The organism is Arcanobacterium bovis, assembly GCF_004331995.1.
Lineage (GTDB): Bacteria > Actinomycetota > Actinomycetes > Actinomycetales > Actinomycetaceae > Arcanobacterium_A > Arcanobacterium_A bovis.
The window spans coordinates 1-230686 of the sequence record NZ_SJDT01000002.1 but is presented as its reverse complement, the minus strand read 5'-3'; the positions used below and the strand labels follow the sequence as shown (position 1 = coordinate 230686).

The window sequence follows — 230686 nt, the reverse complement described above, 5'->3', positions numbered from 1 at the left end:
TACATCTAGTCCAGCAGCGATCATGGGACCGCCGAGCATTGGTAGTCCCACAAAGGTCAGACCGGTTCCAACCACAACTAACCCTAGTGCCGCTAAGCCCTCCCAAGATACGAGTTCTGGTAGCCCACCATGTATTTCGTATTCTTTAAGCTTTTCTTCCGTCACTGGTTCAAGTCCAAGTGGATCAACATAATGCAAAGGATTGTTCGCCGCATAGCTGTACGGGTTATGCGCCCATACACGGTCTAATGGTTGATCGAACGGATCCGTAGAGAGGAAAGAATAGGATGAAGGATCGTAACAGCGGTGTCCAAGTATTTCGAGCGCACCAAGTACGATGTGCCCATCAGCGGCAAGCAATCCGTCATAACTAGTTTTCCATGGAGAGCTAGCATCAACTGCACGATGCATTGCCCATGAACCACCTACCAGAGTAGCTCCATCCTGCCCGCCCGAGAGCACACCTCCCGGTATAGGCAAAACGGGTGCTGAACCGATAGCTCGCAAGCGAGGAACACCTGCGCCGGCATCCCACGTCATAGGTTCGCTATTAACACTGGCAACGATGCCATCGTTGTCTACCACAACGTCAAAGCCATACTTGTGCTCGCCGTTTTCAACTGAAACGTTACATATATAACCTGCGTCGTCCCATGTGTATAGTTCACGCGTCGAGAGACCGATTTTTTCAGTGCGGCGTCCTGCCTCGTCGTATGAAAAAGTGAATAGCTTTTGGCCGTCATGCTCGATAGCAGCAAGTGTGCCGTTATCGTTGTAAACAAAATTCTGTTCTTGGCCGGCGTCTACCACTCGTACTACCTTGCCACACGCATCGTATTCCCATTCAGTCACGCGATCATGCGCTACAACACGCTGGAGTTGACCTGCGCGATCGTAGCTATAAGTAGTTGGTGTTCCATCTGTAACAATCGCAACAATCCTTGCATTCTCATCACGCTGGATTACCGTCTCAGAGCAGCTACCGTCACTTCGAGTTACTTTATGCTTCGTAACAAGACCTTGAGAGTAACCCCATTCTTGGCAAGCCGCGGGCGTTCGCACTGCTGCCAAATTACCGCCCACGTTATACTCAAATGAAATCTCGCCAAAAAAAGGATCCGAGATGCGCACGATACGCCCGTACCCATCATAGGAATACGCGCTCGTTCCGCGGCTAGAATTAACATATTCGATAGGCAAGCCGTGATGGTAAACCCAGCGATCGTCGTCGCCGGCATCAGAACTTGCACGCACAAGATTGCCACACAGATCGAACGAAAGTTCTTGGTGAGTACGATGCGAACGTGAGTCATCGGATAACGTGATACGCCGATTAGCGTCGTCATAACGCTGTTCGAACCACAATTTGCCATTAAGAATTTTCTGGAACATCCTGCCGTGTTCGTCATAGATGAATTCCCACTTTGCTCCGTCTGGTGCTCGTTGAGCGATGAGCCGCCCTGCCTCATCGTACGTGTTCTTGTACAAACCTAAAGGAGTATGCGTGTCAACGACTTTATCTAGCTCGTTGTACGTCCACGTAGTTACCTTTCCTTGCGGATCGATCGCTTTACTCAATCGCCCGCGCAGATCGTAACTCAGTGCAGTAACTCCCCCTGCTCCGTTCGTTACGGATATGAGTTGACCAGCAACGTCCCACGAGTAGGATCGCGTTCCGTTCCACGCATCACTCACTGACGAAACACGTCCACACGCGTCATAGGTATAGCGAACATTGCCACCTGCAGGAGAATACTTACTAGTGATACGACCTAGGCGATCATAGGAGAAAGTCTCACATCCGCCATTAGACCTAAGTATCCGAATAACGCGACCATCCACATCATATTCAAAACGCAACAATAGATCCGCATCGTCATGAATAGATTCGACTTGCCCGCAACTATCGTATGCCACATGCCATGTTTGCCCCGTTGGAAGAACCTGTTCGACCACGCGACCAGCGCGATCACGACGCAATAACGTCAATGATCCGTCAGTATGGACTATTTCTACTGGACGATTGGCGTGATCGTAAGAAATGAGTTGTGCATCATCGACTGGACCAAGAACCGAATTAACACGACCAAATTCGTCAAAACGCAGCATCGATTCTTTCCCATCAAACTGCGAATCTACACCATTCGGAAGGAAATTTTGTTTGCTCACACGCCCCGTTGGATCTGCAAAACTGATTAAACGACCCAACACATCGTATTGTGCTTTCCATTGGTTACCCTCTGGTGAGGTGACTGAAATTAGCTCAGACATAGTGCTATATTCGAATGCCCAGACGTCCCCATCAGCTAAAACAAGCTGATTCATTGACCCGTATTGGCTATACGACATTCTCGTAATGCGTCCGAGCGGATCAACTTGTTCAACGATCTCTCCATGGTCACCATAGCGGTAAAGCCATTTGCCACCATCAGGACTTGTTTTGCTCACTAACCTTTCAGCATCCCACTCAAAGAACCAGCTACCGCCCTCAGCATCATGCTTACAGATAATTCGCCCAGCGGTATCATAGTCGAAGCATGTTTGGGCACCAGACGGCAACGTTATTTTAGTTGGCTGACCAGCAGCGTTACGCTCACAGGATGTAATATTTCCGGCCGCATTGACGATACCGCAAAGATCACCGTAAGCATCATATTCGAACTTCACACTCACGCCCTCAGGATCAACCACCTCGCATAGCAATCCATCACGCCATGTTAACGATGTTGTAGCTCCAGACGAATCTTTTATCTCCACAGGGTTACGTAACAAACCGTCATAGGAGAAAGTTTGAGTCATACCAGTGGGATACACAATCGTGTGTAGCCTATCTAGTTCATCCCAACCATAACTAGTTTCTGCACCAGTAGGTTCTACAAGTTTTACCCGTCTACCTCGCGCATCGTACTGACTTACAGTGATCTTACCGTCGCGAGAAACGCTTTGAATCAAGTGCCCATCACGATCATATAGCATTGACTGAGTATTTCCATGTGACTCTACGATCTTAACGAGTCTCCCATACGGATCAGACACCCACGTATCAGAAACCGATCCATCAGCATCAGAAACACAGGTAACGCGCCCTGGCAGGTATGCATAGCGAATGTTGCGACCAAATGGAGTCTTTTGCGCAATAACACGGGCTTGCGCATCATAGACATTTTCGACTTCGACCACACCAGTAGCAGCGATAACTCTCTCAAGAAGACGCTCAGCATTCCACTCATAGACTCGTGATCCGCTGCTCGTTTTCACTTCTGCTAAGAGATTGTCACGATAGATGTACTCAACTCTTGAGCCATCATTAGATTCAATATAGGCAACTCTTCCATCGCAATATTCGACGCTAATCCAGCGTCCATTACCGGCTATGAGTTTGACGATTTCATTGCAATCGTTTCGCTCAACACTCACCGAACAACCTTCACGAACAACATCGCCAAGCCACAAACCATCAGTTGAAAAATATTTCTTCGCACCTTTGTTATCGCTAATTTCGAATGCTGGTGTAGTAATTCCCAGCTGAGGAGCTGCCTCCTCTGTTGCAGCTAACCAGTAATCATCGCGTATCGAACGACCCCACCCGTCATCGTCACGCGGAAACTCTGTGCGCCCACCGCCGTCACGCACCCACACGGCACTTTCATCGCCGATTTCTAGGTGTTGATCGAGAACCGAATGCCACCCCAGACCAAACACTCCTTCGCCACGATCCACAGAATTATACATGCGCCGAAAACTCGCACAGGAAGCCAAACCTGTGAAGGCAATGTCAGTCTCGGGTTCAATGAAATTACCAGTTGCAACATTGACTGGATCATTAGCAAAACCGGTGGTGACCTGATAACCTTTCAGATTCGCTGGAGAAATTGCCAGTCCTTGGCGCATCACATCAATGCCAGCATTACTCAAGGCAAGAACAAGCGCATCATCGGATACTCGCGACACAACACCTCTACCACCAGCAGCTTCGAACGCTTGAGCGATAATTCGAAGCCATTGCTGACCTTGACGATTCTGTTCAATCCAACGCGAAAAAGAAGCAAGAAGATCATCGGCATTTATACTTCCATATACTCCGTATTCACATTCACGATTAAAAACATTTATGGTTTTCTCAAGTTCCGAGCGACTGACTGCAGCCAGATCATCAAGGCGTCCATACGATGTAACCGCATTAAACAAATTTTCCGGTCGAGCTGAAGAAATGCCGATGCTACACCCTATCCCAGCACAAGGATGCTCTTGCGGATTAACTCGTACCGAATCGCTCTGCTTTACAGGGGGTTCAAACGTTGGAAAACCCGGCATTTCTTCTCCGCCGAAAATTTTGTCACGTACACCGTCCCAAAAACCATCGTGCCGTTCAACATATGCGTTAGTTATCTTTCTACGGCGAATTTCTTCCTTAATTTCTGCAATAATGGTCTGCATAAACTCGCCAATATTACGCGCATAATGCGTAAGTGTAGACAAATCATTAACTGCGATCTGCTGATTTCCTTCGAAAATATTCGCAAAATAGCCGCGAAAATCAGTTTGCGCATCAGCAGATACTGCACGCCGAGACGACTGCTGAGTGTCAAGATCAGAACAAATTCTGTAAACATCTTTTATACACTGGTCAGCTACGCCAAAATCAAAATCAGGTATCTCCTGAATAACTAAAGGCCGCTTTTCTTCTCCGCTCATGATCCTGTTCCTGTCACTGTGATTTTTGCTGGTGTGAGATTAAAATTTCCAATATTCCCTTCAAGATCGCATGTTCCTGGATGCAGAGAGGTTATCGATCGCCCATCTTGACTCACGGCAACTGCTCCGGCACATCGATCAGTGAAACGAACGCTGTCAATATTCGCTCCCGTAATATCGGTAAGCACAGAAGTAGGATTCCCGACCTGCGGACTGATGAATACTGGCGAAAGTTGGTTTTCCCCGTTCGGCCATATACCGATCACAGAGATTGGCACAATATTTCCCTGCACCACTCGAGATGGAACAGACATTTTTAGTCCCACAAGCCGTTGCAACGGATACGATGTCGAGTTCATATTTGGATTTTGCACGTTCTTCAATGTGTTTTCACTCGTCGTTTTCAACCATTGAGAGACATCTTGTGAGGACGAAAATCCGAGATTTTCCAGTGGAATTGTGGCCGAAACAATATGAGGCTTTCCGCTACTTATAGGTTCCAAGCCAATCGCGAATGAACACGGCACATCAAGGGAAGTTTGACTCGGACTATTTTTTGTTACGCTTTGCCCGTCCCAACGCGGCTCGATGCACGCACCGTCAAGGTCTTGCAAGGTTTCAAGCACAACACCAGAAAGTGCTTGTTTATGCGTTTCGTACTTAATCTCGTAGGTGATTACGTTTCGTTCAGAATCGACTTTTGCGCTTCGTGAAATGATGAGTCCCGATGGAAGCGGCGAATCCTCTTGTGATACTTGCTCAGACGCAAACTCTTTCGAACCGTTGCTACTACGCGAAAACATAGCAACGCCCACCACGCTCGCTGCCAACAACAAACCAGCAATAGCGAATACAACTATTTTATGGCGTTGCGCTCTCATCCCATTCTTGCCAGTTAGATCTGCCTTTCGCGCTGAAGATTTACGATCAACATTAGAAATAGCCGTACCGTCGTCAGCGCTGAGAGGTTTCATCACCGTTGCTTGCGTACTGGGCGACAACTCGTCTAAAAGTACAGGAACATTGCGCACTGCTTCTTGAGACTCAGTGTCGTGAGATGAAATATCGTTCTCGGATTCACCAAGCCGCGGCTTGAGAACTGTAGCAGGAGCATAATTTTGGACATCTTCTTGACGTACCAGCTTCCTAGAATCGTCCAAATTATCAATGAGTTCATTGAGTTGCTTGATCAGCTCAGGTGCAGGTAGACGCCTGCGTGGATCTTTTTCTAGCATCGTCCACAACACCGATGCTATCTTCTCGTCGAGTCCATCAATGGCGGGAGGTAACGACGACAAATGGCGGTGAGCAATGGTGAAAGCGTTATCTCCACCGCTAAATGGCGTGCGTCCAGCGAGCAACTCATAAAACATTATGCCCGTTGCATAAACATCAGTTTCTGGGATAGCGATCCCTTTTTCGATCAGCTCAGGAGACATATACTCCGGCGTGCCGACAACCTGAGTAGCTTTTGATTGCTCACCGAGAATTTTAGAAATACCAAAATCAGTAAGTTTTATAGAAATATCCGCATTACCGCGAGCGATAAGGATGTTATCCGGTTTGATGTCGCGATGAACAATATTATGTGCGTGCGCATGTTCTAATGCTCGAAGTGTTTCGATCACGATCGCCACAGCGGAGCGTAGACCGCACACAGAGTCACGCATGAGCACCTCACGTAGAGTTTCGCCTTCAACGTACTCCATCACTATTCCCAAACGCCCTGACTCAACCACAAGATCAAGAACTTTGACGATATTATCGTGCTCCAATGTAGTGAGTAGAGTCCGTTCGGTCACGAATCTGGTGAGAATTTGTGGGTCATTTGCATACTGATCGCGTAGGATCTTCACCGCAACCGCCGCGCCGTCACCTTTACGATGTCCTTTCCAGACGACGCCGGAGGCACCCTCACCTATGATTTCGTCAAGTACGTACGACGCACCAAAATCAAACCCTTGATTAGACACGGTCTTCCTCCAACGGCAACGATAAGGCTTGAATCAATGATGCTTGCCCACCTTGACACATGTATCCTCGTGCGACACTCATCGCAACTGGCGATTTACGCGGCAATGTCACACCTAGAAGATCACCATCAAAATCGATGTTCGGCTGTAGCAATATTCCACACCGAGATTTTCGTACAATGCTTGTCCAGTGTCCATAAGCTGAACGCAAGTCATCATTACGTGCTGCCACTATCAGCTTCACTTGTGGATTATTGATCTGTAATAAGTTTGTGATGGCCTGATCCGAATCAACTAGTGCAGTTGCATCGTCCACAACAATGAACGTAGGAACACGCGACACACTCGCCATAGCAGAAACTGAGGAAGCGTCGTCATGGAAATGCAACTGATCGAATATTTCATCGTACTTTGCTAGTGGAGAGCGACGAGTGACTAATCCAAATACGGCAATATCTTCACCACGTTCCGACGCGTCTTGACGGATTTTTGAAATTAAACCGCGAAGTACCGTAGATTTTCCGCTGCGTGCTGGTCCTGAAACTAATAAATGTTCGCCGTCATAGAGATCCACGTAGCATGGACTAATATCCGATTCGCGCAGCCCAACTCCGATCTGCCATTTATCTCCGCCGATGTCGGTGATACACGGAAGATCGTGCGGAGCTACCAATTGTGGCAGCTCAACAATAACGCTGGCTTTCGAGCCATATGGGAAAGCTGATTGTATTTGACGAAGCGCTTCATCAACACCACCAGTAGGCAACGCAACATGAGCTTGGTTCTTCGATATTGCATCAACGTATCGACCCGGTACCGATGCCGGTATATCATCTTTTCCAATGCCCGCATACGTGTAGTCATAAGCATCAGCTAACCGGAACAACCATTTCTGAGTAGTCACCTCATCGATTTGTGAGGGAATCGCCTTGATGCGAGTCGTTGAAGCCACACAATGTATGCCAACATCGGGTCCTTTCGCCCAAATCTGGTAGAAAGAATCCATAAGTTGAAGAGCTTCGAAATCATCGAATTCGTCCCGCATCGTCGCCAATCCGTCAATGAGAACAATGATCTTGGTGTGCTTCTCAGTCGTTTCCCTGAGTCGCTTATCGTATTCCTTTGCCAAATATTTAAGGAGTCTTTCTTGTCGCTCACGCGCGCTCGAGTCTCCAGGAACGTAACCAATACAGTGTGGAAGATTGCTCAACTGTTCAAGTCCGCGGGTGCCAAAATCGAGAATCATGAGATCTAGATTCTCCGGAGAATGGGTAACTGCCGCAGACAAAGCAATCGAAGCCAAGGACGACGTGGTGCCAGACCCTGGGATACCTGCGAGAATGAGATTTCCTCGGTTCAAATCCCAGCCAGATTGGTATTGCCGCTGATTTGTGGGATCGTCACTCAAGCTAACAAAAATTACAGAACCAGATTCTGGGGCAACCTTAGGAATCTCGATTGTATCATCCTTTAAATCAAGCACTAAAGGAATTACCTCTTTAAGCGGATCCGGCCAGACTTTGCGCGCCGGAGCAAAGCCAGCTTCGTCATTCGCCGCAACAATTGCTTTTATGAGCCGATCCAAGTCGCTCGGCTCATCGCTATCTCGAACTACTGACATCTGTATTTTTGGTGCTGTACCAAGTTCTGCTTCGTGAACAATGAGTTCAGCGCTTCGGCTAGTCGTCGAATAACCCGTGACTAAAGCAGTTTGAATCGGAGTGATTTCCTCTTCACCTAATTTGACGAATGCACGCCCGCGCTGATCACGACCAATTGAAGCAGCGTAGGGAACGGATATGACACCGCTTGAGTCTTCTTTACTCTGCACGCGCAAAGCAACTCTCATATTTGTGTTAGCAAGAATATCATCGTTAACGACACCAGCAGGACGTTGAGTCGCGAGTATCATGTGGATACCCAAAGTACGTCCAACGGCCGCGATCGAAACGAGCGAGGAAAGCACGTCAGGAAACTCTTTAGCCAACTGTGCGAATTCGTCCACAACAAGCAAAAGACGAGGCATTGGCTCTGAGGGATTCGTGCCAAGGTAGGCATCTAAATTATCAATACCGTTACCTGCTTCAGCAAATTTTCGCTGCCTATAAACAATTTCTGCTTCTAAGGCCCGCAGAGCACGATTTGCCAGCTGTGCATCCAAATTAGAAATAGTTCCAATAGTATGCGGAAGTTCATCGCAACGAGCAAAAGCAGCACCGCCTTTGAAATCGATCAGAATAAAAGTCAAATGTTCGGGATCCACCTGCGCAGCTAAACCAGCAACTAATGAACGTAAAAATTCGCTCTTACCTGAGCCAGTTGTGCCGCCAACAAGTCCGTGTGGCCCATCACGCACCAGATCTAGCCAATATATTCCATCTTGACTCATACCGATGGGAGTTCGATAAGAAGTTTTTCTTCTCCACTTCTCAAGAATTGAATTTGCATCGAGCCGTTCCTGCAATCCCAATAATGGAAGCAAGTGAGTCAACGTAGGGAGGGTCGAGCCAACATTTTTCGCTTCTGGATCGTCAAAGCGAGCGATCGATTGTGCCCAGCGATGTGCCACGTCAATCGTAATTTCACCACAGATAATACTGTTAACAACTTTAGACTGAGCTGGGACTACTAAGGTGGCCTCCGAGTCAGATTGCGCATTAATCACAGTTGCACAAACCGATGGCAGTTGTTCAGCACTATCAGCAATCACGATCCCTGTAATCATCTTTTGTTTCTTAGATGAAATACCTCGTTCCATTTCAGCCGTGAAAATATCTCGTGCCGGACAGTCACGCCCTTCAGTAAGTTCTTGGGCATCGATGACGAGCATCAGGCTGGGAACGGACATACCTTCCAGCATGTCTCGCAAAGATCGTAATAGTTCCTGACTCTTCGTTGTTTCAAGACCAAGCCAGATATTGTTGGGGTTCGTGCCCGGCTGGCGGAGATGAGGCAACCACGCAGTCCATCGCCAGAGATCAGAATGAGCTTTAGATGTAAAAACGCCTAAGCTCATATCTGCTGGTCCACAATGAGACACCTGTTGACAGAGTAGCGATCGTGCAATTGCCAAACACTGCTCACGATTCCCCCATATTCCAACAACTCCTGCCTTAAAGTCCACTTCTACTGGCGCAGCTTGTATTTTTGAACGATCAATGACGTCCTGAACGTTCTCGTCAATTTTCGATCGCGAGCTTGTTCGAGAGATAGGAACATCGTAGGCAATATCTGCCGTTCCTAAATGCGCAGACCAATAATCTTCCGAATTAGTACGCCTTTCCCAAAGGTTAACAGTGGGTAAGGTACAGTTATCCATACATTTCGCTGGATCAGGAATACGCGAACGCAAATATTGCCGTTCCAGCATTACCTGATCTTGTACTTCCGAAGCAAAGTCTGCAATTGACTTTTCAAAACGATCTTCCTCGGACGAGGCACCTGCATTTGCGCGTCGTTTTTGTTCCCACCATGATGCAACCGCCATTACCGGTGAAAGTAACGCGACTAAAGCATAACGAACTGACCCCATCACAACTACCATGCCGGCCGCCATCACTAGTGGCGCGAGCACCGATATCCATGAGAAACGATTAGCCTTCGGCGCTTCATTACGCACAGGTAATTCTAGCTCTATTCGTTCGTGCGTTACTACAGTCCGCGGTGGACGGTTGAATGGAATCGTCGACACGCCGTCTTGGATCTTTTTTGACCGAAGATAGTGAACGATATCCGTATTCTCTCCGTGTTGAACACGTAGACATGTTCCGCCAATAGTGATAACTGACTGATCCGTGGCAACAATGCCACCGTCGTCATCAACCTTTACCCCGTCAACATACGTACCGTTAGAAGAATTGTCGTCTCTGAATCTCAATCCTTCTTGCTCAACAGTTACGTAGCAGTGAGACCATGAAACAGAGGGAGATACCAAGGTAAGGTCAACATCGGGACTTCGGCCAATTCGAAATACTTCATTTGGTGATAACTCATAGCGCTCAGTAGTTTGCGTTCCACTCGTAACTACCAAAGTCCACGAATTATGTGAAGGAGCTTGGTGTAGTCGCACATCCGAGATAGTTGATCCATCAAGCAATGGAATAGATGTAATTGGTGTATCAGACTCGCAGCAACTGTCGTCAACCCAGAATTCATTCCACGCTCGAAGATCAAGGCCAGCATTATCAATAACTTCTCCTAACGTTGTGCTCTCACACGTGTTAGCAAGATCAAATGTCTTTCTTGCTCCTGCTTGGCTAATGACTACTCTCATAATTATCTCGTTCTACCAGGCGTTTCCAGAATTCACTTTGTGGCATGTGAGCCCGTATAAAACCATGACAGACGCCCATCAATAACTGTCGCTTGCAACAATCTCGGCGTTGAATTGTTCCCAGCTGAGTTAAACAACGATTCATTAATGAACGGTAGACCCGCAGAATCAAACTCCATCGCACGTTGCTTGAAATTCACAGTCGATAATTCATCAGCGCGATTGAGACCCACAGCAGCCAGTATTGCATCGTGACTCCACGAATCGGCGAAACCGGACACTTCGGCAAAGGGCTTGCTAGTATCAAACGAACGAAGGGACTTATTATCTTTCATCAATCGCACAGCATGATTGAAAATTCCCGCTCTTGCACCTACAGAGTCATTTTTCATTGCCATAACGTTAGTAGATTCTGTACCTATGGAATAAACGGCACCAATGGAACGAATATTACTCCCGAGAGATTGCTGAAATAGTGGGTTTAGCAAATCGAAACTTCCAACTATTGGAAAATCTATATTGTTCGCACGCGTTTGCTTAATAATTTCTGCGGCGCTTTTAGCATTCACATCTAGGAACAAACAATCAGCTTGTTGTTGAGAATGTAATCTAATAACTTCTGCCACAGCAGCGCTCTCTTGCCCTGGAAGCACAGTAACTTCACCCGTTTTAGGTGCATTAACTCGCCCATCACCCTCAATAACTACTGGTTGAGCACATTTTAATTGATGCGATAATTCACTAGACATCGATCGGAAATCCGGTTCATTCTTGCGAAAATACCACGCATTGCTTGCCGGCTGTGAAGATTTTTCATAAGGAAATATCACCGGGATGCCAGCCGCTGCCGCTTCAGAAGCAAGTATTTTTGTGTGAGAGCCGGTGGTAAGTGCAATAATTGCTGCCGCTTTATCTTGTTTAAGTGTAGCGACGGCGGAGCGTGCACCCACTTCATTACCGTTATCAGATATCACGCGCGCTGAAACATTCGAATCACCTTGCTTGAGTCGCCAGAGAGCCACGGAAGCGCCTTCGCCGGCAATACTCCAACCAGCCCCTTCGTCTGGATTATCTGTGTATGACACCACGATACCAACCAAAAGATTGTCGTCTTTAGCGTTCGCTTCAATCTCTAACGGCGGAACCAAAGGTGCATTTTCATGATTCGAAGCAAGATACTGTGGAGCAACAAGCCCGATTCCAATCACAACAAACATTACAACGAATGCGATGATTGCTTGCATATTTGATCTTTTAGTTGCAATTGTATTCATTTGCTTATCCCAGATCTTCCCTCGAACCCATTCGGACACTCATCATCATTTCGAACCGTCGCTACCGATCTCGAACGAATAAATACCTTTTGACACGCTATGCTGTTGCGATTGAGCACCCGAATTTTGGTTCTCTAACCTGGCAAGAGCAGCACGTAACTGTGCCTGTCGCATGAAGTATTGATCCAATTGAGCACGCTGTAAGTTTTCAAAACTGGACATGGCAGAGGTGGAAGTTGAAAGCTTGACATCCGTAACACCTAATTGCCCGTCGGAAGCAGCGATAACACCTAGTAGTCCACCACCATTAGACGCATTAGTGCCGATATCTGCAAGCACTCGCAAAATATCTTGGGACAGAAGTTGATATGCACCATCTGAATCCCGGACAGCGTCACCAAGCATCCCACTCATTACTTGGCTAGACTTTGACAACTTGTCAATGGTAGTCGACCCAAGCCCATCATTTAGTCGTTTAATTCCACCCGCAACTCCGTTTACGGCGGCGAGCCCATCTCCATATACCTTTTGAGCGGTTCTTCTGAGATCGGAACTTAGCCCGTCGATCATTCCGCTGTTCATTGAGATCACGTCCTCGCGAGTTCCATTTATCGCATTGACAGATTGATCCATTTGGGTTTTGTTAGCTTGGTCTAGTCCAGCACTTCCAGCTGACAAAATTTGTTCCAAGTCAGCCTTCAATCCTTCACGGCGGTTATTGATGTCAACAACTTGCTTCGCGACATCGGCTTCAAGCGTTGAAATCGCAGTAATTGAGTTGTTTAATGCACTTATATGCATCCATACATCGGCACTATTTGTTCCATGCGCCTGCTGAAGCGAATCCAGATTTTGTTGGGCGCTATTCAAACTAGTCGTGATTTTTTCAAGATTCTCTTTCACAGACAAGGACTCGCCATTCACTCCTAGAAGTTTTTGCAAATCTTCAACCGCAGTTTTTTGCTTAGATGCATAGCCCTCAATAGATGAAGAAGCAGTTGTAATATACCGAGCCCCATCCGTTGCAGTATCAATGCTAGGACACCTTGTTTCAGACAAAATTCTTAGCATCGATTCAGCAACTGTTTGAGAAATTGATGCGGGATTTTTAACTGTTCCTGTCGCACTTTCGATAGTCTGACCTGATTCGATACAGATAGTTTTCTTCAACGCTTGAATTTGATTTTCTTGACTGGCATTGTCGTTTGCTTCAGTATTGAGTGTCTGTTCAACAATAGATATCTGATTCTTCACTACCGACAGGGAGTTTTTTATCGAATTTAGGGAGTTCTGTAAACTCTGTGTAGCCGAATCAATCGTGTCAGACTTCAAACTCACAGAAAGTTCAGCTTCACGTTGTTTCAGCAATTCGATATCTGCGGTGAGCTGTTCCATTTTCGTTACAGCACTTGCGGTCGGATCCGCAGAGATTACACTTACCGCACGCATACTATCAGCAAGATTTGATTTGATTGCGGCGTCAAACGTTTCCGCACCATGCCTAATATTACAAGTTAAGGAAACACTGTCTGTTTTACATTCATTCTCTGTCGGATTAATTGGCCCAAGTAAACTATTTATCTCCAGCCGAATATTTTCCTTACAAGAGTCACTTACATTTGCGTAGGCATCAAGGCGAGCCGCAAGATTAGCAATCACACCAAGAACACTGTGCGTTGACGAAAGTTTTTGATCTTCAGAAGGATCTATTTCCATTTTGCAGGTATCAGATGCAACAGAAACATGTGGGATGGGCTGTTTTGGATCACCTAATAGATCAATCATCTGATTTGTCGTATTTTGGAGCTCGCCTAACACGGTATTGCCCGTCGAATGCAATTGAGAAGACAGCGACTGTTCTAATGAAATCAATGACACTGACAAAGTTTTTCCTGATGAAACAATACGTCGGCTAGATTCATTTAGATCTGAAATAGTTTGATGGCCTATATTATTTGCCGACTCAGCAAGCATCAGTCTCGCATCACTCAATGCTTTACCAGATTCACCGAGTACCGTCCCAACTTGAGAAAGCGTCTCGATGGTTTTAGACACAAGAGTTTCGGACGTTGAATCAGAGGCTTGTGTCAACTCGCCTGTAAAACCAGGCTGGATCGCAACATCAAACTGAGGTACTTTTACGTCTTGACCGTCAAGCACCAAGCTAAATACTGCTTCGCCTGACAATACTGGGGGCGCTAAAACAGCTGCCCATTGAACAATGGTATTGCCTTCTTTATCAACAGAAACAACACCATTCGTAACACCAGACATTGGAGAAGCACCTGCGCCTTTATCGGCTATAACAACGCTACTAGGGCTTACCCCTTTTAGGCGCACAGATGCAATTGCAGTTAACGGCAATGACACCAATTCAGTTACTGACTGGTTACGAGCATTCGAATCATAGGATATTGCCTGAGGTTTAGCGGTAATATTCTGAATATCGATATCAAACCTAGTTGTGCCATCATTCCCATCAATTTTTGATAGGTGCGTTCCACTTGATGCTTTAGAAGAGTAACTTGTAATGATTCGCACTGGAAGATCTTCAACCACTTGAGATTCTTCAATCCGCTCAACCACTTTGGCCGATCCATCATTCGTAGACTTAAGCCGCTGAATATGCGAAATAGTTCCTGCACTATCTACTTGCAAAGTAGTAACTTGCATAGGTTGTTTGGCATCTGAATCCTTATTTAACGCAAAGGCGCTAACAGTGAAAGCATATGAATACAACACCATCATCGCGATACATACTGCAAGCCAACAAGCTGCTCGTTTCGCCAAACTTCTCTTCATCGCACACCTAATTTCGACCAATATACGCCGACCAACACAAGATAGGTCGACAAGGAGAAAATTGAAATACCAAGTTCAGTAATAGCACAACAATCCACACAAAATGAAATATCTACCATAATTTAAGTTTCAATTATTCAGATACTGAGACGATTGCCCGAAGTACTTTCTTTCTACGATGAGCAGTGTTAGCTTGTGCCTGTATTAGTCACAACTTTGACGGAAGGCAACACAATGTCGCGAGTGCTCTCAACAGAGGCAGCAAAATCTGCAATTAGCCAAATTCAAGCAATAATCAATGGTGGACTTACTGACCAAATCAGCCAACTAGACGCGCAAGGACGAACACTATCAGACCCGAACGTTTGGGACGGACCATTAGCACAGCGCTTCCGCGACCAGACTTGGCCCGAAACTCGCCAAGCACTAGAAAAAGCCAAGTCTGAACTAGAAGAATTGCGTGGACAGTTGCAGCAAATCTCTACCAACATCTTCACTGCCGGCGGTGGAGCCTAAACATAATCTATTTGAAGCGCAATACTGAAATTCACACGAGCATAGGGAGCAGGTCAAGCTCGACCTGCTCCCTATGCTACGAACAAAGAACGAAAAGCATCAACCACAAGGGATTAACATCAAGAAAAGTGGCTTTATCGCAAAAGAAATTAACTATGCTAACTTCGCCAAGAAGAAATGACCAGAAACAAATGAGTGGGCGATACTGGGTTCGAACCAGTGACCTCTTCCGTGTCAAGGAAGCGCGCTACCACTGCGCCAATCGCCCAGATGCTGAGTGAATATTCACCAGGTAAGTGAGGTGGGTACGGGATTCGAACCCGTGTATACGGCTTTGCAGGCCGCTGCCTCGCCTCTCGGCCAACCCACCATGTGGTTGAGCAGTTATCTGCTTGGCCATCGAGCGGATGACGGGACTCGGACCCGCGACCCCAACCTTGGCAAGGTTGTGCTCTACCAACTGAGCTACATCCGCATTCTCGCTTCCAGACGATTCCCATCTCGGCAAATACTCACCGATTCGGTTTCCGTCGTTTTGGCGACGCAGATAAATATAACGAACTTTCACCCCACATGTCCAATCACAAAAACATGACCTGCACCACCATGTTCATGTTTGCTTATTGCACACCTTCTCGATACCATTTGTTACGCAATCATAAAACCAATGGTTACGATGATCGGGCGATTAGCGCAGTGGTAGCGCGCTTCCTTCACACGGAAGAGGTCACTGGTTCGAACCCAGTATCGCCCACTTACTTTATTTGCTTTATTAGCTCTGTTTTCTCAATTCGTGTTCTGCATTCCTCCGAACATTTTCTTGTATTCCTCCGAACGCGATATGTGTGCACGTTGGTAGCATTTTCATGAGATTCTTAGAGTATGGAAATTTGGCCAGGAAACCCTTACCCGCTTGGTGCTACGTATGACGGCGTTGGCACCAATTTCGCTGTATTCTCGTCGAGCGCCACAAAAGTTGAACTCGCGCTTTTAGACGAAGAACTGAACGAAACACTCATCGAACTACGCGAAGTTGATGCCCATGTATGGCATTGCTATATTCCAGGCGTTCGCCCTGGTCAACGCTATGGATTTCGCGCCCACGGCGATTTTGACCCAGAAAATGGCCAGCGTTTTGACCCATCAAAGATTCTCTTAGACCCTTACGCCAAGGCAATCACAGGTCAAGTTGAAAACCATCAAGCTAATTTCTCCTATAGCTTCTCTAACCGTGATGAGCGTTCAGAACTTGATTCACTCCATCACACGATGCTCTCGGTAGTGATCAACCCTTATTTTGATTGGGGACACGACCGCCCACCTCAGCACGAATACCACGACACCATCATCTACGAAGCACACGTCAAGGGAATGACCGAACAGAGTTTGGAAATTCCTGAAGAGATGCGCGGAACATATATGGGTATGTCGCACCCAACGATGATCAAGTACCTGCAAGAACTGGGTGTTACTGCCGTTGAATTAATGCCAGTCCACCAGTTCGTCAATGATCCTTCCTTGATCGAAAAGGGATTATCGAACTATTGGGGCTACAACACCATCGGTTTCTTTGCACCCCAAAATACTTATGCCGCCACCGGAGAATTGGGCGAACAAGTCGACGAATTCAAATCAATGGTTAAGGCTTTCCACGAAGCCGGAATTGAAGTAATTCTCGACGTCGTCTACAACCACACTGCAGAAGGAAACCACCTCGGCCCTACCCTGTCGTTCCGTGGCCTCGACAACGAAGCCTACTACCGCTTGGTTCCTGATGATCGTGCCCATTATTTCGACACCACTGGCACTGGAAACTCGCTCAATATGCGGTCGCCACACACCTTGCAGCTAATTATGGACTCGCTGCGGTATTGGATCACAGAAATGCACGTGGACGGCTTCCGCTTTGATCTCGCTTCCACGCTCGCACGTGAGCTATACGCCGTCGACAAGCTTTCGTCGTTCTTCGATATCATTCAGCAAGACCCAATAATTTCCCAGGTCAAACTCATCGCAGAACCATGGGATATTGGCGAGGGTGGCTATAACGTGGGTGAATTCCCGCCACTGTGGACGGAGTGGAACGGCAAATATCGCGACACAATCCGCGATTTTTGGCGCGGCGAGCCTTCTACGCTCGACGAGTTTGCGTCGCGAATGTCTGGTTCCTCCGATCTGTATGAACATTCCGGACGACGCCCCATGGCTTCCATCAACTTCGTCACCGCTCACGACGGGTTCACCATGCGCGACCTGGTGTCTTATAACGAAAAGCACAATGAAGCGAACGGTGAAAACTCTCAAGACGGCGAATCGCACAACAGGTCATGGAATTGTGGTGCGGAAGGTCCAACGGACGATCCAACGATTAAAGCGCTACGAGTGCAGCAAATCAAGAATTTCTTAACCACGCTGTTTGTATCGCAAGGTGTGCCAATGCTCTCCCATGGCGATGAAATTGGTAGAACTCAGCAAGGAAATAACAACAGCTACTGCCAAGATAATGAGATCGCTTGGATGAATTGGAATCTTGGTGAAGAAGAAACTGATATTTTCCGCTTCACTCAGGCTCTTATCAAACTCCGCAAGGAGCATCCGGTATTCCGACGTCGTCGCTTCTTCAAGGGTGAATCTTCACGAGGTGGAAGTTCATCCAACGGCGACATCGAGTGGTTCAGAAATGATGCTTCCTACATGGAAGATTCTGACTGGTCGACATCCTACGCACGGTCAGTGATGGTGTTCCTCAACGGAGAAAAAATCGGTGAACCCGATATGCGCGGCATGCCAATTATCGACGACGATTTCATCATCGTCTTTAATGCCTCAGATACCGATATTGATTTCACCCTACCGAGTTCAGACAACCCAAATCCGTGGCAACTGGTTTTGACTTCTGACGCGCATGCACATCCAGATCTAACGCTTTCACCTAGTGAAACGTTCTCTGCCACTGCACGCACTTCTTGGGTGTTCCAACGCGCACTTTCGTAACCAGGGAGAATAATGTTTTCTGGCCAGCAAGTTTCTGACAATCAATCCCACCAAAACGAACACAGCACCACGCCGGTAACTACCTATCGCCTCCAAATGGGACCGCAGTTTACCTTCAGCGATGCTGAAAAGATCGTTCCCTACCTCCACGCTCTCGGCGTCACGGACGTGTATCTCTCCCCCATTTTGCAGGCAGCACCTGGTTCCACTCACGGCTACGACGTGGTTGATCACCAAACAATCTCTGCTGAAATGGGCGGGATCACTGGATTCAAAAAATTATCCGAAGCGATTCATGCTTCTGATATGCGGGTCATAGTCGATGTAGTGCCAAACCACATGGCAGTTCCCACTCCGCTTTATCACAACCAGGCTCTGTGGTCGGTATTGCGCGACGGCGCCGAATCGCCCTATGCCAACTGGTTTGACATTGACCTCCAGGAATCTGGCGACGGCATTTTAATGCCGATCCTGGGTCGACGTATCGGCACAGTACTCGCCGAAGGTGAACTGAGTGTTGAGCAGATGGTGGTGCCAGGTTACGAAAACGAGGGCGAAACCTTCGTCTTGCGCTATTACGACCATATTTTCCCAGTTCGACGTGGCACCGAATATCTTCCCATAGCTGAGCTCGTCGATAGTCAGTATTATCGACTCTCATACTGGCGAGTTGCCAATGAGGAACTGAACTACCGGCGCTTTTTCGACGTCGATACACTGGCTGCAATTCGCGTTGAAGATGCGGACGTATTCAAAGAATCGCATCGACTCCTCATTGACCTCTACCACGAGGGACACATAGACGGCTTCAGAATCGATCATCCCGATGGCCTTGCCGATCCACGCCAATACCTGCGCCAGCTCAAAGTAGAAACTGAAGGCGCATGGGTAGTTGTGGAAAAGATTCTCGAAGGCGAAGAAAATCTTCCCTCCGATTGGCCGTGTGCCGGTACTACCGGCTACGATGCACTGCGACGAATCCAAGGTCTGTTTACCGATCCCCAAGGTATCCCCGACCTCACCGCTCTCCACACCGAGATTTCTGGTTCGTACGACGGCGTTCAGGCAACTGAAATTGCAGCTAAACGTCAGATTGTGGATCAGTCGCTATTCGCCGAAGTTGACCGCCTTGCCCAACTACTAGCTTCCGTTTTTCACGCAGACGTACGACTACGTGACCATACTTTCCGCGCGATTCGCCGCGCCCTCGTTGAGCTGCTGGTTCACATGGATCGCTACCGCGCCTACGTCGTGCCTGGTGAAAAGCCCTCAACCGAGGACGAATCCGTACTTCGCGCAGCTCATTCGCATGCCCGCCGAAGCCTCGACGAAGAAGACTACGATACCTTGGACGCCGTCGTCGAACTCCTGCTCGGAAACGAAATTGGTTCCGCAGGCCGCACGCACGACGACGCGCGCCACGAGGCTATCATTCGTTTCCAACAGCTCTGTGGGCCAGTGATGGCCAAGGGCGTTGAGGATACCACTTTCTATCGCTACACTGCGCTTTTGTCGATGAACGAAGTGGGAGGAGGTCCGAATTATCCCACTTGCACTGCCGATGAATTCCACGCCTGGCAAGGTCACATGCAGCGGCATTGGCCCACGTCCCTCACCACCCTCACCACGCACGACACCAAGCGTGGTGAGGACACTCGCGCGCAGATCGCGGCACTATCTGAACACGCCGACATTTGGCGCGATACCCTCGCCCAGCTGCGCAGCCTCACCGCTGACATTCGACCTTTGGATCTCGACGGGCAGATCGAAAATCTGTTGTGGCAAACGCTCATCGGAACGTGGACTCCCGCTGGGGCAATCGAATTTGACCGTCTCGAGCAGTATCTTCTCAAGGCAGCACGCGAGCAAAAGCGATGGACCACCTGGACCGAACAAAATTCCTCCGCAGAAGAAAACCTGCTCGAATTTGCACGCACTGTGATCGGTGACGAAACAGTTGTCGAATTACTGGGCAGTCTTCATCACACATTGTATGCTTCAACGCGAGCCAATATTTTGGCACAAAAAGCTCTGCAAATGCTGATGGTCGGAGTTTCCGACCTGTATCAGGGCCAGGAAATCACTCGAAATTCTTTGGTTGATCCTGATAATCGCCGCGATGTTGACTACTCTCATCTCGCAGATTTGCTTGATGAGCTCGATGCCCATGGGCTTGGCTCCAATCCCGATCTCGACGCCGAAAAAATGTGGATCACTTCGCGTATGACACGATTGCGCCGGGGCAAACCACGCCTCGCCAGTGCTGATTACGAATACCGTCCTCTACCTGTAACCACAGCTCACGCCTTCGCCTTCGCACGTATGAAAGATGACGACGCTGTGATCGGCGTCTTTGCACGCCATGTGAGCACCTTGGAGAAATCAGGCGGCTTCTCCCAGCACACCGTCGTTATTCCCGACGGCGTGTGGCGCAATATTTTCACTGGTCAAGAAATCGAAGGCGGTTCAGTGCTGCTAAGCGATCTGCTTAAAGTGTTCCCAGCCGCTGTACTCGAGAGGAAATCATGAGCAAAATCGAAATTTGGGCACCACACGCCTCAAAAGTCGATATCAAGCTTCATCAAAGTGACGAAGTGATAAGTCTTGTGTGCGGCGAAGACGCCGTGTGGCGCAGTGAGCAAGATTTCCCAGTTGGCACACGCTATTTTGTTGTTTTCGACGGCGGTTTACCTGTTCCAGATCCGCGCTCTCGCCGCCAACCGCTGGGGATTCATGGCCCCACCGAAATTATTGATCCTGCCCAGTTCACCTGGACCGATCAAAACTGGGTTTCGCGCGATGTGCGTGGTGGGGTGTTCTACGAGCTCCACATCGGCACTTTCACGCCAGAAGGCACATTTAAAGCGGCAATCCCGAAGCTCGATCATCTCGTTGAGCTGGGAATAGACGTGGTGGAGATCATGCCCGTCAATCCGATTCCAGGTAAGCGCGGCTGGGGCTATGACGGCGTGTCTATCATGGCAACGTACGAAGAATATGGCTCGCCGCAGGACTTCGCCCGTCTGATTGATGAGCTCCATGCGCGCGGGATTCATGCCTGCTTAGATGTTGTTTACAATCACTTCGGACCCGATGGCAACTACCTCGGCTTCGCTGGCCCTTATCTGACCGATAAACACCATACGCCGTGGGGTAACGCCGTCAATCTCGACGGCGATCACTGCTCACACGTGCGCAAATACTTCCTTGACAATATCTGCCAATGGGCACGCGATTTCCATATTGATGTTTTTCGAGTAGATGCCACAGATTTTTTGATCGACGACTCTTCCTATCATTTCTTAGCCGAACTCAGCGACACCGTGCATGAGCTGGGTGAGTCTATTGGCAAGCACCTCAGCGTGACGTTCGAATCTGATGCGAATAATGCCCGTACCGTCACTCCCACCCAAAGCGGTGGCCGCGGTGCCGATATGCAATGGGCCGACGACGTTCACCACGGTCTACACGTCTGGCTCACGGGCGAGAGCAATGCTTATTACAGTGAGTACACTGGTGCGGGCACCCTAGCTAAAGTTCTTCGCCAAGGTTTCTACCACGACGGTATATGGACGAATTTCGATAAGAAGATTCGCGGCAGTGCCGTACCTGCTGATCTCGACGGACACTCTTTGATCGTATTCGACGAAAATCACGACCAAGTTGGCAATCGCTTGATTGGTGATCGACCAAGCTACAGCTTGAGCTACGCAGACCTTGCTATATCGCGTGCGCTAATTTTGCTCTCACATTTCACGCCCTTACTGTTCATGGGCGAAGAGTGGGCAACAAAAACGCCTTTTCCGTTCTTTACTGATCACGGAGATGAGATCGGTCCGCATATTCTCGACGGTCGTATGAATGAGTTTTCTACCTGGGATCTCAATTCTGTTTACGGCGAGACTCCCCCATCTATGCCCGCTCCGCAAGATGAGCAAACCTTTCAATCAGCAAAGCTCAATTGGCACGATCTCGACCTTCCAGAACACGCCCATTTCTTCGAATTTGTACAGCGCTTGATACAACTTCGCAAGAGCAACGCCAGCATCGCCAGCGGCGATAGGAGCAAGACGACGCTCGACATCGGTGCGCGCAGCGGTTGGATGCGTAGGAACGACGTTCTGATCGCATTTGCTCGCGACGACGCCACCGACGTCGTACTTCCGGCTGACGTAGACGAAACCCTCGCTTCGTGGGACAGCGTCACCACTGACGGCAACGTCGTGACGTTCGATGTGGCGGGCGTGGCTGTGTTTACCACCGAGGCGTCGGCATGAAGTGAGCAGTGCTCACAAGATGCCGATTAGCCTGCCCAAAGGTGCGAAATCATCGAAGGACTGCACTGTTTCCATCTTGAGGTTTATTGCAGACCCCAGCCACAGAGTTCCCATAACCGCAGCTCCGAGCGCCAAAGCAAGACACAGCACCCATACGCCTAGATTGCGAGCTTTGCTCGGGGTGTAGCCGTCGTCAAGCTGTTTGCGTTGCCGGCGATGGAATAGCACCACGGCAAGAACAATAAGCAATGAATATGCAGCAAAGGTAAGGTAAACCGGCACAATTCCGTACTTGGACTTAGGTTCGGCAGCGGCAGTCTTCAAACTAGCGTTTGGTGCCTTTTTGTGTTCTAACCAGTAGATCGAATCTTTGAAATTCTCCGACCATGCTGCCCAGTTATGTCCGCCGTGCGAGCCGTAGTCAAGTTCGAATTGAACCTGCGGCGCTTTGATTTTTGCTAGCCGCCCGAGCAGTTTTATCGCGTCAACATCGTTTCCCGACGACGATGCCAAGACTCGCATCGGAAGCTCAACTTTGGGAAGAATTTTCGAAATCACAAAATCCGAGCGCTTGTTAGGTGGCAGTTTCTTCAAGCCGCCAAACATGGGATCGTCGTATCCAGAGAGCAACAGTAAATTGCCAAATACTTCTGGAGAATGTGCTCCCAGCACGCCTGCACAGTACCCACCAGCAGAAATTCCTCCCAATGACCACTTTGTGCGATCATGACTGACGGGGAAATTGCGATTTATCATACCGACGACGTCGCGCGTCACCCACGTTCCGACAGCTGGTCGTCCTTCCAGATCAACACAGTCAGGTTCACGTGAATCCGGACGAAGCTCAGGCATAACGACAATCGTGGGGCCGGTGACTGAGTTTTTCATTAAGGCTGGCAATGTACTTGGAATCTGCAGGTTTGCTGACATCAAATGCGGATTTGAAGGGAATCCATGCAGCATCACGATCACATTCATGTCCCGCATTTTCTGCCAGCCTTCGGGAGCCCAAACTCTGATTTTTTGTTCTACCTTAGACTGTGGACCGCGCCAAGTGGTTTCCATGAAGGATCCCGAAAAATTATTTCCTTTTAGTGTGGGATCAGTAATTTCAGTGAAATTCGCCTTGTAAACGTCCGACTCAAAGTTTCCTAGTAATGGTGGTAATGCTACTGGCTTAGCTTGAACAGTGCCCGAGCCACTGACAAATTCTTTTACTTCGCTCCAGGATTTCATATACCCACCGTGCATGTTAATTTGCGCGAGTATCCCTACACAAAGCAGTACCGAAGTGAATACGCTGAGCAGCGAAAACTTCAGTACTTTTCGCCGTTTGAGCATCTTCGCCGCAAAGAATACGCAGAGAAAAAAGATTGCCCACGCGCTAAGCACAAGCATGAAAGAATTTGGTTTCATATACCAGCCATATCATCCATTGAGGTAAAACATTGAGAGTCTCACCTATCAGGCTCTCAACGATTGAAAGTCCCGAAAAATATTTGCCTAATATCTTTTATAGACGTTATTGTGCACACAGCCAAATAGCTTACAGTAAGAGTTTTGCAATAAATACAAGGTATTCATTGGCCTATCATACTGAGGTATGACCCGGCTATAACGAAAACAACACCTAAGATGTACAGAGATTTCCACCTTTACCGCTTAGATTATAGGTATGGAAGATTCTAGGAACACTGTGTCCACTTTCGGCAAGGTCAAAGATTTTGCCCAAACGCACAAGGTCGCACTCACGCGCATATTCTACGTGGTGATGACCGTCGCTGTGGTGCTCGTTGCCAAGCGCGAACTCTCGTCAATCTCTGGTGAGGAGATGCGTGAGCTATTTGCTGAGCAACGCCCAAGTGTGATCGTTGGAATTATCCTGCTTGGAGTGCTCGCATTTACCGCAACAGGAATTTACGATTTCTTCGGAGTGAAGCATTTTGGTATTGACGTGCCACGCCGCCAAGCGTTGCGCATTGGATGGATCGCCCAAGCTTTTAACAACTTTGCTGGTTTAGGTGGGCTCACGGGCGGCACTCTCCGCACCAAGCACTACACAACAAACGGCATTGAAGGTCGCACCGCACTCAATATCACTCTTGCCGTGTGGGCAGCCAATTTACTTGGTCTTTTTGCGATTATCTTGGTTACTGCTCCCATTGCATATCAATGGGAAGGCACCTTCATGCTTGTACCATTGCTCGGTTGCCTTTATCTTCCATTTTATTTCTTTGGACAGCACATCAATATCGGTAAAGTACGCCTCGGCGAGACTTTCCTCGCCCGCCAAAATTACAAGCAAAAATTCGAGATGCTTGTTGCTTCAGTAGCCGATTGGCTCGCCGCAGCGGTGTTCTTCTGGTTATGTATTCGCCTTTTCGCTCCTGACGCTGGCTTAGGCTTCACCCTCTTCGTTTACTCCACAGCAACGATTATTGGTCTTGCATCGATGTTGCCAGCAGGAATCGGATCTTTCGATCTCACCGTTATCTCGCTGTTTACGACAGCGAATGTTGACACCACCAAACTTCTCTTGGGCGTTGTGTTATTCCGTATCGCCTACTATGTAGTACCGTGGCTTCTTGCACTATTACTGTCTGTTAATGAATTTGCTGACGCACGACGTAGCTTGCGAACCGAATATCGTAAAGGTGGATTCGTCAACACGGTGATCTGGATTGGAACTGCTCTGTGTGGTGTGGTTTTGTTCATCTCTACCATGACGCCGGACAACCTGTTGCGTTCGTGGAAGATCGCGCAGATCATTCCAGATAGCATCCGCGGCGCGTCGTCATTAACTACGCTCCTCATCGGCATTGCTCTGATCGTCCTATCGTTCGGTTTGCGTGCACGCATTCGCCGAATTTACTGGGCAGCCCTCATTTTGCTCATCGCAGGTGCCATCGGATCACTGGTGAAAGGCCTCGACTATGAGGAAGCCTCATTGCTTTTGACCTTCGCAGTGATGCTTTACTTGGATCGAAACAATTACGATGCTGAACCGATCAAACCAACGCCTATCAAACTCGTACTGTCTGCTATTGCGATCATTGGAATTCCATTCCTTGTGATCGAGCTACGTCATCATGTATTCCATTCGCGCTCGCTTTACCTGCGCATCATTAACCCAAGCCATCCACTAATGCAGTTTGCCTTCTACGCTGTGCTGGTTTTGGGGATCGTGTTCATTTTGATGTTCTCACGGTCCAAGAAGCTCAGCTTCGAAGCGCCAAATGAAGAAGACGTTAATCGATTCCATGACTTCTTGCTCCACCACCCAGGTAATTCATATTCTTATCTCTTTGCCTTGGGCGATAAGCAAGTTTTCTACACGGCGGACGAATCAGTTGCATTGCTCTATCGCCCACACAAAGGAACGCTCCTAGTGCTCGGTGATCCGATTGGTGAAACTGACCGCTTCGATGAAGCTCTTGATGAATTCCTCGAATTTGCTCATATGCACGACATGAACGTGGCATTCTACGAAATTTCGGGCAAGTTCCTAGAAAACCTCGTTGAGCAGGGACTTCGCTTTGTGAAAATCGGCGAAGATGCCTCCTTGGAGCTCGATACTTACTCCAATATTGGCAATTCCGGCAAGGTGTTCCGACGCATGCGTAACCGTATGTCACAAAACGGTACTGAGTTCGAAATGCTCTACCCACCATACGACGAAGAAACCTTCGCTGAACTGCGCCGCGTTTCTGACTCGTGGCTTGGAAGCCGCGAAGAAATGGCATTCTCCCTTGGATTCTTTGACGAAGCCTACCTTTCGAGCGGACCGATCGCCGTCGTACGCAGTGAGGATCGAATCGAAGGCTTCGCGAACGTCGTCTTTTTGAACGACGACGCCGTCACCTTCGATCTCATGCGCTTCCGCCCCGATTCCCCCGGCGGAACGATGGATGGCATCATGGTTTCGCTTATCGAATGGGCCAAAGAAAAGGGCTTCAAGGAAATCAACTTGGGCATGGCACCTCTTTCGAACGTTGGACGAAAGATTCATTCCCACGGTGCCGAGAAACTCATGCGCTACGTGCACGATTTCGGCTCTCGTGTTTACAACTTCCACGGTTTGCGTGCCTATAAAGAGAAGTTCAAGCCACGCTGGGACTCGCGCTACTTGGTGTACTCCTCTAACCGTTCCTTGCCGTCCGCATTGCTTGCCTTGCTTGAGGTAATCAACCGGCCAGCAAAGTACGTAGAAAGCCACGAAACACAGTGTTGCCGCGAATACGTAGCCGAGCTACGCACTCCACAAACCGTGTCTTTCCAAATGGACGAAGCGACTGAGCACAAAGCTCAGAATGGAAGTGCAACACCAAACCCAAAAGGATCGAACCGTCCGAAGAATGCGCCTAAACAGCGCGAGAATGCGGATGCCAGAAAATCCTAACTCTTTGCAAAACGGCAACGTTCAATATGTCTAACTATTGCGCTGTTTTCGGCTCTGAATGTGATTCAGAGCCGAAAACTCTTTCTTATCCGGCGCGCCTATGCCGTTTTCCTGCCTTCACATAGTTACAGTTTTACCGTGACCGGTTCATCCTTGCCCCCCAACGATTTTATTACGGCGCTTGAGAGCCTCAAGGGTCAGCATTTTCGACCCGAATTTCATGTCACACAGATTCCTGCCCCCACGAAGATTGCTCCGTGGGCAGTGGCTTTGCAAGCTGAGATGAACGATTCTCCAGATCAAGATCCCGAGTTCTACCGCGGTTCAACCAAATTTGTTGTGCTTTACGATCCAGCAGGGCAAGCTGCTTGGGACGGTCAATTCCGGATAGTCGTGCACGCTCAAGCTCCGATGGATTCTGAGATTGGTGATGATCCGTTGTTGGGCGAGGTAGCATGGTCGTGGCTACACGATGCCATACGTGATTCTCGTGCCTCGTTCCACAATCTCAATGGTACTGTTACGCGCGTATTCAACGAGACTTTTGGAGGTCTTCATCTCAACAGCTCTCGTATTGAACTCGAAGTGCGCGCTTCGTGGACTCCACAAACTCCCTACTTGACCGAGCATTTATTAGCTTGGGCGAATTTTGGTGCGCAGCTATCCGGTCTGCCACCAGAATTTGATAATGTGCAAGCTCTTCCAAGAAAAGTTGATCTGATTTGACCCCCTCTGATAACCGAGAAGCTGTTGCCCTGTTAGAACCACGTGACGGCACTCCTGACATCACTCATGACTCCATTAACATTGCAGCCGCTGCTCTTCGCAGCGGACACGGCGCCTTTGCAATTGATACCGAACGTGCTATGGGAATTCGGTACTCAAATAGGGCTTATTTAGTGCAGGTTAAGCGGGAAGATACTCCGATAGTCCTAATTGATCCGGTGGGCATCGAAAATCAGCTTAGCGAGATGGCTGACGTTTTTAACGATGAATGGATCTTGCACGCCGCTGATCAGGATTTGCCTTGCCTCGCCGAACTCGATTTGCGACCCGCCAAAGTATTTGACACCGAAGTAGCTGGTCTTTTATTGGGATTTGAACGAGTGTCGCTGCAAGCTATGGTGGCAGAAATGCTGAACTTTGCCCTGGCCAAGGAGCATTCGAGCGCCGATTGGTCTCAACGCCCGTTATCGAAAGAGATGCGAGCCTATGCCGCATTGGATGTGGACGTACTCCACGAGCTCAAAGCCCAATTAATCCCACTTTTGGCAAACTCTGGACGGCTTGAATGGCATGAACAAGAGTGTGAGGCGATCCGTAACCGCCCACCTGCTCCCCCAAAACAGCAACCATGGCGCAAAGCTGCTCGTCAGGCCGGAATCCGTGATCGGCGCGCGCTAGCTATGGTAGAACAGCTTTGGATCACTCGCGATAAGCTCGGGCAAGGTAGAGATGTTTCGCCAAGCAAAGTATTGCCTTCGAAAGTGCTGGCTGAGTTAGCCTCGCGCAAACCACGCTCGCGCTCCGACGTCTTTAACTCTCCCTTGTTGCGCTCACGTATCCGCAGCAAAGATGCCAAGCACTGGTGGGAAGCTATTGAACGCTCGTGGCATCTACCAGATGATCAGCTTCCCGAACGGTATTTTCAAGAAAACAAAGATCCTTTCCCACCTATTAAGCGTTGGGAAAATCTCGACCCTGAAGCTGCTCAGCGCTGGAATCGACTCCGCTCAGCAGTCCTTACACACGCAGATGAACTTGGGATTCGCCAAGATATGCTTCTTAAGCCTGCAACGCAAAAGCTCGTTGCTTGGCAGGGCTGGGATTCGGCTAGTGCTCTACACGATCTGCTTGCTGAACAAGGCGCACGCCCGTGGCAAATTGACCAAGTAGCACCGGTCATTTTTGCTGCCACGCGATAGAAATATCGTGCTTAGTCGATTTAATCGATTGCCTTCAAGCTCTCCAGCAAGCTCTTCGCATCCGCATGCTCAGATTGCACGATCTTATTGCGCGCAGCATGGCTGATAAAGTGCTTGCCGATCCCGTGCGACACGAACGGAATATCAATTCCCTCATGATCGAGTGCTGTTCGAATCTCAGTCCCGATTCCCCCGTGTACAAGGCCGTCCTCAACCACTAAGACTGCGCGTGCCTGACGCGCCATCGCTACCACCGTCTGTGATACCGGAAGCGCCCAACGCGGATCAAGCACAACGACGTCGCCCTCAAATTCTCGTGCAGCCGCCACCAGTTCGTGGGCGAAAGGCCCGAAACCAATCGCTAGGATCGGCTTGCCACTCTCATTGCGTTCGAAAAGGACGTCGACGTCGCCCTCCTGGCGCACCGCAGGTAAAGCTGGCGGGAGCGAACCTTTCGGGTAACGAATCAGACTTGGCCCGTCAAGGAGAACTGACTGGCGTAAAAGCTCACGCAAGCGATCACCGTCGCGCGGAATACCTACCGTGAGACCCGGCACCATGGCGCTGATGGCAAGATCCCACATACCATTGTGTGAAGCGCCGTCGTCGCCCGTGATACCAGCACGATCAAGGCAAATAGTCACTGGCTCACCGTGCAGGGCAACGTCCATGATCAGCTGGTCAAAAGCGCGATTCATAAACGTGGCGTAGAGCGCAAGCACTGGATGGAAACCAGCGTGCGCTAGCCCTGCACACATCGTCATCGCGTGCTGCTCAGCAATACCCACATCAATCACACGCTGCGGAAACTCTTTTTGCAGCGGACCGAGACCAACCGGCAAGAGCATTGCTGCCGTCACACCAACGATGCGCGAATCTTCCCGTGCGATTTCGGTGATTTCCTCGGCAAACACCGAAGTCCAACCGAATCGGGATGGTTCAATGGGAAGCCCCGTTTCTGGGTGAATCTTACCCACCGCATGGAAATGATCGTCCTTATTTTGCTCCGCCGGCCGGTAACCTCGTCCTTTTTCCGTAATAACATGCACGACGACGGGACCACCGAAGTTTTTCGCCATCTGCATTGCTTCGTTCAAGTCGTGGATATCGTGCCCGTTAACTGGACCAATATATTTGAGCCCAAGCGAATCGAAAATTCCCGAGTCGAAAAGAACATCCTTCATTCCGCGTTTAATTCCGTGGAGGGTTTCATAAGCGAGATGTCCAGGTGTGCCGGCACGTTGCAATGTGCGCTTTCCCCAACCCAAAAACTTTTCATAGTTGCGATGCACTCGCACTGCGTCAAGCCGCCGAACCGGTTCTAGGCGACGCACGATGCCACCAACTGTTGGCGCATATGAGCGGCCGTTATCGTTGAGCACAATCACCACCGGCCGCTGTGGATCTTCGGCAATATTATTCAAGGCTTCCCAAGCCATACCGCCGGTCATTGCACCGTCGCCGATCACGGCAACCGCGTGGTTCTTTTTACCCGAAAGTTGGAATCCGCGAGCAATTCCGTCTGCCCACGACAGTGCCGTGGTGGCATGAGAATTTTCTACCACGTCATGCGCAGATTCTGCACGTGACGGATATCCAGAAAGGCCACCTTCGTGACGTAGCAAGGTGAAATCTTTGCGGCCAGTGAGCAGCTTATGCACATACGCTTGGTGACCGGTGTCAAAAATAATTGCATCTGCCGGCGACGAGAAAACTTTGTGAATCGCGATAGTCAATTCCACTACGCCAAGATTCGGGCCTAGATGCCCGCCAGTGCGCGCCACATTCTCTACCAAAAACTGCCGAATTTCCGTAGCTAATTCATTCAGTTGAGCATCGCTGAGCCTACGCAAATCGCTCGGTTCGTGGATATTATCCAGTAGGCTCATCGCATTTCCTTTCGTTTTGGCCGCAACAAGAATCTTATGCGCAACACGAATCTATGTTAGCAGCGAGTATGGCAACAGACATTTTACTCGGAAAAGCGCTGTGCGGTGAGGACCAAATTCGTCGTCCTCACCGCACAGCGCCCGTCCTTTACGCATCTTTATCTAGCTAATAACCCCCTCATTACATACACTCTTTGTACTGCTCAGGGGCATATATTGGAAGAAATACTCCCTCACTGAGCAAGCTGTCGGAGCACATATTGGAGAATTCCACCGTGGCGGAAATAATCAGCTTCTCCAGGTGTGTCAATTCGCACAATTGCATCGAACTCCACAACTCGCCCATCGTCTGAAGTAGCTCGAACGCGGACGGTTTGCGGCGTCGTACCAGAATTAAGCTCTTCGATGCCAATAATATCGAAAACTTCTTCTCCGCTCAGCCCTAAGGAATCAGCGCTTTCACCTGCAGGGAACTGCAAAGGAAGCACTCCCATTCCGATCAAATTCGAACGGTGAATACGCTCGAAGGATTGCGCAATCACAGCCTTCACGCCGAGCAAGGAAGTTCCCTTTGCCGCCCAATCGCGCGACGAGCCGGAACCATATTCCTTACCGCCGAGCACTACCAACGGAATATCGTGCTTAGCGTAATCCTGTGCAGCATCGTAGATCGCTTCTTGGGTACCGGTGAGGAAATTCTTTGTGTAGCCTCCCTCAACGCCGCCGAGAAGCTGATTGCGCAGGCGAATATTGGCAAAGGTACCGCGAATCATCACCTCGTGGTTACCACGGCGAGATCCGTATGAGTTAAAATCGCGGCGTTCTACCCCATGCTCCGCAAGGTAGCGCCCTGCTGGCGAATCGGGCTTAATGGCACCCGCCGGCGAGATATGATCGGTGGTTACCGAATCTCCTAGCTTAGCAAGCACTCGTGCACCTGAGATGTCCGAAACCGGGCTGAGCTCCATCGTCAAACCATCAAAATACGGCGCCTTGCGCACATACGTTGATTGCGGATCCCACGCGAAAACTTCGCCTTCTGGAGTGCTAATCGACTTCCACCGTGCATCACCATCAAATACCGAGGCGTAATTTCGAGCAAACATATCCGAATCGATAGTGTGCTCAATTGTCTCTTGCACTTCCTGAGGAGTTGGCCAGATATCGGCAAGGAAAACTTCATTTCCCTCAAGATCTGTGCCAAGCGGCTCCTTATCAAAATCGAAATCCATCGTTCCTGCCAGCGCATACGCAATCACTAGCGGAGGCGAAGCGAGATAATTCATCTTCACATCCGGATTGATGCGCCCCTCAAAGTTACGATTTCCAGACAGTACAGAGACGACGGTGAGATCGTTTTCATTCACAGCGCGCGAGACTTCTTCGGGCAAAGGACCTGAGTTACCAATGCACGTTGCACATCCATATCCCACCAAGTTAAAACCGAGCGCCTCAAGACTCGGCCAAAGCCCAGCTTTCTCGTAGTAATCAGTGACAACCTTTGAACCTGGTGCCATGGAGGTCTTGACCCAAGGCTTAGACTTCAAACCTTTCGCAACAGCTTTCTTCGCCAGCAAAGCCGCAGCGAGCATAACCGAAGGGTTCGAGGTATTTGTACACGAGGTAATTGAAGCAATGACGACGTCGCCGTGCGTAACGCGCGTTTGTGCGCCGTCGCCGAGGGTAATATCTACGGCCTCACGAGCTGCATTTTCCCCAAGGTACGAAGGCAAAACTTCTTCGAAGGAGGCTTTGGAGTTGCTGAGCTCAATACGATCTTGCGGACGCTTCGGACCAGCGATTGACGGCACTACCGTAGAAAGATCAAGCTCAAGATACTCAGAGTATTGAATCTGCGCATTTGGATCGAGCCACAGACCCTGCTCTTTGGCGTATGCTTCCACCAGCGCGATTTGATCCTCGCTCCGGCCCGTCAAACGCAAGTAATCAAGCGTGACGTCGTCGATCGGGAAGATAGCGGCGGTGGAACCAAATTCCGGGCTCATATTGCCAATGGTGGCGCGATTCGCCAATGGCACTTGTGACACACCCTCACCGTAGAATTCCACGAATTTTCCAACCACGCCGTGTTCGCGCAGCTTCTGGGTGATCGTAAGGACGACGTCGGTTGCAGTAGCGCCAGTCGGAATCTCGCCAGTGAGCTTGAAACCTACGACCCGCGGAATAAGCATCGATACCGGTTGACCAAGCATTGCTGCCTCTGCCTCGATACCGCCGACTCCCCAACCCAGTACGCCCAGACCATTAACCATCGTGGTGTGCGAGTCAGTACCCACGCACGTATCAGGATAAGCTTCGACGACGCCGTCGCACTCGCGCGTCATCGTGACGCGAGCGAGGTATTCGATATTGACTTGGTGAACGATGCCTGTGCCTGGCGGAACTACTTTGAAATTGTCGAAAGCTGTTTGTCCCCAGCAAAGGAACTGGTAACGCTCGCCATTGCGCTCGTATTCGATGTCCATATTGCGCTCTAAGGCGTCGTTGGTACCGAAGACGTCGATTTGTACCGAATGATCAATAACCATCTCAGCAGGATTCAAGGGGTTGATCTTATCTGGATTACCACCGAGATCAGCCACAGCTTCACGCATCGTGGCAAGATCTACCACGCACGGAACTCCGGTGAAATCCTGCATAACCACACGAGCAGGCGTAAATTGAATCTCTTCGCTGGGCACGGCGTCGGCATCCCAATGTGCCAGTGCCTCAATATGCTTGGCAGTCACATTTGCACCGTCTTCGGTGCGCAGAAGATTTTCTGCAAGTATTTTCAAACTATACGGGAGCTTTTCCAGCCCTGGAACAGCATCCAACCGATAGATTTGGTACTGCTTGTTACCAACTGTGAGATCTGATTTCGCTTGAAAAGTGTTGATGCTCATGGCACTCCTTCAACGTCGTGTTCGTACCACTATCAACAATACCACTTATCTCGATGTCAAGATACAATTTGCGCGGTGTTATTCGAAAACAGTTACGACCTCGAAATGATGAGTGTTGGGGAAAATATCAAATCCTTGAATTGACCTCACTTGGCGTCCTGCCCGAACCATGGCAGCGGCGTCGCGTGCCATCGCAGCCGGATCACATGACACCAACACAATGCGCTTGGCGTTACTCTCCGCGAGCACTTGAGCACTCTCAATACCCAAACCGGCACGGGGCGGATCGGCAACCACACAGTCAGCACCAGCAACACAAGCGGCGATAAATTCCGAATCGATCCGTCGATTGCGCACCTGTGCCCAGTCCATGCCCTCGAGATTTCCAGCAGCATCTACACACGCCGTCTTCGCCCCTTCAACTGCAAGAACTCGACCGCGTTCGCCCACACGCTTGGCGATAGGAACGGAAAATAGACCCGCACCTGCAAAAAGATCGACAACTTTCATGCCTGCTTGGATATCTAATCCCTCCAGAACGGAACTCAATAGCACCTTGGGTGCGCGCATATGCATTTGCCAAAATCCGTTCGCATGCACCCCATAATGATGCATAGTCGAATCGTCACCAACAATCTGTTCTACGGTAACTGCAGTGCGCACACCTGGCGCACAAAATACGGCATTGCCTACGCACAACACGTTCTCACCGGTACTTGGCGACACTGCCCGCACCTTATCGCCCGTTTTTATTGCACCATCCCAACGCGCTCCAAAAAGATCGAGATCATCAAAATCCCACACTCCTAACGGCATAGCATCAATTGGCACGAGATCGTGGCTGCGCTCGTGATACATACCAAAGCCAGTCGACATCTTCACGAGGTCAAGACGCGTACGCCAATGCCACCCATCGCCGTCGTCTACCTGCGAAATCCCTACCGAAAGCTCGGCTAGATGTTCAGCGAAACTCTCTCCCCCGATGCGGCGAATCTGCCCAAGCAACACCTGCTTCTTCAGCTCTCGTTGCCACGCCAAATCAATATGCCCAAAGTCAGCTGCACCAGTGACTCCCGCCGCGCCCGCTGTCCACGGATGCTCAACGCGTTTGCCAGAAGGTTCAATCGCATCAACGACGACGCCGCGCAAAAACCTCGCGCGCTGATCCGTAAGTTCCACTTGTACAAGTTCTTCAGGAATCGCTCCGCGTACAAATACCACGCGATCGTCGATCCGTCCCACGCCTAAACCGCCATGAGCGATATCAGTGATTCGCACCGTGTACAGGGCATCGCTTTGCCTAACGGTCACATCTGTTCCCTTCTGAGCTTTTCGCGGTCAAGAAAAGGTTTGAGATACGCCCACGAATACCATGCGAATAATGCAAAGAGAGGCAAACCAAGCACAATCTTTGCAATGCCTAGTGCCTCGGTGTAGTCCATGAAAAATAGCGGCACAGTTACGAGCAAACGTAGCGCAAACAGCGCGAGCCAAATCCACGTTACAGCGAAATAGGCTCTGCGCAAAGACGTGCGCGTCGGGTCTTTTCTCCAGCCTTGATCGTGACCGAGCACCACCGAAATAATTACTCCAAATAGTGGCCATCGTACGAGCAAGGATACGAGTAATACCAGGAAATATGCCGCGTTAGTAACAATCCCCCACACGAAAATATTAGATGCTTGACCAGTTTTCCAAGCAAGAAGCACTGAGATAAGCATGGTAGCAAGGCCGCTCAGCGCGGGTGCAACAGCAATCTTCTGCACAAGTCGAACGGCAACAAATAACACGCACACGACGAGCGCCACGAGCGCTGGAATCTTGAAGTCACCAAGAACCACGAACAGTATCAAGAACACCGCTGTGGGAAGAACTGACTCGACGATGCCGCGCACGCCACCCACCGCCGTCAGCAGATCGAATTCCTCGCGGGCTATCGCAGAAATCCCGCCCGCAGCAACAGGGAGCGAAGCACCATTATTTTCGGGCGAAAAGGTTGAGTTCTTATTCACCACGGTGATCCATGTGTGGAATTTTCAGGGCTAGCAACTCACGTGGTGGATGCGGTTCAGTTCCGCGGTCAACAACCACGTGCTCCAAAATACTAAGCATTTGAGCTGCAGCATTGGAATCTGCGCCGGCACGCCCGTAGAGCGTTACGCGCATGAACCAACGCGGACCATCCACGCCGAGAAAGAGGTGAGGAGCAAAGTCTTTCGAGTTCCCAACTGGCATTTGAGCAGCTAAGCCCTTGCCAAGTGGCGAATCAATTTCCTGCGAAGAACCTCCTTGCGAGGCGATCGAGGTGCGCATATCGAGACGGATCTCATCCCACAGCCCTTTAGTTTTCGGTGCAGCAAAGACTTGCAATTGAAGCACAGAATCGTCTTTTACATACACTACACCAAGCACATGCTGTTCGCTTGGATCAGTTGTGAACTGAATCGTTGCACCAGAAACTGCGGGTATCTTAAGAGCTCCTGCATCAATAAGCTCATCAACAGAGCCGTACTCAGAGATATCAAACGGACCCGATTCCCGGCTCGTATCAGACGCACTAGGCGTATCAACCGAGGCTGACTCGTCAACTTCCACACTCACATCGTTGTTGTCTGGATTTTTCGCACGCGAAAAGAGTCCCATCGCCACTCCTCAGTTTTTCGTATTCTCTAGCTGTGATTATAAAGAACGCGCCTCAGGATGCACACTCTGCACACACAGGCTGTCCATTTTCTTCGTAAGCCAACTGCGAGCGATGATGCACGAGGAAGCACGAAGAACACGTAAATTCGTCTTCCTGCGCAGGAATAACAGCTACCGAAAGCTCAACATTAGACAGATCAGCTCCTGGCAATTCAAAACCATCAGCAGCTTCTGCTTCGTCAACATCAACGGAATTCGACTGATGATCCGAGCGACGAGCCTTCAGCTCATCCAAAGAATCGGCTTTGAGCTCCTCATCTTGCTTGCGTGGGGCATCGTAATCTGTTGCCATTACCGTTCCATTTCATTAAGTCATCAAAGGTTCGCCGCCAAAATTCAGGCGAAGAATCTCGATTGATTCTGTGCACTTGTCCCAGTCTTTGTATCAAAGGTTGGCAAAATAAGCAAGAAGAAAAATAATTTCCCATCTAAGTGCAGATTTTTCATCCGAAATTATGCAATCTTTGAACACACCTGTCGCATATTAACAATTAGCGGGCTGAAAATGGCAGTCTATTACTCTAGGAGGAAGAATGATTGAGCTTGAATTGTTGGGATTGGATGCCGACGGCGCACATCTATCGTTGAATGATGCTGACGGTAACCGTTATTCCCTACCCATTTCAGATGAACTTCGTGCTGCATTGAGGCGCGATGTTGCTCAACCTGCACAAGCTGAGCTCAAACAACTCTCGCCCCGCGAAATTCAAGCTTGTTTCCGCGCTGGCAAAACTATCACTGAAGTTTCTGATCTCACCTCCGTACCGCCATCACAGCTGGCCAGCCTTGAGCATCCCATTAAGGTTGAACGGCAATATAACGCAAGTCTTGCCCGAGCGTTCCGGCTCAGCCAAGACAACGGCGGCATGACTCTCGAAGAACTGGTGATCTCGCGGCTTGTTGAACGTGGTCTCAATGGTTCCGCGATTGAGTGGGACGCTGTGCGCGAATCCGGCGAACCGTGGGTTTTGATTGCGCGATACACCATCGCTTCAAATAACTACGAAGCTCGCTGGACGCTCAATATGAAGTCCCAGACTGTAGTCGCACTCAACGATGAAGCAGCATGGCTTACCGAAACCCAGATTCCAGCTCCGCATGCACCGTGGCGTCCGCTCAATATGCCCAAGATTGCACAAGATCCTGCCACTACTGATTCACCGGCCGCAGTATCTGATGCCTCTGCAGATGCTGCCAACGCTAACGGCATGAATGGATCGAACTCGGATCTCACCGATATCTCGAATGTGCGTAGCATCTCTGCGCTTCCGAACGCCGCTGGCAACGAGGAAATCGAAGAAACACCGAGCACGTCAATCAACATTGACGACGTTCTCGCCTCGCTCGATTCACAGCGCGGTATCTCGCGTCCGATGCCTATTGATAGCGATTTTGACGACGACGGTTTCACCGGTGCTCATCCTGCAGATTCCGAGCCGCATATGGCTCAGGACGCTACTATATTGCAACTTCCAACTCGATCAGACAGCACCGATGACGAGTTAGTACTTCCCGTTGATGTTGACGATTTCCCTGCCAACCATAACGCTAACCCGCCAGCTTCTGCTGATTCTCTTGCCTCTGGTTCGAATGACTCAACGAAGGATAGCAGCAGCTCAACAAAGAAAAAGGCGCGGCGCGATCGCCCAGCGATGCCGTCGTGGGATGAAATCGTATTCGGCTATTCTAAAGACGACTAGCCTGTAGATGTGAAGCCCTTATTCTCCACTCTCAAGCAATGTGTGCGGTGACAACTCTGCCGCATCGGAATGTTGCGCCGTCATCCCCTGCATATGATGCTTTCTGCACAGCACTTCATAAGCGACGACGGCGTTGCCATCCGTATCGCCCACAACTACCTGTTCGCCTTCGCGAACCATTACTCCGTTAACAGTGCGCGCATTGTGCGTTGCCCGCGCCCCACACCAGCACAGAGCTTCAACTTGTAGGCGCTCCACCCGATCTGCCAGTTCAAGCATGCGCGCTGAGCCAGGAAACAGATTCGTCAAGAAATCAGACGTAATGCCGAAACCATACACGTTTATCTCAATTTCATCGACGATCCGAGCGAGCTGGTCTACCTGCTCACGGGAGTAAAATTGCACTTCGTCACAGATAATATAGTCTACTCTGCCGCGCATTCGTTGTGCGCTTACCTCAACCCAAAAATTAGTGTCAGAGCGGACTTCAACCGCATCGGTAATCAAGCCAAGGCGCGAGGATAGCTTGCCGTCTCCTGCACGATCTTTCATCGAGAAAATGATTCCGTTCAAACCACGTTGCCGATAGTTATAGGCAGTTTGCAGCGCCAACGTTGATTTTCCACAATCCATTGTTCCTGAGAAGAACACCAACTCAGCCACTAAACAACCTCCACAACTAACGGCACATACATTTCCGCCTCGGTGAGCGAACCGTGAACTCCAACCATGCTGATAGCGCTTGCTGAGTGCACACGCGAGTCGACGAATCCGGTACCGTCTTTCGAAAAGGCAATCACATCACCTATCGCTCGTTCGGTCAAGTCACAAACAGGCCCTAGCAGGCCGGAGTCAATCACTTCTTCCTTACGCAAAATCCATGCGTGTTCTCCCACCTCCTCGCGCCACCGAACGACGACGTCGTCAGGCTCAGTAGTGTAGATCTGGAAGGCGCGTTCTTCACCAGCAACCACGTCAATCCCCTGCCTAAGTGCAGTTCGCGTGGAGATATCGATTTTGTCGTTTGCATCAATCATGCCATGATCGGCCGTCAACACTACCAAAGTGTCGGACGGAAGCTTCCGAAGCAAGCGACCAAACTCTGCATCAAACAACTCTAATTCGTTGATCCACAATTCAGATTGCCAGCCGTGTTTGTGCCCAACTGAATCCAGATCACCCCAATAGAGGTAGCACAGTTTCTTGCCACTGCGGAACGCATCAAGCGTAGCATCCACGCGCTGCGGTAGCGTTTCGGCACTCAGCGCTTGTGCTCCTCGCAGCGCAGCCAGAGTGAGGCCAGAACCAATAAACTTCGATGGTTGCACTAATACAGTGTCTTGGGCACGCTGTTCCAATAACTCAAAAAGACTTGGCTCACGCTGCCATTCTTGTGGGTCATGCACGGTGTCGTTCCAGCTTATTAGGCTAAACACTCGATCATCGAGCGGTGATTTAAGCGCATATCCGGCCATTGCTGTTTTTCCTGGCAGTTTTCCAGTTCCAAAACTAGTAATACCTGCTGCCGTCGTTGCTGGAACGACTGTCGTAATATAGCGCTCAATATCGAGTGTACGCAGGTTTTTTGCATGTCCACGGCGCATCACAAGCTGTTGTGAACCCAAACCGTCCACCAAGATCACACATACTCGCTGTGCTTGGGGCAATCCCAGTAGAGCACGGTCACGAGCGGAATCTATTCCGTCTTGGTCAATCGACAAACCCACAGCGTCCATCGCAGCCGAAAGTACTGCAGGCAGCCCCTGCTCGGCAGGAAACACTGCGCCTTGAAGATAATCAAACACTTTTGTCTCATTCTACATGTGGTCATTCGGCCTACGCCGTCGTGGCACTTCTATTCTTCCATGATAGCGTCACCAACACAGACACAACGAACTCCACGTCGTAAATATCACGCCGAAATAGGCGCGCCAATCTGTAAGGATCGCAAGATTTCACGGATAATTGAAGAATGGCAAAAGTACCTTCTCAAGCAACTGTGACTGAGCATATTGTCGATATCAACGTATCGGAAGAAATGCGGAACTCATTTTTGGAGTATTCATATTCGGTCATCTATGCACGTGCTTTGCCCGATGCTCGCGACGGCTTAAAACCAGTGCAACGCCGAATTCTCTTCCAAATGGATCAGATGGGCTTGCGTCCCGATAAGGGGCATGTTAAGTCTTCCCGCGTCGTTGGAGACGTCATGGGACGCCTGCACCCCCACGGTGATGCAGCTATTTATGACGCTATGGTGCGCCTTGCCCAACCTTTTACTTTGCGCTTGCCGATGGTTGATGGTCACGGCAATTTCGGTTCGCTTGACGACGGTCCCGCTGCCCCGCGTTATACCGAGGTACGCATGGCGAGCGCAGCGCAAGCTATGACGGCGTCGCTACATGAAGACGTCGTCGACATGGTTCCAAACTACGACAACACTCTGCTGCAACCAGAGGTGCTTCCCGCCGCCATTCCCTATTTGCTTGTCAATGGCTCCTCGGGAATCGCCGTCGGCATGGCAACAAATATGGCTCCCCACAACCTCGTGGAGGTCATTGCTGGCGCTCGTCATTTGCTTCGCCATCCAGACGCAAGCTTGGATGAAATTATGCGTTTCATCCCTGGGCCGGATCTGCCTGAGGGCGGAAAAATCGTTGGACTTGACGGTATCCGCCAAGCTTATGAAACTGGTCGGGGAATCTTTAAGACCCGCGCTACTGCTCATATCGAAAGTATTTCCGCTCGAAAGAAGGGCATCGTTTTCACCGAGCTTCCTTATCTGACCGGCGCTGAAAAAGTGATTGAAAAGATCAAAGATGGCGTGCAGTCGAAGAAACTTCAGGGTATCTCTGGTGTTCAGAACCTCACCGATCGCCACCATGGCATGCGGCTAGTTGTGGAGGTCAAGAATTCTTTCAACCCCGAGGCAGTGTTGGCATCGCTGTATCAACACACCCCCTTGGAAGAATCCTTTGGCATCAATAATGTGGCGCTTGTAGACGGCCAACCCCGCACACTTGGGTTGATTGACCTGCTCAAGGTATATATTGACCACCGAATCTCAGTTACCCGCCGCCGCTCACAGTTCCGCCTGACCAAAGCTCAAAACCGACTTCATTTGGTTGAAGGCCTGCTCATCGCGATACTCGATATCGACGAAGTGATCGCGGTAATTCGCTCCTCCGACGATTCTCAAGCGGCTTTGAACAGACTCATGGCTGTTTTTGACCTCTCTGAACAGCAGGCTGAGTACATTCTGGAATTGCGTCTGCGGCGGCTTACCAAGTTCTCGCAGATCGAGCTCGAAGCAGAGCGCGATGAATTGCTCAAGCAGATCGCACAGCTCGAAGCGATTTTGGCATCAGACGAAGCGCTTAAAGATCTCGTAGCGGCAGAAATGGAAGAAATTGCGCGCGAATACGGCACTGAACGCCGTACCGTTTTGCTTGAAAGCGATAATCTCGCCAGTGCCGCCGCCAGCAAGAAGATGAATCTCAAGATTGAAGACGATCCTTGCTGGGTGGCTCTCAGCGGCACCGGACTTGCCGCTCGTATCGTTGACGATGCCCCGCCGTCGCGCTCTGGCGCCCGCGCTTCCCACGACGCAATAACTTCGCTCGTAAAGACTTCCAACCACTCCCATATCGGCGTCTTGACCAATACCGGTATGGTTCACAAGCTCTCGGTGCTTGACGTTCCAGCTATTCCAGTAACCGATAGCGCACCAGGCTTGGGAGCGGGCTCTCCACTCGCTGAGCTCGCGATGCTCGGCAAAGATGAACACCCAATCGCGGTATTCTCCTTGGCTGAGGATTCTACTCCACTTGCTATTGCCACCGCGCAAGGAAAGATCAAACGTTTGAATCCGAGTTTCCCACAGAAAGCTCCGTTTGAAGCGATTGCTCTAGCCGACGGCGATTATGTGGTTGCAGCTCAGCCTGCCCAAGATACTGATGTTATCGTTTTGGTTACCGACGACGCGCAGTTGCTTCGTTTCGACGCTCAGGCTGTTCGTCCGCAGGGACGCAGTGGTCAAGGTGTTGCCGGTATCCGGTTGAACGACGGCGCGCGCGTCCTCGCCATGGGAGTGGCACCTGCAGACGACATCGGCGCGCAAGGCGTTGTTACCATCGCTTGTTCGTCAACAGCGCTTCCGGGCACTGAGCCAGGCAGCATTAAGATGACGCCGCTTGATCGCTATCCAGCAAAAGGCCGTGCTACAGGCGGTGTGCGCACGCATCGCTTCTTGCGCGGTGAGGATCAGCTGTCCTTTGCGTGGGTGGGTGAATTGCCAGCTCGCGCAAATACCAAGACAGGTCAGGCAGTAGAACTTCCAGAGATAGACGAGCGTCGAGACGGATCCGGCACTCCGGCGTCGGGCATTATCGCTGCCATCGGCTGATACGAGGGTAGCATTGACTTTTCCCGACGAGCTTGGCTTCGCTTCTGCCTAGGATGATGGGTTTCAGCTCAATCTGAGCTTGTGCAAAGAAACCGAGCTCAGTTTAGGTTGAGCTCACGCTCAACCACGATCATCTGTGCAACGAGTTCAAAGTTGAAGTCGCATAACATATGGGCTGTTGGGTTGGCATCGTTCTGGGCATCACTCTCAAGGTCGATACCAATGTAATCCATCGAATCTTGCGCAAATGCCTGCATACAGGTGGAAACAAGATTTTCCACCAAATTCCGATCATTCCACTTGGGCAGAACGGCTATTTCCTCTACATAACCTTCATCTTCACGATCGTCTGTAGTAAACGAGCGGAATTTTGAGCACAGCACGTATCCGGCAAGCTCAGGACGGTCACCGAAGGTATCGAGGGCTACGAAGCACCACCGATCAACCATTGATCCGCGCAGTTCTTGCCACTGCTCAAAATTTTCCACCGTACCAAAGGCGTGTTCGGTCATGAACTCTTGATGGGCGTTCCACACCATAGGCTCAAATTCTTTGGTGAGCGGCACAATTTCCAAGTACCTCCCAAGCGGCGGGACATCAGGAAGTGGCGTTAATGAGCGCCGGTACTGCCAATAACGCTCAGTTTCCTTGAAATCATAGAGAGTTGCAAGATTCGCCAAATCTGCTTGGTCTGAATCCATATACATACTCAACCGGGCCTGAGAATAACCTAAACTTGACATCAATTCACGTGCCGCATTTTGCTGGCGCTCAAGCAATTCAGCGCCTAAACCAAGCGCGCGCCACTGAGTATGTACTCCGCCCGATACAGTAAGTGATAGGCCGTCGTCGACCCGCGAAGCGCGAATGAAACTGAAGGCCACGAGCTCCGAATCCACCCATGCACCTTCGGCAAGCCAAATTTGATTCTCACTAAAATAGGATTCAACTTCTTGGCGAGTAGTGCGAATAGCAGCATGATCTGCTTCTTCAATCAAAGTGATGAGATTTCCGACGGCTGCTACATCAGAAACTGTCAGATCTTTCCAAGTCCAAGAAGCGTTCATTGAAGTGGTCATAGGTCAATCGTGTAGAGTATTTGCGCTGCGCGCTCGGAGAAATCATATTCGGCTAAGAAGCGCTTATGCGGATCAGCGTCCGCGATCACGGGCACAACGATTTTGTCGCCAATATCAGCGAGATCTGAGCGCATATACGCCACAATAATATCGGTTCCGATTCCTCGATTGCGCAGGCCACGTTCAACGCCATAATGGCGGATAAGCCGTTCTGAAGCATCATCAGTTGCAACTGCAACTGTGTAACCGACGATATTCGAATCTTGCAACCACAGGAAAGATTTTTCGTAGTCAAAACTCTGCGATAACCGTGACCAGTTTTCTTCCGAATAGGGCTGCAAGCGCTCTTTCGAAATACTCAAACGGTTGTGTAGTCTGCGTAGCTCTTCGCTATATTCTGGCGTAAATCCGACGAGATCGAAGCCTTGGGCGACGAGGCGAGCCACCGCTTCGTCTCCCTGTGCAAGATCATGGGCACAAACCTCTTTACACAGCAAGTTCTTTCGAATGTAGGGAGAAAATCCACCAGCTGCTAGCAGACGACGACGGTCAAGATTTCCCGAATTCACTAACGAACGAATTGAAACCGGAAGGTCACGCCCGTCCAGCGCGATAAGCTGCCGAGCCCGCGCGTCTTGCCATTCAAGTAATTGGCGGCCAATACCGCGCCCACGCCATTCACCGCTAACAACAGCGAAAGTATCAGCTTGGATTTCTGTTAAAGCATCAGAATTGACCTCCACCATGGCGAAAGCTTTTAATTCGCCTTTGGAGTTCCAGCCGCCTAAGGTATCGGCACTGTGCGGATGCTCAACAGCAAAATCCAATTCAATTTGTGCAGTGCGTGAACTCACGCGATCACCAGTGAGCGATTCACCTGCTGATTCCTTCATAAGATTCACAACGTCTGGGATGTCCTGAGTCGAAATTGATCTCCACGAAAGTCCCAAATGAGCACCTGGGTGAGTAGCTACTTGCGGAGGATTTAGCCTCCGCACTAGGGATTGCGCACCAGACGCATCCTCAACAGTTGTGTGTGAAGTGGTGATCATAGTCCTATCTTATCGAATATTGACGCCACGTAGCCAACAAAACAATACGGGCATGAGGAAAAAGTTACAAAGCTCTGCATTCATGCATACTAAAAGGCATACAGAATTTTACGCATCAATTTGATCACGTGAAATAGCATGCGCACTATCCACGATAAAATCTTTGCGCGGAGCTACTTCGCTTCCCATCAGCAGCTCGAATGTTTGCTCTGCATCTTTCAGCGCCAGTTCGTCCTCCATTGAGATTCGTCGCAAAGTTCTGCGCGCGGGATCCATGGTGGTTTCAGCAAGTTGATCCGCATCCATTTCGCCAAGTCCTTTATAACGTTGGATCGGCTCTTTGTAACGCTTTCCCTCGCGCTCGAGCTTTTGCAAAACTGCGTGTAGCTCTGCATCAGAATAGGTGTAGATATATTCGTTTTTCTTACTACCCGCGTGAACGACTTCAACGCGATGTAAAGGTGGAACAGCAGCAAATACTCTGCCGGCTTCAACTAAGGGGCGCATATATCTAAAGAACAGCGTCAACAATAGCGTGCGAATATGTGCGCCGTCCACGTCCGCATCGGTCATGAAAATAACCTTGCCGTATCGCGCTGCCTCTACATCAAAGGTGCGGCCAGATCCAGCACCTACCACTTGAATAATCGACGACACTTCTTGGTTCTTCAAAATATCGGCCGGTGAAGCCTTTTGCACATTCAAAATCTTGCCACGGATCGGGAGCAATGCCTGGAAATCCGACGAACGCGCCAGCTTGGCTGTACCTAATGCAGAGTCACCCTCAACAATAAACAGCTCAGTTCGTGCAATATCTTCCGCACGGCAATCAGCCAATTTCGCTGGCAAGGTGGAAGTTTCGAGAGCATTTTTGCGCCGCGAGATCTCCTTTTGTGTACGTGCTGCCACTCGCGCGCGCATTTCGGCAATAATTTTTTCCAGCAAACGTTGATTTTCCGTCTTCTGATCACGCTTGGTGGAATTAAGAATCTTGAGCATCTCTTTTTCCACGATTTTCGACACGATGGCACGAATCGGACCAGTTCCCAGAATTTCTTTCGTTTGCCCCTCAAATTGCGGTTCGGGAAAGCTCACCGTAACCACAGCTGTAAGCCCTGCTAGAACGTCGTCTTTCTCAATTTTTGGATCACGCGCAGTGACCTTGAGCTGCCGTGCCTTGGACTCAATTTGGGCGCGCACCGCCTTAAGCAGGCCTGCTTCATACCCTTGGATATGGGTACCGCCCTTGGGGGTAGCAATGATATTGACGAAAGATTCTTCAACCGTTTCATAGCCAGTTCCCCACCGCATTGCAATATCGACTTTGCATTCACGCTGAACATCCTGAGCGCGCAAGTGTCCTGATGCTTTATCGAGCATTTGCACGCTCTCAGTAAAGTGACCCGATCCTTGGATATGCAAGATATCGGTTACCGGAGGATCGATAGCGAGGTAGTCGACAAAATCGACCACTCCCCCTTCAAAGAAAAATTCTTCGGTGCGCGGAGCAGTGTTTTCTTCGTCCAAAATGCGTTCGTCACGAACCGAAATCCGCAATCCTGGCACAAGAAAAGCTTTTTCACGCACTCGTTCAATGAGCTCGTCAAATTTGAAGTGCGCAGACTTTGGAAAAATCTCCGGGTCAGCCCAATAGCGCACCCGTGTGCCTGTCACCTTCTTGGCAACCTTGCCAATAACACGCAATTCTGAGGAATCTACAAAGGCTTCAAATTGAGAATCAGGGCGCGCAACTCCGCCGCGATCTTTGAAAATTCCTGGTTCTCCACGTCGGAACGACATCGCCCACGTTTTACCATCGCGATTTACTTGTACGTCAAGGCGCTCTGATAAGGCGTTGACGACGGAGGCACCCACACCGTGCAATCCACCCGAGGATGAGTACGAACCGCCACCAAATTTTCCGCCCGCATGCAACTTTGTGTACACAACTTCCACACCGGAAGCACCTGTACCTGGCACTTCGTCAACTGGAATACCGCGACCGTCGTCTGCGACCTCAATCGAACCGTCGTCGTAAATAACAACGCTAATGTTCTTGGCGTGGCCTTCCAACGCTTCGTCTACCGCGTTGTCGATAATTTCCCACGCACAGTGCATCAATCCACGCGAATCAGTGGATCCGATATACATACCTGGTCGTTTGCGCACCGCCTCGAGTCCTTCAAGGACTGACAGGTGACGAGCAGTATATTCTTGCGATTTCACAGTATTTGGCACAGGCAGATTTTATCGAGATTTTGTATATCTTTGCTTATCACCACGCACCAAACAGAATAAAGTAGCAAAAGTCATGGAATGACGTTCTTAGAAAGTATGGAATAGAGTTCCTAGCTCGCGTGGCGGTAGCAAGGATCAGTTACTTCTTGATTTGATCAGTTTGATCCACGATATGAATTGCAACTTCGTCGATTTTGGTGCGATGCTGGCGTGCGTGATGCGCACAGAACATGAGCTCCCCAAACGGCATAGTTACCACCACGTATGCTTGAGCTCCACAAGCATCGCAACGGTCAAGTGCTGTTAATTGCTTTTCATCTTCTAGTACTGCGTTCACATCTTGATAATCGCATGCTTATATTCTGAAACTCAAGGTAGCCACCCCACATTTCACGGTGGACGAAAACTAAGCCAGATTTTATCGGCACTGAGTCGTTTGTTGTTGCTGAAAGCTCGTGGTCTGCTGGTGCTAACTCGTGTTGCGTTGGTACCAACTCGTGGTCCAAGAAGACAAACTCGTGCCCAGATGGCGAAAAATCAATACCGAAACTCGCTCGAATAATACCGTTCACATCAATCCTCCACCCTACTAAGCTGGGCATGTGAGTACGCACGTGAATGAAGCGCAAATGAATGATGCCCAATATGCCATCGTTGATCTTGAAACAACTGGTCTTGATCCGCTTAATGATCGAATAATCGAAATTGCGATTATTCACGCGGATCACGCACTCACCGAAGAATACCGTTGGAGTTCGCTCGTCAATCCCCAACAAGAAATTACAAGCACGCAAATCCACCATATTTCACAAGCCGACGTTGCTACTGCGCCAACTTTCAACGAGCTACGAAACAAAATCATCGAACTGCTCCACAACCGAATCATCGTGTGCCACAACGCAGCATTTGATTGTGCTTTTCTCAACGCCGAGTTTCGTAGATGCGCTGGTAGCGATACTCGTGGCATCCAAAACAGAAGTTCAAAAGATACGTCAACTTCAGTGCAGGTTGCGCAAATACCAGCTACAGCACTGGTATGCACGATGAATCAATCGCGAATTTATTCAAACTCCGAGCGCCATTCGTTATTTCACTTGGCAACATTCCACAATATTGATACACCCACCGCTCACCGTGCCATGCCCGATGCTCAAACATGCTTTGCACTTTTCAGATTGTTCGTGAACGCCGAGGCGTGCGGAGATCGTTTGCGCGATCAAGCCACTGATCGTCATGGAAATACAGTTTTGCCCGCGCAATGGCACAATGCCACCGCGTGGGCAAAATCTAACGTCGAAATATCGTAACTAACAGCTAGTCAGATATTTTCAGCTTGGCATTATTCTCAGTCGAGGTAATCTCGAAGTACCTGCGAACGCGAAGGGTGACGCAGCTTCGACATCGTCTTAGACTCAATCTGCCTAATACGTTCACGAGTAACACCATAGACTTTACCGATCTCATCAAGCGTCTTTGGCTGCCCATCGGTCAAACCGAAGCGCATCGCAACAACACCTGCTTCTCGCTCCGAGAGAGTATCGAGTACTTGGTGAAGTTGCTCTTGCAAAAGCGTGAATCCAACCGCATCAGCAGGCACAACGGCTTCAGAATCCTCAATGAGATCGCCAAACTCCGAATCGCCGTCTTCACCCAGCGGGGTGTGCAATGAAATGGGCTCACGACCATACTTTTGCACTTCAACAACTTTGTCTTCACTCATATCGAGTTCTTTAGCGAGCTCTTCGACCGTAGGTTCACGTCCCAGATCCTGAAGCATCTGCCGCTGCACACGAGCCAATTTGTTGATAACTTCAACCATGTGAACAGGGATACGGATTGTACGCGCCTGATCCGCCATCGCACGGGTGATCGCCTGACGAATCCACCACGTAGCATACGTAGAAAACTTGTATCCCTTGGCATAATCAAATTTCTCTACTGCACGCACCAGACCAAGATTTCCTTCTTGGATAAGATCCAAGAACAGCATTCCGCGGCCGGTATAACGTTTTGCCAAAGAGACGACGAGGCGCAAGTTCGCTTCTAGGAGGTGATTCTTCGCGTTTTGTCCATCACGCGAAATCAACACGAGTTCGCGGCGCTCGCGTGGATCTTCGATCTCGGTACTATCGAGAATATGACGGGCGTAGAGCCCGGCTTCAATACGTTTCGCCAGTTCAACTTCTTGTTCAGCATTAAGAAGAGCGACTTTACCAATTTGTTTGAGGTAATCCTTCACCGAATCTGCGGTTGCACCGGCAACATGTACTCGCTGCTGCGGTTCATCAGTGTCGTCAGAATCCTTCATAACGAAGGCGCCTGACGTGGCAGTCTTTGCTTTCTTCTCTACTTCAACGTCGTCGTCAATCTCATCAGCCGACGACGCGCTGGTATCTGTATCGAGATCGTCGTCTTGTTCGTCGTCATCATCAAGATCTTCGTCGTCAATCTCATCTACGTCTACGTCAACATCGATATCGGCATCGTCGAGAGTATCTGGTTCTTCCGGCGTGGATGCCGAGTCCAAATCTGGATCATCTAGTTCGTCGGTAGTCTCGGAATCATCAGCACCAGATTCAACCAGCTCTTCAGCCTCAAGATCTGCCGCCTTCTTCTTCGACTTCGCACTAGTCTTTTTGGTAGCAGGATTCGCCGGCGTTGCGGGAGCAGCGGATTCGGTTCCCACGAAAGCGATGAGTTCTTTTTTGGTCAGCGCCTTGGCGTCTTTTTCGCTGAGTTCGCCGCGACTTACGCGGTACTCCACCCAGGCAGATTTGAGAGCCGACTCCGGTGGCATCTCGACCTGTTCAGATTTCACTGATTTTGCAGTAGTTTTTGCCTTGGACTTTGAAGTGGAAGCAGCCACGTGTGACCTTTCGAACTTGATGTATTGCTGAGAATCCAGCTGCACCATTATAACGTGCAAATTGTGCGGCATCCTAACTGAGCCACGCCAATATAACAATGAAACAGGTGTTTTTATTCCGGGGTTTTGAAAGTCTTGCTCGCTTATTTCGCGCTCAGATCGGGCACACTAGGCCGCCTCACCAGCACTGAACATGGCACGTCTAACAAGATCCGTTGAATCTGGGAACCCAATTGCACTTTTACTTGTGATGTTTTCGACTTCAAGGTCACAATCACCGTATCGGTTCCATGCGGATCGACAACCGCCGCTATCTTTTCAACAAGATCCTCACCATTAAGAACAGGATCGACCCGAAAATCGACGCCTGCATCTGCCAATTTCTGCGTTAAATTCCCAATCTGTTCTTGAATATATTCCGCCAGATTAGCGAAATCTTGCGGCATCGACGCAAAATCCAAAAATACGCGAAGCTGTTCATTGTGAGTTTGAACGTACTCGATCCCGAAATTAATAGCTTCACATTCCAGATCTGAAGCACGAACGGGTATTAGTACAGTCATTGTCAGCCTCTCTGTGTAGATAACGCCATACACATAAATATCGACGTACTCACAAGGCTATCACTGCCGTTCCCGATAGTCATGGTGAGACTTTAGACCCACTCACATCCAAGGTGGTGCAAGCCTCGCTTCGACTGCGTAGGAAACAAGCTGCGCTAAGGAATAGTCTGGCTTCCGTGCCAGCGCAAGCCGTGAAGTGTGGAAAGCCATACTCCCTTTTCCAAGCCACCAGTATAAGTACGAAATCGTAGCCATAGCAGTGACGTCCTGTACCGGCGTCAGCGCATCTATGAACATAAGTAACTCGATTATTCGATCCATTCGCGATGCTATTGGCGTACTTGTGGTTGCTTGACTCAACAAATCGGATAGTGGCGCACTATCAGTGGCAGAAAATGCGGATATTGTGCCGTCAACTGCAAAAACTATGAGGCGATCGCGCGTATGGATTTCTCGTAAGGATACAATGAGCTTTGCCAGTGTTGGCGCTGAAAGTTGGGCGAAATATTCACCAACACCGCGCCCATCACGAAATAAATCGCCAAGCACAGTTTCCCATAATGTATCAACCTCGCGATGAGCGTTTTCTTCTCCAAACAGGTGAGCGCCATGCTCGTCACATGTGTCGCTGTGATCATCGAAAGTGCTGTCATTTTTGTTCGCACTACTGCCGCGCCCTTCGTACGCGGCATATTGTTCTTCCTCCTGCAGAGCTCTCAGCACTGCCTTTCTCCGCACTTCGATATCACAGTCGCTACACTCTCCTTCGGCTTCACATCCCGCCCGTTCATCCTTAAAGTGCAACGCGCTCCCGGCATAAATAAGTTCAGCGCTCAATTCAGTGTTCTCAAGTTGCGAATAAGAATGCCCATATTGGCTTATAAGCGTGTCAAACTCGCCATGGTTTCCCATCAGATACTCGGTGTTCACATCGTCAAAATCAATCCACGAAATATAATCTGTGGCAAAGACGCCCAGCATAGCGTCCTCAATCGACTGGCAAGCAAGATACTCGTGAATATTCATCGCCAAATTTAAGACACATTCCACAGCACGCCTATCCGCAGCCATCGCATTGAGATTAGCTCCAAACCAGCATACTGCCACTGCCTTAGCTTTGTATTCGGCTATCGTTTCAAGAACCGACGCGACCGCAAGAGGGTTTGAGCTCGCACGTTGAATATCCAGTACAATCATCGGACCGATCGCTCCAAAAGCGTCGTCATTATCCGTATCACCTTCGACTCCGGTCAACGCACGCCCATGAGGGACATATCGCATACCAGAATTCTGTTCCTCGTTGGATTGTTCGACTAATAAGCAACTAACCACGAGAGCATTGACTGGTTTGAAACCAAGTGCGTGCGGAATGAGAAGTAAAGATTCCGCCAAGGTCTGCATATGTAATGTTGTTTCCATGCCCCTAAGAGTGCGCCACATAGTCAAAATATTTGGCCGCTCAAGATCTCCTTGTGGAAAATACTTCCCTTTGGCGAGAATGTGGACAACTAAGCCAATCGGATATACTGAGATTATGCGTTTTGATCTCAACGGTTTTCGTCATGAAGTGACGCAATTTATGCAAGGCAAACTCGCTACGGTACCGTGGCCGACGACGGATTCCGCATCCGAGCAGTACGCTCAGTTCACTGCACCACTCGAATCCTTTATCGCATCCGGGAAGCGCACCCGCGCGCTATTTCTCGCCGCCGGTTGGCAAACGGCAGCGCCACAGCGTCTACAAGGTTCAGCGTCACTTCCAATTAAAGCTGGTAGTGCGGTGGAGTTTTTTCAAGCAGCAGCTTTAGTTCACGATGACATCATCGATAATGCCTCATCACGGCGTGGATTCGACTCTGTTCACGTAAATTTTGCCAAACGCCACCAAGCCCAAAATCTCGGTGGTAGTTCAGCTCATTACGGGTTGAGCTCAGCCATTTTGCTCGGCGATTTCCTAGTATCTATAAGTTCTCACATATTTGAAAAAGCCGAAGCCATATCGCTCGAAGCACACGCGCAGGCGCGCTCGTTATTCCATTCAATGACGGCGGAAGTGGCATTTGGACAATTCCTCGACAACCGAGCTCAGTACACTCCCCTAGATGCTGATCCTACAGCGCTCGTGCGCAACGCTTTCGCCGTCTTACTTCATAAATCAGCTCGCTATTCCGTTGAAGTACCGCTGCTCATCGGCGCCACGCTGGCAGGTTGCGACGACGATCACCGCCAGGTTTTATCGACTGTTGGATGTCCGCTCGGAGAAGCTTTCCAGTTGCGCGATGACGTATTGGGAGTTTTTGGCGACCCGCGTGTTACCGGAAAACCTTCCGGAGGAGATTTAATCGAGGGAAAACGCACCGTCCTGATCGGATTGGCCTTACAACGCGCAACTCCAGCCCAAATACAGCTTTTGCAGTCTGTATTAGGTACACAGATGGACGCTACACAGATCGATACTGTGCGAGAAATTATTTCCGATTCAGGCGCCTATGCTGAACATGATCGTCTCATTCAAGAACGCGAAGAACTCGCCTATCAGGAACTAGAGCGCAAGAATTTAGACAGTCCGCTCCTATTTGCTCTGCTGGAAGAATTAGCAAACCGAACTGCGTAGCGTGAGCACAAAAATCAGAAGATGAGCCCGGTGATCACGCGACGCACAGCATGAACATTTCCTGTGCGCAGGCATTCAAGCGGAGTCTTGCCCAATTCTGGTTCGTCACGCAACAACCAGTCCATCGCTTCGTCGTCTGAAAATCCTGCATCGGACAAGGCAATTAATGTACCCCGCAGCGATTTAAGTGGTTGTGCCACACCCTCATTGACAACAATCTGATCAGGGTGAATCGACAAAGCCTTGTTTGAGCCACGACGCACAGCCACCAATTTCTTCTCCGCCAAAAGTGAACGAACGTCCCGTTGGCGCAGTGAGAGGAGGTCAGCAACCTCAGGAATCGAAAGCCATTGCGGTTCTTGAATACTATTCATCACCACTATTGTACCGCCGATTTGATGCGAAAAGTTGAAGACACGCACAACTTTCAACTATCATCACATCTGTAACATCAATCTACAAATTGCTCATTTGTAACATCAGTACCAAATCAATGCTCTTGAGTGATTTCCTCGGAGGTAATCGGTAATGGCAAAATCCACCAAAGCTACTGGAACCGCGCTGGCAGCTGCCACCGTCATGGGTCTCGTGCTACCAACCGCGTCAGCTGCCACTGCTCAAGCAGCACCATTTGAGAATTCCCTGCTTGTACACGGCAACTTGGCACTGCGCCCTACAGCGACACTTGCGCAGGCGCCGTCGGCTCCACAGGTAGCCACTTATCAGGTTCAACGTGGCGACTCGGTATGGAAGATCGCTAAGAAATTTAATACCTCAATGCAGGCGATTATTACTGCCAATGGATTGAGCGCCAATGGTCGAATCTACCCCGGACAACGCCTGATTATTCCATCAACGCAAACCCAGCTTCAGACCCCGGCACCTGGTCAAACACCAGCGCCAGTAGCATCTGCAGCACAGACTGCGTCTGAAACGGGCGCCACATACACCGTCAAACGTGGCGATACGCTCTCGTCCATCGCTAAACGCCATGGCACAAGCGTGAACGCGCTAGCTTCGCTCAACCGAATCGCCAATCCATCGAGAATCTACGTGGGCCAAACGCTTCGTATTTCTGGAGCTTCTGGAGCTGTGGTTACGCAAGTAGCAGCCCCTGCGCCGAGCGCTCCAGCTCCACGCCCTGCTTCGCCAAGCCCTGCGCCAGCACAAAAGCAATTAGTTAAAAACAACTTCCCTGGTTACACATATTCCGATGCCACGGTAGCTGCCGCAAATGCCAATAAGAACGCGCTGGTGAACTCAAGCGTGCCAAGTAAGGCGCAAGTTCAGCAGATGATTATTCAAACCGCCCGCGACATGGGAGTCGACCCACGTTTGGCTCTCGCGCACGCATATGTAGAATCTGGATTCGACGCCCGCGCCGTATCTCCAGCCAATGCGGTTGGCACAATGCAGGTGATTCCAAGCGCAGGTCAATGGGCATCACAGCTCGTGGGGCGCCAACTCAACTTGCTCGACCCGCGCGATAATATAGTTGCCGGCGTCGCCATTATTCGTTGGCTACAGCGCAACGCAAGCTCGATGGATCAAGGAATCGCTGGTTACTACCAAGGTCTTGGCGGCGTACGCAAATACGGCATGCGCTCAGATACCGTGCGCTATGTAGCAAAAATTAAATCAGCGATGGCACGCTTCTAGGAGTATGCGGCTAAATTCTCCCGCGAATCATTGCTAGACTTGACACTAGCAATTTCGACACACGAGCCGGTCGCTTAATCGCGGCCGGCTTCGTTAGATAGGCTTTATCTTGTGAATGTTTCTGATCCAATACTTGGCACGGTTATAGAAAACCGCTACGTGATCCAAGCTCGCCTCGCCCGCGGGGGCATGGCGAGCGTCTATCGCGCCACTGATTCGCGCCTAGGTCGCGATGTTGCAATCAAATTCATTCACCCTCACTTGGCAGAACAAGACGCCCTCACACAAAGATTCATCAAAGAAGCTCGCGCCGCAGCAAGCCTCTATTCGCCGCATATTGTGGCAGTCTACGATCAGGGTGTAGCACACCTTGCCGATGGAGCGCGCGCCTACCTCGTTATGGAACTCGTACCAGGCCCGAATCTGCGCAAGCAGTTCAGTGAGCTAGGATCTTTCACGCTTGGTCAAGCATTCGACATCATCAAGCAAATTCTTGTGGCTCTTTGCGTCGCCCATGAAAAAGGCATCGTACACCGCGACGTGAAACCTGAAAATATCCTGCTCAGCGACTCGTTCGACCACACCCACCATCTCAATACCAGCGGTATCACCGCCAAAGTCGGCGATTTTGGCTTGGCAAAAGCGGTAACCGACTCCTCCAGTGCACACACTACCTCCATGCTTGGAACAGTGGGTTACATCGCACCCGAAATCGTCTCACACGGAAAAATTGGCCCAGCTTCAGACATATATTCGGCCGGAATTATGCTTTACGAACTACTGGCTGGCCGCCAGCCTTTCACAGGCAATTCCCCGCTAGCCATCGCCTATTCGCATGTAAACGACCCAGTGCCACGGCTACACGAACAAGCGGAGTGGATTCCAGTAGCGGTCGATTCTCTCATTTCCTTGTTTACGGCAAAAGACCCACATCGACGTCCGCAAACTGGTGCTGCTGCCCTCGATGCACTTACCGACGTCTACGAGGCAATACCGGAAGAATTATTGATTCGCCGCATACCTGTATTTCCGGTCCAAAAAGAAACTGAAGCTCCCCAGGAAGTCCAAGCGCCGACGTCGTCCCCCACCCGCGCGTTTGCAGCAACCGAAATCTTCACCAGCTCTGACGATGACGCACCCGAAGAAACTCATGCGCCACTTGCGGCAACTGGATTACTTCCCGAGGAATTTAAGCCTGAACTTACAGCTAATAGCAGCACAAACGGCGCAGATTCCGATACAGGTACCAAGCCTCCTGTGAAGAAGCGCCACCGCTGGCCACTGATCCTTGGTCTCCTTGCGCTCATTGCTTGCGCCGCAGGTTTTGGCGTCCATTGGTGGTTCACTGCCGGCCCAGGGCTTCGCGTCCAAGTCATTAATGTGGCAGGGCAACCTGAGCAAGATGCCGTTGCAAACCTCAAAAAAGCTGGATTCTCACCGAAAACGAGTCACGCTTTCTCCGATACGGTTGCCAAAGGCTACGCCATTGCGACTGATCCACAAAGCGGTGCCAAGATACATCCGTCCACAACGGTAACCGTCATTATTTCCGACGGCGTTGAAATGCTCACTGTGCCGAATGTCGTGTCACAGCCCCAGAATCAGGCTGAAGCAACGCTACGCAGTGCGCGCTTCTCTCCTACCATCACGCAGACGTGGTCTGACACAGTGGAAAAAGGAAAGGTAGTCTCACAAGAGCCTGCCGCTGGCAGTTCAGTTCCACACGATTCTGAAGTGAAAATTGCAATTTCTCAAGGTCGTGAGCCGGTCAAGGTCCCTAATGTTACCGGTAAAGACACTGCCCAGGCGCAAGATATGCTAACCAAGGCAGGGTTAAAAGCCAATATCTCAGAAGATAATTCTCCAACAGTACCGAAAGGCCAAGTGATGAGCCAAGACCCGGGAAATGGCACCACTCTATACCGTAACGACACGGTGAATCTCGTTGTTTCAAAAGGTCCGCAACTCGTCCAAGTTCCAGATGTCTTTGGCAAGCAAGAAAAAGAAGCTATCACGATTTTGAAGAATGCCGGATTCCAGGTTGAAGTTGAACGAATTTTGTTCGGCGTATTCGGAACTGTGCGAGCACAGAATCCAGGAGCTGGAGAAATGGTGCTCCCAGGATCAACGATCAAGCTAAAAGTAGTCTAAGAATTTTCGCGTAGAATTTCAGATACCAAAAAAGCAGTTTCGAGTGACTGCTGGTGATTGAGGCGCGGGTCAACCAGCGTCTCGTAGCGGGTGGCGAGCGTATCTTCAAAGATCTCCTCTGCACCACCAAGAACTTCCGTTACGTCGTCGCCCGTCAATTCGATATGCACTCCACCTGGACAACTCCCCATCGCCGAATGCACTGAGAAAAAGCGACTAATCTCTTTGACTACATCGGTCATTCGCCGCGTTTTGTACCCATTAGATGCAGCAATGGTATTGCCGTGCATCGGATCCGTTATCCAAGTAACTGGTCGCCCATCGCGCTGGACTGCCTCAATTATCGGCGGGAGTTTATCAGTGATCACGTCCGCACCCATGCGAGTAATAAGTGTTAACCGCCCAGGTGTGCCGGCTGGATTAAGCTTGTCAATAAGCGCTTCAACCTCATCAGAGGCCACGTTTGGCCCGAGCTTCACCCCAATGGGATTCTCGATACGCGATAGCATTTCCACGTGCGCATCATCAATTCCACGGGTGCGCTCTCCAATCCACAAGAAGTGAGCGCCGGTGTTGTACAACTTTTCAGTTCGGGAGTCCACGCGCGTCATAGCATGCTCGTAATCGAGGAGCAAAGCTTCGTGCGAGGCATAGAAATCAACCGTGCGCAAAGATTCAGAGTTAGCTCCCGCCGCCTCCATAAACTTCATGGCTTTGTCGATTTCACCAGCCAGCTGATTGTACCGTTTGTATGCTGGGTTCGAGGCAAAACCCTTATTCCACTCATGAACTTTGGAAAGATCGGCAAAACCGCCGGCTGTAAACGCGCGAATCAAGTTCAGCGTGGCTGCCGAACGCTGGTAGGTTTCAATCAGACGACGCGGATCTGGCACGCGAGATTCGGGGGTAAATTCAAAGCCGTTGACGGCATCGCCCATGTAGGAGGGAAGCTCAATCCCATCGCGTACTTCCGTTGCATTCGAACGCGGCTTGGCATATTGCCCAGCCATCCTACCTAGTTTAATCACTGGAACCGATGCGCCATAAGTAAGAACTACCGCCATTTGGAGAATCGTTCGAATCTTGGCACGAATCTGATCTGCGCTTGAACTCTCGAAAGTCTCTGCGCAATCACCACCTTGCAAAACAAATGCTTTGCCTTCCGAAGCACGTGCCATGAGAGCAGTGAGTTTATCTGCCTCACCCGCGAAAACAAGTGGTGGCATTAAACGCAAATAATCAACTGCCCTGTTGAGCGCCACTGCATCCGGATATACCGGCTGGTGCAGAGCCCGCCGAGATGACCACGCAGTGTAGAGTTCTTCTAATTGATTATTTACATCCATGTTCACATAAACAATTCTAAAGTGCCCCGCTCACTTTATGTGTGGTGATACCACTTTGTGAGCGGAGCACTTGAGATTGAACTAATATGCCTTGTTTACCAGCGAAAACCAAGGAACGACTTTCAGGCTTTTGCTTCCCATTTCTGGCCAATTTCAGCGAGAAGCTGAGCAAACCACTCTTGATGTACGTCAAATGGCTTTGCGCCTGCGATGCGGGAGAACTCAATCGCACGCAATTCGTCGTTGTGTTCTTCATCGTGGCCAACTACGCCCGGTTTCGCCTGCAATGCACAGTCCACGGCGAATTCCGCCATCTTAGCAATGAGCTCCAAATCGCGCTCATTCGAACGCGCCGAGCGCGAGAAGTAACCTGACTTCTGCACCATCACCTTTTCAGCACCAATCGCATGTGCAAACTGCTTAGCAAACCACTGACCAGGGTTAATCGTGTCGAGCTTAACGTGTCCAAATGGATCGCGTTCCACTTCGATACCATCTTCGAGCAGCTCAGCGATGATCTCTTGTACGCCTGCGCCTTCGGAAAGGAAGATATTCACATTGCCATGCTCATCCATGATCTTGCGCAAACGCGATGCTTCAACATCTAGATCGAAAGAAATCTCTGGAATATAAACAGCATGAATATCCCAACGCTCTTGGGAAAGACCAGCCGAAGGAACATACTCTTGTTCCTTAACCCACTGATGATAGTCATGAGCAGACTGTGCGGTGAGATATCCACAGTTGCGCCCCATCACTTCGTGGATGATGAGCATACGCGGATTTGAGCGGTGCTCACCGATGATGTTCTGCGCAAAAATTGACGCCTGCTCCGCGGCTGTCCAGGCACCGAGCGATTGGCGAATAGGAACGATATCGTTGTCAATCGTCTTAGGAAGGCCGACGACGGTCAGCTCGTAATCGTTTTCGTGCAAGTATGCAGCAAGATCGGCTGCGGTGGTATTGGTATCGTCTCCGCCAATGGTATGTAGCACGTCAACGCCGTCACGACGCAGATTTTCTGCCGCAACTTCGAGGGCATTCTGCCCTTCCTTGATCAGACCACGATCAATAAGGTTTTGATTATTGGTGAGCTTTACGCGCGAGTTTCCAATCGGGGATCCGCCGAATTTCTTCAATGTGGCAGCATTCTTGCGAGCTTCTTCGTCAAATACCACATAGTTACCAGTGAGCAGACCATGGTAGCCATACTGGTAGCCAATAATTTCAATGTTGGGGTCTACTGCGTTATAGCGCTCAATAAGCTCGCCAACAGCAGTGGACAAACAAGGTGCAAAACCGCCTGCGGTAAGCAGGGCAACGCGACGGATAGTCATCCGTATCCTTCCTTAGAATCTTCAATGAACCTTACATTCACCGGCCGTGTACGGCACTAGTATGATTCTACCGGCTCTGAAAATATTTTATAGTCCAAAAATCCCACTTTTATTCCTCTGCCTCTGCGTTGGTGAGAAATATTGGATCAAGGCACCTTAATCGACAATGTTTGCCGGTAGACTTGTCGTAGTTATTGGTTTCAATTGCAAAGGACGTTCTCACAATGGCTACCGCTATCGTACTTATCGATGCACAGGTTGATCAGATTCCCGAAGTTGCTCGTCATGTTGCATCAATTACAGCTGTTGACCAAGTATTTTCGGTGACTGGCGACGTCGATCTCATCGCGATTGTGCGCACGGCACACCACGAGGAACTTGCCGATATTATTCCTGGTCAAATTGCCAAAGCTCCAGGTGTTCGCGCAGTGAAAACGTATTTGGCTTTCCAAGAATTCTCCACCGCGGATCTCGACGCAGCTTTCGATCTTGGTCTAAATTAACACAATCCTCAATCAACGCGATGTGGTACGAACGCCACTTAGGCCATACTTTGAGAGAGGTCTATCCAGCGCCGTGCCAGTTCCTGTGCTTTTCCACTATCGATAGCATTTTCAGCGATCGAAATCCCGTTGCGTAAGCGTTCTACAAGCGATCCGTGACTAGGATCGACGCCGTCTAAACGTGCGTCTGCCACAATCGCAGCTGCCGCATTCAACACCACAGCCTGTCTAATCGCATTTGGTTCACCGCGTAGAACCGCAGTTGCTTTTGCAGCATTGTACTGAGCGTCGTCGCCCAAAAGATCATCAATCGTTGCTGCGTCAAGGCCTAAATCAGCAACAGCGTCGATCACGCTATAGCTCACGTCCCCGTTGCGCACTTCCCACACTTGGTTAGGCGTTACAGTAGAGAGCTCATCAAGGCCGGTGAGCCCACGGAAAACTAAGGCACTATTACCACGCTTAGCGAGAACACCAGCTACGAGCGGTGCATGTTCCTCTCGCGCCACGCCGATGGCACTCGCATGCACACGTGCCGGATTTGTTAAAGGGCCAAGAACGTTAAAAGCGGTAGGAACAGCCAACTCTTTACGCGCCTGAGCGGCGAAGCGCATTGAAGGGTGGAACTTATTTGCAAAGAGGAATGCAATTCCAACTTGTTCGAATACTTTTTCGACGCCGCGCGCTGATAAGTCGAGATTGACGCCGAGCGCCTCGAGGCAGTCAGCCGATCCCGATTTCGACGACGATGCGCGATTTCCGTGTTTAATAACCGGCACTCCAGCTGCGGCAATGACGATAGCCGCCATCGTCGAGATATTGACAGTCCGGAAGCGATCACCTCCCGTGCCCACGATATCTACCGCACGGGAGGGAAGATTAATTTGCGTGGCGCGAGCCTGCATTGCGTCAGCGAATCCAAGCAGTTCGTCGGTAGTTTCCCCTTTTGTGGCAAGTGCAGTAAGGAAACCTGCTAAAACTACAGGCGATGTTTCACCGGCCATCACGCTGCCCATCGCCCAATGAGTCTGCTGTGTTGTTAAATCCACACCACGAATCACTGTAGAGATAAGGTCTGGCCAGGTGAAACTCTCCATTAGCGAACGGCTTTCTCCCTCAAAACGCGCGCTACTACCGTCGAGAGCTCGCGTGGATCAATCGGATACGGCACGATAGCATTTGGCTTTGATACTCGCGCCAGCCATTCATCTTGTGGACGAGCAATCAAAACAATGTAGTCCATATCGGGATCGATTTCGTCACGAACTTTCTTACCGAGCCCAATGCCGCCCAGCTTCGGGGTTTCTGCATCGAGAATGAGAAGTGAAAAATTCCCCTCCTGGATTTTCATTTCTGCTGCTTGCCAGGTTGCAGACTCCGTCCAGTTGATAGCTGGAAGATCTTTTCCAAGGCGATTTCCTACCGCATTCATAACATCTGCACGGACTTCCCTGTTATCCGAATAAACGAGAATGTTAATAGCATCGTTTTCAGCAGGTACAGTTGCAGATTCGTTAACCGACATAGGAAATTCCTTCCAATTTTTGTTCTCTTGCTCGATTCAGATCAAGGCTCAAGCACAACATAGTGTACCGATTTTCTCGATCTTTGTGCGAATACACAGTAATCGTACATCGTTATGAAGAATTATTGCGCACATAGTGAAATTTCAAAGATCGTAGGTCTTTAGCCCCTATCATTATATATGAGGTCGCAATTACACCGCTGGATATCCACGAAGCCTGTACCCACAGTCAGTGTGATAACCGATTGCGATGTTCTACGTTTTAATGGAGGAAAAATGACCGTATACACCCTTCCCGAGCTTGACTACGATTACGCCGCACTTGAGCCACATATCTCAGCCAAGATCATGGAGCTTCATCACTCAAAGCACCATGCCGCATACGTGACGGGTGCAAACTCTGCGCTCGAAAATCTTGCCAAGGCTCGTGAAGCTGGCGATCTTTCCAAGGTCAATCAGTTCTCAAAGGATCTTGCGTTCAACCTGGGTGGACACACCAACCACTCAATTTTCTGGAAGAACCTCTCCCCTCAGGGCGGCGGCGAACCAGAAGGTGAAATCGCAGAAGCAATTAAGGATTCCTTCGGTAGCTTCGAAAACTTCCAAAAGCATTTCACCGCAGCAGCTACCGGCATTCAGGGATCCGGTTGGGCAGTGCTCGCATACGATTCGATCAGCGGAAAGCTCAATATCTTCCAACTCTTCGATCAGCAGGCAAATGTTCCAGTTGGCACGATTCCAGTATTCATGCTTGACATGTGGGAGCACGCCTTCTACCTTGATTACCTCAACGTTAAGGCAGATTACGTCAAGGCAATTTGGAATATCGTCAATTGGGCAGATGTCAACGAGCGTCTTGTCAATGCAGTCGAAAAGGCTAACTCCCTGATCGTTCGTTGATATTTAGCTGATTTGCTCGGCTCTTAATTTCTGATCGATAAGCAATCACAGCCTTCCACGTTGGCTAGCTTCCAACTCCGCTAGCGGAAGGCACAAACAGATCAGAACACCAACACAAAAGGCTTGCGAGTGCGGACTTTCGTCCGCGCACGCAAGCCTTTTCACGTCAGCATCTACGCCTTGTCCATATCTAACAGCGAAAAAATCTCACCGCTCCAAACATCTCAATACGGGACGTTCGTCCCGATTTTCAATTTACGAAAACAACGCATGCGGTAATTAAGAGAATATCTCTCAATCTGATGCCTATATATGCCCTCACCTTGAAATATGTTTATGAGTGCATTTCATTTAGCTATTTTCAACGAGGTCTATTAGTTCAGATGCTTTTCACATCATTCACCCCGTCTACCAGCGCCATCGGCGACTCAGTTGTACTGTCTGCGCTGCTTGGAATTTTCCCGCTCATTGTATTCTTCGTTATGCTCGGTGTATTCAAGCTTGCTACACACTGGTGTGCGCTAGGATCACTGGCAGTCGCATTCGCATCAGCTGTTATTGGCTTTGGCATGCCAGTGTCGCTCGCTGGCCTGTCGGCCTTGCAAGGCGCAGCATTTGGCATCGCCCCAATCATTTATATCGTCATTGCCGCAGTATGGCTTTACAATCTCACCGTCACTTCGGGCCGTGCCGACGACGTGCGCGCTGTGTTTTCTGCCGTCGGAAAAGGCGATATTCGCATCCAAGCCCTTTTGGTAGCATTCTCTTTCTGTGGACTTCTTGAAGGCCTGGCAGGCTTTGGCGCACCGGTAGCAATCGTTGCGGCCATGCTCGTCACGCTCGGCTTATCCCCTCTCAAAGCAGCAGTTGCAACAATGGTCGGCAATGCCATCAACGTAGGTTTCGGAGCAATGGCAATTCCGATGACGACGGCGGGGCGTCTCGGAGGCGTGCCAGGAGCGGAAGTTGCCGCCACGGCGTCGTCCATCACTCCTTGGATCGCAACTTTCGTTCCAATATTGCTCTTGGCAATTATCGATGGAAAACGTGGACTCAAAGAACTTTGGCTCGTTGCTATCGTGCAAGGAGTAGTGACCTCATTCGGGCAAATCATCGCCGCCAAGTTTATTTCCTATGAACTCACCGCCGTGTTCGCATCCTTGCTTGGATTTGCCGTCACCGCCGCAATTCTCACCAAGATCAAGCCACAAACACCTGCTGAGTTCCGCTCACAAGGACTTGATAACTCCAAGGATACGGGCAAACTTGACGCAGGCCGCATCACCTTGGCTCTCATGCCATACTGGCTCGTGGTAATCATCTTCGCTATTGCAAAACTCTGGCGCTTCGGGATCGACATTCCACAACTTTTGGCTTCAACCGACGAAAAGATTGAATGGCCTGGTCTGTATGGACAACTCATGACGCCGGCCGGCGAAGTTTCCGCCTCACCTATTTATAATCTCCAAACGCTGTCTTCTCCGGGAACAATGATCGTACTTACGGCTTTGATCGTCGCCTTTGTGTACGGGAAGAACTCCTCAGGAAACCGCTTTGACTACTCCTTTAGCCGCGGATTGCGTACTCTTGTTGACACTGTCGTTACGCTCAAGCTTTCTCTTTTGACCATTGCGCTGGTGATGTCGCTGGCATACGTCATGAACTTCTCGGGGCAAACCGTAGCAATCGGAGCCGCTCTTGCCGCAACTGGTTCCGCTTTCGCCTTCCTCTCGCCAATTCTCGGATGGATCGGCACTGCCGTGACTGGCTCAGCAACCTCGTCGAATGCGCTCTTTGCCAATCTCCAATCAACTGCTGCTCATGGCGCATCCTTGGATCCAGGAATTTTGCTTTCTGCCAACTCCATTGGCGGTGGCATCGGAAAGATTGTCTCGCCACAGAACTTGGCAATTGCTTCAACAGCAGTTGGCAAAGTGGGGGCCGAGCCAGAAATCCTGCGCAAAGTGGCACCGTGGTCAATCGGGCTACTCATTTACCTGTGCACAATCGTATTCCTGGCCACTCAAGGAATTATCCCAACCCTTTAATCCCAATTACGTCGATTTACCAATCCACTACCAGAAAGAGGTTTTATGAAAGTCGCACTTTTTGCAACTTGCATAGCCGACTCAATGTTCCCACAAGCGCCACAGGCAACCATGCGTCTGCTAGAGCGCTTAGGGATTACAGTCGATTTCCCACAATCGCAGGCCTGCTGCGGCCAGATGCATATCAACACTGGTTACTACCCAGAAGCAATGCCGCTTATCAAAAACCATGTTGATACCTTCTCCCCCGTGCTCGACGGCGAATGGGACGCGATCGTCGTCCCCTCTGGTTCATGTACTGGTTCGATCCGCCACCAGCAAGAAATGGTTGCCAAGGCTGAAGGATTTGATGGGCTTGCCCGCACCGCAGCGGAGATCGCATCGAAAACCTATGAGCTCTCAGAGTTCCTCGTAGATGTGCTTGGAAAAACCGATGTAGGGGCGTATTTCCCACATCGAGTAACCTATCATCCCACCTGCCATTCGCTACGAGTTGCGCGCGTTGGCGATCGTCCATACCAATTGTTGCGCGAAGTGCAAGGTATCGACCTTGTTGACCTTCCCGAAGCTGAGTCTTGCTGCGGCTTTGGTGGAACTTTCTCCTTGAAGAATGCAGAAACCTCAGCTTCGATGCTGGCAGATAAAATGACGAATATTAAGTCCACAGGAGCAGAAGTGCTCGTAGCTGGCGATTACTCGTGCCTCATGCACATTGCTGGCGGACTTGCCCGCAACCGAGCAGGTGTACGTGCTATGCACCTGGCTGAGGTGCTCGCTGGTACGCAAGATCAACCATGGGTTGCTCCATCAACCACCGTAAAGGCAGGCGTATAAGATATGGCTACTTTCTTGGGAATTCCAAAATTTATCGCAGGTCTCAAGCCTGAACATTCCACGCAATGGGAGGTCGGTCAGCCACTTCCGGAAGACACACTCCGTTGGGGATCAACATTCCCCAAGGGCGCCGCCACTACCTTGCGTAACAGTCAGATGCGCAAGAACTTGGGCCATGCTACCCGCACCATCCGCAACAAACGTAACCTTCGCGTAGCTGAAATGCCAGATTGGGAAGATCTACGCGAGTCAGCTTCGGCAATCAAACACGAAACGATGTCTAATCTTCCCGAACTGCTCGTTCAGATGGAAGAAAACGTCACCAAACGCGGGGGCATCGTTCATTGGGCACGCGACGCCGCCGAAGCCAACGAAGTCATCCTCTCGATCCTGCGCGAAAAGCAGGTAGAAGAAGTGGTAAAAGTAAAATCGATGGTCACTCAAGAGATCAATCTCAACGAGTTCCTCGATTCACATGGCATCAAAGCGTGGGAAACCGATCTCGCCGAAATGATTGTGCAGCTCGGCAAGGATATGCCTTCCCATCTCGTGGTTCCAGCTATTCACCGAAATCGTTCTGAGATTCGCGAAATTTTCCAACGCGAAATGGCTGATGCTCCAGAGGGACTCACGGCAGACCCACGTGAACTCGCCATGGCAGCTCGTGCGCATCTTCGTACTCTATTCCTCAAGTCCAAAGTAGCAATCTCGGGCTCAAATATGATGATCGCCGAGACGGGTACGCTCTCAGTTTATGAATCTGAAGGCAATGGACGTATGTGCCTGACGCTTCCGGAAACGCTTATCTCCGTCGTCGGAATCGAAAAGATGGTGCCACGCTTCCAGGACGCTGAGGTGTTCTCACAGCTCTTGCCACGCTCTGCTACCGGTGAGCGCATGAATCCTTACACCTCTTTCTGGACCGGTGTCACCCCAGGTGATGGGCCACAAGAGTTCCATCTCATCCTCTTGGATAACGGCCGTTCTAAGGCGCTGGCGGACGAAGTCGGCCGCGAAGCTCTGCACTGCATTCGCTGTGCAGCCTGTTTGAACGTGTGCCCAGTTTACGAGCACGTTGGTGGACACGCCTACAACTCGATTTACCCTGGTCCGATCGGAGCAATTCTTACTCCACAGCTGCTCGAAGCAACCGATCACCACGATCCGGCTGCGAGCCTGCCCTTCGCTTCCACGCTCTGCGGGGCATGTGGCGACGTTTGCCCAGTAAAAATCGATATTCCGGGTGCGCTGGTCCATTTGCGCCATCGCTACACCGAGGCTAACCGAGGTGGCCTACCTAATGGTTGGGATGTGGCTATGAAAGCCTCATCCAAGGTTATGTCCGATGGAAAACGCTTTGGCAAAGCGGCACGCATGGCCAAACTTGGACGCCCTGTTGCCGGAAAAGATGAAAAGATTTCCAGCTTGCCATGGCCAGTGAGTGCTTGGACGCGCAATAAGGATATCCCAGCACCTCCGGCGCAGTCCTTCCGTGACTGGTACAACGACGAACAGCAGAAAGGCGAAGCACGATGAGCGCACGCGACGATATTCTCCAGGCAGTCCGCCAGGCACTTTCAACTCAGACAGTGCCAGCTCCTGAACCTATGCGTAATTACCGCCGCACTTCGCAAGACGCTCCGGGTTCTGAAGCCGTCATTGTTGATTTGATCGAGAAACTTGAAGATTACACGGCTCAGGTAGTTCGGTGTAAAGCCGAAGGAATTGCTGATGCAATTGACTCGTTCCTTGCAGACTCCAGTTCTGTTGTAGTGCCCAAAGGGCTAACTCAAGATTGGAAAGACGCCGCTGCCCGCAGCGGACGCAAGCTTCACGAAGATAGTGTGGACGCACCGCTGAGCAATGACGAACTCAATCAGATCGATGCAGTAGTTACTGCATCAGCGGTGGCAATTTCGATGTCTGGAACGATTATCCTCGATGGAGAACCAAATCAGGGACGACGTGCGATTACGCTGATCCCGGACACTCACGTTATCGTGCTTAATGCCAAAGATGTCTACCCAACAGTGCCACAAGCTGTTGAAATTCTTGGTGAGAATCCAACGCGTCCATTCACATGGATTGCAGGTCCTTCGGCTACTTCTGATATCGAACTCGTTCGAGTTGATGGTGTGCATGGACCGCGCAATCTGCGTGTTGTAATCGTCGAATCTTAGCGAACGATCCTCGCTGGATGTAGCTCCAGCACATGACTGTGGGGAGAGCTCCGAAACCCGGAACTCTCCCCACAATCATTGTCTATTAGTGGTTTTACTTACCTGATGGAAGTTGCCCAACGATATCTACTACCACAGCAAAAGCAGGACTCTTCGGCGAGGAAGTTCCCTCTGAGCCTGGCTGGGTAATGAGAACTCGCGAGCCCACGGGCACATCTTTAAGCAAGGCAAATGGAGAGCTTGCCGTTACTGGAACAGCCTGCGGTCCAGTAACGCCATAGGTCGTTTCACCTGTGGAATTATCCCACAAAGACATCGCATACTGTAGATAGACCGTGGTGCCAGAATCTTTAACTGGCTCTCCAGAGCCGCGTGCAATCACAGTTAGCTTACGCTCGGTCGGTTGCGGAGCGCCGTTTTTTACTTTCACAGTCACTGGCGCACCCAAGTTTCCTTGGATTTCCACTGGAAGCTGGTCAAGCGCAGCTTCAGGCTTGGCCTGCGGATCGCCACCCTTGTCTTTGCCCAAAGCGTCCTTGATTTCCACGTAAAATGCGATCACGTCGTCGGCACCAATTCCCGCTGCCGCATTTCCACCCGACGAACCATAGCCCTTGTCCGATGGAACCACCAAAATCACTTTGGATCCAACTTTTTGTCCAGCCAAGCCTTCGGTCCAACCAGCGATTACCTTTTCAAGGAGGAAACCTGTTGGCGCTCCACGCTTAAACGACGAGTCAAAAGCTGTGTCTTTACCCCACACTTGCCCTACATAGTGAGCTATCACGGTATCGGTCTTTTGGACTGGGGCGCCTTTGCCTTCCTCAACAACTTGAACCTTGAGTTCCTTTGGAGCTCCTGAGTCTGGGAAGACAAGCTTCGTGTCCGCACCTTTTTGCTCCACCGTCGGCATTTTTCCATCCCATTCTTTTTGGGACGACGACGCCGAAGAGTTGCTCGACTTCGATTCGCTATTTCCACAGGCAGCAAGACCGAAAACAAGTGCTGCAGCTGCAATACCTGCGATTAGTTGACGTTTCACGTTCACTCCTACTCAATACTGAGATATAGCCACCGGTTGTCCCATGGCTGTTAAAGCAAAATCCCCCGATATTTTATCGGGGAATTTTACAACTCAGTGGAAAGACTCTCCACAAGCGCAGGTGCCTTTTGCCGAAGGATTGTCAATCGTAAATCCTTGACGTTCAATCGAATCAGCAAAATCGATTGTAGCTCCGTCCAAATAAGGAACTGACATGCGATCAACAATCACTTCAACGCCATCAAACTCTGCAATGGCATCGCCATCGAGAAAACGCTCATCAAAGTACAGCTGGTACATCAAGCCAGAGCAACCGCCTGGCTGCACTGCAACGCGCAAGCGAAGATCGTCTCGACCTTCCTGCTCTAGCAGTGACTTTACTTTTTGGGCAGCAACTTCAGTGAGAGTCACACCATGTGTTGCAGCGTCGAGCTTTTCGCTCATTATTTTGACCTCCATCGCAGTCATTATCTGTCGTAGGTACAGCCTAATCTGAATCGGTACAGCTCTCCAATGCACAGTGCACTAATTATTCAACCAGCGAATAACAATTCCTCAAGCTTGCACTGTAAAACCACGTACTGCCAATAATCATGACGAATTGAGAATGCGAATTGTGCTACTAACCACGTGGGCAAACTCGCCACTTAGCCGTTTTACTCACCTATTCCCAACCCCATGTACGGGCGATTCTACCTGCAAGATTTGCAAGCTCTTCCCCATCAACTATTGCGCACATATTGTGGTCTTCCGGCGAGCTCCAGCTATTACCTTCTAGAACTTCGTAGGCTCCTGCCAAACCAAATCGTGGCAGATCACCACGTCGTAATCCCGCCGATTGAGCAACGAGTATCACCGGCACGCCGTGTTCTTGAGCGTAGTCAGAAACAAGCGTTAATCCGCGCGGAATTGACTCTCCAATCACGCCAGTAACGTAGCAAACGAGATCATATTCAGCCAGTTCAGCAGATAAATCAACGCCATCACCGCCACCGGAACGCACCGCAAATTCTGACATTGGCCATATCTGCGCACCACAAAGATCAAAAACGAAGCCTAATCCCCCACCCACACCAGCAAAAGGCTTGGCAGCAGCCAAAATAGCATCAGAACGCCCTACCGCCGATCCACTCCTCACGTGCAATACACCTGCTGGCGAGCCCAAATCCGGGAGATTTCTTTTAATCTCGTGAATCCATGTTCCGGCATGACGTCCAAAATCTTGACCCTCTTGACCGGCAACGCCACGATCGGTCCAAGCTTTTGCCATGCCTGAAACGCCTAATAATTCTTGCTCGGCTCCATAGGTGACAACGATGTTCACTCCTTTGAGCGCAGCACGCACTTCCTCAACCGCAGCGACAAACCACTGCGGGTCGACGTCGTCATAAAAACTCACACCACGGCCAGTGAATGCGCCGAGAAAACCAATTCCAAGATCACTCGTAGCGCAAAAACGTGGTAGGTGAACATGCAGCTCATCGATACTTTCTGCGAGCAGATCGCGCACCAACTGCGCCAAAAAGTCCGAGGAAGCATACGGTAGCGCAGAGCCTACCCATGAATGCGATGCCGCAATATCGACGACGCCGCGGCGCACAGCTCGCGCCGAAGAACTTGCCTTGCGCTCAGCGATAAAGGCCACAGCCTCATCCGTCGAACGTGAGACTACGGTATCCCACGTGTTCGCATACCAATCGACGAGACCAGTAGTGGCCTTGGCAATGCGATTTCCCTCGCAAGACAGCAGATGGAGATGATCGTCAGCGGGGCGCACGCGAGCCCAGCCACGTCGAAACGCATCGGACACGCAGCTGGGCTCGAGACCGCTCATTCCTGAGCTAATACTTAATACGCGCAAAAATTACTCACCTAAACGCGAGAGCATAAGCGATTCAGCAATAATCGCTTTCTTCCAATCATCGAGGTGAAGTGATTCGTTCTCAGAATGAGCACGCGTATCAGGATCTTCAACGCCGGTAACCAGAATCTCTGCGTCTGGGAACACTTCAGCCAAGTCGGAAATGAACGGGATTGATCCGCCGACGCCGATATCCACCGGTTCAACATCCCAAGCGGTGCGCAGTGCCCACTTCGCCAAATCAGTGGCGGCAGAAGCAGTTTTAGCTTGGAATGAAGGGCCTGCTTCGTTCAATTGCACATTAATATGTGCATTAAACGGAACGTGGCTCAACAAGTGCTTCTCGAGAGCCTCAGCCGCTTCACGCGAATCTTGCCCAGGTGCAACGCGCATCGACAAAGTCATTTTCACGGCAGGAATCAAGGTATTCGAAGCAATATCAGTTGGCGTCACGTCCATGCCGATCACCGTGATGGTCGGTTTAGTCCACAGACGCGAGGTGAGTGAACCCGTGCCAGCTAGCTCAATACCGTCGAGCAACCCCATATCTTTACGCAGATCAGCCTCTGGGTAATCAACTGAGGTATCATCGCGCTGCTCAAGACCTTCCACCACGACTTCACCGGCGTCGTTATGCAAGGTCGAGATCAAACGTGCAGCAATCGTTACGGCATCAAGCGTCGGGCCAGAATACATTCCCGAATGTAGCGCGTGATCCAATACAGAAATGTTCACATCGAGCTGGCACACTCCACGCAAGGATGTGGTCAGCGATGGCACGCCTACTTTCCAGTTGTTTGAATCAGCCACCACAATGACATCTGATTTCAGCGTATCTTTATAGGTATTGAGGAAATCTACGAAGGTTGGCGAACCTACTTCCTCTTCACCTTCAATGAACAGTGTGATTCCAACGCCAGGATCAGCCGCTTCGATGGCAGCTAGATGGAGCAATACACCAGCTTTGTCGTCCGCAGCTCCGCGCCCATAGAGACGTCCATCGCGCTCTTGTGCAAGGAATGGCTCTGAATCCCACAGCTCGCTCTTTCCTGGTGGCTGTACGTCGTGATGAGCGTAGAGCAAGACGGTCGGCTTGCCTGGCTCAGCGGGGCGAGTTGCCAAAATCGCAGGACGCCCCACTAATCCGCTCTCTGTCTCGATTTTAATTACTTGCGTATCAAGCCCCAAAGCTCGTGCTTTACCGGCAATCCACTCAGCGGAGCGATCTAGTTCAGCCTGATCGAAAGAAGCGGCAGAAACCGATGGAATCGCCACCAGATCAATCAAATCAGCCTTGGTTTTATCGAAAATAGTGTTCACACGCGAAACAATTGATTCAGTATTCATACTCCAATCCTATCGCCCATCGCTCTGAAAGCAATGTGCGTGCATAAAGTAGCGCAATTTTCAGATAGACTTGGACAGGTTGAAAATATCTCTGCATGACAAGGACGATTACACGTGTTTGGTTCGAAAAAAGAAACTTCGGCAAACGACAAAACTTTCCAGTCGGACACCGACCGTGAAGTAATGCCTAAGGGCTACACTCCTAAGAAGGGCACGCCAACGCCCAAGCGTAAAGAGGTTGAGGCAGCAAATCGCCGCCCCATCGTCGCTGACCGCACCAAGCTCTCACGGGAAGCTAAGAAAGCGCAGCGCGCCGAGAACCGCCGACGTTCGAATGAACTTTACTACAAGCAACAGCAGGCTATGCGTACCGGAGACGAAGCAAATATGCCTGCTCAACATCGTGGAAAGCTCCGCAAATGGGCACGTGATTACGTAGATGCATCTGGGCCCATTTCTGGATGGTTCATGCCAATCGCTATCGCGCTAATCCCGTTGATGGTTGTGCAAATGCGCTTTCCTCAGATTGTCAATTTCGTTGCCATCGCGCTTTACGTGGTGTTCTTCGCAATGTTGATCCACGCGGTAATTATTGTGCGCCGCGCGAAGCTTCTCGCAGGTCACCGCTATGGATTCGACCAGATTCCGCGCGGTTTCACTATGCAAATGCTCGGCCGTGCGTTCTACATCCGACGCTGGCGCCTGCCCGCTGCCCAGGTGAAACGTGGTGAATTCCCACCAGGATCAAGCAAAGAAGATCTCAAGGAAGCCAAGAAAGCTACCAAAGCTTAGCCACAACTCGCTCTCGCACTCAATCCACTTCATGCACGCTCACTGAGCTCTTAGGATGTTTGTGCTCTTCATCAAAGGAATATAAATGACTAACATTAAGCTTTTCAAAGAATCAGAAATTGACGCAGCGGCAATGGCCTCAGGCGTTATCATCGGTTTTTCCAAGAACGACGCCGCCGTCAAACTTGCGTCGTCGATAACCGCGCCGGAGTTTGTGGCTGAGTGCGAAAGCGCGCTAAAAACTCTGCGTGCCAGCGATAAAACGGCAGCAGTGACCACACTAACGGCTCCCTCATATCAGGATCTCTTGGTATTTGCGGTGGGGCTAGGAACTGAGCCTGACCTTGACGAGCTTCGCCAGATTGCCGGCGTAGGTATACGTGCAGCTGCAGGTCTTGAAGAAGTGACCGTAGCGCTTCCCCATTCAACCAATGCCGAACTTGAAGCAATTTCCGAAGGAGCATTGCTCGGCGCATACGATTTCACCCGTTATCGTTCAGATGCCGATAAGCCTGTTAGCACGATCAATATTCACTCCACCCTCTCTGATGTAGAAAGCATTATTGAGCGTTCGAGCATCATTGCCCAAAACGTCAATTCGGTGCGCGATTTGGTCAATACACCAGCTAATGACCTCAACACGGAATCATTTGCCCAGTACGCACTCACCGAAGCTCAGGCTGCGGGTTGTAGCGTGCATGTATATGACTTGGCACAGCTCCACAAGGAAAAACTCGCTGGCCTCATCGCAGTGGGACAAGGCTCTGCCAACGAACCAAAGCTGGTCCGCATCGAATGGAATCCCAGTGAGGCAAACGGATTCACTGCACTCGTTGGCAAAGGCATCATGTTCGACACCGGCGGTTATTCCTTGAAGCCGTCGTCAGCTATTACGGAAATGAAAACGGACATGGGCGGCGCCGCAACTATCTTGCACGCCGTCATTACCGCCGCCCGCCTCAAGCTCCCAACGAAAGTCGTGGGCTGGATGTGCCTGGCTGAGAATATGATTTCAGGAAAGGCAACGCGCCCAGACGACGTCATCGTCTATCGCAATGGCGTTTCGGTTGAAATCAACAATACCGACGCCGAAGGACGTCTCGTTCTGGCAGACGGCCTCATCATGGCAACCGATGAGGAGCCAGATGCGGTCATTGACGTTGCCACCTTGACCGGTGCACAGATGGTAGCCCTGGGTGAACGCTACACGGGAATCATGGGTACTGATGAGACTCGCGAAGAAGTGCTCTCAGCGGCACAAAATGCTGGCGAGCTCGCTTGGGGAATGCCACTTCCAGAGCATCTTAAGTCGAGCCTGAAGTCCGATATCGCCGATATGAAGAACACCGGCTCGCGTTACGGAGGCATGCTTACAGCAGGACTCTTCTTGCAGCGATTCGTGGGCGATATTCCTTGGGCTCATATCGATATTGCTGGTCCATCGTTCAACCGGGAGGGCGCCTACGGCTACACCCCCAAGGGTGCTACGGGCACTATGATGCGCACGCTCGTGCACTACCTCGAAGAAAAGGCTCTCGAGAACTGAACGTTCAACCAGAAAATGCATCGGCACACCCAGTGTGCTGCAAGCGTGCCGTTTTCCTCAGACGTTCACAACAATCTGAGGGAAATGGTAGCGTGAGTTAGCACCATGTTAAGTGGTTAAGCTTCACAGAAAAGTCCGGGACGATCTATTTGCTTTAGCTATTCGCTTTAGCGACGGGTCGAGCCCGGATTTTTCTTATTCCATTCGCGCATCTGGGGCGGATAGCCACGTTCGGCCACGTCAAACAGCGGAATTTCCAGTTTTTGCGCAATCTTTCGAGCCGATGCCGCGTCGGTCACTTTTCGCCGCGTCCATTCGCCGTCCGCTGCCACTAAAACTAACGCAGCACTTTCGCGCGGCGTTGCTTCCTCAAAATAGGCTTCTACAGAACTTCTGGTAGCTACAAAATCGGCAAAGTACTCTTGAGCACTGTGAATTTGGGATCGAGTTGGAGAGGCACCAAGATCAACCACATCCAATTTGGACCGCGTCCAACGAGAAAACAGGCCCATATCAATTCCTTTTCACTGCTCGGGCTATATACGTGCGTTCATTTTAGACATAGAAATGCGATAAATCACATTCCGATTTTCTTCTAAATACAGGAAATTCGAAAAGTAGTTAGCTTTCTTACCTTTCTGGTGGGTGATTTAGGGCGAAAAATCCTTCTAAAAGTGGTTGAATTAGGACGAAGGTACTTGTTGATCCAATCGCGGATCCGATACTCGAGGGAGAGGTACGTGGCAGACACGAAAGAATACGATGTAGTGATCCTCGGCGCCGGGTCGGGCGGCTATGCGGCAGCAATGCGCGCAGGGCAGCTTGGTTTGAGCGTCGCTCTAGTTGAGGGTGACAAGGTGGGTGGCACCTGTCTCCACCGTGGATGTATCCCAACTAAAGCGCTGTTGCACGCAGCTGAGGTGGCCGATGAGATGCGCGAAGGTGCAAGCATCGGTGTCAAAGGTTCATTCGACGGCATCGACATGGAAGCACTCAACAGCTACAAAGCCGGAGTAATTGAAGGCCTATACAAGGGACTCACAGGACTCATTGGCTCACGTGGCATTGAAACAATCAACGGCTGGGGACGCCTCGTATCTCAAGACACGGTAGAAGTAAACGGACAGCTCCTCAAAGGAAAAAACATTATTTTGGCTTCGGGTTCCTACTCAAAGACCATCGGCCAGAAGATTACAAACCGCGTGATCACTTCGGAACAAGCACTTGAAATGACAACAGTTCCAAATTCTGTGATCGTGCTCGGCGGCGGCGTGATTGGCGTGGAGTTCGCATCTGTGTGGGCATCCTACGGCGCCGACGTGACCATTATTGAAGGTCTTGATCACCTCGTACCTAATGAAGACGAAGCTATCTCCAAGCACCTTGAGCGCGCATTCCGCAAGCGCAAGATCGCTTTCAAGACCAAGACGATGTTTGATCGGGTTGAGGAGGACGAGAACGGCGTACACGTCTTTACCCAAGATGGAAAGCAGTACGACGCCGAATACTTGCTGATCGCCATTGGCCGCGGTCCATCCACGGCAAACCTTGGATACGAAGAACAAGGTATTACTCTCGATCGCGGTTTCGTGATCACAAACGAGCGCCTGCACACCGGCGTCGGAAATATCTACGCAGTTGGCGACATCGTACCGGGCGTACAGCTCGCACACCGTGGATTCTTGCAAGGTATTTTCGTCGCTGAGGAGATTGCGGGACTCAATCCAAAGGTAATCGACGAAAACAACATCCCGAAGGTAACCTTCTGCAACCCTGAAATTGCCTCTGTTGGACTTTCCCAGAAGAAAGCCGAAGAGAAATACGGCAAAGAGAACGTCGAAACTGTTGAGTTTAACTTGGCCGGCAACGGAAAGTCGCAGATGCTCAAAACCTCCGGTTTCGTCAAGCTCATTAGGGAAAAGGACGGCCCGATCGTCGGTTTCAGCGCCATTGGTGCACGCATGGGTGAACAGGTCGGAGAAGGCCAGCTCATGGTAACGTGGGAAGCGTTCCCTGAGGACTTCGAAGGCATGATCCACGCCCACCCAACCCAGAACGAATCGGTTGGCGAAGCTATTCTGGCTCTTGCCGGCAAGCCACTTCACACCCACAACTGAGAATAGAAATTAGGGAGAAATCAGTATCATGTCTGAACCCATTAAGATGCCCGCTCTGGGCGAATCCGTGACCGAAGGTACAGTCACAACCTGGCTGAAAGAAGTTGGCGATACCGTTGAAGCTGACGAACCTATTCTCGAAGTCTCAACCGATAAGGTAGACACCGAAGTTCCAGCTCCAGCTGCCGGCGTGCTCGAGAAGATCACCGTGAACGAGGATGAGACCGTTGAAGTCGGTACCGTTCTCGGTTACATTGGGGATGGTTCTGGTGCAGCAGATTCGAACGATTCGGGCTCTGATGAAGAATCTCAGCCAAGCGAAGAATCCGCGCAAGACTCCGATAAGGGCGCTGAAGAGGAAGCTCCAAAGGCAGAAAGCAACTCGGGCAACTCCGCAGACGCCGTTGAAGTTAAGATGCCGGCACTCGGCGAATCCGTGACCGAAGGCACCGTCACTACTTGGTTGAAAGAAGTTGGCGATACCGTTGAAGAAGACGAGCCGATCCTCGAAGTCTCAACCGATAAGGTAGACACCGAAGTTCCAGCTCCTGCCGCCGGCGTGATTACCAAGATCATCGTGAATGAAGATGAGACGGTTGAAGTTGGCACGGTATTGGCGATCATCGGCGGAGAATCTGAGGATTCCGCTCCAGCTGAAGAAGCTCCAAAAGCTGCTGAGGCCCCAGCCGAATCCAGCTCAGAAGAGAAATCCGAGCCAAAGTCTGAGCCAGCAGCGCAGGCATCGCCTGCAAGCCCTCCAGCAGTCAGCGCTGCTCAAGAAGCTCCAGCCGACACCGTTTCGTCCGAATCGGCATACGTCACGCCGATCGTTCGCAAGCTCGCGAAAGAACTCGGCGTCGACCTGAACTCGGTCAAGGGTACCGGCGTGGGTGGACGCGTACGCCGTCAAGATATTGAAGCAGCTGCCGAAGCTGCTAAGGCGGCCGCAAATGAAGCTGCTCCAGTTGCTTCAGCCCCTGTAGCAGCCAGCGCTCCTGCAAGTGCAGCTACGGGATCTGTCAAGGCTCAGGTTGCACAGAAGGCCGCTCAAGCATCCAGCAAGCGTGGCACGCGCCAGAAGATGAGTGGTTTGCGTAAGACGATTGCCAAGCGCATGGTTGAATCGCTCGAAACCTCAGCACAGCTCACCACGGTGATGGAAGTTGATGTGACTCGCATCGTGGCACTGCGTGCAAAGGCAAAGGATGCTTTCACTGCTCGTGAAGGCGTCAAGCTCACCTACCTGCCGTTCTTCATTAAGGCAGCAACAGAAGCTCTCAAGGCTCACCCAATCATCAATAGCTCAGTAGAAGGTAGCGAAATCGTCTACCACAATGTTGAGCACGTTGGCATTGCGGTTGATACCGAAAAGGGACTCTTTGTGCCGGTTATTAAGAATGCAGGCGATCTCAACATTGCTGGTATTTCGAAGGCCGTGGGCGATCTCGCTGCACGTACTCGTGATGGAAAGATTGGCGCCGATGAGATGGCAGGCTCGACCTTCACCATCACCAACACCGGCTCAATTGGAGCTATCTTCGACACTCCAATTATTAACCAGCCCAACGTTGCCATTATGGGTACAGGTGCGATCTTCAAGGCGCCTGGCGTTGTCAAGGATCAGGACGGCAATGAAGTCATTGCAATCCGTTCTAAGTGCTACCTCTCCATCTCTTACGATCACCGTATTGTGGACGGCGCAGATGCGTCGCGCTTCTTGCGTGATGTGAAGGATCGCCTCGAAGAGGGCGATTTCGGCGCAGAGATCGGACTCTGATCTAGCTAGTTTCTCATGGGCTTGGTGTTGCAAGGTTCTCCTTTCAACACCAAGCCCATTTTATTCGCTATGGTGAGATAGTTTGACGAATAAAAGAATAAGGACATTGTGAAACGAAAGATTGATCTTGGTTCCAAGCTGGGTGGATATCGCGACCTCCCCCGCCTAACAAGCGCTTTGTATTTGCTTATCTCTTTCATTGGACGCCTCCCAACGTCCATGAACGTGATAGGCGTGCTAACTCTTGTTACAGTGACTACCGGTTCAGTAGCCAGCGGGGCGGTTGTATCCGCAGCACAAGCCATTGCAACTGGAATTGGAAATCCAATCATCGGCCGCCTGACCGATAAATACGGTCAACGCCGTCCTTTGCTCTACATAGCACCAGTAAGTGTTATCTCACTGCTTTCATTTGTGACGGCAGCTGTTTACGGCGCACCCCTATGGGTTCTCGCCTTACTCTGCGCACTTATCGGCTTAACCACTTCGCCAATCGGCGCACTTGCCCGCATTCGCTGGTATGAGTTATCAAAGACCCCTCCCCAGTTAGCTGCTGCTTTATCATGGGAATCTACGATAGACGAGATGTCATTCGTACTAGGGCCAGCTGCAGTAGGCCTACTAGCTGCGCTCATTCATCCCGCTATCCCACTCATCGTCACCGCGTGTATCGTCGTCACCTGCGTTGTACCATTCGCGTTATCGAAGTACAGCGTGGGCGCATCGAGCACTGATGAGATAGCTAACTCGCCCAAAATGGTTTTCGTGATGCGACGCGTGGCCGTTTCACTCGGCGCAATGGCAACACTAGGCATGTTCTTTGGAGCCATGCAAACCTCGGTGACTGGCTACGCAAATGCGGTAGGGCAACCCGGCAAGGCCGGCATTATTTACGCCGCTCTTGGCCTCAGTTCGGCGATTACTGCGCTCGGCGCCGTCGTCATTCCAGAAAGAATTTCCCAAGAAAAGCGCATCATTATTGCTGGAATTGCCATTGCACTAGGCGCATTCTCCTGTTCCTTGGCAACATCTGACTGGAATCTCGCCATGTTGATGTTTGTCAACGGACTTGCTATTGGTCCAGCTTCGGTGGCGATTTTCACCCTCGCCGGCAGACTTGCTCCCCCGGGTGGCGGCGCTGTTGCAGTAACTGCATTAGGATCGATGAATGTGATTGGAGTGTCGCTCTCTTCAACTTTGGCTGGCACCCTGCTCGAAATCTATCTGCCGTATGGATTCTACGTTGCTGCAGGTTCGGCACTTCTCATGACCTTTGTTACCCTATTGACGGCACGAGCGGAAATCCGCAGCTGATCTGCATGAACCCTCTATTTGGCGGCATTATTCAAATCAATTAGAATTTGAACACAAGAACTTTAGTGAAGGAAGATCCATGACCAAACGCGAAGACACCACAGCAAAGCCTAAGAAAGTCAAGAAAAAGCGCTGGTATTCATACCTAGCAGACGCTTATAAGATTTCGGCCAAGACTTTCTCTTGGACTCCATACGCAGTTTTCGGCTCACTTTTTGGCATTATCGCTGTGTCCGTATTGGTTGGCATTTTGACTGATCGACTTATTTTGTGGTCGATTATGGGCGTGCTTTTGGGTGCCACCGTAGCGCTTTTAATTCTTACCCAGCTCGTGAAAAAAGCCTCCTATATGCAGATCGACGGCGTTCCAGGTGCCGTTGCTGCGGTGCTGGATCAGGTTAAGCGTGGTTGGACTGTGTCGAGCGAGCCAGTGCGTTTTAACCCACGCACTCAGGACATGATCTTCCGCGCCATCGGACGCCCCGGCGTCGTACTTATCTCCGAAGGCCCAAGCCACCGCGTGCAGAAACTGCTTTCCGAAGAACGCCAGTGGATCAAACGAGTAGCTCCTGGTGCTCCGGTGCATGTCATCAAGGTTGGCAACGACGAGGGTCAAGTATCGCTGGAGAAATTACAGGCAGCGATGCGGCGTCTACCAAAAGCTATTACCAACCAAGAAATTTCAGCTTTGGCAGTGCGCCTCGACGCTGTTAAGCCGTCCGCACTCCCAATTCCAAAGGGAATTGATCCAACGAAGGTGCGTGCAAATCGTCGTGCCATGCGCGGCTAATGAAACAACAATAGGATACGCATACTATATGATGCGCATCATATTTTTAACCCATTTCAGAGGTATCTTTCTTACATGATGAGATGTGGCGGGTCGAAATCCAAAATCGACTCGCCACATTCGCATTTTCAGCCCAGAGTTTCCTAAACTTATTCGCATGACCACTCATTGTGGTTTTTATGTGGATCTTCGGATCCCTTTCAGTGAGGAGTAAACGTGTTTTCTAGCGTTGAAGAAGCAATCAAATTCATTTCAGATGAAAACATTGAATTTGTTGATGTTCGGTTCTGCGACCTTCCTGGCGTCATGCAGCATTTCACCATCCCAATTGATGCGTTCAGCAAGGACAATCTCACCGACGGACTGATGTTTGACGGTTCGTCTATCCGCGGATTTACCCAAATTCATGAGTCTGATATGAAGCTCATCCCGGATCTTGGCACAGCGTTCATTGATCCCTTCCGTGAGCACAAGACGCTGGTTATGAATTTCTCCGTAATCGATCCTTTTACTGGCGAAACATATCGCCGCGATCCACGAAATATTGCACGCCGCGCTGAGGAGTATCTGCGCTCGACCGGAATTGCCGACACCGCATACATCGGTGCCGAAGCTGAGTTCTATATTTTCGATGAGATTCGTTTCGGGGACGAGCCACGCGGATCCTTCTACCGCCTCGATTCAAAAGAGGCTTGGTGGAATACCGGTCGCGAGGAAGACGGCGGAAACTTGGGTTACAAGACCCGCATCAAGGGTGGCTACTTCCCAGTTTCTCCGAACGACCAGATGGCCGATCTTCGCGATGAAATGACTTCAGTGTGCCAGCAGGTTGGTTTGCGCATTGAACGTGCACATCACGAAGTGGGCACCGGTGGACAGCAAGAAATCAACTATACCTTTGACACTCTGCTCGCTGCGGCCGACGATATGATGAAGTTTAAGTACGTTATCAAGAATGTTGCTTTCCAAAATGGCAAGACAGTGACGTTCATGCCGAAGCCACTCTTTGGAGATAACGGCTCTGGTATGCACTGCCACCTCTCACTGTGGAAAGACGGCGAGCCACTCTTCTACGATGAGAAAGGCTATGGCGGACTCTCTGATCTAGCTCGCTGGTTCGTGGGAGGCTTGCTTCACCACGCACCGTCGCTGTTGGCGTTTACCAACCCGTCGATCAACTCGTTCCACCGTCTCGTGCCTGGTTTCGAAGCTCCAGTCAACCTCGTTTACTCCGCTCGTAACCGTTCGGCATGTATCCGTATCCCAGTAACCGGCAGCTCCCCTAAGGCGAAGCGCGTTGAATACCGCGTTCCGGATCCTTCGGCCAACCCTTACTTGGCATTCTCAGCTCAGATTATGGCGGGCCTTGACGGAATTAAGAATCGAATTGAGCCAGCCGATCCAATCGACAAGGATCTTTACGAGTTGCCACCTGAGGAACATGCTCAGATTGCTCAGCTCCCTGAGTCACTTGAGGACGCTCTGCGTGCACTTGAGGCCGATCACGATTACCTCACTGAGGGGGACGTGTTCACCGAAGATTTGATCGAAACCTGGATCGCCTACAAGCGCGAGAAGGAAATCGATCCACTTCGCCAGCGCCCTCACCCATATGAGTTCGCGCTCTACTACGATCTGTAACACAACTTTATACAGTTGCTCACGGTGGTGGGGGGGTTGCGTGAAACCGCGCAAACCCCCCACCACCGTTCTATATTTTGAGACGAGATTCAACACACAAGAATTCAACTTTACATATCTATACATAGGTGTGTATATTATTTAGTACGATCACAACCAACTTAGGAGTTATCATGCGTCGGAAACCATTTGCAGTCCTGTGTGTATCCATTGCACTCGCATTGTCCGCTTGCGGATCAGCGGATTCAAAGGCCGGTTCCGGCGAATCCCGAAGTGACGTCACCGCAACCGATCTGAGCAAAATTGAAAAGGTAGAAGAAATTGCCGCAATGGTGCCAGAAGCAGTCAAGAAAGACGGCACTCTTACTGTGGGTAACAATATCTACTACGCGCCCGCAGAATTCTACGCAGCTGATGGAAAAACTGCCCAAGGCTACGATATTGACCTCACCAATGCGCTGGCCAAAGTACTCGGACTGAAAGCAGACATCCAACAGGCCGAATTTGCTGCTATTATTCCAGCAATTGGGTCTAAATACGAAGCTGGAATCGCGAATTTCTCGATTAATCCAGAGCGTATCGCTACAGTGAACATGATCGAATACTTTAAGGTCGGTTCATCATGGTCCACCGCCAAGGGAAATCCGAAGAAATTTGATCCCAAGAGCCCCTGCGGCGCGATTGTCGGTGTACAAACTGGCACTGTGCAAGACGAAGATATCGACAAGCTCAACGCAACCTGCCCAGCCGATAAGAAGATCCAAATCCAGCGTTACAACGAGCAATCCGCTGTAACAACAGCCCTCGCTGGCGGAAAGCTTGTGGCAATGTACACCGATTCCTCAGTTGCTGAGTACGCAGCCAAGATCACCGATGGCGCAACCGCAGTCGCAGGCGAGCCGGAGAACGTAGCTGGCGTGGGCATCATCGTCGGCAAACAAGATGCAGAACTGACCAAAGCTCTCCAAGCCGCGCTACAATATCTCATCGATAAGGGACACCTCAAGTCAATTTTCAAGACCTGGGGTATCTCTGAGGGCGTAGCACAAAAAGCTGAGCTAAACCCTGCAAACTGAGTAGATTCAGGAATTTCAAATGAATAAAGTCACCGATAAGCCTGAAGTTATCAGCGCAATACCGGTGCGACACTATGGCCGCTGGATCTCAGCGGTCATAGTTGCCGTTATTGCTGCTCTTATCCTCAACACACTGATCACTAACCCCAAATACGAATGGAACGTAGTTTTCGCTACCCTATTCAAACCTGAAATATTCAGAGCCATTGGCTGGACTTTGCTCCTCACGGTAGGCTCAATGGCATTGGGAATCATCATGGCAGTGACCATGGCGATCATGCGCCGCTCCGCAAATCCCGTGCTGCGCTGGGTTGCCACCGTTTATATCTGGTTCTTCCGCGGCACTCCAATCTACACACAGCTCATATTCTGGGGTCTCATCGGCGTGCTATACGAACAGATTTCAGTTGGCATCCCATTCACAAGCATAAACTTCTTTAGCTTCAAGCCTTACGAAGTCTTTAGCTCGATGGACACCACAATGTTTGTCTGTGCCTTGCTCGGACTTGGCCTCAACGAAGGCGCCTACCTCTCGGAAATCGTGCGCTCTGGACTCAACTCCGTTGATCGCGGACAAGAGGAAGCCGCCAAAGCACTGGGTATGTCTAACTCCCAAATCCTGTGGCGAATTGTACTCCCTCAGGCTATGCGCGTGATCGTTCCACCAACCGGCAACGAGACGATTTCCATGCTCAAGACGACGTCGCTCGTCACCGCCGTCCCCTTCACACTCGAGCTCACATACGTGACGAACGCTATCGGGCAATCGAGCTTCAAGCCGATCCCCTACCTCCTTGTTTCGGCAATTTGGTACCTAGTTATTACATCAATATTGATGGTGGGTCAGCATTATCTCGAGCAATATTTCGGACGCGGTAGTCAAAGTGCCTCGACTTCCCCACAGTCACGCCGAGCGAAGAAAAAGCAGCGCTCATCGCGGCAGCAGGCAATAAATGCTGCTGCCACCACCACCGATGATCCTTTTATCGAGTACACCCCTTAGGAAGAAATCATGGCAAATCAATTTACCGCCACACAAGATATGGTTTCGGTACAGAATGTGCATAAATTCTTCTCGGATTTGCACGTACTTAAAGGCGTATCCTTTGAAGTTCCCGCTGGTAGCGTATGCACGATCCTCGGCCCGTCCGGCTCGGGAAAATCCACCATTTTGCGGTGCATCAATCAACTTGAATCAATTCAAGCTGGACGTATTTTCGTAGATGGCGAGCTCATGGGCTATGCCGAGAAGAACGGCGTGCTCCACGAACTCAACCATAAGCAAGTCGCCAAACAGCGAGCGAGTATCGGAATGGTGTTTCAGCGATTCAATCTCTTTCCGCATATGACAGCTCTCGAAAACGTGATGGAAGCTCCTATTCATGTGCTCAAGGAGAGCAAAGACACGGCAAAAGCGACCGCGCTCGAGCTGCTTGATCAGGTGGGTTTGAGGGATCGCGTTAACTACTACCCTTCTGAGCTCTCTGGCGGCCAGCAACAACGCGTTGCCATTGCCCGTGCACTGGCTATGAAACCCGATTTGATGCTCTTTGATGAGCCTACCTCGGCACTCGATCCCGAACTTGTGGGCGAAGTGCTGAGCGTCATGAAAGATTTGGCACAACGCGGCATGACGATGATCGTGGTGACTCACGAAATCGGATTCGCCAAAGAAGTTTCTGACCAGGTAATCCTGATGGACGAAGGATATATCGTAGAAGCAGGCACTCCCGCTCAGCTCTTTGAAAATCCCCAAAATCCACGCACCAAAGACTTCCTCTCTAAGGTTCTGTGAAGTTTAGTCACAATGACCACAATTTACGTTGAGGATGGGCGACGTCGGTATGCTTCCGGCCTCGCCTATCTCGCGTTTTAGCACGACGCCGGAGTGCGAGCTCAATCCTCCCCGTAGAAGACCCGCTCACACACTTTTCGCGCCTGCCGCGCCGCACGCAAATAGTCCTCTGCCACATCGTGGCGTTTGTCGAGCGGATAGCCCAAAAGCGCGGCTATGATGCCAAGTTCGGTGCTTTCATGAGGGACGACGTCGATTTTGGCACCTTGCGTACGGCCAGTTCCGAGCACGTTGAGGTCACGCAATTGCGAAGCAAGTTCCCATGCGCAGATGAGCTTTCGAGCGTCGTCGTGATCCAAAAGCTGCTGCGACGCAGCCTCTTTCAAGACGCTGATCGTGTCTGTGCTGCGCAACTGCGGGAATTGGTGTGCATGGTTGAGTTGTAGCAGCTGGGCACACCACTCCACATCAGAAAGTCCCCCACGGCCGAGTTTCACCTGGCGAGTCGGATCGACGCCGCGCGGCATACGTTCGCGTTCCATACGCGCCTTGAGCATGCGAATTTCTCGCAATTGTGCGGCGTCGAGACCATCTTCTGGATACCGCAAAGGATCAATCATGGCAAAGAACTTTTGCGCCAACTCATGCGATCCCACGCAGTAGCGCGCCCGCAAAAGCGCCTGCTTCTCCCAGGTATCGACCCAGCGGTCATAATAGGCTCGGCAACTAGAAATGCTGCGCGAGAGCGGCCCATTTTTCCCCTCCGGCCGCAGATCAGCATCGACTGGAAGTACTGGTTCTTGAGCCGTGAAATTGAGAAGTGCAATGAGGTTTCGCGCCAAAGAATTGGCAAAGACATCAGCAGTTTCTTGTTCCACGCCAGGCAAGGCTTCGTGAATAAATATCACATCGGCGTCCGAAGCATAACTGAGTTCCTGTCCACCAAAACGCCCCATCGCTATCACAGCGAAATGAATTGGCACCTCGCCAAGTTCATCGGATGTCTTGGCTCGTGCGGCGCGCAGCGCAGCTTCAATCGCAATATCTGCAGCGTAAGAAATTGCACGCTGAGTGGTAGAGCCATCTGCTAGACCCAAGACTTGTGCCATCGCAATTCTCAGCAATTCTTTTCGGCGCAGATAGCGGCCTGCCAAGGCAATCTCCTGGGAACCTTCTCGACGCGAGAGCAAGGATTCTAGCTCTCGTTCAAGCTCCGAAAAACTTCGCGCTACCAGTTGGGACTCGCCATCCAACCAAGTGATTGACTCCGGAAGCGAAGGCAAAGCTTGGGTGATATAACGCGAAGAAGCCAAGAGACGCGCTAGACGTTCTGCACACAGCGCTGAGTCACGCAAAGTCCGCATATACCACGAGGTAGAACCCATTTGTTCAGAAATTATCCGAAATGAGCGCAGACCTTGGTCAGGTTCGGCTCCCTCAGCAAACCAGCCGATCATCACAGGTAACAATTGGCGCTGGATCATCACCGTACGCGAAATTCCGCTCGTTAGTGCCCGAATATGATTGAGCGCCCCAACTGGATCGCGGTAGCCAATAGCAGCAAGTCGCGCCTGAGCGGCTTGAGAATTGAGGGAAATATCCTCAGTAGATAACTTCGCTACCTCTGGAAGAAGGGGACGATAGTAGATCTCGAGATGTAATTCGCGCACGCGGCGTTGGACTTTGTGAAAATAATGCTTCAGATCTTCAGCTGTTGCCAGATCGTAGCCCTGCAAAGCGCGCGCTATTCGCCGCAATTCCTGCTCAGAGTTCGGCACGAGGTGGCTACGCCGGAATCGATACAGCTGAATTCGGTGTTCAAGTGCGCGAAGGAACTTATAGGATTGCGAAAGCTCCTGCGCCGAATTGCGCGAAACATATCCGCCCTCGCTCAATGCACGCAGGCCATCAAGAGTAGGACGAACCCTCAAGTTTTCGTCGAGTCTACCGTGTACCAATTGAAGGAGCTGTACGGTGAATTCCACATCACGCAACCCGCCGCGCCCTAGCTTGAGCTCGTTATCGGCGTCTTTCTTTGGCACCAAATCTTCAACTCGGCGACGCATTGCCCGCGAGTCTTCAACAAAATTCGGCCGCTCCGAGGCCTGCCATACCATGGGTTGTAATGCGCAAATATAATTCGCTCCGAGTTCACAATCACCGGCAATTGGCCGCGCTTTGAGCAGAGCTTGAAACTCCCAATCTTGGGCCCAGCGCTTGTAATATGCAATATGCGAATCAAGTGTGCGCACCAACGGTCCATCTTTGCCTTCGGGCCGAAGATTTGGATCGATTTCCCACAGCGCAGGCTCACTAGCCGGCATTGACACAAGTTTTTGCAAGAAATTTGCAATCTGGGTGGCAATATTGAGCATGCTGGCATCGTCTAATTCTGGATCGATAGCCCGCGCCACGTAGATAACATCCACATCGGAAATATAGTTCACTTCGCGAGCGCCAGTTTTCCCCATGGCAATCACCGTGAATCCAACATCTTGAGCTCGTGAAATATGGGCGCGCGCCACAGCTAGACCAGCTTGGAACACTCCCCCGATAACATCAGAAACACACCTAGCCACCTGTGGCATCGTTTCTCCCGCATGAGGCTCAGTAAGGTCTACAGCTGCCAACTGAATCATTCGATACCAGTAATGCGCACGTACCGCAGCAATGGCGTCGTCGCAGGAAAGCGTGGAAACGGCATCGCCATTATTATTGACCACCCCATGCACCGCAGCTACTGCCGCTTCTTGCTCGCTGACAAGCGTCGTCTCGAGGGGGTACGAGCCGATTTTATAATCTTGCAAGATATGCACATTTGCGGGATGGGCGATGAGATAATCTCCCAGCGCACTCGACATACCCAAGATTGCAAAGAGACGCCGGCAAGCAGTTTCCTCCTCGCAAGTAACGTAAAGTGCGTCCATTGCAGCCTTGCCATGAATGCGCGCAGATTCGAGCAAACGCAGGTACGCCAAAAGCGCCAGATCGGGATCAGCACTGTCACCAGCATGCTTAATGAGCCACGACTGATCCACGTCACTCAAATTCGGATCTGCCAAAAGGCGTTGAGCTTTATCAGTGTCCATAAAACCGGCGCGAATAAGCTGAGCATGCTGGGATTCAATACGGTTCATCACCGGTCTCCATTACTAATAAGATTTAGAGCCCAGGAAGGAAGGCCGACCGTTCGAAAGGTGTTACCTGACGGCGATACTTCTCCCATTCCTTGCGCTTGTTTCGCAAGAAATAGTCAAAAGCGTCTTCACCGAGCGTCCACGCCACGAGTTCGGAAAGTTCCATTTCGCGCAAAGCTTCCGAGAGCGACGTCGGTAGCTCCTCGATCCCTAAAGCTCGCCGTTCGCGCGCAGACAGTACCGAAACGTCTGTATCAACTGCTTCCGGTAACTCGTAATTATTTTCGATTCCGGCAAGTCCCGCATTGAGAATCACAGCGAAAGCCAAATAAGGATTCACGGCAGAATCCAAAGCACGATATTCAATACGTGCCGACTTGGGTTTATCAGAGCGCAGAGCGGGGATTCGGATGAGCGCAGATTGATTGTTCTTTCCCCAAGCGATATGAGCCGGAGCTTCAAAGCCTTCCCATAGCCGCTTATAGGAGTTGACGTGCTGGTTGGTAATAGCTGTGATCTCTCGTGCGTGGTGCAAAAGTCCAGCGATGAACTTCCGAGCGGTCTTGGACAGTTGGAATTCACCCGTTGGATCGAAGAAAGCGTTCCGCTCCCCTTCGAAAAGTGAAAAATGCGTGTGCATGCCATTTCCTGGCTGTTCAATCAGCGGCTTTGGCATAAAAGAAGCCTGCACGTGCTGTTGAAGCGCAATCTGATCAATGACTACCCGGAAAGTCATAATATCGTCGGCCATTGTGAGGGCATCAGCAACTCGCAGATCTATTTCGTTCTGCCCTGGTCCAGCTTCGTGATGTGAAAACTCCACCGAAATGCCGAGATCTTCTAGCGTCTTGACTGCATCGGAACGGAAGTGGCGCGCCAATGATCGCGAAACATTGTCAAAGTACGAGCCGTTATCAATGGGCTTCGGTTCTACATTCGGATCCGTTTCTGGATGCATGAGATAAAACTCAATCTCTGGATGCACATGAAAAGTAAAACCGAGCTCAGCGGCTCTTGCGAGTGCGCGCTTGAGAACGGCACGCGGATCGGAACGCGCTGGTTCGCCGTCGGGCGTGTAAATATCGCAGAACATTCGCCCAACCACTTCGCCGTCGTCGTACCACGGAAGGATCTGGAAGGTTGAGGCATCTGGGCGCATCACCATATCGGCTTCGTGCACGCGCGTCAAACCTTGCACCGCCGAGCCATCAAAACCAATCCCCTCGCTAAAAGCATTCTCGAGCTCTGCTGGGGCAATAGCCACTGATTTCAAGGTGCCAGAAACATCAGTAAACCACAGTCGAATAAACCGAACTTCTTTTTCCTCGATAACGCGCAGCACGTGTTCTTGTTGGCGATCCATAGACCCTCCTCGTATTTCTTATCTCTATTGTGCCTGAGCAAGGCGAACTTTGGGGAACTAATGAGTAGAATGTTCACATACTGTATTCGTACACCTTGGAGGCAATAATGATTAAGCGAGTGCGCGCTCACCATCTGCAACAGTTCAAAAAGGAGCGTACACCTATCACGATGCTCACTGCCTACGACGCCGTCACCGCACGTATTTTTGACGCTGCCGGTACCGATATGCTCCTAGTCGGCGATAGCTACGGCAACACAATGCTGGGCTATGATTCAACTATTCCAGTGAGTCTCGATGAGATGCTTGTTGCCACTCGCGCTGTTGCCCGGGCGGTCACCCGCACATTCGTAGTTGCCGATCTACCCTTTGGCTCCTACGAGGAGAGCACGTCTCAGGCAGTTCAATCTGCAATTAAGTTGATTAAGGCAGGAGCTGCTGCGGTAAAACTTGAGGGCGGCGAACGGCGAGCTGACGCGATTCGCGCTATCACTGATGCCGGTATTCCAGTAGTTGGGCACGTGGGCTTCACGCCGCAAGCTGAAAACAGTCTGGGTGGGCCGCGTGTTCAGGGTCGTGGCAGTGCTGCTGAGCAGGTCAAGGCAGATGCGCTCGCTGTCCAAGACGCCGGTGCGATTGCGGTAGTGCTCGAAATGGTGCCCGCACCAGTTGCCAAAGACATCACTGCCGAACTGGAGATTCCAACGATCGGAATTGGCGCCGGTGTTGATTGTGATGGTCAAGTATTAGTGTGGACGGATATGGCTGGTATGAGCGACTGGCAACCGAAATTTGTCAAAGTTTTTGGCGAAATTGGCGCTGCTCTTACCGATGCCGTACTTACTTACAACGAAGCAGTGCGATCACGTGCATTCCCAGAAGAAAAGCACACCTTCCTTGAGTAAAGCGCCTAGCCTTTAAGTATTTCGCTTAGGCTTATCGCCGTCTAAGTCAACAATCATAGAAAAGAACGTAGAAGATGTTGGATCCTAACCGCGCCCCATTGGGGACTCTCACGCCAGGAAAAATTGGTCCGCTTCGTGCTGTGCCTCAGCACATTGAGCGCCCTGAGTATATGTTCCACGACGGACCGGAAGTTGTAACAACGTCGGATGTTAAAACCCCGGAGATTATCGAAAAAATCCGCCATGCCGGAACAATCGCAGCCGATGCGCTATATACCGCAGCGGAGGCGATAGCACCGGGCGTCACAACTGATGAGTTAGACCGAATTGCGCACGAATACATGTGCGATCATGGAGCTTACCCATCCTGTTTGGGCTATATGGGATTCAAAAAGTCGATTTGCACGTCCGTCAATGAGGTCATTTGCCATGGTATTCCCGATAGCCGCCCACTTGCCGAGGGCGATATCGTCAATCTTGATGTGACCGCATACTTCGATGGCGTGCATGGCGATACGAATGCAATGTTCTACGTGGGCGAGGTTGATGAGGAATCTCGATTGCTGTGCGAACGCACTTATACTGCTATGATGCGAGGCATTAAAGCTGCCAAGCCTGGCCGCGAAATCAATATTATCGGGCGCGTTATCGAATCCTATGCCAAACGCTTCGACTACGGAGTAGTGGAAGATTTCACTGGTCATGGTGTTGGAGAAGCCTTCCACTCTGGTCTGATTGTGCCGCATTACGACACCGCTCCCCTGCACAACGAACTCATCGTGCCGGGAATGGTCTTTACTGTTGAACCAATGCTCACGATGGGCGAGATCGCGTGGGAGCAATGGGACGACGATTGGACCGTCGTCACCAAAGACCGTGGGCGAAGCGCGCAATGGGAGCATACAATTGTGGTGACTGAGGACGGCTTCGATATTCTCACATTGCCATCGCAAGGTCAGACTTCAGCTGCAATGCCACAGGCGTAGCACAATACACGAGGAGAAATCCATGAAAAAGAAGTTTCGTCGGATCGCAATAGGCATCGATATTGGTGGTTCTGGAATCAAAGGCGCACCTGTTGATCTGAAAACAGGAATGTTCATCGACGACCGTATCCGAATTGCGACGCCACCGGACGCCTCCCCAGATGCTATCGCCGATATCGTCAAAGAAATCGTAGATTCTTTTGATCTTCCCGACGACGTTCCAGTGGGGATCTCTTTCCCCGCACCGATCTTGCGTGGCACCGTCCCAACAATTGCGAACCTGTCTCAGCAGTGGGCTGGAGTTCACGCTAATGAGCTTTTCTTCAAGAAGCTCAAGCGCCCGGTTACCGTTTTGAACGACGCCGATGCCGCAGGTTATGCCGAAGTCCATTACGGTGCTGCGCACGCAAATCCAGGAACCATTTTGGTACTCACGCTTGGAACGGGAATCGGCTCGGCGCTCGTCTCCGCTGGTGTGCTCGTGCCCAATACCGAGCTCGGCCATATTATCCTGCCACGGGGAATTGAAGCAGAGAAATACGCGTCATCGGGCGTTTTTGAACGTGAAGACCTCAGTTTTGAAGAATGGGCACAACGCCTTCAGGAAGTCTTTACCTATCTTGAAAAGCTCTTCTCTCCTAATTTATTTATTATCGGTGGCGGAATCTCGAAAAAGTACAAAAAATATGTGCCGATGATCGATACCAACGCTCCAATAATTCCAGCAGAGCTACGAAACGGAGCAGGGATCGTGGGAGCTGCACTCATGGCCTACCAAGACGATAAAAAGGCTGGTAAAAAGAAGTAAGCAATCAGGCTTGCTCAGTTCGCCCAGTTAGATAGGCATCACTGTTCGTACTCGATCAAATGTGCCCGCCTCAACTGGGCGAATGAGTCAGCCGATACGCCGGGTTCTGTGCTGGCCAAGTGGTCAGCGGCAGCCATCCATCTAGACTCAACGTTACCGTTGAGCTCAAGCAACCTACCCGTGCACTCAGCGGGACGCCTCGACGCGCACTGCTTGGTCTTGCTCCCAGTGGGGTTTACCATGCCATATCTGTCACCAGACATGCGGTGAGCTCTTACCTCGCCTTTTCACCCTTACCATTGCTGGCGGTTTCTTTTCTGTGGCACTTTCCTGCGGGTCACCCCGAGTGGGCGTTACCCACCACTGCTCCCTGTGGAGCCCGGACGTTCCTCGAACGCAAGAGCGCTCGCGACTGCCTAGCTGACTCATTCGCGTGCTCAAGTCTACCTACGATCTCCAACGAACACCAAGATCGCGCTCTCACCTGCTACAAGCTTTGCAAAACAATACTTTGCTAGAATTGAGGTTGTGCTCCTACTACTTCCCCCTTCTGAAGGAAAAACAGCTCCTAATTCTGGCAAGCCGCTCAATTGGGACGAACTCAGTTATCCGCAGCTCAATCCCTTACGCCAGAAAATAGCGATTGTACTTGCCGAAGTTTCCCAACGAGCTGATGCGCTTGACGTCTTGAAAGTCGGCGCCTCGGTGGAAGAAATTGTGCGTGCCCAAGAAAAACTCACCCAACTTCCCTGCGCTCCGGCACGCAACGTTTATACCGGCGTCTTATATCACGCCCTCGACTGGCTCGATATGCCAGCAGACCGCCGTCGTTTTGCACAAAACCACGTGCTCATCTTTTCTGCGCTCTTCGGAGTTCTCCGCCCAGACGATCCCATTCCGCACTACCGGCTATCTATGGGCACTACCTTGCCAAAAATCGGAAATACGAAAACGGCATGGCGCAAGGAGCTGAAAGATTTTGAGCCAGGTGCGCACAAGCTAGTAATCGACTGCCGTTCGGGGAACTATCAGGTGTGGAATCCTCAGCACGACGCCGATTACGTCACGATTCACGCAGTTCGGCAAAGTGGCGAGCGCCGGCAAGTGATTTCTCACGATGCCAAGCGTTTCCGCGGGATGCTCGGTAAGTATTTGCTCTCGTCAAAGACGACGTTACGCACGGCTCACGAACTGGAAGAATACGCGCAGGTTTTGGTCACTGACGGTATCGTCGACGCCATTGAGCTCACCGCCGAATCGCACAATAAGTACAAAATTACCCTCGTTGAGCACGACGACGCGAGGTAAGCCGCACGCTAAGCCGTATATGCTAAGCGTCGAGTAAAACTACCACACAGTCGTAATCTTCGGAGATATAAATATCATCGGGATCATGGGCTTTTACCGCCGCCACTTCAATCGGCGAAAGCGCAACCCCACCCGTTGATTCTCCATTGTGGTGCAGCGCGATCACAGCTATGCCGCCACTGGTTCGGGCTCGCTCATAAGCCTCCTGCAGAGCAGATGCTAAAGGAGTGAAAATCTCCAATCTTTGCTCGCTGATACGGGTAGATTCAGATTCTAACTCGGCCAAGTCCTGTGCCAGTTCGCTCTCTAAGTCTGCTTTGTTTTTGGCACACTCATTGATATCAGAATCGATGTGAGCAAGCTGTTTTTCCAGCAATTCGCTCGTCTCTAAAAGATCAAATTGGGTATCTTCAAGCTCTGAAATCTGGGCGCGTCCCGTCTCGATTTCTGCCTGTAACGCTAGCAATTCGCGCGAGTCCATCCCAACACCGGCATTGAGCCGTTCATCCTTGGCACGTACTTTTTCCTCTAGGGACGCGAGGCGCTCCTGAGCTACCGCGGCGTCGTCTTCCGTCTTGGACAGTTCGCTTCGCTTGCGTTGCGCATCATTATTCAGCTCTAGCAACTTTGCTTCAACAGCTGAAATTTCAGCCCGCAAGTGGTGGTTTCGCATCTGCGAACGAATCTTAGCCAACTGTGCATCGAGCCGTGCAACTTCGAGCAATTGGAGCTGGTGTTCCCTAGGAGCCTGAGCCATGGTTGCCTCACTTTTAGTAGGAGTACTTGTTCCTACTATACGGGAAAATCGAGTCAGGATACCGAAATATCCGGTCCGGTGAATAACGCCCGGATTGCTTTCTTGTCAATCTTCGATCCCGCAGTTAAAGGAAGCGCATCGACTACGGCGAAATATACCGGCACTCGATATCGCGCCACTCGCTTATTGAGTTGTTCTCGGATCGCGACTTCATCAAACACCACGTTCTGAGCTAAAACTACTGCAGCCGCCGGCACTTCGCCGTAAATCGAATCCGGCACTCCCACCAGCGCAGCATCGTCGATTTCTGGCAAGAGCCTCAGCTCTTCCTCAATATCAATACACCAGATTTTCTCTCCGCCGCGGTTGATCAAATCTTTCTTCCGATCAAGCACATAGACGTAACCGTCTGGTGTTATCCGCCCGAGGTCACCGGTGGACAACCAACCGTCAGGTGAAAAACTCTCGCTGGCGATTTTATCGTAACGACGCGCAATATTGGCGCCGCGGATCGTGATTTCTCCGATCTCATCAAATCCAAGGTCCTCACCATTATCGTCACAAATTTTGACGTCCAAACCAGGAATTGGTTTACCGGAACTGCCAAGATGAGGCGAGGTTGCGGCGTCGTCGGGAAAAACGAAACCAGGTGAACACGATTCGGTAAGTCCGTAAATCGTCCGAAACTCCATCTGCGGCATCCAGGCGTGCAACGCCTCAATTCGCGACACCGGCATATGCGCAGCTCCGCAGCCAATTTTGCGCACGCTGGGCAACTGCGGGAATCTTTCTTGTTCCTCAAGCATGAGGGCAAATACGGTTGGCGAAGCATGGATAAAACTGATGTTTGAAGCGAAAATTTCGCGCACAAACGGCCTACCCGACATTCGCTTTTGCACGTGGATCGGACCACCCAAATAGATGAACAGCGCAATGATCGCAATCATTCCTGTGACGTGGTAAATCGGCACGGCAATGATCGTTGAATCGTCCTCGTTCAAATCGAGAACTCGCTGGTATGAACACACCGCATGAACTGCGTTCATATTCGTCAATAGCACGCCTTTGCTCTGGGACGTGGTACCCGAGGTATAGAGCAAAATTGCGTCGTCTTCCACAGAAAGTTGCGGCATTTGAGCACAAAACTCGGCGTAAGCGCGTTCGTTTTCGGCGTTAGCAATAGTTGAGAGCGGAAGGCCAAAGGCGCAGGTCTGCGAGCTAGTAACCACCGTTGGAGTCTCAGTGAACCACGGAGCTTGCTCATCTTGGCACACCACAATTTTCAAATCTGCACGCTCAACCAAAGCCATAATCTCGGCTCTTCTAAATTTGCCGGGTAGCGGCACGATTATTGCACCGAGCCGGTTCAACGCATAAAAAGTAGTAATGAAATCGATGCCGTTATCGAGCAAGACCCCCACACGATCGTGGTGTCCTATACCTCGCTCATGCGAAAGGTAGAAAGCAAAATCATCGACGTACTTTTTCACCTCGGCAAACGTGAAAGTTTTTCCGTCTTCGGTGTAGATTGCCACCTTATCAGGGAGTCTGTGCGCGGTGCGGCACAGAGTTTCGTAGAGCGAGGCCGCCGCGTTGCGATAGCTGCGTACCTTACGCCCGTAAACTTCACGATCAACGAGGCCTTCGACGACGGCGTCGTCCCATAATTCTTCACCGACTAGCATTGTCACTCCAGCCATGCATTTTCGCGTTCAATATTTGGCACGTCATTTTTACTGCTTCAAACAAGCTTGGCTGTGCCTGCGCCAAAGCCGTTTTGAGGTCTGTAACTTCCCGAACGGTTGGAACGATAGCCGCGAATCCGCCGTCGTACAGAGAATCCAAGCCTTTGCCCAACTTGCCTGCAAAGGCGATGGTGGGAATATTGTGCTCGCGGGCTACCAGCATGACTCCCCACGGAGTCTTGCCGAACTTGGTCTGGAAGTCGATTCCGCCTTCACCTGTGAATACCAAATCGGCATCTGCTACTACTTGGCGCAGGCCAACCGTTTCAATCACCACGTCAATTCCCGAACGGTTATCGGCTCCGAGGAATGCCATGAAGGCCGCTCCGAGGCCACCAGCGGCTCCGGCTCCCGCTCTCTGAGAGATGACTTCCCCACTATGTTCGTCAATGAGGCTACCCCACTGGGAAAGCGCAGCATCAAAGCTTGCAAGGTCAACCTCAAGAACACCTTTTTGTGGGCCAAATACCCGCGTAGCTCCGGTATCACCCGTCAAAGGATTGTTCACATCGCAAGCCAATATAATTTCAACATCGCGCCACCGTGGATCAAGCGCAGATGCGTCGAGCACGCTCGCATTGCGCAATTGGAGTGGATCAAAAGGATCAATCTCGCAGCCCTCGACCGTCTTGAGACGCACTCCAAGTTCGTGACACATGCCCCAGCCACCGTCATTCGTAGCCGAGCCACCAAGACCAATAATAATTTTGCGCGGAGACAGATCGAGAATATGGTTGAGCATCATGCCCACGCCCGCAGTTCCAGAACGCTTTGGATCACGCTCATCAGGGCAAATGTGTTCGATGCCGATAGCCTGTGCCACTTCCATCACAGCCAACCCCTGCTGCGGGATCCACCCGAACTGAGCTGTGCGATTACGGCCAAGTGCATCGAGAACAGCAACGTCGCGCCGTTCTCCACCAAGCGCATCTACCAGTGACTCGGTTGTGCCTTCACCGCCGTCAGCCATGGGAACTTCAACACACTGAGCCTCGGGCCATACCTCTTTGACAGCACTTGCCATCGTTTTTGCGACCGTCTTTGCAGACATAGTCTCTTTGAAAGAATCTGGTGCAATTACAATTTTCATCTTGACTCCGGATGGATCAGTCTTGTGAGGTGATATGAAGTATCACCTCACAAGACTATCGTTTAGCTACGCATCGAAACACAGCTGAGAAATTACTCGGCGTGTGCCTCAATCTCGCTCTTCTTCACGAAGAACTGAATGGCAACGCCAAGCAGTGCACACAGTGCCATAAAGAAGAAGGTGTAGGTGTAACCTGCACCGGACTTCCAACCGCCGCCGAGGCCGATGAGCCAACCCATGAGCACAGGAGCAAGACCGCCACCAATGAACATTGCGGTGGTCACAAAGCCATTTGCCGTACCATGTGCACCATCGGGAGCGTTATCGGTTGCAGCTGCGTAGTACACCGGCCATACAGCATTGGCAACGAGACCGAAGAAGAGCTGTAGCGCGATGTAGATTGGCACCGAGGTAGCAAAGTAGAACGCTGCCACGCCAACTGCCATCCAAATACCGCAGACCACGATGGTGGTGCGGCGTCCGAGGTAGTCGGAGAGAGTTGGCCAGAAAATCTGACCAATGATACCGGTGATTGTGAATACCACGGAGTATGCGGCAGCTTCGGAGTAATCCAAACCCACGATATTTGCAAGGTAGAGCGGAAGCACGTAGTTGATGCCCATGTACACGATTTGCGTGAGCAAAGTCGTGCCGGAGGTGATCATAACTACCTTATTACGCAAGCACTTTCCAACAGCACCAGCAGTATCGGCTTGACCATCTGCACCCTCGTCGAGTGGAACGGTCATGCCAGCAGCAGCAATCTGCTCATAGGTGCGCTCTTGGCGTTCCTTCGTTGAGTACTTCCACCAGAAAAGCATGAGCGGAATCGCCACGATGAGTCCGACGACGAACACCAACATCCAGTTTTCATCACCGAAAATGCTCAAGATCGCTGCTACAACGAGGCCCGAGAGGAGAGCACCTACTGGATAACCAGTGTGATGCACACCGAGCGCGAAACCACGGCGCTCCTTCGGCCACCACTCGGTGGTATTGGAAATACCAATTGGCTCGCCTGCGCCAGCACCGAGATTCACACCAATGCGCAATGCGATGAAGAGAACCAAGTTATGAGCAACAGCCTTGATACCTGTGATAGCTGAGATCAAGTTGTAGCCGATGACCAGTGGAACCTGGAAGATTGCCCGCTTCCAGCCAGTTCCATGGTTATCGCTCATACGCGAAACATAGATAGGAAGGACTGCCAGCGAGAGCATGACGATAGAAATGATTCCACCCCATGCTTCAGGCGAAAGCTTGAAGTGATCAGTGATAGCTGGGCCGAGACGAAGAATAACTTCGCGGTCGAAAGCATTAATTGCCCAAATTCCCCAGGTAACTGCCAGAGCTACCCAAGATGCGCGTGGAACGCGCGACAGTGGCGCGGCACCGCGCTGTAATTTTTCATGAGCCATTATTAAATCTCCTTACCAAAACGTGGAGTTTCGAAACCCTGAACACCCAAGTCATCAATGACGAAGAGTGCGCCACGCTCGTGCCCGTCTTCGGGGAATCGTGGCAACGGCGGACGGGCCATTGAGGTTACAAACATACGGTCGTAATCAGGTCCACCAAATACTGGGCAGGTGACCTTAAGAACTGGCATCTCAATCTGACGCTCGAGCTTGCCATCGGGATCGTAACGGTTGATCTTGCCACCGTAAACGTGTGCCTGCCAGACGAAACCATCGGCATCGACGGTCATGCCATCGCAAGCGCCGCCGTCGGACTGGTCCACCGTAGCGAAAACACGACGGTTCGATACTTGGCCAGTTTCGAGGTCATAGTCGTATGCCCAAATATCACCAGTCCACGTATCTGCAAAGTAGAAGATGGAACCATCGGGGCTCCAGCATGGACCATTCGAACAAATGATGCCCTCGTCAAGTACGGTCAGACCTTTACCTTCTTCATAGGAATAGAGTCTGCCGGATGGGGTTTCTTCGAGGGTGTCCATCGAACCGAATACGAAGCGTCCACGCTGATCAACTTTGCCGTCGTTGAGGCGATTATGTTCAAACTCGGGCTCTGGATCTACCAGCAACGTTGCCTGATCAGTTTCAAGATTGTACTTGTACAAACCAGTTTGCAGTGCAACTAGTGCAGATTTTCCATCAGCATAGAGCGCCATCGAACCAATCTTTTCGCGCACGTCCCATACCTTGAGGTTTGAGCCGTCCTGCTCATGATTGAAAACGCGTCCATCCTGAGAGTCAATCCACCACAACGTGTTTGATTCACTATCCCATATTGGCCCTTCACCCAAATTGGGTTTCAGGTCAATGATCTTACTAATTTTCATTGTCAGCCTCCTCACTCACAATGCCTTGTACACAGCAGCAACGCCTTGGCCGCCGCCGATGCACATGGATACCAAACCGAATTCTTTACCTGTTCGGCGCAGGTTGTATAGGGTGCGCAGAGAAAGAATTGCGCCAGTTGCACCAACCGGATGGCCCAACGCAATGGCACCACCGAGCGGATTCGTCTTGTCCATATCGAGATTCTGATCGCGGATCACCGACAGTGCTTGAGCTGCAAATGCTTCATTAAGTTCGATCCAGTCGATGTCTGCAAGCGTCAAACCAGCCTTTTCCAATGCACGTGGAATCGCGAGCGCTGGAGCGAAGCCCATAACCTCTGGTGCCACGCCAGCTTTTGCAAAGCTCACAAATTCACCAATCGGCTTCAAGCCCTCAGCTTTTGCAACTGATTCAGTGGTAAGCACCAGCATCGCTGCGGCGTCGTTGATTCCCGAGGAGTTTCCTGCCGTCACTGAACCGCCGTCGCGGAAAGCCGGACGCAACTTTGCCAGCTTTTCGACTGTGGTACCTGGACGCAAGTGCTCATCAGCGTCGAATACGCGCTCAGTCTTCTTCTCCTTGACCGTCACTCCAACGATCTCCGGTGCAAAAAGTCCAGCTTCTTGAGCTGCTGCTGCACGTTCTTGCGAGAGTGCCGCAAATTCGTCTTGATCTTCGCGAGAGATGGCGTATTTCTCGGCAACATTTTCTGCAGTTACACCCATCGGGTAGTTTCCGAACGGATCTGTAACCAGCGAAAGCGTGCCATCAACCAAAGTGTGATTGCCCATCTTCCAACCGTTGCGCGCATCGAAGTCCATGAAAGGCTGACGCGACATATTCTCCGAGCCACCTGCTACTGCGAATTTGGCATCGCCCGCGCGCAGTTCAAAGGCTGCCGATTGCACTGCTTGCAATCCCGATCCACATAGGCGGTTGACGGTAAAAGCATTGGAGTCTTCACGTACGCCCGCTGCCAATGCGATACGGCGGGCTAGGAACGCATCAGGGCCAACCTGCCCAACACAACCGACCACGACTTCGTCGATAGCCTCAGCCGAAACTCCAGCTCGCTCAATGGCAGCTGTCATTGCCATTGCACCGAGCACATGGTTAGGCGTATTTGATAGCGATCCTGCATATCCGCCAATAGCCGTACGAGCGCCTTCAACTACTACGATCTTTTCCATTGTTCTCCTCTTTCTTTTACTTCTTCGTAATTACTTGAGACGCCGTAGCTCGCGCGGCATCGTTGTCGTCTACTTCCAGCACAACCCAGCCTTCGTCGGTGAGTTGCACCAAATAGTGCTCGGTTGCCAGATACACTTCCTGGCCCTTGTCGAGGGCAGCTTTCCCGTAGAAGGTGAGCTGGTCAACCGCAGGTACCCACTTGGGATGCTTAGAATCAGCCACCATCAAGAAGCAGATACGCTTGGCCCCATCAACGATGTCCATAAAGCCACCGCAACCGATCGCTTTACCAGCAAAAGCAGAGACGTTGATATTGCCCTCGCCATCAACTTGTCCCACACCCATGAACGTGATGTCCACGCCCCCACCGTTGTAGAAGTCAAATTGCTGCGGATGTCCGATAATTGCTGCTGGGTGCAAAGCACACCCAAAATCAACTACTCCAAGTGGCACGCCGCCATAGGTTCCCGATTCCACAGTGAGGGTAATATTGGCGATTTGCCCGCTTACTGCCAGAGCCCGACCAATTGAATCACCAGGCAGACCAGTACCGAGGTTGATAATGTCGCCATCGCGCACCAGCTTGGCTCCTCTTTCACCGATCGCCACGCGAGTTGGCTCTAGTTCGTGAGAGAGCAACGCCTGCCCAAGTTCTTCAGGAGAGGCATATCCGGTGATAAGATCCCAGTTCACTTCGATGGAAGCATTCGTCTGCCGGTGGTATTTAGCCGGATCGGAAGTCACCATCACGTAATCCACGAGCACGCCTGGAACTTCAACTTCACGCGCTGGAATATCTCCACGTTCTACGATCTCTTTGACCTGCGCGATCACAATTCCGCCGTTATTGTGCACAGCCTGCGCAATCGCCAGGTTGTCGAGGATCGTCACGTCGTCTTCTTGTGACATATTCCCATCGGGGTCAATTCGCGAGCCACGAATAATAGCCACATCCAGCGGGAATGACTTGTAGAACAAGTACTCTTTCCCGTCAAGTTCCATCAACGAGACGTACTCGTCAGACGCAGTGGCTGCCTTAGCAGAATCATTAATACGTCCACCATCATGGCGTGGATCAACGAAGGTTCCCAAGCCCACAGTGGAAAGCTGACCTGGCCGGTGAGCTGCGATTGTGCGGTAGAGGGTCGAAATCTGCCCTTGTGGCAGGCAAATTGCCTCAACCTCGTCGGCTCCGAGCACATTCGCCATTGGTGGATTCAATCCCCAGTGTGGGCCAACCACTCGTTTGAGCAGACCCGGATGCGCGAGCCGAGCCAAGCCATCAATGCGGTTCGACTGCCCCGCGGCGTGCACGAACGTCAGTCCGTTTGGCACGCCTTTGCTGAGAAAGGATTTTTCAATCTCGAGGTAGATTTCGTCGGCTACGCCCATCATCGTAAAGCCATTGCCGACGACGGTGGCGCCATTTGGAATCAGCGCCGCCACTTCATGTGGCTGGACTTGCTTGAAACTCATAGCTTGTAGCCTCCGCCAATGTTGATGACCTCGCCGGTCAGGTAGGAAGCGTCATCAGACACCAAGAACGCCACCAAGTTAGCCACATCCTCAGGCTGACCAGCGCGCTTGAGCGGCACTTTCGCAACCTGCTCGTCATAGAGGTTGTCGAATCCTACGCGCGAAGGAACGTCACGCAGCGCCGTCGTCATCGAGGTCTCAATGAAACCAGGGCAGATGGCATTGGCCGTGATGCCCTTGAATGCGAGTTCTTTTGAAATGGAACGGGTCAGCGATACAACGCCACCCTTTGCGGCCGCGTAATTTGTCTGGCCGATATTGCCCATCCACGAGGCAGATGCCACGTTGCAAATACGTCCGTACCCGTTTTCGCGCATATGAGTTCCTACCTTGCGGCAGAAGTAGAACACTGCCGAAAGATCGACGGCGATCACCGAGTCCCACATCTCGTCGGTCATTTTGTGCAGCATTCCGTCGCGGTTGATGCCAGCGTTATTGACGAGGATATCTACCTTGCCAAAATCGGCGATAACCTGATCAACTGTGGCATCGACAGCTTCACGATTGGACACGTCCAAGGCGATACCAACAGATTTTCCGCCACAGAGTTCTGCAGTAGCGCGAGCCGCGTCGCCGTTGATGTCAATGACGACGACGGTGGCACCACGCTGTGCCAGTTTGAGCGCGATTCCGCGTCCGATGCCTTGGGAAGCGCCGGTAACAATTGCGACTTTATTCTCCAGTGGGGTGCATGTCATGAGACGTGCTCCTTTCATAGTTGGCACCGGCACGAATTGCCGATGCGTAGTGAGTATTGGCAGATCACTTCATGTGGAGTAATTGCCTTGTTCCTAATGAGGTCGTCAAGGTACATAACAGCGTTTTCGGCCATATCATCAACCGGCTGCACGACTGTGGTGAGAGAAAAATCAGCTGATCTTTGGCTCATTACCCCGTCAAAACCACAGATAGCCACATCGGCAGGAATGTTGATACCTTGCGCAGTGAAGTCTTGAATGATTCCCAAAGCAATCGCGTCCGAACCGCAAATAATTGCTTCAGGCAGCCCGCGGTCGAGGCTGCGTAGATATTGCGCGGCTTTCAGGCCTCCGTCGATACCCAGCGACGTGCGCACGATCCACTGTTGGGGCACAAATATTCCGCTTTCCACCAAACCATCGAGGTAGCCGGCATAGCGGTCGTTTGACGCCGAGGAACGACGCGGCCCAACCACAAGGGCGATTTTTTCATAGCCGTGCGAGGCCATGTGCAAAGCAATATCTTTCGAAGCAGCCTTGTTGTCGATTCCCACAAATGCTCCTTGCACAGTGGGGATTTTGCGCGAAACTTGCACATAAGGAATATTCCATTTACGCAGTTCTTGGACGACGGCAGCGTCACCATCTTGGGTGGCGGTCAAGATGATTCCGTCCACGTGGTGACTCGCCATTGCTCGAACTGTGGTGAGCAATTCAAGTGGATCATCGCCGGTGTGCGAAAGGTAGGCATCGTAACCGTGCCAACGTGCACGATTTGATACCGCCACACCGAGTTCTTGATAGAAAGGATTGCTGAGGTCTGCCAAGATCAGGCCGACGAGCGGTTTGGTAGTTTTCCAGTTCAGGGCTTTTTGTGGAATTTCCATGCCCTTCTTTTCAGCTAAGGACAAGATCATTTGGCGCGTGCGAGCTGATACGCCCGGTTTGCCGTTGAGGGCATAGGAAACTGCCGCTCGAGAGACGCCCAGCGTCCGAGCAATGTCTGCAGCATTTCCTTCTTGCGAAGGTTTAGAAATCCGATTATCGCGATCCAAAACGATTCACTCCCTTGTGTACCGAGAGCACTCACATATTCATGTGCCCGCTTCGACTTGTGATTAGACTCTCAACCCAGATGTGAGTTAAGCAATGTTAAGTTCTCAACTATTCACGCTCGACTTTAGTGATAGGCGAACCTAATTTCTCGAAATAAAGCCACTAGCTGCGGATACGAATTAGCACCGGGTGTTAAGTGACTACTTAACACCCGGTGCTAATTTGGTATTTATTATTCTGAAACAGAAATTAAGTCTGATTCATTAACAACTCAAAGCCGAATCTCCCATGGATCGGTAATTATCGTTGAGACGTATGTTTGCACATCACACTCTTGCTCAATCCTGCGTTGCAAATTTGGCAAAACTGGCCACTCCGAGGCAAAGTGGGTGGTTCCAATCAGCGCACATCCCCCAGACCACAAATGATCGGTGGCCGGATGATGGCGCAGGTCAGCAGTGATATATACATCTGCACCAACTTCCCCAACACGTTTAAGGAACGAATCTCCCGATCCGGGCGAAACAGCTACCGTCTTGACAATCCGCGCAGGATCTCCGCCAATCGTGATACCGGCAGGAACATCGGGAATTTTTGCCTTCACACGCTCGGCCAATTCGAGCACACTCATCGTCATTGGCAAAGTTCCCACCCTACCAATTCCGATTTGCGGAAAGTCGCTATGCGGTTGGAGCGGCCGCTGATCTTCTACCCCTAGCAAATCAGCAAGTGCTACGGCCGATCCATCTGCTGCGGCATCAGCATTAGTATGAGCTGCGAACAATGCGCAGTCGTTCTTAATAAGTTTGTGCACCCAAGAACCTTTAGCACTGTCGGTTGCCACGCTCGACGTACCTCGCAAAAATAGCGGATGATGAGTGATCAGCATATCGGCTCCCCGCTCAATTGCTTCATTCACCGTTGCTTCACACGGGTCTACTGCAAAACCAATGAGTTTCACAGGGGCCGCCAGATCCCCCACTACTAAGCCAACTCGATCCCAGTCCTCAGCAAATGATGCCGGATAGTGCTTATTCATCGCACGCACAATATGTTCAACCGTTACAGACATAACTCAAGTCTAGCAAGCCGATGCCGAGTCGCCGTCCTAGAATGTGAGTGTGCTGTTATCTCTCATCGAAGTATTTTGCGGTGGAGTGTGCGGAGTTCTTGCTCGTTATGGCGTCAATCTAGCGCTCCACACCACCTCCACCCCATTCCCGCTCGGAATATTTTTCATAAATCTCAGCGGTTGTTTCACGCTCGGATTTCTCAGCCAAAGACTCGCAGTGAGCGCGATAAATCCCGCTACCCAGCAGCACATTCGACTATTTCTCGGCACCGGCGTGCTCGGTGGTTTTACCACGTATAGCGCGTTAATCGTCGACACCAATCTCCTTCTGGCAAACAAGCACCCTTTGCTGGCTCTCACATACCCGATTACGTCGGTAGGGCTAGGAATTGTGTGCGCAGGGCTTGGAGTTATCGCAGCCCGCGCAACAGCGAAAGGTTCTGCCCGGCGTCGTCGTGAAATACCTGTTACGAAACATCGCGTTTCGGGAGACGGCGGTGCCCAATGACGCTCGTCCTCATGGCAATTGCCGGCGGTTTTGGCGCTGCGCTGCGCTATTTCATCGATTCAAAACTGCCCAAAAAACTATTCCCCACCGGAACTTTCACCGTGAATTTCGTCGGCTCAGCGTTGCTCGGTTTGTGTACCGGTTTGCAACTAGGCGGGGCGATATCGGCTACGCTCTTGCTTATCTTGGGCACTGGGTTCGCAGGCGGCTTCACGACCTTCAGCACGGCGTCGCTGGAAACTTATACAATGCTTAAAAATAACCAGGCAAAGAAAGCATATTTGTACGCAGCAAGTATGCTTTTACTTTGCCTGGTTATCGCTTATGTATCGCTTTTGCTCGGATTTACGCTTGCAAAATAGCTACCGGAACTCTCCTATGCTTGGGCATTCTCACGCTCAACCCAAATATCCGACGGCAGTTCGCCAGGCATATGTGGATTGTTCGTCGCCACAAAGGGTTTCTCAGGGTCGGCTTGGAAATCGCGCAAAGCTCCAAATACCCATTTACCAAGAAGCACAATCGCCACCAAGTTGATGACCGCCATTCCTGCCATTGTGATATCGGCAAAGTTCCATACAGCGTTGAGCGAGGAAAGCGAACCAATCGCCACTGAAAGTACGACGACGCCGCCGAGCACTTTCGATCCCCAAGCCTTGCCATTCGTCATGAAATCAATATTGATTTCTGCATAGGCAAAGTTACCGATAATCGAGGAATAGCAGAACACGAGGATGAGTACCACCATAATCGGTACGATCCACTCGCCCAGCTCATACGTGGCTGCCGCAATAGTCAGCGACGCTCCATCAAGTGAGGTTTCTTCACCTGGTTTGTACACCGTTCCCAGGGAGTTGAGAATGATGAATGCCGTGGCAGAACACACCAAAATCGTGTCAACAAAAACACCCATTGCTTGGATGAAGCCCTGTTTTACCGGATGGGACACTTGCGCGGTTGATGCAGCGTTTGGAGCAGAGCCTTCACCTGCTTCATTCGAGAACAGACCGCGGCGTGTACCATTGAGCATCGCTGCCACCACACCGCCGGCAGTTCCTGCCAAACCTTGCTCGAGGCCAAAAGCTGAGGCAAAGATCAACTTCATAATCGGAACAATATTCTCGAGGTTCATCACAATAACTGCCAGTGCGATAGCGATGTAGACAATTGCCATAATAGGTGCCATCCACTCAGTAACTTTTGCCACTCGCTTGAGTCCGCCAAATACCACTGCTCCGGTGAGCACCAGCAATACGATAGCGGTGATCCAAGGGCTCACACTGTAATGATCTTTGAGGGTTGCAGCAATTGTATTAGCCTGCACCATTTCATAAGAAATACCGAAGGAAAAAACGAGGAAGACGGCGAAGAGTACGCCCCATTTACGAGATCCAAGGCCGCGCTGAATATAGAATGCCGGTCCTCCACGGAAGGTTCCATCATGCCAGCGTACTTTGAAAAGTTGCGCCATCGTGGCCTCGACGAAAGCAGTCGCCATGCCAAGTAGCGCCACAACCCACATCCAGAAAACTGCACCTGGACCTCCCAGTACAAGCGCAATTGCAACACCAGCAATATTTCCAGTTCCAACGCGAGATGCTAGACCAATCGCGAAGGCCTGGAAAGAGGAAATACCGCCATCACGCGATTCACGCGAAGAAAAGATGGTTTTGACCATCTTTCCAAAATTACTGAATTGCACAGCGCGGGTTCGAACTGTGAAGTAGACGCCTGCGCACAGAAGCAAAGCAATAATGATGTACGTGTATAGAAAGTCCGAAATCGAACCAAAATACGCAGCAATTGCGTCAGCCATAAATATTTCCCATCGACATATCTCAGATCTTCAAAATTTAAGTAATTCACCTGAGATGTTTTGTGACTCCTCAAAGATTTTACAAAGAAAAAGTAAGGTTTGGCAAAAATCTTTTACGTCTCGGAACCAAGACCCGACCGAATGTGGGAATAAAACGAAGATTCCCTCTCGAATTATATTCTTTCGAGAGGGAATCTTTCCCGGTGGACCCTACCGGACTCGAACCGATGACAACCTGGGTGTAAACCAGGTGCTCTACCAACTGAGCTAAGAGTCCGTTAGAAGCATATCCAGAAATCGCGTCAGATTCCAAATTCATTCCCAAAACGTGACGAGCGGCGCATTTCGACAACCAGCCGAAACACGCCGCAGCGCCAAATAGCGGAATAAATATAAGACTCAGTGACCGCGCGAAACGATTCGATACGCCGTCCAGTCTCCACCGAGGGCTACAGAGCTTGGCACAGACAAACCCGCCGTCTTAGCAGCTTCTGCCACGTCCGCCGTCGCCACATGAAACGCAGAGGATACTACCGGAACAAGACACCAAATCGCTCCCGAACCAGAGTCGAGCGACGCCGCACAATCCACAAGGTAGTCGGTGAGATCATCAACATTCCCATCATCAGAACGCCACCATGCAACAACCGCGTCAGCGGCTCCGCGATAGTCCTCATCTTCAAGCTGTTGTCCGGTCATAGTTTCGATAGATTCGCGCAAATCGAAATCGACGTCGTCGTCGTAACCAAATTCCTGTACAACGTCGCCTAACTTAAAACCTAATTTTTCACCGGTAGTTGTGCCGGACACTCGTAACCGTCCTTTCAAGACGCTCTATGCAACTCTTATAAGTTACATCACGAAATATTGTAAAGTCTCGTTGTTTTCACAGCACTTTATAAGAGGAAATTTCTCGGCTATAAAAACGTGAGTCGTCTCCCATTGAAAAATACCCAAAGAATGTAGGGCTTTTGACCCAAATCCGGTACATTTATATACAAGGAGAGGTTAGGACGTGCCTACAAATACACTGGGACTTCCATCAACCTCCCAATAATTAGCAATTTTAAGGGAGACAACGTGAGTCAAGTTCCTATTCGTCCGTTGATCAATGGTCTGCTCAGTCAGGTTCCGGACGTCGATCGAGAAGAAACGCAAGAGTGGCTTGAGTCCATCGACGGACTTATTGACGCTCAGGGAGACGCTCGTGCTCGTTACTTGTTGATGGCAATGGAACGACGCGCCCGCGAACGGGGCGTTCGATTGCCAGGTAACCTCGTAACGCCATACGTGAACACCATTGGCATCGATGATGAGCCGTTCTATCCAGGCGACGAAAAACTCGAACGCGAATTCCGCCGCTGGGTTCGTTGGAATGCCGCAGTTCAAGTGACCCGCGCACAGCGCTCAGGAATTGCCGTAGGTGGGCATATTTCCTCGTTCGCTGCACAAGCGACCCTGTACGAAGTAGGACACAACTGGTTCTTCCGTGGCAAGAACTCCCCTGGCGGTGGCGACCAAGTATTCTTCCAAGGTCATTCCTCGCCGGGAAACTACGCCCGCGCATTCCTTGAAGGTCGTCTCACCGAAGCTGATCTTGATTCTTTCCGCCAGCAGGTGTCACGTAAATCTGGTGGCAAAGGTCTGCCTTCTTATCCGCATCCACGCCAACTTCCTGATTTCTGGGAGTTCCCAACCGTATCGCTCGGTCTGGGTCCAATCTCGGCAATCTATCAGGCATGGTACAACCGCTACCTCCACGATCGCGGTTTGAAGGACACCTCCCAGCAGCATGTCTGGGCGTTTATGGGCGACGGCGAAATGGACGAAGTCGAGTCGCGCGGCCTTCTCCATCTTGCGGCAGGACAAAATCTTGACAACCTAACCTTCGTCATTAACTGTAACCTCCAGCGCCTTGACGGTCCGGTACGCGGCAATGGCCAGATCATTCAGGAGCTTGAAGCCTCCTTCCGCGGCGCCGGCTGGAACGTTATCAAGGTCATCTGGGGTCGTGAATGGGACGAACTCCTACACGCTGACAAAGACCGTGCGCTCGTCAATATTATGAACAACACCTTGGACGGCGATTACCAGACGTTCAAGGCCAACGACGGCGGTTACATCCGCGAGCACTTCTTCGGCCGCGATCCACGCACCAAGGCTATGGTGGCTGATTGGTCCGATGAGAAGATCTTCGCAATGAAGCGCGGAGGTCACGATTACCGCAAGGTCTACGCTGCTTACAAGGCGGCTGTTGATCACAAGGATCAGCCAACGGTGATCTTGGCTCATACGGTGAAGGGTTACTCGCTCGGATCTAATTTCGCAGGCCGTAACTCCACCCACCAGATGAAGAAGCTAAACTCTGACGATCTCAAGCTGTTGCGCGATACGCTTCATCTTGATTTCACCGATGAGCAGCTCGAAGATCCTTACAGCGCGCCGTACTACAAGCCTGAGCCAAACGCGCCCGCGCTTGAGTACATGCTCGATCGTCGTCGTGAGCTCGGCGGATACTTGCCAGAGCGCCGCGTCGTCGAACAGGGCATCGCACTTCCAAACGACAAAGTCTACGACGTACTCAAGGGCGGATCAGGCAAGCAGAAGGTCGCTTCCACGATGGGCTTTGTGCGCTTGATGAAGGATCTCATCCGTGACAAGGAATTTGGTCACCGTATCGTGCCGATCATCCCAGACGAAGCACGTACCTTCGGTTTGGACGCACTCTTCCCTACCGCGAAGATCTTCAATGTGCACGGTCAGCATTACACGGCTGTTGATTCGGATCTCTTGCTTTCGTACAAGGAATCGGAAAAGGGTCAGATTCTCCACACCGGTATTACCGAAGCTGGCTCCAATGCCGCCTTCACCGCAGTGGGAACCTCTTATGCCACACACGGCGTGCCAATGGTGCCAATTTACATCTTCTATTCGATGTTCGGTTTCCAGCGCACGGGTGATCAGTTCTGGCACGCAGCCGATCAAATGGCACGCGGATTCATTATGGGTGCAACCGCTGGCCGCACCACCCTTACGGGCGAAGGCTTACAGCACCTCGACGGACACTCCCACGTGCTCGCCTCAACGAACCCAGCCATCGTGCAATACGATCCCGCTTACGCATACGAAATCCGCCACATTGTGCGCGATGGCATCGTGCGCATGTACGGAGATGGGTCGGATGGCCGCGATCAGGACGTTATGTACTACCTGACCGTTTACAACGAGCCAATCCAGCAGCCGGCCGAGCCAGAGAACGTCGACGTTGAGGGCATCATCAAGGGTATTTACCAGGTTGATGCCGCTGAAGGCGACGGACACAAGGTTCAACTGCTCGCTTCAGGTGTGGGCGTTCCATGGGCTCGCGAAGCTCGCGATATGCTCCGCAACGACTGGGGTATCTCGGCAGCAGTATGGTCGGTTACTTCGTGGTACGAGCTTCGTAAAGAGGGTCTTGCTACCGATGAGCACAACTTCTTGCATCCAGAGGAAGAGCCACGCGAAGCATGGCTCACCAGCCGTTTGAAGAATGAAGAGGGACCATTCATCGCGACCTCTGATTTCGAAAAGCAGAACCAAGACGCAATCCGTCCATGGATTCCAGGCGATTACTACGTGCTTGGCGCCAATGGCTTCGGCGTTTCGGATACCCGCGCAGCGGCACGCCGGCACTTCAAGATTGATGCAGCTTCGATGGTTGTTCGTGCTTTGCAAGCATTGGCAGATCAAGGCAAGATTGACCGCTCGCTCGTGAAGCAAGCAATCGACAAGTATGATCTGTTCAATCCGAACGCTGGCGAATCTGGCGTATCTGATCCGAACGAAGTTGCCTAAGCTTCGTGATTAGATCTGGGTGCAGAAACATACTGCACACATGATGCTCATACTGAACTGGTGTGGGTTGGGATAATGAGAATCCCACCCCACACCAGTTTTCTATTGTCTTTATTACAAAGTAGAGCTGGCAAATATGGCTTATCGAGAACTGGCGTAGGCTGAGTCATTAGTTATTAGTTAATTAAGTAATGAACTACCGTGAGAAAATCTGAGGCAATATGGAACTATTTCGAACTGCATGGGAGTTTTTACGCTCAAAGAAGCTCTACATTCTTGCTCTGATCGTATTTCAGCTGGGTCAAGTGATCCTCTCGTTGTGGCTCCCCTCCCTCAACGCGCAAATCATTGATCATGGCATTTTGGCCAACGATCGCAATATTATTTACTCGCGTGGATTGTTGATGCTCGGCATCTCCCTTGTACAAATATCTTTTATGGTTCTGGCGATCTACTTCGGCTCGAAGCTAGCAATGGAGTTTGGACGAGATCTGCGCGCCACTACCTTCCGACACGTACAAAATTTTTCGGCAGTAGACCAGCATAAGTTCGGTGCGCCCACACTCATCACGCGCGTTACCAACGACATCACTCAGATGCAAATGGTGGTGCTTTTGACTTTCACCATCATGATCACGGCTCCAATTATGGGAATCGGCGGCATCATCATGGCACTGGAGCAAGACGCCGGTTTGTCCAAACTGCTCCTCATTATTGTGCCCACACTCGCCCTACTCATTGGGGTAACGATGGCTCTGCTCACACCGCGATACCAAACGCAACAGACACGAGTGGACCGCATCAACACGCTCCTACGTGAGCAATTGGCAGGCGTACGCGTTATCCGCGCTTTTGTGCGTCAAAAAACTGAAGCTGAGAAGTTCGACGTCGCGAACGAAGAATTGCGGGCCGTCTGGCTCCAAATCGGCTGGCTCTGGGCTTTTATGCTCCCAACAGCATTCTTAATCGTTGGCCTATCCTCATGCGCCGTGATCTGGTTCGGCGGGCAGCGCGTGAGCGTAGGCGATCTCAATATCGGTGCGCTCACGGCTTACATCAACTATCTCATGATGATTCTAATGTCGGTGATGATGTCGGGCATGATGGCAATGTTCTATCCGCGTGGAGAAATCTCTGCGAAGCGTATCGCGCAAGTCCGCACGCAAAAATCAACTATCGTCAATCCAGACAATCCCCGCGAGCTTCCGGCTTCTCCCCTAGTATTCGAGCTAAATGATGCCTCATTGCGCTTCCCTGGTGCCGAAGAGCCGGTGCTCAGCGGTATCAATATGACGCTAGAGCAGGGCAAAACCGTAGCTTTGATCGGTTCCACTGGCTCTGGTAAGACGTCTTTGATTCGCCTATTCCCTCGTTTGATCGACGTGAGCACCGGAAGCGTTACGGCCAGTGGTGTGCCAGTGAGCGAGGTCGACTTACACAGTCTTCGCTCGAAGATCGCTATTGTGGCCCAACGAGCTTTTCTTTTTTCTGGCACCGTGGGAGAAAACGTTGCAGGTACCGTGGGAAGTGAGGTTTCGTACGACGTCGACCGCGTTCAGCGAGCCTTGGAGCTCGCCCAAGCTTGGGAATTCGTATCAGATCTCGATGGTCAGATCGAGGCAAAGGTCGAATCTGGCGGAAAGAATTTTTCGGGTGGGCAACGCCAACGCCTCACAATTGCCCGAGCGCTGTATCGGTGTTTGCCTGATTCTGCTGGGCATCACGACGCCGATTTGTTGATTTTCGACGATTCTTTCTCGGCGCTAGATTACGCTACTGATGCCCGCTTGCGTGCGGCGCTGCGGCACACATTAACAGATGTGGCAGTTTTGATTGTGGCTCAGCGTGTTGCCACTATTCGCAATGCCGATGAAATTTGCGTTCTCGATAATGGAAAAATCGTTGGCCGTGGCACTCATGCCGAGCTTTTAGAACACTGCGCAACATACCAAGAAATTGTCCAATCACAGCTCACAGACGAGGAGGCAAAATGAACGGTCCAGGTGTAGATCCCACTGCTACTTCTCGCGATACTAAAGGCTCATTGAAGCGGCTTGCTCGTCTTTTGAAACCTGCTCGCGGGCAGATCGTACTTATCATGCTTTTGACGCTCCTCGCCACGGCCGCTTCGGTAGCAGCGCCAAAGTTCCTTGGTGATGCCACCAACGTTATCGTCGAAGGTATGGCGAGCTCCGGCGTCGATTTTAGGCATTTAGCACGGGTGTTACTCTTCGTCGTCGCCTTGTATGTTATCTATGCCCTCGCCTCGTTCGTAGCCGGATTTATCATCCGGATCGTCGTGCAAGATTTGGGCTTTAACCTGCGTAAAACAGCTCAACAAAAGATCGACAAGCTCCCATTGTCGTATGTGGATCAGCATCAGCGTGGCGATCTTCTCTCGCGCGTTACCAATGACATCGACAATATCAACCAGACCTTGATGCAGACTTTCAGCCAAGTTATTTCTTCCCTTTACATGGTTATTGGGATCGTTGGCATGATGGTGTGGATTTCGTGGTGGCTCGCGCTACTGTCGGTGCTGGCATTCCCCTTCGGCATGCTGGCAATGGTCAAGGTACTTAAAGCCTCGAAACCGCAGTTCAAAGCACAGTGGCAAAAGACGGGTGAGGTATCGTCAATCGTCGAGGAGTCATTTACTGGCCACGAAATTGTTGCTTTGTACAATATGCAAGCCATGCGCACAAGTTCTTTTGATCGCGCAAATCAAGAGCTTTTCACAGCAGGTTTCAAAGGGCAGTTCTATTCGCAAATGATGCAACCGATCATGTCGTTTGTTGCCAATATTTCTTTCGTGGTTGTGGCGGTTGCTGGCGCTCTCCAAGTACTGAGCGGCGCATTGACCATTGGGGCAATTCAGGCATTTATTCAATATTCGCGCCAACTCAATCATCCGATCGGCACACTGGCCTCCACGGCAAATCTCATTCAATCTGGTGCTGCGAGCGCAGAGCGAGTATTCGATTTTCTCGATTCTGAGGAGATGGCTCCGGATACCACTGCCGAGATTCCGCCTAGTGCCGAAGGTAGCGCAGGTACATTGAGCTTTGAAAATGTGTCGTTTGGGTACACTCCTGATCGAACAGTTATCACTCATCTCAACCTCGAGGTTCAACGCGGGCAGCAAGTGGCAATTGTGGGTCCAACTGGAGCGGGAAAGACAACTCTCGTCAATCTACTCATGCGCTTCTATGACGTGAGCTCTGGAAGTATCAAGATTGACGGCGTGCCCATCACCAATTTCTCCAAAGATTCCCTGCGTTCGAAAATCGGAATGGTTTTGCAAGACACTTGGTTATTTGAAGGCACAATTGCCGAAAATATCGGCTATGGTCGCGCGGGTGCTACTCGAGAAGAGATAGTCGAAGCTGCTAAGGCCACTGGCGTTGATAGACTTATCCGGCAACTTCCCGAGGGGTACGATACTGCGGTAGACGACGAAGACGGCGGTCTATCGGTTGGCGAGAAACAGCTCATCACTATCGCACGTGCGTACATTTCCGATCCGGAAATCTTGATTCTCGACGAAGCCACTTCATCAGTCGATACCCGTACCGAAATGCTGGTACAGCGAGCAATGAACCATTTGCGGACCGGAAGAACCTCGTTCGTCATCGCTCATCGACTCTCCACGATTAGAGAAGCGGACGTTATTATTGTGATGGTTGAAGGTGATGTGGTAGAGCAAGGAACCCATCAATCTCTCATGGATCGGCGTGGGTACTATTACGATCTCTACCAGTCACAGTTCAACACATCCGACTGAGCAATACTGTTAAATCTGTAATGGTTAGCGTGGGGTGCTTTGTTCTCTCATCCCTTGAGAGAACAAAGCACCCCAACTAGTTCTTCTTGTGAAGCTACAGTTGCCCAGGCCAAGTCGTGTTCACTCTTTGGCGCGCCACCCCATTGAACTAAAACAGTGCGAATATTGTGTGCGCCCGCGCCTTCGATGTCGAAAATGCGATCACCCACCATCACCACGTCATCGCGGAAATCGGCTTCTTTATCGGGCGCTTGTGGGGTTGCGTGAGCGTTCGGAGCTTGCGCGAGCACACCGGCGTCGTACAAATATTGCAAAGCATCAGCCACAACGAGAGCCTTCGAGCTGTGCATCGTGTCGGTATTTGCGCCGCACACACGGTCAAAAATCGGCGAAATTCCTAAGTTATCGCACACTTCTTGTGCCAGATGCGTCAGCTTCGAAGTAGCTACAAGCAAGGGCACATCCAGCTTTTCCTTTAACACTTTAAGCGTTCGATCAATGCCGGCAAATAGCGGCGTCTGATCCATCACCTGCAAGTAGCGAGTGCGGTAATCGCCGATGTAATCCTCAATCTGTTCTTCAGCCACTCCCATACGCGCAAATGACTGATGCAATGGCGGCCCTACACAGGGCATAAACGACTGAGGCGGCATATCCAATCCCGCTTTCTCAAGCATTGTCGCGTGCAAGGCATTGCAGATCAGTGGAGCCGAATCGGTGAGAGTGCCGTCAAGATCAAAGAGTACTGCTTTGAGATTAGTCATGGAGTTCGAACTTACCTTTTGTTGTGTTAGTGAATATGGCTCAATAATTGAATTTTGCGCGATGGTGTGTGACTGTGATGCGAAGCTTTGTGCGGTGTTGCGGGCAAACTGGCATCAGACCAAAGTGCCAAGATCGCCTGCGCCCTCACGCAGCACCTCGATATCCCCGGAAGAAAGATCGACGACGGTTGTGGGCCCTTCGCTCCCAATCGGGCCTTCCACCACGATATCGAGCACATGACCGAGTTCATCGTTAATCATCCACCCCTCTCGCTGCGGCTCAGACTCCCCTGGTAGAATCAGTGTTGAGCATAAGAGAGGTTCACCCATATTCTCAAGAATCGCTTGCGTAATCTTGTGATCGGGAATGCGCACGCCCACCGTAGATTTTTTCGGGTTAAGCATCATCCGTGGAACGTCTTTGGTGGCTTTCAATATGAACGTAAATGGACCGGGCGTCTTGCTCTTAATCAACCGAAAATTGGCGTTGTCAATAATGACGAGCTTGCCTAATTGCCCAAAATCATGGCACAGCAAGGTGAAATGATGCTTGGAATCCACGCGGCGAATAGTCCGGATCCGCTCTAAACCTTCTTTATTGCCCAAGCGGCAAACAATCGCATAGCCCGAATCGGTGGGAATTGCAGCAATATCACCTTGGCGTAACCGTTCCACAACTCGATCAACGATACGCTGCTGTGGATTGTCTGGATGTAAATCAACGTAGTGTGCCATGAGATCTCCTTGTTCTTTTCCAATTATAGTCAATTAGCTTCGCAGTATCTCATTTGCGCCTACTATCGTTAGGGTCAGCAAACCCTTTAAGATGGACGTGTAGCGGCACAAGGTAAAATTTTCTTTGTGCAAAACAGGTAGCAGGAGCAGTGCATATGGGTATTTCTTTAGACGACGAACAGCAGCTCGCCCTCGCCCGCTTTAGAGTTGCCTTGGCTGATATAGCTCCAGAGATTCCTGAAACTGAGGCCAATTATCCCACTGCTCTGCGCGAGGAACTCGGCTTAGATACTGTGTCGATCTGGGCAATTGCTACTCAATTAGAACGCTTAGCCAAAGTGGATCTTAACGACGATCTCATCTGCCAAGCTACACATGTATCACAGCTATGTGAAGCAATAAAAACTCCCGTGCCATCAGATTTAGATCCGTCCGCGAATACTGCAAAGCAGGCGAAAGCTTCGACATCAGAAGTGCAACCCGCCCACCCGAGTCAGCTTGAGGAGGATAGCCAACTCGCCAGTGCAGCCGATCTGCGCGCTCTATTCGATGCCTAATAGAAGCCTTTTCTTAGGCAAGTCTGTGTATTGCTGGTTTCTGATCAGCTTCACATTGAGCAGTAATTGCAGTTCCAGAAATCAGCCCACGCGGTGCAGCCAACGCACAGGAGCGCCTGCTCCCGCGTAACGGAACACCTCAAGTTCGTCGTCCCAGGCCTGACCGAGCGCCACATCCATCAGTCGGCGCAATTCGTCGGGATCTCCGGCAGATTGCTCGAGAGCGGCCCGGATTCGGTTTTCAGGAATGACGACGTTGCCCACCAAGTCCGTTTGAGCGTAGAAAATACCCAAACCAGGAGTACATGACCATCGCCCGCCTTCTGATACCGGCGTATTTTCCTCAGTGATTTCAAAGCGCAAATGTTCCCAACCACCGAGCGCGGAAGCAAGCATTGCACCAGTTCCGATCTCACCCGTCCAAGCTAGTTCACCACGGTTCATCTGTGGCTGAGCTGGTTGCTTAGTCCATTCAATATGCACTGGATATCCAAGCACACTTGTAACCGCCCATTCAACGTGCGGTTGAACAGCCGGAGTTACCGAATGAATAAATATGACACCTCGTGTGGTGTATTTTGAACTCACCGCGATCCTCCTCATATTGGGTGAAATTCCCCGTGACACCCACCTCGAGGATCTTGTGCGTTATTTATAGTCTAGCTGTTTGTTGAATGCATTGTCATGCCTCGGAGTGTTTCGAACGAAACGATGAAAATATCTCCGTTGACGTGGCTGCTTCAAAAACAAAACCACTCTTGAGCAAAACGTCTGGAACTACTTGTTGCGAGGCCAAAATCGTCTCTTTTGCCATATTGCCAAGCACCAATTGAAGCACCGACTTGGGAGCCACAAAAACTGCAGGCCTATGCACAAACTCAGCAAAGTCTTGAGTCCATTGTGCGTTACGAGCTGGGTGTGGCGCAGTGAAGTTTACTCGCCCAGAGATCTCCTCATGTTCAATGCAATGGTGGAGAGCATTAACGTAATCTCGGCGAGAGATTATCGGCATCCACGCCGATCCATCACCAATACGACCGCCCAAGCCGGACCTAAACAAAGGAAGCATTGCTTTCATCAAGCCACCACTTGGATGCATAACTAGACCAGTGCGGATATTGACTACTCGCACACCATACTGCTCGGCCCGATTAGCTTCATGTTCCCATGCTCGGCATAACTGAGCTAAGAAACCTTTGCCTGCTGGGGTGTCTTCAGAAACGGGCTGATCGGCGTCATAACCGTAATATCCCACCGCAGAACCAGACAATAATACGCGCGGACGTAAGTCTTGCGGAGTGCGTGAGATTGCATCAACTAGAGTACGAACTGAACCAATACGCGATTCCCACAGCGTTTTGCGGTATTTTTTGGTCCACATTCGGTTTATCGGCGCTCCATTAAGACACACAACCGCATCAGCACCTGCAATTGCTTGATCGTCAATGATCCGCCGCGCTGGATCCCACTGGAAAACCTCGCGCTGACCGCTATGCGATCCATCACGCGACTTATCGCGCAATCCATCACGCGCTTCGTTGTCGGAACGAGTCAAACAACGCACCTGAGCATACCGAGGCAGGACGCTCTCCCGAAACGCAGAACCAATAAAGCCAGAGGCTCCCGCTATCAGAAGAACACCGCTATTTGCCATCACATGCCCTTTTCGCGTATTTCGCGCAGTGCTTTCTTACGCTCGGCGCGTTCAAGACGATCAATGTAGAGGTGACCGTCAAGATGGTCTACCTCATGTTGAATGAGCCGACCCCAAATTTCCTCACCTTCGACCACAACTTTATTGCCGTCTAAATCAGTGCCCTCTGCTTTTGCATACCATGCGCGTTTGCAGGGATACCACAGTTCCGGAACCGACAAGCAACCCTCGTCGCCGTCTTGGTACTCGTCCTCAGATAGTTCCACAATCACCGGGTTGAGAATATAACCGCGCTTGCCATCAATATTCCACGAGAATGCCCGGAAAGACTGCCCGATCTGATTTGCAGCTAATCCAGCGCGTCCTGGCTCATTAACATTTTCCATCAGATCGTCCACAAGCTGGCGAATACCGGGTGTTATATCGGTGATCGGAGCGCATACCGTGCGCAATACTGGATCGCCAACAATTCGAATATCACGGTACGTCATTGCAAATAGTCCTCACACCAGATTGAAACGTCTCTTGCACCTTCAATTGTCACAAGTCTATTGTCACAGGTAAAATTGAGCGGCACAAGCAATAACAAAGGCCTCCAATATTACTATCAGAGGCCCTCGAGCTCCCGCGGTTGGACTCGAACCAACAACCGTTCGATTAACAGTCGAATGCTCTGCCATTGAGCTACGCGGGATTGCGACTTGAAATACTTTAGCAAATTTTCGAACGAAAGCGAATTCCAAGACTGCCATTTTTTGGCTTATTTTCGCCAATGTGACTGGCGTCACTCATAAATGTTCTGTGGTCTAGACAATACTCACAGCTCAAAGCCCCACAGCTTCTCGCAATTCAATGTCCAAATTTGCCAGAATTTCTCGATCTCGTGCTTCAACATCCCCATCAACAAGAATCTGGGTGAAGAGCGTTTCATCGGCATTTCTCCGCACTTGCCCGCGAGCAATCACACCCGAGCTCAACTCCACAAACTGTTGATACACAATCGAACGGTCGACGCGCTCCCGAATCGCCGTCACGAAATTCTCGCTATAGTCTTCGAACAACTCAAACTGCAGGGCAGGCAATGCCGGATCGATAAACTTTAATGTCAAAAGCCGTTCTTGTTCATCCCATCCAGCTTGAGCAAAATCTGCCCACTCAATAAGTTGCGTTTCCCCCGGACGCACACCGTCGTCTTGCGTAAGCACTACGAGCATTGTGGACGACGTCGCAAGCCAACGTTTTCCGCCGTCGTAAACTACTTCGCTGCTTGCGGTAGGTTTAACCCCCACTTCCCTACACAGGTCCAACACCTGGCGGTCAACACTTTTATTAAATCCGAACACCATTTACTGCCCTCTCCTCACCATCAGCAATAACCACACTTACGTTTGCTGCCGACGACTGTGATCGACTCTCACGCAATTTTTGACCCGCAAAGTATCCACTGACAGCGAGTATTAGGCCCAATATCAGGGCAATAACAATATTCCTCCGCTGGGCTTTCTTGAGTTTCGCAAGGTCTTCTGGAGCCAAACCACCACGTTGGCTCTGCGAAGTGGTGCCAGCCGCATCAATATGCGACCCCATCCCAGGCTCTAAAGGATTATTCGTTTCGCTCATTTATACCGCTCTTTCAGTCAAAACAAATCTACCCACAGCCTAGTGGCTCGAAAGCGACTACGCCACAGCCAAACCGCGAAACCTTTAGGTACCCGAATCACTCAGCTTAGATATCCGTACCGCTCAGCACTTATGCGAGCACAAAAAGACGGAACGCATCCCGACGGGATAAATCTTGAGTTCCTTCGCCACGACTCAAAGAACAAGAAACTGTGGTCGGTCATCCACCGTTTCAAGATCCCATTTCAATGCGTTCCGTTATTGGTAACATTAGCACCACAACATTTGACTTTCTTTATTTTTATTTAATATTTACATGAGTATAAATTTGCGAATTTATAAACCAGTTCAAGACGTCAAAACTATGGATTAAAAGCCTAAAATTCGGCACAACGCCAGCTTTTATAGCGATACAAAGCCTCACCACCGGCGTATCTGCAACGTGATCTTCTCTCACACGGATATGCAAAGTCGGACTTGCAAAACTGCAAGCCCGACCTCGTGTGCCCCCGGCAGGACTTGAACCCGCGACCCTGGAATTATGAGTTCCCTGCTCTAACCGTCTGAGCTACAGGGGCATCTCCCCTAGGTTATATCGAAATTAATCTCGATTTCCAACTGGCTACGTCAATTATGACCAAGTGTGATTGAACCAAAAGGTGAACGCGCTTTGAATTGACACACCTTACAATATTGTCCCTCATCAACCGGATGTCTCGCTCCGCATTTTTCACAAGCGGTAGTGTTCACCACTCGCAGCTCAGCAACCTCATGCTCAAGCAAATCACGCAGTTCAATGTCGCCTTGAATCCAAATGCCTTTCTCCGGACACAAGCTCACGCATCTTTCCTCACCTCTGCATCTACCTCGGTGGTGAACCACGGTGCTCGAAGTTCCCGCATCGATAATTTCCAAAGCATCATGTGGGCAAGCTCGCACACATACTCCACACGCTGTGCAGGTAGTAATGCCAAGTCGGTGCCCGCCTAGAGATCGGTTGAGGGCCGACGACGCCGACAACCTCCCTTGTTCACGCAACAGTTCTAGGGCGCGAACCGTGCGATCGACGTCGTCACCCACAAAAGAATAAGGTGGCTTTTCCGCAACTGAAAGCCCTAACAAAACTCGACGAGGCAATGCAATCGCTCCACATGTGAGCACAGCATCTCCACTGCGCAGAAAACGGTCAAACCCCTCAAATTGGGACACTAAGCTTGGCGTGAGTTCAATCCACTGTTGGATTTTTTCGGTAGAATCAACCGATTCTAGCGCACACGACTCTACGCTAACGTGCTCAATCCCCAAGGCGAGCAACTGCGCTGGTAAACCTATCGGAGCTGTGGAAAGACAGTCACTCCAGGAAATAATCTGCACACCTCGTGGGCTACGTTTAAGTTCTGAATGTGCACACGTAATCACCACAGCTTTTGGCAGGTCATGCGCAAATAACCACCTCAACAGAGGGCGAATCTGATCTGAATCGCTCACTAAGCTCCCGACTCTCACGTGCATTATCACTCGAACGGCACCAATCATATTTATTCAAGAAGTGCCGTATTCTGAGTATGTATCCTAGAGTCCACGTTGCTCAAATGCGAACATAAACGTCACATAAATGTCCCCAGTTTTACTCAACAACTGGCACCTAGGCTAGAATCGAATTATGGAGTTTTTCGGCATATCAGGCACAGAATTTGTGGTGATCCTACTTGTGGCACTGCTTGTACTTGGGCCGAAGTCTATCGCTCAATTTCTCCATGTTTTCAAAAATGGAGTAACCAAAGCGAAACAGTTTTCTGCTCGTCTGCGCGAAGAATCACGGGCGGAGAATTATGTTCCATCGATTGATTTATCGGAGTTTGATATGCGTGGTCTTGATCCACGGCAAATCATTCGCGATGCTGTTCAAGAAGAAATGCGGGCGTGGATGAAGCAATCAAATACAATGAATCAACAGAGTTCTCAGTCGGGTTCGCAATCAAGTTCGCGCACCACACCACCAGCTGGTAACGCCGACCGCGCAATTACTCCACCCTGGAAAGCCAACTAACCCGACCAAGCCTCAAGCTAAAGATTTTCAAAGTCCATTCCCTACCACTATCCAAAGGATAAAGAAATGAAGCCTGCACACATTATTATCTTGCTCGTCGTGATTATCGTTGTCTTCGGCGCAGCTAAGCTACCTGATATTGCCCGCTCAATTGGGCAATCGGCGAAGATCCTCAAAAAAGAGATGAAAGAACTCACCGAGGACGATAAGCCAAACCCACCTAGCCAGAACTCGACCGAGAACAACAACTAGGTTCGTTCAGCGCGTTTTCTATGGTGACCGTGCGCAAACGTTCAAATCCTGAAGGTGTTATGCCAATTCGCGAACATTTTCAGGAGTTACGCAAACGCCTCCTGCTTTCTATCGCTGGGATTTGTCTCGCAGCAATCGCAGGGTGGTATTTGTATGATCCAGTTTTAGTGTGGATCCAAGCTCCGCTAAAGGAGATCGACGCCGAAAGCGCTCGCCTCAATTTCCAGACGATCGGTGCAGCTTTCGACCTCAAACTGCGGATGTCGTTTTGGATCGGCACAATTTTGGCCAGCCCGTGGTGGGTGTACCAAATGTTTGCGTTTATCTCACCTGGTCTGCGTAAAAAAGAACGCCGTAATCTACTCGCCTTTGGTTTTATTGGAGTGATTTTGTTTGCGGCGGGCGCCGCAAGTGCAATCTTAATGATTCCACGAGCAGTGGAAATACTTGCATCTTTTACCCCACCCGAGGCCTTAACACTGCTACGTGCAGATTCATATATCTCCTTCTATACTCGGCTTGTGCTCGCCTTTGGACTCTCATTCCTCATTCCAGAGATTCTCGTGGTTCTCAACTTCCTTGGGCTGCTCAGCTCGCGAAATATGCTCAAAGCATGGCGGTGGGCAGTGGTGATTGCTTTTACTTTCGCTGCGATTGCTAATCCACTCCCCTCGCCGTGGCCAATGACCATTCAAGCGGCTGTGCTGATCGTGCTTTATCTTCTCGCCATCGGTATCTCGGCTCTGCATGAACGTAGTATTGCTAAACGTAGCGCAACTAATCAAACTATTGAAAGGACACGCTCTCATGGCACATCATGACGATCCGCAAAAGATGGAAAAACTTCGCCTCTGGATTGCCGAAGTTGAAAATGAACTTGGACTTAAAGGTACCCTTGCCCCAGTTCAGAAAGATCTGCTCAAGCTAATCTCCACTGTGGCTCACGGCCCATCCCGCCCAGGCGCACCGCTCACAGCATATTTGCTGGGTTACTTGGCAGGATCGCAGCCAAGCAAAGATCCGCTCGATATTATCGAGTCGATTCAGAAGCTAGCTGAAAAATACGAGAGCCAATAAATCTCAGGTATCGGTTTCGTCGAAAAGACGGCGCTGATTCTCGAGTTCAATGAGGCGTTGAAATAATGCAGCCTGCTGGGTGGAATCATCACATCGCTGCATCTCGCTACGTACGTCTGCAATTTGGCGCATGAAACCGTGCCGCACCAGCGACATCATCACGCCGCGCACATAGCGCCACATATCCGATGCACGTTCTTCAGCGATAGGCTCAACGGAAAGTTGCGCTATTGCCCGATATACTTGGGGATCAGCACCGTCCATAAGTGTATTCACATACCACGCGCATCCGCGGGCTTCTGCATCAACTTGCCCGATTCCTTGCGCCAGCAGTTGCTCAACATAATCGTGATACCGCTGCACGCCACCAATTTCACTAATGCGTTCAAAAATAGCTCGGTGCAACGGAAAAACAAACGACTGACTCGGCAAACTTTGAATATTTGCTTCCATTGCCATCCGCGGTAGCTGTACAGCGATTTCGAGAGCAGCGCGTTCGACTTTTTCTACCGGATCTTTGATAAGCTCTTTATCTTTCAATATCGGCGTATTCTTTTCGGAATCTGGTGAAGTTTCTTGCACATCTCGTACATCAGAAGAAGCAAACTGGGAAATCGCAGGCGTTACACCCCGAAGAAGCTTTTGTGCTTCGTCAACCGACAAGCGAACGGAGTTTTCGTCCATGCCTAGCCAGCCAGCTAGCTCACGAGTGTATTCACTACGCAATACGCGGTCTTTGATCGATGCCACAATTGGCGCAGCACTGCGCAATCCCGCGGCGCGTCCTTCGGCAGTATGCAAGGAAATATCCTTAAGCAAGGAACGAATCACAAATGCGAACAGTGGCTCGCGCGATGCCACGATTTCACGCACAGCCGCATCGCCATATTTCATCCGTACATCACATGGGTCTAAGCCACCTGGAGAAATCGCCACGAAAGTCTGTGCGCCAAAGTTTTGATCTTCTTGAAATGCGCGAATAGCAGCTTTTTGTCCCGCCGCATCACCGTCAAACGTGAAGATAACTTCGCCGCCATAACTTTGCCCAGTATGGAGCATTACTCCAGCACTCGGGCCTTGAGTATCGCGTAACAAACGCCGCGCGATCTTCACATGTTCATGTCCGAACGCAGTACCGCACGTCGCCACGGCATGCGGAATACCAGCCAGATGCGCTGCCATCACATCGGTGTACCCCTCAACCACCACAATTTTTCGATCGGTAGAAATCGCCTTTTTCGCGCGATCAAGGCCATAAAGCACCTGCGATTTCTTGTAAATGCTCGTCTCAGGCGTGTTCAGGTACTTAGGACCGTCGTCGTCATTATTCATTTTGCGAGCTCCGAAACCGATCGGATCACCAGTAATTGAGTGAATCGGCCACATCACTCTGCCACGAAAACGATCATAAACGCCGCGTGTACCTTGGGTGGCAAGGCCAGAAGCGAGAATCTCCTTCTCAGTGAAGCCGCGCTTGCGCAGCTCTTTCAACAGCGAATCCCAGCTATTGGGAGAATAGCCAATGCGATAGGACGCAATTACGGCGTCGTCGAAACCACGCTCGTAGAGCATTTCTTTCGCTGCCTTGCCCTCCGGCGTCAACAGCTGACGCGAATAAAACTCCTGCGCTACTCGATGCGCGTCTACTAATCGCGAGCGCGTTGGCTCACCACGATGGCGATCTCGCTGCGAAGAGTCCTCTTCATACTCAACGTGGATTCCAGCCTTACGCGCGAGCATTTCCACCGATTCAACGAAGGAGATATGCTCTATCTTCTCAACAAAAGAAATGGCATCGCCGCCTTCACCGCAGCCGAAGCAATGCCAACGCCCCACATGCGGGCGCACATTGAACGATGGAGTCTTTTCATCATGAAAAGGGCACAGACCTTTAAGCGAACCAGTACCAGCAGATTTGAGCGTGATGTACTCTGAAATCACATCTTCAATGCGCGTGCGTTCGCGCACTTCGTCGATGATCTCGCGCTTAATGAGTCCTGCCATAGCTGTATTCTACCGAAACCGCTCCGCTTAATTGCGCAGCATTCCACATAATTGCGCATGCCATTGGCGGGCCGATTGATCGGTCAATGAAGCGATCTGATCTGCGATAACGCGCCGACGTTCAGCGTCGGTGGAGGCAGAATCCCAAAATCCTAAAAATACCGATTCGAGCCGCTCGCGAGGAGATTCGCTAATCGCGTCCATAAGGTCAAAGAGCACAGTGCGCTGCTCATAATAAACCGGCTCATGCTCGCGCGGTTGCATCACGTAGTACACCGCAATGCCTTTGAGCAGCAAAATCTCAGCCTTGGTCTCTTCAGGAACAACCACGTGTGCGTTATAGCGAAGAAGCGGCTCGGTACCGTGCTCAGCCAAGGTGGCTTGAGCAACATCGCGCACAAACCGCCCGATCAAATCAGACGTAAGATCCTTGAGCATTGCCAAATCGCGCAAAGAACCACAGAACTCGCGCGGCCACGAGTCCATTTTTGTAATTCGCTCAAATGCTTGTGCCAAATCATCAACCGACAAGCTGGGACGATACCATTCCATAGTCGATTCGAAGATTGCTTCGCGTTCTGCCATCATATTTGCCATTGCCAAAGGACGACGCACAAAACGCGAGGTATTGGCGGTACTGTGTACAACGGCGTCTTCCAGATCGTGTACGGAATAGGCGATATCGTCCGAGAGATCCATGATCTGTGCTTCTACGCAACGCTCCCAACCGTGTTCGCCGTGCGCCCAATGGAAGACATCGAGATCGTCGTCGTACGCGCCGAATTTATTCGCTTTCGACGCCGGTCCCTCACCTTGCGCCCATGGGTATTTGATTGTAGCGTCCACAGTAGCGCGGGTGAGGTTAAGACCAGCTGAGCGCCCGTCAGAATGAAAACGTTTCGGCTCGAGACGGCTAAGTACCCGTAGCGTTTGGGCGTTGCCTTCGAATCCGCCAATATCTGATAGCAGCTCGTTGAGTGCGCGTTCTCCGTTGTGACCAAATGGTGGGTGTCCGATATCGTGGCACAGGCAAGCGGTTTCCACAATATCTGGATCGCAGCCGAGAATCTTCGCCAGCGAACGGCCTACTTGTGCGACTTCGAGCGAATGTGTGAGTCGAGTGCGGATAAAATCATCTGACTCTGGCCCTAGCACCTGGGTTTTTGCGCCGAGACGCCGCAAAGCAGAGGAGTGCAAGACGCGCGCCCGATCCCGTTCGAAATCGGTACGGGTATTGTTCTTGGGTGGCTCAGGTACCCACCGCTCAATATCTTGGGATTCATACTGCGTCTGCACAGTATCAACGATAGCGATTTTGTGCTCGAAGTGGCACTCAACGCACATACATATACGAAGAATGCGCCAAAGTCACAGTTTTGGAGCTGTATTAACCGCCAGAAATCCCAATTTCGGCTTCATGAATCTTGGCTTGCTGGGCACTATTAAGCAGGTGGCTTTCGAGCCAAAACTCGGGCAAATGCGGCCGCTTTGGATTGCCAGCACGCCCCCGTTGCCCGCTCGCTGCCTGTGGATACTCCTGATCAAGATCCAAGGAATTGAGCCGTTCTTCCAACTCAGCAAGCGTAGATACAAGGCCGAGCTGATGGCGTATTTCCCCGCCCACTGCGAAGCCTCGCATGTACCAGCTCATATGCTTTCGCATCTCGCGCAAAGCGCGGTGTTCATCGTTAAAATGCTCGACTGATAACTGGGCATGACGCAGGATAACTTGGGCGACTTCACGCAAAGTGGGTCGGTATCGCGCCTCACTGCCGTGCAAATGGGCAGCAAGATCGTAGAAAATCCACGGCCTGCCCTGACACCCACGCCCGATGACGACGCCGTCGCAACCCGTTTGTGCCATCATCCGGTTTGCGTCCTCTGCTTCAAAAACATCACCGTTGCCAAAAACCGGCAAATCGGAAATCTCTTTGAGAATTGCAATTTTCTCCCAATCAGCTTGCCCCGCATAATGCTGCTCTGTGGTTCTCGCATGCAAGGTAAGCCCACTAATTCCCGCGCTGCGCGAAATACGCGCCACATCACGGAAAGTCTCGTGATCGGCGTCGATACCGATACGGAATTTAGCCGTTACTGGAACCTCATGCGTTCGTCCACGCGATGCCGTTTGTGCAGCTCGCACAGCTGATTTCACCACGTCTTCATAGAGGTCGTGTTTCCACGGCAAGGCTGATCCGCCACCCTTGCGAGTCACTTTCGGAACGGGGCAACCGAAATTGAGGTCAATATGATCGGCAAGTTCTTCTTCAACCAGTATCTTGACAGCTGCGGCAGTCGTTGCTGGTTGAACTCCATAAAGTTGCACGGAGCGAACTGGATCCCCCTCATCAGGCTTGACCATATTGAGCGTTTCAGGGATTCGTTCTACCAATGCGCGAGTGGTGATCATCTCGCATATATAGAGCCCAGCAGGGGCAAGGTTTCCAACGGTTCGGCCACTGCGGGCTTCATAACCAGCAATTTCGGCGCCCTGCTGCCCAAATTCACGGCAGATCTGGCGAAAAGGCGGATTAGTAACTCCTGCCATCGGCGAAAGCATCATGGGGGTTCCGAGCGAGACTGCTCCAATATTTATCACTAGGAGCCTTCCTTTGTGGACACATGTTTACCTTTGGACTTGCCCGTTGCCTTCGCAGTAACAGACGAATGTTTTTCCTTACTTGGCGACACGGGAGCGAGCACCGCCGCAATCGCGGTGGTCATTGGAATGGCGAGAACGAGTCCAATTGAGGCGACGAGCGTGCGAATGATTTCTTCTGCCACCTCACCAATCACGAAGAAGTCAAGAAATCCGCGATCAATCAATGCAGCAGCCATGAGCAATGGCAACGCAGTACCAACATAGGCAAATGCCAAGGTATATACCGTTGAGGCGATATGGTCACGGCCGACGATCATCCCTTGCCGCACTAACTGTTGGCGGCTCGCCGTCGGATTGGCGGCGTGCAACTCCCACACCGTAGATACCTGGGTGATTGTAACGTCGTTCAGAGCACCCAAACCGGCAAGCACCATTCCTGCCAACAATATCTGCTGCATAGAAACATCTGGCAGGTAGCCAGTTAGCGAAATAGCTGCGTCACTGTATGTGCCAGTCAGTTTCGTTGTGCCAATTGAAAGCACCGCAGCAAAGGCCGTGATCATAAGGCCAGCAAAAGTGCCCAGCACCGCCGTCGTCGTTCTAATCGAAATACCATGTGCGAAATATATCGACGCAAACATCATTGCAGCTGAACCCACCGCCACCACCAAAAATGCTGGCTTGCCAGCCATAAGGGCGGGTAGCAAAAACAAAACCACCACAGCGAGGGAGGCGGCCAAACCGACGAGAGCAGCAAGACCCTTGCCACGCGCAACAAGTGCTACTACCAGCACATATACAACGGCAATAAGCAACAAAGGAGTGCTGCGATGGAAGTCTACGAAAATATAAGCGATGCCGGTGTCGATCGACTGAGGAGTAAAAAGTGCTTCGACTTCATCCCCCACTCGCAATCCGTTCTTGACGATTTCAAATGGCACGCTGATAGGCACTTCTACCCCATCAACTTTCATTTTCACCGGTGTTTGACCGTTTACGTCACTGGCACCTATAACCGAAATTTCGCCCACGACCTTCGATGTACCAGGCGCGTTGAGCGGGTGGGTGCCAACTCGAGATTCCTTAGCTGAAGGCCACAAAATGATCATCGCGATAACCGTGAGTATCGCGAGCGGCACGATGATGACACTGAGGATGCGCACAACTTTTTTTCGCTTCTCAGGATCAAGATTAAGCGGTGCCGAGTGAGAATGGGAATGCGAATGGGCATGCGTATGCTCTGCCATCGGCAACTCGTGAGCACTATCGGCTCCGTAAGGAATCTGGTCAACAGAGCGCGGGAGGGCGCGTTCGTTGCCGTCCGCACCCTCCGCATTCTTGAAGAACTTCACAAATTATCCTTGCCTTAGGCGCCGATAAGCTTTCCTGCGAGGAACTGCTCAACTTCGGCAATCGGAATACGAATCTGTGCCATCGTATCGCGATCACGCACGGTAACGGCGTCGTCCTCAAGCGAGTCGAAATCAACCGTAATGCAGTACGGAGTTCCGATTTCGTCCTGACGGCGGTAACGGCGGCCAACCGCACCGGCGTCGTCGAAATCGATATTCCAGTTACGACGCAACTTAGCTGCAATTTCACGTGCCAACGGTGAGAGCTGTTCCGAACGCGAGAGTGGCAAGACGGCAGCCTTAACCGGTGCCAAACGTGGATCCAGCTTCAATACGATGCGCTTGTCCACGCCACCCTTGGTATTTGGTGCCTCATCTTCGGTGTAAGCCTCGACCAAGAACGCCATCATTGAGCGGGTCAAACCTGCCGACGGCTCAATCACATACGGAGTGTAACGCTCGCCCGTGGCTTGATCGAAGTATTCGAGCTTCTTACCGGAAGCCTCAGAGTGGGAGGAAAGATCAAAATCGGTGCGGTTGGCGATGCCCTCGAGTTCTCCCCACTCACTACCCTGGAAACCGAAGCGGTACTCGATATCTACCGTGCGCTTCGAGTAATGGGAGAGCTTTGCCTGTGGGTGCTCGTAAAGGCGCAGATTGTCTGGATTCACACCCAAGTCCTTGTACCAGTCAAGACGAGCGTCGATCCAAGACTGATGCCACTGCTCATCCTCCCCTGGCTTGACGAAGAACTCCAGCTCCATCTGCTCAAATTCGCGGGTACGGAAGATGAAGTTTCCGGGCGTGATCTCGTTACGGAAGGACTTTCCAACCTGACCAATGCCAAATGGTGGCTTACGACGGGCGGTGGTAAGCACGTTATTGAAGTTGACGAAAATACCCTGTGCCGTTTCTGGACGCAGGTAATGCAGGCCAGACTCGTCGTCTACCGGGCCGAGGAAGGTCTTGAGCAAGCCGGAGAATGGCTTAGACTCAGTCCACGTTCCGCGATTGCCACAGTTTGGGCATGGGACGTCCGCCATCGACACTTCTTCTTCCGAAATGCCCTTCTTTGCTGCGTATTCTTCGATCAACTGATCTTCACGCAAGCGCTTGTGGCAACTGGTACATTCAACCAAAGGATCTGAGAATGTGGCCACGTGGCCAGAAGCAACCCATACCTCACGCGGTAAAATGATCGAGGAATCGAGGCCGACGACGTCCTCGCGAGCAGTAACGTTTGCTTTCCACCATTGGCGCTTAATGTTTTCTTTGAGTTCGACGCCGAGTGGGCCATAGTCCCATGCGGATCGAGTTCCGCCGTAAATCTCGCCCGCAGGAAATACGAAGCCACGACGCTTTGCAAGCGAAATTACGTTATCCAACCGTGATGGCGCTGGTTTTGCCATGAAATACACTCCTTGTTGAGTCCACATCTGGATGATGTGGTGATTTTCTACCACTGGCTGTGGCAGTGTCCAAGCACCGAATCCGGCAGCTGAACGTATTAACGCAGTTAAATCGCCAAATTATCGCTTCAACGATCGTGCGCTCCTGCGTTTGATTGTACGTAAGTATTGTTGCGGCTACGAAACGCGCTCACACATTTCCCAAAGAATAGTGCAATATCACACACTCTACACTTGACTCCTTAATGAAAACTAATGAGAATAGTTTGCATGAAGGAAAAACTATCACTGAAATTCGCGGCGCTCGTTGGTGCCGCGGCTCTTGCCCTAGCAGGATGCTCTGGATCAAACGACAGCTCCAAAGATTCATCCAAGCTCAATGTGAGCACGTCGTTCTACCCGATCACCTATCTCGTTGAGAAGATCGGTGGTGACGCCGTTGCCGTCAATGACCTCACACCCCCTGGCTCTGATGCACACGGCGCAGAGCTCTCACCTGCAGAGATCGCAAAGATGGAGAAGTCTGACCTCGTTATCTACCTTGCCACGATGGCTCCATCAATTGACGAAGCAATCAAAACAGCAAAAATCAAGAAGTCATTAGAGATCGGGCAGTCGGTTTCGCTTCTTCCGCGCACCGAAATTGCTGCGGTTTCTGAAGAACTTCCAAACGTTGATCCTAAGGCCAAGGCAGACGATCACAAAGATGAGGCTAAGGGTCACGATGACCACGATGCCGAGCACAAAGATGACCACAAAGACGACACCAAAGGTCACGACGAGCACGACGACGATCACAAGGCTGAGGGGCACGATCATGAAGCTGAAGGTCATGACCACGAAGGCGAAGGCCATGACGAGCACGGCCACAATCACGGTGTAAACGATCCTCACTTCTGGACCGATCCGAACCGCCTTGCAAAAGCTGCTCCGGTGATCGCTGATGAACTTGCAAAACTCGACTCGAAGAACGCTGAGAAGTTCAAGGAGAACGCCAAGAAGATTGCCGATGACCTCACTAAGCTCGCCAGCGACTTCAAAGCTACGCTATCGAAAGAACAGTGTACGACGCACTCCTTCGTAGTAACTCACCTCGCTTACGGTTACTTGGCAAAAGAGAACAACCTCAAGCAAATTGGCATTGCTTCCTTTGATCCAGACCTTGAGCCATCACCAGCTCGCATCGCACAGATCAAAGAAATCGTTTCTCGCGATCACGTCAACACCATCTTCACCACTTCCGATCAGGAGATGAAGGTTGCGAACTCGGTTGCAAATGAAACAGGTGCAAAAGTTCAGGTTCTTGATCCTGCCGCCACCAAGCGCGACAAGAGCAAAGACTATATGGACGTCATGAAAGAGAATTTCAAGATGCTCGCTGACTCCATGAACTGCAAGTAAAGTTCATAATCAATCACGACTGATTGAGATGCGCTGGTTACTGATACGATTTATCAGTAACCAGCGCATCACTGATATAGCGAAACTGAGATACCAGTACAGCCGAACACACTCGCCGTTCTCAGGTATCAAGCGTTGGGACGCTTACAGCATTGCCTCGCCGGTATAGCGCGAACAGCAAGTCTAAGGAGATTCATGACGAACTCAATCATTGAGGTGCAAGGATTGCACGTCACCCTAGGAGCAGCCCATATTCTGCGTGGAATAGACCTCGACATTTGTGCAGGCACCACACTCGCTATCCTTGGACCAAACGGCTCTGGAAAATCAACGCTCGTTCGTGCACTTGTTAATGCGATTCCTCATTCTGACGGCTATATCAAACTCCTCGGTGAGGATCTGAACCACACGCACAAAGTGGCATGGAAAGATATTGGCTACGCACCACAGCGCATCACCGCCAGCGCCGGCGTCCCTGCTACCGCACTCGAAACAGTTGAGAGCGGATTAGTCTACGGCGGCTCGCTTCGTCTGCCAAAAGATTCTAAAGCACGTGCAATCGCGGCACTTGAGCTCGTCGGCCTTGCTGAACGCGCGAAGGAATCGGTGCAAACTTTTTCCGGTGGCCAACAACAACGAGTGCTTATCGCGCGAGCTTTGGTGAAGAAGCCCAAGATTCTCTTTCTTGATGAGCCTTTTGCCGGAATTGACAAAGAATCACGCAATAGCATCATTTCGACGCTTCACCAGCTCAAAGCCGATGGAGTTACACTCGTCCTCGTTCTCCATGAGCTCTATGGACTCGAAGAGCTGATCGACGAATCCATCATGCTTGAACACGGACGGATTGTTGCCACCGGCTCCCCTAGTTCTTTTGTTGGACGCGCTGAACACGCGCATCCCCACCACGACCATCAGCATCCTCATCAATCTACTACCCCATCCTTCCGCGCTCCCGAATTAGGAGGGCAATTGCCATGATTATCGATATGCTTTCATCAACACTGATGCAACGCGCACTCGTCGTCGCCGTCCTCGTTGGACTTGCGGCACCAGTGGTCGGAACTTATTTGGTGCAGCGCAAGCTCACACTACTCGGTGACGGTATCGGCCACGTAGCACTCACCGGCGTCGCCCTCGGCTGGATCGGCGCGGGCGCAGCTCAAGCGACTAATCGCGATGCTTGGGCCGTACCGGGAGCCATCATCGCTTCTGTCATCGGCGCCCTTGCCATTGAATGGATGCGCAACCGCGCACATTCGTCTGGCGACGTGGCACTGGCGCTACTATTTTACGGCGGAATTGCAGGTGGCGTGCTACTCATCGGCATTGCCGGAGGCACGACCACAAACCTGAACGGTTACCTATTCGGCTCAATTTCTACCGTGACTCAAACCGATATGTGGCTCACTGTAGGACTGACTATTTTTATTTTGGCAGTTGGAATTGGCTTAAAACCAGCGCTTTTTACCTTATGTCACGACGCCGAGTACGCGCGTGCGTCAGGACTTCCTGTTGGACTGTTATCCGTACTGATTTCGGTAACGGCGGCTTTGACTGTTTCTGTGGCAATGCGTGTGGTGGGCGCGTTGTTGGTATCGGCGCTGATGATCGTTCCAGTAGCGATCTCACAAATGGTCACGCGTTCGTTCCGCGCAACAATGTTTATCGCGATGGCGTTAGGAATTACGGTCAGCGTGAGTGGACTCACAATCACTTATGTGAAGCCATGGTCCCCCGGTGCAACCATTGTACTTATCGCCGTCGGATTATACTTGATAGTGGCTATTATCAGGCCTACAATCATTGCTGTATTCCATCGGAACAATTTCGTCGAGCCTCACCAGCTTCTCGATTCCGACGTCGTCATCGCCCAAAAACACGGCGAGTACTCCTCCGATGAGTACAAAAGCGGAAATACTAACCACTGTTGAACAATTTTGCGCTAATATCCTTCTTATTGAAGAACATTAGGCGTTATCAGTTCTTCATAGGAGGATAATATGCAGAGAATGACAAAGCAGCGTGCTGCGATTATGCAGCTATTGCGTTCGCAAAATAATTTTTTGTCGGCACAAGATCTTCATGATTTGTTGCGACAGAATGGTCAGAATATCGGACTTGCCACCGTGTACCGCAATCTGCAAGCGCTTGCACAAATTCGTTCCGTTGATGTTGTGCGTCAAGAAGGATCCGATGTCCAGCTTTTCCGCTACTGTGCAGAAGACACGCACCATCATCATCTCGTGTGCCGTAGCTGCGGAAAAACGGTTGACATCCAAGGCGACGCAGTTGAAAAATGGGCTGCAGCCATTGCCAACGAGCACGATTTTAGCGATGTGACGCATTCTGTCGAGCTGTATGGTCAGTGCACGTCCTGCGATAAAAAGCAAAAGTAGATTCATAAGGTGAATGTGTGATGGAAGAATTTCCGGTACGTCTCCCCATTAAATTAGGGCAGCTACTCAAACTAGCGTCTCTTGCCGAAAACGGCGCAGATGCTCGTAGTTTGATTACTGAGGGGTACGTTTACGTAAACGGTGAGTTGGAACTTCGCCGCACACATCAGCTCTCGGACGGCGACGAAGTTCGCGTTGACGACGGTTATGGCAATAGCGTGAGCCTCAAAGTGGTGAGCGAGTAGCATTAGCCGTCAAGCGTAAAGCTGGGCATGATACTGGTGTGGGAAGCATTTAATGCTTCCCACACTCTTTTGTTCTTTAAGCCTCTTTAAGCACTGTTAAAGCCTGAAGCCGCACAAGCACTCCCACTCACTACTAGTAGACGTGTTCTACGACCCTCAATGCCCCAATATACAATCGCGCCCAAGCAAGACTTTTAGATCGCCATACAGACTCGGGCTTGCCGTAACGCTAAAGCGCGTATCAAGCTGCACCACCGTCGTCTTCTTCGCCTGCTTAATATGCATTCGCACTGGTGCTGTGCCTGGATACTGACTCAATAGCTGCTTGAAACGCTCCATGAGTTCCGAGGTGCACATGCGCTCAGCGATATGAATATCAATCGGTAAATCGGCATCAATATCGGTTGGCGGCATACTCATCTCACGGGCGTTGAGGGACACAGCACCGTCGCGAATCGACACACGAGCAGTAACCGAGACCACCGAATCTTGCAAGAGCATCGACGACACTGTTTGGTAGGTTGCCGGGAAGAAATTGACTTCCACAGATCCAGTCAGATCCTCAACAATTGCCGTTGCCCACGCCTTGCCATTCTTCTTGGAAATACGGGTCTGAACCGAGCTAATAATGCCCGCTACCACCACAGATGCGCCATCGCTGAGGGATTCATTATCGAGCAGTTCAACGATGGTCGTATCTGAATTTCGGTTCAGGAATGGTTCTAGGCCAGAGAGTGGATGATCCGAAACGTAAAGACCAAGCATATCGCGCTCAAAATTGAGTTTTTGTTTCTTGTCCCACTCCGGGATATCAGGAACTGAAACTTCAAATCCTCCCGATGTGTCCCCACCTAAATCGCCAAATAAATCAAACTGTCCCGCAGCCTCATTACGTTTGAGCGAGACAACCGAATCGACTGCTTCTTCAACAATCCCTAGCAGCGAACGCCGCGAATAACCCATACTATCGAAAGCACCCGCCTTGATGAGACATTCGAGCGCCCGCTTATTGCAAACTTGAAGTGGCACTTTGTCAAGGAAGTCTTGGAAGGATGTAAATACCCCTTTTTCCTCTCGCGCATTGATAATGCCATCGACGACGTTCGAGCCCACGTTTCGCACAGCTGAAAGTCCCACGCGAATTTCCTCGCCAACAGCCCAGTAATCAGCTCGTGATTCATTCACATCAGGAACCAATACCGCAATTCCCATTCTCCGACACTCAGCCAAATACGTAGCAACTTTGTCTTTTTTGCCGGTATTTGACGTGAGCAGAGCAGCCATAAACTCTGCTGGGAAATGAGCCTTTAAGAAAGCAGTTTGATAGGAAACTAATGCGTATGCTTCCGAATGCGATTTATTGAAAGCGTAGGACGAGAATGGAACGAGAATCTCCCACAGCGTATCAATAGAGTTCTGCGAATAACCATTCGCCCGCATACCTGCAGAGAATCCTTCAAACTGTTGTTGAAGCACCTCAGCTTTCTTCTTACCCATTGCTTTGCGCAAAATATCTGCTTGCCCAAGTGTAAAGCCCGCAAGTTTCTGGGCAATACGCATAACTTGCTCTTGGTAAACGATCAAGCCATGAGTTTGTCCAAGGATTTCCTCAAGCGATTCTTCAAGCTCAGGGTGAATAGGAGTTTTTTCTTGCAGGCCGTTTTTTCGCAGTGCGTAGTTGATATGGGAATTAGCACCCATTGGACCTGGTCGATACAGTGCAGAAACAGCAGAAATATCGGCAAAATTGTCCATTTTCATCTGCTTGAGAAGGCTGCGCATACCGCCACCATCAAGCTGGAAAATTCCGAGCGTTTCCGCTCGTGCCAGTAGCTCGTACGTCTTCTTATCGTCGAGGCCAATTTCATCAATATTGGGTGGATTTTTACTGTTTTCCGCCGCGTTTCGCAATGCGTCGTTGATGACGGTGAGGTTCGACAGACCCAAGAAATCCATCTTGATCAGGCCCAGTTCCTCGCATTGCGGATATTCGAACTGAGTGAGAATAGCGCCGTCTTTCGCGTTCTTCATGATTGGGATAACATCGGTGAGCGGTGCAGACGACATAATCACCGCACAGGCATGCATGCCCGTTTGGCGCACCAAGCCTTCAAGCCCCAAAGCCAAGTCAAATACTTTTTTCGCATCGGGATCATTATCAACAGTGGCGCGGAACTCACTCGCTTCCGCAAAGCGCGGATGCGCCTTGTTGTATATCTGATTCACTGGAATGTCTTTGCCCATGACCGACGGCGGCATCGCTTTGGTGAGCCTGTCGCCCATTTCAAAGGGATAGCCAAGTACACGCGCAGAGTCCTTGAGCGCTTGCTTGGATTTAATCGTGCCGAAGGTAACTACTTGAGAGACTTTATCTTTACCATATTTCTTTTCAACGTATTCGATAACTTCCCCACGACGACGGTCGTCGAAGTCAATATCAAGGTCGGGCATCGAAACGCGCTCTGGATTCAAGAATCTCTCAAAGAGCAGATCGTGGCGAATCGGATCAAGCTGAGTGATACCGAGCGCATATGCAACCATCGAGCCAGCTCCAGAGCCACGTCCAGGCCCAACTCGGATTCCTTCATTGCGCGCCCATTTAATATAGTCCGAAACCACCAAGAAGTAGCCCGGGAAGCCCATATTGACGATTACTTCTACTTCGTAATTGGCACGTTGGCGAACGTGATCAGGGATCTTTTCGCCAAAGCGCTCATGCAGGCCATTTTCAACTTCACGAATAAACCACGAGGTTTCGTCCTCGCCCGGTGGAACGGGAAACTGTGGCATATAGTTGGCGCCATCAGCGGTAGTTTGAAATTTGACGTCACAACGTTCCGCAATGAGCAAAGTATTGGAACAGGCCTCAGGAATATCGCTAAATAGCTCCTGCATTTCGCGGGTTGAACGCAAATAGTAGCCTTCGCCGTCGAAACGGAAACGGTCTGGATCCATCAGAGTTGAACCCGAGTTGATACACAACATCGCATCTTGAATCTTGGCATCAGATTTTTTCACATAGTGTGAATCGTTCGTGGCAATAATTGGTGCATCAATTTCACGCGCTAGCGCAAGCAGCTCTTTTTGTACTTTTCGCTCAATTTCAATGCCGTGATCCATAACTTCAACAAAGAAATTATCTTTGCCGAAAATATCTTGGAGCTCCCCAGCCGCACGCACTGCTTCGTCGTACTGTCCAAGACGCAATCGGGTCTGAACTTCCCCAGATGGGCAGCCGGCGGTGCCAATCAGCCCTTCATGGTAGGTCTCCAGTAGCTCACGATCCATGCGCGGCCACTTGCCCATCTGCCCTTCCAGTGAGGCTAACGATCCCATCCGAAAAAGATTGTGCATACCGGTGTTATTTTCCGATAGCAGCGTCATGTGGGTATAAGCGCCACGCGCCGAGACGTCGTCGGCAGATTGCGCAGGAGTACCCCACTTCACACGCGTATTATCGAATCGCGAGGTACCCGGCGTCATATACGCCTCGATACCGATAATCGGCTTCACACCAGCTTGTGTGGCAGTTTTCCAAAATTCAAAGGCCCCAAACAGGTATCCGTGATCGGTGATCGCAACTGCAGACTGCCCTTGCTCAGCCACCTCAGCAACCAATTTGCTGATTTTGGCAGCACCGTCAAGCATCGAGTAATCGGTATGAACGTGCAGATGAGCGAAATCCTGTTGAGCCATGTTACTAGTTTACAGAGCGAGTGCCACTTGCGGGCGTTCAAATCAGCGCAAACACCAATTCACGCGAAAAACTTCCTCAATGAATTACGTCACGGTTGCACAAATTGATTTCACAAGCCATATCGCGGTGTTCGATTTGTGCGTCGAGATAGATGCGCTCGTCAATGCTACGATATCCGAGGCTTTCATAAAATGGGACTGCTTGCAACTGCGCCGACAACACACAACGCAGGCGGCCGTCGTCCTCAGAAAACTTCTGCGCCGCGATGCGGTGAGCTGCTTCCATAAGAGCTCTTCCGTATCCATAGCCGCGAGCATTAGCGCGAACTGCTACCCGTCCGATATGTACCTCCCCTGCCCCATCTGGCAAAATCCGCGCAGTGCCCAGATCTGCATCGCCATCACGCAACAGCACGTGCACAGTGTTCGGATCACGATCTAATGCATCAATTTCCTCAGCCAATGGAACTTTTTGCTCCTGGACAAACACCTCTTTGCGAATTGTAAAGCAACGTTGTAGCTCTTCTTCGGCATGAACTTCATGCACCTCAATCATCACATCACGCCCTGACGCATAAGCTCCAAAGCATGGTGTAAGTCAGCAGGATAGGGCGAGCTGAACTCCACGTATTCATTAGTGCGTGGGTGATCAAATCCAAGTGTGACGGCGTGCAACCATTGGCGCTCCAGCCCGAGTTTCGCCGATAGCACCGGATCTGCACCGTACATTTCATCGCCGACGCACGGGTGGCGCGTTGCCGCCATATGCACGCGTATTTGGTGGGTACGTCCCGTTTCCAGGTGTACTTCGAGCAAAGTACCACCAGACATCGCCTCAAGCGTGTCGTAATGGGTTACTGCGAATTTTCCGTCGTCGCGTACTCCCATCTTCCACTGATGCCTGAAATCGCGACCGATGGGCGCTTCAATCGTACCCACTGTCGGTTCGGGGTGTCCTTGTACCAAAGCATGGTAGATCTTCGTTACCGTGCGGTCACGAAATGCACGTTTCAGCAGGGTATAAGCAATCTCTGACTTCGCCACCACCATCGCACCAGTCGTGCCGACATCGAGGCGGTGTACGATTCCCTTGCGCTCAGGCGGACCCGACGTCGTTAAACGCACACCCATCGCCAGCAGAGCGCCAAGTACGTCTGGACCTTCGAAATTCAACGACGCGTGTGCCGCTACCCCAACGGGCTTATCGACCACGATGATATCGTCGTCTTCAAACAAAATATTCATCCCCGGCACCGGCGTGGGCACTGGCTCAAGCGAAGGCGGAGCTGGAATATCGACCTCGATCACCATGCCTTCAGCTATCTTGAATGAACCTTTGCTGGCAGGTATCCCATCAACCCACACTTTTCCGTCAAGAATCAGATCGAGACATTTAGCTCGTGAAATTCCCGTGAAGCGCGAAAGTGCCGCATCGAGACGCTCTCCACTAAATTCGGGGAATACTGGGTAAGTACTTAGGCTCACTACATTTCCTCATATTGCGATGACGCCGGATTCAGTTTCGTTCCGAGGTCGCTTCTACGGTTGGGTTTTCTTCGTTGTCGGCAGCTGCTGGTTCTATGGGCGCTTGTTCAGCAGATAGGTGTCCGTCAGCTGGTTCTACAGGAGCTTGCGTTGGATCAAGTGCTTCAATTGCCACAAAAGCGATCACGCCGATCACCAGCGCGATATCAGCAATATTTCCAATGAACCAATTGTTGTAGTTGATGAAATCCACAACGTGTCCACGACCAAAACCTGGTTCGCGGGTGAGGCGATCAATAAGATTCCCCACCGCACCTGCCCAAATGGCACTCAAGATAATTACTTGGCTACGCCGTGGAAATTTCAGCAGGATGAACGGCATGGCAATTGCCACCAAGGCAGAAAACACCGTAAAGATCCAGGTAGCGCTATTTCCTAGCGAAAACGCCGCACCAGAGTTATACGTGAGCTTCAATGAGAGCCACGATCCCAAAATCTCAACATCATGCCCGTCAGCAAGCTGTTCGACCGCCCAAATCTTCGAGACTTGGTCGATCAAAACGATAACCGCAAATACGAGCAACGGTAGTACCCAAAAACTTATACGTTTCTTCACGCTCTTAGCCTATCAACAAAAAGGAGGGCATCTCACGATGCCCTCCTCCTTTTTAAGTTTCGTCAGATTTGACCAGTCTGACCTTGTCCATTGCTTTCTACATTGCTAAGCAAGGACTCGAGGTAGCTCTTGAGACGTGTGCGGTAATCGCGCTCAAACTCACGCAATTCAGAAATCTTACGTTCGAGTAAGGAACGCTCCTCTTCGAGCTTGGTGAGTGTGCGGTTGTAGTTGTCCTCAGCGTCGGCGATGATGCGGGTGCGCTCAGCTTCTGCCTCGGTGATGATACGCTCAGATTCGGCTTTTCCATTGGCTACATACTCGTCGTGGAGACGCTGAGCCAGCGAGAGAACGCCAGTTGCCGAAGCAGCCTCGTCGGTAACAGGCTGTGCGAATGAAGCTGTGGAATCTGCTTGAGTTGGCTGTGATTCAACCTGTTGTGGCGTTGCTACACCAGCAGCATTTTCAAGCTCGGTAACACGAGCCTGTGCCGACTTCAATTGTGCTTCAAGTTCAGCCTTTTCTTTGGTCAGCTGAGCAATGGTCTCAGCGACTTCGTCTAGGAAAAAATCGACTTCGTCCTGATCGTAGCCGTCCTCAACGCTCTTTGGTGCTTTGAAGCGCATGTTGACGACATCGTTTTCCGTCAGCATTGCCATGTTTGTACCTCGTGTCTAAGTTATGTGTCTAATAGCAAATATTTTATCTCGACAATTTCACGAATGCGAAAAATCGCCCGAAACAATTAATTGCTCTCTTTCAAGTTACAGGTATTTTTTATCACATTCCAACAGTTCGCCGCCATAAAACAGCATATTGATTTAATCCTAAATCACCACATATGGCACAAACAGTTGAATTTGCGCCATTTCTCAGATCAAAAGAACTGCGATCCTCGTGATAAGAAACATAAGAAATTTGATTGAGAAATAGAGAACGATGAACCCAATATCTATCGCAACTGCACCAAATCGCACCGGTTGGATATAACGTCCAATCAGTCGTAGAGGTGGATCTGTGAGTCGATAGATCCAGTTTGCGGCCACAAGCACAGCGCCGCGCGGCTGCCAATCACGTGCAAAAATCTGTGCGAAATCGAAAATCACACGCCCGATTAAAATCAGAATGTAGAGTTCACACGCCCAGTATAGAAAATTGAAGATTGTGATAATCAATGGTCACTATCCTCAATGAGAGAAGTCGTGCTCTGCCTCGGAACCACGCGAATCGATACTGACCGAATGTGGGGTGAGCAGGAAAACGTCGTCGGAAATACGTGAGAATGCACCTTCGAGACCAAAGCACAAACCGAGCGCAAAATCCACAATTCGGGCACGCTCGCTATCTGCAGCTTCGCTGAGATTCAAGATCACAGGCAAACCGTTGCGGAACTCCACAGCGAAATCCTTGATGTCTTTGTATGAGGAAACCCAAACCGTAACAATTCGCGCAATGTCGACGTTCGAAACAGAACGGATAGGCGTTACCTGCGCGTCCTCAGACTCGTAGTATTCTTCGTCTGCGTAGTCAACGAAATCGCCTTCTTCGTAGGCGAATTCATCATCACCCACGGCGGCTTTTTGGTTGATCCGATCTAGAAAACCCATGTTCTCTCCTTTATAAAGCATGCTGATATAAAACTATTAAAGATGGTTATGAAAAGGAAGACCTCGACGGGCGTGTCTGAAAACTGCCCCGATGAATCTCGCGCTAATGAAGAAATTGCGGCCTTTGATAGGCAATCACCAAAGGCCGCAAGGTTGAAGTCGCGTTAGTTGATCGAGATCCTACTCTTCGCCAAAGAGGAAAGGTGGGATGTCAAGATCAGGACGACGGCGAGTCGATTCGTCGTCGAGGATTGGCGGCACGTCAAGTGACGTCGGTGCCGGAGCTTGCGTTGCAAGTGGCGGAAGCTCCGCATCCTGGTTCGCGTGCGGAGCTGCAGGAGAAGCAATATTGCCGCTAACAGCTGGACGCTGTGCCACGCGCTCGTTGGAGGTTGGGATTTCGCGGTGCTTTGCTCCCTGCTCTGCTGCAACAGGCGCTGCAGGAATTGCAGGCTGCGCAAGATTTGCTTCAACAGGTGCAAGGTAATCCTCAGTTTCGTCGAAGCCAGCAGCAATAACAGTTACGCGCAGTTCGTCACCGAGCGACTCATCAATCATCAGACCGATAATAATATTTGCATTTGGATCAACAGCTTCCTTAACCAGGTTCGAAGCCTCCGAGTATTCGGTCAAGCCCAAATCGGTGGAAGCAGTAAATGCCAAGAGCACACCATGCGCGCCATCGATACGAGCTTCGAGAAGTGGCGAAGAGATAGCATTTTCTGTTGCTCGCAACGCACGATCTGCACCAGAAGCACTACCAATACCCATCAGAGCAGTACCGGCGTCCTTCATAATAGCTTTCACATCAGCAAAGTCGAGGTTGATCTCGCCTGCCTTGGTGATGAGATCGGAAATACCTTTGACTCCCGAGTTGAGCACTTCATCAGCCATGCGGAAGGCCTCGATAATCCCCACATTCTTTTCAGAGATTTCGAGAAGGCGATCATTAGGAATCACGATGAGTGTATCTACAGCTTCGCGGAGCGCTGCAATACCAGCATTAGCATTGCGAGTGCGCTGTTGCCCCTCGAAACCAAATGGACGCGTAACTACACCAACGGTGAGAGCTCCAAGTTCACGAGCAACTGAAGCGACGATCGGAGCTGCTCCTGTTCCAGTACCGCCGCCTTCACCGGCGGTAACGAAGACCATGTCTGCACCTTCGAGAGCATTGCGAACCGTCTCGATATTCTCTTCAGCTGCACGCTTTCCTACAGTAGGATCAGCGCCAGCGCCGAGTCCTTGGGAAACATTCATGCCGATATCGAGCTTGGTTTCTGCTTCTGATTTTGCCAAGGACTGCGCGTCCGTATTAACAGCGATAAAATCGACGCCCGCTAGTCCGTCTTGAATCATTCGGTCAATAGCGTTTACGCCACCGCCACCAACACCAACAACCTTGATGTCGGCTGCATTATTCATTGATAACATTGCCTATTCCTTCCGAAACCTCAAGTATTACTTGAAGTTTTACGACTTCAACCTCGCGGAAAAAATAATGTCAATGAATCAATTAAGCAACGACATAACAGGCGTGTTGCGCAATTGCCCTCACGGTTTCACAAATCCCCTATTTTGCCACCGCAGCACTCGGCACAGAAACGTCAATCTTCGACTTTGGCTCAGCCAAAATCGAACGCAAAACGCGAGCTTTCGCATCGCCGTCTTTCGAAATTCCCCAGAACACTTCACGCCCGTCCTTGAACGTAAAAGCTAATTGGTATCCAGAAGAAACTTTTAGTTTTGCAACCTGCGCAGTCAAATCAGTATTGAGATATCCGAACAGCTGATTGATGTCTTTCAAAGCACGTTTGGCGTCAATTCCATCTGGAATTGTTTCCAATACCGGCAGGTGTTGGGTCATCTCCGCAGGGAGTTTCAATTCGTCCCCTTTGGCTGAGAATGGAGCGCAAACATTATTTTTATAGATGCACACTACGGGATATTGCGGCTTTATCTCCACCGAGAGCCCAGAAAAAGGTGAAGCACTTACAGTTGCCGATGCGACTTCAGGGATAGCCTCAAGATCACTTTCCAGAGCGCTTCGATCTATACGTAATAATTGGTCGCCTTCGTATTGCTTGAGCACCGCATTAACCTGTGCTTCACTCGTTGCATTACTCGGTCCGTCATAGCTCACCGTGGTATTCGATTCACTAATACGCAATAGTGGAGAAAACAGCAATAGCCAGGTCATGAACGCAAAGACCCCCGCAAGTGCGAGCACACCAGCGAGCCTTTTTATACGCGCCTTACGCACTTCGTGGCGCTGCTCAGTGAGACGATCAGTTAACGACAGCACCGAAGCGTTTTTCTTTTTAGTTTTCGTACCCTCTGAGTTACCTGCTTTTTCAGCTACTGGCTTGGTGGGCATAGCGGCAGCTAGCTTCCTTCGCCATTCTTGGTACTCCGAATGTTGTTCGAGTTCGGCTTCCCTATCGTCACCGTTTGACCTATTGGCAAAACGCCCTTTCACCCGCGAGAGTTTGGCTGCCAAGCCGCCTTGACGAGAACCGGCATTGCTACTTGGCGAGCTATCGTCACCGCTTGTCCACTGATCGTCGTCAATAAAATCTTGGTGCTCATACGCAGCAATGGGAGCGGTTTCAGCGGCAGGAGCACTATGCGCATAGGCAGCAGTTTCAACAAAATCAGCTGTTGTTGGCTTCCCCTGTGAGTCTTCTAATTCTCGATTCGAGAATTTTTCTGGCTTTATTTGCGCGTTATCAGCCGGCGTAATACTACGCGGTTTACGAGGCTGGCGAGGTGCTCTCATGAATTCTTCTCCAGTTCCTCCACGATCACATCGGCCAATTCTGTAACGTCACCTGCGCCAACGGTCAGAATGACGTCGCTAGGTTGAGCATAGCGTGCGATCTCGCGCGCGGCTTGCCAACGGTCGGCGACATAGCGCGATTGTGGCATAAATGCCGTGATTGCATCACCCTCAACACCGTCGGACGGCACCTCGCGCGCTGCGTATACACTGGTGACGACGACGTCGTCGGCAAGCGATAGCGCCTGGGCGAAACGCTGCGCGAAATTCTTCGTACGCGAATACAAATGCGGCTGAAAAAGCACACGCACGTTGCCAGTGAACAACGAACGCGCGGTCCGCAAGGTCACTTCAACCTCGGTTGGGTGGTGCGCATAGTCGTCAATAACGACGACGCCGCCACACTCACCGCGCCGTTCGAAACGTCTACCAGTTCCTTGGAAAGCCTGCAGCGCTCGTGCCATGTCGGTGCCAGAAATACCCAGCTCAATTCCAACCAGCCAAGCACCCACCGCATTGAGCATCATGTGATCGCCGGGCACCGACATATCGACATCGTAGCTAACGCCACCAAAAATAATCTTGGCGCTAGATGTTGCCGTCGAATCGCTCTTATCCTCGCAAAGCTTAGCATGTTGCTCGCCAATATTGCACTCAGTTCGACCGTAAGTCCATACGCGCACTCCCGCCTGCACAGCTGACTGCGCTAGTTTGCGCGATCCGTCATTATCGGTACAGCAAATCAGCAATCCACCTGGCACGATACGAGCTGCGAAATCAACAAATGCCTGCTCGAATTTTTCCAGTGAACCATAGTGATCAAGGTGATCGGCCTCAACATTGAGCACGAGAGCGATGCGTGGTTCATAGTTCAAGAACGATTGATCCGATTCATCAGCCTCAGCAACGATAATATTGCCGCTGCCCAAATAACCACCGGATGCACCACCGGCCAAGGAACCGCCTATGGCACGGGAAGGATCAAGTCCCAGCTCCCCCAAGGCGACTGCCAGCATTCCAGTGGTAGATGTTTTCCCGTGGGCACCAGCAACCGCAATAAACTCCTTGTTTTGCGCGGCCAGCGCCAGTGCTTGCGAACGATGCATAATGTGCTGCCCTCGTTCGCGCGCGATAGTCAATTCGGGATTTTCAGGCTTGATAGCAGAAGAGGTCACCACGATAGCATCGGCATCAACATTTTTCGCTGCGTGTCCCACGGCGACGACGGCGCCCGCTTGCCGTAACCGTTGCACGTTTTGCGAGTCCTCACGGTCTGATCCATGCACTTCATGGCCTTGTGCCATAAGCAAATCTGCAACCACAGACATGCCGGCACCGCCGATTCCAATAAGATGAAATTTCACGAGGCAATCTCCAGTGTTTTCTGCGCCAATACGTGTGCACCATCAAGCGCAGACGCTGCGCGGGCGTTTTTCGCCATCTCGTTCAAGCGGTCTTCTTTGAACAATGGCAACACGTTCGTACACAACCACTGCGGGGTGAAATCACTATCCGGCACCATCAGCGCACCACCGGCATTAACAACATCTGTGGCATTGAGTGCCTGTTCACCGTTTCCGATCGGCAGAGGCACAAAAATCGCCGGAATCCCCAAACCAGACACTTCGGCAACCATTCCAGCGCCAGCGCGAGTGATCACCAAATCAGCAAGGGCGTAAGCCTTTTCCATTCCGAGCAAGTAATCAATCACTTGGTAGCCGCGACTACGCAATTCCTGCGTACGTTCGCGCACGTCGTCGTCTTTTCCTTTGCCAGTGATATGGAGAACTTGGATACCGGCGTCGATAATGTCGTGAGCGCACTGGGTAATAACATCGTTGAGGTGCACAGCGCCCAAAGAACCACCAGTTACTACAATCACCGGCTTATTTGCATCGAAACCGTAAGAAGCGAGCATCTGAGATCGCAAATCTTGGCGCAATTTTTCATCGTTCGCCAGATTTGAAATGCTTGCGCGCATAGGCAATCCTATCGTTTGCGTGTAGCCCTTGCGCGCTTTCAAATCAGTGGAGGCAAAAGTGAGCGCAACAAGAGAAGCAAAACGCGCACCGAGCTTATTGGCCATACCGGGACGGGCATTGCCTTCATGCACAATCACTGGAATACTGAGCGCTTTCGCCGCCAGATACACTGGCGTAGAAACATAACCTCCAAAACCAACAACAACATTGGCATTCGCTTGGCGAAGAATCTGCTTAGCTACCTCGATAGATTTTCTAAAACGCGGCAAGAAAGTGATCGCATTTTTATTGAGACGACGTGGAAACGGCACCCGATCAATGGTGGCGAGCCGATATCCAGCGGCCGGAACAAGTTCTGCTTCGAGTCCTTGATCGGTCCCAACTACTGTGATTTCTACCTGTGGATTGATTTCTTTGAGCGCATCGGCTGTTGAGAGCAAAGGATTGACGTGTCCAGCAGTTCCTCCACCGGCCAGTACCACCGATATTTGACGATCACGCATCTTTCCTCCTCAACACAGCGCGCGCACGATGCACCAATACAGGGCGTACCCGCAAACTCTCTTTTACGCCAGGCACACCCAACGCGCACGAAATTACTACACCAATCATAAACAAAGTCGCCATCAATGCCGAGCCACCCTGTGACAAGAACGGCAAAGGAACGCCGAATACCGGCAGCAAGCCAGTAACCACACACATATTAAGAAGTGCCTGACCACAGATCCACAAACCGGCTCCTGCGCATACAAGTTGTCCGTATCTAAATGGATGGTTGACGATCAATCGCAAAAATGCCCAAGCCAGCATCAAGAAAAGCACCACAATAATGATAGATCCGAACAAGCCGAGCTCTTCACCAATAACAGCGAAAATGAAGTCGGTATGTGCTTCTTTCAGATCACGCCATTTTTCTTTGCCAGCGCCAATTCCTAAACCAGACCAGCCCCCAGTGCCAAAAGCGAACTGCGCAAACTCAACCTGAGTTGGGTTAGAAATATCGGGCATAGAAAACAAATTATTAAAGTAATCCGAAACTCGGCTGAGGCGCGAAGGCTGTATCGCAATCAATCCCGCTGCGCCAATGACACCAGCTCCGAACACCATGCCAAGATATTTCACCGGCAAACCGCCCAGCCACAGTATGCCTAATCCGATCAGTACGTAAATAATTGATGTGCCCATATCGCCTGGCAAAAGCACCAAACCAGTAGCAATGCCGATTCCTCCGGCGGGCCACGCCAGCGCGTGTAAGTCTTCCATCTGTGGAACACGCAGGCGACCAACCATATGAGCCAGCCACACAATCACTGCCAGCTTCAAAAATTCCGATGGCTGCAACTGGAATCCACCAATTCGCAGCCAGTTGGTGTTACCAGCCACTTCTTTTCCGAAAAAAATCACCGCAAGCTGCAATACGCACGCACCAGCAAATATCACATGGCACAAGCGCTCAATGAACCGATACGGAAGGAATGCAAGCAAAACAGCTCCCCCAACGCCAGCTACAGCCCAAATTACCTGCTTGATAGCTACCGAAAAGAGCACAATATCGTTGCCATAACGATCAATTGCCCGAATCGACGATGCCGATGTTGCTGAAAACACCATGAGAATGCCAATCACGAGCAAAATTAGCGACGTTACAATCACAGTTATCACAGATTTCTGCACTGCATCGCGCCGCTTTCGCTCATTCTCGGTCAATTCGCGGTGCTCGTCCACCTGCGGATCAATCGGTTCAGCAATCAGTTTCAAAGTCGGAACCGCAGCGGCATCAGACCTGAGCGTATTCACTGTTGAACACCGTCCTTAGATTCAGCAACACGAGTATGCACCGCCGCCGCAAAGGCATCACCTCGCTGCGCATACGATGCGAACTGATCCATCGAGGCACACGCCGGCGCAAGTACAACACTGCTAATGTTTTCGCAAATATGCCGTTGTGCTGCTTCCACTGCTGTGTCCATCGGGCTCTCTGCATTCACATCAACGTAATAAACAGGCACGGTAAGCGCTTTCAAAGCCTCGCGCCACGGTTCCTGATCACGGCCAATAACAATCACCGCGCCGAGCACATGCTCAACATCTCGCACTAATTGTTCGAAGCGTGCGCCCTTCGCCAAGCCACCGACGATCCACACTACCGATTTTTCTGCGCGCCCCAGCAATGAGGCTCTAGCAGCATGCGCATTCGTCGCTTTGGAATCATCTATCCATTCGACGCCGTCGACGCACGCCACAGTCTCGATTCGGTGAGCACCCTGCCGAAAAGCCGCAAGACCTGCTCGTACCTGCGCAGGCTCAATACCAATGGACCTAGCAAGAGCTGCAGCAGCCAAAGCGTCTTTCACAAGATGCGCAGGAATAATACCCTGATCACCTAAGGCTTTCACATCAGCAAGCTCAAAAAGTTCGCTAGCTTCACGGCGGTATTTATCACCAAACGCCCGATCAATTGCTATATCTTCCACCATGCCAAGCTGACCCAAAGCAGGAATTCCCAGCGATATGCCAATAGCGCGCGCTCCTTCACACACATCGGCCTCATCAACCATACTTTGTACGTCTGTATCGCCTACAGGATAGACACAGGCGATCTGTGTGCGCTCATAAATGGAAGCTTTCGCCTGCCAATAGGCTTGCCGACTCCCATGCCACTCGAGGTGATCGTCGTCGATATTCAAACACAGCGCTGCCGTCGGCTCCATCGAATGAGTTGCTGCCAGCTGAAACGACGAAAGTTCAACCGCAAATGCCCGCGGGGCGGCGTCGTCAGTACGACTTACCTCTTGCACAGCTGGCGTGCCGATATTGCCCACCGCAACGCCAGCGTATGGAGAGCTCTGCAAAATCGAGGCGAGCATGGAAACCGTCGTCGTTTTCCCGTTGGTACCCGTCACGCACAACCACGGCGCGAATACGCCGTCGTCATCACAGGCACGCAAACGCCACGCCAGTTCGATTTCAGACCACACCGGAATCTTGTGCTTACGAAGCGTTGCCCACTCGAAACCAGTTTCTGGGAAGCCAGGCGAAATAACGACGACGTCGGGCTGCCACGTTACGAGCGAATGCAACAATCGTTCTGGATCGGTATCGCTATATGCATAGGAAACTCGGCTGTCGTCTCGGTATGCTTCAACTGCCTGAGTTTGAGAATCCCAAACCCCAACAATTGCTTCGGTTTTGGACACAAGAACGTCAACGCAAGCGCGACCAGATATACCTAATCCAAGTATCGCAATTCTCCGAGCGATGAAGTCCTTGAGAGTAGGGATCGAATAATTCATTGCTGGGATAACCATTCCGCATAAAATAGACCGATGCCCACGGCTGCGAGCAGGAATTGGATGAGCCAGAAGCGCACGACGATTGTTACTTCCTTCCAACCTTTCAGCTCAAAATGGTGATGAAGCGGTGCCATTCTAAATACGCGTTTACCAGTGGCTTTGAAGAAACCAATCTGGATAATGTCCGAAATAATAATGATGAGGAAGAGACCGCCCAAGAAGAGTGCCAAAAATTCGGTCTGAGTGAGAATGGAAATTCCCGCGAATGCTCCACCAAGTGCAAGTGAACCGGTGTCTCCCATGAAGATCCGTGCTGGTGAGGTATTGTGCCACAAGAAGCCCAAGCAGGCTCCCACAATTGCAGCTGCAATCATCGCTAGATCGCGTGGATCACGAACGTCGTAGCAACCTTGTTCAGGATTCACCACCGACAAGCACGGTTGATACGACTGCCACAGCGTAACTACTACGTAAGCACCAAATCCCACGGCAGATGCACCTGCGGCCAAGCCGTCCAGACCGTCGGTGAGATTCACTGCGTTAGACCATGCCGTAATCAGAAAATTCGCCCAAAGCACGAACAGAATCGTTCCAAGCACGATGCCACCAAAGGCTAAATCCAGTTTGGTGTCCCGAACTATCGAAATATGGGTTGAACCTGGCGTCCTGTTGAGATCATTACGAAATTGCAGCGCAAGAACAGAAAAAATAATACCTACAGCGCCTTGTCCAATGATCTTCGCCATCGGCGTCAAACCCAAGGATCGCTCTTTGCGTACCTTGATGAAATCGTCCATAAAGCCGATGAAGCCGAGCCCTACCATGAGAAAGACGAGCAGCACTCCAGAGACATTGGGAACACGTGAGGTGACTAAGTTACTGATCAAATATCCCAGCACCGTAGCCAGAATAATGATCAAGCCACCCATCGTAGGAGTACCACGTTTGGTCAGGTGCGTCGTGGGGCCATCTTCACGAATGAACTGACCATAGGAACGCTTCTCAAGCACTTTGATAAGAAAAGGAGTGCAAAACAGGGAAATAGCAAGCGCTACCGCACCCGCGACCAAAATCGAAAGCATTTACTCCCCTTCTTCTTTTACGAGTTCATCGGCAATCTTCCAAATCCCCGAACCATTCGAGCCCTTCAACAAGACTACGTCACCATAGCCCATTTCTGAGCGAAGAAACTCTTGTGCAGATTCAACAGTACTGAATTGGTGTACATTGACTCCACCTGACCGTGCCGATTGAGCGAGTTGTTCAGTGCCCTCGCCAACGCAAATCGCTACGTCAATTCCCAAATCCGCAAGGTATATACCGATTTGTTGATGCTCAACGTCAGATTCCCCACCTAATTCGAGCATCGTTCCGAGCACGGCAATCTTTCGTTTTTCTTCACCTAAATCTGCTAATGCGCGCAACCCCGCCCGCATCGAATCTGGATTGGCATTGTACGAATCGTCGATAACCGTGGCACCTGCCACTGTACGCACATCCATGCGATGCGGGCTCGCGGCTCGTGAACGCTCCAATACTTCGGCGATATGGTTGATGGGAATATCGAGTACGTCAGCAACTGCGCTGGCAGCGAGCGCGTTATAAATATGGTGCATACCAGCAAGGGCAAGCCGCACCCGCCGCTCTTCGCTACCAATGTGCAACGTGAATTGCGCATGCCCTGAACTATTGACGATATCCGATGCACTCACGTGATGTAGCTCAGCTGCCGACTCATGCGCCGTAAATAAGGTAACCGGAACGGCACTTAACCCTTGCATCGCTGCTACGCGAACGTCGTCGGCATTCAATACCACGTGCCCATTTTCTTGCGTACCTTGCACCAATTCGGACTTAGCTCGCGCAACATTCTCGATACCGCCGAACTCCCCCAGATGCGCACGAGCAACAGCCAGCACAACCGACACATCAGGTGGAGCAATAGAGGTCAAGTACTCAATATTCCCCACATGATCAGCCCCCATTTCCAATACGAGCGTTGCCGTTTGGGCGTCTGCCCGGAGCACGGTAAGCGGCACTCCAATTTCGTTATTGAAAGAATTAGGCGGGGCCACAATGGCACCCCGATAAGCCAATATTTGCGCCAGCAGATCCTTGGTGGTGGTCTTGCCCACTGAACCAGTGATTCCAACAACTTTCAGAGCATTATTGCCGGTGTTTCGCAATTCTCGCAAAGATTCGCGTGCGAGCATTCCCAGTGCGCAGACGACGTCATCCACACAAATCAAGCGCTCAGGAGCAACTGCCGCCGCAAGAGCTTGGTGTGGATCGTCCGTAAGAATCGCCACCGCTCCGCGTGCAAGCGCGTCTGCGCCATAGTCATTTCCATTCGAACGCTCACCTTTGATGGCAACAAATAGTTCTCCGCCCGACACCGCGCGGTTATCGGTCACGACCGCTGAAATCGCGGTTTGGGCAATCTGCGGATCGAGCTCATCTACGAGCAACTTACCGGCACAGGCGTGTACAACCTTTGCAAACGTAGCATCAAACATGTGTCAGTTTTCCTTTGCCCAATCCTTCTCGGAGCTAGCTTCAGTTTCGGACGAATTATCGGTGACGACGACGTTGCGCTTAGCGAGCGCAGTACGCGCGATGGCTCTGTCGTCGAGCTCAACCAGCACACCGTCGCAATCTTGCCACAGTTCATGTCCACGACCAGCAATAAAAATTGTATCTTGAAGCGCAGCTTGAGCGATTGCGGTGGAAATCGCTTCTGCGCGATCTGCGATCTCAACAAAATCAGCGCCTGTACCAATCCCAGCAATGATCTCCTGCCGAATCTGCGCAGGATCTTCTGAATGAGGATCGTCGTCGGTGATGATTGTAAAATCGGCAAGCGACGAAACGATCTCCCCCATCAACGGCCGCTTGGCACGATCTCGGTCACCCGCTGAGCCAGTAAGAACAACTAGTTTTCCCGCGGTTGTTGGGCGCAAAGCCTCAATCGCTTTTGCAAGAGCATCAGGATTGTGCGCAAAATCAACAATCACACGCGGCTCGTCGGCAATAAGCTCCATTCGCCCCGGAACCTCAGGGAAAAGTCCCCCATGCATCGCCAACACCTGCGAGATTTCTTGGATTCCAACTCCCGCTTGCACGAGCATCGCGATGGCTAAAGCCGCGTTTTGCACGTTAAATTCGCCCGGCAAGCCGAGATTTACGGAAATCCTTTCTCCTGCTGGGGAGTGCAAATCAAAAGTTGATCCAGCTAGATTCGTAGCAATATTGCGCACCTGCCAACCAGTTGCGCTACCGAGCTCAGACTTCACGGCCAAAGCGAGGCAAGAATCAGGGCGTGCCTGCACCGTTTCCTCATAGAGCCGACGCCCAAAATCATCGTCTACCGAAATCACACAAAAGCGCGAGTTATCAGGTGAAAAAAGCTCCTTTTTGGCCGCGTAATACTCGTCAAATGTCTTGTGAAAATCGAGATGATCTTGGGTTAAATTCGTGAAACCAGCCACGTCAAAGCAGATTGGTTTGGTGCGTTTTTGCGCCAAAGCATGCGAAGAAACCTCCATCACCAAAGTATCCATGCCGTGCTCACGCATATTTGCCAGCATCGCCTGCAATTCAACTGCCTGCGGCGTCGTCATCATCGCGGGAATTTCTTCGTTCCCTACTCGCACAACGACAGTTCCCACGAGACCTACCGTGCGCCCAAGCGCGCTGAGGAGGAAATCGAGAATATAGCTGGTGGTGGTTTTGCCGTTCGTGCCGGTGATTCCAAACGAGCTAACGCCGTCACAAGGGGTGTTATACACGAAAGTGGCCACGGCGCCTTGGCATCCTGCGATATCGTTGGCGATAAGGACTGGCACCTCAAGCGGCTGATCGCTACTAATAATCTCGTATCCGGCGCGATCGGTAAGAATGGCCACTGCGCCCGCACTCTGGGCAGCACTAGCAAATTTTGCACCATGAACCCGCTCGCCAGGCACTGCGATAAAGATATCGCCAGCTTCTATCTCACGGCTACCAATCGCCGCACCTGTAACGCCAATTCGTTCGAATTGCGCAGCTAGATCGTCGTGTTCATCACGCCACTTTCGCAGGTCACACGAGCGATTTCCCACGATCAGAGCTGCAAGAGCATCATGTGTGAGCAGAAAATCGACCACACTGGTGAGTGTGTGCTGCGGATTTACCGTTGGCCGTATCATCACTTTCCCATCTCGGATTCATACCAAGGATACTTGTATAACGGCACTGTTGATGGTGGAACCTTCATCTGTCTCATCGCAAACTCACCGATATCAGCGAATACTGGAGCAGCAATAACGCCACCGAATCCTGGTTCGTGACCTGTATAAATTACCACAGCCACCGCAATCTTCGGGTTTTCAGCCGGAATGAGACCAGTAAACGTACCCACGAGCGCGGTGGTCTTTCCAGCACCGTTAATGACCTGGGCAGTACCAGTTTTACCAGCCACGTTATAACCTGCAACAGCGGCAAGCTGACCCGTTGATCCCTTTTGCGTCACGCCTTGCATCATTTTCAAGATGGTGTCTGATGTCTGTTCAGAAATTACTCGCTGGGCTTCTTTAACCACTGTTGGCTGGTAAGTTCCATTTTCGTCAAATGTTCCATCAACGATGTGGATTGGATTCTTCACGCCTTTACTGCCCACAATGGCGGCAATTTGCACAAGCTGAACAGGTGTGACTGCATACGCCTGACCGAACATCGTAGTGAAGCGTGATCGCCTATCCCATTTGGTGTAGTCATCGAAGAGTCCTGCCTCTTCGGCCGGCAATTCGATTCCTGTCTTTTCGCCAATGCCAAAGGCTTTCATGTACTCAAAGCGCTTCTTATCGTCCACAAGCTGGCCGATCTGTACCAAGCCTGTGTTGTAGGAAAGCGCGATAATTCCCGCAGCGGTCATGCGGGCAGTGGCGTGATTTTCGACGTCGTTAATCACTTCACCGGTAGAGGTTTTGTACGCAGCTGGCACCGTAAACACGCTCAGCGGTGAAATCTTCCCCTCATTGATTGCCGCAGAATAGGTGATGATTTTTCCAGTCGAACCTGGTTCAACAATACTGCTCACAGCACGAGAACCCCAGTTCTTTGGATCAGTTTCGTTCAATTTTCCGGGATTTGGGCTGGCGCTGTCCGCCAGTGCCAGCACGCGCCCGGTACCGATTTCTACGACGACGGCGCTGCCCCATTTAGCCCCGAAGCGTGAGACCGATTTATCCACCGCATCTTGAGCAACTTTTTGCAGGTCACGATTGATTGTTAGCTTGACGTCGCGACCATCTTTTGCAGGGGTATCAACAATCTCTCCTTGTGGGAAGATTGTTCCGTCGGGACCCACTTCAACGGTGAGCTTTCCATCAGTGCCTTTAAGCACGTCGTTTAGCGACTGTTCAATTCCTGCCCGACCTTGCGAATGAGGATCTTCTTTGGTTTGCCCAACGTAGCCGAGCACCGAGCCCGCTACACTGCCGTTTGGGTAAACCCGTTGCATATAACGTTCCGGAAATATCCCATGGATATTAAGTTCGCTAATTTTGCGCCATTCATCGGGTGTGAGTCCAGATTTGATAAGTCCCCAATGGGTTTTCTTGTCCCCACCCAAGAGCCGACCGCCGAGCGTAGCTTGGTCCTCTTTAAGAACGGGCGCAAGTTCAGCGGCAGCCGCGGTGGCTCCAGTGCCGATCACATCGCCGTTCTCGTTATAACGCTTGTAATCCTTGATCGCGACTTGATCTACACGCACGTTATACCGTGGCACCGACGTAGCAAGTACGTCACCATTGGAATCGAGGATATCGCCGCGCAGCGCTTCTTGGGTGTACGAACGACTACGAAAATCACGGGCAAGGGAGGATAGCTGATCTGCTTGGATTACTTGCAATACAACAAGACGCCCCACAAGCAAAACTGCCATCGCCAAGATAATGGCGATGATGGCACGCAAACGCCGGTTCGTTGTAGTGCGCGCAAAGCGCATGGAATCACGTTCAGCTGCCGCAGAGCCATTGCTCTGCCGAGATTTTACGCCGGAGTGTGAGAGGCGCGAACGAAGATTCTCACGTTCCGTCATACCATTCCCTACTTTTTGTTGTTACCCGTGATTGCTCCCGAAGCAACGTCTATATGGCGTAAGTCTGTTGCTGGCACCATCCCCAGCTTCGCTGCGTTTTCCCGCAAACGATCCGGAGTAGAAAGCCCAACCACATCCCCTTGCAGGGTGTCCATACGCGCTTCAACTTTACTTAGTTCAACTTTAATCGTCTTTAGTTCGTATGCGCCTTGAACCATGCGCGTGTTGAGGTAAAAAGCGAGCGTGATTGAAGCAACAAAGATCAGCAGGCAGGCGATAACGGTGGTGAACATTCCGCGCGCCGGAGCCGGACTAGGGACTACTTTAAGCCCAGGAGCTGCGATTACTGGACGAGATTGTGGCGATACAGCGCGGCGAGATACCGCGTAGTTAGCAGCGCTCATAAGGAGTCCCCTCGATAGTGTTCTTTGTTAAATACATGACTTGGTGTGGCTCGCAGTCGCTCAACAGCCCGGAGCCGAACTGATGCAGCGCGCGAATTGCGAGCGAGTTCGTCGTCGTCCGCTTTCAACGCCCCACGCACCACAGCTTTGAGATAGGGTTTGTGGTCTTCGAGTTCCATCGGTAGACCTGGAGGCGTTGTGGCTTGTAGCCCCTGCTTAAAGGCATCCTTGACAATACGATCTTCAAGTGATTGATAGGACTCCACCACAAGGCGACCCCCAACCCGTAAGGATTCGATAGCCCGCGGAACGGCCGCTTCGAGCACTGAAAGCTCTGAGTTCACGGCAATACGGATCGCTTGGAAGGTACGCTTTGCCGGATTTCCACCGGTGCGTTTCGCAGCTGCTGGCAACGAGTCGCGCACGATGTCTACCAGTTGAGTTGTGGTTTCCAAGGCTTCAATTTCTCGACGCCGAACGATCTCTTGCGCAATCTTGGCAGCGAATTTTTCTTCGCCATAGACGCGCAAAATCCGCGCGATTTCTTTCGAATCTGCGGAATTGAGTAGCTCTTTCGCGCTCATGCCTTGGCTCGGGTTCATACGCATATCGAGCGGAGCTTCGTGTGCGTAGGAAAACCCTCGTTCAACTGCATCAAGTTGCAGGGAGGACACTCCAAGATCCATGAGAATCGCATCGACTTTCCCGCCCTGCCCGTACTTGGCAGCAACTCGGTCGACGTCGTCGTACGTGGTGTGAACAGCGTGAAAGCGCTCGCCAAATCTTTGCAAACGCTGAGAAGCAAGCTCAATTGCTTGGGGATCACGATCTATTCCCACTACTGTAACGTGCGGAAACTCTGAAAGGATGCCTTCAGTATGGCCACCCATTCCCAGCGTGCAGTCAATAACAACGCTGCCATCATTTCTGATAGCAGGCGCCATTAGATCTAAACAGGTACGCAAAAGAACCGGAAGATGAAGCGCATTATCGTCTGCACGCAATTCGCGTGTATGAGATGCCATTTCGCATGATGAATTTGGCAGCGACGCAGGCATATTCACTCCGACTCCTTTCCTTATCCTGTTCGAGCAATATTTATTTAGTGTGAGCTGAGTTCACTTGGTTCCCCACCGCCGGCTTGAAGTTGGGGAATTACCTCAAGACTGCGGTAGGAAGCCGAGTGACCTCAGAACACTCCGGGAATTAGTTCGTCTTCCCGATCTGCGAATTCAGATTCGCTTCCCTCCAAATAGGAGTTCCACGCTTCAAGATCCCAAATTTCTACGTGGCTACCAGAGCCAATCACTGCAAGCTCGCGATTCAAGCTGGCATATTCACGCAGATTGACGGGGATATTAATACGCCCCTGTTTGTCTGGAATCTGATCATTCGCGCCCGAAAGAAATACGCGTGTATAGGTTCGTGCTTCTTTCGAGGTGATCGGTGCTTGCTGGAGTTTTTCGAGGTGCTCTTCAAAATTTGCCATCGGGAACACGTAGAGACAGTGTTCCTGACCGCGGGTTATGACGAGACCCCCAGCGAGCTGGTCACGAAATTTAGCAGGGAGGATCAGGCGTCCCTTGTCGTCCAAACGCGGTTCGTACGTACCGAGAAACACCATGCACCTCCCTTCTATAGGTTCACGACTCCACTTTACTCCATTTCGAACCACATTCAAGTCAATTTCGATATTTCGTGAAAGTTTTTTCTCGAGATATCAACGAAAAATATGGTGGAGGGAATTTTCGAGATTGAGCTCACCGGAGCGAGCAATATTTCACCACAGCGGGAAAAATTTGGGGCGTTTGGTGCAACTTCTCGATATATATGCAGAAGTTGCGCCAAACGCCCCAAGAATCCATTCTGGATACAAAAAGTTGAGGCGACGCTTAGCGTCGCCTCAACTCAAAATAACACTATTGAGCTGCTATAACATAAGAAATCTACTGTTGATCCCCATTGCGCCTGCGCAGCCATTCTTGTGCTTGTTTCTCCATGAAATTAGCAGCACTGCGTTTTGAATCTGAACCGTGGAGCGAAGTGGAGGAAACCCTCACTTGCTTTTGTGCGAAGCCGTTCGACAGATACCACAGCCCACCAAATACAACCGCCACACCCAAAACACCGATAGCAACGTTCTCCATCGACACACCGAGCAGAACAACACATAGACCGAGTACAGCAATAATCAAGCCGCCAACCAAATTCTTTGGCGAAACAGACAGCCGCTTTACACTACCCTCATCTGATGCCAAAGTTTGTGCGAATTTTGGGTCGTCCCCACTGAGCTGATTTTCCAGCTCCTCCAACATTCGCCGTTCATAATCAGAAAGCGCCATTATACTCTCCTAGCAGTTGATCGTCCTGTCTCATAGCCTATCGGAATGAACCCGCGAAGGGTAGTCATGCAAAAACTCACGAAGATTCTGTGTTTTTTCTGCGCAAATTATCGATCAACGAAGCCGGAACGAGCACGGCGTCGCCATACTTTTCGTGTACAGCGTCCATTGCATCCTCGGCTTGCGCACGCCTACCGTCGTCGTCCAACGCAATCTGAATCCCCTCGTTAGCCAGAACGAATTGCTCAGCGCGCACGCCAACCAATCGCACTCCGGATACCGGCATATCCAACTTTGTGAAAAGCATCTTCGCGATATCAAAAATCTCAGCGCCAACGTCGGTGGCAGTGCCCAACTTGTGGGAGCGATTGAGCGTAACAAAATCCCCTGAACGCACTTTGATTGAAATCGTGCGTGCCAACAGGTGGTGAGCGCGTAGCCGGCGCGCCACCGAATAGGATTGCTCAAGCATAACGCGCAAAACCTCATGTTGATCGTGCAACTGTTCAAAAAAGGTCTGTTCTTTGCTAATGGATTTATCTACCGATTCACCGGACACTTCGCGCGCGTCCTTATTCATTGCGAGCGCATATAGACGTGTTCCCGCTGCCTGCCCCAGCATGTTGACCATACGCTTTTCGCCCAAGCGAACGACGTCGATCACTTTCTCAACGCCGCGACTCTCCAGTTTTGCCCGCGTTTTCTCGCCTACTCCCCATAGTGCTCCCACTGGTAATGAATGTAAAAACTCAAGGGAGCGATGGTGCGGAATCAAGAGCAAACCATCAGGTTTGGCATGCGCGGAAGCGATCTTCGCCAGATGCTTGGTAGAGGCGATTCCAACTGAGGCAGCAACACCAACTTCGCCGTGTATCCGCCGCCTAATTAATTCGCCTATCTCTCGCGGACTACCAAAAAGCCTTCGTGCGCCACGTACATCGAGGAAGGCTTCATCAACCGAAATTTGTTCAACGTGTGGAGTTATATCATTCAAAATCCGCATAATATCAGCAGATACGCGCCGGTAATGCTCCATATTTACTGGAAGAATAATCAGCTCCGGACACCGTCGCTTTGCCATCGCTACCGGCATTGCAGAATTAACGCCAAACTGCCGCGCCTCATAGGAAGCAGCAGAAATAACTCCTCGGTCACGACCGCCCACTGCAATCGGCTTACCACGCAGCTGCGGCTTATCAAGTAACTCCACAGCCACGAAAAATGCATCCATATCAACATGCAAAATTGGCGTTTGGGAATCGTCGTCGCCCCAATCGCGGCGTAACGAAGCATTTCGTGGTGCCCGAGACATCATCACCTCCCCTATGGCAAAATCCTGAGCTCAGTAAAGCAACTACGCCTACATAACCTCATATATATTTAGTGTACCCAGAACGTCGGCTAGAATTTTGTTATGCCGCCTAAGCACCAAAAACTAGTTTTTCCGCAATCAGTTCAAACCGAAATGTCACTACTCGAGCTTCGAGCGCATCCCAGCACGCCAGATCTCATTACACTGTGGATAGACGGCGTTGAGTCCTCTGCTATCAAACTCTCCGATCCACATTATCTCGAATTTGAGTATATGGAGCACATCCGAGTTGCTATCAATTCTCGATTTGCACCTGCGCAGCCACTCAAAGTTCTTCATCTTGGTGCTGGTGGTTGTGCGCTCGCCCGAGCTTTGGATGCTGACCGACCCCAATCGCGTCAGCTCGCCATAGAAATCGACCCACAGCTCGCAACATTTGCGCGAGACTGGTTCGATCTTCCCCGCTCTCCGGGCTTGCGTATTAGAAGCCAAGATGCTCGAGTCACACTCGACACCAATCAAGGCAAGTGGGACGTCATCATCCGCGATGCCTTCCGTTGTGGTCTGGTTCCTGATCAACTCCGCACTGTGGAAGCGCACCGCAAGGCGCGTTCGCTTCTCAGCGACGACGGCGTGTACTGCTTGAATATTGCCGGGCGCGCGGGTTTATCCCAGCTTTTCGAAGAAATCCGTGCGCTTGAGGAGAGCTTCACGTACCTGTGCGCAATTTCTGATCCTGCAATACTCAAAAATCGCAGATTTGGCAACATCATCTTGGTGGCAAGCAATCAAGAGATTGACGTTGAGGAAATCTCGCGCCAAGTGCGCAGGCTACCGTTACCAACCTCGGTGATCTCAAAAGCAAGCCTTGAACGTGGCGCACAGAGCGTCAAAGCACTTTCCGATACAGAGATAGGCTGGACGTCGACGTCATCCCCGATCGTCCGGTGAGCCCTCACTTTGAGTGTTACCTTGAGAATTATTGCGTCCCCAGCGCCGCCATGCCCACCAGGACTTTCCGGTTTGATCCACACCTTGCTCTGAGCTCGAACCAGACTTCGACTTTGATGGACCGCGATCACGACCCGCACCCGCAGCTCGGCGCAAGTGCGCACTCTGAGTAGCCAAAAATTCTTCGGCCGCTTTTCCAATCTCTTCAGAGCTGGGGATCTCTGGTAATGCTTCATCGGTCTTGACGAAACCTGCCTCGCCAGAAGTTGCATCGTATTCGAGCTCAAGCTTTTGCAAAAGCTCTTCAAATTCCGCACCTTCAACTTGGATACTCGCGATTTCTTCCTTTTGTTGGTCCTCAAGCTGCTCAAGATCTCCAAGGGGCAATTTCGGTCCGCCTAGAGTTGCCGTCATTTTCACAGCAGCGAGAGCTCCCTGCACGAAAGGATGCAGACCACGTGCTAGGTAGAACGGAACGCGCACCCGCAGATTAGTAACACTAATATCGGATTTTCCTGCGAAGTACTCGAAGAAATCCGCGAGCGCACTGAAATGTTCGGCTCGCCCCTGCACATATTTCGCATCCTGCGCCGGCTTCGTCGTCCGAATGAGCATATCAGCTGGACGGGTATGCGGAACCGTAGCTGGCATCGAAGCATAGGTAATGACTTGTTCGACGCCATATTTCTTGACGATATCGAGAATATCTTGGGTGAGCGTTTGCCACCTAAAATCGGGTTCTTGGCCGCACAAGTAGAGGAAATTCTTTCCAGCAATATCCGTGACCAGATTTAATCGCATCTGCGGATATGCAAGCTCATTGAGTTTCCCATCAAGGTAGCTCACGATTGGGCGCTGAGCTCGATAATCGTAGAGCAGATCAGAATTGAAGGTAGCGATATTCACTGCGTCAAGGTCAGCAATCGTAGCATCGATAGCTTGTGAAATATCTCCAGCATCAACAAGTGGGTCAATCAAGTTCATAACCAAATAGGGCACGCGCTGAGTGGAAAGATTGGAAAGAGTCTGCTTGTAGTCAATAAGATCCGACATCTACTTCCTCACGCCCCCATTCAGAATCACAAACGAAACACCGCACCAATAGCACGATACCAATAAAGCATAGCCAACCATCGCAAGTTTATCTTTATTTCACCTACACCATATTAAAAGCTTCACCCCAAATGGCATTACTTATCTAAATGGTGGATAATTGTTTGGCTACATTTTTCGTGCAATTCGTGTAAGGAGTACGCATGACACACGAATCACACTCTGATAGTACAGAAAATAGCGCGCTCACCCGCGCAATTTCAGAGGAGCAAAGATTCGTTGATCGTGCCTTTATTGCTCTCGATGAGCAGCGTGAATACTACACTGCTCAGCTAAAAAAGGTGCGTTCCCAAGGAGGCACTGGCACCCCTGGCGCGCGCAGTGAACGCGATTCCTTCGCCGCACATTACGAAGAAAATCTCACTAAACTGCGCAACGTCGAGAATCGACTCGTGCTCGGCCGACTCGATTCAAAGCCCGAAAAAGTAACTCATATCGGACGCCTCACCTTACGCGACGAAAACCAGCAGATTATCCTCACTGATTGGCGCGCTCCGCAGTCCGAACCGTTCTATCAGGCCACTGCTGCACAACCGGGCGACGTCGTGCGGCGTCGCCATATTCAGTTGCGATTCCGAGACGTTACGAACGTCGAAGACGAACTCTTATCCGCAGATTCTTCGCACGATTCTGATCTTAATCTCACCGGCGAAGGTGCCCTTTTTGCCGCAATGAGTAAAGCGCGCGACGGCAAAATGGGCGATATTGTGGCAACCATCCAAGCCGAGCAAGACCAGATCATCCGTTCTTCGGCCAAAGGTGTGCTCGTGGTGCAGGGAGGTCCAGGTACCGGAAAGACGGCGGTGGCGCTCCATCGCGCAGCATACCTGCTTTACACCCACCGTGAGCGCTTGAGCCATTCGGGTGTGCTCATTGTAGGGCCCTCGCACTCCTTCTTGCGGTATATCGATCAGGTGTTGCCATCCCTAGGCGAATCCGACGTCGTGTCCACAACCATTGAAGATCTCCTTCCATTCGTGCGGGCAACTGAGGAGGAAACTGAAGACATTGCGGAGATAAAAGGGCGGCTCATCTGGGCGAAAATTGTTGAGCGCGCAGTGCGTCAGATTCTACAACGCCCATTGGAACGCCCCACAACTGTTGTCATTTCGGGCAAGAAACTCCAGATCACGCCCAAGGACGTACACACCGCCCAGCAAAAAGCTCATCGAAGCGGAAAACCGCATAATGAAGCTCGCGATATCTACGCTAAATATCTTGTCAATACACTTGCCGAGCAACTTGCCGCGGCACAACACACCACGGTGACCGACAGCGACTGGCTCGTGACCGACGTCGCCTCTGATCCTGATGCGCGCCGCATAATCAATCTGCACTGGCTGCCAGCGTCTCCACAGTGGATCTTGGAACACATTCTCAAGTGGCCACAGCTCCTTGAACAGCTCGCTCCCGAGCTTACGACGCGTGAACGTGGGCTGCTACGCCGTCTGCCAGGCTCTGGTTTTACACCTGCAGATATCCCGATTCTGGATGAATTTGCGGAACATCTCGGCGAATTTTTAACCGACGAACAGCGCAGAAAGCGCGACGATGCCCAATTGCAAGACCGCAATCTCTCCCAATATGTTGAGCATACGATGTCTACGCTAGATCTGGGCTCTGGCATTGTAAATGCCGAGCATATGGCACAGCGCTGGGGTACGTCGGACACGTTCGGCACGCTCGCAGAGCGCGCTGCGCGCGACCGCTCCTGGACGTTTGGACATATCGTGGTGGACGAAGCTCAAGAGTTGTCGCCCATGCAGTGGCGTATGCTTGCTCGCCGCAACCCCAGCCGATCTATGACTATCGTGGGAGATCTCGACCAGCGTCCGGCAGGAGCTCCCGACGGCGGTTGGCCCGCTGCTCTTGGAAAACTTGCAGAGAACCACCGGGTCGCTATGCTGACGATCAGTTACCGCACGCCAGCTACCATTTTGAATCAAGCCACGAAAGCTATGGCGGCGGCAGGGCATCCGGTTCGGCAGGTCAGAGCAGCCCGTGATCTTCCCAATTCTTATATTGAAATTTCAGCGCCAGAGCGGGAGTTTTCATCTGTTTTGGTTTCCACAATCGCAGAAGAATCTCGAAAGCTCGATGAAAAATTCGGCACTGGTTTAGGAACGATTGCGGTCATTACTCCACTCGCTCGGCGCGCGGATGTGGGCGAGATTCTGCTCAAATCAGGGAAGATTCCACCTGAAATGATTGATATTGATGCTGCTGGGCAGAACCGTCGCATTCAAATCGTGGATGCACGCATTGCAAAAGGTCTGGAATACGATGTGGTGATACTCGTTGAGCCGAAAGAGATTTTGGCTGATGGACCAGGCGACTTATACGTTGCAATGACCCGCGCTACCTCCGCCCTGTTCTGCCTTTCAACGGAGAACGACGCCGAAGAGTAGTTTGCTCTATCAGCCGCAGCGGCAGTTTCGAGAGTGCATTTTATTTGTGTATGCAATCGCGCGTGCAGAATAAGCTGGATTAATATTCTCAGATACACATTGGTTTTTGGCAATCGGAATATTTGTGCCGATGTTGTTCCGTATCATGGTATGTATTTGAAAAATGACCTTTTACACCACACAGTAGAAGGGTGACTAGAATACTGCTACTCGAGAACCCACACACCTCCGCCGACGAAATCTTCCACAAGCATGGCTGCGAGATTCGCAGAATATCAGGTGCGCTTGACGAAGATGAGCTCATTGCTGCGCTTGACGGCGTGGATGTGCTTGGCTTGCGTTCCAAAACCTTTGTTACGAAGCGAGTTCTTGACGCTGCGCCGTCGCTGACGGCGATTGGCGCATTTTGTATCGGCACGAATCAAATTGATCTTCGCGCAGCAAGCGAACGTGGAATAGGGGTTTTTAATGCACCATATTCCAATACTCGTTCAGTAGTTGAGATGGTTATCGGTGAGCTCATCGCATTGACTCGGCAAATTCCGCAGAAGAATAATGCCCTGCATCGTGGCGTATGGGAGAAATCTGCTGCTGGCTCGCATGAGGTCCGCGGCAAAACGCTGGGCATTATCGGATATGGTTCAATCGGTTCGCAGCTATCGGTGGTTGCAGAAGCGATTGGCATGAACGTCGTCTTCTATGACATTGCTGAAAAGCTCGCACTCGGAAACGCACGACGTTCGCCAACACTAGATGCGCTGCTAGCAGAGTCGGATGTGGTGAGCCTCCATATCGACGGTCGCGCCTCGAATACCAACTTTTTTTCGCGGGCGATGTTCGACAAAATGAAGCGCGGTGCCGTATTTATCAATCTTTCGCGTGGGCACATTGTGGACTTAGAAGCTTTGCGGGAAAAGCTCCTTGACGGTACGATTGCGGGCGCCGGCATCGACGTCTTCCCAGAAGAGCCGAACGCAAATGGCGAACATTTCGAATCATGCTTGGCGCAATTCCCTAATGTAATCCTCACGCCACATATCGGTGGTTCTACCTTGGAAGCTCAGGAGTCAATCGGACAATTCGTCTCCACGAAATTGATGAGCTATATTCGCAAGGGCGAAACGGACATGTCTGTCAATCTGCCCAATTTGGCTTCTTCTCCGTCAGACGACTCTCTTTACCGCGTCGCGTGGGTACACCGCAACACGCCGGGTGCACTGGCACGCGTAAATCAGCTATTCGCGGACGCAGGTGCGAATATCACGTATCAATCTCTCGCAACAAAGGGAGAATATGGTTATATGGTTACTGACTCAGCAACTGACGTTCCTGAATTAGTCTTAGCAGAGCTTCAGCAATCACCTATGCATGTTCGCCTTCGAGTGTTACGAAAGGGCTAAAGTTTAGTCCCAACTAAGGGATCACTCCTCGCTGTACACATGCGGTGGAGGCTCTATAATATTTGAATACAATAACGGACCTTCTCGTTTTATCAGTACGGAGATACCATCGTGAACTCAGCTCAAGAACAAGCTTTTTCGCATTACAGCGACGGCGTGAAACGAAATATCGTCCCTGTCAACGACACTCTTGAGAAAGCACTTGATGCTGCTGTAGCGGATTTCCCACACCGGGTAGCTATTGACTTTCTTGGTCGCGAATTTACCTATGTTGATATTCTTGAGCAGGTAAAACGAGCTGCCACAGTGCTCACAATGTGCGGTGTAAGACGCGGCGACGTCGTCTCCCTCATCTTGCCAAATTGCCCACAGCATTACATCGCCTTTTATGCAGCCACGTACCTAGGCGCTACTGTTTCTGAGCACAATCCACTCGCTCCCCCAGCACAACTGCTTGAACAGCTCAAATCTAACGGCGCACGAATCGTGATCGCGTGGGAACAAACAATTGAAAAACTGACTGAGAACACGTCTCTTCACGGGTTTACCTATTTGGCCGTTGACATTACCAGAGCTTTGCCTCGTAAATCCCAGTTCCTTCTCAAGCTTCCACTCAAAGCAGCCAAGACGCAGCGAGCAAAATTGCGCGGTAAAGTCCCGCCTGGTGTCCATTCGTGGGACAACCAGGTTTCTCATGCAGCACCGATGAATCTGGGATCTTTGAAAGGTCCTGAATTAGACGATATAGCTGTGCTGATTCAGACCGGAGGCACCACTGGAAGCCCTAAAGCGGTGCAGCTGAGCCACCGGAATATAGTGTCGAATGCCCGCCAAGTCGAGTACTGGCTCACCGATTTCAAGCGCGGTGAAGAAACCGTAGCCGCTGTACTGCCATTCTTCCATGCTTTTGGTCTGCAATTGTCACTGTCAGTGTGCGTAAGCATGGCAGCTACGCAGGTCATGACACCAAGTTTTGACGTTGATATCCTCTTGGCAGCTCATTCGAGGCATCCGATCACATTCTTTGGTGGCGTGCCCCCAATGTTCGACAAAATCCTCAAGGCTATCGAAAAGCGACCAGAAGTTGATTTGCGGTCGATTCGATTTTCGGTAAGCGGTGCGATGCCACTAGCCCCTGAGCTTGCTAAACGCTGGGAAGATACTACTGGTGGATTCATGATCGAAGGTTACGGCATGAGTGAAGCCAGCCCAGTTATTGCCGGATCGCCGTATTCTGAGCAACGCCGTCCATCAACCTTGGGGCTTCCATTCCCATCCACAGAGGTGATGATCGTTGATCCTGAAGACCCTGATAAACAGGTAGCAGACGGTGAAGTTGGAGAAATCCTCGTGCGCGGACCACAGGTATTTGCTGGGTACCACAATAATCCGGAAGAAACCGCCAACGTCATGTGGAATGGCTGGCTTCGCACCGGCGACCTTGCACGCTGGGATGATGGCTTCCTAGTTATGGCGGATCGAAAGAAAGAGCTGATTATCAACGGTGGTTTCAATGTTTACCCCTCAGAAGTTGAATCTGCAGTTCGCGATATGCCTGGCGTTGTTGATGTGGCGGTAGTAGGCATGCCAGCTGATTCATTTGGAGAATCGGTAGTTGCCGCTTTGGTGCTAGAACCAGGAGCTAAGGTTGATCTAGAAGCAGTGCGACGTTGGACCGAAGGCAAGCTGTCACACTACGCTATGCCAAAATCAATCGCTATCTTTGATGATCTGCCCCGCTCCCAGCTTGGCAAGGTCATGCGAAAAAATGTAAAAGAGCAACTCCAACATTTTGAGCTTTCTTCTGGCCAGTGGCGCCAAAAACTCTCAGACGCATCGTCTGCAGCAAGCGCGCGCTTCGATTCATATCTTCAGTCGATACACTCACTAAGCGGAGCTACTCAAGAACAACTTAAGGCTTGGAGTGAAGCCAATAGCGCTCAGCTCGACCGCTTAAAGACATGGGTAAATGAGCATACTCCCACTACCGAGGAGATGCGATCATTTGCTGAGAGCAATGGGATTACGGTTGAGAATTTCAAGACGTGGATCGCTCAGCTCACTACGTCCAAGCCTTCAGAAGATCAAGAAACTGAGAGCGGTGACGATAAGCCTGTTGCCGAAGACGGAAATGAACCCGCTGCTGAAGCTACAACGTCCAATGCAACGCAAAGCACAAAGGCAGAGAAAGAGCATCCTATCAACGACGCGAAAGACGCTAAGTAGATATTGAGCACGAGAAGATAAAATCTTAGCTATTTTGAAGCCGATTCTTGGCGCAATTCACCAATTGCTCGCTCAAAATCTTCAAGTGTGTCGAAACTAGAGTAGACGGAAGCAAATCGCAGGTAGGCAATTTGATCAAGCTCACGTAGTGGCTCCAAAATAGCAAGCCCAATATCGTGTGCTTCTATTTGGGAAACCCCGTTTTGCCTCACAGTCTCTTCAACCTGTTGAGCTAGAACCGCTAGTTGATCCTCGGTAACTGGACGCCCTTGACAAGCTTTCCCCACTCCCGACATGATCTTTTCTCGACTAAAAGGTTCACTTGCACCCGAGCGCTTGATCACCGTTAAGGATGCCGTCTCTGTCGTAGAAAATCGCCGCTTACACTCAAGGCATTCCCGTCTACGACGAATGGTGAAACCATCGTCGCTAGTACGAGTATCAATAACCCTGGAATCTGGATGTCTACAAAATGGGCAGTGCATACGCCTAAAATAGTTCTATTCGCTATCAAAGGCAAGTCACATAGCTACTTAGAGATCTAATTTCATCTCATTACTATGAGCAGTATCCCCACGAACCGAAACCTGACTAACCGACACATGCCCTTCACCTTGTGCAAATAAACTTCCGTTTATTACACCGGTTCCAACTATTGCCGCAGTAAAAATGCCGAGGAACAAAACGAAAAGAGCAAAGATTCTCAAATATTGTTCTCCGTACACTGCCGATTGAGCATCAAACTGCGTTCGAGCCCCTGTCACAGGTGTTTCCTGCCTTGATTTCAACTGGATACCTGCCGAGCTTGCGCCGATTGTTGAACCGGAAAGACGCACTCCATCCAATGACGTTACACCACGCATACGGCGCGAGCTAGGACCTGCTGAACGTTGCGCTTTATACGTACGAACAACTTGAGCACAGCGCACAGCTTGTTGTTTATGAGGAAGAACTTCAGTCCACGTGCCCTGCTCGTCACTTAGCTCGGCTGCCGAATAGGGACTTGGAACTGCATAGACCACAGCTCCACCCGATGAGCGCGGACGATCTGGGCGAACCACGCCATGTTCTTCCACGCTCGCATTCGTACGAAGTGCCGAGCCTTTAGCTGAAACTGCATGAGACTGCGGCGAACGTACCACCGACAATTGTGGACGAGACTTAAGCCGAGAACTCTGTTGATCAGACATACCCGCAGCGCGCTGTACAGTGCGTGTTGCACGAGCCTGACGATTTGCCGTTGCCGACCGCTCACTGCGCTCTGGCACAGCTATTTGCGCCGACACGTTAACAACCGAATGCGCCTTTATTGCTGACATTTTTCCTCCTCGAACAAGTGTTCGTCGAACATCTGTTCTACAGACTAATACACTTTTGATGCAATGTCCAGAACACGCGTTCGAAAATTCCGAACAAATGTTTGATCTCTCGTTGATTTCCGATTACCCTTGTACTTAGAAAGCTAACAAGAGCCTCCCGCCAAAATTCGTGGCCGGCTCGTTGGCAAAGGATACGAACCCAGAAATATACTCAAAAATCGATGCGTCTTTTCCACTTCTACAGGAGAATTTCTTGTCAAAAGTAGAATTCGCAGTGCTGACAACAGGAGTGAAAATGAATTCTTCACATATTTACCTAACAGAACGCCAGCGCGATATTTTTGAAAATATTTGGGATGGGATAAACGCCCACGGCTACCCTCCCACAGTTCGTGAGCTGTGCGACGCCGTCGGTCTCGCCTCAACATCGTCAGTGAAATACCAACTGGATTTGATTGAAAAACTTGGGCTCATTGCACGCGATCCACGCCGTTCACGCACAATCGAAATTACCGAACTTGGCGATTCTTATATGCGCAATGCACGTTCTCTCACGGAGAATGATTCAGAACCCAGCACCTCAGTCACCGGTATCACGTCCGATACTGCGGTTAAAGGCGCTATAGTTGCCGTTCCAGACGCCGAATCTCACGTTGACGTTGATGCCGCCGTCCATGTTCCACTTGTTGGTAGGATCGCCGCCGGCGCGCCAATCCTCGCCGAGCAGCAGGTTGAGGAGGTATTCCCGTTACCTCGACAGCTCACCGGCACTGGAGATCTGTTCATGCTCTTGGTAAGTGGCGACTCCATGATTGATGCCGCAATCTGTGACGGCGATTGGGTTGTTGTTCGACGCCAGCCAGTTGCTGAAAACGGTGAGATTGTAGCCGCCGTTATTGACGGCGAAGCAACAGTCAAGGTATTTCAAAAGCGAGATGGACACGTGTGGCTACTCCCCCGAAACGCTGACTACGCACCAATTCCAGGAGACGACGCACAAATCGTTGGCAAGGTTGTAAGCGTTTTGCGCGCTTTGTGATCAGCCAAGGTCATTCGTCAGAGTGTGCGTTTCGCTCTAACACTCCACACACTACGTCTTTGTCGAGTGTTCGCCACATACCTGGCATTGATTCAAGCAAGAATCCTGCATAACGTGCTGTTTTCAGGCGAGGATCTAGCACTGCAACAACGCCTCGATCATCGATCCGACGTAGAAGTCTTCCTGCTCCTTGCGCAAGCAACAATGCTGCTTGAGTGGCAGCAACCGACATAAAACCATTTCCCCCGCTCCGAGAAATAGCTTCCGAACGCGCCTGTGCAAGCGGATCATCTGGACGCGGGAACGGAATTCGGTCGATTATCACTAAACGACTGGTATGGCCTGGAACATCAACCCCTTGCCACAGCGAGAGAGTGCCAAACAAAGAGGCTGAATCGTCAGTTGAAAATGCCTCCACCAAAGTCGATAGCTGATCATCTCCTTGGCACAAAATTGGAAGTCCAGTACGTTCACGCACATACTGTGCCGCACGTTCGGCAGCTGCACGCGACGTGAAAAGCCCCAATGCACCGCCGTGTGATGCTTCAACCAGATCTACTATCTCAGCCAACTGTTCCTCACCGTATCCCTGTTTACCAGGGACAGGCAAATGTGCCGCTACGTAAAGAACGCCTTGTGTCTGTGGAGAAAAAGGGCTTCCGACGTCGACCCCTCGCCACGAACTGCTGCCTCCCAAAGAGAAACCGACGCGGTTTGCCATGGCGTCGAAGGAAGTACCCAATTTCAAAGTAGCAGATGTCAATACCACTGGATTTTCATCAAATAGCGAAGAAGCAATCGATCGAGAAACATCCAAGGGTGCCAAATGGAAGGCGCTTCTCGCCTCGCCAAACTCCGATTTCCAAGCAACCAAAGTACCCGCTAAGACTCCGTCGCCCAGAATATTTTGGGAGACCTCAGACAGTTCTTGCAATCGTGCGCGCAAAATCTGTTTCGCGGTGGCTTGAGCTTCATCTTTGGAGCTCAGCTCGGACAGATTTTCCTCAGCAGTCTGTATTTTCCCTAGCAATCGGGCAATAGCATCAGAGAACACTTCGGGAATTTCCTGAATTCGTCCCGCAGGAATCTCCGATAAGGCCTCGTCGAATTCTTCGGCACTACTATCGAGATCGGCGTCGTCAAGGCCATTTTGGCGCATCATTCTCGCGATAGAACTCACGTCAAATCGCGACAAAGTGCTAGTGAGCTGCGACGTTACCCTTTCCACCAAATCGTGTGCTTCGTCGATGATATACGCATCTACCGAGGGCAGCACAGGCGTTTGACTCGCTTGCACGCCCAACATCGCGTGATTGGTGACGACGATGTCGGCGTCGTCGGCATCATTGCGGGCGATATACGCAAAACACGACCCGCGAACAGGACACGATTCCCCGATGCACTCCCGTTTCGGCAGTGAAACCTGTGCCCAAGCCCGATCACTGACGCCGGGTACTAAATCGTCACGATCACCAGATTCTGTGACCATCGCCCACTCTCGAGCGCGCACAACCTCTTCGCCCGTGGCACTCGCACCGTATTCACCTTCAGCGCGCGAGATAAGTGCTCCTTCTTCGGGGTATCCTCCCGCCGCCTTTCGCAAGCACACGTAGTTATTCCACCCTTTAAGAAGCGCCACACGCGGTCGAACACCGGTGAGCTCATGCACAACATCAGAGATTAGCGGAGCGTCGTAGCGCATAATCTGGCGTTGCAAAGCCAGGGTTGCGGTAGAAATAATAGTTTTCTCGTTAGCTTGTACTGCCTGCATAAACGCAGGAATAAGATACCCGAATGACTTTCCGGTCCCCGTTCCTGCTTGCACCATGAGGTGTTCGCTTTGCTTGAGCGCTTGGGAGACTTCCTCCACCATCGTGATCTGCCCAGTGCGTGGATGTCCACCAATTTTTTCGACGACGGCGTGCAACACCTCTTCAACGCCAACATCACCTGCATCGTCCACAGGCGACAAACTCGTTATCCTCGCCACCGCTATACTACGCCCGCTTCAATTCAATTCCCGCTGCTTGAATATGAGCAGCTATTTCGTCGGTAATACGCGCTACAATCCGCGTACCATCGGCAGTAAATTCTTCATTGAGAATCTCACCATCGGCGTGAATCTGTGAGACCAAATCGCCACGCGTATAAGGAATTACTGCGTCAATATGAATCGCAGGCCGTGGGAGCATTTCTTCAATCCGCACTTTGAGTTCATCAATGCCTTCGCCAGTCACCGAACTAATCGCAACTGATTGCGGAAACTGCGAGCGCAAAGTTGCGATCGCTACGTCGTCGGCAAGATCGCTCTTCGACAAAACGATCAATTCGGGCAAATCTAAGGCTCCCTCAACGTCACGCAATACGTCATGGACCGCTTGGACTTGTCCGCGCGGATCACTATGCGAGGCATCCACAACGTGCAAGATCAGATCAGCTTGTGCCACTTCCTCCAAAGTAGACCGAAATGCCTCCACCAGCTGGGTAGGAAGCGAACGCACAAAACCGACAGTATCCGTTAATGTAAATTCCCGGCCATCGCTCGTCTGTGTACGGCGAACAGTTGGATCCAGAGTGGCAAACAATGCGTTTTCTACCAGCACCCGAGCGTCCGTCAATACGTTCATCAGCGAGGATTTTCCAGCATTCGTGTACCCCACAACCACAACTGCAGGAACCTTATTACGACGCCGCGTGCTGCGTCGAGTTTCTCGCCCCGGACGCATATTCGCAATATCTTTGCGCAGTTTTGCCATCCTAGTGCGGATTCGACGTCGATCAAGCTCGATTTTTGTTTCACCTGGTCCACGCGAGCCAATTCCAGCACCACCAGCTACTCGACCACCCGCCTGCCGCGACATCGATTCACCCCAACCGCGCAGACGCGGCAAGAGGTATTCAAGTTGCGCCAGTTCAACTTGGGCTTTTCCTTCTCGAGACTTAGCATGCTGAGCAAAAATATCAAGAATCAAAGCGGTACGATCAATGACTTTGACTTTCACAATATCTTCCAAAGCTCGGCGCTGAGAAGGGGCAAGCTCCGAATCTACAATCACGGTGTCTGCGCCGGTATTTGCCACAATTTCGCCAAGCTCTTTCGCTTTTCCGGAACCTAAGAATGTAGCAGGATCAGGTAGCTGACGATGTTGTATAAGACCGTCCATCACTTCCGAACCAGCAGTTTCAGCTAACGCTGCGAGTTCTCGTAACGAATCTTCGGCGGCTTCGAGAGTTCCGTCCATCCACAAACCAGCGAGCACAACTTTCTCAAGGCGGAGTTGCCGATATTCGATATCAACGAGCTCTTCTCGCTCTGAAGCAACATCTACTACTCGCTTTAATGAACTTCGAACGCCGCGTTCAAATTCGTCACCTGCCCATGAGCCGTTATAAGCCGGATCTGCTTGTAGCGCTGTACCTTTGTGCGAGTCTAGTTCTAAGGAACGACCAGTGTTTTCGCTCGGATTTGTGTTAATGATGTAGCTCCATTCTCTCCTCTCTATTCTCTCATGTTTATGGCAGTTTTAACATTGACCCACAGTTTTTCTCGTTGTGAGACGTCTAATGTCAATCTTTTCCGTCGCTTCGCCTGAGCTCACGGTATCCTGATGGAGTGAACGATCATTATTTTTCGACGCAGCCAAGCACAGCTGGAAACGATCACCAGTTTGATCTGGCAATCCGTGGCAGGAATTACCAAATTCGCACGCAAGACGGCGTGTTCTCCGCTCATGGTTTAGACAAAGGTAGCGCTGTCTTCCTTTCCAAAGTGCCACAGCCAGATTTGGGGCCCCATTCTCTTGCCGTTGATCTCGGTTGTGGCTGGGGGCCAATCACCTTGGCTTTGGCTTCCGAGGCGCCACACTCAACCGTGCTCGGCGTCGATGTTAATGAACGATCCATGAATCTTGCACGTGAAAATGCAGATCAAGCGCAGCTCAGTAACGTGACTATTGAAGAATCCACAGCAGCACTTTCTAGACTGCGCCAAGAAGGTCGCACAATTGACCTGCTGTGGTCTAATCCCCCGATCCGGATAGGAAAGGCAGAACTCCATCAGCTGCTATCTAATTGGTTTGCTCTGCTCAGCAGTGATGGAGTCGCCTATATCGTGGTGCAGAAAAATCTCGGTGCTGATTCCTTAGCGCGCTGGATCACCGAACAGGGTTATACAGTTCAGAAAGTGGGCTCAGCGAAGGGATTTCGCGTATTCGAAATCCGACGTTCTTTCATCGACGCTGAATAGGCGCGTGTTCTGGCCGCAAGCCTCTGGGATCCTTTGCCCGCATATTCCGACTACGGGTGCGCCTGTGTTCTCTTTGTTGCTACATTCGCTCTGGATATGGCTACTTCCTCCGCAATACTGTGTTACTTGTAGCGTTGCTTCTTGTGGCACTATTTTGCGACACGCCAAGTGGAGAATGGATCATTCACACAATCTGTTCTGCAATCTTTTTGCCAAGTTCTCGGAGCTGCGATTTCGCTTCGTTTACCGATTCACCAGCAACTTTATGCCACTCAATCCGTGGATCTGCCCCAAACCACGTCCGCTGCTTTTTCGCGAGACGACGAGTACCGAAGGCAATATCTGCGATTGCTTGTTCTTGTGAAATCTTACCGAGTAGAAAATCGATGGTTTGCGCATAACCAGTCGCTTTCCCTGCCGTCGGCGAGGTAGCTAAGCCTTGTTCCATCAACTGTTTCGTCTCATCTACCAAGCCATTTGCGAACATTTCGTGCACGCGACGTTCGATGCGCTCATTGAGAATCTCTTTTGGAACATCGATCCCCACAAAATGAGTATTCGAAAAATGGCGCGTATGGCGAGGAAACTCAGGCGTATATGACTTCCCGGTAAGCAGCACTACTTCCAATGCACGTATCACACGCCGTGGATTTGCTAGATCAATAATCTGCGCAGATTTCGGATCAAGCTTCGCAAGTTCAGAAATCAGCGCATCCATACCCTGATTCTTCGCACGTTCCTCAAGTTCAGCACGTATCTTTGGATCGGTTCCTGGGAAATTAAGTTCGTCTAATAGCCCAGAGACGTAGAGTCCCGATCCGCCGACGACGATCGGTACCTTGCCCCGTCGTCGTACGTTTTCCAAATCCATACGAGCGTATTTTTGATACGCCGCTACGGACGCTTCCTCACAAATATCGAGTACATCGAGTTGATGGTGCACGATCCCGCAGCGTTCGGGCACCGAAATTTTGGCAGTACCAACATCCATACCGCGATACAGCTGCATCGCATCGGCCGAAATTATCTCAGCAAATTCGCTTCCGCCAAGAGCTTGAGCAATTTCAATAGACAGAAGTGTCTTTCCGCTGGACGTTGCACCAACTACCGCGATAATTGGTGTGGTCGGCGTTTCAACTTCTAAGCTCACGATCTGCTCAAGCTCTCATTTCTGCGGGCGCAATCCAATAGTGGGAATACCAAGCTTCACAGGAGCTTGACCAGCAGCTTCTTGTAGCAACTCTTCTTTTCGCTGTTCGGATTTTTCCCATGCATCGCCAGCGCGTGTCTTGGTAACCGTGAATAGTCCCCCGTCCAAGGCTGAATCAGCAACCAGATGGAATGGTGCGCCGTGGGTAACAGTGGCAGATACGATGTCGCCTGGGCGCGGCGGAACCGCTAGATTCTTCGGCAATGCTACGTGCACGAGGCGATTGTCTTCCGCTCTTCCAGTGATACGTGATGTTTCCTCGTCTTTGCGACCTTCTCCACTCGAAACCAGAACATTGACAGTGCTACCTTCAAGCTTCTGATTCTCCTCCGTCGAAATACGTTTCTGCAGCTCGATCAGGCGCTGGAATCGTTCATTGGCCACTTCGGCAGGGACTTGTTCGTCCATTTCCGCTGCCGGTGTGCCTGGGCGTGGAGAATACAAGAATGTGAAAGCAGAACTAAATCGCGATGCCTCAACCACATCTAAAGTAGCTTGGAAGTCTTCTTCTGTTTCACCTGGGAAGCCCACAATAATATCGGTGGTAATTGCGGCATGCGGAATCTGTTCCCGCACACGATCGAGAATGCCAAGGAACTTCGTTGATCGATACGAGCGCCGCATGAGTCGCAAGATTCGATCAGATCCCGATTGTAGCGGCATATGCAGCGATGGCATCACATTATGAGTTTGTGCCATAGCATCAATAACGTCATCAGTGAAAGCAGCTGGATGCGGTGAGGTGAAACGCACGCGTTGTAGGCCATCAATATCACCTGTTGCCCTGAGGAGTTTGGCAAATGCACCGCGGTCACCAAAGCTCACTCCGTAGGAATTCACATTTTGTCCTAGGAGAGTAACCTCAATGGCACCCTCCGCCACAACTGCTTCAATTTCCGCCAAGATTTCACCTGGTCGCCGGTCGTTTTCCTTTCCTCTCAGGTGTGGAACAATGCAGAAAGTGCACGTATTGTTGCATCCAACCGAAATAGACACCCAAGCAGCCGACGCAGATTCACGGTGCGTTGGCAAGGTTGAAGGAAAAACCTTCAAGGATTCTTCAATTTCAACCGCAGCTTCTTTATTATGACGGGCGCGTTCAAGCAATACAGGTAGAACATCAAGGTTATGAGTGCCAAGAACTACATCCACCCAAGGAGCCTTCTCAACGATGCCATCTCGCAATTGTTGCGCAAGACATCCTGCAACTGCAATTTGCATCTGTGGGCGGTCACGTTTCACCTCAGCCAATTGTCCAAGGTTTCCAAATAGTTTTGTAGCAGCGTTTTCACGCACTGAACAGGTATTGATAACCAACACGTCAGCACCTTGATCTCCGGCTTCGGTAGCCCGAGCTGCCTTTTGCGGCACTAGTTCTACCGGGACATAGCCGGCTTGATCCAAAAGACCAGCCAGCCTTTCGGAGTCGTGCACATTCATTTGGCAACCCAAAGTGCGAAGTGCATAAGTTTTCGGAAGTTCTTGTTCGATCATCAGTTCACTCATCGCCGTAAATTCTAATGCAGATATAACAAAGATAGCGATTTCATGCACGAGATATACAGCGCACTACTTCACTTAGAGATAGTCGCTTTCTGCATCGGTGTGTGCACATTCCATCGCTTTTCGAATTGTTTCGGACGAAAATCCACGCCGTGCCAGGGCTCCGTAAATGCGCCGTCTGGCTACATCTGGCTCAAGGCGCGCACTCGCACGCATCTTTTTGCGCACAAGTTCTACTGCACTATTGTATTCATCTGTATCTGTAACCTGTGCCAATGCCTGTTCAGCCAGCTGTCCAGATATACCACGATTACGCAGTTCTTCTCGAAGTTTTCTTCGCGATGTGCTTTTTTCAACTGCACGCAGACGCACAAATGCTAAGGCATATTTCGAATCATCAATGAGTCCAGAATCGCGAAATTTTTTGATGGTAGCTTCACTGATTGCCTCTGGCACATCGCGCCGAGCTAATGCATCACGAAGTTGCTTTTCCGACCGGTCAGACATCGCAAGTTGCCGGTAGACCACATCTCGCGCCAACGCGTACCATTCGTCCTCAGTACGAGCCGCATTTCGAGCTTGACGTCGTTCATTTATTTCGTGCGGGGAAAGCCTTTTCTTTCGGCGCTTTCCCCGCACGAAATCTGCCTCTTCGGCATAATCCACCATGATCTTATTCGTCAGCTTCCGGAAGTGAATCAGCTTCTGCGCCAAGCCCTAGCTGGCTCTTTACCTTGATTTCAATTTCTTCAGCAATCTCAGGATTATCTTTGAGGAACTGCCTCGCCTTTTCCTTACCTTGTCCGAGCTGATCTCCTTCATAGGTGTACCAAGCTCCTGATCGGCGAACAATGCCAGCGTCAACAGCCATATCGATAATTCCACCTTCAATGGAGATTCCTTGACCGTATAGAATATCGAATTCTGCTTGCTTGAAAGGCGGAGCCATCTTATTTTTAACAACCTTGACGCGGGTGCGGTTTCCGACCGGATTAGAACCTTCTTTGAGTGTTTCAACTCGACGCACATCGAGACGAACAGAAGAATAGAATTTCAGCGCTTTACCACCAGTTGTGGTTTCAGGGTTGCCGTAGAATACGCCAATTTTTTCACGAAGCTGGTTAATGAAGATAGCAGTGGTGCCAGAAGCGGAGAGCGCACCAGTGATCTTACGCAGGGCTTGAGACATCAATCGAGCTTGCAGACCAACATGAGAATCTCCCATCTCACCTTCGATTTCTGCTTTCGGAACTAGTGCAGCTACAGAGTCAATCACAATAATGTCGAGCGCACCGGAGCGAATAAGCATATCGGCGATCTCTAGCGCTTGTTCACCTGTATCCGGCTGTGATACCACCAATGCATCGGTATCTACGCCAAGCTTTTTCGCATACTCTGGGTCAAGTGCGTGTTCAGCGTCGATAAAGGCCGCAATTCCTCCTTCACGTTGCGCGCTTGCCACAGCGTGAAGGGCAACAGTTGTTTTTCCTGAGGATTCAGGACCATAGATTTCGATGATGCGACCACGTGGAAGTCCGCCAATACCTAGCGCAATATCAAGTGCCAGAGAGCCAGTAGGAATTACTTTTACTTGCTGCGGAGGTGTATCACCCAACCGCATTGCCGAGCCTTTTCCAAATTGGCGATCAATCTGCCCTAAAGCGACTTCTAGAGCTTTCGAGCGATCTTCAGTTTTCTTTGCAGCCATGATTTTCCTTTTACTAGGCATTACGAACGGATAGAACAGGTCTTTATGGAGTTCGTTCTCTCCGAACGACTTTCCATGTACTACGTTAAGCCCGACCTCCTGCCAAAAATCGTTGCCGCTTCCAATTGTGGAAAACATGCACGATTTCCGAAGTACAGGAAAAGCGTATCCGAACATTCGTTCGAAAGAAATTCGACACGCTCAAATCCTCAACAAGTTCAACGCCTTCCGTCACAAATCACCCCACACTGGCGTTTCACAGACAGTAACCGAAACGCGATAAATCACTGAGCTAAACACAAAAGTGCGGAGAGTGTCGTAACACTCTCCGCACAAAAGTTCACATTTATCGAGTCGGCGTAACGCTAACTTGCCACTTTGCCAGATCCTTAGGATCAACCCTATGCAAATAGACATGCGATTGAGGCAGATCCATCGCAGCAACGATTGCTTTCCAAATCTCGATTGGCGCGACTCCGGCAGTCAAAGCCTCTTGAGCGGTCAAATTTCCGAGATCCACCAACACCAAGTCTTGAGCAAGAGCACGTCCGCGACCGTCAGGAAATGCACGATCAAGCACTGCCCAAAATTCAGTATGTTTCATCAGCCGCGCATCGCAGCGAGCTCAGCAGCCACCATCGACTCTGGCACCGAATCTGGAATCTGGATAGGAGCTTGCGCACGACGCATTACCGGAGGAATACGACCTTCTATCCTATCAACCCGGTCAGCAACTAGGCGCAATACATGACTCAATGGCACGTTGAGGGCATGACAAATCGAATCCAACAATTCCGAAGAAGCTTCCTTCTGTCCACGCTCTACTTCCGAAAGATAACCAAGAGAAACACGAGCATCCGAGGAAACCTCACGGAGGGTGCGACCTTGACGCTGACGGTACTCACGCAAAACATCACCCAGTTCGCGACGAAGCAGTGCCGTCTCGTTACGTACTTCAGAATTCATTGTCATTTCGTTCACTCTTCCTAGATTCGCTACGCGAGAATATCTCGCTTCACACTTTCTGTAACGCGCTGACAGAATCAATATTCCCACATCAAGCTGAAAGTAACCTGTGAATGGAACTTGATTCACTCCGAAAATTTACTATTTCCTTGCAATTCCGCCATTAAAGCCCTAAGTCCTACCAGTACAGTGACGTTCCTCACATATGAACGGTCACCTGTAAGCTGCCCTTGCCAATACATTTCCCTAACAGGAGTTTTTACTCCTACGTATACGGTGCCCGCCGGCTTACCCTCGGCTACACCCGGCCCAGCAACCCCCGTCGTCGCTATTGCAAAATCTGACCGGAAAATGCGGCTCGCACCTCGAGCCATCTGTACCGCTACAGCTGGATCCACTGCACCGTTACTAGCCAACAGTTCTGCATCGACCCCCAGAATCCGAGCTTTTGCTGCACTTGCATAGGTAACAGCAGAACCCAAAAATACTGCCGAAGCACCGGGCACACACACAAACGCGTCTGCAAGCCGTCCACCTGTGAGTGACTCGGCAACCGCGAGTGTCGTCGAACTGCGCAGAAGCTCGCCCAAAAGCTGCTGAGCTGACTTTTCGATTTCACACTGCAATGAGGAATTGCTCTGATCGGAGTCGTCGCATTGCCCCAGTAGCGCATCCAGCTGTGGCAAAACAATACGTTTAGCGTGCATCATCGTTGCCACTACGCGAGAGCCGCACCGCTTCCTGCACGTATTCGATTGCGGAAGTGACCGCAAAAACTAAAGCAATAGCAAGCAATGCGTAGCTAATATAGATCAGTGTTTGCGCGATTGGTCCTTCTATGAAAGCAATGCTTTGCCACGGGATGAGCAAACCAGCAATGCCGAAGGACTGCGCAACCATCTTAATTTTTCCGCCTTGACCTGCTGCCATCACTTTAATTTTTCGCATCATCATACGCATCAATGTGATGCCAAGTTCACGGACGATAAATACTATGGTGACCCACCACCACAAATACCCATGCCACGACAGCAAAATCAAGGCTGAAATAATAAGAGCCTTATCCGCGATCGAATCAGCTAACTTCCCAAAATCCGTAACTAGATTGCGAGAGCGAGCGTAGTACCCATCAAGTTTGTCGGTAATTGCGGCGACGGCAAAAACAATATAAGCAAGCCATCGATGGTAAGTAGAATCTTGCAAAAACACAAAAATGAACACAGGCACGAGCACCAGCCGCACTACGGTCAGTGCATTCGCAATATTCACCACCGGAACATTATTGTTTTGCTTCATTACCACATCTACAAGGTTAGTCTAATTATCGCTTAACGTCACATAGGAACAGGTAGATAATTGCAGCGCATTCAATTGCGCGCAGATTTGGGTACTACCTGAACCCACATTATCTGCGCCCAGTCAGTTGCCACGCATCCTCTCCGGATTCCCCTTCGGGATCGTCGCCGTCGTAATAATTCGCTACTATAGTTTTCTCATTTTCAGCCAAAGGATCAGAAGCATAGCGACTATCCGTTTGGTACACCACCGTACGTGACGCTTCAGAATCCCACTCGTCGTCCGCCGCAGGCGCTTCCTCAACCACATCGATACCGGCATGACCAGCACTAAATGGTTTCACTTCTGTATCCGCTTCTCGAGCTACATCCACGTCACCAAAATCAGCGTCTGCATAGCGATCCTCCGAATCCCCCGCGTCATCAGAGTCATGTAACTGGACGTCTTCACCCTTGATAAGCGCCAAAACATCTGGAAGCTGCTCAGGCGTGACTAAAACATCTCGCGCTTTCGATCCTTCCGATGGCCCCACGATCTCTCGCGACTCAAGCAGATCCATCATACGCCCAGCTTTTGCAAAGCCAATGCGCAATTTGCGCTGCAACATTGACGTAGAACCAAATTGCGTGTTAACCACGATTTCCGCAGCTTGCAAGAGTGTTTCGAGATCGTCGCCGATCTCTTCATCGATCTTTTTCTTTTGAGCCTTTGGAATCACGTCGTCACGATAAACAGGTTGCATTTGGGCTTTGACATGGCTTACCACCGCTTCGATTTCGTCCTCATTTACCCAAGCACCCTGCACACGAATTGGCTTCGAAGTACCCATCGGCATAAAGAGCGCATCGCCCATACCGATCAATTTTTCAGCTCCCGAGGCATCCAAAATAACTCGTGAATCAGCCAAGGAGGAGGTCATAAAAGCGAGACGCGATGGAATATTAGCTTTGATCAAACCTGTCACAACGTCCACCGAAGGTCGCTGCGTAGCGATAACCAGATGGATTCCCGCTGCACGTGCTAGCTGCGTCAACCGCTGAATCGATGATTCCACATCGCGCGGCGCAACCATCATCATATCGGCCAACTCGTCAATCACCACAAGCAAATACGGATACGGAGTGAGCTTGCGCTCCGATCCCTCTTTAGAGGTCACTTTCCCGTCACGAATCGCCTGGTTGAAATCGCTAATATTCTTATAGCCATACGACGCTAGATCGTCGTAGCGCGCATCCATCTCCCGAACTACCCATTCAAGTGCTTCAGCAGCCTTCTTTGGGTTCGTGATAATTGGCGTAATAAGGTGCGGAATTCCAGCGTAAATCGTGAGCTCAACGCGTTTTGGATCGACCAAAATCATGCGCACCTGATCCGGTGTGGAGCGCATCATGATCGAAGTAATCATGGAATTGATAAAGGAAGATTTTCCAGCGCCCGTCGCACCTGCAACCAGCAAATGCGGCATCTTAGCAAGATTGGCCACCACGTATTGACCGCCAACGTTCTTGCCAATTCCGACGACGAGCGGGTGCGTCTGTTTGCGCGCAGCAGCAGAGCGCAATACGTCGCCAATCATAACAGTTTCGCGGTCTGAATTAGGAATTTCAATACCGATTGCCGATTTTCCCGGAATTGGCGACAAAATACGCACATCAGCAGAGGCCACCGAGTAGGCGATATTCTTCGAAAGTTGCGTGATGCGATCAACTTTAACGCCAGGTCCGAGTTCGACCTCATATTGAGTAACCGTTGGACCACGTGAGAATCCGACCACCTGCGCATCAACATTGAATTCTGAAAAGACTCGCGTTAATGCTTCTACCACATCATCATTGACTTTTGACCGCTCAAGATGTGGTGGTCCTTCTACCAGCATGTCCAACGAAGGAAGCGTGTAGGTAATATTTGACGCCAACTCCATTTGCTCGGCCGGTGCCGGAACTGGTTCAGGCTTTGGAGCACGCAACTCCTTTTTCACAGGCGCCGGTGAAACACGTCCCGTAGCAGCAGCATTAACCTGCGGAACCGCCGTAGCAACAACGGTAGGATCAGGCGTTTGCACCACAGTTGGATCAGCGTCTTCTGCGGCGTCGTCTAGACTTTGAACATCAACCGGCTCAGCTTCAGCAGCTGCCCGACGTCCACGGCGCGGCCGACGAAGCTGCGGAGATTGCACAACTTCAGACTCTTCCTCGTTGTGATTCGAGTTTTTTTCATCAATCTCAGCATCTCGCTCAGTGCGCTTCGCCTTTGCCCAATCGATAACATCTCGCACCGAAGTTTCGGTTGCATAGAGCATCGAATAGAGCGCAAGCAACACAAGTATTGGTACAGCTCCCCACGTCGAAACCAGAATCGCTAATCCGCCTCCGATGACCCAGCCGAGCAAACCACCAGCACTTTCAATCGCTGCGAAAGAAACCGTCGGATCTGGCCGATCAAAGGCGATATGCACAATCCCTGATATGGCGACAACAATAAGCCCCAGGGCAAGCGAAAAACGACGGTTATTTCTCGATGTCGCACGTCTAAACAGCTTCACGGCCATTCCAATGAGGATAACTGGAACGAAAACCGCCAAGATTCCCAACAGACCTGCAACTACATGATGTAAAACATCTAGGAGCAGACCGTCGAGGGTAAACCATTCCCGCAAGGCAATAACAATTGCAAGACCAATCAAAACAATGGCAAATCCATCATGGGAACGCGGAGCGTCAAAGTCCAATTCCTCTTGTTTCGAGGCGCTTGACGACACAGCCGGAGCAGCGCTTCCACGCTTGCGTCCGCCGTCGTTATCGCGAGATTGCCTGTTGTTTTGCCGAGCCAATTCAACTCCTTGGGTAGGTTGCTGCATATGCCTATACGGGCATAACTACTCTACAGCCTATGTCCTGCCAAAAAAGCTTGCCCGATCACCACGCCGAAAAGCTCAAGTTTAAATGATGTCACACCAATCGAACCGCGCCCTAAAGCGTGCCACCGATACAGTCGTAGCATATAAAATACCAGATCATACCTAATATTGGTGCCCAAGAACTGAAAATCTAAATCAACAGAATCAAGCTTCTATAACTGTTGGAATAATCATCGGCGAGCGACGCAATTTCCGCGCAGCCCAGCGTCCTACCACTCTGCGCATAGCCTGCTGCATCTGATAAGCATCAGCACTTTCATTTTGAACTGATTTCTCAAGTGCATCTTGGACGTCTGGCAGGATTTCATCAAAGACTGAATCATCCTCAGCCATACCGCGAGCCTGAATATGAGGACCCGTAATAACCACACGCTCTTGGGCGTCGACCACTGCAAATATAGCGATGAAGCCTTCTTGTCCCAGTGTTCTACGATCCGTTAGCTCTGCCTCACCAATTTCTCCCACTGAGGATCCATCAACGAATACGTAGCCACACGGAACCTTACCGACAACTTGTGCGACACCGTCATGCAGATCAACCACGCTTCCGTCCTCGCATAGGAGAACGTTCTCAGCTGGAACTCCCGTTTTCACTGCCAAAGAGCCATTTGCCACAAGATGTCGCGCTTCGCCATGGATGGGCATAACGTTGAACGGCTCAACGATATTGTACGCATAGAGCAATTCTCCCTGCGCAGAGTGTCCAGACACGTGGACAGCGGCATTGCCTTGATGTACCACGCGCGCACCGAGCTTCGTGAGTCCATTAATCAGCCTAAATACCGAATTTTCGTTGCCAGGAATCAACGACGACGCGAAAATCACCGTATCGCCTGGTCCAACGCCAATCCGCTTGTGAGTTCCAGAAGCGATACGCGCCAAAACCGCCATCGGCTCTCCCTGCGAACCTGTTGACATGAACACGCGCTGATGATCCGGAATCGATTCAATATCTTTCATATCGATCAAGGTTTGCGGCGGCACAGTGAGATAACCGAGTTCAGCAGCGATTCCCATATTTCGCACCATGGAACGACCCACGAAGCACACTTTGCGATTGTACTTCGCCGCAGCGTCAAGAACTTGCTGTACACGGTGCACATGAGAGGCGAAAGAAGCTACCACAATTTGCCCATTTGCCTGCGCAAATACAGATTCGAGCACAGGGCCGATCTCGCCTTCTGAACGAACGAACCCCGGCACTTCAGCATTCGTCGAATCCACCATGAAAAGGTCTACGCCTTCTTCGCCAGCGCGCGCGAAAGCCCGCAAGTCGGTGATACGGCCATCCAACGGCAACTGATCCATCTTGAAATCGCCGGTGATCAAGATGTTTCCACCCGCAGAACGCATGAACACAGCCAAGGCATCTGGAATGGAATGATTTACTGCGATAAATTCGCATTCGAAAGCACCAATTTGCTCAATATCGCCTTCCTTGACAATCAAGGAATAGGCTTGAATCCGATGTTCAGCCAATTTCGCTTCTACCAAAGCAATTGTGAGCTGAGAACCAATAATCGGAATGTCTTGGCGTAGCCGTAACAGATACGGCACTGCACCGATATGATCCTCGTGTCCATGCGTCAAAATGATGCCGTCGACGTCGTCGATACGATCTTTAATATAGTCAAAGTCCGGCAGAATCAGATCAACACCTGGCTGATTCTCCTCTGGGAAGAGCACACCACAATCCACAATGAGCAAGCGCCCATTGCACTCAAATACGGTCATATTGCGACCAATATCGCCCAAGCCGCCCAATGGCACAATTCGAACTGTATCTGGCTGAATTTCTGGAGGTGTATTCTGTTTACTCACTCTTCCATTATCTCACAATGGAGGTGCTGCTCATAGCTCAAGCAAACCGGCACTCACCAGAGATTCGCGCAGAGCCTGATATTGACTCATATCAGCACGTACCAAGGGCAATCGCAAGGTGGCGCTCTCAATGACGCCGAGCATTGCCATCGCTTCTTTGGCCATCACGGCTCCTTGACCAGCGCCCATAATCGCATCAACTAACGGCATATGCTTCGTGAACTCTGCTCGCGCGGCCGGAAGATCACCGGAATCAACTTCACTCACCAGTGCTCGCAAACTACCTGCAATGACGTGACCTGCCACCGACACAACACCAGAAGCTCCATGTGCTAGCCAGGCGAAATTGAGTGAGTCATCTCCCGAATAATACGCCAAGCCCGTATCGACCATTTTCTTGAATCCAGCAGCAACATCTCCAGTAGCATCTTTCACGGCGAGAATTTGCTCGTGCTGCGACAAACGCATGAGAGTTGGCATCTCCAGTTTCACACCAGTGCGACCAGGGATATCGTAAAGCATCACTGGAAGATCAGTAGCCTGTGTGACGCTCAAAATATGCTGATAAACGCCTTCTTGAGAGGGGCGGTTGTAGTACGGCGCTACCACAAGCAGACCATCTGCGCCTGATTTTGCGGCTCCCTCAGCAATGCGCACGGCATGAGCTGTATCGTTGGAGCCAGCACCGCAAATGATCATCGCGCGATCACCAACGGCGTCCTTCACTTCCCGCACCAAAACATCCTTCTCAGGCTGATGGGTGGTTGGAGATTCGCCAGTGGTACCTGAGAGCACCAAGCCATCACAACCGTCGTCTACCAGCTTCACGGCAAGCTTTTGCGCTGAGGCTACATCAATCGAACCGTCGTCGTGAAACGGCGTTACCATCGCGACTGAAACCGATCCAAAAGGACGCTGGGGCAAAGAAATGTGTTCCATGTCATCACTCTATCTGGCAAAAACCACAATCGCGATGATCTTTCGATATGTGGGACGCCTTCTGCAAGAATAGATATGTGAATGAGACATTAAAATCTGTTCGACCTGCACATGCGGGCGATGTCGAGGAAATCGGGCGCATACAAGCACAGTCAATGCACGAGTCTTTAGTGCGCGCACTTGAAGCTCCGCTTGCCCCTGCCACCGCCGCGCAGTTTGATTCTGTTGCCTTTGCGCAGGCGTGGCTGCAGAGTCTCCAAAATTTGCCATCAGCGGAGCATCATATCGTGGTGGCAACCGACGGCGAGGGCGTCTGTGGATTTGCCTCATTCGCCCCCACCGAAGCTCTCAATCTTCCTGATGACCAGCGTTTCGCTCCAGATGCCGAGTTTTTTGACCGTGAACCCCACGCCTACGAAATTCTCAACTTTGATGTCGATTCGGGCGCGCAAGATCCAGACCATGGAGCGCGTCTCCTCGCTGCCATAACCGATATGGTGGCAAACGCCCAGGGTAATGAGATTTACGTGTGGGTATTCCCCACCGACGACGCGCTCACCCGTATGCTTGATGCCGCCGGTTTCGCACCGCGCGGCTTGCGGAGGAATTTCGAAGTAGATGGCAAGGACGTAATCCAGCATCTGTGGTGGACAACCCTCTAACGGGCCCTCAGTGGTTGCGGGCGGTGCACTGTCAACGTTCACACGCCAACGCGCCGCCAACGTTCACACGCATTGAGCTGTCAGCGGTAGCGGGCTATCAGAAATAAGAAAATTCTGCCGTTAGCCGTTTAGTCTGAGACGTTAGCCGTCTAGTCCGAGATATGATTCAAGTCCTACCGTGAGGCCCGAACTCTCACCAACTTTACGAACCGCAAGCAGCACGCCTGGCATAAACGACTCTCGGTCGAAAGAATCCTGGCGCAAAATGAGTTGCTCGCCCGGATTGCCGAATACCACTTCTTCATGCGCGTTCAAACCGCGTAGCCGCACGGCATGCACATTGATTCCATCGATGACGGCGCCGCGTGCACCCAGAGGATCGCTTTCCGTTGCGTCTGGGCACGGTGACATTCCCGCCGCAGCTCTCACTTCGGCGATACCTTTGGCGGTAGAAACGGCTGTGCCTGATGGTGCATCAACCTTGTTCGGGTGATGTAGTTCAATGATCTCTACCGATTCAAAATGAGCTGCCGCCTGTTTGGCAAAATGCATCACAAGCACGGCAGAAATTGAGAAATTCGGGGCGATGAGCACGCCTTTTCCGAGCTGGCGCGCATGCTCGTGAACGCGAGCAAGGCGCTCAGGAGTCCAGCCCGTCGTTCCCACTACAACGTGTACGCCAGCATCTAAAAGCGCATGCACGTTATCGTCTGTTTGGGAAGGAACAGTAAATTCTACTGCTACCTCCGCCCCATTTAAGCTCTGCGCACTTATTGCATCTGCGGCGTCGAGCTGTGCCACAAGTTCAAGATCGGGCGCATTGTTAACGGCTTGCACCACGGTAGCACCCATGCGCCCGTGTGCTCCAACTACAGCAACTTTCATGAAATGAGCCTAACTCTTAGGAGTCCGATCCGCAGATCACGACAGATCGTGGACCAGCACATAATTTTTGCGCCAATGCTTGAATATCTTGCGCAGTCACTTCACGGGAACGCCGCAACGATTCTTCAATCGACCATAAGTCACCGCGTATGAGCTCGGCCTGCCCGAGTCGATTCTTTCGAAATCCATTCGTTTCAGCAGAAAATACCAGCTGAGCACGGCGCTGATTGTATGCGGTGTCCACTTCCTGCTCAGATACGCCTTCTTCGGCAATCTGTTCCAAACACTCTTGCATAATGCGAGCAACAGTGCCGGTATTCTCGGGTGAACATGCCGCTTCGAGTGCGAACACTCCCCCTTCAAGCCAATTGAGACACCACGAGTAGGTGGAATAGGCCAGACCTCGGCGTTCACGCACCTCTTGGAACAACCGCGACGATGTGCCGCCGCCCAGAATCGAGTCGAGTGCCATCAACGTTATTTCGCTATCGTGTCCGGCATATAATCCAGGCATGCCCACCACAACCGCACTTTGATGGCTTGGATGAGCGATAAAGCTAGACCCTCCCACGCCGTAGGTCATATCACCAGCTCGCCGGCGTGCCATAGGAAGCGTATCCGAGCCAAGATTCCAACCACGCGAATCAAGCAGCGCAAGCACCATGGCACACAGTTCTTCATGGTTGACGTCGCCAGCCGCAGTAACAACGAGTTCGCGGGAGTTGTAATATTCGCGGTAATGCTCAAGCATGTGGGAATGATCTAGCGCAGACACGGTTTCACGAGTGCCACCTACCGGACGTGCCAAGGGATGATCGCCAAAAATCATGGGCAGTATGGCTGTTTCTGCCACGTCGCTAACATCATCTTCGGCTGCTGCCAACTCTTCGAGAATAACGCCGCGTTCAATTTCCATTTGCGTAGGATCAAGCACAGAATCGGTAACCATATCGACTAGGAGTTCGAGCATCTGCGGCATATCAGCAGCGAATACACGGCCGTAGTAACACGTGTACTGGCGAGAAGTCGCAGCGTTTATAGCACCACCAAGAAAATCGGACATTTGCGAGATCTCAAGGGAACTGCGTGTTGACGTACCTTTGAAAAGCATGTGCTCGAGAAAATGGGTTGAGCCTTCGCGCCCGCTCAATTCATCACGTGATCCTGCGCCGATCCAAAAAGACAGTGACACCGATCTTTGGCCAGGGATTTTTTCGGTCAAAACCCGAATCCCTCCCGGCAAAATCGACCGTTGCCCCACAATCCCGTCTTCTTCGAATACAACTGAAGAACACCTATCGAGCGGCAGTTCAATTCGCGTGTAGCTCATTAAATACATCCTTTTCAGCATTACAGGATTCTTGGCATGTCACGGAGCGCAAACGCTACTCTCGTTAACACCTGATAACTATAGCAAGCAAAAATCGCTCTCTCTGATTCTGCCCGAGAGCAGAATCAGAGAGAGCGAAATGTAGGCTTGTAACCTGCACACTTAGTGCAGGACTAGCGCTCACTCATCGTCAGAAGCAGTCACTTCTGTTGAATCAGCAGTGGATTCCGAGCCTTCGCCCTGCTCCGTGGAGCGAGTACGACGGCGTTCGCGTGGGCGGCGCTCCCGACGCTCGCCGCGTTCTCCACGGTCAGAACGCTCACGGTTGCCACGGCGCTCTTTGTTCTCTTCCTCAGCGGCTTTCTCAGCCTCAAGCTGCTCTTCGGTAAGAACAGCGTGCAAGGAAAGCTTGCCACGCGGATCAATTTCAGCTAGTTCGACCTCAACCTTATCGCCCACGTTGAGCACGTCTTCAACATTTTCAACGCGCTTTCCGCCGATGAGACGGCGGATTTGCGAGATGTGCAACAAGCCATCCTTACCTGGTGAAAGCGAGATGAAAGCTCCAAAAGTCGCCGTCTTAACAACGGTTCCTACAAAGCGTTCACCCACTTCAGGCATCTGCGGATTGGCGATTGAGTTAATGGTCTGGCGTGCAGCTTCAGCAGCGCTACCATTTGTAGCACCGATAAATACTGTACCGTCGTCCTCAATTGAGATATCGGCACCAGTATCTTCTTGGATCTGGTTGATCATCTTGCCTTTTGGCCCAATAACCTCACCGATCTTGTCCACTGGAATCTTCACAGTGATGATACGTGGAGCGGTCTCTGCCATTTCTTCAACCTCAGGAACTGCTTCCTCAATAAGATCGAGAATTGCGAAACGAGCGTCACGCGCTTGGGACAGTGCTGCAGCGAGCACCTGAGCTGGGATTCCATCGAGCTTAGTGTCAAGCTGAAGTGCCGTCACGAATTCGCGCGTTCCTGCAACCTTGAAGTCCATATCGCCGAGTGCATCTTCAGCACCGAGGATGTCGGTCAGTGCAACGAAACGCTGTTCGCCGTCAATCTCACCTGAGATGAGACCCATCGCGATTCCTGCCACTGGAGCAATCAATGGCACACCAGCGTTGAGCAACGAAATCGTAGACGCACATACCGAGCCCATCGACGTCGAACCATTTGATCCGAGCGCTTCTGAAACTTGACGGATTGCATATGGGAAATCTTCGCGAGCAGGAAGAACTGGAACGAGTGCGCGCTCAGCGAGCATCCCATGTCCGATTTCGCGGCGCTTTGGCGAGCCAACGCGGCCAACTTCACCAGTCGAATATGGCGGGAAGTTGTAGTGGTGGATGTAACGCTTAGCCGTCACTGGAGAAAGGTTATCGAGCTGCTGCTCCATCTTGAGCATGTTCAGCGTAGTCACACCCATAATTTGGGTTTCGCCACGCTGGAATAGTGCCGAGCCATGAACACGAGGAAGAATTCCAGCTTCAGCAGTGATGGTGCGGATCTCGACTGGGGTACGACCGTCCATGCGGATGCCCTCAGTCAGCACGCGATTACGCATCTCTTTCTTCCAGTGAGCATTGACTGCAAGCGTAAGTGCCTGCTCACGCTCTGGGAACTGCTCAGCGAGTTCAGAAACGATAGCTTCTGTTACATCGTTGAGCTTGTCGTCACGCTCGTGCTTGTCGATGATGCCGTGCAATGGTGCGAAGCGATCACCAATCTGCGCACCAACAGCTTCATATTCCTCATCTTCATAGGATGGGAAAAGAGGATACTCTTGGGTCTCTTTAGCAGCTTGACGTGCCAAATCAGCCTGTGCTTCACATAGCACACGGATGAACTTCTTCGCAGCCTCAAGGCCTTCAGCCACAACTTCTTCGGTTGGCACAGTGCCACCCTTAGCGATATTAGCAACGACGTTCTCGCCGCCTTCTGCTTCCACCATCATGATAGCAATATCGTCTTCTACAACGCGACCAGCAACGACCATGGTGAATGTAGCCTTTGGCTCCTCGGAATAACGAGGGAAAGCTACCCACTGACCGTCGATGAGCGAGATGCGCACACCGCCAATTGGACCAGAGAATGGCAAACCAGAAAGCTGCGTAGACATCGAAGCCGCGTTAATCGCGACGACATCGTATGCGTCGTCTGGATGAATAGCGAGCACAGTTGCTACAACCTGAACTTCGTTGCGCAGACCCTTAACGAAGGCAGGACGCAACGGACGATCGATCAAACGCGCTGCGAGGATAGCTTCAGTGCCTGGGCGACCTTCACGGCGGAAGAACGACCCTGGAATACGTCCAGCGGCGTAAGAACGCTCTTCGACGTCCACCGTCAATGGGAAGAAATCGAAGTGCTCTTTCGGCTGGGAAGAAACCGCAGTTGCAGAAAGAACTACAGTTTCGTCGTCGAGATATGCAAGCGCGCATCCTGCGGCTTGACGAGCCAAAAGCCCAGTTTCAAAACGGATAGTACGAGTGCCGAACTTGCCATTATCAATGGTTGCTTCGGCGAATTTAACGTCAGGACCCTCCATGGGACCTCCTCTTTCGTTTGCCCCGCCCGATACGGCCGTCGATTATCATGCTCGGTATCATCTGGGAAACCGCTCACCACAACCGAAGACCGAATCCAAAGGCGAAGGTCTTCTTCTATTTACTTTTGATGTTATGACAATCGGCCCGGACCAAAGCCCGGGCCGATCTGACGTCAGCGGCGAAGGCCGAGACGTGAAATCAGGGAGCGGTAACGCTCGATGTCCTCAGCAGCGAGGTAAGCAAGCAGACGCTTACGCTTACCAATAAGAAGCATCAAGCCACGACGGGAGTGATGATCATGCTTGTGAGTACGGAAGTGCTCGGTCAGCTCCTTAATGCGAGCTGAAAGCAGTGCAACCTGAACTTCAGGGGAACCAGTGTCGCCCTCGTGTGTTGCGTATTCCTTGATGATTTCATCTTTGATCTCTTTAGAGAGAGCCATACGATTCTCCTTCTTTCTCGTTGCACAGAGCCCAGGGCATATTCTCCTGAGCGATGACGTTCCGTGGCCGATCTAACGGCTATGCCAGTCTACCACGTCAAGCAAATGAGCTTCGAATTGAAAATCGGTGACCTCAAGCTCATATAGGCTCATATAGCTAACCACGTGGCTAATCACGAGCTCTGCTAGATTCACGCCGTTTCTACGCCGGCTTTAATGAAACGCCCGCTTTAACAGCAGCAGGGTTTACGCGCCGCGCTACTGGCACTCCCAACACTTCGGCGCTGCGCCGCAAATCCTCGTCCATCTGTTCAAGCAATGAATCCACTGATTCAAAACGCATCATAGGCCGCAACCACTGGATAAAATCGATTGCAATTTCCTCACCATACAGGTCGAGATCGCTTCTCCCCAGTACATGAGCCTCAACTGTGCGTTGTTCTCCATCAAACTGTGGGTTGTTACCGATAGAAATTGCCGCGGGAAGATGTTCTGTAGCAGCAGTACCCGGCACAGTCCGCACTAACCAGCCTGCATAAACACCTTCAGCTGGCACTTCGCCTAAGCCATTTCCCGTGAGATTAGCCGTGGGGAAACCGAGTTCACGTCCGCGTTTGAATCCATGTTGAACCACACCGCGGATTCGATGCGGACGTCCCAGAACTTTCGCCGCACCAGCAACATCGCCTTCTGCCAACAGCTCACGCACCCACGTCGATGACCAACGCCGCCCGCCGTCGTCGCACAGATCGTCAAGCAAATACACGTCGATGCCAAGCTCTTTTCCTACGTCACGTAAGAACGCGCCGTCGCCACTGTTGTGCAAGCCGAACCGAACGTCCTCACCTACGACGACGCTCCCCGCATGCAACTGCCCGATAAGCTGCTGCTCGATAAAATCGCGCGGCGTGAGCGCTGCATATTCAAGGTCGTAATGCTGCACATACACAGCATCAATTCCAGCAGATTCCAGCCTTTGCAATCTGTCCTCAAGCGAGGTGACCAAATTGAGATCAGATTGTGGGTTATGAACGAGACGCGGATGCGGATCGAAAGTCAAAGCAATTGAGATGGCTCCGTTGAGTTGCGCCACTTCCACCGTTTTCGCAAGCACAGCATGGTGCCCGCGATGCACGCCGTCGAAAATACCGATCGTAACCACGGTATTGCTGATCTCTTTGGGCAGGTCAGCCCGGTGTTTCCAAACTTCCATTACTTGCCGCGCAGTCCTAGCTGCGTACGTCCACCCGAAATATCTGCTGGAGCGTCGGAAGGAGTGCCCTCAGTGTGCATACCAGCCCGTTTGCCTTTGCCGCCACAGCCGCAACCACCGCCACCGCAGCCGCCTCGTCCGTGTTGTTCGCCGACATGCGTATGTCCATGACGCCCCTGAGTCGACTGGGCAACAGCAGGTGAAACGGACGTAGCACCCTGCTCAGCAGCCTTTGCATGTCCGTGACCACCGCAACCACAACCTGATTTAACTTCTTCAACGTTATCCATAGAATCTAGTTTAGAACCCAGCGTTTGCTAAATCTTGCTGAAAGTCCCCTAAAAGTTGAGAGTTCGATCAAAATTCGTTGCACGACGACGGTGCCCAGCCTCGCCGCAAGCTCCCGTTTCCCTTATGAATTCACGGTGAAAGCCTTGAGAAACCTTGTTAGAAGCCGCTGCAAGGCATTGTTATAATCAACTGACGTATAGACACTAGCTAATTAGAGGAAGTTGATATGTCGTATCCGCAGGGCTTAGATGCATGGCTTGGGATCACGTGGCAGGGCGCGTTGGCAGCCGTCTTATCTACACTAGTGATATACGCCGTATTTCTTCTGGTCATTCGCGTGCTCGGACAACGCCTCCTTGCTGGATTAACTACCTTCGACACTCTCATGGTGTTACTTTTTGGTTCGATAGTTGCGCGCACCGCCCTCGGCCCGGTTCCCACACTGAGCACCGGAATTATCGCATTTTCAACGCTGTTAGTTCTCCACTACACCGTGGGAAGACTCGCCAATTTTCAACACGGAGATCGCATGATCAACAGTCCAGCGATCGTACTTATGGCGGGTGAAAACTTTATCGAAGCCAATCTGAAAAATACTCACACCACACGCTCAGAACTCTTATCGCAGTTGCGTGAACATGGTATTCACTCCCCGACGCTCGTTGCTGCAGTTATTCTCGAACCTTCAGGTCGACTATCGGTATTGACGCGCTCGCACTTAATAAGTTCGAGCCTGCTGGACGGCGTGCGTGATGCGCACCTTATTCCCCGCGAATTTATTGATCTTTCCAAATGAGTTAGGAAAATTCGTAATACCAAGACTGGCTCTCGCCTCCTTAGTCTTGGCTAAGCCTCGCACCCACTACCTCAAGCCTCGCTCAGCCTAACTTTGTGCAAAGACAACCACCGGTTGGATATTTTTCCCTCGCTTTGCACCGATTGCCACCAGTTCATCGCCACAAATTAGCGCCACCGGATCCGCTTCGGCATCAACCTCTACAAACTGCCCGTATGTGAGAGCCGTGCGCTGCTGCGGAGAAATTTCCACCCACGGCATTATTCGCGCCGCCTGAGCCAAAGGAATTACTGGCACATCACGTCCGTCTGCTACCAAGTTCGCGATACCCCGCACAGAATTCGCCTCAGACACCTCAAAGTGCCCCACCTCAGTGCGACGCAACATGGTGATATGGGCATCAACGCCGAGCTCAAGGCCAAAATCTCGCGCTAAAGCTCTAATATACGTTCCAGCAGAACACCTCACCACAGCGTCAATTTCGAGGGTTTGTACATTTGCGCCGTCTACGGGCAGAATTTTTCCCAAGCGAAGCGCAGAGGTAAATTCAAAGCCGTGGATAATAATATCTCGTGCAGGAATCTCCACCTCAATGCCAGCGCGTACTAATTCATGCGCGCGCTTTCCATTTATCTTGATTGCAGATACCGCTGACGGAACCTGTTTGATCTCGCCAACCAAAGCTTGGCGCGCACGATCCAGTTCAGCAATCACCGAGGGGTCTAATGCGTCAGCACCACCAACGTCACCGTTTCCATCACTGCGTGTCAAAGCCGCGATGACAGCACCAAATTTCGCGGCAAATTCTTCCAGGTAATCCCTGCGTGGCGCGCCCTGGGCATCTTCAGTTGAGGTAGAAACCCCGAGGCAGATCGTGGTGCGGTAGGTCTTATCACAGCCCGACAAATAGTTGAGAAAACGAGTCGCTTTCCCGATTCCAATGGTGAGCAATCCAGTCGCCATCGGATCAAGAGTTCCAGCGTGACCAACCTTGCGAGTTTTCGCCAAACGACGCATCGCCCCAACTACATCGTGCGAGGTTACGTCGGGATCTTTGTCGATAAGCACGATCCCATCAGCTGCGCACGACGCCGGTTGCGGGAGTTCACCCCAAGGCATCTGTCGTTTTTCGCGCGGCTCACGATTGCGTTCTGATCGCTCACGATCACCTGAGCGTCGGCGGGAACTAGAGCTCATCGTCGTCGGAAAAATCAGACTCGAGCAGGTGCTCGCCGTCGTCATTCAATTCTTTGGGCTTGCGGTACGGATCTTCGCCCGCAACTGGTGTTGCTCCAGCTGCCAACTTACGCACCTGCTCATCATGGAATTTTGCCGCTACTAGGGCATCTTCAATTGAGCGCGCGGTCTCAGGCAAAGCGTCAAGAACGAACTCAACACTTGGCGTGAGACGCAACCCTAGCTGGCCACCAACCGTCGAGCGAATCATGCCCTTTGCCGATTCGAGCGCGGAAGCAGACTTGCGTCGATCCGCATCCGAGCCATAAACCGTGTAAAAAACAGTGGCATGCTGGAGATCTCCGCTCACGCGAACGTCGGTAATCGTCACCATACCGAGGCGCGGATCTTTGAGCTTGCCGTCAATCATTCGAGCCACAATTTGTTTAATTTGATCAGCTACACGAGCTGCACGTGGATTAGCCATCGCTAACTCCCCTTAAAATTAGTACTTTGTTGCGGCAACGGGGTGCCCAGAATTGGACACCCCGCCACAGCTAAAAGATGATCAGTCGCGAGGTTTTTCGCGCATCTCCCACGTTTCAATAATATCGCCCTCGCGAATGTCCTTGTGTCCGAGGGTGATACCACATTCGTAGCCTTCTCGAACTTCCGTGACATCGTCCTTTTCGCGTCGCAAGGAGATAATCTCGAGGTCAGGAGCAATCACCGAACCATCACGCACCAAGCGAGCCTTGGTGTGGCGCTTGATCGTACCCGAGCGCACGATGGAACCTGCAATATTGCCAAACTTTCCAGACTTGAATACCTGGCGAATCTCGGCTGTTCCAAGCTCCACTTCTTCGAAGATCGGCTTGAGCTTGCCCTTGAGCGCGTCTTCCACGTCGTTGATCGCATCGTAGATCACCGAGTAGAACTTCATCTCTACGCCTTCACGATCAGCGAGCTCGGAAACTCGTTCTGCTGGTCGCACGTTGTAGCCGATGATGACGGCGTTATCCACGGTTGCAAGGTCGACGTCCGACTGGGTAATCGCACCGACACCACGATGGATAACGTTGAGCTGTACCTCATCGCCACCGACTTCAATCTCGAGCAACGAGGATTCGAGTGCTTCGACTGAACCCGAGGAGTCACCCTTGATGATGAGGTTGAGGTTTTCAACCTTACCCTCTTCAATTGCAGCAGTGAGATCCTCAAGCGAGATGCGCTTGCGGCGTTTCGCCAGTGTAGCAGCTCGCTTGGCAGCTTCACGACGCTCTGCAATCTGGCGAGCAGTGCGATCATCTTCAGCCACGATGAGTTGGTCGCCTGCGCCAGGTACTGAGGTCAGACCAAGCACCTGAACTGGACGCGATGGGCCAGCGGAATCAACCCGATCGCCGTGCTCATCAACCATGGCGCGAACACGGCCGTAGGCTGTACCAACCACAATCGAATCGCCAATACGCAGTGTTCCGTCTTGGATCAAAGCTGTGATTACGGAACCGCGTCCTTGATCGAGCTTCGCTTCAATCGCTACACCGCGTGCAGCTTTATCAGCATTGGCGGAAGGAGCGACCAAAATATCGGAGGTTGCTACGATAGTTTCGAGCAATTCAGCGATATTGATACGCTGTTTGGCCGAGATGTCGACGAACGCGACATCTCCGCCGTACTCCTCCGCAACAAGGCCATACTCAGTGAGCTGAGCACGAACTTTGCCTGGATTAGCGCCATCCACGTCAATCTTGTTGACAGCCACGACAATTGGCACACCGGCTGCCTTAACGTGGTTAATTGCTTCCACGGTCTGAGGCATCACGCCGTCGTTTGCAGCAACAACCAGCACAGCGACGTCAGTGACGTCCGCGCCACGAGCACGCATCTGGGTGAAAGCCTCGTGACCTGGGGTGTCGATAAAGGTGATACGACGCTCGTTGCCATCAATAGTCAAACGAGTCTGGTAAGCACCGATATTTTGCGTAATGCCGCCCGCTTCTCCTTCGACGACATCCGCGTTACGAATCGCATCGAGAAGCTTCGTTTTACCGTGATCGACGTGTCCCATAACGGTGACGACGGGTGGGCGTGGGGTGCGATCCTCATCAGATTCACCCGCACGCTCAGCAGCGATATCGATATCAAAGGCTTCGAGGATCTCACGATCTTCGTCCTCGGCACTCATGATCTTGATATCGTATCCGAGTTCAGAGCCGAGCAACTGGAAGGTGTCTTCGTCAAGCGACTGATTCGCCGTCGCCATTTCGCCCATGCGGAACAAAACGGTAACTAAAGCTGCTGGATCCGCACCAATCTTCTCTGCGAAATCAGCCAACGAAGCTCCAGCACGAACGCGTACCACAGTCGAACCGTCGCCGCGTGGCACCTGCACACCGGCGAGCATTGGAGACTGCTGCTCTTCAAACTCATTGCGCTTGGAACGACGCGATTTGCGGTTTCCTCCACCTTGACGACCGAAAGCACCCGCAGTTGATCCACCGCGAGCCTTACCGCCCGAACGGGTGAAACCGCCACCGCGAGCTGGACCATTTTGTCCGCCACGGAAGCCACCTTGACCGCCACGACCTCCACGACCTCCACGATTATCGGTCGGCGGCTGGATCTGATCGGGCATCATATTTGGCGATGGACGCGCTGCAGACCGCGCTGGACGCGCCGAATCATTCTTGCGTGGACCACCAGTATTGCCACCGCGATTGTTTGGACGCGATTCTGCGTTCTCGCCGCGCTTGCTCATACCTTGCTGGTTTGAGAATGGTGAATTGCCCGGACGCGGGCCGCGGCCTTGACCGCCGCCTTGCTGCCCGCCATTGCGTCCCATGCCTTGGCGTGAAGAGAATGGTGAATTGCCTGGACGTGGCATGCCTTTCTTTCCACCGCGCGCTTGTGGGCGTGGTGGAGCCGATTCGCGTGCCACATCTGCGCTGCGCTTTGCCTCACCTGGAGTCGCCATTGCACGTTGCGGGCGAGGTGGCTTCGGCGCTGCACTAGGCGTTGCAGCTTTAGATGCCGCATCCTTGCTTGCAGATTTTTCAGCAGCAACTGCGGAGGCTGCCTTTGGTGCTTCGTCTTTGGTGGTAGCGGAACTTGATTCACCAGATTTCGCAACAGTCTTTGGACGGGCAGCTCCCGGCTTTGCCACAGACTTCGTTGCTGTTGCTGGCTTATCGGAAGCCTCCGTGCTTGCAGCTGCTTCCGGTTTTTCAGCAACAGTTTTCTTTGCAGCACCCGGCTTTGCCGCAGACTTCTTTACGGGTTCAGATGCACTCGCTGTTGCAGGCTTCGCAGTTGCAGGAAGCTCCTCAGGGTGCTTTTCAAAATATTCACGTGCACGACGCACGACTGGCGCTTCAATTGTTGAAGACGCAGATTTGACGAATTCGCCATTTTCTTTGAGAGTTTCAAGCAGTTTCTTGCTTGGAATTCCCAACTCTTTGGCGAGTTCATGGACGCGGACCTTGGCCACAGTTCTCCTTCGGTTTGGTCCGCGCTAAAAGCGTCAGACCATTGTTAGTTGGCAGCTCATCGCTGGGTACTCATCGGGTGCCCATCGGCTTTCTACCCGCTTTCATTGTTGGTTGAAATCTGACAGTTAAATACGTTTGCAAGCTCGGAAATATCGACAGCAGACGACGTTCGAAAAGCCGCCAAAAACGCTCGTCGCTTCGACGCCTGCGTGAAACACAGTGAATCCTTGTGTATCCACGCACCACGTCCAGGAATATCCGAAAATTGATCAATCCGTGCACGCAGTTGCGTACCAGATGTCACAGCTTTCAAACGAAACATTTGAGAGGATACGTCTTTCTTTCTACATCCGATACAGGTTCGCGTTGGACGGGCAACTGTAGAGTTTCCCGCACCATCAGCAGGTGTAGCGTTCAGAAATTTAGACATACAGTATTAGACTACCTGATATTTTGGATATTTCCTTCACACAATGCCCAAATATCGAGGGTGAATACGCTCACTACCACCCTAATACCGCTATCGTATTCCCCGCTCAGCGTGGATCTTCGGACTCTTTGCGAATATCAATCGACCACGCTGTGAGCTTGGCGGCAAGCCGCACATTCTGCGCTTCTTTACCGATTGCTAGCGAAGCTTGATCGTCAGGAACGATAGCCAGTGCTTGGCGCATATCCTTATTGAGGATGTCGACACGAAGAACCTTCGCAGGAGAAAGTGCAGCAGCAATGAAAGCTGCTGGATCGTCGTCGTACTCCACAACGTCGATCTTTTCTCCGTTAAGTTCTTGGGTGACGGCGCGCACGCGCTGTGCATTATGACCAATAGCAGCACCCTTTGCGGCAACGTTTGGATCAGAGGACCACACCGCCACTTTAGAGCGATGCCCTGCTTCGCGAGCCAAAGCTATGATTTCAACCGTACCCTTGGCAATTTCCGGAACTTCTGTTTCGAAAAGCTGACGCACAAAATCTGGATGCGAGCGAGACAAACGGATAGAGGCACCGCGCGGACCAACTGAAATGTCGAGAACAAGCGCACGGATCAAATCACCATGGCGGTAGCGTTCCGAAGGTACCTGCTCTTCTGCGCGAAGAATGCCACGATTTTCACCCAATTCGACGAAGATATCGCGAGACTCTCCCCCGCCAACGCTTCCCTCAACCACGCCGGAGACGATCTGTCCTTGTTTACCTTGGAAGCTACCAAGGATTCGCGCGCTTTCGGCGTCTCGCAGGCGCTGAGCGATGATAGAACGCGCGGTTGCGGTAGCAATTCGCCCAAAATCATTGGGGGTATCGTCAAACTCTCCAACCACATTGTTGTTTTCGTCCAGTTCCGGAGCGAATACCGTAACTTGGCCGGTCGTGCGGTTCAATTCCACTCGCGAGCCACGAACTGCACCTGGAACACGCTGGTAGGCATGAAGAAGTGCGTCCTCAATTGCTTCGATTAACACGCCTAGGTCAATACCGAGTTCGGATTCGACAATCCGAAGCTCACTCATCGAGATATCCATTTATAGCTCCTCTTCCCCAGCTTCAATTTTCTTAAACTCAACTATGATCTGAGCTTTTTTGATCTGATCTAATGAGACCTCATATTCAGCCCCATCCACAACTTGCTTATTTTTCTTCACATGCGGGATCAGTGTGAAAACTGTGCCGTCGATCCCGGTCAGACGCGCCGTAACATCGGTGCCGTCTTTGAAATGAAAGTGAATGAGTCTCCCGAGCGCCCGCTCAAAATGTCGCAATTCCACCAGCGGACGATCAATACCCGGTGTAGAAACTTCAAGACTATAGGCTCCAGCGATTGGATCTTTTTCGTCAAGAGCGGCAGAAATGTCGCGAGACACATCCGTGAGCAACGCAGAATCAACTCCGCCAGTTCCAGTTTCGAGATCAACGATCACACGCACGATCGTGTGTTTCCCTGAGCGGACAACCTTTACGTCCTCGAGATAGAGGTCAAAGTCAGCTACCACTGGCGCAAGCATCTGGGCAATGGTATCAGCGTTTGATTTATTAATTTCTGCCATATATCTAGATTACCGTTGTATCGCCCTAGTGTCACAGCCGGATCGGCAACTTCAGCTAATATGATTAAGATATTCACATCCTCATGCCGAACGACGAAAGAAGCCGATGAACACAGCTAGTTCGCGATCAAAATCCCGCCTGCTCTCCCGCGTCAAATTTTTGGTGAGCTTACTATTGGCAATAGCGTTGTTCGCCCTAGGACTAGTGGTCATGGAAACTCGCTGGGAAAACAGTTCGATAACGCCACCCACTCCGAGCTCCTCAGAAGTGTCACGACAAGATACCGCCATACAAACTCAACGTTTACTCAATGCCGCGCAAGCAAATCCGCAGTTTCAAAGCCTCACCCCACTAGCAACTGCGTGGCAACAACTCTTGGGCGGAATTTGGATTCCTTGGAAAGGAAAAGTTCCACAAGGTCAAGAAAATCCAGTTATCGACACCGATGCGACTGCTCACGACCCTCAAACTCTCGTAAACGAACTCAATAAGTTTTCTCTCGCCGTCCAAAAAATTGGCGACGACGCCGCGAAAGCCCAGTTAACGACGTCGATAAGCGCAAGTTCTCAAATCGTAGCGGCACGTATCGCCGCAAGTACAGGGGTTCCATTCAGTATTCCTTCTCCTGTGCCGACGGCGATTGCACCGTTAGTTCCCGATGCAGAAAGTCTGAAACGGATTGAGATAGCTCGGCAGTGGATCGAGACAACGACTGCGCAAATCCCCCAAAACAACCGTGGTCGCCTTCCCGAAGCGATTTTAGTTCTCGATCAAATCGAATCCGTAGCAATCCACCGTGGAATTCCCGATTCTCGACCAATTGCGATCACTCCTGCACAAAATAGCAACGCCGCAGAACTGCTCGCCAAGGAATTCATTTCCATGAGTGCTGCCGCCAATCCGGAGCAGCGCCAAGCTCTCAGCTCAGCCATTGCTTATTTTTATGTGGCAACAAGCGGCGAATCTCCCGCAACGCCTGGCTACGCTCCCCAACGCTAAAAGCACAAGCGTGTAGCGACTAGGTAATCAGGAACTAACTGCTACCAAGAAGAAATGCTCCCAAGACGCAAACTGTTTTCACAGTTCCAAGTCTTGGGAGCACCCTATCTGCGTGCTATTTCACAGTATGCAAGCACGGAAATCAGCTTTGCATCACAGCAGCCAGCTGATCGTAGACATCTGCTAAATCGACCTCAATCGCTTCACCAGATCGGCGATCACGAATTTCGGCTTTGCCATCCTTAAAGCCGCGACCGATAACCACGGCATAAGGAACACCGATTAGTTCGTAATCAGCAAACTTCACGCCTGCGGAGACTTTCTGGCGATCGTCGTACAACACTTCATGGCCTTGGTCAGCCAAATTCTGCGCAATATCAGCTGCAACACCGAAGAGCTCATCGCCCTTTCCAGTGGCAATCACCTGCACCTGCGCAGGTGCCAAAGTCGATGGCCACATCATGCCGCGCTCATCGTGGTAGAGCTCAACCAAAGAAGCCAGCACACGCGAAACGCCAATGCCATACGATCCCATCGTAACGATCTCGGTTTTTCCGTTCTGATCGAGAACTTTCAGATCAAGTGCCTGCGCATACTTGCGACTCAACTGGAAGATGTGTCCGATTTCGATACCGCGCTCAATCGATAGCTCACCGCTACCATCTGGCGCAAGATCACCTGCGCGTACTTCGACTGCTTCGATAAAGCCATCAGCTTCAAAATCACGACCATACACGCTATAGAACACGTGCTTTTCTACCGCATTCGCACCTGTAATCCATGCCGAACCGCGAACCACGTGTGGATCAAGCAAGTAACGCACCGAGCCAGTGAGCGAACCGTCGTCGTTCACCTTTCGAGCAGGCGAATTAGGACCCATCACGTCTGGACCAATATATCCAGGCACGAGCTCTGGATGCGCTTTGAGATCCTCCGGAGTGGCAACTTCTACCTCAGCAGGAGCCATATTGGCTTCCACACGCTTGAGATCGACTTCGCGATCTCCTGGAACGCCGACGACGAACACCTCACGTGTACCGTCAGGATGCGTCGCCGCCAAAACCACGTTCTTCAAGGTATCGGCCGCTTCCCACGGACGATCAGCGCGCTTCACGATATCGTTTGCCACAGCGACGAGCGCTTCAATCGTAGTGGCAGCAGGGGTAGCGTGAACTACTGGTTGCGGAGTACTGGAAAAATCGATCTCTGGAAGTTCTGGCGTAGTCACTGCCTCAGTGTTCGCAGCGTATCCGCCGGGTGAGGAAACAAAGGTATCCTCACCAATTGCGCACGGGAACAAAAACTCTTCAGATCGCGAGCCACCCATGGCACCCGACGTAGCCGAACAGATCACAAAAGGCAGACCCAACCGCGTGAAAATCTTTTGGTAGGCGCTACGCATGACTTCATACGAGCGATTCAAACCGGCGTCGTCAATATCGAAAGAATATGCGTCCTTCATGAGGAATTCACGAGTGCGAATAATGCCAGCACGCGGACGTGCTTCGTCACGGTACTTCGTCTGAATTTGATACAGCGTTACTGGCAAATCTTTATATGAGGAGTACATATCCTTAACTGCCAGCGTGAACATTTCTTCATGAGTTGGCGCCAGGAGGTAGTCGTTATCGCGACGATCACGCAAACGGAAAAGATTCGCTCCGTATTCTTCCCAACGGTTGGTGGCTTCGTAGGGTTCGCGCGGCAAAAGCGCAGGAAGAAGCACTTCTTGGGCACCCGCGGCGTCCATCTCCTCACGAACGATGCGTTCCACTTTGCGCAGAACCTTCAAGCCGAGTGGCAACCAGGTGTAGATACCAGGCGACACACGACGCACGTAACCAGCACGAACGAGTAACTTATGGGAATCAACTTCCGCATCTGCGGGATCTTCGCGCAGGGTGCGGACAAACAGTTCAGACATTTTTAACACAGTCCTAGCTTACATTCCGCAGGCTAAACAAGTGAAGTTAAGGCAACGAGAGGCGTTGAAAATGAGACGCAATCCGTTCATCACAGCATGACTGTGGCAAATTCTCCCACCGTTGTAAACCCGACTTTCTCATACACATGGATCGCGCCATGGTTGTAATCGTTGACGTACAGGGAGATCGTTTTTGCCATATCGGCATTAATCATGCGCACTACCTGCGCAAGTGCGGCGGTGGCGATTCCATTGCCGCGCAGATCTGGCGATGTCCACACTCCTTGTAGTTGCGCCACTGAGCCTGCCAAAATTCCCACATCAGCCTTGAATTCCACTCGGCGAGCTCCGTAAGGATCGCGACCTTCACAAATAAAAGTCCGCCCTTGCGCTAGTAACTGCCGCACACGCTGAGCATAAGCCTCGCCCGCAATTGAAGGATCGTATCCCACTTCTTCGATAAACATTGCCACCGAGGCAGGAAAAACGATGTCAAAATCCGTAACCGCCGCCCTTCTGACCGTTACGTTAGTTATGTTCATTTCGTATTGCGACGACGCCGATGCCGTTGCGCTTTTGCGCGCATCGCACGCCTGGGCAACCATGGAAAGTTGATGTGCTCGCACATCGCGTGGGCTCGGAAAACGCCACTGAATCCGCTCCCACAGCCCCATCACTTGATCCGCAGGCCCAACAATAGAATTGGCGAAAATGCTCTCTTTGCCTAGATAACGAGCCAACTGATCAAGACCATGGGAATCAAATCCCCACGGAGCAATATTCGCACCGTGCCAGCACAGCGAATCGGGCACTCTGGCATCGTTCCTGAGCATCAAAAAGTGAGCACCTCGAAACGGATTCCGTTCCTCCAAAGCTGCGCGGAGAAATATGCTCGCTACCGGATCTCGCTCGAGCGCTATCGCTGCTTGGTTATAGAGACACCTCGGTAAACGTGCAATATGGGTACCGTGGGTGCGGTGTAAGAAACGCATTAGCGAATCGTTAAACGATCACTTCGGGTGCAGAATCCGGATCAGATTCCAAGCCCAATTCCGCAGCAACCACTCGCGCCCGCGCAATGAGGGTTTCAACGATGTCCGCTTCTGGAACGGTGTCCACCACTTCACCGCGCACGAAGATCTGACCTTTACCGTTACCTGAGGCGACACCAAGATCGGCTTCGCGAGCTTCGCCTGGGCCATTCACAACACAGCCCATCACGGCAACCCGCAGCGGGAACTTGATGTCCTTCAAGCCCTCAGTGACCTTATTGGCCAGTTCATAGACGTCTACCTGTGCGCGACCACACGAAGGACACGATACGATTTCCAGCTGTTTCGGGCGCAAATTGAGCGAGCGCAGAATCTGTTCGCCAACCTTGACTTCCTCAACAGGTGGCGCGGAAAGGGAAACCCGGATCGTATCGCCGATTCCTTGCGAAAGTAGGGCACCAAAAGCCACCGCAGATTTGATCGTGCCCTGAAAAGCAGGTCCAGCCTCGGTAACACCCAAGTGAAGCGGCCAATCCCCTGCTTCCGAGAGCAGCTGATAAGCGCGCACCATAACTACTGGATCGTGATGCTTCACCGAAATTGCAAAATCGTAGAACCCAGCATCTTCGAAAAGATGCGCCTCAGAAATTGCAGACTCGACCAACGCTTCTGGAGTGGCCTTTCCGTATTTCTTCAACAGCCGCGGATCAAGGGAACCGGCATTAATTCCAATGCGCATCGCGGTACCATTCGCACGAGCCGCAGCGGCAATCTCTGGAATCTTATCGTCGAATTTTTTGATGTTTCCTGGGTTCACTCGCACGCCACAGCCAGCTTCAATAGCAGCGAATACATACCGTGGCTGGAAATGTATATCGGCGACCACTGGAATATTTGATTGCTGGGTAATAATCGGCAGCGCATCGGCGTCTTTATCCGTTGGGCAGGCTACTCGAACGATATCGCAACCAGCTGCCGTCAATTCGGCAATCTGTTGCAAAGTTGCACCGATATCGTGCGTTTTGGTGGTAGTCATTGACTGCACGCTCACTGGTGCGCCACCGCCTACCAGCACATCGCCGACCTTAATTTGGCGCGTTTTTTTGCGCGGAGAAATCAGCATCGGTTCTTCAACTACCGACGGCATGCCCAAAGAAACAAGATTATTCACATCCACCATTATTACACCTCTTCTTATCTCCCACAGCTTGACGCTCTCGCCTTAGTGCAGCGACCTATATTCCTACTGACGAGCTGGCTACATTCCTTCACTAACGGATCGGATTGACGATGTCTGCCACCACCAGGAGGAGCGTCATTCCAACAAAAAAGACGATCACAATATTACTCAGTGGCAAGAGTCTGGCTGTGTCAAATGCGCCAGGATCGGGTTTGCCACGCACGCGAGCAATACGACGGCGCACACCTTCAATTAATGCCCCCAAGATATGCCCGCCGTCAAGCGGCAAAAGCGGAATCATGTTGAATATAAACAACGACATATTCAACGAGCCCATGAGCATGAGCATGTCCCCGAGTCGATCAGCGAATCCGTAGCTCTTATTGTCGGTTGCAGTGATTGAGCCCGCCAAATCAGCGATTCCTACAATACCCACGACGCCCTGAGGATCACGTGACTCTCCGGTGAATAGGCTGCGTCCAGTTTGCCAGAGCTTAACTGGCAAGGCCACCACGATCTTGGCGGTTTGCCATGCCAGATCGGCGGTTCGTTGCGGTAGTTCGGAAAGCGAACGTCGCTCTTTAACAATCTGGGGAGAAATTCCGACGAACGGCCGCGAACTTTGCTCCTGAGCCGAGGTTGAGTGCTGGCCACTTTGGTTTTGAGCTTTGACGACGGGGGTAACGCTCAACGTAAGCTTGCGCCCCGAACGTAACAGTTCGACGTCGTAGGGCCGAATACCGCTCGTACCAATTGCCTTATATAGTTCGTCCCAATTCGTGACGGCGGTATCACCCCAGCGGAGCACGGTATCACCAGGTTGAATACCAGCGCGATACGCAGGACTCTGCTCTGCAATATCACAAGATTCGACACCATTCGTACACATTGCCACTCGCGAAATCGTGGACGAAGGAACCGGCACGCCAATAAAGGAAAACACGATGCCAAGACAGACGATAGCCAAAAGAAGATTGACGAAAGGTCCGCCGAACATGACCACAAGTTTCTTGTGGGCAGGAAGTTTCCAAAAGGCACGATGTTCTTCACCGGGCTCTAATTCTGCGGCAGATTCGCGCCTTGCTTCCTCGGCTGGAGTCAAACTTCCATCGGCATTTGTGGTTTTTGTACCAGCTTTCGCGGGGGCAAGCATACCTGCTAGGGATACATATCCTCCCAGCAAAATCGCCTTGATTCCATATTCCGTGCCATTAACTGTGCGAGACCACAGCGTTGGACCAAAACCGATGAAATACTGTGGCACCTTGACCCCGAATTTTTTCGCTGGTAACAGGTGACCTAATTCGTGCAAGCCCACAGTAACGAGCAGCCCGAAAATGAAAATAAGAATCCCAAGAATCACGTTATTTACCTCGACGAGCGATTAGTTCACGAGCTTGTGCGCGCGCCCATCGCTCGGTCTCCTCAACGACCTCCACACTAATCTGAGCAGTGGCTTCAAAGGATTCGAGCACTTCACGCACCGCGTCAATAATGCCCAAATATGGCAAAGCGCCAGCGAGAAACGCCGCCACGCACTCCTCATTTGCTGCGTTCATCACGGCTGGATGCAAAGAAGACTCCGCCACAGCTGCGCGAGCAAGCTCAATAGCAGGGAAAGTTTCGTAATCTAATGGCTCAAAAGTCCACGCTTGTGCCGCGTCCCAATTGCATGGTGGCGACACTCGCTCGAGGCGCTCAGGCCACGAGAGCCCCAATGCAATAGGCAACTTCATATTGGGCGGCGAAGCCTGTGCGATCGTCGAACCATCCTGAAACTCCACCATCGAGTGAATCACGGATTGCGGATGCACAACCGGCACAATATCGTTCGGCGCGATGTCAAAGAGGTAGGCGGCTTCAATCAGCTCAAGGGCTTTGTTCATGAGCGTTGAGGAGTTTATCGTCACTACCGGACCCATCGCCCAAGTGGGATGATTTAACGCTTGAGCTGGAGTAACTCCGTGCAAATCTGCGCGCTTCCGGCCGCGAAATGGCCCGCCTGAAGCAGTCAAAATCAGCCTGCGCACATTGGATTTTCCATCCAATTCGAGGCAAGTGAGACCCTTGTTGTGGACGCCAGAGCTGAGGGCTTGAGCCAGCGCTGAGTGCTCAGAATCAACCGGCACAATCTGCCCAGGTCTACGCATTGCGTCTGCTACGAGGCCACCGCCCGCCACCAAAGACTCCTTATTTGCCAGCGCGAGCGTAGCACCAGTTTCGAGCGCAGCCAGAGTTGGTTTGAGGCCAACCGCGCCCGTAATTCCATTGAGGACGACGTCGTCACCGTTGGCTTGTTGCACCAACTGGACCATCGCGTCGTCGCCGTCGAAAACCTGTGGCGGATTTTTATTGGGCTTGAACTGCGCGAAAAGATCAAGAAACTCAGAGATCTTGCCACTTTCGGCTATTGCTACGAACTTCGCATCATAGTCGTGTGCTTGGCGCGCCAGATCGCTAAGATTCTTTCCGCCTGCGCCAAGACCAATCACACAGTAGCAACCAGGATGTTCAGCGATAACTTCAAGAGCTTGGGTTCCAATTGATCCAGTCGAACCCAGAATAATGACGTTCTTCATAGGCGATTATTCAACTGCCATGAGTACCGACACGACGCGATCGAGATACACGTCCACCACTGATTCATCGTAGGCATCAGCATCTCGAGCAGAGTTGAAATGCGTGCGGCGAACTTCCTTCGAGGTCAGATTTGCTTTTCCATCAAAATACTCAGCAATTTGATTGAGGAATTCATCCACTTCGCCTTTGGCATAACCTCGTCCATGTGCATCAGAAAAACGCTCGCCCTCTGGACGGAGCATACGCGGATAGAGCGTAGTTGCTGAATCGTATGTTTGTTCCAACCAGGCTTGCTCTCCAGCAGAAGACATAACACCAGCTCGTCTGCGTTGAATAAAAGCAGCTTCTAAGCGATCCAAGGCTGCGTCTACCTGCTCAGGGCTATAGCCATTACGAGTCCAAGAGAAAGAAGCGTTGCGCACCGAATCTTCATCAATCCCCGCAGCCTTGGGATCGCGCACAGCATCTTCGTAAGAAAATTTTGCATAGGCAGCTTTAGCCTCACGCAAAAAGCTGTCGACTTCCTTGCAATCGTATCCCGAATGGAACTGTCCTACCCGCTCAAAGGTGCTGCTCATGATTCTTCCTCTTCTTCACATAGCGATGGCTCGCTGAGAATTTCTTGTAAATTATTGGGAGCCTGCCGATGCTCGGCGATTCGCGCTTCAACTGCCTGCTGAGCTTTGGCAGCACGCTTTGCCACGTGATCACGATCAACAACTTCTGCTGCAAGTTGACCGCATGCGCCGTCGATATCGGAGCCTCGGGTATCGCGAACTGTTGTGGCGATGCCTGCCGCTAAAAGTGTATCAACGAATTTCTTCTCCGCAGCTTTAGAAGCCGCCGTCCAGATGCTTCCAGGCGTGGGATTCAATGGGATCGGATTGACGTGTACCCACCCTTTTCCACGCGAATTGAGTTCGTGAGCGAGGAGTTCTGCCCGCCATGCGTGATCGTTCATATCCTTGATCAGCGCATATTCAATGGAAACTCGCCTCCCTGTTTTGAGGAAATATCGGCGTGCCGCATCAAGCAGCTCTTGAACTTTGAAACGCGAATTGATGGGAATGAGATCGTCACGCAAAGAATCATCAGGTGCGTGTAAAGATACCGCCAAAGTTACCGGGAAGCCTTCATCAGCGAGGCGATCAATCGCCGGCACCATACCCACAGTCGACACTGTAATATTTCGCGCAGAAATACCAAATCCTTGTGGAGATGGTTCAATCATGCGATGAAGCGCACCAATTACCGACTTATAATTTGCCAGTGGCTCGCCCATGCCCATAAATACGATATTGGAGATTCTCACCGGCTCGCCAAAAACTCCACTGTGGGCAGATACCATATTCATTCGTAGCTGCTCGACGATCTCGGCAGTGCTGAGATTTCGCTGCAGACCAGCCTGACCAGTAGCACAGAAAGGACACGCCATACCGCATCCTGCTTGGGACGATATACAAAGCGTGGCGCGATCGGAATACTTCATCAACACCGATTCGACAATCGCCCCGTCAAACAATCTCCACAGAGTTTTGATCGTTTTACCCTGATCGGCAATCTGATCCCGAACTTTAGTAATAAGCTGAGGAAACATCTTTTCACATAGCCCATCACGCTGGTTAGCGGGCAGATCAGTCATATCGGAAGGATCGGTGGTCAGGTGTTCAAAATAATGTTTTGAAAGTTGATCAGCTCGAAATTCTCGGTATCCAAAATCCTCAACAACTGCGCGGCGCTCAGCGCGGTCTAAGTCAGCAAGATGTTGCGGAGCTTTGCCAAAACGCTTCTCGGTAAAACTCAACGAGGGACGCGGGCCTTGCTCCACTTTCGGGAGAACCTGTTTCTTCATCTAACACCAATCCGTAATATTTGCTCATCAAGCCTACAGGAGGCCAAAGCCAACCGAGAAGAGAAAATAGAATGTTGGTGCACAAAATAACAACGAATCGAGGCGGTCAAGCATTCCGCCATGTCCAGGGAATATAGACCCCATATCTTTGATACCCAAGTCTCGCTTGAGCATTGATTCGGCGAAATCGCCAGCAGTGGCGATCACAGGAGTCAGCACGCCAAAAGCCGCAACCCATACGAAGGGCAATCCCGCTCCAAGACCAACCGTAAGCCACGAAACGAGAAGGCTCAACAGCAGCGATCCGACAAACCCCTCCCATGATTTTTTCGGCGAAATCTTGGGAGCAATTGGGTGCTTTCCGAAGAGAATTCCGGCTAGCCAACCACCAGTATCATTAGCAACAGGCAGTAAAATGAGCGAAATAATCACCGCTTGGGCGTGCGGGAAATCGATGAGCGCTACTGCAAAACTTCCTGATAGCCCGATCCATGCAAGAGCAAAAGAACCTGCCACGGCGTCTTTGAAATTGCGATCAACCCCATTGGCCTGCCCAAGGCCCCACAGCATAGCGATACCAGTGGCGAACAAAAAGACGAGCAGTCCGATTCCAATCCCCAAAAACCATGTGCTCAGCAGCGTTGCTAACTGCCCAATCGAGAGAGCTACGAGCGGAATCCGAATATTGCGCGCCATAAAGGCACCTGTAATTTCCCACATCGCAATCGTTAAAAACGCGATCACAAGGATAAGGAAAAATTCAACGCGAAATACTAGTGAGAGAGCAACAAGGCTCAATAACACAACCGCCGTCGTAATCGCGGCTGGAAGATTCCTACCAGCACGAGATTTCGTCTCAACAGGTGGCTTTGGTGGATGCGGGGCGAGCCTCGACCACAAAGTCGAGGTTCGCCCCGCATCGAAAAACTGACTCATCCTATTACCTCAATGTGAAAAGGAATCACATCTCCATGAGTTCTTTTTCTTTACCTTCGAGCATTGAATCGATTCGATCCACATACTTCTTGGTCAGAACCTCAAGCTCTTTTTCAGCGCGATCGACTTCGTCTTCGCCCGCTTCGCCGTCCTTCTTGATCCGATCCAAGGCATCTTTGGCCTTGCGACGCACCGAACGTGCGGACACGCGCGCTTCCTCCGCCTTAGTTTTGGCGAGCTTAACGTAATCACGACGGCGTTCCTCAGTCAATACCGGCATATTGATGCGCAGTACCTGACCGTCGTCGGTTGGATTGAGACCCAGATCCGACTCGTTAATCGCACGCTCAATATCACGCATCGACGAGCGATCATACGGAGAAATAATCACGGTGCGGGCTTCTGGAATCGACACGGTAGCAAGCTGCTGAAGCGGCGTCGGCGCACCGTAGTAATCGACCATGAGCGAGGTAAATAGCTCAGGATTTGCGCGACCCGAGCGGATCTTCGAAAAATCGTTTTGCGCGACTTCGATGACCTTCTCCATCTTTTCTTCTGCTTCAAGCATTACTTCATCAATCATGGCAATTCCTTAGTTTTGTATGTCCTGATTAGTTACAAGAGTACCGATTTTTTCGCCACGAAGCGCACGAGTTACGTTTCCTGGCGTGCCCATGCCGAATACTCGCATAGTCAAACCGTTATCTTGACACAACGAGAACGCCGCTGCGTCCACTACCCGTAGACCTTCGCGCAACGCTTCGTCATACGTCACTGTATCTAGTTTAACAGCATCAGGATTTGTTCGCGGATCAGCAGTATAGACGCCGTCAACCCCGTTCTTGCCGACAAGCAGTTCGTCGCACCGTAGCTCAAGAGCCCGTTGTGCCGAAACAGTATCGGTGGAGAAGAATGGCATTCCAGCGCCCGCACCAAAAATCACCACTCTACCTTTTTCAAGATGCCGGATTGCCCGAAGAGGGATGTACGCCTCCGCAACCTGTGCCATCGTAATAGCTGTTTGCACACGAGTGGGAACACCTGCTTTTTCGAGGAAATCTTGCAATGCAACCGCGTTGATTACAGTGCCGAGCATTCCCATGTAGTCTGCACGCGCACGGTCCATTCCGCTTTCTTGAAGTTCGACGCCACGGAAGAAATTTCCGCCACCAACCACGACTCCAACCTGCACGCCATCACGAACAGCTGCAGCAATTTCTTGGCTAATTCGCGTTAGCACCGCCGTATCGAGCCCGACGGCTCCGCCACCAAACAGCTCACCCGAAAGCTTTAATAAAACTCGACGCTGGTGATCCTTGTTCCAATCACCGGTACAATGCTCCGATTGCATACGCATTCCTTTCAGCAAAATCACTCGTGAAAAGTCTACCTTAGCAATCGCCAAATCACTGCGACTTCCAGCCAGTTTCACTCACAATCTCACACAATTGAACATTCATTTACCTAGTTATCTTCGATAGAATTTTTCTTACGACGCCGTTTTACGGCGTTTCTTTTTCTTGCGTATCCATCCAAAGATTGCGATTTTCATCTATGCACGAGTTATCCAGCAGCACCCATACGCGCACCAACTCACGATTTATCCACATCGAAGGTTCACCGCGCACTTACGACCGCAACAAAATTCTCGTGGTGCTCTTAGTCTCGTTGATGATGTCCCTATTGCAAGTGTCGTCGGTCAACACCGCCTTAGCAGCAATGCAAGAATCGCTCCACGCCACTGATTCGCAGCTGCAGTGGGTATTATCTGGCTACACCTTGGGCATCGGCATCACACTCGTTCCAGCAGGTCGTTTAGGTGATATCTTTGGTCGCTCATTCGTCTTTGCGTTTGGCTTGGCAATATTTACGGTTTCATCGTTGGCACTTGGATTTGCCGACTCGCCGCTAACGCTGAATCTATTGCGTTTTGTTCAAGGTGTTTCTTCGGGCATATTCTCACCGCAAATCACTGGACTCATCGTTCAATACTTCAACGGTCGCAGCAGAGCCAAAGCTTTTGCATACTTTGGGCTCGTAGTGTCGATGTCAGTAGCTGCCGGTCCAGTTCTATCGGGACTTTTTATCGCATTTTTTGGTGCCGATTTAGGATGGCGAATCTCATTCGCGTTCAACGCGCCATTGGGAGTCGTCGGCGTCATTCTTGCCTTAACGTGGCTACCTTTCGGGACTGAGCTGCGGCGTCTGAGAAAAATGTGGCGATTTTCGAAGCGAAAGAACACATCAGATACGCAAAACGAAAAGAAAGCTGAGCAGGTTTGTAACAAAGGCGAGGTTCCAAGCGATTCATCCGCTCTCGCGCGTGAGCCACAAAATGATCGCAAAGGTATAGATCTCGATCCAATCGGTATGACGGTGCTCGGTATCTCCGTGCTGGCAATCATGTTGCCGTTCATCATCCATGCAAGCTGGTGGAAATGGTTGGTGATTCTTGCCGGAGTAGCTTTGCTCGCCGGATGGGTGTGGTGGGAACACCGCTACAAGACGCGCGGCAAACTCCCGATGGTAGATCTCGATCTCTTTCGAATCCGATCTTTTTCCTATTCAACGGCGATTTCAGCACTCCAATTCCTCGGCGCTCCGGCCATGTTTGTGGTTCTGGCAATTTTTCTACAAGATGGGCTCGGAGTGTCCGCACTCGCTTCTGGACTGGTGACCTTACCTAATGCGCTTATTTCAGCGTATGCAGCGATGTGGGCTGGCAAGCGATCCTACGACCACGGGCGCGGTATTCAAGCATTCGCGCTTGCCCTAATCCTATTCGGCGTCCTTGGGATGGTTATCGTGGTGTGGAGCGTACATCTTGGCGCATCATTCTGGTGGTTCGCACTCCCGCTTCTGTTCACTGGTTTTGGAGGCGGCGCCATCGGCTCTGCGAATCAAACCCAAGCTATGATCGACGTTCCGGCAAATCACGGTGGAACCGCTGGTGGAGTGATTCAAACTGCTCAGCGCATGGCAACCGCAATTGGAACAGCCTTAGTAACTGCAGTATTTTTCGCCACCCGTGGCACTCCTACCACTGCAAGCTGGTACTTCGGAATTGCCACAGCATACGTAGTAATCGCGATGATCCTTATTGCCGCCCTCATTCTTGCTTTTGTTTTCTGGCGCGATGGCTATCACGATCGCCACGGAACAAAGTCCAAAATTGCGACGGCTCGAAAGCCAAGATCGCGTTCAAAAGTTCTGCGTAGGAAAGCGTCGTCATCGCGCAAGAAGACGACGGCGAAGTAGTACCCTTCGTCGTAACCGAGCTTCCAGCCAAATTTCTTCTGCAAAGCCTAAGTTTTTCCCATATAATTGTGCATTAGCGTATTTTGCTGTCACTAAAATTTTCGAACCAGAGAATGGAAAAATGCCACACACGACTTTTTCAATGTCGCCAAAAGACCTCATTAATATTGGCGTGTTTTTGGTTCTTTATTTTATTTCGATGTCTCTCAATGCCTTAGCCGCAGCTGGACCACTGTGGATCTACTTGGCGCTCGTCATTTCGGCACCATTCGGCGGAATCGTCTTTCAACTGTTCTTAGCTCGTATCAAACATGGCGGAATGGTAACCCTTTTTGGCATCATATTCGGCATATTCATCTCGATGATTCACGGGTGGCCCTCGCTAGTGTTAGTGGTAATCTGCTCGCTTCTTGCCGAACTCATTATTGGCGCAGGAAAATATCGCTCACGGCAGGCAAATTTTTGGGCCTATCCAGTGTTTCAACTCTGGGCACTCGGCCCAATCATTCCGATTTGGTTGAGCGCTGAGAACTATCAAGATATGCTCGTCAATTCGCGGGAGAAATCCGTGCAATATGCACAGGACGTGATCGAACTTTCGCTCAACCCAATTTTTGTGGCATCAATTGCACTGGGAATCTTCGTATTCTCCATATTTGGTTCAGTTATCGGGCAAAAGATCGTGCGAAAGCACTTTGAGAAAGCCGGAATTGCCTAAGCATATGCAAAGGTCAGATTGTGCAACCCCTGCCCGAACGCGACTTGATCCGCGCACGAAAATCGTGCTCGCCGTCGTCGTTGGACTGTGCACGATTAGCGTGGTGAAGTTTCCCGTAACAGTGTCGGCACTGGTTATCACCCTCTTTTTGATTATTGCTGATCGCCTTTGGAAACTTCTGCTCTTTGCAGCCTCACTGCTGGCAGTCTTTGCCCTGGCCTTAGCATGTGGTGTGCTCACCACATCATTTTTATCTGATATTGCGCTCATTATCGGCGAGTACGGGATTAGACTGAGCATCATCGTGGCGATTAACGCTTGGCTACTCATGAGCACCGAACCTGCGGCACTACTCGCAGCACTTGAGCGTTGGCGACTGCCGCGCTCGTTCACGATTCCCATTGCAACAATGTTTCGATTCTTTCCCGCGGTTCTAAGCGAAGCGCGTGCAATATGGGATGCCATGCGCCTGCGCGGATTGTTCACGTCACCTTGGCATTTCTTGCTCAATCCGCTGCTCACTGCTGAATACTTGGTGGTGCCGCTCTTGGGCAGCACATTGCAAATTGCGGATAATATTTCGGCCTCAGCAATGACGCGCGGGCTTGGAGCTCCGCATCGCGCCACTTCAGTGGTGGAAATTGGCATCACATGGCGTGATCTATGTGCTTATGCTGTGTTAACGGTGTTTGTCGGCATATTTCTCGCCGCAGTGAGAGGAGCGCTCTGATATGACAACAGGTGAACTCTGCATTGAATTCGACGCGCTGCGCTTCGCATACGGTAATGCAGATTCAGCTGCGGCCGAACGCAACGAACCAATTCTTGACCTGGACGTTCGCATTCCACGCGGCCAATGTGTGCTGGTAACAGGTCCTTCCGGCGGCGGAAAATCGACCTTCCTCAAGCTCATTAACGGGCTGATCCCGCACTACAACGACGGCGTTCTCCGCGGCGAAGTAAAACTCCACAGTAGCGCCGGCACTTTTTCTCCGAGCAAGGAACCGCTGTGGCGCACTGGGCAGCACGTAGCGAATGTGTTTCAAAATCCAAATACGCAATTCTTTACCACAAACGTACGCTCTGAACTCGCCTTTTCCTTGGAAAATCGCGCCGTTAGCCCTCCTAAAATCAGACAGCAGGTGCAGCGGGGTGCGGCCGAGTTGAACGTTGGTCATCTCCTCAATCGCTCACTATTCGCACTCTCCGGCGGCGAAAGGCAGGCAGTTGCCACCGCGGCTGCATACGTTCAACAGCCCGACATCTACGTATTTGACGAGCCCACCTCTAGTCTTGATGCAGCGAGCATCGAGACTTTCCGCATCTCGCTTGAGAAAATTAAACAAAGCGGTGCCACAATTGTGATCGCTGAGCACCGATTTTATTTCCTCGAGGGAATTATCGATCGTGCGCTCGTCATCGACAAAACGCTTCAAGCCGATCTCACTGCCGATGATTTCTTTGCGATGGACGACGACGCCCGGTTGCGTTTCGGTTTGCGCAAGTTGAGCCGGCCACAAGTATCGGCGAGCTACCCAAGAGCACGGTTGAAGATTTCCGCTACCGAAATGCACAAGTTTGCATCCTCCGAGGTAATTCCGAGTGAAGGCGCAACGCCGTCTGCTGAAGGGGCGACGCCGGGTGTGGAGCGAGCTGTGCCTGCCGCGGGGCGAGCGCTGCCCGCCACTGAGCGTACGACGCCGTCGCACTTCCCTTGCGAGCAGGCGACAAGCGGTCTGGAACTGTGTGACGTCGCGATTGCCCTGCATGATCGGCACAGACTCATTCAAATCCCAGACGTAACTTTTGCACGTGGGAAAGTCAGTGCTATTGGCGGCAAGAACGGGATTGGCAAAACGACCCTGAACCGAACGCTCGTTGGACTTCACAAACATCGTCAAGGAGAAATTCTCCTCGACGGGCACAAGCTCTCTGCACGTGATCGGCTTGCCAGATCGTATTTTGTGATGCAGGACGTCAATCGTCAGCTGTTTTCTGATTCTGTAGAAGCAGAACTCATGATCGGCAACGTTACGAAAACGAATCGACATTCCGTTGCGGAAATTGACAAAACTCTGAAATTATTTCATCTCGACCATGTGCGCCATAAGCACCCGCTTGCGCTATCTGGCGGGCAAAAACAGCGACTCGTCGTCGCAACGGCATGCCTCATGGACAGAGATATTTATGTTTTTGACGAGCCAACATCCGGACTCGATTACAAGCATTTGCAATCGGTGGCGACGGCGCTCAAGTCACTCGCGAGCCAGAACAAGGTGGTCATTCTCGTCACGCATGATACGGAACTCATGAACGCCTGCGCTGACGTATTTTACGAGCTAGTGTAGCCGCAGGTCTTAGTAAGCTGTTAGCCTAGAAAGCTATAAACTAACGCACGAGTTCAAGTGGGCACCAACTGACAATGCTTTTCGAGTAGCCGTTTTTGCTACTACGCGAACAGCCGATTTCGCGACTGCTCGAGCAGCTGAGTTGCGACGAGCAGCTGCTCGTCGCAACAGATCGTTACTGTTTAACGACCAAAAATCCGGCCGAAAAATCCACCATTGCTTGTCTTCTCGCAGGTGCAACGCTGAGACTGTGGCACTCCCGCTAAAGCGGATTCAATATGCTGACCGCAACCTGCCCAGGTAGCTTTGCCGCAAGTAGAACATGTAACTTCGCTACACATAGGTAGCTCCTCTCTTTGATACTGCGTACATCAGAGCACGTAGCACTTTAAGTTTATGCGAGATCGAAAAATCGCTCATTCTCATTACACAGCCAATAATACCCTAGGGGGTATACTGTCGCAAGTGGATTGTGCTTGTGTATCCATACATAGTATCCAAACTCGACATGCATTTAATGAGAAAGCGGGCAATAGCTTTCGCTATTGCCCGCTAAATACTCACACGAATATGAGCTACAGATTATTCAGCTGCAGACTCTCCAACGCGTACGCGTACGAAGTCGGTTACCTTACCGCCAGACGAAGCGATAACCTGGCCAACCGTAAGCTTTGGATCGCGCGCAAAGGCCTGCTCTACCAACACGATCTGCTTGAAGAAGCCCTTGAGGCGACCTTCAACGATCATTGGCACAGCCTTTTCTGGCTTTCCTTCTGCAAGGGTGAGCTCAGTAGCAATACGACGCTCGTTCTCAACAACTTCAGCTGGAACATCCTCACTGGTCAAGTACTCTGGGCTGAGTGCAGCGATGTGGACTGCGACGTCGTGCGCAACGGAAGCTGCGGCGTCGTCGGTAGCCACAATCACGGCGACCTGTGGCGGAAGATCGGTTGCAGTGCGGTGCATGTAGGACTCAAGGTGAGCACCCTTGATAACCTCAACGCGACCCACAGCAAGCTTCTCACCGATAACGCCAATGAAGTTATTGACACGATCAGCAATCGTTCCATCTGCGTGAGGAGCAGCAAGAACTTCCTCAACGGTGGTTGCGCCAACTTCAACAGCGGCATCGAGAATCTCTTGCGCAAACGCGATGAACTTCTCGTTCTTGGCAACAAAGTCGGTTTCGGAATTTACTTCGACGATGTAACCAATCTGGCCATCTTCAGCGTCAACAATCTTGGAAAGAACGAGACCGTCCGATGCGGTGCGACCTTCGCGCTTTGCAGCGGTCTTGAGTCCCTTGAGGCGAAGAATTTCTTCAGCCTTTGCAACGTCTCCTTCAGCTTCCTGAAGAGCGTTCTTTACGTCGAGCATGCCAGCGCCGGTCTTATCGCGAAGCGCCTTGATGTCTGCGGCAGTGTAGTTTGCCATTATTTTCCCTCCGGAAATTTAGGTTTTCAGGCCTGTGGTTCTTCGGTCTTTTCTGCAGCTACTTCTTCAGTAGCGGCTTCTTCAGCAGCTTCAGCAGCAGGAGCAGTTTCACCTTCACCAGCAAGAACTTCGCGCTCCCACTCTGGCATTGGCTCTTCTTCAACCTGCTCAACGTTGCCCTTTGCGCCGCCACGGGCAAGAAGGCCCTCAGCTACAGCGTCAGCAACGACGCGGGTAAGAATTTCGATTGAGCGGATAGCGTCGTCGTTACCTGGAATAGCGTAATCAACTTCATCAGGATCACAGTTAGTATCGAGCACAGCAACAACTGGGATGTTGAGCTTCTTAGCTTCGGCAACTGCCAAATGCTCCTTGTTGGTGTCAACAATCCAGATAGCCGAAGGCGTCTTGGCCATATCGCGGATACCACCGAGAGTGCGGTCAAGCTTCTCCTTCTCACGACGCATCATGAGAAGTTCTTTCTTGGTGCGACCTGAGCCTGCGACGTCATCGAAATCGATGAGTTCGAGTTCCTTCAGACGCTGAATACGTGCGTGAACGGTTTGGAAGTTGGTGAGCATACCACCGAGCCAGCGCTCGTTAATGTAAGGCATACCAACGCGCTCTGCCTGCTCGCGGATAGGCTGCTGAGCTTGGCGCTTGGTGCCAACGAAAAGGATGTTGCCGCCGTGAGCAACAGTTTCCTTCACGAAGTCATAAGTGCGGTTGATGTCTTCAACCGTCTTCTGAAGATCAATAATGTAGATGCCATTGCGATCATTGAGAATGAAACGCTTCATCTTTGGGTTCCAGCGACGGGTCTGGTGACCGAAGTGGACACCAGCTTCAAGCAGCTGGCGCATGGTAACGACTGCCATGGTCGTCCTTTCTTAGTGCGGCGAACCGCGATTATCGGTTGATATCTGAAAACGGAATTGTTTTCAGACCCTGGCATGCATTTACCTACTTACGCGAAACGAATTCGCACCGAAAATAGATAACCCCGAAGGCGAGGCATACGCGAAGTCTGGAGCAGAACACTCGATTCATACTCGACAGCCTTTTTAGTCTACTCAAGAATGGCGCGAAAATGCTAGTTAGATCGCAGAAAAATCAATGTGTGAACCGACATATTCGCTATCTTTTTGGGCTTCGTTCTTCGCTACGTTTCTCGCGCCCTTTTCCTGAGTTCTTCTCGTTCCGTTCCCGCGCCTTTCCTAGTGTGTTTCCAGTACAAACATCTCGGGTCGATTCTTCTCTCGCTTCTTGTCCACAGCTTCGCGTTTCGGCTATCCAATCCACAGCTCATACCCGCGCCACCCAAACTCAAACCATTCGGCGCCAAGATACCTATATGTCTAAATCTATTATTCGAAGCATTTACGCCCTGACCTGCAGCGCTTCTCTTTTTGCATGTCAATATTTTGACATGCCACAAGCAATTGCAACGCAAAACCACCTCAGCCTAAACCAGCGCTCCCACACTATAGGCAATTTCAAAGAGCTCATTGGCGATCCCACCCCAACTTGGGAGGACTCCATAGATGCACTCCTAAATCCGCTGCCCAAGCGGCCGTATTCTTGCCCGCTTTCAAATGGTTGCACGGTAGTTCGCCCCTTTCAGATCGGCGAGCATGATTGGGAAAGCGCGCATCGCGGCGTCGATCTCAAAGTAGCGTCTGACCTGACCGTTTACGCTCCCGACGACGGCATCGTAAGTTTCGTTGGAGAAATCAATTTTCGCCCAGTGCTGTCAATTACTCACGAATCAGGCATACGCACCACTTACGAACCTGTCTACAGTGAGCTTCCGGTAGGCACTGAGGTAAAACGATCTGATCCTATTGGATCTGTGCTAATCGGACACTGTTCAATGCGAATCTGTCTTCATTGGGGAGCTAAAACCGCCGCAAATGCCTACATTAACCCAATATTTCTCCTAGAGCCTCAAGTAATACGGCTCCTGAAATAACCTAAAATCTCCCCTAACACAACATTTTGTCCTGTTCAGCTCGGTGTCCAGATAACAAGCGCATGAGCAAGATCAGTATCGCTTTTGCACCCAGTTATGCTCGCGGATGCGCCATCCCGAACGCGGCTCGCAGTCGATCATTAGATACATGCGTATAGCGCTGTGTTGTGGCCAATGAAGAATGCCCTAAGATTTCTTGCACAATACGCAGGTCAGAACCACCATCAAGTAAATGGGTGGCAGCGCAATGACGCAAATCATGTGGGCTAATCTCCGGAATCTGTGCTTCATCGGCGAGCTGGCACAACCGTTGGCGCACAACACGTTGATCAATTCGGTGTCCGCGTTTACCAATAAAGACGGCCTGATCTTGCCACCCCATCAATCGACTGCGTGCTTCAAGCCAGCGTTGAAGCGCTGCCCAGGCTGGTGCACCAATTGGCACCATACGCTCTTTATTTCCTTTACCAAGTACCCGAATAGTGCCATTGTCGAGCAGATCGGCGCGATCAAGGCCTACACACTCGCTTATTCGCATCCCAGCTGCATAAATAACCTCGAAGATAGCCCAGTCACGAACATCGAATGGATCGCCGGACTCAGCACGTGCCTTCAAGTACTCGAGAAAGTCTTCCACTTGCTTGTGTGAGAGAACAGTAGGCAGCTCATTACTTGCACGCGGAGCTTGAATCCGCAACGCTGCATCGGCATCACATATGCCGTTCTTGAACATCCAATGCGAAAATGTTTTTATCGATGCGCAATGGCGCGCCAAAGATGAACGTTTATGTCCGGCTGCCGACATTTCCGCCAACCAACTGCGCATATCAGTCACATCGATATTTTTCAAAAGATCTATCGCATTTCCAGTGCTAGTTCCAGCCACAAAATCACTTTGTCGGAACAGAAATGTCAAGAACGATTCAGCTTCGCGCACGTATGCCCGAACAGTATGCGCAGAATATCCTCGTCGCACACTGAGAAAAGTGGAATAATCCGCCACTAATTTCTGTATCGATGAATCAAACAGCATCGCGCCGTCATTGACTTCATCCACCAGCGGCTCCTTTCATCCACAGACCTTGATCATGCTTGACTCTACCTGTGATCAATAGTTTACCCAAGATCGATCGAGCTTCTTCGATGCTTATGCCCGCCAAGCGAGCGATACTATCTATCGGTGCACCGCGACGCACTGGCACAGCATCAAATAGACGCTCTGTGTTGGCATCATAGCTGCTATCACCAGCACCAGCGAAACAATCTATCGCAGCGTTATCGAGAAGATTCAACTGCCCGATACTACCAATCATCTCGCGAGCGTGTGCAGGTGTGGTAAGTAACGTTGCACCGTTGCGAATAAGTTCATTGCACCCCGCAGAAAAATGCGACTCTACAGATCCTGGGATTGCTCCAACCTCACGACCAATTTCCATAGCATGCCGCGCTGTATTCAATGCTCCGGAGCGAAATGATGCTTCAAAAACAATTGTCCCAGCTCCGAGGGCGGCTATTATCCTATTTCGTGCCAAGAACCGATGGCGTTGGGGTGCTGCCGCCAAAGGCGATTCAGAAATAATTGCGCCGTCATTTTTTAATACATCCACGAATAACTCGTGGTTCGATGTCGGGTACGAACGATCTACTCCACCGGCAGATACAACAATCGTTCGACCACCACAAGCCAAAGAGCCTTTATGCGCCCATGCATCGATCCCAAACGCGCCACCGGAAACGATCACGAAGTCTTTTGCCAAGTCATGCGCAAATTCTAAGGTAGTGCGCATCCCTAAACTACTCGCATCTCGTGATCCCACCAACGACACCATGGGGAGGCGCAAATTGCGAAGATTTCCTCGTACCCACAAGGCAAGCGGTTTTTCCATTCCCAAATCATTGAGTTGCTCTGGCCAATATTTATCACCAGGAATCACTATTGAGATTGCGAGCTTTGCCAGCACAGACACATCAAACTCAGGCAAACAGTCCAACCTTGCGCGCCACCTGCTGATCCGTTTAGTTAAAGCCGGCGAAGAATTGTGCAGCGATTCATCACCACTCTTCTGAAGTCGCGCGAGTGCTTCCACATATCCAAATTCCTCGATCCATTGATTTGCATAGACATCCCCTCCCTCAGCGATTTGTGACCACACGATTGCCGCTCGGTGCGCGTCGTCGACATCAGTGTTCATCAGTGCAGTACCCATAATTACACCTCTATTCCTTCCCCACGGAGGAGAAAAGCCTGGCTTAAATCGTCATCAGTGGGTTTGGCATTCCCGTGTAAATCCGCGAGACTCCATGCGATCCGCAAGATTCGGTCAAAGGCCCGCATCGAAAGTTTTCCCTCATAAATCTGGTTCTCCAGACTTCGGGAAACTTGAGAGTCTATGAGGGTATTTTTCCTTAACCAAGTGCCCGGTAGCTGTGCATTATTAGGTGTGCAGGGCATAACGCCATCGACAACTAGCTCCTTGTTCCGACGCTTTTGCCGTTCTCGCGCAGCTGAAACATTGTCAAAAATCATGGCAGTTGAGTATTGTCCCCCTAACTTAAGCTGCGCTTTTGTAGGCCTGCGCAATAGCAAACGCATATCTATCCGGTCGCGCACTGGTCCACCTAGATTTATTCGATACGACGAGCGTTCGCGCGGCGAACACGTGCATCTACCGTTTCCGTCGAGCAAATAGCCACAACGGCACGGATTCGCCGCCGCTATGAGTTGGAAGCGAGCAGGGTATGTTACGCGTGCGCGAGCGCGATACAAGTCGATATGCCCTGATTCCAGTGGTTGCCGCAAAGCTTGAATCGAGGAAGTAGAAAACTCTGGAAACTCGTCGCAAAAGAGCACGCCATGATGTGCGCGAGTTATTGCTCCTGGTCTTGGCACTCCATTCCCTCCTCCGATCAGTGCAGCAGTACTCGCAGTGTGATGAGGCGCCGCGTAAGGAGGACGCTCCGGCAAAGCTCGCACCGACTCCCCGAACACAGATTGGATAGCCGCCACCTCGACTGCTTCCTCTTGAGTGAGATTGGGCAAGAAACCCACAAAACGTTCTGAGAGCATGCTTTTTCCGACGCCGGGTGGGCCTATCATCAGCACGTGGTGACCTCCGCATGCCGCCACTTCCAAGCCATGAATTGCTTCGTCCTGTCCGCACACATCGGAGACGTCAAGCGACGGTTTATTTGAAGAAGAATCAGGCAGATCAACATACGGGGCCGTATTTGGAGATTTAGCAACCTTAGCGCTTTGTACTTTGGCAAGTTTCTGATCTCGTTCAATTGGTACGCCAAGCATCGTGGCAAATTCGCGCAAATGCGTCACCGCTCCGACGTCAATTTGTGCAACAAGTCTTGCTTCGTCACTGTTGTCTTGTGGCACAAATACTCGCTCAAACCCCTCCTGCCGTGCAGCTAACACAGCAGGCAAGATTCCGCGTACTGGGCGAACTGTTCCATCAAGCCCGAGTTCACCAAATACGCCGATATTTTGTGGAAGTTCTCTAAATCCTTGGGCACTTAATATTGCCGCTGCGATGCCCAAGTCAAAGCTAGTTCCCGTTTTTACCCGATCCGCAGGAGAAAGGTTGACAACTATGCGCATATTGGGCCATTGCAAACCCACATTTTGAAAAGCAGCTCGCAACCGCTCTTTTGCTTCGTTGACGGCAGCATCAGGCAAACCCACGATCATAAAATTTGGCAAACCGCTCAAAAGTGTTGCTTCGATCAGTACGCTCGTTCCGTTCAAACCAAGCAGACTAATGGTGCGTGATCGTCCCACCCGTACCACGCTCATACGATGTCCTTGATGTGCTGCAGAGTGTAGCCGTGAGTCTGAACGTGAACCCCTACGCTATCAATTGCCAATTTATTCGGATGCAATCCGGAATTGAGCACCCACTGAACCAAGAGCGCGCGTAAACGTTGCAATTTAGCAGGTGTAATCGCCTCTTCTGGTCTACCTGCCCCGATGCGCCGGCGAGTTTTTACCTCCACGGCCACGATCGCTTCCCGCTTCGGGTCATACCCGATTACATCTAATTCTCCTCCACGCGTTCGCCAATTAGATTCGTACACCACAAAATCGTGATTCTCGAGGTAGCGGCGGGCGCAGGCTTCGCCCCACCGCCCGAGATCTTGACGTGAACATCTCAGCAACTCATCGACGAGTGGAGTTTCAACAAAGTAGGATTCATTCGACATACCCACATTTGAGCACACAGCGTCGCCCAATGATTGCCGACCAAACCCCGCTGTGGATTCTCTTCACGTTCCAAGCGCTTGTGGGTAACTACCTGAACAGATCTAAGCGCACTTTATTCCGTCTAAATGCGCTTCACGCTTCTTGTTACGCGTTTTGTTTCAAGTTTAGCGGCGCGTCACTGGTTACTCGCTACTTACAACACGCTACTCGTTACTCACCACGCAAGCGCACGTCATTCGCGCTCAAAATCCAATTCGCGCGAAATATCCGGCTTATTAAGCTCTTCAACGTTTACGTCTTTGAACGTCACTACCCGCGCGCTACGAATGAAACGCGAGGAACGGTAGATATCCCAAACCCAAGCGTCCGTCATGATCACCTCAAAGAAAATATCTCCTGAGCTTGATCCACGCACATTCACATTCACATCATTGGCAAGATAAAAACGCCGCTCAGTTTCCACAACATACCGGAAAAGGTTGATCACATCTCGATACTCGCGATATAAAGCGAGTTCGCGTTCTGCCTCGTAGTTCTCGAGTTCGCTCATCATCATCCTTTCCCTTAGCTAGAAATACCAGGCAGTTTCCATGCCGTCCGGTGATAAATACTAGCGCCAAATTCCTTTAATGCTTCCACATGTTTTGGAGAAGAATAACCTTTGTTACTCCCCCAATCGTACTGCGGAAACTCCTGCGCCAACGACTCCATCAACGAATCTCGTGAAACTTTTGCTAAAACGGAGGCGCCGGCAACAACTGCGCACTGTGCATCGCCTTTGACGACGGTTCGCACAGGTACATCTGGAAGCTGCGGCACGGCGTCGAAAAGCGCACCAAAGCCGTCGCTAGTCCACCAGTCGTGTGAGCCGTCTAGCAGTACGGCGTCGATGTGAAATCCTTGCGCATAAAGCTCGTCCACTGCTCGCTTAGCCGCAGCGCGCAGACCTGCCACGATCCCCCACTTGTTGATTTCTTCAACGGTGGAATGTCCAACCGCCGCAGCTAATACCCATTCGCGGGTAGGTTCGACCAAGCTTTGCCGTACAGCAGGACTCAATAACTTCGAATCGCGTAATTTGTCAGGAAACGAATCGGTGGTAGTGCTGTCTATCAGAGCAATTCCAACCGATGCAGGTCCCGCCAACGAGCCACGCCCAACCTCATCGACACCGGCAAGAATAGGGTTCTCGCCTAAGCAGCTCATTTGCTCAAGCATTTCTTTTTCAATGAGTCGATCTGGTTTCATCCGCGTCGATTTACGGGCAATATTTTCCTTCGTAACCATGACAATCTCAGATTTGATAGAGCAGCAAATGCAGTGTGTTACTTTGCAGAAGATTCAGGTGCTGGGACATCGTCGAATACATGCGACGCATCTGGAATTCTGCCAAAACGACTCATCGGATATATCTTTAGCCAGGCACGGCCCTCAATATTGGCAATTGGCACAAACCCAAAACCAGTAGCCCGCTGGTGGAAGCGAGAATCCTTCGAATTAGAGCGATTGTCACCCATCACCCAAATATGATTCTGTGGCACAACCACGTCGAATTGATCCATCGAAGGCTGAATCCCCTGCGGAAGATAAGTTTCGTCGATTGGTTTGCCATTGACGAGAATCTTGGCGCCTTGACCAGCGCAACTCACGTGATCGCCCGGCATTCCGATAATGCGTTTGACCAAGTGCGTGCCAGCATTTTGTGGCAACAGACCAATAAGCTGACCAAAGTCTTTGAGCACACCCACTACTCCGCTGTTCTGTTCCACCGGAGCATCGTTGAGCCATTGGCCTGGATCAACAAAGACGACGACGTCGCCGCGTTGGAGCTCTTGCTCAGAATCAGCCAGCTTATTCACCATAATCCGATCACCCGGAACTAAAGTGTTCATCATGGATTCCGACGGAATCTCAAATGGTTGTACCAAGAAAGTTTTGAGCAAAACGGCGCAGAGCAAAGCAACGACGATCACAACTCCAAATTCGACCAACGAGGAGAGTATCCGCTGCCCTAGGCTCTTGGCAGGAACATCATCAGCTAGATCTTTACTGTCATTACTTTCTAGCGTCGCATCAGCGTGCTGAGCAGAATTACTATCGGTACGTTTCGCCGATGGATCTGGTGGAAACGACGGCGGCATCGTATCGTCGTCGTGCGCTAAACGGTTGACGTCCGACTGTTGCTCCATGCATTCTCCCAGCTCATCAGTTTTCTATATTGTATCGTTCTCGCAATTTTAGCATTGCACCACACGATAAATCGTACAAAACTCCGCTTATTACTTATAGCTCTCGGCACTGGTCAACACGCGCTGTTAAACCCAGCGAGCACACAACGCCCGCGTGATTTGCGCAGAGCAAAAGCAGCAAGAGCAATACGCTGTATATCTTACTAAGGTTTTGCGAAGTGATACACAATCAGGGCGCTATTACCCTCATTACTATGTTTCCGGAGTCGTTTGCACCGGAGCTCATGAGCTTGAGGCAGCGCTACGCCTTTGATCCAGTTTGATGCGTTTAATTCGGGCTATAGCCTCCTCCAACCAAAACTCGAGTCAAAACGACTTCTCACCCACCCAGAAACATTGCAACACCAACGAAAAACAGGAAAACTATCAATTGCCTTTGTCCGCTGCCCCGAATATAGTTCAGAGCTATTCTAGTGCAACACACGGTCGGAATCGGGATACCCACCAACTAGTAGCAAGGAAACCCAAACAAATAGGTTGGGTGGAACACTTTGAAATGCTCCACCCAACCTCCTGACTTGAACCGACCTCCATCGTCTCAATCAGCACATCAATAAATGTCGATTAGAGAATCGAAGAACTTATCAAAGCACAGTTTGTTATCGAGGTTTATTTACTGTTTTTCGTGAAGGAATATTCAAGTACAAGGAGGTAGAGAAAACAAAGAGCAACAAGAACAGCCCTTGATGCTGAATCATTCCTGACAATTAAGACTCCCAATGAACTTGCAATATAAACGACTGCGTAAATAACAGTGACCGGTGGATTACCAATTTGTTTCTTGATGATATAAATACCAAGCGATGCGAGTATCAAGATCTCGATAATTATCGGAAACGAAAGCACATCCATGAACGTCAAGTTATGTGCAAAGATCACTAATATTAATGTCCAGAATAATTCGGGAAGCGCTTCTTTGAAATTGGTAAATAAATTGGTGAGCAAAGTTATCGTCCTTCAATCTCTACATACAGTGGAGGAATTCCCCATTGGGAATAGAATGTAATTCCTTTCCCTTGGTTGATCGCCCCAACAACCTTAAGCGCAAGATCCGCAAAAAATGCTCCTCCCAAGAGAGCTGTAGCAATTCCAGCTACTGTCCCTAGAGGACCAGCAATTGAAGTAACCAGTGGCCAGACGGCAGCCACTGCTGCTGGTCCCCCTTGCGCTGCCGTGGCAAGGAACGCAAACGTTCCAGTCTTGAGGTCATAATTTGAAATATGGAAAAGGCTCGCACGACTAGCGGTAGCGGTTTCATTCCTTTCTGTGATGTTAACAGATCGCACCGATCCATCTGCGAACGAATGAAGAAGTTGAACCTCAGAAGGAGTAAATCCGTATTTCTCGACCAGAACGTCATCAGGAACGACAATTTTATATTTTCCGCCAGCGACGATGGATTTTTTGAATGCTGAACTTGAGTTAGCGATCTTTTGAGCCAGCGCAAGCGCGTCTTTTTCAGTCAATGAAATCCTGTTCGGGTTTGACTCATTCACTTTAACAATTGGTGATGTTGTAACTGGCGTTTCATTCTAAACTTGTCCAGCAATCCCCATACTTCCTATCGCAAGAGATCCGCTAACAATAATAGCTAGAATCGGTTTATTCATCTTAGCAAACTCCTCCACCTTCCCTATTGGTCTAACTGTTTAAGTCTATGCCTGTGCTTTTATCCTTGTACATAAGGATTTTTATTTTCTTGAGATCCGCATTTCAGAAGTTTGGCTCAGCTCCACTGGTAGT

191 protein-coding genes, 7 tRNA genes and 1 other RNA gene (1 of these 199 cut by a window edge) are annotated in these 230686 nt (G+C 51.0%); 63 read left to right on the top strand and 136 right to left on the bottom strand.

The annotated features are described in order from the left end of the window. The 5 genes in view from EZJ44_RS02930 to EZJ44_RS02910 are tightly spaced (at most 45 nt apart) and all read right to left on the bottom strand, a layout consistent with a single transcriptional unit that may run on beyond the window. A protein-coding gene (locus tag EZJ44_RS02930) for a DUF6531 domain-containing protein (RefSeq protein ID WP_131279946.1) crosses the window boundary here: on the bottom strand, positions 1-4695 show its 5' portion. Its footprint begins 717 nt before the window's first position; only the first 4695 of its 5412 coding nucleotides appear in the window; it begins with the start codon at positions 4693-4695; the stop codon falls past the left edge of the window. After that, entirely contained in the window at positions 4692-6668 is a 1977-nt protein-coding gene (locus EZJ44_RS02925; protein WP_131279944.1) for a serine/threonine protein kinase, read from the bottom strand. The genes EZJ44_RS02930 and EZJ44_RS02925 overlap by 4 nt, the downstream gene beginning before the upstream one ends. Then, entirely contained in the window at positions 6661-10941 is a 4281-nt protein-coding gene (locus EZJ44_RS02920) for an FtsK/SpoIIIE domain-containing protein (RefSeq protein ID WP_131279942.1), read from the bottom strand. The genes EZJ44_RS02925 and EZJ44_RS02920 overlap by 8 nt, the downstream gene beginning before the upstream one ends. A 32-nt stretch (positions 10942-10973) precedes the next feature. After that, positions 10974-12215: a type 1 periplasmic-binding domain-containing protein gene (locus EZJ44_RS02915; RefSeq protein WP_131279940.1), complete on the bottom strand. Its 1242-nt coding sequence runs from the start codon at positions 12213-12215 to the stop codon at positions 10974-10976. A gap of 45 nt (positions 12216-12260) precedes the next feature. After that, complete coding sequence (locus tag EZJ44_RS02910) at positions 12261-15017, bottom strand: hypothetical protein (protein ID WP_131279938.1); 2757 nt, start codon at positions 15015-15017, stop codon at positions 12261-12263. Between the two features lie 234 nt (positions 15018-15251). Between EZJ44_RS02910 and EZJ44_RS02905 the strand changes: the two genes are divergently transcribed. Then, positions 15252-15533, top strand: coding sequence for a pyrophosphorylase (locus EZJ44_RS02905; RefSeq protein ID WP_131279936.1), 282 nt, complete (start codon positions 15252-15254; stop codon positions 15531-15533). A 196-nt stretch (positions 15534-15729) separates the two neighbouring features. Here the strand turns inward: EZJ44_RS02905 and EZJ44_RS02900 are convergent. From EZJ44_RS02900 to EZJ44_RS02890, 3 genes are all read right to left on the bottom strand, one after another. Further along, a tRNA-Val gene (locus tag EZJ44_RS02900) sits at positions 15730-15801 on the bottom strand. A 31-nt stretch (positions 15802-15832) separates the two neighbouring features. Further along, positions 15833-15903: transfer RNA gene (locus tag EZJ44_RS02895), tRNA-Cys, on the bottom strand. 32 nt (positions 15904-15935) lie between these two features. Continuing rightward, positions 15936-16008: transfer RNA gene (locus EZJ44_RS02890), tRNA-Gly, on the bottom strand. Between the two features lie 207 nt (positions 16009-16215). Here EZJ44_RS02890 and EZJ44_RS02885 point away from each other — a divergent pair. The 4 genes from EZJ44_RS02885 to treZ all read left to right on the top strand — a co-directional run bounded on the left by EZJ44_RS02885 (position 16216) and on the right by treZ (position 22804). After that, a tRNA-Val gene (locus tag EZJ44_RS02885) sits at positions 16216-16287 on the top strand. A 128-nt stretch (positions 16288-16415) separates the two neighbouring features. Continuing rightward, on the top strand, positions 16416-18527 hold the full coding sequence (gene glgX, locus EZJ44_RS02880; protein ID WP_131279934.1) for a glycogen debranching protein GlgX: 2112 nt from the start codon (positions 16416-16418) through the stop codon (positions 18525-18527). A gap of 12 nt (positions 18528-18539) precedes the next feature. Beyond that, the gene (treY, locus tag EZJ44_RS02875) at positions 18540-21056 is read left to right on the top strand and encodes a malto-oligosyltrehalose synthase (protein ID WP_131279932.1); all 2517 of its coding nucleotides are present in this window, start codon (positions 18540-18542) and stop codon (positions 21054-21056) included. Continuing rightward, positions 21053-22804, top strand: coding sequence for a malto-oligosyltrehalose trehalohydrolase (treZ, locus tag EZJ44_RS02870; RefSeq protein ID WP_131279930.1), 1752 nt, complete (start codon positions 21053-21055; stop codon positions 22802-22804). Before treY ends, treZ begins: the two co-directional genes overlap by 4 nt. A 12-nt stretch (positions 22805-22816) precedes the next feature. Here treZ and EZJ44_RS02865 read toward each other — a convergent pair whose 3' ends face one another. Then, complete coding sequence (locus EZJ44_RS02865) at positions 22817-24040, bottom strand: alpha/beta hydrolase (RefSeq protein WP_165496091.1); 1224 nt, start codon at positions 24038-24040, stop codon at positions 22817-22819. Between the two features lie 460 nt (positions 24041-24500). Between EZJ44_RS02865 and mprF the strand changes: the two genes are divergently transcribed. The 3 genes from mprF to EZJ44_RS02850 all read left to right on the top strand — a co-directional run bounded on the left by mprF (position 24501) and on the right by EZJ44_RS02850 (position 29128). Beyond that, entirely contained in the window at positions 24501-27203 is a 2703-nt protein-coding gene (mprF, locus tag EZJ44_RS02860) for a bifunctional lysylphosphatidylglycerol flippase/synthetase MprF (protein WP_165496090.1), read from the top strand. Between the two features lie 138 nt (positions 27204-27341). Continuing rightward, positions 27342-27929 carry a DUF3000 domain-containing protein gene (locus EZJ44_RS02855; protein WP_165496089.1) on the top strand — a complete coding sequence of 196 codons (588 nt, stop codon included), beginning with the start codon at positions 27342-27344 and terminating at the stop codon, positions 27927-27929. After that, complete coding sequence (locus tag EZJ44_RS02850) at positions 27926-29128, top strand: HRDC domain-containing protein (protein ID WP_241658561.1); 1203 nt, start codon at positions 27926-27928, stop codon at positions 29126-29128. The genes EZJ44_RS02855 and EZJ44_RS02850 overlap by 4 nt, the downstream gene beginning before the upstream one ends. Positions 29129-29148: 20 nt before the next feature. Here the strand turns inward: EZJ44_RS02850 and dxs are convergent, their stop codons facing one another. The 6 genes from dxs to EZJ44_RS02820 form a co-directional block, all read right to left on the bottom strand. Continuing rightward, positions 29149-31017 (bottom strand): 1-deoxy-D-xylulose-5-phosphate synthase, encoded by a 1869-nt coding sequence (gene dxs / locus EZJ44_RS02845; protein WP_131279925.1) that lies wholly within the window; start codon positions 31015-31017, stop codon positions 29149-29151. A gap of 233 nt (positions 31018-31250) precedes the next feature. Continuing rightward, positions 31251-33923, bottom strand: a complete 2673-nt coding sequence (acnA, locus tag EZJ44_RS02840) for an aconitate hydratase AcnA (RefSeq protein WP_131279923.1) — start codon at positions 33921-33923, stop codon at positions 31251-31253. Positions 33924-34001: 78 nt separating this feature from the next. Further along, positions 34002-35234: a class I SAM-dependent RNA methyltransferase gene (locus EZJ44_RS02835; RefSeq protein ID WP_131279921.1), complete on the bottom strand. Its 1233-nt coding sequence runs from the start codon at positions 35232-35234 to the stop codon at positions 34002-34004. Then, positions 35231-35935 (bottom strand): DUF3159 domain-containing protein, encoded by a 705-nt coding sequence (locus tag EZJ44_RS02830; RefSeq protein ID WP_241658560.1) that lies wholly within the window; start codon positions 35933-35935, stop codon positions 35231-35233. The genes EZJ44_RS02835 and EZJ44_RS02830 overlap by 4 nt, the downstream gene beginning before the upstream one ends. Beyond that, positions 35928-36566 (bottom strand): DUF3710 domain-containing protein, encoded by a 639-nt coding sequence (locus tag EZJ44_RS02825; protein ID WP_131279919.1) that lies wholly within the window; start codon positions 36564-36566, stop codon positions 35928-35930. The genes EZJ44_RS02830 and EZJ44_RS02825 overlap by 8 nt, the downstream gene beginning before the upstream one ends. 52 nt (positions 36567-36618) lie before the next feature. Continuing rightward, positions 36619-36918 (bottom strand): DUF4193 domain-containing protein, encoded by a 300-nt coding sequence (locus EZJ44_RS02820; RefSeq protein WP_131279917.1) that lies wholly within the window; start codon positions 36916-36918, stop codon positions 36619-36621. 241 nt (positions 36919-37159) lie between these two features. On the opposite strand from EZJ44_RS02820, the gene sepH reads away from it, so the two are divergent. Beyond that, a complete protein-coding gene (gene sepH / locus EZJ44_RS02815; RefSeq protein ID WP_131279915.1) occupies positions 37160-38326 on the top strand; it encodes a septation protein SepH in 1167 nt (388 codons plus the stop codon). Positions 38327-38344: 18 nt separating this feature from the next. Here the strand turns inward: sepH and EZJ44_RS02810 are convergent, their stop codons facing one another. Then, positions 38345-38989 carry a thymidine kinase gene (locus EZJ44_RS02810; RefSeq protein ID WP_131279913.1) on the bottom strand — a complete coding sequence of 215 codons (645 nt, stop codon included), beginning with the start codon at positions 38987-38989 and terminating at the stop codon, positions 38345-38347. Next, positions 38989-40131 carry an alkaline phosphatase family protein gene (locus tag EZJ44_RS02805; RefSeq protein WP_241658559.1) on the bottom strand — a complete coding sequence of 381 codons (1143 nt, stop codon included), beginning with the start codon at positions 40129-40131 and terminating at the stop codon, positions 38989-38991. Before EZJ44_RS02805 ends, EZJ44_RS02810 begins: the two co-directional genes overlap by 1 nt. 167 nt (positions 40132-40298) lie before the next feature. On the opposite strand from EZJ44_RS02805, the gene EZJ44_RS02800 reads away from it, so the two are divergent. Beyond that, entirely contained in the window at positions 40299-42731 is a 2433-nt protein-coding gene (locus EZJ44_RS02800; protein WP_131279911.1) for a DNA gyrase/topoisomerase IV subunit A, read from the top strand. Between the two features lie 98 nt (positions 42732-42829). On the opposite strand, the gene EZJ44_RS02795 is transcribed toward EZJ44_RS02800, so the two are convergent. The 4 genes from EZJ44_RS02795 to EZJ44_RS02780 form a co-directional block, all read right to left on the bottom strand. Continuing rightward, a complete protein-coding gene (locus EZJ44_RS02795) occupies positions 42830-43810 on the bottom strand; it encodes a GNAT family N-acetyltransferase (RefSeq protein ID WP_131279909.1) in 981 nt (326 codons plus the stop codon). Then, positions 43807-44862: a GNAT family N-acetyltransferase gene (locus EZJ44_RS02790; protein WP_131279907.1), complete on the bottom strand. Its 1056-nt coding sequence runs from the start codon at positions 44860-44862 to the stop codon at positions 43807-43809. The genes EZJ44_RS02795 and EZJ44_RS02790 overlap by 4 nt, the downstream gene beginning before the upstream one ends. Before the next feature lie 108 nt (positions 44863-44970). Beyond that, complete coding sequence (locus EZJ44_RS02785; RefSeq protein ID WP_131279904.1) at positions 44971-47100, bottom strand: DNA gyrase/topoisomerase IV subunit B; 2130 nt, start codon at positions 47098-47100, stop codon at positions 44971-44973. A 139-nt stretch (positions 47101-47239) separates the two neighbouring features. Continuing rightward, the gene (locus tag EZJ44_RS02780; RefSeq protein ID WP_131279902.1) at positions 47240-47437 is read right to left on the bottom strand and encodes a DUF7455 domain-containing protein; all 198 of its coding nucleotides are present in this window, start codon (positions 47435-47437) and stop codon (positions 47240-47242) included. A gap of 265 nt (positions 47438-47702) precedes the next feature. Between EZJ44_RS02780 and EZJ44_RS02775 the strand changes: the two genes are divergently transcribed. Then, the gene (locus EZJ44_RS02775; protein ID WP_131279900.1) at positions 47703-48407 is read left to right on the top strand and encodes a 3'-5' exonuclease; all 705 of its coding nucleotides are present in this window, start codon (positions 47703-47705) and stop codon (positions 48405-48407) included. A 38-nt stretch (positions 48408-48445) separates the two neighbouring features. Here the strand turns inward: EZJ44_RS02775 and EZJ44_RS02770 are convergent, their stop codons facing one another. The 3 genes from EZJ44_RS02770 to EZJ44_RS02760 form a co-directional block, all read right to left on the bottom strand. Further along, positions 48446-49966, bottom strand: a complete 1521-nt coding sequence (locus EZJ44_RS02770) for an RNA polymerase sigma factor (protein WP_277751385.1) — start codon at positions 49964-49966, stop codon at positions 48446-48448. A 143-nt stretch (positions 49967-50109) separates the two neighbouring features. Continuing rightward, the gene (locus tag EZJ44_RS02765) at positions 50110-50529 is read right to left on the bottom strand and encodes a universal stress protein (protein ID WP_131279898.1); all 420 of its coding nucleotides are present in this window, start codon (positions 50527-50529) and stop codon (positions 50110-50112) included. A gap of 102 nt (positions 50530-50631) precedes the next feature. Next, positions 50632-51948: a DUF4192 family protein gene (locus EZJ44_RS02760; protein WP_165496088.1), complete on the bottom strand. Its 1317-nt coding sequence runs from the start codon at positions 51946-51948 to the stop codon at positions 50632-50634. A gap of 115 nt (positions 51949-52063) precedes the next feature. Here EZJ44_RS02760 and EZJ44_RS02755 point away from each other — a divergent pair, with 115 nt between their 5' ends. Further along, positions 52064-53143, top strand: a complete 1080-nt coding sequence (locus EZJ44_RS02755; protein WP_165496087.1) for a polyprenyl synthetase family protein — start codon at positions 52064-52066, stop codon at positions 53141-53143. A 14-nt stretch (positions 53144-53157) separates the two neighbouring features. On the opposite strand, the gene EZJ44_RS02750 is transcribed toward EZJ44_RS02755, so the two are convergent. Next, positions 53158-53517 carry an Rv2175c family DNA-binding protein gene (locus tag EZJ44_RS02750; protein ID WP_131279892.1) on the bottom strand — a complete coding sequence of 120 codons (360 nt, stop codon included), beginning with the start codon at positions 53515-53517 and terminating at the stop codon, positions 53158-53160. Positions 53518-53671: 154 nt separating this feature from the next. Here EZJ44_RS02750 and EZJ44_RS02745 point away from each other — a divergent pair, with 154 nt between their 5' ends. Further along, positions 53672-54802: a lytic transglycosylase gene (locus EZJ44_RS02745; RefSeq protein ID WP_131279890.1), complete on the top strand. Its 1131-nt coding sequence runs from the start codon at positions 53672-53674 to the stop codon at positions 54800-54802. A gap of 111 nt (positions 54803-54913) precedes the next feature. Further along, positions 54914-56953: a Stk1 family PASTA domain-containing Ser/Thr kinase gene (gene pknB / locus EZJ44_RS02740; RefSeq protein ID WP_131279888.1), complete on the top strand. Its 2040-nt coding sequence runs from the start codon at positions 54914-54916 to the stop codon at positions 56951-56953. Here the strand turns inward: pknB and EZJ44_RS02735 are convergent. Both EZJ44_RS02735 and EZJ44_RS02730 read right to left on the bottom strand, forming a co-directional pair. Continuing rightward, positions 56950-58299, bottom strand: a complete 1350-nt coding sequence (locus tag EZJ44_RS02735) for a class II 3-deoxy-7-phosphoheptulonate synthase (RefSeq protein ID WP_131280316.1) — start codon at positions 58297-58299, stop codon at positions 56950-56952. The two genes, pknB and EZJ44_RS02735, sit on opposite strands and share 4 nt — an antisense overlap. A gap of 122 nt (positions 58300-58421) precedes the next feature. Continuing rightward, positions 58422-59636, bottom strand: a complete 1215-nt coding sequence (locus EZJ44_RS02730) for a pyrophosphate--fructose-6-phosphate 1-phosphotransferase (protein WP_131279886.1) — start codon at positions 59634-59636, stop codon at positions 58422-58424. A 224-nt stretch (positions 59637-59860) separates the two neighbouring features. Between EZJ44_RS02730 and EZJ44_RS02725 the strand changes: the two genes are divergently transcribed. Then, a complete protein-coding gene (locus EZJ44_RS02725; RefSeq protein ID WP_131279884.1) occupies positions 59861-60139 on the top strand; it encodes an Lrp/AsnC family transcriptional regulator in 279 nt (92 codons plus the stop codon). A gap of 38 nt (positions 60140-60177) precedes the next feature. Here EZJ44_RS02725 and trpD read toward each other — a convergent pair whose 3' ends face one another. Both trpD and EZJ44_RS02715 read right to left on the bottom strand, forming a co-directional pair. Then, complete coding sequence (gene trpD, locus EZJ44_RS02720) at positions 60178-61236, bottom strand: anthranilate phosphoribosyltransferase (RefSeq protein ID WP_131279882.1); 1059 nt, start codon at positions 61234-61236, stop codon at positions 60178-60180. After that, a complete protein-coding gene (locus tag EZJ44_RS02715; RefSeq protein ID WP_131279880.1) occupies positions 61236-61664 on the bottom strand; it encodes a response regulator in 429 nt (142 codons plus the stop codon). The genes trpD and EZJ44_RS02715 overlap by 1 nt, the downstream gene beginning before the upstream one ends. 276 nt (positions 61665-61940) lie before the next feature. On the opposite strand from EZJ44_RS02715, the gene EZJ44_RS02710 reads away from it, so the two are divergent. The 5 genes from EZJ44_RS02710 (at position 61941) to EZJ44_RS02690 (ending at position 67626) form a co-directional block, all read left to right on the top strand. Next, positions 61941-62564 (top strand): superoxide dismutase, encoded by a 624-nt coding sequence (locus tag EZJ44_RS02710; protein WP_131279878.1) that lies wholly within the window; start codon positions 61941-61943, stop codon positions 62562-62564. A 383-nt stretch (positions 62565-62947) separates the two neighbouring features. Further along, positions 62948-64612 (top strand): L-lactate permease, encoded by a 1665-nt coding sequence (locus EZJ44_RS02705; protein WP_131279876.1) that lies wholly within the window; start codon positions 62948-62950, stop codon positions 64610-64612. A 45-nt stretch (positions 64613-64657) separates the two neighbouring features. After that, positions 64658-65446 carry a (Fe-S)-binding protein gene (locus tag EZJ44_RS02700; protein ID WP_131279874.1) on the top strand — a complete coding sequence of 263 codons (789 nt, stop codon included), beginning with the start codon at positions 64658-64660 and terminating at the stop codon, positions 65444-65446. Between the two features lie 3 nt (positions 65447-65449). Further along, positions 65450-66982, top strand: coding sequence for a LutB/LldF family L-lactate oxidation iron-sulfur protein (locus EZJ44_RS02695; protein ID WP_131279872.1), 1533 nt, complete (start codon positions 65450-65452; stop codon positions 66980-66982). After that, on the top strand, positions 66979-67626 hold the full coding sequence (locus EZJ44_RS02690) for a LutC/YkgG family protein (protein WP_131279870.1): 648 nt from the start codon (positions 66979-66981) through the stop codon (positions 67624-67626). Before EZJ44_RS02695 ends, EZJ44_RS02690 begins: the two co-directional genes overlap by 4 nt. Positions 67627-67720: 94 nt before the next feature. On the opposite strand, the gene EZJ44_RS02685 is transcribed toward EZJ44_RS02690, so the two are convergent. The 4 genes from EZJ44_RS02685 to EZJ44_RS02670 form a co-directional block, all read right to left on the bottom strand. Next, positions 67721-68668 carry an FKBP-type peptidyl-prolyl cis-trans isomerase gene (locus EZJ44_RS02685; protein ID WP_131279868.1) on the bottom strand — a complete coding sequence of 316 codons (948 nt, stop codon included), beginning with the start codon at positions 68666-68668 and terminating at the stop codon, positions 67721-67723. 93 nt (positions 68669-68761) lie between these two features. Further along, complete coding sequence (erpA, locus tag EZJ44_RS02680) at positions 68762-69112, bottom strand: iron-sulfur cluster insertion protein ErpA (RefSeq protein WP_131279866.1); 351 nt, start codon at positions 69110-69112, stop codon at positions 68762-68764. Between the two features lie 220 nt (positions 69113-69332). Next, positions 69333-70502 (bottom strand): glycerate kinase, encoded by a 1170-nt coding sequence (locus EZJ44_RS02675; protein WP_131279864.1) that lies wholly within the window; start codon positions 70500-70502, stop codon positions 69333-69335. 30 nt (positions 70503-70532) lie between these two features. After that, positions 70533-71876, bottom strand: a complete 1344-nt coding sequence (locus EZJ44_RS02670; protein WP_131279862.1) for a dipeptidase — start codon at positions 71874-71876, stop codon at positions 70533-70535. Between the two features lie 114 nt (positions 71877-71990). Between EZJ44_RS02670 and EZJ44_RS02665 the strand changes: the two genes are divergently transcribed. After that, positions 71991-72668 carry a DUF3043 domain-containing protein gene (locus tag EZJ44_RS02665; protein WP_131279860.1) on the top strand — a complete coding sequence of 226 codons (678 nt, stop codon included), beginning with the start codon at positions 71991-71993 and terminating at the stop codon, positions 72666-72668. An 85-nt stretch (positions 72669-72753) separates the two neighbouring features. Beyond that, a complete protein-coding gene (locus EZJ44_RS02660) occupies positions 72754-74214 on the top strand; it encodes a leucyl aminopeptidase (RefSeq protein ID WP_131279858.1) in 1461 nt (486 codons plus the stop codon). Between the two features lie 167 nt (positions 74215-74381). Here EZJ44_RS02660 and EZJ44_RS02655 read toward each other — a convergent pair whose 3' ends face one another. Further along, the gene (locus tag EZJ44_RS02655) at positions 74382-74726 is read right to left on the bottom strand and encodes an oxidoreductase (protein WP_131279856.1); all 345 of its coding nucleotides are present in this window, start codon (positions 74724-74726) and stop codon (positions 74382-74384) included. A 228-nt stretch (positions 74727-74954) separates the two neighbouring features. On the opposite strand from EZJ44_RS02655, the gene lpdA reads away from it, so the two are divergent. The 8 genes from lpdA to EZJ44_RS02615 all read left to right on the top strand — a co-directional run bounded on the left by lpdA (position 74955) and on the right by EZJ44_RS02615 (position 84724). Beyond that, the gene (gene lpdA, locus EZJ44_RS02650; protein ID WP_131279855.1) at positions 74955-76331 is read left to right on the top strand and encodes a dihydrolipoyl dehydrogenase; all 1377 of its coding nucleotides are present in this window, start codon (positions 74955-74957) and stop codon (positions 76329-76331) included. 28 nt (positions 76332-76359) lie between these two features. Beyond that, complete coding sequence (sucB, locus tag EZJ44_RS02645; protein WP_131279853.1) at positions 76360-78108, top strand: 2-oxoglutarate dehydrogenase, E2 component, dihydrolipoamide succinyltransferase; 1749 nt, start codon at positions 76360-76362, stop codon at positions 78106-78108. A 108-nt stretch (positions 78109-78216) separates the two neighbouring features. Continuing rightward, complete coding sequence (locus EZJ44_RS02640; RefSeq protein ID WP_131279851.1) at positions 78217-79422, top strand: MFS transporter; 1206 nt, start codon at positions 78217-78219, stop codon at positions 79420-79422. Positions 79423-79501: 79 nt separating this feature from the next. Beyond that, a complete protein-coding gene (locus EZJ44_RS02635) occupies positions 79502-80212 on the top strand; it encodes a DUF4191 domain-containing protein (protein ID WP_131279849.1) in 711 nt (236 codons plus the stop codon). A 216-nt stretch (positions 80213-80428) separates the two neighbouring features. Beyond that, positions 80429-81853: a type I glutamate--ammonia ligase gene (gene glnA / locus EZJ44_RS02630; RefSeq protein ID WP_131279848.1), complete on the top strand. Its 1425-nt coding sequence runs from the start codon at positions 80429-80431 to the stop codon at positions 81851-81853. Between the two features lie 173 nt (positions 81854-82026). Further along, positions 82027-82929 (top strand): ABC transporter substrate-binding protein, encoded by a 903-nt coding sequence (locus EZJ44_RS02625; RefSeq protein ID WP_131279846.1) that lies wholly within the window; start codon positions 82027-82029, stop codon positions 82927-82929. Positions 82930-82948: 19 nt separating this feature from the next. Then, positions 82949-83932 carry an amino acid ABC transporter permease gene (locus EZJ44_RS02620; protein WP_131279844.1) on the top strand — a complete coding sequence of 328 codons (984 nt, stop codon included), beginning with the start codon at positions 82949-82951 and terminating at the stop codon, positions 83930-83932. Positions 83933-83941: 9 nt separating this feature from the next. After that, on the top strand, positions 83942-84724 hold the full coding sequence (locus tag EZJ44_RS02615; RefSeq protein WP_277751384.1) for an amino acid ABC transporter ATP-binding protein: 783 nt from the start codon (positions 83942-83944) through the stop codon (positions 84722-84724). A gap of 101 nt (positions 84725-84825) precedes the next feature. On the opposite strand, the gene EZJ44_RS02610 is transcribed toward EZJ44_RS02615, so the two are convergent. Together EZJ44_RS02610 and glnA (EZJ44_RS02605) are read right to left on the bottom strand one after the other, a co-directional pair. After that, a complete protein-coding gene (locus tag EZJ44_RS02610) occupies positions 84826-87861 on the bottom strand; it encodes a bifunctional [glutamine synthetase] adenylyltransferase/[glutamine synthetase]-adenylyl-L-tyrosine phosphorylase (RefSeq protein WP_131279842.1) in 3036 nt (1011 codons plus the stop codon). Positions 87862-87886: 25 nt separating this feature from the next. Continuing rightward, on the bottom strand, positions 87887-89224 hold the full coding sequence (glnA, locus tag EZJ44_RS02605) for a type I glutamate--ammonia ligase (RefSeq protein WP_131279840.1): 1338 nt from the start codon (positions 89222-89224) through the stop codon (positions 87887-87889). Positions 89225-89331: 107 nt separating this feature from the next. On the opposite strand from glnA (EZJ44_RS02605), the gene panB reads away from it, so the two are divergent. The 3 genes from panB (at position 89332) to ppgK (ending at position 91923) form a co-directional block, all read left to right on the top strand. After that, positions 89332-90129 (top strand): 3-methyl-2-oxobutanoate hydroxymethyltransferase, encoded by a 798-nt coding sequence (gene panB / locus EZJ44_RS02600; protein ID WP_131279838.1) that lies wholly within the window; start codon positions 89332-89334, stop codon positions 90127-90129. Positions 90130-90203: 74 nt separating this feature from the next. After that, positions 90204-91115 carry a type I methionyl aminopeptidase gene (map, locus tag EZJ44_RS02595; protein ID WP_131279836.1) on the top strand — a complete coding sequence of 304 codons (912 nt, stop codon included), beginning with the start codon at positions 90204-90206 and terminating at the stop codon, positions 91113-91115. Positions 91116-91137: 22 nt separating this feature from the next. Then, positions 91138-91923 carry a polyphosphate--glucose phosphotransferase gene (ppgK, locus tag EZJ44_RS02590; protein ID WP_131279834.1) on the top strand — a complete coding sequence of 262 codons (786 nt, stop codon included), beginning with the start codon at positions 91138-91140 and terminating at the stop codon, positions 91921-91923. A 79-nt stretch (positions 91924-92002) separates the two neighbouring features. Here ppgK and rnpB read toward each other — a convergent pair. Beyond that, an RNA gene (rnpB, locus tag EZJ44_RS02585) (RNase P RNA component class A) lies at positions 92003-92351 on the bottom strand. 100 nt (positions 92352-92451) lie between these two features. On the opposite strand from rnpB, the gene EZJ44_RS02580 reads away from it, so the two are divergent. Continuing rightward, entirely contained in the window at positions 92452-93231 is a 780-nt protein-coding gene (locus EZJ44_RS02580; RefSeq protein ID WP_165496086.1) for a YaaA family protein, read from the top strand. Positions 93232-93253: 22 nt separating this feature from the next. Here EZJ44_RS02580 and EZJ44_RS02575 read toward each other — a convergent pair whose 3' ends face one another. The 10 genes from EZJ44_RS02575 to EZJ44_RS02530 form a co-directional block, all read right to left on the bottom strand. Beyond that, positions 93254-93988: a zinc ribbon domain-containing protein gene (locus EZJ44_RS02575; RefSeq protein ID WP_131279830.1), complete on the bottom strand. Its 735-nt coding sequence runs from the start codon at positions 93986-93988 to the stop codon at positions 93254-93256. Positions 93989-94041: 53 nt separating this feature from the next. Further along, positions 94042-95688, bottom strand: coding sequence for a class I adenylate-forming enzyme family protein (locus EZJ44_RS02570; protein WP_131279828.1), 1647 nt, complete (start codon positions 95686-95688; stop codon positions 94042-94044). Beyond that, positions 95660-96823 (bottom strand): glycerate kinase, encoded by a 1164-nt coding sequence (locus tag EZJ44_RS02565; RefSeq protein WP_131279826.1) that lies wholly within the window; start codon positions 96821-96823, stop codon positions 95660-95662. Before EZJ44_RS02565 ends, EZJ44_RS02570 begins: the two co-directional genes overlap by 29 nt. A 92-nt stretch (positions 96824-96915) precedes the next feature. Then, positions 96916-98241 (bottom strand): MFS transporter, encoded by a 1326-nt coding sequence (locus tag EZJ44_RS02560; RefSeq protein WP_131279824.1) that lies wholly within the window; start codon positions 98239-98241, stop codon positions 96916-96918. A 2-nt stretch (positions 98242-98243) separates the two neighbouring features. Then, on the bottom strand, positions 98244-99128 hold the full coding sequence (locus EZJ44_RS02555; RefSeq protein ID WP_131279822.1) for an SMP-30/gluconolactonase/LRE family protein: 885 nt from the start codon (positions 99126-99128) through the stop codon (positions 98244-98246). A gap of 15 nt (positions 99129-99143) precedes the next feature. Beyond that, positions 99144-100319 (bottom strand): thiolase family protein, encoded by a 1176-nt coding sequence (locus EZJ44_RS02550; protein ID WP_131279820.1) that lies wholly within the window; start codon positions 100317-100319, stop codon positions 99144-99146. A gap of 16 nt (positions 100320-100335) precedes the next feature. After that, a complete protein-coding gene (locus EZJ44_RS02545; RefSeq protein WP_131279818.1) occupies positions 100336-101796 on the bottom strand; it encodes a CoA-transferase in 1461 nt (486 codons plus the stop codon). Then, positions 101793-102554 carry a glucose 1-dehydrogenase gene (locus tag EZJ44_RS02540; RefSeq protein WP_131279815.1) on the bottom strand — a complete coding sequence of 254 codons (762 nt, stop codon included), beginning with the start codon at positions 102552-102554 and terminating at the stop codon, positions 101793-101795. The genes EZJ44_RS02545 and EZJ44_RS02540 overlap by 4 nt, the downstream gene beginning before the upstream one ends. A 14-nt stretch (positions 102555-102568) precedes the next feature. Continuing rightward, complete coding sequence (locus tag EZJ44_RS02535; RefSeq protein WP_131279813.1) at positions 102569-103609, bottom strand: LacI family DNA-binding transcriptional regulator; 1041 nt, start codon at positions 103607-103609, stop codon at positions 102569-102571. A 272-nt stretch (positions 103610-103881) separates the two neighbouring features. Then, a complete protein-coding gene (locus EZJ44_RS02530) occupies positions 103882-104682 on the bottom strand; it encodes a Nif3-like dinuclear metal center hexameric protein (protein ID WP_131279811.1) in 801 nt (266 codons plus the stop codon). Positions 104683-104731: 49 nt separating this feature from the next. Between EZJ44_RS02530 and EZJ44_RS02525 the strand changes: the two genes are divergently transcribed. Together EZJ44_RS02525 and crcB are read left to right on the top strand one after the other, a co-directional pair. Continuing rightward, complete coding sequence (locus tag EZJ44_RS02525; protein WP_165496085.1) at positions 104732-105190, top strand: fluoride efflux transporter FluC; 459 nt, start codon at positions 104732-104734, stop codon at positions 105188-105190. Continuing rightward, positions 105187-105552, top strand: coding sequence for a fluoride efflux transporter CrcB (gene crcB, locus EZJ44_RS02520; RefSeq protein WP_131279807.1), 366 nt, complete (start codon positions 105187-105189; stop codon positions 105550-105552). Before EZJ44_RS02525 ends, crcB begins: the two co-directional genes overlap by 4 nt. A gap of 14 nt (positions 105553-105566) precedes the next feature. Here crcB and EZJ44_RS02515 read toward each other — a convergent pair whose 3' ends face one another. The 3 genes from EZJ44_RS02515 to EZJ44_RS02505 all read right to left on the bottom strand — a co-directional run bounded on the left by EZJ44_RS02515 (position 105567) and on the right by EZJ44_RS02505 (position 107816). Further along, on the bottom strand, positions 105567-107006 hold the full coding sequence (locus tag EZJ44_RS02515; protein ID WP_131279805.1) for an alanine/glycine:cation symporter family protein: 1440 nt from the start codon (positions 107004-107006) through the stop codon (positions 105567-105569). Between the two features lie 204 nt (positions 107007-107210). Then, positions 107211-107283: transfer RNA gene (locus EZJ44_RS02510), tRNA-Val, on the bottom strand. 122 nt (positions 107284-107405) lie between these two features. Then, on the bottom strand, positions 107406-107816 hold the full coding sequence (locus EZJ44_RS02505; protein ID WP_131279803.1) for a DUF3052 domain-containing protein: 411 nt from the start codon (positions 107814-107816) through the stop codon (positions 107406-107408). 270 nt (positions 107817-108086) lie between these two features. Here EZJ44_RS02505 and aceE point away from each other — a divergent pair, with 270 nt between their 5' ends. From aceE to EZJ44_RS02490, 3 genes are all read left to right on the top strand, one after another. Beyond that, positions 108087-110840, top strand: coding sequence for a pyruvate dehydrogenase (acetyl-transferring), homodimeric type (gene aceE, locus EZJ44_RS02500; RefSeq protein WP_131279801.1), 2754 nt, complete (start codon positions 108087-108089; stop codon positions 110838-110840). 221 nt (positions 110841-111061) lie between these two features. After that, entirely contained in the window at positions 111062-112834 is a 1773-nt protein-coding gene (locus EZJ44_RS02495) for an ABC transporter ATP-binding protein (protein ID WP_131279799.1), read from the top strand. Next, positions 112831-114624 carry an ABC transporter ATP-binding protein gene (locus EZJ44_RS02490; RefSeq protein WP_131279797.1) on the top strand — a complete coding sequence of 598 codons (1794 nt, stop codon included), beginning with the start codon at positions 112831-112833 and terminating at the stop codon, positions 114622-114624. The genes EZJ44_RS02495 and EZJ44_RS02490 overlap by 4 nt, the downstream gene beginning before the upstream one ends. A 47-nt stretch (positions 114625-114671) precedes the next feature. Here EZJ44_RS02490 and EZJ44_RS02485 read toward each other — a convergent pair whose 3' ends face one another. Further along, positions 114672-115388 (bottom strand): HAD hydrolase-like protein, encoded by a 717-nt coding sequence (locus EZJ44_RS02485; RefSeq protein ID WP_131279795.1) that lies wholly within the window; start codon positions 115386-115388, stop codon positions 114672-114674. A 114-nt stretch (positions 115389-115502) separates the two neighbouring features. Further along, on the bottom strand, positions 115503-116123 hold the full coding sequence (locus EZJ44_RS02480; protein WP_131279793.1) for an L-threonylcarbamoyladenylate synthase: 621 nt from the start codon (positions 116121-116123) through the stop codon (positions 115503-115505). A gap of 155 nt (positions 116124-116278) precedes the next feature. On the opposite strand from EZJ44_RS02480, the gene EZJ44_RS02475 reads away from it, so the two are divergent. Further along, on the top strand, positions 116279-116680 hold the full coding sequence (locus EZJ44_RS02475) for a hypothetical protein (RefSeq protein ID WP_131279791.1): 402 nt from the start codon (positions 116279-116281) through the stop codon (positions 116678-116680). 81 nt (positions 116681-116761) lie between these two features. Here the strand turns inward: EZJ44_RS02475 and EZJ44_RS02470 are convergent, their stop codons facing one another. The 8 genes from EZJ44_RS02470 to EZJ44_RS02435 form a co-directional block, all read right to left on the bottom strand. After that, entirely contained in the window at positions 116762-117283 is a 522-nt protein-coding gene (locus tag EZJ44_RS02470) for a DUF3145 domain-containing protein (RefSeq protein ID WP_131279789.1), read from the bottom strand. Between the two features lie 79 nt (positions 117284-117362). Beyond that, positions 117363-118334: a TIGR01777 family oxidoreductase gene (locus EZJ44_RS02465; RefSeq protein ID WP_131279787.1), complete on the bottom strand. Its 972-nt coding sequence runs from the start codon at positions 118332-118334 to the stop codon at positions 117363-117365. Beyond that, entirely contained in the window at positions 118334-118825 is a 492-nt protein-coding gene (locus tag EZJ44_RS02460; protein WP_131279785.1) for a peptide deformylase, read from the bottom strand. Before EZJ44_RS02460 ends, EZJ44_RS02465 begins: the two co-directional genes overlap by 1 nt. Positions 118826-118956: 131 nt before the next feature. Further along, positions 118957-119028 (bottom strand) — tRNA-Asn (locus tag EZJ44_RS02455). Between the two features lie 130 nt (positions 119029-119158). Further along, complete coding sequence (locus EZJ44_RS02450; protein WP_131279783.1) at positions 119159-119680, bottom strand: hypothetical protein; 522 nt, start codon at positions 119678-119680, stop codon at positions 119159-119161. Beyond that, positions 119664-119954 carry a hypothetical protein gene (locus tag EZJ44_RS02445; RefSeq protein WP_131279781.1) on the bottom strand — a complete coding sequence of 97 codons (291 nt, stop codon included), beginning with the start codon at positions 119952-119954 and terminating at the stop codon, positions 119664-119666. The genes EZJ44_RS02450 and EZJ44_RS02445 overlap by 17 nt, the downstream gene beginning before the upstream one ends. A gap of 504 nt (positions 119955-120458) precedes the next feature. After that, a tRNA-Ile gene (locus tag EZJ44_RS02440) sits at positions 120459-120532 on the bottom strand. A gap of 49 nt (positions 120533-120581) precedes the next feature. Further along, a complete protein-coding gene (locus EZJ44_RS02435) occupies positions 120582-121442 on the bottom strand; it encodes a 4Fe-4S dicluster domain-containing protein (RefSeq protein ID WP_165496084.1) in 861 nt (286 codons plus the stop codon). A 175-nt stretch (positions 121443-121617) separates the two neighbouring features. On the opposite strand from EZJ44_RS02435, the gene EZJ44_RS02430 reads away from it, so the two are divergent. From EZJ44_RS02430 to EZJ44_RS02415, 4 genes are all read left to right on the top strand, one after another. Next, positions 121618-122004 carry a twin-arginine translocase TatA/TatE family subunit gene (locus EZJ44_RS02430; RefSeq protein ID WP_131279777.1) on the top strand — a complete coding sequence of 129 codons (387 nt, stop codon included), beginning with the start codon at positions 121618-121620 and terminating at the stop codon, positions 122002-122004. 66 nt (positions 122005-122070) lie between these two features. Next, complete coding sequence (tatA, locus tag EZJ44_RS02425; protein WP_131279775.1) at positions 122071-122256, top strand: Sec-independent protein translocase subunit TatA; 186 nt, start codon at positions 122071-122073, stop codon at positions 122254-122256. 59 nt (positions 122257-122315) lie between these two features. Continuing rightward, positions 122316-123077 carry a twin-arginine translocase subunit TatC gene (gene tatC, locus EZJ44_RS02420; protein WP_131279773.1) on the top strand — a complete coding sequence of 254 codons (762 nt, stop codon included), beginning with the start codon at positions 122316-122318 and terminating at the stop codon, positions 123075-123077. Continuing rightward, the gene (locus EZJ44_RS02415) at positions 123064-123333 is read left to right on the top strand and encodes a DUF6457 domain-containing protein (protein WP_131279771.1); all 270 of its coding nucleotides are present in this window, start codon (positions 123064-123066) and stop codon (positions 123331-123333) included. The genes tatC and EZJ44_RS02415 overlap by 14 nt, the downstream gene beginning before the upstream one ends. Before the next feature lie 3 nt (positions 123334-123336). Here the strand turns inward: EZJ44_RS02415 and dnaG are convergent, their stop codons facing one another. From dnaG to EZJ44_RS02390, 5 genes are read right to left on the bottom strand one after another with little or no spacing between them, the layout of a single operon-like run. Beyond that, entirely contained in the window at positions 123337-125337 is a 2001-nt protein-coding gene (gene dnaG, locus EZJ44_RS02410; RefSeq protein ID WP_131279769.1) for a DNA primase, read from the bottom strand. 27 nt (positions 125338-125364) lie between these two features. Beyond that, complete coding sequence (locus EZJ44_RS02405) at positions 125365-126681, bottom strand: deoxyguanosinetriphosphate triphosphohydrolase (protein ID WP_131279767.1); 1317 nt, start codon at positions 126679-126681, stop codon at positions 125365-125367. 43 nt (positions 126682-126724) lie between these two features. Beyond that, a complete protein-coding gene (gene dusB, locus EZJ44_RS02400; protein ID WP_241658577.1) occupies positions 126725-127927 on the bottom strand; it encodes a tRNA dihydrouridine synthase DusB in 1203 nt (400 codons plus the stop codon). An 8-nt stretch (positions 127928-127935) separates the two neighbouring features. Further along, positions 127936-129291: a YibE/F family protein gene (locus EZJ44_RS02395; RefSeq protein WP_241658558.1), complete on the bottom strand. Its 1356-nt coding sequence runs from the start codon at positions 129289-129291 to the stop codon at positions 127936-127938. Between the two features lie 14 nt (positions 129292-129305). Continuing rightward, positions 129306-130700, bottom strand: a complete 1395-nt coding sequence (locus EZJ44_RS02390) for a glycine--tRNA ligase (protein ID WP_131279765.1) — start codon at positions 130698-130700, stop codon at positions 129306-129308. A 270-nt stretch (positions 130701-130970) separates the two neighbouring features. Between EZJ44_RS02390 and EZJ44_RS02385 the strand changes: the two genes are divergently transcribed. The 5 genes from EZJ44_RS02385 (at position 130971) to EZJ44_RS02365 (ending at position 134745) form a co-directional block, all read left to right on the top strand. Beyond that, complete coding sequence (locus EZJ44_RS02385; RefSeq protein ID WP_165496083.1) at positions 130971-132101, top strand: metal ABC transporter substrate-binding protein; 1131 nt, start codon at positions 130971-130973, stop codon at positions 132099-132101. A 195-nt stretch (positions 132102-132296) separates the two neighbouring features. Then, a complete protein-coding gene (locus tag EZJ44_RS02380; protein ID WP_131279761.1) occupies positions 132297-133082 on the top strand; it encodes a metal ABC transporter ATP-binding protein in 786 nt (261 codons plus the stop codon). Continuing rightward, on the top strand, positions 133079-134035 hold the full coding sequence (locus EZJ44_RS02375) for a metal ABC transporter permease (protein ID WP_131279758.1): 957 nt from the start codon (positions 133079-133081) through the stop codon (positions 134033-134035). The genes EZJ44_RS02380 and EZJ44_RS02375 overlap by 4 nt, the downstream gene beginning before the upstream one ends. A 69-nt stretch (positions 134036-134104) precedes the next feature. Continuing rightward, positions 134105-134500, top strand: a complete 396-nt coding sequence (locus tag EZJ44_RS02370) for a Fur family transcriptional regulator (protein WP_131279756.1) — start codon at positions 134105-134107, stop codon at positions 134498-134500. A gap of 20 nt (positions 134501-134520) precedes the next feature. Beyond that, positions 134521-134745, top strand: coding sequence for an RNA-binding S4 domain-containing protein (locus EZJ44_RS02365; protein WP_131280306.1), 225 nt, complete (start codon positions 134521-134523; stop codon positions 134743-134745). A gap of 156 nt (positions 134746-134901) precedes the next feature. On the opposite strand, the gene dnaE is transcribed toward EZJ44_RS02365, so the two are convergent. From dnaE to dinB, 22 genes are all read right to left on the bottom strand, one after another. Next, a complete protein-coding gene (gene dnaE, locus EZJ44_RS02360) occupies positions 134902-138441 on the bottom strand; it encodes a DNA polymerase III subunit alpha (RefSeq protein ID WP_131279754.1) in 3540 nt (1179 codons plus the stop codon). Between the two features lie 76 nt (positions 138442-138517). Continuing rightward, a complete protein-coding gene (locus EZJ44_RS02355) occupies positions 138518-138997 on the bottom strand; it encodes a GNAT family N-acetyltransferase (protein ID WP_131279752.1) in 480 nt (159 codons plus the stop codon). Beyond that, positions 138997-139926, bottom strand: coding sequence for an RluA family pseudouridine synthase (locus tag EZJ44_RS02350; RefSeq protein ID WP_131279750.1), 930 nt, complete (start codon positions 139924-139926; stop codon positions 138997-138999). Before EZJ44_RS02350 ends, EZJ44_RS02355 begins: the two co-directional genes overlap by 1 nt. A 31-nt stretch (positions 139927-139957) precedes the next feature. After that, on the bottom strand, positions 139958-140542 hold the full coding sequence (lspA, locus tag EZJ44_RS02345) for a signal peptidase II (protein ID WP_131279748.1): 585 nt from the start codon (positions 140540-140542) through the stop codon (positions 139958-139960). Between the two features lie 62 nt (positions 140543-140604). After that, a complete protein-coding gene (locus tag EZJ44_RS02340) occupies positions 140605-141201 on the bottom strand; it encodes a DivIVA domain-containing protein (RefSeq protein WP_131279746.1) in 597 nt (198 codons plus the stop codon). A 213-nt stretch (positions 141202-141414) separates the two neighbouring features. Next, a complete protein-coding gene (locus tag EZJ44_RS02335; protein ID WP_165496082.1) occupies positions 141415-141717 on the bottom strand; it encodes a YggT family protein in 303 nt (100 codons plus the stop codon). A gap of 12 nt (positions 141718-141729) precedes the next feature. Beyond that, positions 141730-142149 carry a cell division protein SepF gene (locus EZJ44_RS02330; RefSeq protein WP_131279744.1) on the bottom strand — a complete coding sequence of 140 codons (420 nt, stop codon included), beginning with the start codon at positions 142147-142149 and terminating at the stop codon, positions 141730-141732. Between the two features lie 180 nt (positions 142150-142329). Next, positions 142330-143583, bottom strand: coding sequence for a cell division protein FtsZ (gene ftsZ, locus EZJ44_RS02325; protein WP_131279742.1), 1254 nt, complete (start codon positions 143581-143583; stop codon positions 142330-142332). A gap of 139 nt (positions 143584-143722) precedes the next feature. Beyond that, positions 143723-144928 (bottom strand): cell division protein FtsQ/DivIB, encoded by a 1206-nt coding sequence (locus EZJ44_RS02320; protein WP_131279740.1) that lies wholly within the window; start codon positions 144926-144928, stop codon positions 143723-143725. Further along, on the bottom strand, positions 144925-146292 hold the full coding sequence (gene murC / locus EZJ44_RS02315) for a UDP-N-acetylmuramate--L-alanine ligase (RefSeq protein ID WP_131279738.1): 1368 nt from the start codon (positions 146290-146292) through the stop codon (positions 144925-144927). The genes EZJ44_RS02320 and murC overlap by 4 nt, the downstream gene beginning before the upstream one ends. Beyond that, positions 146289-147413 (bottom strand): undecaprenyldiphospho-muramoylpentapeptide beta-N-acetylglucosaminyltransferase, encoded by a 1125-nt coding sequence (murG, locus tag EZJ44_RS02310; RefSeq protein ID WP_131279736.1) that lies wholly within the window; start codon positions 147411-147413, stop codon positions 146289-146291. The genes murC and murG overlap by 4 nt, the downstream gene beginning before the upstream one ends. Continuing rightward, the gene (locus EZJ44_RS02305; RefSeq protein ID WP_131279734.1) at positions 147406-148707 is read right to left on the bottom strand and encodes an FtsW/RodA/SpoVE family cell cycle protein; all 1302 of its coding nucleotides are present in this window, start codon (positions 148705-148707) and stop codon (positions 147406-147408) included. The genes murG and EZJ44_RS02305 overlap by 8 nt, the downstream gene beginning before the upstream one ends. Next, entirely contained in the window at positions 148704-150218 is a 1515-nt protein-coding gene (murD, locus tag EZJ44_RS02300; RefSeq protein WP_241658557.1) for a UDP-N-acetylmuramoyl-L-alanine--D-glutamate ligase, read from the bottom strand. Before murD ends, EZJ44_RS02305 begins: the two co-directional genes overlap by 4 nt. Further along, positions 150200-151285 (bottom strand): phospho-N-acetylmuramoyl-pentapeptide-transferase, encoded by a 1086-nt coding sequence (gene mraY / locus EZJ44_RS02295; RefSeq protein ID WP_131279730.1) that lies wholly within the window; start codon positions 151283-151285, stop codon positions 150200-150202. Before mraY ends, murD begins: the two co-directional genes overlap by 19 nt. After that, a complete protein-coding gene (locus tag EZJ44_RS02290; RefSeq protein ID WP_131279728.1) occupies positions 151286-152719 on the bottom strand; it encodes a UDP-N-acetylmuramoyl-tripeptide--D-alanyl-D-alanine ligase in 1434 nt (477 codons plus the stop codon). A 3-nt stretch (positions 152720-152722) separates the two neighbouring features. Then, the gene (locus EZJ44_RS02285; RefSeq protein ID WP_131279726.1) at positions 152723-154390 is read right to left on the bottom strand and encodes a UDP-N-acetylmuramoyl-L-alanyl-D-glutamate--2,6-diaminopimelate ligase; all 1668 of its coding nucleotides are present in this window, start codon (positions 154388-154390) and stop codon (positions 152723-152725) included. Beyond that, on the bottom strand, positions 154390-156282 hold the full coding sequence (locus EZJ44_RS02280) for a peptidoglycan D,D-transpeptidase FtsI family protein (protein WP_241658556.1): 1893 nt from the start codon (positions 156280-156282) through the stop codon (positions 154390-154392). The genes EZJ44_RS02285 and EZJ44_RS02280 overlap by 1 nt, the downstream gene beginning before the upstream one ends. Before the next feature lie 8 nt (positions 156283-156290). Further along, the gene (gene ftsL, locus EZJ44_RS02275) at positions 156291-156686 is read right to left on the bottom strand and encodes a cell division protein FtsL (RefSeq protein WP_131279723.1); all 396 of its coding nucleotides are present in this window, start codon (positions 156684-156686) and stop codon (positions 156291-156293) included. Next, positions 156683-157744, bottom strand: coding sequence for a 16S rRNA (cytosine(1402)-N(4))-methyltransferase RsmH (gene rsmH / locus EZJ44_RS02270; protein ID WP_376988863.1), 1062 nt, complete (start codon positions 157742-157744; stop codon positions 156683-156685). The genes ftsL and rsmH overlap by 4 nt, the downstream gene beginning before the upstream one ends. A 131-nt stretch (positions 157745-157875) precedes the next feature. Next, the gene (gene mraZ, locus EZJ44_RS02265; RefSeq protein ID WP_131280296.1) at positions 157876-158307 is read right to left on the bottom strand and encodes a division/cell wall cluster transcriptional repressor MraZ; all 432 of its coding nucleotides are present in this window, start codon (positions 158305-158307) and stop codon (positions 157876-157878) included. Between the two features lie 325 nt (positions 158308-158632). Continuing rightward, on the bottom strand, positions 158633-159028 hold the full coding sequence (locus EZJ44_RS02260; protein ID WP_131279721.1) for a DUF3040 domain-containing protein: 396 nt from the start codon (positions 159026-159028) through the stop codon (positions 158633-158635). 76 nt (positions 159029-159104) lie between these two features. Then, on the bottom strand, positions 159105-160343 hold the full coding sequence (gene dinB / locus EZJ44_RS02255; RefSeq protein WP_338324610.1) for a DNA polymerase IV: 1239 nt from the start codon (positions 160341-160343) through the stop codon (positions 159105-159107). A 99-nt stretch (positions 160344-160442) separates the two neighbouring features. On the opposite strand from dinB, the gene EZJ44_RS02250 reads away from it, so the two are divergent. After that, positions 160443-161291: a spermidine synthase gene (locus EZJ44_RS02250; protein WP_131279719.1), complete on the top strand. Its 849-nt coding sequence runs from the start codon at positions 160443-160445 to the stop codon at positions 161289-161291. Here EZJ44_RS02250 and EZJ44_RS02245 read toward each other — a convergent pair. After that, on the bottom strand, positions 161271-162344 hold the full coding sequence (locus EZJ44_RS02245) for a PAC2 family protein (protein ID WP_131279717.1): 1074 nt from the start codon (positions 162342-162344) through the stop codon (positions 161271-161273). The two genes, EZJ44_RS02250 and EZJ44_RS02245, sit on opposite strands and share 21 nt — an antisense overlap. A 203-nt stretch (positions 162345-162547) precedes the next feature. Between EZJ44_RS02245 and EZJ44_RS02240 the strand changes: the two genes are divergently transcribed. From EZJ44_RS02240 to EZJ44_RS02230, 3 genes are all read left to right on the top strand, one after another. After that, positions 162548-164812 carry a HelD family protein gene (locus EZJ44_RS02240; RefSeq protein ID WP_131279715.1) on the top strand — a complete coding sequence of 755 codons (2265 nt, stop codon included), beginning with the start codon at positions 162548-162550 and terminating at the stop codon, positions 164810-164812. Between the two features lie 191 nt (positions 164813-165003). Next, complete coding sequence (gene serA / locus EZJ44_RS02235) at positions 165004-166212, top strand: phosphoglycerate dehydrogenase (RefSeq protein ID WP_131279713.1); 1209 nt, start codon at positions 165004-165006, stop codon at positions 166210-166212. 111 nt (positions 166213-166323) lie between these two features. After that, complete coding sequence (locus EZJ44_RS02230) at positions 166324-168438, top strand: AMP-binding protein (protein ID WP_131279711.1); 2115 nt, start codon at positions 166324-166326, stop codon at positions 168436-168438. A 29-nt stretch (positions 168439-168467) separates the two neighbouring features. Here EZJ44_RS02230 and nrdR read toward each other — a convergent pair whose 3' ends face one another. Continuing rightward, positions 168468-168923, bottom strand: coding sequence for a transcriptional regulator NrdR (gene nrdR, locus EZJ44_RS02225; RefSeq protein ID WP_131279709.1), 456 nt, complete (start codon positions 168921-168923; stop codon positions 168468-168470). 48 nt (positions 168924-168971) lie between these two features. After that, a complete protein-coding gene (locus tag EZJ44_RS02220; protein ID WP_131279707.1) occupies positions 168972-169757 on the bottom strand; it encodes a hypothetical protein in 786 nt (261 codons plus the stop codon). A 295-nt stretch (positions 169758-170052) separates the two neighbouring features. Here EZJ44_RS02220 and lexA point away from each other — a divergent pair, with 295 nt between their 5' ends. After that, complete coding sequence (gene lexA, locus EZJ44_RS02215; protein ID WP_131279705.1) at positions 170053-170796, top strand: transcriptional repressor LexA; 744 nt, start codon at positions 170053-170055, stop codon at positions 170794-170796. 10 nt (positions 170797-170806) lie between these two features. Here lexA and EZJ44_RS02210 read toward each other — a convergent pair whose 3' ends face one another. Next, positions 170807-172786 carry an ATP-dependent DNA helicase gene (locus EZJ44_RS02210; RefSeq protein ID WP_241658555.1) on the bottom strand — a complete coding sequence of 660 codons (1980 nt, stop codon included), beginning with the start codon at positions 172784-172786 and terminating at the stop codon, positions 170807-170809. Positions 172787-172793: 7 nt separating this feature from the next. After that, entirely contained in the window at positions 172794-174272 is a 1479-nt protein-coding gene (gene hflX, locus EZJ44_RS02205) for a GTPase HflX (RefSeq protein ID WP_241658576.1), read from the bottom strand. Positions 174273-174409: 137 nt separating this feature from the next. Between hflX and EZJ44_RS02200 the strand changes: the two genes are divergently transcribed. Next, complete coding sequence (locus EZJ44_RS02200; protein WP_131279701.1) at positions 174410-175042, top strand: class I SAM-dependent methyltransferase; 633 nt, start codon at positions 174410-174412, stop codon at positions 175040-175042. A gap of 184 nt (positions 175043-175226) precedes the next feature. Here EZJ44_RS02200 and miaA read toward each other — a convergent pair whose 3' ends face one another. The 11 genes from miaA to dapA form a co-directional block, all read right to left on the bottom strand. Beyond that, positions 175227-176192: a tRNA (adenosine(37)-N6)-dimethylallyltransferase MiaA gene (miaA, locus tag EZJ44_RS02195; RefSeq protein WP_131279698.1), complete on the bottom strand. Its 966-nt coding sequence runs from the start codon at positions 176190-176192 to the stop codon at positions 175227-175229. A gap of 15 nt (positions 176193-176207) precedes the next feature. Next, complete coding sequence (gene miaB, locus EZJ44_RS02190; protein WP_131279696.1) at positions 176208-177758, bottom strand: tRNA (N6-isopentenyl adenosine(37)-C2)-methylthiotransferase MiaB; 1551 nt, start codon at positions 177756-177758, stop codon at positions 176208-176210. Between the two features lie 72 nt (positions 177759-177830). Continuing rightward, complete coding sequence (locus tag EZJ44_RS02185; RefSeq protein ID WP_131279694.1) at positions 177831-178424, bottom strand: regulatory protein RecX; 594 nt, start codon at positions 178422-178424, stop codon at positions 177831-177833. A 4-nt stretch (positions 178425-178428) separates the two neighbouring features. Continuing rightward, entirely contained in the window at positions 178429-179463 is a 1035-nt protein-coding gene (recA, locus tag EZJ44_RS02180) for a recombinase RecA (RefSeq protein WP_131279692.1), read from the bottom strand. 346 nt (positions 179464-179809) lie between these two features. Next, positions 179810-180067 (bottom strand): DUF3046 domain-containing protein, encoded by a 258-nt coding sequence (locus EZJ44_RS02175; RefSeq protein WP_131279690.1) that lies wholly within the window; start codon positions 180065-180067, stop codon positions 179810-179812. Continuing rightward, positions 180067-180435 carry a helix-turn-helix domain-containing protein gene (locus EZJ44_RS02170; RefSeq protein WP_131279688.1) on the bottom strand — a complete coding sequence of 123 codons (369 nt, stop codon included), beginning with the start codon at positions 180433-180435 and terminating at the stop codon, positions 180067-180069. The genes EZJ44_RS02175 and EZJ44_RS02170 overlap by 1 nt, the downstream gene beginning before the upstream one ends. Positions 180436-180554: 119 nt before the next feature. Continuing rightward, complete coding sequence (locus EZJ44_RS02165) at positions 180555-181139, bottom strand: CinA family protein (RefSeq protein WP_241658554.1); 585 nt, start codon at positions 181137-181139, stop codon at positions 180555-180557. Next, positions 181126-181725, bottom strand: a complete 600-nt coding sequence (gene pgsA, locus EZJ44_RS02160; RefSeq protein WP_131279686.1) for a CDP-diacylglycerol--glycerol-3-phosphate 3-phosphatidyltransferase — start codon at positions 181723-181725, stop codon at positions 181126-181128. Before pgsA ends, EZJ44_RS02165 begins: the two co-directional genes overlap by 14 nt. A gap of 109 nt (positions 181726-181834) precedes the next feature. Next, positions 181835-184555 carry an FtsK/SpoIIIE family DNA translocase gene (locus tag EZJ44_RS02155; protein WP_241658553.1) on the bottom strand — a complete coding sequence of 907 codons (2721 nt, stop codon included), beginning with the start codon at positions 184553-184555 and terminating at the stop codon, positions 181835-181837. Between the two features lie 231 nt (positions 184556-184786). Then, a complete protein-coding gene (locus EZJ44_RS02150) occupies positions 184787-186463 on the bottom strand; it encodes a ribonuclease J (RefSeq protein WP_131279682.1) in 1677 nt (558 codons plus the stop codon). A gap of 30 nt (positions 186464-186493) precedes the next feature. Continuing rightward, on the bottom strand, positions 186494-187402 hold the full coding sequence (gene dapA, locus EZJ44_RS02145; RefSeq protein ID WP_131279680.1) for a 4-hydroxy-tetrahydrodipicolinate synthase: 909 nt from the start codon (positions 187400-187402) through the stop codon (positions 186494-186496). 77 nt (positions 187403-187479) lie between these two features. Here dapA and EZJ44_RS02140 point away from each other — a divergent pair, with 77 nt between their 5' ends. Next, positions 187480-188064 carry a GNAT family N-acetyltransferase gene (locus EZJ44_RS02140; protein ID WP_131279678.1) on the top strand — a complete coding sequence of 195 codons (585 nt, stop codon included), beginning with the start codon at positions 187480-187482 and terminating at the stop codon, positions 188062-188064. A 141-nt stretch (positions 188065-188205) separates the two neighbouring features. Here the strand turns inward: EZJ44_RS02140 and dapB are convergent, their stop codons facing one another. From dapB to EZJ44_RS08695, 6 genes are all read right to left on the bottom strand, one after another. Continuing rightward, a complete protein-coding gene (gene dapB, locus EZJ44_RS02135) occupies positions 188206-188949 on the bottom strand; it encodes a 4-hydroxy-tetrahydrodipicolinate reductase (protein WP_131279676.1) in 744 nt (247 codons plus the stop codon). A 16-nt stretch (positions 188950-188965) separates the two neighbouring features. After that, complete coding sequence (locus tag EZJ44_RS02130) at positions 188966-190279, bottom strand: M16 family metallopeptidase (protein WP_131279674.1); 1314 nt, start codon at positions 190277-190279, stop codon at positions 188966-188968. Positions 190280-190459: 180 nt separating this feature from the next. Further along, positions 190460-192838 carry a polyribonucleotide nucleotidyltransferase gene (locus EZJ44_RS02125; RefSeq protein ID WP_131279672.1) on the bottom strand — a complete coding sequence of 793 codons (2379 nt, stop codon included), beginning with the start codon at positions 192836-192838 and terminating at the stop codon, positions 190460-190462. A gap of 173 nt (positions 192839-193011) precedes the next feature. Beyond that, on the bottom strand, positions 193012-193281 hold the full coding sequence (gene rpsO, locus EZJ44_RS02120; RefSeq protein WP_124055031.1) for a 30S ribosomal protein S15: 270 nt from the start codon (positions 193279-193281) through the stop codon (positions 193012-193014). A gap of 202 nt (positions 193282-193483) precedes the next feature. Then, a complete protein-coding gene (locus EZJ44_RS02115; protein ID WP_131279671.1) occupies positions 193484-194494 on the bottom strand; it encodes a bifunctional riboflavin kinase/FAD synthetase in 1011 nt (336 codons plus the stop codon). Next, positions 194494-194784: a hypothetical protein gene (locus EZJ44_RS08695; RefSeq protein WP_165496081.1), complete on the bottom strand. Its 291-nt coding sequence runs from the start codon at positions 194782-194784 to the stop codon at positions 194494-194496. Before EZJ44_RS08695 ends, EZJ44_RS02115 begins: the two co-directional genes overlap by 1 nt. 227 nt (positions 194785-195011) lie before the next feature. Between EZJ44_RS08695 and EZJ44_RS02110 the strand changes: the two genes are divergently transcribed. Next, a complete protein-coding gene (locus EZJ44_RS02110; protein WP_131279669.1) occupies positions 195012-195581 on the top strand; it encodes a DUF421 domain-containing protein in 570 nt (189 codons plus the stop codon). Between the two features lie 87 nt (positions 195582-195668). On the opposite strand, the gene EZJ44_RS02105 is transcribed toward EZJ44_RS02110, so the two are convergent. From EZJ44_RS02105 to EZJ44_RS02080, 6 genes are all read right to left on the bottom strand, one after another. Then, positions 195669-196700 (bottom strand): tRNA pseudouridine synthase B, encoded by a 1032-nt coding sequence (locus EZJ44_RS02105; protein ID WP_131280285.1) that lies wholly within the window; start codon positions 196698-196700, stop codon positions 195669-195671. 67 nt (positions 196701-196767) lie between these two features. Continuing rightward, on the bottom strand, positions 196768-197244 hold the full coding sequence (rbfA, locus tag EZJ44_RS02100; protein WP_131279667.1) for a 30S ribosome-binding factor RbfA: 477 nt from the start codon (positions 197242-197244) through the stop codon (positions 196768-196770). Between the two features lie 81 nt (positions 197245-197325). Further along, positions 197326-200247 carry a translation initiation factor IF-2 gene (infB, locus tag EZJ44_RS02095; protein ID WP_131279665.1) on the bottom strand — a complete coding sequence of 974 codons (2922 nt, stop codon included), beginning with the start codon at positions 200245-200247 and terminating at the stop codon, positions 197326-197328. 92 nt (positions 200248-200339) lie between these two features. After that, positions 200340-200678, bottom strand: a complete 339-nt coding sequence (locus EZJ44_RS02090) for a YlxR family protein (protein WP_131279663.1) — start codon at positions 200676-200678, stop codon at positions 200340-200342. Between the two features lie 106 nt (positions 200679-200784). Next, positions 200785-201768 carry a transcription termination factor NusA gene (gene nusA, locus EZJ44_RS02085; protein ID WP_131279661.1) on the bottom strand — a complete coding sequence of 328 codons (984 nt, stop codon included), beginning with the start codon at positions 201766-201768 and terminating at the stop codon, positions 200785-200787. Beyond that, positions 201769-202290 (bottom strand): ribosome maturation factor RimP, encoded by a 522-nt coding sequence (locus tag EZJ44_RS02080; protein ID WP_131279659.1) that lies wholly within the window; start codon positions 202288-202290, stop codon positions 201769-201771. A gap of 268 nt (positions 202291-202558) precedes the next feature. Here EZJ44_RS02080 and EZJ44_RS02075 point away from each other — a divergent pair, with 268 nt between their 5' ends. Beyond that, positions 202559-203290: a hypothetical protein gene (locus EZJ44_RS02075; RefSeq protein ID WP_131279657.1), complete on the top strand. Its 732-nt coding sequence runs from the start codon at positions 202559-202561 to the stop codon at positions 203288-203290. Positions 203291-203432: 142 nt separating this feature from the next. Here the strand turns inward: EZJ44_RS02075 and EZJ44_RS02070 are convergent, their stop codons facing one another. The 10 genes from EZJ44_RS02070 to pyrH all read right to left on the bottom strand — a co-directional run bounded on the left by EZJ44_RS02070 (position 203433) and on the right by pyrH (position 214105). Continuing rightward, on the bottom strand, positions 203433-205214 hold the full coding sequence (locus EZJ44_RS02070; RefSeq protein WP_131279655.1) for a proline--tRNA ligase: 1782 nt from the start codon (positions 205212-205214) through the stop codon (positions 203433-203435). 89 nt (positions 205215-205303) lie between these two features. After that, positions 205304-206047 (bottom strand): GNAT family N-acetyltransferase, encoded by a 744-nt coding sequence (locus EZJ44_RS02065; protein ID WP_165496080.1) that lies wholly within the window; start codon positions 206045-206047, stop codon positions 205304-205306. A gap of 169 nt (positions 206048-206216) precedes the next feature. Beyond that, positions 206217-207386 carry a flavodoxin-dependent (E)-4-hydroxy-3-methylbut-2-enyl-diphosphate synthase gene (gene ispG / locus EZJ44_RS02060; RefSeq protein ID WP_206661834.1) on the bottom strand — a complete coding sequence of 390 codons (1170 nt, stop codon included), beginning with the start codon at positions 207384-207386 and terminating at the stop codon, positions 206217-206219. A 91-nt stretch (positions 207387-207477) separates the two neighbouring features. Then, entirely contained in the window at positions 207478-208749 is a 1272-nt protein-coding gene (locus EZJ44_RS02055) for a M50 family metallopeptidase (RefSeq protein ID WP_131279651.1), read from the bottom strand. 1 nt (position 208750) lies between these two features. Then, positions 208751-209965, bottom strand: a complete 1215-nt coding sequence (dxr, locus tag EZJ44_RS02050) for a 1-deoxy-D-xylulose-5-phosphate reductoisomerase (RefSeq protein WP_131279649.1) — start codon at positions 209963-209965, stop codon at positions 208751-208753. Between the two features lie 6 nt (positions 209966-209971). Next, positions 209972-210544 carry a DivIVA domain-containing protein gene (locus tag EZJ44_RS02045; RefSeq protein ID WP_131279647.1) on the bottom strand — a complete coding sequence of 191 codons (573 nt, stop codon included), beginning with the start codon at positions 210542-210544 and terminating at the stop codon, positions 209972-209974. Further along, positions 210541-211818, bottom strand: a complete 1278-nt coding sequence (gene rlmN, locus EZJ44_RS02040) for a dual-specificity RNA methyltransferase RlmN (protein ID WP_131279645.1) — start codon at positions 211816-211818, stop codon at positions 210541-210543. Before rlmN ends, EZJ44_RS02045 begins: the two co-directional genes overlap by 4 nt. Before the next feature lie 33 nt (positions 211819-211851). Continuing rightward, positions 211852-212754, bottom strand: a complete 903-nt coding sequence (locus EZJ44_RS02035; protein WP_131279642.1) for a phosphatidate cytidylyltransferase — start codon at positions 212752-212754, stop codon at positions 211852-211854. A 25-nt stretch (positions 212755-212779) separates the two neighbouring features. Further along, the gene (gene frr / locus EZJ44_RS02030) at positions 212780-213337 is read right to left on the bottom strand and encodes a ribosome recycling factor (protein ID WP_131279640.1); all 558 of its coding nucleotides are present in this window, start codon (positions 213335-213337) and stop codon (positions 212780-212782) included. Between the two features lie 9 nt (positions 213338-213346). Beyond that, the gene (gene pyrH, locus EZJ44_RS02025) at positions 213347-214105 is read right to left on the bottom strand and encodes a UMP kinase (RefSeq protein ID WP_131279638.1); all 759 of its coding nucleotides are present in this window, start codon (positions 214103-214105) and stop codon (positions 213347-213349) included. 203 nt (positions 214106-214308) lie between these two features. On the opposite strand from pyrH, the gene EZJ44_RS02020 reads away from it, so the two are divergent. From EZJ44_RS02020 to EZJ44_RS02005, 4 genes are all read left to right on the top strand, one after another. Beyond that, complete coding sequence (locus EZJ44_RS02020; protein ID WP_131279636.1) at positions 214309-216012, top strand: MFS transporter; 1704 nt, start codon at positions 214309-214311, stop codon at positions 216010-216012. A 121-nt stretch (positions 216013-216133) separates the two neighbouring features. Continuing rightward, on the top strand, positions 216134-216730 hold the full coding sequence (locus EZJ44_RS02015) for an MptD family putative ECF transporter S component (RefSeq protein ID WP_165496079.1): 597 nt from the start codon (positions 216134-216136) through the stop codon (positions 216728-216730). A 4-nt stretch (positions 216731-216734) separates the two neighbouring features. After that, entirely contained in the window at positions 216735-217460 is a 726-nt protein-coding gene (locus EZJ44_RS02010) for an energy-coupling factor transporter transmembrane component T (RefSeq protein ID WP_131279632.1), read from the top strand. Between the two features lies 1 nt (position 217461). After that, on the top strand, positions 217462-219078 hold the full coding sequence (locus EZJ44_RS02005) for an ATP-binding cassette domain-containing protein (RefSeq protein ID WP_131279630.1): 1617 nt from the start codon (positions 217462-217464) through the stop codon (positions 219076-219078). Between the two features lie 182 nt (positions 219079-219260). Here EZJ44_RS02005 and EZJ44_RS08690 read toward each other — a convergent pair whose 3' ends face one another. The 3 genes from EZJ44_RS08690 to rpsB form a co-directional block, all read right to left on the bottom strand. Further along, on the bottom strand, positions 219261-219419 hold the full coding sequence (locus EZJ44_RS08690) for a hypothetical protein (RefSeq protein ID WP_165496078.1): 159 nt from the start codon (positions 219417-219419) through the stop codon (positions 219261-219263). Positions 219420-219660: 241 nt separating this feature from the next. Next, complete coding sequence (gene tsf / locus EZJ44_RS02000; protein WP_131279628.1) at positions 219661-220512, bottom strand: translation elongation factor Ts; 852 nt, start codon at positions 220510-220512, stop codon at positions 219661-219663. 26 nt (positions 220513-220538) lie between these two features. Next, positions 220539-221390 (bottom strand): 30S ribosomal protein S2, encoded by an 852-nt coding sequence (rpsB, locus tag EZJ44_RS01995; protein WP_131279626.1) that lies wholly within the window; start codon positions 221388-221390, stop codon positions 220539-220541. 551 nt (positions 221391-221941) lie between these two features. Here rpsB and EZJ44_RS08685 point away from each other — a divergent pair. Then, positions 221942-222484, top strand: coding sequence for a M23 family metallopeptidase (locus tag EZJ44_RS08685; RefSeq protein ID WP_165496077.1), 543 nt, complete (start codon positions 221942-221944; stop codon positions 222482-222484). A 94-nt stretch (positions 222485-222578) separates the two neighbouring features. Here EZJ44_RS08685 and EZJ44_RS01985 read toward each other — a convergent pair whose 3' ends face one another. The 8 genes from EZJ44_RS01985 to EZJ44_RS01950 form a co-directional block, all read right to left on the bottom strand. Beyond that, the gene (locus tag EZJ44_RS01985) at positions 222579-223541 is read right to left on the bottom strand and encodes a tyrosine recombinase XerC (protein ID WP_241658551.1); all 963 of its coding nucleotides are present in this window, start codon (positions 223539-223541) and stop codon (positions 222579-222581) included. Beyond that, entirely contained in the window at positions 223534-224691 is a 1158-nt protein-coding gene (gene dprA / locus EZJ44_RS01980; protein ID WP_131279622.1) for a DNA-processing protein DprA, read from the bottom strand. The genes EZJ44_RS01985 and dprA overlap by 8 nt, the downstream gene beginning before the upstream one ends. A gap of 2 nt (positions 224692-224693) precedes the next feature. Beyond that, positions 224694-226286 (bottom strand): YifB family Mg chelatase-like AAA ATPase, encoded by a 1593-nt coding sequence (locus EZJ44_RS01975; protein ID WP_131279620.1) that lies wholly within the window; start codon positions 226284-226286, stop codon positions 224694-224696. Then, on the bottom strand, positions 226283-226693 hold the full coding sequence (locus EZJ44_RS01970) for a YraN family protein (protein ID WP_131279618.1): 411 nt from the start codon (positions 226691-226693) through the stop codon (positions 226283-226285). Before EZJ44_RS01970 ends, EZJ44_RS01975 begins: the two co-directional genes overlap by 4 nt. Positions 226694-226926: 233 nt before the next feature. After that, positions 226927-227244, bottom strand: coding sequence for a DUF2469 domain-containing protein (locus tag EZJ44_RS01965; protein ID WP_131279616.1), 318 nt, complete (start codon positions 227242-227244; stop codon positions 226927-226929). Positions 227245-227258: 14 nt separating this feature from the next. Continuing rightward, a complete protein-coding gene (locus EZJ44_RS01960; RefSeq protein ID WP_131279614.1) occupies positions 227259-227981 on the bottom strand; it encodes a ribonuclease HII in 723 nt (240 codons plus the stop codon). Positions 227982-228019: 38 nt separating this feature from the next. Further along, entirely contained in the window at positions 228020-228883 is an 864-nt protein-coding gene (gene lepB, locus EZJ44_RS01955; protein ID WP_131279612.1) for a signal peptidase I, read from the bottom strand. A 1007-nt stretch (positions 228884-229890) separates the two neighbouring features. After that, positions 229891-230409, bottom strand: coding sequence for a hypothetical protein (locus tag EZJ44_RS01950; RefSeq protein ID WP_131279610.1), 519 nt, complete (start codon positions 230407-230409; stop codon positions 229891-229893). Between the last annotated feature and the right edge of the window lie 277 nt (positions 230410-230686).

Excerpts from the sequence above, each read along its gene's own strand:
- EZJ44_RS02280 (WP_241658556.1), bottom strand. The coding sequence starts at position 156,282 with ATGACGGAACGTGAGAATCTTCGTTCGCGCCTCTCACACTCCGGCGTA.
- EZJ44_RS02240 (WP_131279715.1), top strand. The coding sequence starts at position 162,548 with ATGACACACGAATCACACTCTGATAGTACAGAAAATAGCGCGCTCACC.
- ftsL (WP_131279723.1), bottom strand. The coding sequence starts at position 156,686 with ATGAGCGCTGCTAACTACGCGGTATCTCGCCGCGCTGTATCGCCACAA.
- EZJ44_RS02405 (WP_131279767.1), bottom strand. The coding sequence starts at position 126,681 with ATGTGCGTTGAGTGCCACTTCGAGCACAAAATCGCTATCGTTGATACT.
- EZJ44_RS02185 (WP_131279694.1), bottom strand. The coding sequence starts at position 178,424 with ATGGTGGATTATGCCGAAGAGGCAGATTTCGTGCGGGGAAAGCGCCGA.
- EZJ44_RS01960 (WP_131279614.1), bottom strand. The coding sequence starts at position 227,981 with ATGGTTACGAAGGAAAATATTGCCCGTAAATCGACGCGGATGAAACCA.
- pyrH (WP_131279638.1), bottom strand. The coding sequence starts at position 214,105 with ATGCAATCGGAGCATTGTACCGGTGATTGGAACAAGGATCACCAGCGT.
- EZJ44_RS02695 (WP_131279872.1), top strand. The coding sequence starts at position 65,450 with ATGGCTACTTTCTTGGGAATTCCAAAATTTATCGCAGGTCTCAAGCCT.
- EZJ44_RS02905 (WP_131279936.1), top strand. The coding sequence starts at position 15,252 with ATGTCGCGAGTGCTCTCAACAGAGGCAGCAAAATCTGCAATTAGCCAA.
- EZJ44_RS02755 (WP_165496087.1), top strand. The coding sequence starts at position 52,064 with ATGCGTTTTGATCTCAACGGTTTTCGTCATGAAGTGACGCAATTTATG.
- EZJ44_RS02725 (WP_131279884.1), top strand. The coding sequence starts at position 59,861 with ATGGCTACCGCTATCGTACTTATCGATGCACAGGTTGATCAGATTCCC.
- EZJ44_RS02485 (WP_131279795.1), bottom strand. The coding sequence starts at position 115,388 with ATGACTAATCTCAAAGCAGTACTCTTTGATCTTGACGGCACTCTCACC.
- EZJ44_RS02010 (WP_131279632.1), top strand. The coding sequence starts at position 216,735 with ATGCAAAGGTCAGATTGTGCAACCCCTGCCCGAACGCGACTTGATCCG.
- EZJ44_RS02670 (WP_131279862.1), bottom strand. The coding sequence starts at position 71,876 with ATGAATACTGAATCAATTGTTTCGCGTGTGAACACTATTTTCGATAAA.
- EZJ44_RS02475 (WP_131279791.1), top strand. The coding sequence starts at position 116,279 with ATGGGTATTTCTTTAGACGACGAACAGCAGCTCGCCCTCGCCCGCTTT.
- EZJ44_RS02390 (WP_131279765.1), bottom strand. The coding sequence starts at position 130,700 with ATGGCAAAACCAGCGCCATCACGGTTGGATAACGTAATTTCGCTTGCA.
- EZJ44_RS02125 (WP_131279672.1), bottom strand. The coding sequence starts at position 192,838 with ATGGAGGGTCCTGACGTTAAATTCGCCGAAGCAACCATTGATAATGGC.
- EZJ44_RS02285 (WP_131279726.1), bottom strand. The coding sequence starts at position 154,390 with ATGATACGGCCAACGGTAAATCCGCAGCACACACTCACCAGTGTGGTC.
- EZJ44_RS02450 (WP_131279783.1), bottom strand. The coding sequence starts at position 119,680 with ATGGTGTTCGGATTTAATAAAAGTGTTGACCGCCAGGTGTTGGACCTG.
- sucB (WP_131279853.1), top strand. The coding sequence starts at position 76,360 with ATGTCTGAACCCATTAAGATGCCCGCTCTGGGCGAATCCGTGACCGAA.
- EZJ44_RS02245 (WP_131279717.1), bottom strand. The coding sequence starts at position 162,344 with ATGTCGGATCTTATTGACTACAAGCAGACTCTTTCCAATCTTTCCACT.
- EZJ44_RS02290 (WP_131279728.1), bottom strand. The coding sequence starts at position 152,719 with ATGTTTGATGCTACGTTTGCAAAGGTTGTACACGCCTGTGCCGGTAAG.
- EZJ44_RS02530 (WP_131279811.1), bottom strand. The coding sequence starts at position 104,682 with ATGTCTGTAACGGTTGAACATATTGTGCGTGCGATGAATAAGCACTAT.
- EZJ44_RS08685 (WP_165496077.1), top strand. The coding sequence starts at position 221,942 with ATGCCACAAGCAATTGCAACGCAAAACCACCTCAGCCTAAACCAGCGC.
- EZJ44_RS02465 (WP_131279787.1), bottom strand. The coding sequence starts at position 118,334 with ATGGCAAATAGCGGTGTTCTTCTGATAGCGGGAGCCTCTGGCTTTATT.
- EZJ44_RS02790 (WP_131279907.1), bottom strand. The coding sequence starts at position 44,862 with ATGATCACCACTTCACACACAACTGTTGAGGATGCGTCTGGTGCGCAA.
- EZJ44_RS02565 (WP_131279826.1), bottom strand. The coding sequence starts at position 96,823 with ATGAAAATTGTAATTGCACCAGATTCTTTCAAAGAGACTATGTCTGCA.
- tatA (WP_131279775.1), top strand. The coding sequence starts at position 122,071 with ATGAAGCCTGCACACATTATTATCTTGCTCGTCGTGATTATCGTTGTC.
- EZJ44_RS02575 (WP_131279830.1), bottom strand. The coding sequence starts at position 93,988 with ATGGCTCAGGCTCCTAGGGAACACCAGCTCCAATTGCTCGAAGTTGCA.
- EZJ44_RS02110 (WP_131279669.1), top strand. The coding sequence starts at position 195,012 with ATGTCGTATCCGCAGGGCTTAGATGCATGGCTTGGGATCACGTGGCAG.
- EZJ44_RS02165 (WP_241658554.1), bottom strand. The coding sequence starts at position 181,139 with ATGATGCACGCTAAACGTATTGTTTTGCCACAGCTGGATGCGCTACTG.
- nrdR (WP_131279709.1), bottom strand. The coding sequence starts at position 168,923 with ATGCACTGCCCATTTTGTAGACATCCAGATTCCAGGGTTATTGATACT.
- EZJ44_RS02800 (WP_131279911.1), top strand. The coding sequence starts at position 40,299 with ATGGCAAAAGTACCTTCTCAAGCAACTGTGACTGAGCATATTGTCGAT.
- EZJ44_RS02570 (WP_131279828.1), bottom strand. The coding sequence starts at position 95,688 with ATGGCTGGAGTGACAATGCTAGTCGGTGAAGAATTATGGGACGACGCC.
- dxs (WP_131279925.1), bottom strand. The coding sequence starts at position 31,017 with ATGAGCCTACTGGATAATATCCACGAACCGAGCGATTTGCGTAGGCTC.
- recA (WP_131279692.1), bottom strand. The coding sequence starts at position 179,463 with ATGGCTGCAAAGAAAACTGAAGATCGCTCGAAAGCTCTAGAAGTCGCT.
- rpsO (WP_124055031.1), bottom strand. The coding sequence starts at position 193,281 with ATGGCTCTCTCTAAAGAGATCAAAGATGAAATCATCAAGGAATACGCA.
- rsmH (WP_376988863.1), bottom strand. The coding sequence starts at position 157,744 with ATGCCTGCGTCGCTGCCAAATTCATCATGCGAAATGGCATCTCATACA.
- ftsZ (WP_131279742.1), bottom strand. The coding sequence starts at position 143,583 with ATGTTATCAATGAATAATGCAGCCGACATCAAGGTTGTTGGTGTTGGT.
- EZJ44_RS02865 (WP_165496091.1), bottom strand. The coding sequence starts at position 24,040 with ATGAAATCCTGGAGCGAAGTAAAAGAATTTGTCAGTGGCTCGGGCACT.
- tatC (WP_131279773.1), top strand. The coding sequence starts at position 122,316 with ATGCCAATTCGCGAACATTTTCAGGAGTTACGCAAACGCCTCCTGCTT.
- rbfA (WP_131279667.1), bottom strand. The coding sequence starts at position 197,244 with ATGGCTAATCCACGTGCAGCTCGTGTAGCTGATCAAATTAAACAAATT.
- EZJ44_RS02820 (WP_131279917.1), bottom strand. The coding sequence starts at position 36,918 with ATGGCAACAGATTACGATGCCCCACGCAAGCAAGATGAGGAGCTCAAA.
- EZJ44_RS02330 (WP_131279744.1), bottom strand. The coding sequence starts at position 142,149 with ATGGGTTTTCTAGATCGGATCAACCAAAAAGCCGCCGTGGGTGATGAT.
- tsf (WP_131279628.1), bottom strand. The coding sequence starts at position 220,512 with ATGGCAAACTACACTGCCGCAGACATCAAGGCGCTTCGCGATAAGACC.
- lepB (WP_131279612.1), bottom strand. The coding sequence starts at position 228,883 with ATGGAGCAACAGTCGGACGTCAACCGTTTAGCGCACGACGACGATACG.
- dnaG (WP_131279769.1), bottom strand. The coding sequence starts at position 125,337 with ATGGCAGGACTCATTAAGCGCGAGATCATCGACGAAGTGCGCGAACGC.
- EZJ44_RS02750 (WP_131279892.1), bottom strand. The coding sequence starts at position 53,517 with ATGAATAGTATTCAAGAACCGCAATGGCTTTCGATTCCTGAGGTTGCT.
- EZJ44_RS01965 (WP_131279616.1), bottom strand. The coding sequence starts at position 227,244 with ATGAGCGAACTCGAGAACTACGAGGCAGAACGCGAACTCGCTTTATAT.
- rlmN (WP_131279645.1), bottom strand. The coding sequence starts at position 211,818 with ATGAAGAAACAGGTTCTCCCGAAAGTGGAGCAAGGCCCGCGTCCCTCG.
- EZJ44_RS02690 (WP_131279870.1), top strand. The coding sequence starts at position 66,979 with ATGAGCGCACGCGACGATATTCTCCAGGCAGTCCGCCAGGCACTTTCA.
- crcB (WP_131279807.1), top strand. The coding sequence starts at position 105,187 with ATGACGCTCGTCCTCATGGCAATTGCCGGCGGTTTTGGCGCTGCGCTG.
- EZJ44_RS02615 (WP_277751384.1), top strand. The coding sequence starts at position 83,942 with ATGGCAAATCAATTTACCGCCACACAAGATATGGTTTCGGTACAGAAT.
- glnA (WP_131279840.1), bottom strand. The coding sequence starts at position 89,224 with ATGGATCGCCAACAAGAACACGTGCTGCGCGTTATCGAGGAAAAAGAA.
- EZJ44_RS02635 (WP_131279849.1), top strand. The coding sequence starts at position 79,502 with ATGACCAAACGCGAAGACACCACAGCAAAGCCTAAGAAAGTCAAGAAA.
- treZ (WP_131279930.1), top strand. The coding sequence starts at position 21,053 with ATGAGCAAAATCGAAATTTGGGCACCACACGCCTCAAAAGTCGATATC.
- EZJ44_RS02045 (WP_131279647.1), bottom strand. The coding sequence starts at position 210,544 with ATGAGCAGCACCTTTGAGCGGGTAGGACAGTTCCATTCGGGATACGAT.
- dxr (WP_131279649.1), bottom strand. The coding sequence starts at position 209,965 with ATGAAGAACGTCATTATTCTGGGTTCGACTGGATCAATTGGAACCCAA.
- EZJ44_RS02385 (WP_165496083.1), top strand. The coding sequence starts at position 130,971 with ATGAAGGAAAAACTATCACTGAAATTCGCGGCGCTCGTTGGTGCCGCG.
- EZJ44_RS02470 (WP_131279789.1), bottom strand. The coding sequence starts at position 117,283 with ATGAGGAGGATCGCGGTGAGTTCAAAATACACCACACGAGGTGTCATA.
- EZJ44_RS02545 (WP_131279818.1), bottom strand. The coding sequence starts at position 101,796 with ATGAGTTTCAAGCAAGTCCAGCCACATGAAGTGGCGGCGCTGATTCCA.
- panB (WP_131279838.1), top strand. The coding sequence starts at position 89,332 with ATGATTAAGCGAGTGCGCGCTCACCATCTGCAACAGTTCAAAAAGGAG.
- EZJ44_RS02170 (WP_131279688.1), bottom strand. The coding sequence starts at position 180,435 with ATGACAATGAATTCTGAAGTACGTAACGAGACGGCACTGCTTCGTCGC.
- EZJ44_RS02105 (WP_131280285.1), bottom strand. The coding sequence starts at position 196,700 with ATGCCTTGGGGTGAACTCCCGCAACCGGCGTCGTGCGCAGCTGATGGG.
- EZJ44_RS08695 (WP_165496081.1), bottom strand. The coding sequence starts at position 194,784 with ATGGATAACGTTGAAGAAGTTAAATCAGGTTGTGGTTGCGGTGGTCAC.
- EZJ44_RS02825 (WP_131279919.1), bottom strand. The coding sequence starts at position 36,566 with ATGGGACTCTTTTCGCGTGCGAAAAATCCAGACAACAACGATGTGAGT.
- EZJ44_RS02250 (WP_131279719.1), top strand. The coding sequence starts at position 160,443 with ATGCCGCCTAAGCACCAAAAACTAGTTTTTCCGCAATCAGTTCAAACC.
- EZJ44_RS02705 (WP_131279876.1), top strand. The coding sequence starts at position 62,948 with ATGCTTTTCACATCATTCACCCCGTCTACCAGCGCCATCGGCGACTCA.
- EZJ44_RS02700 (WP_131279874.1), top strand. The coding sequence starts at position 64,658 with ATGAAAGTCGCACTTTTTGCAACTTGCATAGCCGACTCAATGTTCCCA.
- EZJ44_RS02355 (WP_131279752.1), bottom strand. The coding sequence starts at position 138,997 with ATGATTGAGGTGCATGAAGTTCATGCCGAAGAAGAGCTACAACGTTGC.
- EZJ44_RS02080 (WP_131279659.1), bottom strand. The coding sequence starts at position 202,290 with ATGGCAGAAATTAATAAATCAAACGCTGATACCATTGCCCAGATGCTT.
- EZJ44_RS02375 (WP_131279758.1), top strand. The coding sequence starts at position 133,079 with ATGATTATCGATATGCTTTCATCAACACTGATGCAACGCGCACTCGTC.
- murG (WP_131279736.1), bottom strand. The coding sequence starts at position 147,413 with ATGCGTGATCGTCAAATATCGGTGGTACTGGCCGGTGGAGGAACTGCT.
- EZJ44_RS02370 (WP_131279756.1), top strand. The coding sequence starts at position 134,105 with ATGCAGAGAATGACAAAGCAGCGTGCTGCGATTATGCAGCTATTGCGT.
- EZJ44_RS08690 (WP_165496078.1), bottom strand. The coding sequence starts at position 219,419 with ATGTGTAGCGAAGTTACATGTTCTACTTGCGGCAAAGCTACCTGGGCA.
- EZJ44_RS02710 (WP_131279878.1), top strand. The coding sequence starts at position 61,941 with ATGACCGTATACACCCTTCCCGAGCTTGACTACGATTACGCCGCACTT.
- EZJ44_RS02005 (WP_131279630.1), top strand. The coding sequence starts at position 217,462 with ATGACAACAGGTGAACTCTGCATTGAATTCGACGCGCTGCGCTTCGCA.
- EZJ44_RS02490 (WP_131279797.1), top strand. The coding sequence starts at position 112,831 with ATGAACGGTCCAGGTGTAGATCCCACTGCTACTTCTCGCGATACTAAA.
- EZJ44_RS02430 (WP_131279777.1), top strand. The coding sequence starts at position 121,618 with ATGGAGTTTTTCGGCATATCAGGCACAGAATTTGTGGTGATCCTACTT.
- EZJ44_RS02380 (WP_131279761.1), top strand. The coding sequence starts at position 132,297 with ATGACGAACTCAATCATTGAGGTGCAAGGATTGCACGTCACCCTAGGA.
- EZJ44_RS02555 (WP_131279822.1), bottom strand. The coding sequence starts at position 99,128 with ATGAAAATTAGTAAGATCATTGACCTGAAACCCAATTTGGGTGAAGGG.
- acnA (WP_131279923.1), bottom strand. The coding sequence starts at position 33,923 with ATGAGCATCAACACTTTTCAAGCGAAATCAGATCTCACAGTTGGTAAC.
- EZJ44_RS02035 (WP_131279642.1), bottom strand. The coding sequence starts at position 212,754 with ATGAGTCAGTTTTTCGATGCGGGGCGAACCTCGACTTTGTGGTCGAGG.
- EZJ44_RS02915 (WP_131279940.1), bottom strand. The coding sequence starts at position 12,215 with ATGAATACAATTGCAACTAAAAGATCAAATATGCAAGCAATCATCGCA.
- ppgK (WP_131279834.1), top strand. The coding sequence starts at position 91,138 with ATGAAAAAGAAGTTTCGTCGGATCGCAATAGGCATCGATATTGGTGGT.
- EZJ44_RS02735 (WP_131280316.1), bottom strand. The coding sequence starts at position 58,299 with ATGGATGTAAATAATCAATTAGAAGAACTCTACACTGCGTGGTCATCT.
- pgsA (WP_131279686.1), bottom strand. The coding sequence starts at position 181,725 with ATGAAGCAAAACAATAATGTTCCGGTGGTGAATATTGCGAATGCACTG.
- ispG (WP_206661834.1), bottom strand. The coding sequence starts at position 207,386 with ATGGTGGATGTGAATAATCTTGTTTCTTTGGGCATGCCGTCGGTAGTT.
- EZJ44_RS02540 (WP_131279815.1), bottom strand. The coding sequence starts at position 102,554 with ATGACATGCACCCCACTGGAGAATAAAGTCGCAATTGTTACCGGCGCT.
- EZJ44_RS02130 (WP_131279674.1), bottom strand. The coding sequence starts at position 190,279 with ATGAGCTACACGCGAATTGAACTGCCGCTCGATAGGTGTTCTTCAGTT.
- EZJ44_RS02175 (WP_131279690.1), bottom strand. The coding sequence starts at position 180,067 with ATGAAACATACTGAATTTTGGGCAGTGCTTGATCGTGCATTTCCTGAC.
- EZJ44_RS02070 (WP_131279655.1), bottom strand. The coding sequence starts at position 205,214 with ATGTCTGAACTGTTTGTCCGCACCCTGCGCGAAGATCCCGCAGATGCG.
- EZJ44_RS02220 (WP_131279707.1), bottom strand. The coding sequence starts at position 169,757 with ATGTCAGCAATAAAGGCGCATTCGGTTGTTAACGTGTCGGCGCAAATA.
- EZJ44_RS02020 (WP_131279636.1), top strand. The coding sequence starts at position 214,309 with ATGCACGAGTTATCCAGCAGCACCCATACGCGCACCAACTCACGATTT.
- rpsB (WP_131279626.1), bottom strand. The coding sequence starts at position 221,390 with ATGGCAGTCGTTACCATGCGCCAGCTGCTTGAAGCTGGTGTCCACTTC.
- erpA (WP_131279866.1), bottom strand. The coding sequence starts at position 69,112 with ATGAGCGAAAAGCTCGACGCTGCAACACATGGTGTGACTCTCACTGAA.
- EZJ44_RS02715 (WP_131279880.1), bottom strand. The coding sequence starts at position 61,664 with ATGTCGGTTAACGAATCTGCAACTGTACCTGCTGAAAACGATGCTATT.
- EZJ44_RS01975 (WP_131279620.1), bottom strand. The coding sequence starts at position 226,286 with ATGAGCGTGGTACGGGTGGGACGATCACGCACCATTAGTCTGCTTGGT.
- EZJ44_RS02910 (WP_131279938.1), bottom strand. The coding sequence starts at position 15,017 with ATGAAGAGAAGTTTGGCGAAACGAGCAGCTTGTTGGCTTGCAGTATGT.
- EZJ44_RS02460 (WP_131279785.1), bottom strand. The coding sequence starts at position 118,825 with ATGACGTACCGTGATATTCGAATTGTTGGCGATCCAGTATTGCGCACG.
- lexA (WP_131279705.1), top strand. The coding sequence starts at position 170,053 with ATGAATTCTTCACATATTTACCTAACAGAACGCCAGCGCGATATTTTT.
- EZJ44_RS01970 (WP_131279618.1), bottom strand. The coding sequence starts at position 226,693 with ATGTCGAATGAATCCTACTTTGTTGAAACTCCACTCGTCGATGAGTTG.
- EZJ44_RS02620 (WP_131279844.1), top strand. The coding sequence starts at position 82,949 with ATGAATAAAGTCACCGATAAGCCTGAAGTTATCAGCGCAATACCGGTG.
- miaB (WP_131279696.1), bottom strand. The coding sequence starts at position 177,758 with ATGAGTGAACTGATGATCGAACAAGAACTTCCGAAAACTTATGCACTT.
- glgX (WP_131279934.1), top strand. The coding sequence starts at position 16,416 with ATGGAAATTTGGCCAGGAAACCCTTACCCGCTTGGTGCTACGTATGAC.
- EZJ44_RS02480 (WP_131279793.1), bottom strand. The coding sequence starts at position 116,123 with ATGGCACACTACGTTGATTTACATCCAGACAATCCACAGCAGCGTATC.
- EZJ44_RS02610 (WP_131279842.1), bottom strand. The coding sequence starts at position 87,861 with ATGAACCGTATTGAATCCCAGCATGCTCAGCTTATTCGCGCCGGTTTT.
- mraY (WP_131279730.1), bottom strand. The coding sequence starts at position 151,285 with ATGCTTTCGATTTTGGTCGCGGGTGCGGTAGCGCTTGCTATTTCCCTG.
- EZJ44_RS02795 (WP_131279909.1), bottom strand. The coding sequence starts at position 43,810 with ATGACCACTTCAATGAACGCTTCTTGGACTTGGAAAGATCTGACAGTT.
- dapB (WP_131279676.1), bottom strand. The coding sequence starts at position 188,949 with ATGAAAGTTGCTGTAGTTGGAGCACACGGGCGCATGGGTGCTACCGTG.
- treY (WP_131279932.1), top strand. The coding sequence starts at position 18,540 with ATGTTTTCTGGCCAGCAAGTTTCTGACAATCAATCCCACCAAAACGAA.
- EZJ44_RS02920 (WP_131279942.1), bottom strand. The coding sequence starts at position 10,941 with ATGAGAGTAGTCATTAGCCAAGCAGGAGCAAGAAAGACATTTGATCTT.
- EZJ44_RS02560 (WP_131279824.1), bottom strand. The coding sequence starts at position 98,241 with ATGGCTCATGAAAAATTACAGCGCGGTGCCGCGCCACTGTCGCGCGTT.
- EZJ44_RS02660 (WP_131279858.1), top strand. The coding sequence starts at position 72,754 with ATGACTAACATTAAGCTTTTCAAAGAATCAGAAATTGACGCAGCGGCA.
- EZJ44_RS02090 (WP_131279663.1), bottom strand. The coding sequence starts at position 200,678 with ATGTCTAAATTTCTGAACGCTACACCTGCTGATGGTGCGGGAAACTCT.
- dprA (WP_131279622.1), bottom strand. The coding sequence starts at position 224,691 with ATGGGTACTGCACTGATGAACACTGATGTCGACGACGCGCACCGAGCG.
- EZJ44_RS02260 (WP_131279721.1), bottom strand. The coding sequence starts at position 159,028 with ATGGCGCTTTCTGATTATGAACGGCGAATGTTGGAGGAGCTGGAAAAT.
- EZJ44_RS02760 (WP_165496088.1), bottom strand. The coding sequence starts at position 51,948 with ATGGAAACAACATTACATATGCAGACCTTGGCGGAATCTTTACTTCTC.
- dinB (WP_338324610.1), bottom strand. The coding sequence starts at position 160,343 with ATGATGTCTCGGGCACCACGAAATGCTTCGTTACGCCGCGATTGGGGC.
- nusA (WP_131279661.1), bottom strand. The coding sequence starts at position 201,768 with ATGGATATCTCGATGAGTGAGCTTCGGATTGTCGAATCCGAACTCGGT.
- EZJ44_RS02550 (WP_131279820.1), bottom strand. The coding sequence starts at position 100,319 with ATGGAAAAGATCGTAGTAGTTGAAGGCGCTCGTACGGCTATTGGCGGA.
- EZJ44_RS02745 (WP_131279890.1), top strand. The coding sequence starts at position 53,672 with ATGGCAAAATCCACCAAAGCTACTGGAACCGCGCTGGCAGCTGCCACC.
- map (WP_131279836.1), top strand. The coding sequence starts at position 90,204 with ATGTTGGATCCTAACCGCGCCCCATTGGGGACTCTCACGCCAGGAAAA.
- EZJ44_RS02365 (WP_131280306.1), top strand. The coding sequence starts at position 134,521 with ATGGAAGAATTTCCGGTACGTCTCCCCATTAAATTAGGGCAGCTACTC.
- EZJ44_RS02765 (WP_131279898.1), bottom strand. The coding sequence starts at position 50,529 with ATGACTGTACTAATACCCGTTCGTGCTTCAGATCTGGAATGTGAAGCT.
- EZJ44_RS02445 (WP_131279781.1), bottom strand. The coding sequence starts at position 119,954 with ATGAGCGAAACGAATAATCCTTTAGAGCCTGGGATGGGGTCGCATATT.
- EZJ44_RS02415 (WP_131279771.1), top strand. The coding sequence starts at position 123,064 with ATGGCACATCATGACGATCCGCAAAAGATGGAAAAACTTCGCCTCTGG.
- dnaE (WP_131279754.1), bottom strand. The coding sequence starts at position 138,441 with ATGGCTCAACAGGATTTCGCTCATCTGCACGTTCATACCGATTACTCG.
- EZJ44_RS02340 (WP_131279746.1), bottom strand. The coding sequence starts at position 141,201 with ATGGCAATGCTGACGGAAAACGATGTCGTCAACATGCGCTTCAAAGCA.
- EZJ44_RS02675 (WP_131279864.1), bottom strand. The coding sequence starts at position 70,502 with ATGAGCGGTCTCGAGCCCAGCTGCGTGTCCGATGCGTTTCGACGTGGC.
- murD (WP_241658557.1), bottom strand. The coding sequence starts at position 150,218 with ATGGTTATCCCAGCAATGAATTATTCGATCCCTACTCTCAAGGACTTC.
- EZJ44_RS02115 (WP_131279671.1), bottom strand. The coding sequence starts at position 194,494 with ATGGAAGTTTGGAAACACCGGGCTGACCTGCCCAAAGAGATCAGCAAT.
- EZJ44_RS02065 (WP_165496080.1), bottom strand. The coding sequence starts at position 206,047 with ATGCTCAGGAACGATGCCAGAGTGCCCGATTCGCTGTGCTGGCACGGT.
- EZJ44_RS02320 (WP_131279740.1), bottom strand. The coding sequence starts at position 144,928 with ATGAGAGCACCTCGCCAGCCTCGTAAACCGCGTAGTATTACGCCGGCT.
- sepH (WP_131279915.1), top strand. The coding sequence starts at position 37,160 with ATGATTGAGCTTGAATTGTTGGGATTGGATGCCGACGGCGCACATCTA.
- EZJ44_RS02515 (WP_131279805.1), bottom strand. The coding sequence starts at position 107,006 with ATGGCTGACGCAATTGCTGCGTATTTTGGTTCGATTTCGGACTTTCTA.
- EZJ44_RS02495 (WP_131279799.1), top strand. The coding sequence starts at position 111,062 with ATGGAACTATTTCGAACTGCATGGGAGTTTTTACGCTCAAAGAAGCTC.
- EZJ44_RS02655 (WP_131279856.1), bottom strand. The coding sequence starts at position 74,726 with ATGGGCCTGTTTTCTCGTTGGACGCGGTCCAAATTGGATGTGGTTGAT.
- EZJ44_RS02730 (WP_131279886.1), bottom strand. The coding sequence starts at position 59,636 with ATGACTATCCGTCGCGTTGCCCTGCTTACCGCAGGCGGTTTTGCACCT.
- frr (WP_131279640.1), bottom strand. The coding sequence starts at position 213,337 with ATGATTGATGAAGTAATGCTTGAAGCAGAAGAAAAGATGGAGAAGGTC.
- EZJ44_RS02625 (WP_131279846.1), top strand. The coding sequence starts at position 82,027 with ATGCGTCGGAAACCATTTGCAGTCCTGTGTGTATCCATTGCACTCGCA.
- EZJ44_RS02015 (WP_165496079.1), top strand. The coding sequence starts at position 216,134 with ATGCCACACACGACTTTTTCAATGTCGCCAAAAGACCTCATTAATATT.
- dapA (WP_131279680.1), bottom strand. The coding sequence starts at position 187,402 with ATGGAACACATTTCTTTGCCCCAGCGTCCTTTTGGATCGGTTTCAGTC.
- trpD (WP_131279882.1), bottom strand. The coding sequence starts at position 61,236 with ATGGAGAGTTTCACCTGGCCAGACCTTATCTCTACAGTGATTCGTGGT.